This is a genomic window from Bacillus sp. ISL-35 (assembly GCF_018613355.1).
GTDB lineage: Bacteria > Bacillota > Bacilli > Bacillales > Cytobacillaceae > Mesobacillus.
In genome coordinates this window covers 1-230,686 of record NZ_JAGGQK010000004.1, presented here as the reverse complement: position 1 = coordinate 230,686, position 230,686 = coordinate 1, and the positions used below count along the sequence as shown (strand labels likewise).

The window sequence follows — 230,686 nt, the reverse complement described above, 5'->3', positions numbered from 1 at the left end:
CTGGCGAAAATCCAGCTGGTAGAATACGCGAGCATAATCGGCCTGATAAAAAGGACACAGAGGGTGCTCGGGAAAGTAATGACGGTTTCTGGGGTGTTTGTTGTTTTTCGTAAAAAAGCTCTGCTGGACGCTGGGATGTGGGATACCGACCTGATCACCGACGACATCGGGATCACTTGGAAGCTGCAAAGAAGGTTCTGGGATGTCCGGTACGAACCAAAGGCACTTTGCTGGATGCTCGTTCCGGAAACCTTGAGGGGGATCTGGAAGCAGCGGTTGCGATGGACACAGGGCGGCATCGAAGTCATCCTGCGCCACATGGATATCTTTCTCGACTGGCGCCAGCGCAGATTATACCCTGTCTATATCGAGCAGGTGCTTAGCGTTGTCTGGTCGATCACCTGGTTTATCTCTCTGTTGATAATGCTGTACAACTATATATTCCATCAGGAATTCATCCTGCCAACATTATGGATCGGAAACTACTTATCTATTATTTGTCTGCTGCAATTCCTGGTCGCCCTTTATATTGAGAGGAAGTATGAAAAAGGGATCCTGAAATACATGCTGTGGGGGATCTGGTACCCAATCCTTTACTGGCATATCAATGCCCTGCTTGTCATCAGGGCACTTCCTAGAGGATTAAAGATCCTCAGGAAAAATAAAAACCAATTCGCAACCTGGGAGAGTCCGGACCGTGGGCTCCACCTTTAAGGAGATACCATGATCATCAACAGCAAACAGTCCAAGCCGCGAAAAACTATCGACCTGCTATTCACTTTTTTCGGCTGGCTCTTTCTCATCCTGTTCTTGTATAACTTCAGCTCCCATTTTGACCGAGATCTTGATTTTACCTTTCTCGAATTAAACTTGGATAATGCAAACTCCATCCTGCTCATCACCTTCCTGGTGGTCATCACAAGTGCTGTTGCCTTGAGCTGGTGGAGTTCCTATAATAAGCGGAAGTTCGGCCCTCTAAAAAGAAGGACATTTCCACCACAAACGAACGAAAAAGACCTGGCTGAGTATTTTCAGCTGACAGAAGTCGAACTGGAAATCATTAAAAAAGATAGCTATATTGAACGAACCTAAAAACAACGGGACGGTTATTCCATTCACAATCGTCCCCTTGTTTTACTTCTCAGTCTTCTGCTTGCTTCCTCTGGATTGCTGCTCCCGGTGATCGCGCTCCCGACGATTGCGATATCGATTCCTTCAAGCAGACCAATGGTGTTCTCTGAAATCCCGCCGGCAATGGCGACCTCCACACCTTCCATTCCTTCTACGAGTCGGTTCAGTGAAGAATCAGCTAGCGAGCCTTCCTTTTGCATGTCCTTACCTATATGAAGGCAAAATAGATCCACGCCCAATCCTCGCAGCTCTTCGGTCCTCTCTTTTGAATCCACGCCAAGCAAATCGATCATAACCCTTTTACCAAACTTCTGAGCAACCGCCAGTGTTTCTTCAATCGTCTTGTTATGGGAAAATGCCATCACGGTGATGATATCTGCACCAGCTTCAAACGCTTGCTTTGCCTCGTGCCGGCCTGCATCACAGGTTTTCATGTCGGCTACAATCGTTTTATGCGGATAAGCCTGGCGAATTTCCCGAACGATGGCCATCCCATATTCTTTGATCACACCTGTGCCTAATTCAATCCTATCGATATTTTCTGCTGTTTCTTCCAAAATCGAAAAGCATTGTTCTCTTGTTAATCGGTCTAGTGCAAGCTGAATCTTCATAGCTGCCTCCTAAAATAGCAAACATCCACAGGAACGTGTCCGGTGGATGCCACTAAATAATTATACTCCTGAATACGCCATAAATCCGCCATCCACCGGTACAGTCACACCAGTAACAAAACCGGAGTACTCTTCATCAGTCAGCCAGAGCAGAGCACCAAGCAGGTCCTTCGGCTGGCCGAATCGCTTCATTGGCGTATGAGCAATAATTTTCTTGGAGCGGTCTGTATGCGTTCCGTCTTCCTTCAGCAACAGATTGCGATTTTGCGAGGTCAGGAAGAATCCTGGAGCAATCGCGTTCACTCGCAAGCCGGTTTCTGCAAAATGGACCGCCATCCACATCGTGAAGTTATTGATCGCAGATTTGGCTGCGCTGTAGGCAGGAACCTTCGTCATCGGTGAATAGGCACTCATCGATGACACATTGATAATCACAGGAGCATCCTGCTTCAACAGCTCTTTACCAAACACCTGGCATGTTAAAAAGGTTCCGATGAAGTTCGTGTCAAATACCTTGGAGAATCCGGAAGCATCCATATCGAAAAAGGATTTTTCGGTTGAGTCCTCTTCATATGTCTCCACTGCCGTAATCGCATCAGGATGATTTCCGCCTGCTCCATTGATCAAGATATCGACGCGTCCATAGGCCTCGACAACAGTAGCTTTGGCTGTTTCAAGAGAATTTTGGTCCAGTACATCTGCGGCTACAGCAATGGCTGAGCCTCCGGACGAATTGATCTCCCCTGCGATCGCTTCGCCCTTTTCCGCAGTGCGGTTCAAAATTGCGACATTGACGCCATGCCTTGACAGCTCACGGGCCATCTCCGAGCAAAGCACTCCGCTTCCTCCGGTGATAACCGCTGTTTTGCCCTTTAAATTTTCATGGATCGGAAACATCGTATCCCTCCTATTTTGAAGCCTGGTATGCATCCCACAACCCGAGAAGATACATGATGCCAAGCGCTCTGTCGTATAATCCGTATCCAGGCCTGCAAACCTCTCCCCAAAGGTGTCGCCCATGGTCCGGACGGACATATCCCTCGTACTGGATATCAGATAGCTCTTTTACAACGCCTTTGATATTGATCGAACCATCTGTTGTTAAATGCGATGTCTCGATAAAATCGCCATTTTCAAAGATTTTCACATTACGGATGTGCGCAAATGGTGACTTGTGCGCGAACTCAGCTGCAAGTGCCACCATATCATTTTTCGGGCTTGCCCCAAGGGAACCTGTACAGAAGGTAATCCCGTTTGACGGAGAATCAGAGATTGATAGAAGCCTCTCCAGGCTCTCCCTTCCAGTCATGATGCGTGGCAATCCAAATATTGTCCATGGCGGATCATCCGGGTGGATCGCCATTTTGATTCCAGCCTCTTCTGCAACTGGGAGGATTTCATTTAGGAAGTAACCAAGGTTTTCCCACAGGTCTTCCTCTGTAACACTTTCATACGCCGCAAATAATTCCTTGATTCGAGCCATTTTTTCCGGCTCCCAGCCTGGCAGTGTTAAATCGGATGCTGAAGCAACCGTATCGATTAGCTCCTGCGGATCGCGGTTTTCCACTTTCGCTTTTTCGAAAAATAAAGCAGTTGATCCATCAGGCAGTTCTTTGAACATCTCTGTGCGTGTCCAGTCAAAGATCGGCATAAAATTGTAACAAATAACCTTTACCCCAACTTCGCCCAGGTTCCTGATTGTCTGCTTGTAATTCTCAATGTAGCGGTCACGGTCTTCATTCCCCAACTTGATTGCTTCATGGATATTGACACTTTCTACGACATCGCCGTGAAAGCCAAAGGATTTAATATAATCCATTTCTGCCTTGACTTCTTCTTTTTCCCATACCTCACCGACCGGCTTTTGGTGCAGAGCCCAGACAATGCCCTTCACACCTGGAATCTGCCTTATTTGATCGAGGGTTACTGTATCATTATCACGCCCATACCAGCGAAACGTAATATTCATTATGCTTTCCCTCCTGTTACTGCATTGATGTATTTACTGCACAGCTCCCTGACTCCATCTTTGCCGGAGGCACGATATGCTTTGTTCAAATCGCTGCCAATTCCGGCTGCGACCGCCCCTGCACTGAGCCAGTTCATGACATTGTCCAGGTTGACACCACCGGTTGGCATCACACGAACCTGAGGCAGCGGACCATTGACCGCGCCAATGAAGGATGGGTCAAAACGGTTTGCCGGGAACAGCTTCACGATGTCACAGCCGCTTTCCACCGCTGTTACGATTTCCGTGATGGTCATGCATCCTGGCAGATAGGCAACAGAATATCTGTTACACAACGTGGCAATTTCTTTATTGAAATTCGGGCTAACGACGAATTTGGCACCACTCAAAATTGCATGGCGGGCCGTTTCAGGGTCCAGTACCGTACCTGCCCCTAAAATTGCCTCTGTTCCTGCCAGTGCTTCGAACGCCTTTTCCACTCCTGGAGTCGTATAGGTAAGTTCGATTGCCCTGAAGCCCCCTTCGATTGCGGCCCCGGAAATCTGAATCGCTTCTTCAGCCGAGCTCCCGCGGACAACAGCGACGACTTTGGATTCAGCCAATTGCTTCAAAGTTTCTATTTTCAAGTTCATCCAATCACTCCTTATTCAAAAACAATAACTGCTTTTCGGACTTCACCCGGATTCTTTTCTACGAATGAGAATGCTTCTTTTACCTGCTCTAATGGGAACTGGTGGGTGATAAAACCATTTCCCTTTAATTTTCGCTCGTTAAGGAATGAGACCACTTTTCCAAATTGGTTCGTCTGCAGACGGGAACCAACGATTGTTACTTCTTTTTTCGTAATCGGAAGCTGAGAAATCTGGGATGGACGCTCATCAAAGCCTAGCACCACGACAGTGCCTGCCGGGGAAACAACATTCACGCCCAGTTCAAACGTAGAAGGAAGGCAAACCGCGTCAATCACCACATTGGGTCCTTCTCCATCTGTAAGCTCCATTACCTTTTCTTCTACAGAAACCTCACGGGCATTAATGACTTCATCCGCTCCATTTTCCCTGGCGAATGCCAATCTTTCCTCTTCAAGGTCTGTCATGATGACTTTTGCACCTTGAAGCTTTGCCATTTTCAAGATACAAATCCCGATTGGACCTGAACCCTGAATTAACACGGTATCCGACTCCTGGACATCTCCGCGCCAGACTGCCTGCGCCCCAATCGTCAATGGCTCTGCTAAAACCGCCTCATTCCAATCAAGTTCTGCATCGACGACATGCAGCTGTCTTTCCGGCAATACAAAGAATTCGCGCATACCTCCGTCCTCATGAACACCGAAAACAGAAAGGGATCGACAGACGTTCGGGCGTCCTTTGCGGCACGCATAGCACTCGCCGCAATATCGGATCGGTTCCACCACGACATGGTCTCCGGGTTTCACACCTTTCACACCTGAACCAACTTCAACCACTTCCCCGGCAACCTCATGGCCAGGGATTCGCGGATAAGTGGCAAGCGGATTGGTGCCATGATAGATATGCATATCAGATCCACAAATACCAACACGCTTGACTTTTACAAGAACATCTTCCGGATTTTTAATCACAGGTTGTTCTAAATCTTGAATTACGAGTTCCATAGCTTCTGGAATTTGGACTGCCTTCATTTTTAAAACCACCTATTCAAATAGACTTGGTAGATAAAGAGATACTTGAGGCACAAACGCTACAAGCAGCAATACCGCCAGGCTGACGCCAATAAACGGAATAAGTTCTTTCGCAGCCTTCCCGATTGAAACCTTACCAATTTGCGAAGCAACGAACAGACACACACCTACTGGCGGTGTAACAAGGCCGATGACCAGGTTTAGGACCATCATGACTCCGAACTGGACAGGGTCCATTCCAACCTGTGCAGCGACAGGCATTAGTACAGGGAACAGGATGACAAGCGCAGCGATCGTCTCCATGAATGTTCCAACGAATAATAGTAATAGGTTGATCAATAAGATGACAACAATAGGATTTTCAGAGATTCCCAGAATGGCATCTGCGACTAACTGTGGAATCTGCTCACTGACCATTATCCAGCCAAACAGGTTCGCGAATCCTACTAAAAGCATGATGGATGCTGTAGATGTCATTGAAGAAAGCATGATCTCTGGAATCTTTTTAATTGGCAACTCTTTATAAACAAAAATACCGATCACTAGAGCGTAGATAACCGCAATAATGGAAGCTTCAGTTGGCGTGAAATAACCGCCAAGGATACCCCATAAAATAATGAATGTCATGAATAAAGCCCAGAAAGAGCCCATGAAGCTTTCAAAAATGACTTTCAACGATTTCCTTTCACCCTTTGGGTAGTTCCGCTTAACCGAAATAATGTAAGTAGGTATCATTAAGCCAAGTCCAAGCAATAGTCCAGGAACGGCCCCAGCTAAAAACAAATCACCGATTGAAATAGACGCAAGCGTACCAACAATGATCATTGGCAGTGACGGTGGAATGATAGGTCCAACAGTCGAAGATGATGCAGTTACGGCAGCGGAAAATCCAGCTCCATATCCTTCCTTTTTCATCGCCGGGATCAGGATGGCACCGATACTTGCCGTATCCGCAAGCGCAGTTCCGGAAATCCCGGCAAATCCCATGGAAGAACCAACATTGGCAAGACCGAGGCCACCCCGGATATGTCCAAACAGGTTGTTGGCAAACTTGATGATACGGTCAGTAATCCCTCCTGCGTTCATCAGGTTACCAGCAAGGATAAACCCTGGAATACAGAGCAGGACAAAGGAATTTAGTCCAGCAAACATTTTTTGGGGAATGATGGTCAGAGGAATATCTGCCATGAATAGATAGAACAAGGATGACAAACCGAGGCTAAAAGCAACCGGCACTCCTAAAAAGATAAGGATGATAAAAGATATGAACAGTAAGGCCGCCATTAAATTTCGCCTCCATCAATGTCTGACTTGAAGTCTTCTTCGTTACGAATCAACTTAACGATTTTAACAATAGAATAAAACGCTAATAGCAATGACATAATCAAGATTGCTGCATGGATTGCAGACATTTTGAACGGCATCGTCGCTGACATTTGGGTCCCGACCAGGGTGAAGTCATATCCTGTCTTGACCATGACACCGAATAGAACCATTAATAGTGCATAGATCGCAATTTCGTAAAAACGCCTGAAATTATGTGACATTTTCGCAAAAATCATATCGACATTGATATATTCTCCACGAAGCAATGCCAGCGGTGCGCCGAAGCAAATGGCATAAATGAATAAATATCGTGTCAGTTCCTCTGTCCAGATTGCAGTATAAGGCAGATAACGGGACATGATTTGAACCATCACGACAACAATGACACCGGTAAAGCTGATAACAGTCAAAAATGCCAACAGCATATCTAGCCATTTACGTATTTTCATGGTTTCATCACCTTTCTTAAAGGAAAGGCACAGCCGGCTGGAATAGCCGGACAGTGCCTTCATTAAAATTACTTCGTTTCAAGAATCTTTTCGTATAATTCATATTGCTCTGGCTTCAAGGATGCCTTGATTGCCGGGATCATTGCTTCACGGAATGCATCCTGGTCAACATCGACAAACTTCATGCCTTCGCCTTCAAGATCTTTTTCGATTTGAGCGATTTCTTTGTCGTACAATTCTTCACCATATTTTTGAGCTTCAGCAGCTGCTTCTTTTACAGCTTTCTTCTGGTCTTCATTCAGGGCATCGAACTGCTTGTTGCCAACAAGGATATATATCCAAGAGTAAACGTGCTCAGTACGGTTCACATAGTCCTGAACTTCATATAGTGCACCGCTCTTGATTAAATCAACAGGATTTTCCTGGCCATCGATTACACCTTGCTGAAGTCCTGTAAACACTTCATTGAAGTCCATTACCTGCGGCTTGGCACCAGCAGCTTCCCAAACCTTCAAGAACAATGGAACGTTCGGTACACGCATGCTGAAACCTTTCAGATCTTCAGGTGTTTTGATTTCTTTGTTGGATGTCAGGTTACGCGGTGCGCGTGTATGATAGTACAAAGGTGTTAAACCAGCCTTTTCAGTGATTTCAGCTTCGATTTCCTTACCGATTTCGCCTTCGACAACTGTCTTCACATGGTCCAGATCACGGAATGCATACGGAACAGCCATCAATGCAGCTTTTGGAGCCCAGTTTTGCAATGTCTCACCAGAAATAACCATGTCAGCTGTTCCAGATTGGATTGCGTTGATTGTGTCTGTTTCTCCTCCAAGTGAGTTGTTTGGATAGATGCTGATATCGATGCCGCCATCTGTCTTTTCCTCAACAAGCTCTTCAAATTTCAAAGCTGTTTTGTGCCAAATGTGATTTTCGTCAGCAAGGTGGCCAAACTTCCACTTGATGACTTCCCCTTTGCTTTCTCCCCCAGCTTTCTCAGAATCCCCGGAGCCGCAAGCTGTCAATAATAGTGATGCCGCCAAAATACCTGATAAAAACTTTGCCTTTTTCATGAATTATTTCCTCCCCTTTGTTTACAATGATTTATTTTTTTAAAAATTGATACACAGTAGAAGCAATGGTAATCCCATTTTCAAGGTTTCTTTCTTCATTCATCTGTTCAATCTCACCTGGCACAAAAACTTGAGAGAAACCAGGTGCTGGTGGTGCCTGGCGAATTTCTGCCATCATCTGGTCCATGTTCTCCAGGAATGCATCCGCATCGGTAAAGAATGCCGGATTGATGGCGCAGAAATAATGGCCAAGCTTCCGCTTTTTGTCCAGATCGCCGTACATCTTGGAGATATGAGGTCCGAATGCCGCGCCTGCAAGCAATCCGGAGAAGATGTCTACAATCATGGACAGCCCATAACCCTTAGGGCCGCCAAATGTTTGAAGTGCGACTACCTTGGCTGGATCCGTAACGGTTTCCCCATTCTCGTCGACTCCCCAGCCAGGAGGAATCTCTTTGCCTTCTTCCTTGTATTGAAGGATTTTGCCCAGCGCTACATTTGAAGTAGCCATATCAAGAATGAACGGCTTGCTTGTTTTGGCAGGAACTCCATATGCGATGGGGTTCGTGCCAAGGAACGCTTCCTTGCCGCCGAACGGCACGACGATTTTATCCGTGTGGGTCATCGCAATGCCAATCAGGTTCTGTTCTGCCGCTTCCTGGACAAAATAGCTCAGAGCGCCGCAGTGGCTGCTGTTGATGGCGGTCACCATTCCGATGCCATTTTCCTTCGCCATTGCGATTGCCTGTTTCATCGCAACATCGGCGATCACATGCCCAAAACCATCATCACCGTCGACAACGCCTGTTACCGGGCCGGTCTGGTTGAATTTGATGTCTGCATTTGGATTAATGCCGCCAGCATTCAGGCGGTTCACATAATGCTCGGTACGCAAGACACCATGTGAGTTAACATTTCTAAGGTCGGCGTGGACAAGGATTTCAGCCACTTTTTCTGCATGTTCCTTATTCAGTCCTGCTTCGCAAAGTTTTTTTACAGCTAGGTCTTGCGCTTCTTGATGTGGAATGGTTACTGTAGACATTCCTTATCCCCCCTATTCCAAATTGGAATGTTTCTTTACTAATTCTTCGTTCGTCTTTCCTTCTGCAAGGCTGTCGATAATCGCTGCATCCAAAATGAGATGGGCTGCCTGGTCAAACTGGTTCCCAAGCGGCTGGATCGTTTCCGGTTCACCCGCATGACGATATTTCGTTGCGGCCGGGATTCTTACCCCGCCTGATATAAATGGAAGCTGGAGTGCTTCTTGATTTGTTGTGATCATGAATACTGTTGCACCGGCTCGATGAGCGCTTTCGGATATATTCAGCACCTGTGCGGTTTTTCCTGAGCCTGAAAGTACTACTAAAATATCAGTCTCCTGAATTGCCGGAGTTGTCGTTTCCCCGACAACATATACCGTCTTGCCGCTATGCATAAGCCTCATGGCAATGGCTTTGGCTACAAATCCTGACCTGCCTTCGCCTGTGAAAAAGAACCGGCGGTCTTCTTTTAAAAGCTGTACGAAGAATGCATACTCTTCTGCATCAACGTTCAAGCAAACCTTCTGCATTTCTTCTAATACGGTTGTGATGGTTTTCATGACCAGCTTCCTCCTCGGTTAGCGTTCAATGATCGATTCATTGTTAATAAAAGCGCTTACTTCTTCGAGGTATGGAAGACCTTCATTATCGCCTGATACCGTGGTAACTAGAGCACCGACTCCATTGGCAAAGCGGAGAAGCTGCTCGGGGGTGAAGCCATTGAGCCATCCGTATACATAACCGGAGTCAAATCCATCTCCTGCCCCTACCGTATCGATCGGATTGACCTTAAAACCTGGTGCTTCAATCCAATGACCGTCCCGGTAAAGCCTTGAGCCGTTCGCACCGTCTTTGATGACCAGATCCCTGATTCCATATTGATCTGCGAACTTAGCTAGCTCTTCTTCTGAATCCTTGCCAATGATCAAACGGATTTCATCAAGTCCAGTAAGCAGGATATCAACATCCGGGAAAATTTCTGCATATGCTTTGCGCGCATCTTCAATCGTCCAGAGCTTCAGCCTGATATTCGGATCGAATGAAACTGGAATTCCTTTCTCTTTGGCAAGCTCGATCATTCTCTTGGCAACCTGCAGGTTATTAGAATCAACCGCAAGGTAAACACCTGTGAGATGAAGCAGGTTCACATTTTCAAACCATTCGGCTTTTACTTTTTCAGGAGTCAGGGTTGTAATCGGCGAATTGTATCGATAGTAGAATGTTTTGCCCGACCCATCTCCATTGATCTCCTTGAAATTCAATGATGTCGGATAACCTTCCACCAGTTCTACTTCAGAGACATCCACCCCCTCACCGCGGGTGAAGTTATAGATGACCTTGCCGAACTCATCCTTGCCTAGTCTGCTTACCCACTTGCTTCCGAGTCCCAGCCTGGCACAGCCAATCGCAAAGTTCAGCTCCGCACCTCCGACCTTCCGATTAAAACTTTCTACAAAGCGCAGGGGACCTTGCACGGATGGATTGAAGGTGATCATTGCATCTCCAATCGTCATGACTTTATATCTATCTGGCATTGTTCTTCTCTCCCAACACTTGTACTGATTCCCGCTCGATTAAAACAGGGTCGTACCTTCTAACTTCATATGAATCTTCCAATCTCCCTTCAGCGATCAGATGGAACAGCTCTTCAGCTGCTTCCCTGCCAATCTGGAAAGTTGGCTGTTTGATAGCTGAAATCGGTGTGGCGGCGATTTCAAGGAAATCTGAATCATCCACTGCGATAACGCTTACATCTTCGCCAACTTTAAGATTCTTTTTCCTTAAGAACTTCAGCAATTCAATCAAGGAAAGATCATTGGTAGCAAAAAATGCTTCTGGCCTGTCTTCCTGCTTCCAAAGTTTTTCAAGCGCAGGGCCGATTTCTTTACGGTCAGCTGCTGTAATCCAATCCTCATTTGGGGTAATCCCGTTTTCTTCAAGGGTTTTCTTGAATCCGGTAATACGTTCGACCCTCGGAGAAACCTTCTGGGTAATGGACATTGATACAGCACCAATTTTATTGTGGCCTTTTTTAAGGAGCTCCCTTACCGCGATCTCTGCCGCTCTTTCATTGTTCAGCATCAATGTTGGATAAATCGGCTGCTCTATTTTTCTATCAACGAATACAACAGGGAAATTCGATTGTTTGAGCTCTTCGTATAAACACTTATTGTCAGCAGTCGGGAAGATGATCAGGCCGTCAACCTGCTTTGCAAGAAGCATGTTGATATAGTCCCGTTCCTTTTCCGGATTGTCATCAGCATTGCAGACAAACATATGAAAATGACTCAGCTCGCACGCATCTTCGATTGCACGGATGATTTCCGTCGAAAACGTATGGAGGATATTGGCCACGATGACCCCAATGGTCGACGACTTTTTCTGCTTCAAGCTCTTAGCAACGAAATTCGGTATATAGCCAAGCTCCCGGATCGCCTCTTGTATGCGCTTTCTCGTAGGCTCTGCCATAAACTCGTATCGATTATTTATGTACTGAGAAACCGTGCTCTTCGAAACGCCCGCCTTTTCAGCAACATCCTGCATGGTTACTTTTTTCATAGAAATCCCTTCTTCTACAACTCTAAACCGATTTAGTAAAACGGTTTAGTAAACCGGTTTAGTGACAGTATAAATGAAACCCCTTTCAAAAATCAATCTATTTTTTCAAAAAATTTAAAATTAACATTTTACATAGATTCTTTGTGTCTTGGTAAGCTGACCTCGTTGACACGTCTTATAAAAAGTGAAGTTTTCCCTGGATGAAGAGGGATTAGGCTCCGCTGTTTATTTTATACGGACTTGCTTTGTAAAAGAATGGATCCTCTACTTGGTTAGCAGTTATTATATCCGGATTGAAAGGAAGTTTAGACTTATTTCCTATTAGAACTAGGGATAAAGAAATAAACTTCCACTCTCTTCTCCCATACCAAAATCCCAAAACTAGAAAACCCATTAGTTCCTTCCTCTCATTTATTTCGTAAATCGAAATATTCGACAAATTACAGCAACATCTCCCTATTAAAGTTATTAAGATAGCAATGAGACAGTTTACTAGTTTAAAGGAGTGATAGATTAATGAAAAACAACAAAGTAATGACAGGACTAAGTGTATTGGCATTGTGTACGGCTCTCGCCTCACCGGCACTGGCAACTAATTCACCGAACGGAAATCTTTACAATGAAAACCAGGTTTATTCAGTGAATGGCTATACTGATTATGCTGAGATGGTCAAACGCCTCCAGCAAATCGAAGCGAACAGCCAGGGGAAAGTTGCATTGGAGGTTGTCGGCCAATCAAACCAGGGGCGTGATATTTACCAGGCCAGAGTCGGAACTGGTGATAAAGTCGTCCTGATGGAAAGTGAAATCCATGGAAATGAGAACACTGGAACCGAGGCGCTGCTCAGCATGCTTCAATTCCTTGGATCCAGCAATTCGCCAGAAGCACAAAAAATTCGTGAGGAAATCACTCTGGTCACTTTGCCAAAGATGAACCCTGATGCCTCCGAACTTGATCGCCGGGGCAATGATATGTCATGGGAAGATGTCGTCGAGGATTTCCCACAACTTGCTGATGCAGCAGGTCCTTCATGGAATTATTATAATAACCGGATACTTCAGGACAGGGATTACAACGGCAGACCTGGATTTGACGTAAACCGGGACTTCAATCCTGACCTTAATTATGTTCCAAAAGCAGAGGATTTCCCAGGAACCTCAAGTGATCCAGGCTGGTACATCACGCCAGAATCACAAACTGTCCGCGATGTTTATAAAAACCTTCTATCCGAGTTCGGTAAAGTGGATGTCTTCATCGACCTCCACCACCAGGGACAATATTATGTTGAAGGAACAGATAATATTGTCACCATGTCCCTATCAGCAGATTTCGTTCCAAATCCGAACACAGTAGAAGGCGCCAAGTACGCAGAGTATAAGGATAATTACAATTTAGAGTATTCCAAACAGCTTAATCTAGCTGCCTATAATGCTCTCCAGGCACTGGGCGAAAATTCACCGTTCAATAATATCTCACTATATCAACAAAACCTGGACTTGCCTGGTACCGCACTTGGAAGCTTTGCATTGAACGGAAGCGGCACAGTACTTTTTGAAGTAAGAGGCCAGTCGCACTCATTGGGCCAAAAGAAAAAAGGCCAGCTGGTGAAGGCTGTAGAGACAGGATTGTACGGAATCATTAATGGAGTCGTAGATGGTTCGGTAGAGGATCTTGACGCGGCTGAATATGATAACATCCCAGCAACTGCTTATTCACCAGGTTTATAAGAGGTTACGAGAAAAGCGGAGAAGTGAATTCTCCGCTTTTTTATGATCCCTACAGGTTCTTTTCGTACTAATGACATTTTTAAGTACAATGGACCAGCGCTTTATTTTCATTCCTATTCACTCCGTTACTTTCTTTGTCCGCCACAATTATTAGGATTTATAGGATGATCGAAAATAAAAACTAAATGAATATCCCCTACCATTGGATAAATTGAAAAGATCTTATTAAAAAAACCAAATAATCATTTTGTCATTACAAATGAACCATAGGTAAAAACTACAAATTTCTTAAAAACTCGACTTAATGCACATATTTTTTACAAAAAAAGAGAAAATTTTACACATTCAAACAATATATAATGGTAATATATAAAAAGATAGAAATAAAATACCAATTTTATAGGGGGAAAATACGTGTCTCTTATTCACAAACAAGACCTAACAACTGAAGAACTACAGCTTCTTAGTTCGGAGATGAGCAAAAAACAAAAATCCACAGGAACAACATGGCTGCTTTGGTTTTTTACTGGCGGTATTGGGGGTCACCGTTTTTATTTAGGGAAAACGGGTACTGCTGTTGCTATGCTGTTAACACTAGGCGGCCTAGGTTTTTGGACCTTTATTGACTTATTCTTACTGAACGGAATGATTAAGGATACAAATGAAAAGGTTGAAAATGAAATTCTTTCAGAAATCCGTTTATTGAAAAATGCTAAAAAGAATTCTATTGCTTAATCGTTAGGGTGACAACATTGAACAAGATGGATTTAACCTTGGAAGAATTAGCAGTTCTTCAATCAGAAATGATGAAGAAGAAGAAAAATAAAGAAGCAGCCTGGGGCCTTTGGGCTGGTTTGAGCTTTTTTGGCGCCCATCGATTTTATACCGAAAATTATGGCTATGCCTCTGCTATGCTGTTAACAAGTATGATTCCATTAATTGCAATTATAACTATGCTCTCTACTATAGATTACTTTAATGGCTTAGCAGATTTTATGATGATGATTTTTATATTTCTTCTTGCCGGCTCTGTAATTTGGTCATGGATCGATGCCTTTTTCCTGAATAAGCGAATTGATGAGTTGAATGAACAAGCAGAACTGAAAATACTCGAAACAATTCGTGAACAAAGGATTATGAGAAAAGCCTAATAAAACTGAAGAAACTTTACGAAGTATAGTGTAATTACTATGCTTCTTTTTTTATGGGCACAGAAAGCAAAGGCTTGAATAATAGGGAGCAAAGAGCACTTATTGTATAACTTATCCCCGGTGACAGACAACTGTCGGATGAAAAAAAGAAGCAAAGGGATATTCCCTTGCTTCCTCAAAAACTGAATTCAACCAACTCTTTGCTCTTCTCATCCAATACACGCACAGTTTCTGTGTACTCTTCCAAGTCTCTACTTAATTTCTCTTTTCTTTCTCCAATCATCCGCTTAACTTCTTTCGGGCTTGGTCCTCCCTGGAGATCACGAATTTCTATGAAGTATTCTGGCGAAATAATTTTTTGCCATTCTTCTTCTGTCAGTGACACGTCGACGAATTGCTTAATCACCGCGTTAATAGCTTCAACGTCCCATTCGTAAAGTTCTTTACTTTCCTTAATTGTCTCTTTGGAAATGAAGCTTGCAATCGAGTGGGCTTTCCTGAATGGCACTTCGTATTCACGGGCAAGTGTGTCCGCGAGCTCGGTAATCGTAATACTCGATTTCTTCGCCATTTCCTTCGTATGCTCACCATTCACCTTCAGCGTCGCAATGACCGCGTACATCAGCTTCCAGACGCGGTTGGCGTTATTGAAAGCACGGTACAGATGCGGCTGCAGGTCGTCTTCTGTATCGACGATATCTCCAAATGGTGTATTGTGGACCATATTGAAAGCGGCGAGCGCGTCGCCATATGCACTGCTGGCAATCGAGCGGGAATGCTCAATCGATACCGGGTTGCGCTTTTGCGGCATGATGCTGCTGCATTGCACGTAAGGATCGGCGACGTAAAAAGAACCGAATTCCCGTGTGACATGCTGAAGGAAGTCCTGGATCCAGCGGCCGGTATTCACCATGCTCGTCATCAACGCTGACGCCGTTTCAAGCAGGTAATCTCCTCCGCCAATCGAGTCATAGGAGTTCTCGACAATCCGGTCAAACCCGAGCAATTCCCGAGTACGTTCACGGCTGATCGGGAATCCCGTAGTCGTCAGAGCGGCCGCTCCAAGCGAGGACTGGTTAACCGTCCGGTAAGCAGCCCACAGCCTCTGAATATCGCGTCCCAATACATCATAGATTGCAAGGAAGTAATGCCCCAGTGTCGTCGGCTGGGCCGGCTGCGTATGCGTATAACCGGTAATAATCGTATCCGTATGGCTCTCAGCCTGCTCAAGCAACGCCTCGCTCAACTGATAGGCAGTTCCAAGCAGATTGACGAGATGCTCCCTGAGCACCAACCGGTACATCGCGACCCCCATATCATTGCGACTGCGCCCGATATGGATTTTGCCGGCAAGCTCGGCGCCGATTTCCTCGCCGATCTTCGCTTCCATCATGAAAAATAAATCCTCGAACTGCGGCTCATAACTCAGCTGCCCGACATCTGTCACGGCAACCTTATTAATCCCCTCAAGCATCACTTTCGCTTCATCTTTTTCGATAATCCCCTGTTCAGCAAGCATAATCACATGCGCCCGGTGGATATCAAACATGACATGGAACAAGTAATCCCGCTGGTCATTGAAGACCGGTTTCAACAGTGCCTCAACATACGTCTTCCCGGGAAAAGCCGCCCCTTCATTCTTGATAAACTCTTCTAGCTTGTTCATATTTTCATCTCCGATTCTATGATTATGCTATAATTCCAGCCTTAAGATAACGACTGTTCGGCCTTGACCCCAAAGAACTTGTTTGAGATAAGCAGGACCACGGCGATCAAGACAATCTGGATCATCCCATATGCAGCAGCCTGGCCCATATTGAACATCCGCAGCTGGTTCATGATCTCAATTGAAATCGGTCTGTTCGAAATCGTATACAGCAATACCGATGTCGGGAACTCACCGACAGATTCAACAAATGCCAGCAAAGTCCCTGACAGCACGCCCGGCATGATGATTGGCAAAATAACCTTCCGGAACGTATAGAACCACTTGGCCCCAAGGCTCCTTGAAGCTTCCTCAATCGAATCATCCAGCTGCTCCAAAACCGCATTCGTCGAGCGGACGACGAGCGGAATATGCCTGATAAAATAGGCAAGTGGCAGGATCCAGAACGTCCCGACAAGGATATTTCCGAATGAGAAAATATTTGGTTCGTTAAAAGCGATGATCAAGTTCATCCCGATAACCGTCGCCGGCAATGCCCATGGAATCATCACGAGGATATCCACAAAGCTTTTGCCGACAAATTTTCGCTTAACCAGCACATACGACGCGAGCACACCGAACACAAGGTTCCCCGCCGTCGCGATCACTGATAACAGCAAGCTGTTTTTCAGAGGCTTGAAGATATTCGGGTCCTCCAGCAGCAATCTATAGTTCTCAAAGTTAAACACCGAAGGATACGTCTGCCATGTCCAGGTCCCGTCCGGAACGAGTGAAAGCAGCAGAATCGTGAAGTGCGGCAGCAGCAGGATGATGACTCCGATCACCCCGATGAACACCATCGTCCATTTCAGCACCGGATTGTTCACTTCACTGCGATGCGCCCCAATCCCCTTTGACGCCATCCGGTAGTCCTTGCGATTCTGGTACCAGCGCATAAATAATAAGAAGGAAATCGATACAATCGACAGGATGACAGATTGAGTCGCGGCAACCTCCATGTCTCCATTAATCTTGGAAAAATAAATCTGCAGACTCAGCACCCGGAATCCCCCCGCCAGCAAAAACGGTGCACTGAAGGAGGCCATCGAGATCATGAACACCAGCAGCGAAGCGGCAACGATGGCCGGAGTCAACAATGGGAACGTCACCTTCCAGAACACTTGGTACCGGCTCGCTCCCAGGTTGTATGCTGACTCCTCAAGCGACGGGTCGATTTTATGAATCGCCGATGACACCGTCATGTAAAAATAAACATACATCGTATAAGCATGGACAATCAGGATACCCGAGATCCCGCCGATTTTAAAAGGAACCTCTTCCAGCCCGAACAAATCCTTGATCGCATTCGGTACAAGCCCCGTCTCTCCATAAAGGAACATGAATGCCATAACCCCGACCAATGACGGCAAGACAATCGGCATGATCGCAGCCGTTGCGAAAAAGCCCCTGCCCGGGAAGTCATATCGGTTAAAAATAAACGCCAGCGGAATCCCGATTGCCGCACTCACCAAAACACTGAGGACGGATATGTAGACTGAATTCCATAACGCTTGCAGATTTGTCTTCGATTCCTGCGAGAAAAAATCTTCATAATTACCAAACGTAAAACTGCCCTCTTTTTGCAGACTTTCAAGAATCGTCCTTAATGACGGATACAGGACATAGGCAATCAAGACCAGCAGCACCGGAATCAGCAAATATAATGTCAGCCGGTTATCTCGATTTTTCATCATGACACATCACCGCTCAACATTGGAATCAACCTGATTTGATCGGCGGGAAGCTCAACCCATACATCTGCTCCCGGCTTCAAATTCGCCGAAACATGATTCAGTACATTTACCTCAAGCAGCAAGTCATTGACCTTTACCGCTAGATTGATGATTGTCCCGAAGAACTGGACTGTTTCAACCTTCCCTTTAAAAACATTGTGCCTATCAACCTTTTCATCAAGAATCTTTACGGACTCAGGACGAACCGAAAGGGATAATTCACGATCGCTGTTTTCCCTATTAAAATGAAAAGGCGAATTATGTACAACAAATTGATTTTCACCAGCCGAAACAGTGACATGAGCGTCGTCAACCTGGTCCACTTTTACAGGAAGAAGATTGATCTCGCCTATGAAACTGGCAACGAAGTCATTGGCCGGTTCATTATAAATCTCCGAAGGCGTTCCCACCTGGTGGCACACCCCGAAATTGAAGACAGCGATCCTGTCACTCATCGACAGCGCCTCTGCCTGGTCATGGGTAACATAAATCGTCGTAATCTTGTATTCTTTCTTCAGCCTGAGGATCTCCGCCCGCATTTCATCGCGCAGCTTCGCATCCAGGTTGCTTAACGGCTCATCCAGCAACAGGATTTCAGGTTCGATCACCAATGCCCTCGCAAGCGCCACACGCTGCTGCTGACCTCCACTCAACTGACTCACCTGACGATCGGCGTATTGCTCGAGCCTGACCTTGCGAAGGACCTCGTGAACCCTTGTTTTCACTTCACTGGAGGCCATCTTCCGTACCTTCAATCCAAACGCGACATTTTCAAAGACCGTCATATGAGGAAAAAGGGCATAGTTTTGGAAAACCATGCCCGTATTTCTTTTTTCAGGAGGTACACGCGTCATATCTTTATCGCCAAATCGCACGACACCCTTGGTAGGATAATAGAATCCGGCAATCATCCGCAGCGTTGTCGTCTTGCCGCAGCCACTTGGCCCGAGGAAGGTGAAGAATTCCCCATCATTGATTTCCAGATTCAAGTGATCGACTGCCACTACCTTTCCGAAGGCTTTTTGGACATTTTCTATTTTTATCGACGCCATACCGTACACATCCTATTCTTTGATTTCTTTTTCTCCGCTCTTAATGTTCTCATCCCAATACTTCATCCACGCATCACTATTGTCCTGGAAGACCTTCCAGTCGATATCCATTGCCTTGATTTCAGTATCTGTGATCCACTTCGGAAGATCCTTCACATCATCACGGGTAGGGATGCGGTAGTATTTTTCTGCTAAAAGCTTTGCCGCTTCAGGCGTGTTGACGAACTCATAGAATGCTTCAGCTGCTTTCTGGTGCGGCGCATCCTTCACGATCGCGATTCCTTCAGTCAGGACTGGTGTTCCGCTTTCAGGAACGATGAATTCAAACGGATAGTTCTTGTTTTCCTTCAGCATGACGACATCCGGCATTGCCCAGACGGAAACGGAGCCTTCACCCTTGGCAACCTTGTTGTACATCATTTCAGGGTTAGCAGAGTATTCCTTCGTATTCGCATCAAGCTTTTCAAGCCACTCGTAGCCTTTTGCTGTATCCTTGGAATCCTTGAAATCACGGTAGATCATTGCTGAGAAGATCGTTCTCATCGTACCGGAAGCAAGCGGATAACGGATGATGATTTCATCCTTCCATTTCGGGTCAAGAAGGTCATCCCAGTCCTTCGGCGCTTCTTCCTTTGTCAGCTCTTTGCTGTTGTACATAATCACCTCTGGTGTCTGGCTTGTTCCTGACCAGTTCCAGTCTGCTTCGTGGAAATTATCAGCCAATGCCCCGGAGTAGGAAGGTTCATACGGCTGTAGAAGTCCTTCGTCCTTAGCCTGGTCGAACATGACGGATGGAGCTCCCCACCAGACGTCTGCCTGAGGGTTGTTCTTTTCAGAACGGACGCGGTCAAGGACTTCCTGCGATCCCATATCAAGCCATTCGACATCAACGTCATACTCAGCTTCGAACTGCTTCTCGAATTCTGATAAAATATCCTTTCCGTGCGGAGAATAAATGACTACTTTATCCTCTAGCTTGTCACCAGACTTGCTGTCTCCTGATGGTTTGCTAGATCCCTCTTCAGAGCTGCATGCCGCTAAAAATAGTGATGCAGATAAAGTCAAAGCCGTGATAATCGAAACCTTTTTCTTGTGTTTCACAAAAAATTCCCCCTCATTAATTGTATTTAATCATACTTTCATGTTCCCTCATGAACAGTGACACGGCACCAAGAACCCCGGCGTTGTCACCCAATTGGGACGTCTTCAGCTGGACTGAACTAGGAAGGTATTGATTCACAATCTCCTGCAGCTTCGGCAGAATGAATTCGGATGATTTAAGAACACCACCTCCTAAAATAACAATCTCTGGATTTAGCAAACTGGCAGCATTCACAATCCCATAAGCCAGATGCTCAATGGCTTCATCAATGACTTTAAGGGCTATTTGGTCACCACTTTTCGCCAGCTTGAACGCCATCTCCCCCGACAGCTCGGATGCAAGTGCCTGTTGATGCAAAGGATGCTCCGGCTCCTTCTGGATGCAACTCGTCAGCCTGTCTCCAATCGATTTTCCTCCAGCCACACTTTCAAGATAGCCATAGCGGTGAAAAATCGGCTTGAATTCATTTTTCATATCATTCTTGTCCGTCACCATGTAGCCAATTTCACCAGCCGCGCTGGATGAGCCGCGGTAAAGCTGATTGTTGATGATAATTCCGCTGCCGATTCCCGTGCCGACGGCGATGAAAAGGACACTCTGCTTATCGCGCGCATTTCCAAGCCACTGCTCGCCAAGCGCTGCCACATTCACATCATTATCGACGTGCACCGGGTACGGAATATGGCGCTTCGCCTCTGTGATAAAAGGATACCGGACCCAGTTCAGGCTCGGGGCCTCAACGACAATCCCGGATGTCGTCTCAGTGATTCCCGGGACACCTGCGCCCATTCCGAGGATCTTCTCGTCTTCGATTCCTTCCTTGTTCACCATAAACTCTATTTCTCTGGCAATCTGCTTTAGCAGCCCTGAGTCAAGATACTGGCAAGTGTTAAAACTGCTGCTCGCGACGATGTTCCCATTCAAATCGCAAATTACCGTCTTCACTTTCGTCCCGCCAATATCCGTTCCGATTATGTATGCTGCCTTTTCATTGAAGTACAGCTGGATTGGCCTTCTGCCTCCCTGTGACGTCGACTCACCAATCCCCTTCTCAAAAATCCACTTTTCCTGCATCAATTCATCGACCAATAATGATACGGTTGGCTTGCTGATATTGATTTTCGCGGCAATTTCCGCCCTGGAGATCGGTGAATTTTCCTGAATGCACTGAAGCACCCTTTTCTTGTTGAGTGATTTCAACTGTACCGGTGTTCCACTTAGATTCATAACATCACGGCCTTAAAATTCTTTTTGGTTAGTAAGATTTACTAATTAACTAAAAATATAACTCAATTTGTAATCGTTTACAACCACAAAGTTCTGAAAATTTAAAATCGTGTCTTGTAATAGATATATTTTCTCTTTTTAAAAGATATTCTTGATCTGTCGCTTCCTTTTTTAATAAAAAATTCAATTGGTTCATTTTACCCAGTACATAAATGAACATAATTTACCATTTTTAATATTCTGACAATTAATCATTTTACAATATTATCTAACTATGATTATCTTGAATTAGGTATTATATCTGTTGTTAGTTAGGCAGATTAACTAACCTACAATTACATACAGAGGAAGGAGTGTTCAATATTTCTCAGCAAAACTCAAAAATGAAAGGGGTTACAAGAATGAGGAAGTACTTTATTGGTTTGCTCTCTTTATTGTTAGTCGTTTCCATGCTGCCATTAAGCAGTTCAGCTGCCAAGACCCAGGAGCCTGACGTTGATCTCTGGAATGCAGTGAAGCCTCTCGATACGACCGTGACCTTCTTGAATACCGGCGCACATCCCGATGATGAGCGAAGCGACTTTTTAGCGTATCTGTCACGAGGACTCGGCGTTAAAACAGCCAGCATGATCGCAAACCGCGGTGAAGGCGGCCAAAATGAAATTGGCAATGAGCTTGGAAACGGCCTTGGAATCATCCGTTCCCGCGAAATGATCGAAGCCGCTAAAATCACTGGTGTTACCGCATATCACTTAAGCGAAACCACAAACGATGCAATCTACGACTTCGGTTTTTCAAAGAGCCCTGATGAAACACTTGAAAAATGGGATGAAGATATTGCTTATGAACGCCTGATCCGTTTCATCCGGACATATCAGCCGGATATCGTCATGCCTTCATTCAGGAACTCCCCGACACAGCACGGACACCACCGCGCGATGGAAATCCTGAGCGAGAAAGCGTTTGAAGACGCAGCAGATCCTTCAGTCTATCCTGAACAGTTAAAAGAAGGATTATCAGTATGGCAGATTAAAAAGCTTTTCCTCCCTGCCGAATCAAAAGACACGGCCACCACTTCCATTGAAATTGGAATGTACGATCCAATTTATCAAATGTCCTACCCACAGCTGGGAGAAGCATCCCGCTACATGCATAAAAGCCAGGGAATGGGCAATGACATCCCTGTCGCACCACGCGAGACTCACCTAGAATTGCTTTACAGCGCTGTTGACACAAACAACAGCAATGAACTTTTTGCAGGTGTTCCATATGACTTGGCCGAATGGGCCAAAACTCTTCCAAAGAACGCGAACTCTCTATCAGTGCAGTACACAAAACTTCAGGATCAGCTTGAATTCATCATTGATTCCTATCCTGACAGAGATGCAGTATTCACACAAACACAGAAAGCTTTGAAAGATGTCACCCGCCTGCAAAAGAAGACAGAAAACGCAAAGCTTGATGATGAACTGAAAACTGATTTGCTTCACAAGCTTAGCCTGAAAGAAGAGCAGCTCCAAACTGCAAGCTTCGTATCATCCAGCCTGGATGTGAAGGCGGAAGCAGCTTCCACTGTCCTGACAAAAGGCCAGGATACTACCGTTACTGTTACACTACAGAACAATGGCTCGCAGAAGCTCGAGCATTTGAATGTTGAATTATTGGCACCTGAAGGCTGGACCATTACCTCAAAAGCAAAAGATGCTGATTTGGCACCAGGCAAAACCGCAATCCTAACTTTCGATGTGTCCGTCCCTGAAGATGCTGAGTTCTATCATGCGTATAAAGAACCAGTTTTACAGGCAAAAGTGTCATACAAAAATAAAGGTGCTTCCGTTGAACAAGTAAAACAGCTCGAAGGCACCATCGCAGTCCTGCCAGACGCTGCCGTTACCTTAAACCCAGAGGATATCATCGTCAACACAGCCAATGTCCAGGATGAAATCCCGGTTACGGCAAAAGTGAAGAACTATTTTAACGGAGCATCACAAGCCGTTGTGTCTCTTAAAGCACCTGAAGGCTGGGAAGTAGAACCGAAAACCGCCACCGTTGATTTCAGTGCCCAGTTCGAGGAAAAAGAAGTAGCGTTCACCCTTTCACCGCCTGAAGGCATTCAATCAGGAGACTTCAATATTGACGCTGAAGTGGCAGTGAACGGCAAAACTTTCAATTCAACGATCCAGGAAATCAGCTACGACCATATCGGCACATTCTATTATCAGTACCCTGCCCAGGTGAATGGCGTAGCATTCGAACTGCTGACAAATGATAACCTGAAAGTCGGCTATATCGACAGCGGCTTCGATTTGGTTGCTGACTATTTATCAAATGCCGGCATGAATATCACCAAACTGACCGAAGCCGATCTGGCGTCAGCAGATCTAAGCCAGTATGACACGATTGTAGTCGGCATCCGCGCATACCTGTCAAGAGCCGATCTGATCGCAAACAATGCCCGCCTGCTGAAATACGTTGAAGACGGCGGACACCTGGTCGTCCAGTATCACAAGCCAAACGATGGCTGGAATAAAGACACCACTGCACCATATCCATTAACAATCGGAAACGTGTCGATTAAATGGCGCGTAACCGATGAAAACGCAAAAGTAAACGTCCTCCAGCCAGAATCACCGCTGTTCAATTATCCAAACAAAATTACAGACAGCGACTGGGATAACTGGATCCAGGAAAGAGGACTCTACTACCCTATGGCATGGGGACCAGAATACCAGACATTCGTCAGCATGGCTGACCCAGGCGAAGACGCATTCGACGGCGGCATCCTGATGGCGAACTACGGCAAAGGAACCTACCTTTATACAAACCTTGTATTCTACCGCCAGATCCAGGGGCAAGTGCCTGGAGGGTATAGGATTTTTACGAACTTAATTAGTTATGGTTCACAGGAATAAACTAAGTAAAACAACCATCCGCCTTTTTGGTGGATGGTTGTTTTTGGTGTTTCATATTTCTATCATTTAGGTACCACACAGGATCATCCCCACGTCTCCCTAATACCCTGTCTCCACCATTCGAACAAAATCATCCAATGTATGTTCTTGCAGGATCATAATCCGCGGCAATTCATATCGGTTACTCTGGTCTGTACTGATTCCGCCGCCTACTTTGAATGCGCCTTTGAATCCCAATTCTTCTAGTACGGAGATTGTATCGGCATTATAGCTTCCATAAGGATAGGCAAAGGTATTTGTTGTTTTGCCTGTCAGGTCTTTAAGGAATTTTGTTGCTTCATTGATTTCTGTGTATTGCTGCTCCCTGCTAAGGTCGGCGAGGGCTGGATGGGTAACTGAATGGTTCTGGATGTCTATTCCGTTTTCCATCACGGTCAGAAGCTCGTTTGAAGTCATATTCCAGCTTCCGTCCACCCAGGTCGAAACTGTGAATTGAGTCGCCTTCATTCCGTATTTCTGTAAAACTGGATAGACGTACGGATAGAAATCATTCGAATTGTCATCAAAGGTAAGCAGAATCGGCTTCTTTGGCATGGCAGCTTTCTTGTCGAGGATGTTGAAATATTGCTTCATTGTCAGCGTACGGTAGCCATTTTCATGAAGGTAGGCCATATGTTTTTCGAATTCTTCCAGGCTGAATTGGTATGGGTTATTTGGGTCTGGATCAGGCTTTACCACATGATAGAGCAGGACCGGAATTTCTACCTTTTTAGTTTGTTTAGCACTGGCTGGCAGCTGGTATTGGGTACTTGCAATTAGTAATAGAATCAAAGCCATAAACAGTCCTTTGAGTTTTTTCATCAGCATTCCCTCCTATTTTCGGCTGCCTGCACTTTGTTGTTTTGAACAACAAAGTGCAGGCAGAAAATCCTAAGGAAACAGAAACTACAAACTATTATTTTTGCTTTCTAGTCAATAATAGCCCAATAAGCCGGCTTGACATTGTATTCATTATCAAACACAAATGGCGCGTCCACTCCAACACCGTCATTGTATTCTTCTGCACGGTCATTCAACCATGTATGATTATCTGCCACACCCCAGAATGTCACGCTGCTGATCTTGTCTCCCAGCTTTTCGTATAGCTGGAATAGCTGATCATAGCGGAGTGCCTGGCGTTCGAATTCACTTGCAGGGATTTCATCATAAGCAGGATATGCAGGTCTTGGCGGCCAGCCATAAAGGCTAACATCAAGCTCCGTAATTTGGTTATCAAGGCCTAAACCGGCAAACATATTAATGGAATCCTCGATTTCCTGAAGAGATGGCCAGCCGATTTGGATATGTGCCTGATGCCCGACTCCATCGATTGGAACACCCTCTTCAACCAATTCCTTCACCAGATTGTACAAGTGAGTTCTCTTCGGTTCCACCTCAGTGTTATAATCATTGATGTAAAGCTTGGCGTCCTTTGCGGCAAAGCGATTCGCTGTTTCAAAGGCTACTTTAATATAATCTGTTCCAGTGATTTGATACCATGGTGATTCACGCAAGCCCTTTTCATTAAGAGCGTACTCATCAATTACTTCATTGACTACATCCCACGAACTGACATCATTTTTATAACGCTTTACGATGGTTTTGATATGAGTCTCCAATCGTTTAAGCAATAGCTTTTTATTCTTTTCACGCTGTTTAGGATTTGTTTCATCGACCATCTTGTTTCCTTCTTTATCAAGGAAGAACCATTCAGGGACTTGACTATGCCACACAAGATTGTGGAACCGCAGCTCCATGCCGTTCTCTTTCGCAAACTTGACGATTTTATCTGCTTCCTCGAAGGTGAACTTCCCTTCTTCCGGCTGGATATTGATTGGCTTCATGACATTCTCGGCAACAATGCTGTTAAAATGGCGTTTTAGAACGGCAGCGTCCTTCCCTTCAAGCATGGACGGCTCAACAGCTGCCCCAATATCGAATGAATCTGCATACCTTTCATCGAGTTCAACATCGACATCCAGTGCACTGACCGGTTCAGCTGCTGATGCACTGGATAGTCCAGCAGGTAAAAATAGGGCTAAAGCCAATCCAGTAAGAAATGGTTTACGCAATACTTTTAACATGTTAGGAATTCCCCTCTTTCTAAAATTGTTTTTGCATTTTTTACAGGCCTGACGAATTCTCCCCCCTCATTAGTTTGCTTGGCCAGGAACAAAAGAAAGGGCTTTCACAGAGGTGTAAAAAAATTTTTAGCAGCCGTTACCTGACGTATGTAAGATTATAACAGCACAAAACTTAGTTTATCCACTTAATAAACTAATAATTTAAAGTTTTCTATAAAAATGATAAAATAGAACTAGATGGATTCTGATTTTTATATTAACTTACCTGAAATAGACATCTCACCAGTTACCAGGAAAGGAGATATAATAGTTAAAACAACCACTAATAGCTAAGAAAGGCGAACCGCCGTGCTGAATCAACTAAAAAAATGGAACACCTTACGCAACCAGATTCTATTTATCTTTTTGATTGTCATGATCATCGTATTACTGATTGTCAGTCTTCTAACATTAGGACAAGTATCAGCATTGCTGCAGAACAATGCGGAAAAGCAAATACAACAGGTAGCGATTGAAGCCAACGGGCGAATTGAATCTCTATATGAGCAGATCAATATGAACTCAAAGCTTGTGATAACAGACGAAGAGGTTCAAAGAATCCTAACGGATGTCCATGACGGCAGACATGTATCTTTCGAAGACAGGCAGCGTTTAATGGGACATATCAACAGGATCATCGGGAACACGGATGGTATTTTTTCCTTTCAGCTGTTTTCTGATAAAAAACAGCGGGTCCTCCCCCTTGATGAGGACGAGCTGAGGAATCGAATCGGCAAAAAGTGGATTGAGGAAGCCAACAAGGCAAAAGGCCGGATCGTTTGGATAGGTGAAGATCCAAATGACAAGAACTACTTCCTCGCCATCCGGAGAGTTAATCTAATGGAAAGACAATATAGAAGCGGCGGTTATCTTTTAATCAGCATTAACCGGGACCATTTCCATTTTGCCAATGAAAAATATGACAACGACCAATACTCGATTCTTTTGGATCAATATCAAAATCCGATCATCCAAAATTATTCTGGAGATATCAAAAGCATCATTGAAAGCAATGAAAACAATGTGCAGCTAAATGAGCGGGAGTATATCGTAACAAAACAATTATCCAAAATTACGGGCTGGACTGTCTATATTTTAACCCCTGTCAGTGAACTGACTGAAGGAATGTCCTGGATTCGGAATGGCATCATTTTATCTGGAGTTGTTGGCTTGTTTATTTTCACCATCAGTTCCTTCTTCCTATCAACCCTTATTACAAGTCCGATACAAAGATTGACCAAAACGATGCGGCGTGCCGGAGATGGGTCATTAACACTGAATCCGGAAGTTTATTCCGTCAATGAAATCAATGAATTAAACAGCACCTATAACCAGCTGGTGAAAGAAACCAACCATTTGATGCAAATGGTTTACCAGAAAGAGATTTTAAGAAGCCAAAGTGAATTAAAAGCGCTCCAGGCGCAAATCAACCCGCATTTCCTTTTCAACACCCTTGATGCGCTTCATTGGTCTCTTGATGAGAAAGATGAGGAAGAGCTTGCTGAACTGGTTGTCGCGATGTCGGATTTATTCCGTTACACCATTACAAAAGAAACCGATGATGACTGGGTGTACCTGAAGGACGAAATCAAACACATCAGCGACTATATGGAAATCATGAAAATGCGCTTTGGCAACCGGTTGAAATGGCATGTCTCGGTTCCGGAAAAATATGAGCTTGTCAGAATTCCTAAGCTAATTATCCAGCCACTGGTGGAAAACGCAGCCCTCCATGGAGCTGGAAATAAAACAGGAAACTGCCAGATTTCTGTCATTGTGGAACCCGTCAAAAATAAAGAACGGATTCGTATCATCGTAAAGGATGATGGATCCGGGATGGACAAGGAGCGGCTATCACAGATTGTCCAGTCAATCGAATCTGGCGGGACATCCTCTGCGAGCGGAAAGGGAATGGCCATTTCAAATGTCTACAAGCGCTTAAAATTATATTACCAGGGCATTTCACATACAGACCTTTTGATAGAGAGTGAGTTAGACAAGGGAACTCAGATTTCATTCGAACTACCGATTGAGGGGGAAGAAAAGAATGTTGTCTAAAAATATCTTGATTGTGGATGACGAGCCAAGAACGAGACAGGGCTTGCAAAGAACACTGGACAGCTGGAACAACGGTGAATACACCATCCTCATTGCAGATAGCGGTGAGGATGTCCTGCGGATTGCCGCGGAAAGAAAGATTCATATTTTACTATCTGATATCCGGATGCCGGAAATGACTGGGCTTCAGTTATTGAAAAAACTGAAAGAAAACGGGATGGCTCCGGTCGTGATCGTCATATCCGCTTACTCCGAATTTGAGTATGCACAGCAAGCTTTAAAGCTCGGTGTCGTCAATTACCTTTTAAAGCCCATCGGGAAAAAGAAACTAATTGAAGCAGTCGAGGATGCTGTAAAAATCATGGAGAAACAAGAAAGGGCCGGATTGATTGAAAAAGTGGTCGATAAAAAAATAGTCGATGCCAGCACCAAGATGGATTCAACCAAAGATACCATCCGCAAGGCCATGATCTATATTGAACGGAACCTAAAGGAAGAATTCACGTTGAAGGATGTTGCTGCACATGTCCATCTGAATCCTAGCTATTTCAGTGTACTTTTCAAGGAGCAAGTCGACCTGAATTTCAGCGAATATGTGACAAGACGAAGGATTCAGCGCGCAAAAGAATTAGTCCTTTCGACTACCCTTCCGATTAATGAAATAGCAGAGGAAGTCGGCTATAAAACGGCAAAGTACTTTATTAAAATCTTCAAGGAAATTGAGGGTATGACACCAAGTGCGTATCGAAAAACAGAAAATGAAAGGGCTTTCTAAAAATAGTAGTATTTTTCCTAATCATAGTTGCCTATTTTGATTTTCTCCCTGGTGTTAGACTTTAACTGTAGCGAATAGACACACATACATTGAGGGGGTTTTGGATTGATGAAAAAGAAAGCGTTTTCCTCTGTGATGACCTTGGCACTGGCAGGCGGGCTGATTTTGGGAGGCTGTTCTTCCTCTACTGGTTCCACTGGCGATACAAAGGGATCCAGCGGAGATAAAACTGTCGTGAAAATGATGCATCTATGGCCTGAAGGAAGTTCAAATGCACAATACACAATTGTCGATGACATTATCAATGCTTATGAAAAAGAACATCCAGATGTAGACATTCAGACCGAAATTCTAGGCAATGAGCAGTACAAAGAGAAAATCAAAGTACTATCTGCTTCAAATGAACTGCCGGACGTTGGCATCACCTGGGCGGCAGGATATATGAAGCCTTTCGTTGATGGTAAAATGTTCGCTCCATTAGATGACATTGCTAAAGAAGACAATTTCGTTGCCGGTACGCTTGATGCTTTCTCAGTTGATGAAAAGCCATACGCTGTACCTCTTGAATTAAACATCACCCCTGTTTATTACAACAAAGAAATTTTCAAAAAATATAACCTGGAAGTTCCAAAGACATATGATGAGTTCCTGAATGTTGTCAAAACACTTGCTGATAACAAAGTTACTCCGATCACTTTAGGAAACAAAGACCGCTGGACTGGCTCCATGTGGTATATGTACCTTGCTGACCGCATTGGCGGACCAGAAGCTCTGAACAATGCAATCAACCGTTCCGGAAGCTTTGAAGATCCAGCTCTAGTCAAGGCAGCTGAAGAAATCGAAAAGCTTGTCAAGATGGGCGCATTCGTTAAAGGCTACAACGGCCTGTCCAATGATGAAGCAAAAGGTTACTTCATGAATGAACAAGCTGCTATGTACTTGATGGCAACATGGGAGCTTCCAAACTATACAACAACTCCTGATGTCTCTCAGGAATTCAAGGACAAAATCGGTTACTTCAAGTTCCCAACCTATGAAGGCGGAAAAGGCGATATCGACAGCTATGTAGGCGGACCTGGTGTTGGACTGTTCGTATCTGAACAATCAAAGGTGAAAGACGAAGCGAAAGAATTTGTCTCCTACCTGGTGGAAGAATGGGGCAAGCGTTCTGTAGTTGACGCTGGTGTCATCCCTGCTACAGTCGTTGATACATCAAATGGCGAGCTTCATCCAATGTACATTGACATCCTGAATGACCTAGGAAATGCGACGAACCTTACTCTATATGCAGATGTTCAGATGTCTGCCGGCGTAGCAGATGTTCACTTGAACCAGATTCAGGCATTATTCGGCGGACAGACAACTCCTGAAAAGTTCGCAAAAACGCAAGAAGAAGCACTTGCTGCTGAGAAATAATACTTGCTTAGAAAGAGGGCATATTGCTGATGAATATGCTCTCTTCTTTATAGAAAGGAAGGCGGCTGCAACATGAAAAATGTTATGTCGAATAAATACGTGATCGCCCTTTATACGCTCCCAGCATTACTGCTGATCCTCGCCCTTATCTATATTCCGATTGTATTATCAGGCTACTATGGCTTCATGGACTGGGACGGAATCGGCGAGATGACATTTGTTGGGCTGGATAACTATATCACCCTTATCCAGGATAAAATGTTCTGGACAAGTACCTATCACTCTTTTCTTTTAGCTATATTCTCTACAGCAAGCTTGCTGCTGTACCTGGCCATTTCGCTGGTTTTAGCCAGTAAAATCAAAGGATCAGATTTATTGAGGAAAATATACCTGATCCCGATGCTATTATCCTCAGTCGCCATCGCCCAGCTTTGGATGAAGATTTTCGATCCAACAAACGGGATGGCCAATAAATTACTTGAAATGTTCGGTGTCAAAAACACGCCAATTTGGCTGGCAGACCCTGAGATCGCGCTATATGCGATTTTCATTCCGATTATCTGGCAGTTTGCAGGGTTTTACATTCTTATCTATTATGCTGCATTAAAGAACGTACCAGATGAAATCATTGAAGCAGCGAAAATTGATGGCGCCAACTCATGGCAGATTGCTTATAAAATCAAACTGCCCCTGATCTCCGGAGTCTTTAAAGTGACCATCATGCTGGCAGTAGTGGGATCATTGAAATATTTTGATTTGATTTATGTCATGACCGGCGGAGGCCCTAACGGAGCCAGTGAAGTAATGGCGTCCTACATGTACAAAGAAGCATTTAAATTGAATAATTTCGGTTATGGCAGTGCCATCGGCTTTGGACTATTGGTGATCGCACTCTTCATGACGTGGTTAATTTCGAAATTAACGAAATCTAAAGACGATGTTCAATTTTAAGGGAGTGAAATAGAATGAGTCAGGTTAGTACACAACCAGCAACCACAACAACCCTACCCGCCCCTCAAAAAATAAAGAAGTCTTACTTGAACAAAATCGGATTTGGATTTCTTTATCTAATATTAGGGTTATTTGCTGTCATTCAAATTTACCCGTTGGTATGGCTGTTGTTCTTTTCATTGAAAACCAATCAGGAAGTATTCGGGATGTCACCTTTCTCGCTGCCTCAAGACCCGCAATGGGGCAACTATACAAAGGCCTGGACTTCCGGCAACATCGGGGTTTATTTCTTCAATAGCGTGTGGATCACCGTTTTATCCGTTGCCCTTACGATCATCCTGGCCAGTTTCGTGACATTTGCCGTTACACGCATGAGCTGGAAGCTTAGCGGCCTTGTTCTGGGATTGTTCCTGGTAGCCTATATGATTCCACTGCATTCGACCTTGATTCCTTTGTTCAATATGTATAACAATGCTGGTCTAATTAATAGCCCTGTATCGATTGTCTTATCTTATACGGCATTCAACCTGCCATTAACGATCATGATTTTGCTCGGCTTTTACAGGACCTTCCCGCGTGAAATCGAAGAAGCAGCGGTCATGGACGGATGCTCAGTCCACCGGATTTTCTTCCAGATCACCCTGCCAATGACCGTACCTGTCCTGTCAACAACTGCAATCATCAATATGATCTACAACTGGAATGAATTCGTGTTTGTAAACACCTTCATCAGTTCTGACAACTGGAAGACGCTGACGGTTGGAATCAATAACTTCGTAGGTCAATACTTAACAGATTGGGGCGCGATTGGCGCAACTCTAGTCATCAGTATTGTGCCAATTCTTTTAGCTTTCTTGTTCTTGAGTGACAAGATTGTTGAGGGGATGGCAGCTGGATCTGTGAAGGGTTGATATGGAGAAGACAGATGCAAAAGGATCTTTTGTATCTGTCTTTTTTTTTTATGCAAAAAAAAATGAACCCAATGGCATCATCGGGTCCTTTTCACGACTTATATTTTTTACTCAGACAGACTTCTTTTCCTCTCCATCTTTCCGAAAACGAGATAGGTGGCGGACATAATAATGGCTGCTATGAGGCTGCCGCCGAAGAAGATGCCTAATGCTGGGATGAATTTCACCACGAATAACACGGCAACAATCCCTGCAATCATCACGATATTTTCAATTGGGCTGATCAGCATCATCAGGAATGAATTTTTGACCATCTGGAACCACTTCAATTCAAAATGGACATATACCGGGAATAGATACAGAATGGTCATGCCGGCGGCAAACATGAACAAATAGATGGGTATTTGAATCACACTTGTAAATCCGGTTACTGACTTTTCTACGAAGACCAGGTTAAAAACAATCAGCCCAACTACCGCAGCTACGAGCAATCCTAAACCATTGCTGCGGAAAAACTCCATTTTCCAGGTTGTCCAAAAGGTCCGAAATATCGGAAGCTCTGTCTCCCCTTTCAGCCATTTGCGAATGATCGTAAACATCGCAACCGTTGCCGGGAAAAATCCCAGGACAATGAGACCCGCCAGCGAGAAGCCAATCCATAAAAGATTTATATAGGCAAATTTCGTAATCCATTCCGCAGCTGCAAATGCCCGGTTTGCCAACGTATTCATCCAATCCCTCCAACCACAGTCCAATCATATTTCCTTATAGCACACTCATTAGCTTTTAAGAGGCTTGTCTTGTCCGGAATACCCCTTGCAAATATTATAAAACAGTTGGACTAAGCATCTACCGATTAAAATCAAAAAAGAAAGCACAAAAAATAAATTTGTGCCCCGGTTACTTGTCGATTTATTTAGGAAGGTACCATTTCTAGCTTTGATACCCTTATGTGACTCTTTCCCTCTTCATAAAGGTATCTATCCTAGATAATGGTACCCTTATGGGGCTCTTTTCTCTCACATAAGGGTATCTTTCCGGGCTAATGGGACCCTTATGTAGCTCTTTTCATCTTCATAAGGGTATCTTTCCTGGATAATGGTACCCTTATATGGTCCATTCCTTCCTCATAAGGGTATCTTTCCGGGCTAATGGTATCCTTATGTAGCTCTTTTCATCTTCATAAGGGTATCTTTCCGGGCTAATGGTATCCTTATGTAGCTCTTTTCATCTTCATAAGGGTATCTTTCGGGCTAATAGATGCCCTTATGTGGCTCTTTACCTCTTCATAAGGGTATCTTTCGGGCTATTAGATACCCTTATGTGACCCTTTCCTTTTTCATAAGGGTATCTTTCGGGCTAATAGATGCCCTTATGTGACCCTTTCCTTCTTCATAAGGGTATCTTTCGGGCTATTAGATACCCTTATGTGGCTCTTTCCTCCCTCATAAGGGTATCTTTCGGCCTATCAGATACCCTTATGTGGCTCTTTCCTTCTCATAAGGGTACCTTTCTCGCTATTAGATACCCTTATGCGACCCGTTCCTTCTTCATAAGGGTACCTTTCGAGCTATTAAAAGTATCAGTAAGGCCCCCTAATAAAATCCTTAACATTCTCCTGATAAAAACGCTGGATTGTCTGCAGTTCTTCTTCTGTGAATGGTTTGGTTTCCAGTGCGCCAAGATTATCCTTTACTTGATCAATGTTTTTAAATCCAGGAATGATACAGGTAATTTCTTTTTGGTCGAGAATCCAGCGTAATGCTGCACTCGCCATTGATTGGCGGTCTTCGGCAATCCACTTCAGCTGGTCGGCCAGTTCGACACCCTTCTTAAACCCAAGACCGGCAAAGGTTTCTCCCACATTAAAGGCCTCTCCATTTTCATTGAAGCGGCGGTGGTCATCTTCTTCGAACACATGCCCAGCCGTAAATTTACCTGTCAGCAGTCCGCTTGCAAGCGGCAACCTCACCAGCAGTCCGACGCCTTTTTGATAGGCCTGAGGAATCAATGTTTCCAGCGGTTTCTGGCGGAACATATTAAAAATGATTTGCAGGCTTTTGACGTTTGGATTTTCAAGGCTGATCAGTCCTTCTTCCACCGTTTCGACACTGACTCCATAGTGACGGATTTTCCCTTCTTCCTGGAGACGGTCAAGCACGTCAAAAACACTGCCATCCCGTAATATCTCTGTTGCCGGGCAATGGATTTGATACAAATCAATCGCTTCCCTGTTCAAACGGCGAAGGCTATCTTCGAGATAAGCCCTGACTGTTTCATAGCTGTAATTTTTCGGATCGAATATATCACCCTGTCGGCAGAATTTTGTCGCGATATGAATCTGGTCTTCCTTGCCTTTCGTGGCCTTCGCTAACAATTCCTCACTATGGCCGTCGCCATAAACATCGGCAGTATCGAAGAAATTGACACCCTGGTCAATCGCGTACTCCAGGGACCCTAACGCTTCTGCATCATTCGTCTTTCCCCAAGATCCGCCGATTGCCCATGTTCCAAAGCTCACTTCACTGATCTTGATCCCGGTATTTCCTAATTCACGGTATTTCATTTCATCATCTCCTTATTCCAATCCAAATTTATATCTTGTGATCGATGAATACATTTCTCCTTTATCCAGAACCATCGACGGAAAACCCGGGTGATGGATGCTATCCGGATAGGCTTGAGTTTCCAGACAGATTCCCAAGTGCTTTCTGGAAGGTACTCCCCTGAATTCCCCCTCCGCATTTAGAGAGTTCCCCGAGTACACGACAACAGCGGGTTCGTCCGTTTCAACTGTCAGGGTACGCCCGCTATCAGGGTCCTTCAGTACAATCTCATGATCATGATTTGTATCCAATAGTAACGGATGATCGTATCCATTTCCAACGAGAACATTTTGGGGATGATCCGATTCAGCTCCCGTTTTTATCGTACCACCTTTTCTAAAATCAAATGGCGTACCTTCCACATCCAACATACTGCCGGTCGGAAGGAATTTCTCATCCAGTTCAAGAAAACGTGAACTTTTCAGATACAAGGAATGATCTAAAACATCCCGTTTCAAATTGCCGCTCAGGTTAAAATAAGAGTGGTTCGTAACAGTAAGCAGCGTTTTTTGATCGGTTTGCGCCCGATACTGGATCGATAATTCATTATCGTTATTCAGTCTGTAAGTTACTTCTATGTATAAATTCCCCGGATAGCCTTCCTCGCCATCCCTGCTTAAATAGGAAAACAGAACACCGTCGTCAATGACTTTTGCATCCCAAACCACCTTGTCGAAACCCTTTAATCCACCATGAAGATGGTTACTGTTATCATTTTGGGCCAGTGTATAATTCTTACCATCCAGTTCAAAGCTGCCACCCTTAAGGCGACCTGCCACCCGTCCTACCACCGCACCAAGAAAATAAGGATCTTTGAGATACTCATCAAGCGTGTCATGGCCGAGGACAACATTTTCAAATTTCCCATCTCGATCAGGAACTTTCATTTTCGTGATGATACAGCCATAATTAATGGCGGTCACTTCCATCCCATGATCATTTTTAAAAGTGAATGAATGCACAGGCTGGCTGCCAATCTGGCCGAACTTCTCTTTCAAAACTTCCATGCAGATCCTCCTCTCTTTTTTAAAGGCTGTTTTCGTAAAGATTGGTGTTAAAATCTTAAAGCCGATTTTAACGTGATATAAAGCCATTTTGCAGTTCGTTTTTAAGTGTGTAAGCTCTTTTCTCATAATAAGTTTCAATTTTGTTAAGAAACCTGGGTCATTCAATCTCATTTTGTAGTCAATAGCAACAAAGTTTGAGAAAAGAGCCTTTTTAAAAGAAAGCCCCACAATAAGTGGGGGATGTTATCTCCTGAATTCTCTTAACTGGTCATTAAGAGTCTTTGTCTGTGTGTATACATTTTGATAGATTGAAAAGAGCTTCTTATATTGTTCAACATTTTCCGGGATTGGCTCATAGGTTTTAGAGACTTGAATGAATGCTTTCGCGCAATCCTTCAATGATGGAAACCATCCGCAGCCATATGCAGCGAGCATTGCCGCTCCCATTCCAGGCCCTTGTTCACTTGCCAGCTTTTCAATTTTCGCATTGAAGATATCTGCCTGCATTTGCAGCCATGTTTCATTTTTCGCTCCGCCGCCGATGGAAATGATGGAATCAATCGTCTTTCCGCTGCTTCTGAAAATCTCAATCGATTCATTCAAGGAGAATGTAATTCCCTCTAGGACAGCCCGTGCAAAGTGCTTCCGTTCATGTGAAGCATCGATTCCGATAAAGCTGCCGCGGATCGCTGAGTCGGCATGCGGCGTTCTCTCCCCCACAATATAAGGAGTAAATAACAGTCCGTTGCTGCCGGCTGGCACCTCATCCACTCCCGCTAAAAACTGATCAAACTCTTCCTGTTTAGCAAAGGTATCCTTGAACCAGCTTAGGCTGTAACCAGCTGCCAGCGTGACGCCCATCGTGTAATATGCATTCTCTTCTCCATGATTAAAATAATGAACCTTTCCTGCAAAATCGAGGTCATTTCTCTCTTCATAAGACAGAACAACACCAGAGGTTCCAATGCTGCACAGGCTTTTCCCTTCCGATAAAATCCCGGAGCCAATCGCACCGCAAGCATTATCAGCACCGCCTGCAAACACTTTTGTTTCTTCCGCTAACCCGGTTGCCTTCGCAAATTCAGGTGAAATGTTGCCAACGAATTCATGGGATTCCACCAATGGAGGACAAAACTCAGCAGAAAGTCCAAATGCCTCAAGTATTTCCTGGCTCCATTGACGCTCAGCCATGTTCAACAATAAAGTTCCGGCAGCATCAGAGTATTCCATCTGGATTTCCCCGGTAATGCGATAACGCAAATAATCCTTAGGAAGCAAAAAAGTGCTGGCAGTTTCGAATACCTGCGGTTCATTTTCTTTTACCCAGAGGATCTTTGGCAAGGTGAAGCCTTCCAATGCCGGATTCTTCGTTACCTCCAGCAGCCTCTCTTTGCCAACAACACTGTAAATCTCCTCACATTGCTTCGTAGTTCTCGTATCATTCCATAAAATCGCATTCCTTAAGACCTGATGGTTTTCGTCTAATAAGACAAGTCCGTGCATTTGCCCCGAGAAGCTGATGCCTTCGATTTCACTGGCTTCCCCATCAAATTGGCCTAAAAGTTCCGCAAGACCTTCAGTCGTTTTTTCAACCCATTCTTCAGGGTTTTGTTCACTGTAACCAGATTTCTCAATGATCAGCGGATAAGATTTAGAAACTTCCTTGCACACTTCCCCATTTTGATTGACCAGCAGTATTTTAACGGCACTTGTGCCAAGGTCCACACCGATGACGTATTTCATCGCGATCCTCCTATTTTATAGAAATGGGGCTGTCTAACAGGGCTGGCCCTCACAGTAAGGACTTAGCACTTCTCTTTTTAGACAACCCCAATGCTTATTTAAAAATTATACTGTTACGCTTGAAAGAGTTTCCAGCAGGTATTGATTGATTACCGCTTTTAAGCGTTCTGTTCTGCCAGACAGGTTTTTGATTTCCTTCAATTGATAAGCGTATTCTTCAAGTTCGCGGAAGTTAGTCTTGCCCTCTGCAATCTTTAAGCCGATTCCAGTAGTATAGCTGCTGTAGCGTTCTTCAATGAAGCTATCAAGCACTTTATCTTCTATTAATTTGTTTGCCACTTTCAGGCCGACTGCAAATGCATCCATGCCGGCAATATGTGCGTGGAACAGATCTTCTGCCTCGAAAGAACCTCTTCTTACTTTTGCGTCGAAGTTCAAGCCGCCGCTTCCCAGTCCGCCATTTTTCAGGATTTCATACATTGCTAGTGTGTTAGTATACAAATCTGTCGGGAATTCATCTGTATCCCAGCCAAGCAGTGTATCACCCTGGTTCGCATCCACTGAACCTAGCATTCCGTTAATGCGTGCCGTTCTTAGTTCGTGCTCAAAAGTATGGCCGGCAAGTGTAGCGTGGTTTGCTTCAATATTGAACTTAAAGTAATCTGTCAGATCGTATTTTTGCAAGAAAGCCAGACCAGTAGCAACATCAAAGTCGTATTGGTGCTTAGTAGGCTCTTTTGGTTTTGGCTCAATCAGGAATGGCACATTCAGGCCAATCTCTTTTGCATAATCGACTGCCATATGGAAGAAGCGGGCCAGGTTGTCCTGTTCAAGCTTCATATCTGTATTAAGCAGGGTTTCATAGCCTTCACGGCCGCCCCAGAAAACATAGTTTTCGGCACCAAGTTCTTTTGCCACTTCAAGACCTTTTTTTACCTTCGCTGCAGAATATGCAAATACATCTGCATTTGGAGAAGTCGCAGCTCCGTGAGTATACCGTGGATTCGTGAACATATTCGCCGTGTTCCAGAGCAACTTTGTCTTGCTGGTTTTCATGTATCCTTTAATCATGGAAACAATCTCGTCCTGGTTTTCATTGGTTTCCTTTAAAGTGCTGCCTTCTGGAGCGATGTCCACATCATGAAAAGCAAAGAAAGGAACATTCAATTTTTCAAAAAGTTCAAATGCAGCCTCAACACGTGCCTTTGCCAGATCCATGCCCTGGTAACGGTCCCATGAACGGATTGCCGTACCCACACCAAATGGGTCAGTTCCATCAGCGGTGAATGTATGCCAGTACGCTACAGAGAAACGAAGAATTTCCTCCATTGTTTTTCCATTGATTTTTTCTTCCGGATTATAATATTTAAATGCAAAAGGATTGTTGGAGCGTGGACCTTCAAATTGGATTTTGTTTACTGATTCAAAATAAGCCATGCCGTAATTCCTCCCTGGTTTTTAATAAATGTAAATGCTTACAAAAGTTTTTTCTACAACGTTGCTACAAACAAATTATAGCATCCGATACTTAGTTTGTCTATCTGATAAACTAAGATAGCTTAAAGAAATTTTGAAGTTTTATCAATAGGTTCATAGTAACCCCCATAATCAACACTACACAATAACCGTTACCCCCATTCTAGATTTGAAAAGTTATTTAGTGGATGATTACAAGTTTGTATGTTTGAACAACTAAGTTTGTGTTAAAATAAAGATATTATCGTATAAGGGGTTAAAAAAGTGGGAACTTTGACGTGGAATCAGCATGTTGTAAAGAAAAATAATAAAGCACTTGTCCTGAGTTTGATCATTGAAAAAGAGACGATTTCCCGGGCGGATATCGCCGGTGTAACAGGATTGAATAAGACGACTGTTTCTTCTTTAGTCAATGAATTATTAGAAGAAGATCTTATTTATGAATCTGGCCCAGGGGTATCAAGCGGCGGCAGGAGGCCGGTCATCCTCCATTTCAATAAAAAGGCTGGATATGCGATTGGCATTGACATTGGCGTCAATTATATCCTGGCGGTATTAACTGATTTAAAAGGACAGATCATCGTTGAAAAAAGCCAGAATTTAACTCGAACCTCCTATTCTGCGATTATGAATAACGTTCAAACGATGATTCAATCGCTTATAAATGACATGCCTGAGAGCAGATATGGCATTGTCGGAATTGGTGTGGGTGTCCCGGGGATTGTTAATAAAGAAGGCTCCGTCCTGCTTGCTCCAAATTTAGGGTGGACGAACATCCAACTAAAAGATGACCTGGAAAAGATGTTCAATGTCCCAATCATCATCGAAAATGAGGCAAATGCCGGGGCTGTTGGCGAGCAGCAGTTTGGCGCAGGCCAGGATTATGAAAACATCCTTTATGTCAGTGCAGGAATTGGAATCGGTGTCGGAATTATTTTAAACAATGAACTCTACCAGGGGAAAAGTGGATTTTCAGGTGAAATGGGCCACATGATTATTGAATTGAACGGGAAACATTGTAACTGTGGCAGCAGAGGATGCTGGGAAGCCTATGCCTCTGAAAACGCCCTGCTGGAAATGGCCGGAGAAAGTATTGATTCACTGGAATCGCTGATTGAGCTTGCCCAAAACGGCGAAAAATCAGCAATCGACCTTTTTGAAAAGATTGGCCAGTACTTAGGCTTCGGAATCAATAACATCATTAATACCTTCAATCCTGACCAAGTGATCATTGGGAACCGTTTAGCCATGGTAAGGGAATGGATTGAGCAGCCTATTCTTACAACGATCGAGAACCATACACTTGCCTTCCACCAAAAAGAGACGCACCTGGAGTTTTCAAAGCTTGGAAAATATTCAACTGCTCTGGGAGTATCTGCTTTTGTCGTAGACAATTTTATTAAAACAGAAGAAGCATAGATAACAAACAAAACCCGATTCAGCCAATGAATCGGGTTTTTCTTTGTTAAATTTACCGCTCAGCATAAGGATCAATTGTTTGGATCGTTCCATCTTCATTATATTTTAATTCCGTGAACTTCACCGAACGTTTATGGTTCACGCCGCCGGACATCGAGCAGTCATGATAGAATAAATACCATTTATCCTTGAACTCAACAATCGAATGGTGGGTTGTCCAGCCGCTGACAGGTGTAAGAATCGTGCCTTTGAACACAAATGGCCCCTGTGGATTCTCGCTGACAGCATAAACAATTTTATGAGTCGTGCCCGTTGAATAAGAAAGGTAGTAGAGACCATTATACTTATGGACCCACGGACCCTCAAAATATCTCCGGTCCTCGTCACCCGCTAAAATCGGATTGCCATCTTCATCGACAATGGAGATCTCTTTTGGTTCCCCTTTAAAATTCAGCATATCATCCGTTAATTCAGCAACGATCGGTCCTAAAGCAGGTGCCGTCGGTGCTGGGCCTTCAGCATCAGGGATGAACGTACCTGTCTGCCATTTCTCAAGCTGACCTCCCCAAAGGCCGCCAAAATAAACATATGCTTTTTCATCCTCATCGACTAACACCGCTGGATCAATGCTGAAGCTTCCAGGAATATAGTTCGGCTCAGGCTTGAAAGGCCCTGCAGGATTCTGGCTTGTCGCGACGCCAATCCTGAAGATTCCCTCTTGGTCTCGCGCCGGGAAAAATAAATAATAGGTATTATTTTTGTATGCAACATCAGGAGCCCAAAGCTGCTTGCTTGCCCAGGGGATATCTTTTAGATGAAGCACTTCCCCGTGGTCAATACATGGAGCATCGGCATCTTCCATGGAAAGGACATGATAATCCTCCATTTTATACTGATCACCATTATCATTAGAAGGCTCATCATGATCAAGGTCATGCGAAGGATAAATATAAAGCTTGCCTTCAAAAACATGCGCGGAAGGATCTGCTGTAAATATATGGGTAACCAAAGGTTCATTCTGCTTGGAATTTTTCACACTGATAACCTCCATGTTCATATTGATAGGACATGGGGAAAGTTCCCATGTCCCAAGTTATTACACAATCTTTATACTGTGACCTTTTCATCCTTTTTCAAAGAGGAATAGCAGGCATCAATGACACGCATATTTGCAATTGTCTTTTCTGCTGGATAAATCAGCGGTTTCTTTTCAAGGATGGCTTCTGAAAAGTGATCTACTTCAGCTAAATAAATATCTCCTTCAACCTGCTCCGTTCTTTGCTGGCCTTCAGATTCAACTATTATCGACCCTACCCCGTCACTGACATCCGGACGGAAAGCATTAGGTACCAGGACTCTTCCCTTTGTTCCGACTATCTCATATTCATTTCTGAATGATGCCTCAAAGCTACAATCAAAGACACCTTGAATGCCTTGGTCAAATTCCATGTAGGCAACAGCTGAAACATCTACGCCTGTATCCGGGTCAAGCTTACCATGCACATGGATATTCGCAGGCTCCGCTTCTAAAATCGTCCGCATCGCATGGATGCAATAGCAGCCAATATCATAAATACTGCCGCCACCCAGACTTCGATCCATGCGGATGTTCGTGTCACGGTCCTCCATGTAAAAGGAGAAACTGCTTCGCATCAGCTTAACCTCCCCAATTTCTCCAGAGGCGATGATTTCCTTAACACGCTCGTGCTGAGGGTGGAATTGGTACATAAAGGCTTCCATGAATAATACATTCTGTTCCTTGCAGTACCTGTCCATCTCGATCATTTCCTCAGCAGTTAGAGCTGCCGGCTTTTCACAAAGAACATGCTTCCCGTTCCTGGCCGCTTCGAGAACCCATTTCCGGTGAAGGCTGTTAGGCAGCGGAATATAGACAGCATCGATAGTCGGGTCTTGCAGCAGTTCTTCATATGTTTCATATGCTCTGGGAATATTCAGTTCCGCAGCTGCTGCAGCCGCCTTGCCATTCGAGCTGGCAATTGCTTCAACCTCTGCACTCGCAGATCTTTGAATGGCAGGAATGACTTGCGTCTGCGCTATGTTAGCGGTACTAAGGATTCCCCATTTAATTTTTCGCATCGAACATTCCTCCCTTATTATACGTCCTGGTGAATGGACTGCCTATTTCTTGCTTGAAATATCAATCCAAACCGCGACAATCAAAATCAAGCCTTTCACAATATACTGCCAGAAGGTTTCGATGTTCATCATGCTCATTCCATTATCAATACTTGCCATGATCAATGCACCGATCAGCGCTCCAACAATTTTTCCTTTGCCGCCAATCAAGCTTGTTCCGCCGATGACACAGGCTGCAATCGCATCGAGCTCATACATGTTACCTGCGCTTACTGTTGCGGCGTTTAATCTGCTTGTCAATAAAACACCTGATACCCCTGCAAGGGCACCCATGGTGATGAAAACCCAGAGTGTGTTCTTTTTAATATTAATACCGGAAAGCGCAGCAGCTTCCTGATTGCCGCCAATTGCATATACATATCTTCCAAATGCCGTTTTGTTGGAGATGAAAATAAAGATACCGGCAAGGACGACTACAATCAAAATAGGAAGCGGAATGCCCAGATAGCGGTTCAACATATAAGTAATCAATAGAATGAAGAACGAATAGGCGGAAATCTTTCCATAATCCACTTTAGCAGACGGCAGAATCAGCCCCATGCTTTCTCTCTTCTTACGATTGCTCGCAGTCCAAAAGAAGAGCAGGACAATGCTGATGACTGCAAGAATGTATCCTGGAATGTAAGGGAAATAGCTATTTCCGATCTCTTTGAAGCTGGCATTCATCGGAGCAACCGTCTGCCCTTTGCTGAGGCCAATCAAAATTCCACGGAAGATTAACATTCCTCCAAGGGTAACGATGAAGGCTGGTACGGCACGGTAAGCGACCCACCATCCCTGCCATAAGCCAAAGACGGCCCCGATTACGACTGCAGCAAGCACGGCCATCAATGTGTTCCAGTCATACCATACCTGTAAAATCGCAGCGATGCCGCCTGTCAAACCGACTAATGAACCGACAGATAAGTCAATATGGCCGGCGACAATAATTAAAGTCATCCCAATTGCAAGAACCGCAATCACGGACATTTGCGTAAATAAGTTTGATATATTGCGCGAAGATAAGAACTCGCCGCCTGTAAAAAAGCCAAAAATAATCGCGATTAAAACCAATGCAATGATAAGAGTGTACGCCTGCATGTCAAACTTGAAGCTGAGTCCTCTATTCACCTTTGCTGTATTCTCAACTGTTGGCAATTGATTCACGTTTCTTCCCTCCTGTTGCGAATGTCATGATTCTTTCCTGTGTCGCTTCGTCTCTTGAGAGTTCTCCTGTAATGGTCCCTTCAGACATGACGAGAATCCTGTCTGACATCCCCAGGACTTCCGGCAGCTCAGAAGAAATCATGACAATTCCTACTCCCTGCTGGACAAGCTCATTAATGATCTTGTAAATTTCATATTTTGCACCAACGTCAATCCCTCTCGTTGGCTCATCGAGGATCAATACCTTGGGGTCATTCAGAATCCATTTACTTAAAACGACTTTCTGCTGGTTCCCTCCACTTAATTGCCCCACCTTTGTTTCAAGGTTCGGAGCTTTCAGCTTCATCCTGCTGTTGATTTCAGAGGCGCTTTTAACTTCAAGAGCCTGGTCAATCACCTTCAGTTTCATGACCTTATTTAAAGCCGTCAATGTCGTATTCTTGGCAATATCCATGCCAAGCACAAGGCCATATCGCTTACGATCCTCAGAGACATAGGCGAGTCCTGCTTTTATGGCATCGGCCGGCTTTTTAATATCCATTACCTTATTATCGATGGAAACTGTGCCCTGCTTCTTTCCTTTCAGGCCGCCAAAAAGACTGATGAATAATTCAGATCTGCCTGCGCCCATCAATCCGGCAATTCCTAATATCTCACCTTTTCTCAAGGTAAAAGACACATTATCAATAACCGTTTTTCCGCTTTCGTCGAACGCTGAGTAATTTTGAACATCAAGGATCTTTTCACTGCTGATGGGATGCTTTTCATATGGAAACAGCTCTTTTAACTCACGGCCTACCATCTTCGTTACGATCTTATCCTCTGATAGCTCATTAATTGGATCCGTGCTGATTGTCTGGCCATCCCTTAAAATCGTGACTGTATCTGCCAGTGCCATTACTTCGCCAAGCTTGTGTGATATGTAGATGCAAGTAACACCTTTAGCCCGAAGATCATTGAGCAGCTTCATCAAAATCTCGACATCACTTTCAGTCAATGCTGCTGTCGGCTCATCCAGGATCAATATATCGGTCCTTTTCGTCAAAGCCTTCGCTATTTCAATCAGCTGCTGCTTTCCGACGGTCAAATCTCCCACTCTCGTCTGCGGATCAATATCCAGGCCAATTTGGTCCAGCCACTTTTGTGCTTCTGAATAAATCCTGTTCCAATTGATGACTTTTGCTCTCATATAGTCGTGACTCAAAAATAGATTCTCAGCCACAGACATTTCCTCCACCAGTGCCAGCTCTTGATAGATGATCGCTACACCGGCATCTTGTGATTCTTTGATCGATTTAAACTGAACTTCCTGGCCATTTATTAAAATTTGCCCTTCATATGTACCATGCGGATAAACCCCGCTTAACACTTTCATCAAGGTTGACTTGCCAGCACCATTTTCACCACAAAGTGCATGGATTTCACCTTTACGTACTGAAAAGGTAACATTGTCCAAAGCTTTAACTCCGGGAAACTCCTTCGTAATACCCTTCATTTCGAGAGCATAGGGTGTCATTTCCGCTTCACCACCTTAAGCTTAAATTTCGTAGTTTTACAGATAGAAAAACTCCTGGCGAACAAATTTAAAGCCAGACTGACTGCCTATCATTTGATTTGCCAGGAGCGCTAATGAATCTTGATTCCTTTTATTAAGGGCGTGCTGGACGCTCACCTTCAGGTACATTTTTATAAACATCATCATAAGAGTGGAATCCATCCTTGATGACTGTATCAACAATGTTTTCTTTTCCTACCTTGATTGGATCAAGCTTGATGAAAGGCACATCCAGTTTTCCATTATTCACTGTTGAATCAGCTTCAGGTTTTTCCCCCTTAGCCAGTTGTACGGCAACCTCAGCACTTTTCTCGGCAATCGCTTTAATAGGTTTATAGACTGTCATTGTTTGAAGCCCTTCAGCGATACGCTGAACACCTGCCAAGTCAGCATCCTGGCCCGAAATCGCAACCTTACCTGCAAGACCCTGAGCCTCTAGTGCCTGGATTGCTCCGCCAGCCGTACTATCATTTGAGGCCACCACCACATCAATATCATTTTTATTAGCAGTTAAAGCATTCTCCATGATCTTAAGCGCCTCGTTTGCGTCCCAGCCTTTTGCCCACTGATCACCAACAACTTCAATGTCGCCTTTATCAACAAGCGGCTGGATGATGTTCATTTGGCCCTCTCTGAACATTTTTGCGTTATTGTCAGTTGGGGAGCCGCCCATCAAGAAGTACTTTCCTGTTGGCACTTTTTCCACTAAATATTCAGCCTGCATTTCTCCCACTCTTACATTATCAAAGGAAACATAAGCATCAATATCCGTACCATTTACCAAACGGTCATAAGCGAGTACAGGAATCCCTTCAGCCTTCGCCTGGTCCACTACTGTTGTAAGAGCATCAGAGTTGATCGCGATAATGACAAGTGCATCAATATCTTGAGAAATCATGTTCTGAATCTGGGAAACTTGTTTCGCCTCATCACCATTTGCCGATTGAACCAATACATCTGCACCTAATTCCTCTGCTTTATCAACAAAGAAATCTCTGTCATGCTGCCAGCGCTCCAATGTTAAGTCGGAGACCGACAGGCCGATTCTTAACTTGCCATTCCCCTCATCCTTGGCGTCACTGCTGGCCCCTTTACCGCCAGCATCCTGTCCGCATCCAGAAACAACAAGCACTAAAACAAAGACAAGCAGAGCCGATAGAAAACCCTTACATTTTTTCATGAACCATTTCCCCCTCTTATTTTTTAATTGTTTAATTAATTTCATTTTAACAACGGAATCTTAGTTTGTCTACAAGATAAACTAAGTTTATTTTAGTTCAGAAGGGGCTAGTAACTTTCCAAATCAAATTTAGTAAAAAGGATGTTAAGGAAAGGGGATGATGTACAGGAGTTCAAGATAGTTAAAAAGGAGAGTGCTTCAGGCACTCTCCTTTTTAACTGATAACCTTGCAATTGCTTGTATTGCATCCCCTAATCGCCAATCTGATAAACCCTCGCCTCATGCGGATCAAGCAGGTTTTCTCTGCTTTCAATCTTCGGCTTATAATTGCAGATAATCAGCTGTCTTCCCTTTTCCTGCAGTTCCCCAGGTAAAGCAAAGGTTTGCTGCTCATCTGAATGGTTCAGGACAATCAACCACGTTACCCCGTTGTATGAACGTGTGTAAACGTACAAATTTTCATCATCAGGCAATAAATCCTGATAATCTCCGTAGACCATAACCTCATTTTCTTTTCGCAGACTGATCAGCTTTTTGTAATAATAATAGACGGATTCCTGGTCTTTCAATGCGGCCTCCACATTGATGTCTTTGTAGTTCGGATTGACTTTGATCCATGGTTCGCCGTTTGTAAAGCCTGCCTGTGGAGCATCATTCCATTGCATCGGTGTTCTGGAATTATCCCGGCTCAACAGCAGCAGGCTTTCAAAAACCTCCTGTGGATCGCGTCCTTTTGCTACTTCCTCATAGTATTTGTTTCTCATGGCAATATCGTTATAATCCTCAATGGAGTCAAACCTGACTCCGGTCATCCCGATTTCTTCACCCTGATATATATAAGGAGTTCCTGGCAGTGTATGGACCATTGTCGCCAGCAGCTTGGCCGACTGTTCGCGATATTTCCCGTCATTTCCATAACGAGTCACTTGTCTCGTATGGTCATGATTGTTCAGGAATTGAGAGTTCCAGCCTTTTCCCTTTAAACCATCGTACCAGCTTGATTGGATTCTCTTAAAACGGATCATATCCCATGTCGGCATTTCGTCTGCCACCTGGAAATGGAATAATGTATTAAGTTCATTTCGGTCTTCATCGACATAGAGAAGCCCCTCTGTTGGTGTAACAAAAGGAATTTCCCCTACTGTCATGGCATCATAATGTTGAAGTACCTCGCGATTCATTTCCTGTAGGTAATCATGAATTCCTGGATTGTTGGCAAGGTAACTAATATCATATGGATTTTCGGCGTCTGAAAAATCCTCTCTTTTGGCAAGAAGATTGATCACATCCATACGGAAACCATCAATCCCTTTTTCAAGCCAGAATCGCATCATTTTATATATTTCATTTCGCAGCTCAGGATTTTTCCAGTTAAGGTCCGGCTGCTCCACCGCGAAAGAATGGTAATAATATTGCCCTGTTGCAGGATCAAGCTCCCAGCATGATGGGGCAAAATAGGAACGCCAGTTATTCGGCTCCTTCCCTTCTTTTGGATCTTCCCAAATATACCAGTCCCTCTTCGGGTTATCCTTAGAGGAGCGGGATTCAAGAAACCATGGATGCTGAACAGATGTATGGTTGACGACTAAATCCATGATCACCTTCATACCCCGGTTATGGATTTCCTGGACCAACTCCTGAAAAATAGCCATGTCTCCAGCCTTCTCCATTACACGATAATAATTCGAGATATCGTACCCATTATCACGGTCTGGAGATTCATAGAAAGGATTCAGCCAGATCACGTCGATTCCAAGACCTTTAATGTAATCGAGCTTTTCAATTACTCCCTTCAAATCACCATATCCATCACCATCGGAATCATAAAAGCTTCGCCAGTACACCTGGTAAACAACAGCCTCTTTCCACCACTTTTTCTTCATTCCAGCACCTCAGTTCCATGAAAAAGGGCCCAATATAGGCCCTTTTCATTATTTTGTTAATCGATATACCCTTGCTTCATAAGGCTGAAGCGTCAATTCATCGATTGATTCATTTTCGTCTACTTCAAGATTTGAAATCAGCAATTCCTTCGATGAATAACGAACACTATCAGGAAGAGTAAAAACAGGATTTTGGTCGCTGAAGTTACAGATCACCAATAATTGATCATCCCCAAGTGTCCGGGTATAAGCAAAAATCTGCTCATCTTCTTCCATTACTACATCATATGTGCCGTACACGACTACTTCGTTTTGCTTTCTTAGTTCGATGAGCTTCTTATAGTAATAGAAAATAGAGTCTTCATCTTTTAAAACTGCTTCGGCATTGATCGTCTCATAATTAGGATTTACATTGATCCATGGCGTCCCAGTTGTAAACCCGGCATTGGCGCTGCTGTCCCACTGAACAGGAGTCCTTGCATTGTCACGGCCGCGCTCATGAATTCCCTTGAAAATTTCTTCATGTGTCAAGGAATCAGGAGTTAAATCGCGATAAGCATTCAATGTTTCGATATCCCGGTAATCATTGATATCATCGAATTTCACATTCGTCATGCCGATTTCTTCACCCTGGTAAATATATGGCGTACCCTGCATCATATGGAGGCAGGTAGCAATCATCTTGCCAGATACAACCCTGTGCTCATCAGAATCATTGCCCCAGCGTGAAATAGCCCGCGGCTGGTCATGGTTGCTCCAATAAAGACTGTTCCAGCCGTCTTTTTCCAGACCCTTTTGCCATTTAGTGAAGATTTCCTTCAGCTCGGTCAGCTTCCATTCGCGCGGATCCCACTTGCCGAATTGTCCGTCACCGAGGCCAACATGTTCAAAATGGAACACCATATTCAATTCTTTCCGATCTGTACCTGTATAGAGCTTGCCTTCGTCAACCGTAACACCTGGCATCTCTCCGACAGTGATTGTGTCATAATTGCTTAGGGCTTCTTTGTTCATTTCCTGGAGAAATTCATGGATTTTCGGGCCATTCATATAATACTTGCCGCCATCCCCGTATTTATGTCCTTCACGGACTTCCGCTTGAGGATAGCTTGTATCTTTTGAAATGAAATTGATGACATCCATCCGGAATCCGTCAATGCCTTTATCCAGCCAATAACGCATCATTTCATATACTTCGTTTCTTAAGACAGGGTTCTCCCAGTTAAGGTCTGGCTGTTTTTTGCTGAAAAGGTGGAGATAGTACTCGCCTGTCTCTTCATCGTATTCCCAGACACTCCCGCCAAAAGCAGCTCCCCAATTTGTCGGCGGCTCGCCATTCTCCGGCTTTTTCCAGATATAATAGTCTCTGTATGGATTGTCTTTTGACTTCCGGGATTCCTGGAACCATGCGTGCTCATCGCTTGAGTGGTTGACAACAAGGTCCATCATGATTTTGATTCCATGACGGTGAGCTTCTGCCAGCATATTATCAAAGTCCTGCATGGTGCCAAACTCGTCCATGATATTCCGGTAATCAGAAATATCATAGCCATTATCGTCATTAGGTGATTGATAAACCGGAGATAGCCAGATCACATCAATGCCTAGCTCGCTTAAATAAGGAATTTTTTCCGTTATTCCATTGATGTCTCCGATTCCGTCTCCATTTGAATCATTGAAGCTCCTCGGATAAATTTGATAAATAACACTTTCTTTCCACCAGGTCTTGTTCACATCAATACACTCCGATCAAATTAAAAATCTATTATAATAATAAAGTTATTTTATCGAACCTTTCATGACACCGCTAATGATCCATTTCTGGGCAAAAATGTACACGATGATCATCGGTGCTAGTGCCATCAAATAAGAAGCAAATGCCAGATTATAATCCGTGCTGAATTGCGATTGGAAAATATACTGAACAAGTGGAAGAGTCGCCATATCCCTGTCACTCAGCAAGACGAGCGGCAGCATGAAGTCATTCCATGCTCCAAGACTGGTAATGATCGCGACTGTAGCGTTCATTGGTGCAAGCAGCGGGAAGATAACCTTCCAGAAAACACCCCAGGTACTTGCTCCATCCATGATCGCCGCCTCTTCCAGTTCCACAGGAATGGACTTGATATATCCAATATAAATGAATACGTTGAAAGATAGATTGAACACGATGTACAGGATGATCAGTCCAACCAGGTTATCCATTCCCCATGCGCTTGTCTGTTTTACAAGCGGAAGCATGATAATCGGAAAAGGAATGAACATCGCACTTAAAAAATAGAAGTATAAAAACTTATAAAACTTCTTATGCATGTTCCTAGCAATCGCATAGGAGACAAGTGAATTTGTCATTACAGTAAATATGACCACAAAAACCGTCACAAACGCACTGTTTTTGAATGCATTAAAGAAATTTGTCATTTCAATCGCATTGGCAAAGTTATCAAAAGACCATGTATTCGGCAGCGCCAATAAATTGCCAGCCATTTCAGGCGGAGTTTTAAAAGCGATGGTAACCGTTAAATATAGTGGAAATAGTATCAACAATGACCCTAAAATCAAGAGAGTGGTAATGACCCAGCTATTTTTTTTGCGATTCATCAGTTTTCCACCTCTCTTTTATTTAAGAATTTTAATTGAATGACAGAGAAGATAATAATCACGATAAAGTAAATGACGGCATTGGCAGATTGATAGGCAAATTGCCCGCCTTCAAAACCGCCGCGGTAAATCAGCAAGGAAATTGATTCTGTTGATTTTCCTGGTCCGCCGCCTGTCAATGCGACGATCTGGTCGAATACCATCAAGAAGTTTTTGAGGGATAAAACCATATTAATCGTAAAGAAAGGCGCGATTAACGGGAATGTGATTCTCCAGAACTTCGTCCAGATACCGGCTCCGTCAATGCTCGCAGCTTCATATAAATCCTCGGAAATCGTCACCAGTCCAGCAAGGTATAGAATCGTATTGAAAGATACAGCCTGCCATACCGCGACAATGACAATCCCAATCCAGGCAAGATCCGGATTACCAAGGATATTCATGCTAAGGAATTCCCAGCCCATTGCCTCGCCGACTCTAGGCAGCACATGGGCAAAAATGAAGTTAAAAATAAAACCGACAATCAATATGCTAAGAATATAAGGCAAGAAGTAGATTGCCCGAAGAGTCTTATGGAATTTAATTTTCGAATTAAGCCCAATCGCAACGGCAAGGCTTATGATATTTACCAGAATGGTAGAAACAATAGCGAATTTAAATGTGAACAGGTACGCATCACCAGCACGGCCGTCCTTGAATACATTCAAGTAATTTTTTAATCCTACAAAGTTCCAGTCCCCATAGCCTTTCCAGTCTGTGAAGCTGTAAAAAATCCCCTGCAATGCAGGATAGCTATGAAAAATGAAAAAAAGGATGAAGGCAGGTATGGCAATGAACAGGAAAACATTATTTTTCTTTTTCATGATGATGACAACTCCTTTTTAGGAAAGCCAGGGATCATAGGACACCCTGGCTTGTTTGCGGATTAGCGATTTTGTACTTTTTCCCACTCGCTGTCCATTTTTTTCAAGAATTTTTCCTTATCTTTCTTGATCAAGAATTCCTGTACCAGGTTTTCAGCTCCCATTCCTGCTGGATAATAGTGATCCGGGAAGCTGGTGATGGCACCTGTTTCAAAGTTGCTCTTGATTCCTTCAAATACAGGGTTTTCCTGGTAAACACCTTCAATAGCAGAGAATGCCTTTTGCTCGTCAATATATTTTTTAGCCGTTTCCTGATTCATCATGAATTCAACAAATTTCATTGCTTCTTCTTTATGCTCTGTATCTTTGCTAACAGTAAGGAGTACGTCAACACCTGATACCAATTTATTTTTTGCAGGGTCATTTGTAACTGGCATTGGGAACACGCCCAATTCCATGTCAGGGTTTGCTTTCAGGATTTCTGGAATCGCCCAGTTGCCCTGTAGATAGAATACGGACTTTCCGTTGGCAAAAGCATTATTTCCATCGCCATACGCCACTCCCATATTATCCTTGTGTCCGTATTTCACCAATGTTGCCATCTTATCAGCTACTTCATCATAGCTTTCTACAAATGATGTTTCACCAGCATTCTTTTTTTCGGCGAAATCTTCACCTGCGACATTAGCACCAAGTGAGTTCCAGGCAATCATGCCAGTCCATGCATCCTTCAATGTAAAGTAAATCGGAGTGTCTCCCGCCGCCTTCACTTTATCAAGGCTTGCGATGAACTCATCCCAGGTAGTTGGAACTGTAAGTCCGTGCTCTTCAAACTTTGCCTTGTTATAAATAACCGCATTTGCATTCGTTGCATATGGCAGACCAAATGTGCCCTTCTCTTCAGGTCCAACTAGACGGTTAACCATGTCAACATATGAAGGCTGAACTTTCTTTTCTAGTTCTGAACCAGAGAAATCTTCCAATACTCCTGCACGCCCTAATTCACCGTAAGTTGCATTTCCGGCGATGGACATAATATCCGGGAGATCATTTTTAGTAAGACGTGTCTTCAGGACTGTTTCAGCTTCAGGCGGAGCATCCAGTTTGATCTTGATATCCGGGTTTTGCTTTTCGAATTCTTTAATTAATCCCTTATAAGTCTGAATGCTTTCGGATTTATTGGAAAACAGCTCTAATGTTACTTTTCCATCATCCGCTTTGTCTGAAGAGCAGCCTGCTAATAAGGAAGCTCCCATTGCTACTGCCATTACACCTGCTGTCATTTTCTTGAACATGTCTATTCCTCCTAAGTTTTCACGCTTTTAACGTAAACGTTTACTTAAATGTGTTTAGAAAAAGAGAGTCATTAAGCTCTCTCTTTTACACTTAATCTTTCAACTACTTTATGAGGCATAATCCGGCTTTCCGGAATTTCACCTGTTTCCAGTATCTTAAATAACATTTGTGCTGATGCTTCCCCCATTTTTACCAGCGGCTGGCCGATTGTCGTAAGCGGAGGAATCGTCATTTCAGCAAGGTTCAAATTATCGAAACCAATCACGGACAGCTCTTCAGGTACTTTTATTCCCTGCTGGTAAGCCGCTGATAAAACACCCATGGCAATTTCATCACTTGCCGCAAAAATCGCTTTTACCTCAGGAAATTGTTCCATCATTTTCCTCAAACCATCCAGCCCATCATGAAAGCCAAAGCCCTTGCTGTTAACGATATTTCTCTCATCGCAGGCAATCCCATGGTCTCCCAAAGCCTTTTGAAAACCATCAATCCTCGGTTTCCCGGCAACGATATCTTCTTTATTCCCGCTGATCATGCCGATTTCAGTATGTCCTTTATCAATTAAATACTTCGCAGCTGCATAGGCAGCATGGAAGTCATTGACCTTTACATAAGGAACCGGGAATGCATAGGATTCTGTTGATAGGAGAACGATGGGCATTTTTGATTTCTTGACATACTGATAATATTCATCCTTCAGTATTTCACTCGCAAAAATGATTCCATCAACCCTTTTTTCGATCAACAGCTGAAGATAATTCATTGTTTTTTCGCCATTTGATTCAGTATGGCAAACAATGACACTGGAGCCGTTTTCATTTGCTGCCTTCTCAATCCCATCCAGCAGGTCTGTCACCAGCGAGCTGGAGAGCTTTGGAAAAAGGACGCCGATCGTATGGGTTCTTTTATTTATTAATCCTCTGGCTACAGCATTGGGTGAGTATCCAAGCTCTTCAATGACCTTCAATACTTTTAGTTTAGTCTTTTCCGAGTAGCCTGCCTGGCCATTCAGAATCCTTGAAACTGTTGCTATCGAGACATTGGCCTTCTTGGCAACGTCTTTAATCGTATAGGACATATCCCACCTGCCTTGCACCAAAGATTAATAAAAAACGAAAACGTTTACGTAAAAATAATAGCACGTTATGCAAACCCTTTCAATAGTTTTTAACTAAAAATATACTCCCATTTTTTATCGCTTTCAACATCCACCTACAGTGAAGACTATTCTTTGACTTGTTACCAAGGTAGCATAAGAACTATCAAAACCGTCCGCGGGAATAAAATTCCTGAACCGAACATTTGGATATTTCACAATGCAAAAAAGAAGCACAGTTCCCTATGCTTCTTTTCATCTATACTATAGGGACAATATCTTAACACGTTCTAATTAATGTGAATATCATCAATTTTTCCTAATTCTTCTTCACTGAGTTTCAAATTCGATAAGGCAGCAACATTCTCTTCGAATTTACTAACACAAACCATGTTCTCTGCTTTAAGAACTCGATGTTCGCATTGCCAATGATACTCTCCGCCTAAAGCAGAGAGTATCATCAATCCATTAATTCAACTCTTTCACTTTGTATAAATAAAAATCATCCAAACTTCCCCATGCACCTTGGCCCGCTTTAATGCTCGCTCCAATTGTTATGCTTCCATCAAGTACCGGGATTTCCTTTATTTCAGGGTTATTCCAGTTCACCCAGCCATTGACCGATGTATCGAATTTATATTCCTGGTCACTGGTTTTAGCATATAAGAACATTTCCGATTCGTCTGCGTCCCCGCCTTGCAGGAACATAGAAAGATTATAATAGCCTGGTTCCAGGCCAGTAATTGTCTGTTCAACCTTGAAGTCAACCGCTTCGCTTGAATAAAAATGCAACGAGTAATTTCCTGTTTTTGCATCAGCAGCTTTTTCTTGATAATCAGTATGCGGTGTAACTCCTTCTGGATAGATGATGTTCCACATGCTTCTGTCACTTTCTTCGAAACCTGGGTTCTGCACAAAATTCTCCGGCTTGATTTCCAGATTTGCTTCTACTGTGTAACCGCCATCTACAGCCCCTGTAATTACATAGGTTCCAACACCAGTGTCAATTGCTTGTTGCAGAGCCTCCTGATCCCATTGAACTGCAACGGAACCTTTGCTTCCATCATTATAAGTAACCGTAACGGTTTCTGGCAGCTGCACGGATTCACCTGCATTGGCTTTAATCGACAGATCTTTAATTTCATCGATTCTCAAAGGAGCGACTGCACCTGTATCGACATACTTGAATACATTCAAGGATGGCAGCGGATGGCCATAAAAATCAAATAATGCCTGATTGTCTACCGCACTTCCTCCATACCATTGTCCTGCATCTTCAGGATCGTATTCAGCCGCAAAGCTCGTAGCCCAGCCTGATCCATACTTTTCCCAAAGCTTTTGGTTTTTTTTCAGTTTTTTATCTGGTGCAGCAGGAATCCATGCTGGTTCCCAATAGAAAACACCCATCCCTGCTTCTCCTACGTTCGCAACAGCCTCCATTACATCTCTTACGGCAGTTGCCTGTCCTTGGACAGTTACAGGGTAATTCAGAGTTTGGCCAGAGCTTTTCGGTGCGGTATTTCCATGTCCATCTCCGTCTTCGCTTGTGTACGTATATGATGTTTCAGCCACCATCACTTGTTTGCCATATGTGTCGGCCACATTCTTTAGAACAGAGGTCAGATTAGCCAGTGTACCATGCCAAAATGGATAATATGAGCTTGCAAATACATCATAGTCAACAGCATTCTCATCCAGTGTCTTAGCAATGGAAGCATATCTTCCGGCAGTTTCCGGGTTAGTAAAATGCAATGCAACTAATATACTTGAATCCACCTCTCTTACTGCCCTGCTTCCTTCATTGAATAACTGACTCATTTTATCCCATTCATATTCTCCAGCCAGCCCTCCATTTGTTTCATTGCCTACCTGCACCATCCCAATATCGATGCCTGCATCCATCATAGCCTGCAGGCTATCTTTGGTAAATTGATAAAGTGCTGCTTTCTTATCTTCAAAACTTAAATTCTTCCAAGCTTTCGGAGCCTGCTGTTTACCAGGATCTGCCCAGAAGTCGGAGTAATGGAAGTCCACCAGCAGCTTCATTCCATTTTCAGTCGCCCTTTTGCCAATTTCGATCGCTTTATCCACATCATTATTGCCGCCGCCATAACCATTTCCTCTTGCATTATACGGTTCATTCCAGACACGGACACGGACGTAATTCACACCAGCTTCATTCAAGGTTTTGAAAATATCCTGTTTCTTTCCAGCTTCATTGTAAAATTTCACACCGCTTTGTTCCAGCGCGATAATGCTGGATACATCAACACCTTTGATAAATCCATCATCAATGCCGTCCACTCTTTTCACGAAAATGTCAGCTGCTGCTGGTTCAGGTATTTCCACATTACCACCTCCCAATGAACTTAAGCTGAAGCTGTCCAGATAACCCCATGCATTCGGTGCGCCGGAAACGATGGCTCCCACCTTGAAATCAGCCGCCGCTTCAGCAAGATCGAATTTCAAAACAGCTGTTCCCCATGAATTATACCCTGTCGTCACTTCTGCACTTCCTGCTGACTCCCCGGCAAAAAGATTCACACTCCCGGCCTCTGCTCCTGCTCCACCCATCGTCTTCACAGAAATCTCGTAGCTTCCCGCAGGAAGAGAAGGGATTGTTTGACTAATCGTAAATGTCTGGTTTTCACCTGCAGAATCTTTCATCCAATATTTAAGTGCATAGCTGCTCTCGGCAGGTGCCATCCAGGAATCGCTTGCGTATGAAAAATGTTGTATATCAACACCATCCCAATTCGCTGTTTCCACGTTCCATGACCCGTCATCCCAGAAACTTGTCTCAAACCCGCCGTTGTTAATCAATTGTACCTGTGCAAACCCTTGATTCTGATTTGAAAAAACCGAACCAAATACCATGATGAACGATAACATCAAAATAATACTCTTTACTCTTTTACCCATATTCCTGTCCCCTTTCAAGTAAGCGTTTTCAAAAACTTCAATAGAAAACATCCATCCTTTAATAGAATGGACCTTTAGGATAGTTATAGGAAGAAGCAAGGAATTTCTTCCTCGCTTCTCAACGTTTTTTCTCGACAATTCTTACTTCATATTTTTCCAGGGTCAGCTCCCCAGAAATCTCTTCTCCGGTCAGCAAATCTCTCACTTGTGATTCAAAGGTTACCGGCTGCTGCTCTTCCGTAAAGTTCATGACAAAAATATAGTCACTTTCCGGAGATTTTCTTGCCTGGACGGATACACCCTTACCATGTTTAACATCTGCTGCTGATTCAATTTGCAAGCGTTCTATCAATCCGTTGTAGAAATCGCGTTGGAACTCATCCTCCATTCGTCCTCCAATATAATAGGTATGGCCGTTTCCATATTTGTGACTGGTCACGGCAGGTGTTCCAGAATAAAAGTCTTCCTCGTAAACACCTTCTACTGCAGCCGTATTCAGTTCAATGATGGTTGCATAGTCTTTCAACTCATAGGATTGATTGCGATAGCTGACAGCATTTTTATCGTTCGGGTAATACGTATCGCTCTCTAAAGGTCTCATACCGAAAATCTCCTGGAGGTCTTGGTGCCAACCTCCTAAATATGTTAAATCATGTTCATTTACTAAACCGCTGATATAAGTCATCACTAAGGTACCGCCTTCACCTACGAAGGACTTCAAGCGGGATATCGTCTCTTCACTTACCAGGTAGAGCATCGGAACAATCAATAATTTATACTGGGAGAAATCCTGTTCTTTTGTTATGACATCCACTGGGATATCTCGTTCCCAGAAGGCCCTATAATGCTCTTGCAATGTCTGCGGATAACACTTTGAATCCATGCCGAATCCTTGCGCATCATTTAAAGCCCAGTTACTTTCCCAATCGTAAAGAATCGCCACATCAGACGGGCGATTTGTGCCGACGACTTCAGATAGCTTTTCCAGTGTTTCCCCTACCTTTGTCACTTCTTTAAATACACGATTCTCTGCACTATTGTCATGGTCAACGACAGCACCATGGAACTTTTCCGAAGAACCACGGGACTTCCGCCACTGAAAATACATGACACTGTCTGATCCGTGAGCGACCATTTGCATAGACGACAAGAGATGCATGCCCGGCCGTTTCGCTTTGTTCACCTGGTGCCAGTTTACTCCGCTTGGTGTAGATTCCAGCAATAGGAATGGCTGCTGTTTAAGGCTCCGGTACAAATCATCTATAAAGCCTACTTTCATTGCCAAATCTGCTGTCTTTTCCCAATCGTTATGCCAGGCTGGATAGGCATCCCAGCTAATCACATCGAGTTTCTCTGCAAATTTACTGTAATCCAGTCCCTGGAAAGGAATTAAATCATGAGTGTCTGCCATGAAATTCGTCGTTACCGGAATATCTGGTGTCAATTCCTTGATTGGAACAATTTCGTTTTCAAAAAATGATATCGTCTGGTCTGTTACAAATCTTTTCCAGTCCAAATTCAGCCCGTGAACCATGCTTTCTCCAATGGGCGATGGCGATTCAATCTGGGACCAGTCATTAAAAGTGTGACTCCAGAAAGGACCCCACCATGCGTCATTCAAGGCTTTAAGATCATGATTGTATTTTTCTTTCAGCCAGTTCCTGAAGGCAGTCTGACATGAATCACAATGACATTCGCCGCCATATTCATTCGAGATATGCCACATTAAAAGCGCAGGGTGCTTTCCATATCTTTCTGCCAGCAGGCGATTGAGCTGCTGCGTTTTATCTCGGTATACCTTTGAAGTAAAGCAATGATTATGTCTTCCTCCTTGAAGCTGCTTCACCCTGGAGCTATTGACGCGCAACACTTCAGGATATTTCTGAGACATCCATGCCGGACGGGCACCACTTGGGGTTGCCAGAATTACTCTGCCCCCGATGCCATGGATATCATCAAAAACTTTGTCCAGCCATTCAAAATTGTAGACTCCCTCTTCCGGCTCAAGAGTGCTCCAGGCAAATATCCCAACCGAAAAAGCATTGCTGTGTGACAGCTGCATCAGCTTTATATCATCAGCCAATATATCAGGCCGGTCCAGCCATTGATCAGGATTGTAGTCTCCTCCATGAAGCATGAAGTCCGCTTTCGTTGTATAAGTTCTTTCATGTTTTGACATAAGACTCTCCTTCTAACCATTTTTAACAGTTTGTTCTACCTGTTAACCCTTTGTTCCGCCAGCGGTTAATCCTGAAACAAAGTGCTTTTGCAGCATTAGGAAGATAACCGCTATGGGGATACTGATAAGAAGCGCCCCTGCAGCAAAGGTTGTATAGCTCGCACCCATTACTTCATTTACCAGATTGTATAATCCAATCGGCAAAGTATAGGCTTCAGGTGCCCTTAAAATTGTGGATGACAGAACGAAGTCACCAAGCGGTCCTGTAAAACCGTTCATTGCCACTACCGCAAGCATTGGCCTGGACAGTGGCATGATAATCTGCAAGAAAATCCTTGTGTTGCTTGCCCCATCAATCTTTGCACTCTCATCCAAATCCAGCGGAATCGAGTCCATGTATCCCTTCATCAAATAAGTATTCATCGGGATTTGTCCGCCAATATACAGTAGGATCAACAGCCAATGGCTGTTCATCATTCCAAGCATCTGTGCCAATACAAAGAGCGCGACGAGTGCTGAAAATTGCGGGATCATTTGCAGCAGTAAAAATAACGTCAAAGCATTTTTTCTCCCTTTAAAGCGGAAGCGTGAGAAAGCATACGCAGTGAAGGAAACACTGATCATTGAACCAATCATCGTAAAAATACTGATTTTCAAAGAGTTTAAATACCACTTTCCATACTGAAGACTTTCTTTTCCGGCAAATAATTCGCGATAATGATCAAATGTCGGGTTTTTAGGAATGATACTTGTACTGATCAGACTGTTACCCGGATTAAAGCTTGCCCCCACTGTCCAGAGCAGTGGGTAGATTATGATTACCGTCATGAAAGTCAGGATCGTATAGGATAGAATGAGTCGAAGGGTTTTATTTTTCTTCATATTTCCATTCATTCATTAAACCCCCTCTTTAAATGAATTTGTCCGCCTGAATTGCCACAGGGCAATCGCGATAACAAACACCGAAAGCAAAATAGTTAGGGCTGCTGCCAGAGAGTATTGACTTGACTGCATTGTCAATTTATAAATCCAGGACACCAGTATGTCGGTTCCTCCGGCGGTTGAACCAGGTACTGCAGGGCCGCCGCCGTTAAATAGATAAATAATATTAAAGTTATTAAAGTTAAACGTAAATTGGGTAATGATGAGCGGAGCCATTGCAAGCAGGATCATCGGCATCGTGATAAATCTGAACTTCGCGAACATAGACGCTCCATCGATTGTCGCAGCTTCGTAAAGATCATCCGGAATCGACTGGAGAACCCCAGTGGTAACAAGGAAAATATAAGGGAACCCAAGCCAACCCTGCATCAGGATCAACGCCGCCCTTGTCCAGTTCTCATCTGTCAGCCAAGCGATTGAGTCAATGCCAAAGGCTGCTAAAATATCATTATTAATTGCACCAAAACTATCATTAAAAAGACCAGCAAATATCAGGATTGTTACAAAGCCTGGCACTGCCCACGGCAACACTAAAATAGTTCGGTAAAACCTTTTAAACTTCAAATCATTTTGATTCACTAAAACAGCCATGAATATTCCAATGCTAACCTGAAGCGTAGATGCGACGAGCGTCCAGATCACCGTCCAGGCCAATACATCAAAAAAGGTAGAGCGCCAGATATCGACTGTGAAAATTTCTAAAAATGTCTGGAAACCAACCCAATCAGCCAGATTAGCTGGCGGGGAATGATATAAATCATAATTGGTAAACGCCAGAGCAAAGCTGAACAGGATCGGAAAGATGACTGCAAAAATTAATATAAACAGAGAGGGGCCACTAATTACATAAGGATAGCCCTGGGAAATTAAGTTTTGGTAATCATCCTTTAGCGAACTCGGTTTCTGGTTATCATCACGCAATGATCCATTTTTATAAGCATCCCGGAAATTCAAGTAGTAGAAAGCGAGACCAAAAAATGTGACGATAAGTGCAATGATCCCTTGAGCGAGCAGGAATATGGAGTTGTCCCGGGGCACCATTTCCCCTAATGTAAAAAGCCCCCAAAACCCCATATCCATTAGGTCTCCAAACACTAAGAAGAAGGACACCGCAAGGAAAAGGAACAAACCACCCTTGATCCATTGCTTATTGTAAATTTGGCCAAGTCCTGGAATAAGGGATAACAATAGGGCTAATTTGCGATGTTGCATTTTTTTCACCTCAATCATTTTAGACAGTTGAAAATGAAAAGCTTAAGTGCCTTAGTTTCGTTAAAAATCAAACTGCCCTTGTCATTACAATAAATGGTGTCAAACAATATGTGCGTTTGACACCATTTTTAACTGCTGACTATTCAATCATTATTTATGTTTAGCTTTAATTTGTCCTTTTATCGTTTCAACAGCCTGGTTCAATGCGTCTTTAGGCTCCGCCTTGCCTGTAGCGATCGTTTGCAGGGCTGCATCTGCCGGTGTCCAAACTTCGTTCATTTGCGGAATACTCGGCATTAATTCAGAGAACTGGGACTGTTCTGCCACAGCTTGTGCTGCTTCGCTTTCTGTAACGGCAGGGTCATCAGCTAAAGCTGCTACAGCAGGAACCTCTTGTGTTAATTCATAACGCTTCTTGGAATTCTCTTCATTCGCCAGGAAAACAACTAACTTCTCTGCTAGCTCGGCATTCTTAGAATATCCGCTGACATTGTAACTTTTCACTCCAATAAACGCACTCATGTTCTTACCATTTGAAAGCTCTGGCAATTTACTAACTCCATAGTTGACGCCGGCTTTTGTAAATGGCTCGATGTTCCATGGACCAGAAATAATCGCCGCGGCTTTTCCTTCAGTAAATAATGACTCTAAAACGTTGATTCCCTGCTCGCCAACGATTCCAGAAGGGAATAATTTTTCTTTATAAAACTTTTGGATATATTGAGCACCTTCAATTGCTCCCTCATTGTTTAGACCGATATCTTCCGGGTTATAATTGCCATCTGCATCTTGGCCGAAAATATATCCGCCGTAACCGCTCATGACACTGTTTGCATAGTAAATTTGATCAAATAAAGCCAGGAATCCAAAATTCTTACCATCTGTAACTTTCTTGGAGTAGTCATACCACTCATCCAAAGTTTTAGGCAATTCTTCTGCAGAAACAAGGTCTTTATTGTAATAAAGCATGGTTGTTTCTACAGCCTTTGGCAATCCGTAAACTTTATTGTCAACCATTTGTGACTGCATCGCAGCTTCAGTATAGATGGATGTTACATCATCACTAACATTCAATTGTTTGATCAATCCTTCTGTTACTGCTGTTCCAATCTGGTCCCCAGGCATAGTAAGGACGTCAGGGCCTGTACCAGCCGGACCATCTAAACGCAAGTCCTCGATTTGCTGGGCATATGCCTTTTCAACCACTTTAACTGTTACATTGTTATCTTTTTCAAATTGGGAAATGGCATCCTTAATGCCTTCACCTTTTTGAATATCTTCCCAAACTAGTAACTCAACATTTTTATCTTTTGGTGCTTCCTTTGAGGCATCTTCTGCATTGTCATCAGGCCCGCATGCAGCCAGCGATAAAGTTAATGCAATACCACTCATAAGACCGAAATACTTTTTGAATTTCTTCATGGATTTACATCCTTTCAAGGTTGGTTTTGGATTCCAGGAAACTGAAAGCGCTTTAGTAATTAGAATATAGCACCAGCAAGAAAAGATGTAAACAATTTTTTTACTTAATTTAGTAAAATATTTTACGAAAATACATTTTTGCTTCAGTTTGTACTTTTGCGTATAACCAATTCTGAGCCTATATATAAAGTTTTCACGAGTTTTCTTTTCTCTAACACTCGTTCCAGTAATAGCTCGATTGCGTTTTTGCAAATTAACTTAATATCAATATTAAAAGTAGTCAGCGGGGGAGAAACATATTTTGCAACACTGATATTATTGATGCTGACAACACTGACTCGGTTGGGTATTGAAATTCCATTTTCATTCAAGGCTTGCAGGCAGCCTACAGCAATCGGGTCTGCCGCTACCAAGAAAGCTGTTGGCAAATCATCTCCAAGCTCACGAATCGCTTTTGTCATGAGATAGTATCCATTATCAACGGAGAAACCTCTATGAGTGAAGATGTATTGTTCCTTCAACAAACCTTTCGCTTCCATATACCGGCGAAATACACGCTCACGCAGATCTCTCTCATCCTCATCTGTATTCGGGTTATGATACGTTCCACCAATCAGGCCAATTTCGGTATGCCCCTTTTCCATCAGAAAATTAACTGTTCTCCGGGTTATCTGTGGTAAGTCAGGTCTTACAGTATCGTAATGATCAGGGTCAGGTGTTGAATCAATGAATACACCATTCAACGTCAGGCTTCTAAGGTGAGCAAGTTCTTTATCTGAAAAAGTTCCCACCGCTATAAATCCCTCGATACTATCAGGGATTTGATGGATACCGTCATTGATTTTATAAGTGATGAGTTCTACATTATAGAACCTGGCTAATTTTTCGATTTCCTCCCTCATCGTTTTATAATAAACATCTTCAAGTTCCTCTTTATCAGTTAACCAGTATAAGAAGGCAATGTTCTTAACAAGTGTCCTAACGGCTTTCTTACGGTAATTTAATTGCTCTGCAACTTCATAAATTTTTTCCCTTGTATCATCTGAAACAGACAGACTCTGATCGTTGTTCAGCACCCTCGAAACCGTAGATATCGAATATCCTGCTTTTTCAGCAATATCTTTAATCGTTGCCATTTCATTTCCTCCATGTTTTTCCTTGATAAAATATTTTTAGTAAAACTTTTTACTAAATTTTACTACTCGAAATATAGAATAGTCAAGTCGCTTTCTTCAATGGTGCTTGAATAATTGTTTCAAAGTCCATATTAGGCTCTGCCTAACAGGAAAGACCCTTTTTATATTGCGTTCCGTGAGAATCTATAGTAAACTTTAATTAACTTAATTAAATTAATTAACAAAGTGTATGCTAACCTTTTACTTCATAGTAAAAATTTTAGGGGGCCATTATGAGTATAACAGCTGATTTAACAAGAAAATTTCAATCTATGTATGACACATCTGAAACTCCTAGAGTATTTTTTGCACCGGGAAGAATCAACCTGATTGGTGAGCACACTGACTATAATGGCGGTCATGTCTTCCCTGCTTCCATTTCATATGGTACTTATGCTTTAGGAAGAAAACGGGATGACCAGAAACTACGTTTTTATAGCATGAACTTCCCCGAAACTGGAATAATTGAGGCTGACTTGTCAGACTTAGCCTTTGATGATTCAGATAACTGGGCTAATTACCCTAAGGGTGTCATTCTTTATTTAAAAGAAGCAGGTTATGAGGTTCTCAATGGAGCTGACATCTTATACTTCGGTAACATTCCAAATGGAGCAGGACTATCTTCTTCCGCTTCCATCGAGCTCGCAACAGGAGTACTAATAACCGAACTATTCAATTTAACTTTGGAACGGATTCCGATGATCCAGCTTGGCCAAAAGGTCGAAAATAATTATATAGGTGTCAATAGCGGCATCATGGACCAGTTTGCCATTGGTATGGGGAAGAAAGACCATGCCATCCTGCTGGATTGCCAGACACTGGAGTATAAATATGCTCCAATTGCATTGGAAAACCACTCGATCATGATTATTAACACGAATAAACAACGGACGCTGGCCGGTTCAAAATACAATGAACGCCGCGCACAATGTGAGCAGGCATTAAAGGACCTGCAGCAGGGGCTTTCTATTGGCAGTTTAGGAGAGCTTACTATTGAGGAATTCGAGAAACACAAACATCTGATCAAGGATGAAATTAATCAAAGACGTGCAAAACACGCTGTCCATGAAAACGCGCGCACTTTGGAAGCTCTCGAAAAACTGCAGCAAGGCGATCTCGAGCGCTTCGGAAAATTGATGAATGAATCCCATGTCTCCTTAAGGGATGACTATGAGGTTACTGGCCTTGAACTGGATACGATTGTCCAGGCTGCCTGGGATCAGGATGGTGCCCTGGGCGCACGTATGACCGGGGCCGGTTTCGGCGGATGTGCCATTGCGATTGTGGAAAAGAACAAAGTAGATGACTTCCAAGAAGCTGTTAATTCCCGTTACCGTGATACAGTCGGCTTTGACGCCACATTTTATACTGCAGCAATCGGTGATGGAGCGAAGGAACTTATTGAGGAGGAAATATAATGAGTGTATTGGTTTTAGGCGGAGCTGGTTATATTGGGTCACACGCAGTCTATCAATTAATCGACCAAAATGAACAGGTTGTCATCATTGACAACTTAGAAACCGGCAATAGAGCAGCGATTCATCCTGAGGCAAAGTTTTATGAAGGGGATATCAGAAACATCGATTTTCTTCGCTCAGTCTTTAAAAAAGAATCCATTGATGCTGTGATTCATTTTGCTGCCAATTCACTTGTAGGTGAGTCAATGGAGAATCCGATTAAGTACTTTGATAACAATGTTTATGGAACTCAAGTGCTCCTAAAGGTTATGGTCGAACACAATGTGGATAAGATCGTCTTCTCTTCCACTGCGGCAACCTACGGTGAGCCTGAAACCGTCCCGATTACCGAAGCGGTACCGACAAACCCAACCAACGCTTACGGTGAGACAAAGTTGACAATGGAAAAACTGATGAAGTGGACGGAGCATGCCCATGGCATAAAATATGTCTCACTCCGTTACTTCAATGTGGCTGGCGCAAGAGAAACAGCAGAAATCGGGGAGGACCATCGTCCTGAAACGCACCTTATCCCTATTATCCTGCAGACCGCTTTAGGCCAAAGATCGCATATTACTATTTTTGGCGAGGATTACGACACTCCAGACGGATCTTGTATCCGGGATTATATCCATGTCGAAGATTTAATCGATGCCCACCTGCTGGCATTAAACTATTTAAGGAATGGTGGTCTAAGCAATATTTTCAACCTGGGCAGCAGCCAGGGATTTTCGGTGAAAGAAATGATTGAAACAGCACGAAGCGTAACCGGCAAGGATATTCCTGCCGAAATTGGTCCTCGCAGGGCTGGCGATCCAAGCGTTTTAATAGCCAGTTCGGAGAAAGCAAGGCAAGTACTAGGCTGGGAGCCAACCCGTACCTCCATCATGAAAATAATCGAGGATGCATGGAATTGGCACTCCTCTCATCCCGATGGATATCAGAAGGAAGTGTTATCATGATCCATCAGTATATAGCAGGCCTAATTCAAAAAGCGCAAGAGGCTGAACTCATTGAACCTGCTGACAGGATTTATGTACGAAACCAAGTGATGAGCTTAATCGGACTTGAAACTATTCCACAAGATAAGGTCCATCCTGACAATGACACGATTCCCAACCTTGTGGATAAAATTATTGCTTTTGCCGTAGGTGAAGCCATCATAGAAGATGTTTTTGATGAAAAAGAGATTCTAGCCGCTAATATTATGAACTGCTTTGTACCGATTCCCTCTGTCGTCAATAAAACCTTCAACGAGAGATATCAGGTATCACCAAAAGCAGCGACTGATTACTTTTACAATCTAAGTAAAAATAATAATTATATCCAGTTGAACAGAATCGCTAAAAATATTTCCTATAAGGTTGATACAGCATACGGTGTAATGGATATTACAATTAATTTATCAAAGCCTGAAAAGGATCCAGAACAAATTAAACGCGAACGAGCTATGAAACAGACCAGTAATTATCCGAAATGCCTATTGTGTATGGAAAACGAAGGCTACGAAGGACGAACTGGCTATCCTGCCCGTGCGAATCACAGGATTATACATGTCCCTCTTGAAAGCGAAAACTGGTATCTTCAGTATTCACCATATGTTTATTACAATGAACACTCGATCCTGCTATCTGAAGAGCATCGCGAAATGAAGATAGATAAGGCGGCATTCCAGCGGCTTCTCAGCTTTACAGACCAATTCCCTCACTACTTCATTGGTTCAAATGCTGATCTTCCGATTGTTGGCGGATCTATCTTAAGTCACGACCATTATCAGGGCGGTAACTATGAATTTGCGATGACCCGGGCTGAGGATGCATTCTCTTTTGAACTAAAGGATTATCCGGAGATATCCGCATCTGTAGTAAAGTGGCCAATGTCAGTAATCCGCTTAAAAGGATATGACAGAGACACAATTTCCAACGCAGGTGACCATATTCTGCAAACCTGGAAAAGTTACTCTGATGAAGCAGCAGATGTATTCGCTTTTACTGGTGATACCCCGCATAATACGATTACACCAATTGCCAGAAGACGGGATAGCATGTTTGAACTTGATCTTGTCCTCCGGAATAACCGGACATCAGAGGAACATCCAATGGGCATTTTCCACCCACACGCTGATGTCCATCATATTAAAAAGGAAAACATCGGATTGATCGAAGTAATGGGTCTGGCTGTATTGCCTCCAAGACTCAAGGATGAGTTAGCTGAGATCGAGGAATATTTGCTAGGCAATCCCAGCTCTGTTGAAGCATACCATCACCAGTGGGCGGAAGAGATAAAAGCAGCGTATGGAGAAATCGCTGACCGGAAACAGGCAGAGGCCATTTTACAAGAGGAACTTGGAAAGAAATTTGTCAGATGCCTTGAAGATGCCGGGGTATTAAAAGAGCAACCGGTATTTGAAAGATTCATAGACACATTAAATAAATAGGTGGAAATTACATGATAAGAGTCACGAATGAACTTCTTGGGAACTGGACAGAGTATACACTTACAAATGATAATGGAATCAGCGTTAGTGTACTGGATTTCGGTGGAATTATTACGAAAATCATGATCCCTGATAAAACTGGCAGGCTTGAGAATATCGTCCTGGGCTATAAAAATTATCAGGAGTATCGGACAAATCCAAATTATTTTGGCGCCATAATTGGCCGAGTCGCCGGCAGGATCAAAGAAGCTTCCTTTGAACTTGATGGCAGCACATATAATCTTGAAGCAAACAATGGGGAGAACCATTTACATGGAGGACCTGGAGGATTTCACCAGCTGATTTGGAAGGTCTCCCCTTTTGAAAAGGAGACTGAAGCAGGATTAAAGCTTACTATAAAAAGCCATGATGGTGATAGCGGGTATCCAGGCAACCTCGACGTTACAGTTACCTATACTCTAAATGACCAGGATCAGCTTATAATTGATTACCTGGCAACCAGTGATCAAACCACACCGCTTACGTTAACCAACCATTCTTACTTTAATTTAAGCGGAAATTTAAAGAACACCATTCATGATCATCGAGTTACAATGAACAGCAGCAAATATGTTGAACTTGACGAAAGCTTGATACCAACCGGAAAGTTGGCTGATGTTGAGGGAACTCCATTCGATTTTCGCAGCGGCCGCAGCCTAAGTACCGGATTGGAAAACAACTTTGAGCAGAACAAGATTGTCGGTAATGGTTATGATCATTATTTCGTTCTCGAAGATTCTTCAGAATTTCAGGCAATCATCGAAGATGCTAACAGTGGCCGTAAAATGTCAGTAATTACAAATCAGCCAGGTATGGTTATGTATACAGCCAATGCTCTGGAAGATGGCTTAGAGCTGGCTGAAGGCATTTCGCGAAAACATCATGGTGTCTGCTTTGAAACCCAAGGGTCTCCCGCTTCATTGCACAATGATCACTTACCGGGGATTCTTTTAAAACCCGGGGAACCTTATCAAAAACAGACTACTTTCACCTTCACCGTTATTAAAAGATAAAAATAGGCTGAACCTTTAAATAAAAGGTTCAGCCTATTTTTGTGACTGGATCAAAGAGTTCAATCAGCAGCAGCGATACAGCACCTAATAATGTTGCATCATCCCCCAGTCTTGTTACCAATATCTCAGTCTCTCTTGCTTCTTCCGTCAAAGCTCTTTGATGAATTGTTTCGAGCAGAACCGGCATAATGAATCTTTCACTCTTCATGACCCCGCCGCCTAAAACGATTTTCCCGGGATTAACCAAATGAATTAAATTTGTCATACCAATTCCAAGAATCTTCCCCGTTTCCTGGAGTAAACCAATACATTTTTCATCGCCTTGTTCAGCTAACTTGAATATGTCCTTTCCTGTACTTTTCTTCGGAATCCCTTCTATCTGTTTACTAGCTCTGTCTGCAATCGCCTCGCCACTAACTAATGTCTGCAGACACCCACGGTTCCCACACTCACATACTTCCCCGTTCATATCGATGGTCATGTGCCCCAGTTCACCGGCAATCCCCTGGGCACCATGATATAATCTCCCGTTCATGACTACACCTGCGCCGACACCACGCCCAACATTGACGGTGACCATACTGTCGACATCGCTATGACCGCCGAACCAGGATTCACCAAGAGCCATGGCCCGCGCATCATTTTCAACCTTTACCGTTAAATTAAACTCTTTCTCTAAAATTTCTTTAATCGGGATATTTCTCAATTTCAATATTGGCGCTACGAGTGAAGTTCCTGTTTCGACATCCACGACCCCGTGCATGGCAATTCCAATCCCAATGATCTTCTCTTCATTAATATTAGAAATCCCCAATATTTTATTGATGATATCCTTCAACCTGTATAGAAACTGCTCACTGGTTAACGGCTTCTCAAGCAGATTCGAAGTCCGGTGTATAACTTTACCTGTCAGATCACTTAGTATGCCTTCCACTCTTTCCGGCCCAGCATCAATACCAATGACATAAAAAGCTCCAGCATTAATATGCAGCATCGTTGGTTTACGCCCTCCGCTTGAATGGCCAAGGGTGCTTTCCCTTACCAAATCCTGATCAATCAATTCTTTCACTATGCTGCTTACTGTCGGAGGAGTCAAACTTGTTTCTTTCGCTATTTGGGCTCGGGATATTGGCTCAGATTTACGGATTTTATTTAGAATAATTGACTTATTAACAGACTTCATTAATTGAAATGTACCGCGCTGCATTTATAGCCTCCAAAAAATCGTTTATTTAATTAGATTATATCACAACATACTTAATTAACTTAATTAATAATTAAGAGTAATAAATAGCCTTAGGAATTGTAACTGCAATTCGAACGCACAGCTATTGAAAAAGAAACAGGAACAAAGATCATAGATGCTGCTGATAATCAGAAATGTCTATTCACAAGTTTCAATAAACAGTGAAAATACTAAAATGGCACGTTTCAATATCGCACTTACCAACACAGCGAAAAGGTGACTCCCCAAAAGAGGGTCACCTCGCTTTTGATCCGATAAAAAATTGGAGCTACTACCTGTAGTCTATCACTTAATCTCATCCGTACTCTTTAAGTAGAACACCTGGGACTGGAAATCTCCGCCCCTCTCGGCTTTTTTTCCATTGACCCCGTTAAACTCTGTTGGCAATGGCAATCCAATAGCCATTAATTCATCCCCATAAAATGTATTATTCAAACCTTCCGCTTCATAGACTTTGCCTTCGTCTAATCCGGCAAGGCGCAGGGTTTGCTGTTTTGGCGGATTTGCTGTTGCCAATACCTTATACCAGCCAATCAATGCCTCGGATTGATCTGGACTAACAACCATCCACGCAGTTTCGTTTTCGGAAAATGGGCTCACCAGTCGATAAAACTGGCCATCCCGAATTAATTTGCGGTGCTTTTTGTAAAAAGCGACCTGCTCTTTAATATCATTTTTATCCTCTTCCGACAGCTTCAGAGGATCAAGCTCATAACCGAAGGTGCCAAAGTAAGCAACATTTGCACGGGTTGAAATCGGAGTCGTCCTTAATGTTTGATGATTAGGTACAGCCGAAACATGTGACCCCATGCTGTATAAAGGATAGGCAAAAGATGTCCCATGTTGGATCTTTAGCCGTTCAATCGCATCTGTATCATCACTGGTCCATGCCTGTGGCGCATAATGCATCATTCCAGGGTCAAAGCGCCCTCCACCGCCGGCACATGATTCAAACAGTACATTCGGGAATTCTTGAGTCAAACGATTGTAAAGGTCGTAGACTCCCAGTATATAACGATGGAAAAACTCACCTTGATCTTTTGCCGCAAGTTTCGTTGAAAAAGCTTCCGTAATATTGCGGTTCATATCCCACTTGATATAGGATAAGCCTGTCTGCCTGATAATCGCAGACATTTTCCCATAAATATACTCAACGATTTCCGGTCTTGAAAAATCAAGTACAAGCTGGTTCCGTCCAAGGGTATGGGGCTGTCCTGGAACACCGACAGCCCAATCTGGATGCTCCCTGAATAATTCACTGTTTGGGCTGATCATTTCTGGTTCGAACCAGAGGCCAAATTTCACTCCTGTTTCAGTGATTTTCCTAGCTAAGCTTTCCAGGCCATTAGGCAGTTTATTCATATCAACATGCCAATCTCCAAGCGAGGAGGTGTCATCATTGCGTTTGCCAAACCAGCCGTCATCGAGGACAAACAATTCAATTCCTAAGTCACTTGCCGCTTTTGCGATATTAACTAGTTTTTCCTCGTCAAAATCAAAATAAGTTGCTTCCCAGTTATTAATCAATATTGGACGGATTTCCTTCTTCCATTGTGATGGAATCAGGTTATCCCCATAGAGGGAGTGAAAGGCCTGGCTCATTCCGTTCAAGCCCAGGCTAGAATATACCATGACTACTTCAGGTGTCTGGAATGTTTCCTGGGGATTTAATCTCCACTTAAAACCATATGGATGGATACCGACCGTCAATCTCGCCACATCATAGTGGTCGACTTCAACCTGCATGATAAAATTGCTGCTGTAAACAAAATTAAATCCGAAAACCTCGCCATGATGCTCCGTTGTGTCTGGTCGTTTCAAGGCCAAAAATGGATTATGATGGTGCGAGCTAGCCCCTCGGGTACTTGAGATCGACTGGATCCCCATCTCAAGCTTTCTCTCTTTCACATGCCTTTCACGTGACCATGTGCCGCCCAAGTGTATCATTGAAAATTCCTTATCAGGAAAATCAATGGATGCTCCCATTAGACGCTCAAGTGAAAGTCTTGCTTCCCCTTCATTTTTCAAGGAAGCACTTCTAGTAATGACTGGCTTGTCAGCGAAAATAGTATAGTTGAGCACAAGCTCTGCCTGAAGATATTCATCCTTTAATACGATTTGCAGTGTGCTTGCTTCCTCATTATGTTCCGTATAGGTCGCAGGCAGTCCTTCTAGACCCGGCTTGCCCCCCTGTATTTTGAATGAATCATATTTAAAATCAGGTATATGATTTTCGCCGAGCTTATTGACACTAATCGCCGGTTCGCGGAAATCCGAGTTTCCATAAGCAGGATATTCCTGGCGCAGTGTTTCCAGACTAAACGCTGGGTCATCCTTATATATATGGCAGCTTGCTGCTGTAGGTACATCATAGGTTTGCAGGTGTGCAAAATCAGCACGGTGCCTGATCGCCTTTCCGTAATACAGATGTCCCAGCTGTCCATTTTTCATGACATGAAAAATATAGCTAACCTTTCCATTTGTTAGATGGAATTGTTTTTTCTCCTCGTTCACTTTAATTAGCATAACGGCTCTCCTTTATATAAAGCAAAGAGCCTGGAAACCTCTAGGCTCTTTACTTGTATTAAATTCTCTCAATCTTAAATTCAAATTCCATATCCTGTTCAGCAGATATTAGATACTCATCGTGAACTGGGGCACCCCAACTGTCATCTCCACCAACACCCATTTGCTTTCCGGCCACTGTAATTACACTGTAATGGATTGGCGGAAGCTCATATACGTGCTGGGCACTTTCTAGCTCGAAGGCAGTGTACGGGGAAACATTGCAGTCGAGAGACTCATCGATAGACGAAATCCTGATTCCCTGTCCCTTTTTATTCGTAACACTAAGCCTGCGAACCCCTGTCCGATTCCCCGATTCCTGCGGCATGACATAGCCTGAAAGATTATCGGCTACCTGTTTTTTGAAAATTCCTAGTCTTGCTCCCATAGAACGGTCTGAATAGTTCTCTTCAGGACCCATTGCATACCATTCAAGCTGGTCGTAGTCAGCAGAAGTCTTGAATGACAGCGCAAAAATCGGCAGCTGCGGAAGGTTTTGTGCGCCGTGGAAAGTGGATTTAACATGAACACTTCCGTCACTTAAAACAGTATACATCACCTTTACCTCAACCTCTGAACTGACTGAAAAGTTATAAGTAAAGCCGATGCTGATTTGATTGCGCTCTTCCTCAACCGTTATTCCCACACATTTACGAGCCAGGCTTGCCGCAAACCATAGACCTGAGTGATAACCCTGAGCATAGCCCCGGTCGTTATCAGTAGTTGCCCTCCAGAATAATGGCGCAGGCGGCAGTGCAATCATTTCTCTGCCAGCATAGTTCAATGATACAAGGCTTCCAACCTGTTTTGAGAAAATCACCGAGAAATCACGGCCGTGAACGCCTATATTGACATCTCCATGAACGACACGAAGCTCACCTTCAACAGCAGGCTGTTCCTCAGCTTTTACCTCAAAAACATATTGTCCGAAAGCAACCTCATGGCCTGCGTACGCCCAAACCGTCTTCTCTTTCAATTTGAAAGCTGTTTGAATGGAATACTCTCCAGGAGCAGCCGCAATATCAGCAGGGAATTTGAATTCTGCTCTTCCCTCGCTTTGAGGTTTAACATTCACCTCAAGCTGATCACGGTAAACCTCTTTCCCTTCAAGCAGCAAGCTATATTCAAGTACATAATCCGCTGTATCAGTAAAAAGGTTCTCATTGATAATTCTTACACCGTCAGAGTCCGGTACAAGTTTGATGCTCTGATATAGGAATTTAACTTCCTGCATCTTAGGAGAAAGCTCACGGTTTGCGTAGACAATCCCGTTTGTGCAGAACCCATAATCTGTTGGCCTGTCACCAAAGTCACCGCCATAAGCTAAAAATTCTTTTCCATAGCGATCCTTTTTAATCAGCGATTGGTCAATATAGTCCCAAATGAATCCGCCTTGATACATTGGGTATTTCTGCTCGAGCTCTGTGTATTTATGCATGCCTCCAAGCGAGTTGCCCATCGCATGCATGTACTCGCAGCTGATATAAGGCTTTTCAGGATCTTCACTTAAATACTTTTCAATGTCTGCCGGTTTTGCATACATCCGGCTTTCCATATCGCTCGTTTCACGGTAATCAGGAGTGTAGAATACTCCTTCATAATGAACGAGGCGTCCTGGATCTGCCTTTTTAAAATAACGGGAAACATTCAGAATCACTTCGCCGCCATAAGACTCGTTGCCACACGACCAAATTAGAATGGATGGGTGGTTCTTATCCCGTTCATACATCGATATTGCTCGGTCCATGACAATATCTTCCCATTCCGGTTTGTTGCCTGGAATGTTCCACGAAGACTCTACCTGGCCCATTTTTTGCCATGAACCATGTGTTTCAAGATTCATTTCATCAATAACATAGACGCCATACTTATCGCATAGCTGATACCAATAGCTCTGATTCGGGTAATGAGAAGTCCTTACGGCATTAATATTGTTCTGCTTAAGCGTCTTGATATCCCAGAGCATATCCTCCCTCGAAATCGTCCTTCCTGTATAGCAATTGAATTCATGGCGGTTGACTCCCTTGAACACAATCCGCTCTCCGTTCAAATGCATGATTTTATTGATCATTTCAAAACGCCTGAAACCAACTTTTTGCGGGATGACCTCTACTAAGCTTCCACCTTCGTTATAAACGTGAATCAATAATTGATAAAGATATGGGTTTTCAGCACTCCAGAGCTTCGGCTGGTCGACAGCAATTGAAATTGATGTCATGGCCTCACCTATTTCACCATTTTGCGAAGCAACCAGATCACCTTTTGAATCATACAGCTCGGCTGTCACCTTTGATGGCTGTCCTGCCAAAAACTTAAGGTCTGCCAACATCGTCCCTTTTGTATAAGATTCATCCAGCTCACCACGGATATTGGCATCAAAAACATGGATTTCAGGAATTGTGTAAAGATACACATCACGGAAGATGCCTGAGAATCGCCAGAAATCCTGATCCTCGAGCCAACTGCCCGTACTGCGCTGGTAAACCTCAACAGCCAGCTTATTCTCCCCTTCTGCAATATATGGGGTCAGGTCAAAGTCTGCTGGAGTGAATGAATCCTCACTATAGCCGACAAACTCACCATTTAACCAAACGTAAAACGCGGATTCCACACCCTGGAAAGAAATATAAACCGGTTTGTTTTGCATGTTAGCTGGAAGAGTAAACATTTTCACATAACTTCCGACTGGATTATGGTCCGCTGGAATTTCGGGCGGAAGAATATCGGCGATGCCATCCCAAGGATACATCGTGTTCACATATTGCGGCTGGCCGTGGCCTTGAAGCTGAATATGCCCAGGCACCGTGATGTCTCCCCACACAGAACTATCGAAGTCCCTTTTATAAAAATGCTCAGGACGGTGAGCCGGATTAATTGAATAATGGAATTTCCAAGCACCATTCAATACATGTCTCATTGACATAGGTTGACCACTCTTCGCTTCTTCCACCGTTTCAAAGTATTCGTGATCTGAATGGGCACGGACTCGATTTACAGCAAAAACTTGAACATCTGAAAGCCACTCTATTTTAGGAATTGTCATTCTAACAAGCTCCCTTTCTATTCTTATCGTAAGTTACTATTTCACTGAACCCATCATCCCTGCAACGAAGTGTTTTTGCATGATGAAGAAGATGATCGCTACTGGAAGGGTTGCAATCACGATTGCTGTCATGATAACGCCGAAGTCCGGTGAATAACTGGATCCAAGATTCGAGATCAGCAATGGAATTGTCATGTTTTCTGGGGACTGCAGGACGACAAGCGGCCAAAGATAGCTATTCCAGCTCGCCATGAATGTAATAATCGCTGCCGCTGCATAGGTAGTTTTCATTGTCGGGATATAAATTCTGAAAAAGAGTCCAATCTCTGACAGTCCATCAATTCTTCCGGCTTCAAGAATCTCCTTCGGGAACATCTTGGTGCTTTGGCGGAAAAAGAAGATCAGGAACGCTGTTGTCACCGTAGGCAGTACGACAGCTGTCAATGTATCAATTCCCACCATTGGGAATGTTTGTGAAACCGAACCAAACATCCTGAACAACGGCACCATCAACGCTGCAAAAGGAATCATCATTGAAAGCAGCAGGATGTTAAAGACCAAATCCTTCGCTTTGCTGCGGAAGATTTCAAAACCGTAACCAGCCAATGACGCGATTAGCATAGCCAAGATTGTCGTCGAAATTGAAATCTTTGCCGAGTTGATCAAGGCAGGGACTAGATCGACTGTGTTTAATAGATTTGTAAGGTTTTCTCCAAAATGTGCACCCGGAAGCAGGCGGCCCTTCGTGACATCAACCGACTTATTCGTTGCACTGACTATCATCCAAATGAACGGAAAAACAGAAACGATTGAAGCGATTGTTAGAATGATATAGGCAAAAACTCTTTTAGTCATTTTTATCACCTGCCACTTTGAACTGAATGATTGCTAGAATGACAATCATGATTACTATTGCATATGAGACAGTCGCTGCATAGCCGAAATCAGGAGTATATTTGAACGAAAGATTATAAATGTACTGGGAAATCGTCATCGTGGAGTTCCCTGGTCCGCCTTTGGTAATATTCATGACCTCGTCAAATAATTGCAACGTACCAATAGTAGACGTTATGGAAGTAAAAAGAATAATGGGCTTTAGCATCGGTACTGTGATTTTGAAAAATGTCTGAAAAGCATTGGCGCCATCAATTTTTGCAGCTTCATAAATTGATTGATCAATATTTTGCAGTGCTGAAAGAAAGAAAATCATATTATAGCCAGTCCAGCGCCAGGTAATTGCGATAATAATTGTGACCTTGGCCCAGAAAGGATCCGTTAAAAATTGAATAGGTGCCTCAATCAAAGAGGTTTTTACTAGCATAATGTTAATGATGCCATCCTGGCCGAATAAATATTTGAAAATAACCGCATAGGCTACAAGGGAAGTGACCGCCGGCAGAAAGATCGCGGTCCGGAAAGCGCCCTTAAACTTCAGCATTTTGTCATTTAATAGAACCGAAAGGAACATCGCAAGCAAAAGCATGACAGGTACTTGAATGGCCAGATAAATCATCGTATTTTTCACTGTTGCAATAAATGTAGGGTCCTTGAATAAACGCGCGTAATTATCGAGACCGACAAAGGAAAGATTGGCACCGGTTCCAGATTGGAAGGACAAAATCAGTGCCTGGATCATTGGATAAAAGTAGAACAGACAAATCATGACGGCAGCAACGATAACAAAGGACCAGCCGATCACCGTACTTTTCAGCCGAGGGTTCCGGCTCGTTTTTTGAATTTGAACACCAGGGTTAGCTTTTGCCGGTATCATGTCATAACACTCCTTACCTTGTTAATAAAGTAACAATTCCACATGCGGAGACTTGCTTCATCCCCTGCTGCCTGTTTTAAGTTGCACAAGCAATTTCAACCATCGTTCTTATAAAAAGACAGCCTCGGGAAATCTCGCCTGACAAATCAGTAGCTCCGCTGAACCTAGTGGAGAAGCCGGCGAATTCCCAAGGCTTTTTACGTATCATTTTCAAAATGTGAAGCTTGCAATTGTATTATTTAAGCTGTGTTTCAGCTTGAGCCTGAGCGTCTTCCAGTGCTTTATCCAGGTCTTTTCCTTTGATGTAGTTCTGAGTTTCGACTACAAGAAGGTCTTCAATGGCATAAGTATGAAGGCCATAGTTGACTTGAGGGATTTCCTCTGTCCACTTAGAGAAATCAGAGATGATTTTTTGTCCTCCGAAGAACTCATCTGCGCTCTGGTAAGCTTCTCCTTCCGCAGCTGGTTTGTAAGTACCGATTGCCCCAATTTCCGTATTCAGTGTCTGATAAAAATCAGAATTAGAACCGAACGTTTTAGCTAAGAAATCAGCTGCTTTTTCTTTCCCAGGCACATTAAGAACATACCATGAGCTTCCACCCAGGTTTGAAGCGTTAACTGAGTTTTCAACACCAGGTAACTTAGGGAATGGGATCACGGCCCATTTGCCTGATTGTGAAGCTTCCGCTTTTACAGAAGGTGTAATCCAGTTTCCAGTTGGTACAGTTGCCACATCGCCACTGTTAAATCCGGCAAGGAATTGGCTCCAGTCAGACACTGGCTTTACAAGGTCAGCTTCTAAAAGTTCTTTATAAACTTCCATAGCAACTTTTAATTCTTCGCTATCTTTGAGGTTAGGAGTTTTTCCATCTTCCTTTGTGTACCATGCTCCAGCTGATTGAATCATCATGCGGATTAGTCCAAGGTCGTTAGGGTCTTGAGTCAGCATTTGCTTGCCAGTTGCTTCTTTCACTTTCTTGCCGATCTCGATATATTGATTCCAATCGATACCCTGCAAATCTTCGACTTTGTAACCTGCTTCTTCTAAGTAATCTGTTCTTACATATAAACCAGCAACACCTGTATCAAATGGCAAACCATAGTTCTTGCCATCAAGGCTTGTTGGTGCAATTTTGTAATCAGCGAAATCTTCTGCTTTGAATGTACCAGTCAACTCATGGAACATATCAGGATACGCCTGAAGGAAGCTTTGTGCACGATAATCCTCGATCAGGACGATGTTAGGCAGCCCCTTTGTCGTACCAGAGCTCAAGCTGGTGTTCAACTTCTGGATGATGTCAGCTTGTGCATTTTCAACGATGTTGATCTGTACGTCTTTGTTTTCTGAAGCGTAAGTATCTTTTGCTATATTCATAGCTTTAATATTGAAGTTTGGATCCCATGCCCATACCGTAATTTTATTCGAATCTTTTGAATCCCCGGATGCTTGGTCCGATTTAGAACCGGAAGAACAAGCTGTCAACAACAGCATACTCACTAAAAATAGTGCAAATACTTTTTTCATCGACCTATCCCCCTATGGATATGATATTTTGAAAGCGTAATCGCTTTGTAAAACAATGATAACACCTGTAAAAGCGTTTTCATTAGGAAGATATTTCTCTGTTCTTGTAGAATTTTTAGCGATTGAATGCGTTTACATTCTGTGATTTGTATTATTTTTGGATTATAGGATTATTTTTGGTTATAAATTTGCCGCTGAGTTAATTGTTTTGATATTAGTAAAAAAACCCCCATTTCTGGAGGCTTTGTTTCTAATCCTGTTTAATGGGCAAAGTAATATGCACCTTCGTTCCTTCCCCTACTTCACTTGAAATGCTGACGCCATATTGACTCCCATAAATAAGCTGAATTCTTTCATGGACATTCTTGACACCAATTCCGGAAAACAACTGCTGTTTGCGTCTTTTTGGAGGAAGCTTAGTATCAGCGGCCACTTCCATTCCGTCACCATTATCTGCCACTTCACAAACGAGGCTTTCTCCATCCTGCCAGATCAGGACATTGATGGTACCCTCAGGCTTATGATTAAAGCCGTGAAAGAAGGAGTTTTCCATGAATGGCTGTAGAATCAGCTTGGGAATTTCATAGTTCAGGCAATCCGGCGATACAAAATAGTTTACCTTGATACGGTCTCCATATCTCTTTTGATTAATCAGCACGTAATTCTTCAAATTATTGATTTCCTGCTCGACGGTAATCGTTTCGCTCACATTGCCAATTGTATTCTGAAGCAGGGAAATCAACGCATTGATGGTCGCTTCTATTTCGGCCTTTTCACCCTGCTGGACCATGAACTTGATGGATGTCAGGGTATTGTACAAGAAATGCGGATTAATTTGCTGCTGTAAAGCGGCAAGCTCAGCATTCCGCTGTTGTTTTTGGGACTTCACAAGCTGGTCGACATACTCCTGAAGTTCATCGAGCATTGAATTAAAGGCATTTCCAATTTGTCTTGTCTCATATGTACCGGTAACAGAGACATACTGGTGGAAATCGGTTTTCGATGCATTTTCAATTTGCTTCACAAGCCTTGAGAGCGAATTCGTAACTCTTCTGGTAGCAAGGAATACGACGAGCATTGCCGCCATGACAATAATGAGGGAGATGATCGCAATTTTCCTTTTATCAATTAAATCGCCAATTGCTGTCTCCTTGTCAATGACATTGAACATATACATATCGAAATACGGCAGATACTCGGCAAGAATGATATGCTCCTTGCCCAAAAAATTTCCGACAACATAGTCATTTGGGGTACTCTTTATATCTTTTGCAAAATTGAGGAGCCCCTTTTCCTCTTTGCCAATGAGGTCTGTCCGGCTGCTGGAAACAATAATGCCATCTTTATCAACGATATACACATCATTACCCGGACTTGTGTAGTTGTTATATGCTTTGTAGCGAAAATCACTTTCCTTGACTGCGAAGTACATAGCACCATAAACATTTCCTGAACCTCGCTCCATTAACCCCCTTGATGCAACGATAAATCGTTCATCCCCGGTATTAGCATTTTCCCTTTCCTGATGGTCGTAATGGTACATCAATTTCTTAGGCTGGTTTAGAGTCTGCTTTGTAAGATTACTGACTTTCAATTCTTCATCCGAAATTGGCCAATAGCTGCGGTCCGTTGCAAACACAAGACCGTTTTTACCGCTGGCAATGACACTTACATTATGGGATACAAGATATGGCTGGATTCTTTTCATTTGCTGGCTTAGCATATAGTACGCATCCATTTTTTCCATATTCGATCCATCCTCCGACAGTACCTCCCTGACTGTACCGTTTTGGAGGAGATTATTTGAAGCAAGAACAATCGAATAATTAAAGGACTCAAGATTGTCTTTTACCTGGTTCATGATCTTGGCATTGGAAATACTGAATTTCTCAAAGAAGAATTCTTCTGCCATACGCACTGTTGTCCAGATAATCGTGATGGATACGATACTTATAATTAAGAAGGTAATAAGAAACATGATGATAAAAAGATTGTTATGTTTAAAACGCTTTAGGATATATTCCATGGTCTCTGTCTCTTATCTCAAATTTTGTTTTCTTCTGTATTGGCTTGGAGATGAGCCGGTAGCTTTTTTAAAAACCTTGCAAAAATAGCTATGGTCAGAATAGCCTACCATACTGCTGATTTCCGATATAGGAGCATTGGCGCTGGTCAATAGCTTCTCTGCTTCCTCAATCCTGACCTTGTTCAAGTACTCAATGAAGCCCTCATCATTATGAGAGGAAAAGTAGCTTGAAAGGTAGGAAGGATTGAAATGAAAATGCTTAGCAACATCCTTAAGTGTAATCGGTTCTGCATAATGATCCCTCATATATTGCATGATTTCTTTAATATTGAGATCCTCTTGCTGAACAGGCATCGAAAAAATGCATTTTTTCGCCTCATCAATAAATTGCTCCATTACAACCACTGTCTCTTCAGCATTTGGTGTTTCCTCAATTGATTGGAAATAAATATATCTGTCTTTTTCCAGCTGTTTTACCTCATAACCCATATTGGCAAGAAGAACCGTGATATTAAAAATGATGTTGCCGAAAAAGGATTTAAATTCAAACACATCCGTTTTGTAGCAACGGGAAAATTCTTCTACATGGCTTTGTAAATAACCAAATGCTGATTCAAAATGCTTCCGTTTGAGTTCACTAGTGAACCAATCAAGATCAAAGCTGGCACATTCCGTCACTTCAGTCCCAAGATTCTTTTCTGTTAAAAGCGGTACATTCGGAAAATAGAATCGATATTGGAGCAGCTTTAATAGTCTTTCCTTCACAATCTTCCCCAAATGAGAAAAATCTTTAAATTCCTTTGTTAAGACTAAACCAATTGGGGGATGGGATGAGGCAAACTGTTCCGCAACAGCAGTAAGTTCTGGCAATGATGATCTGTTGTAATTTAAAAGGACTCCAATCGTATTTTGATCATAATTAAAAGAATGTGGAACAACGCCTTTTGATATGAATACTTGCTCGAGATTTTCTACTAGCTGTGTGATAAAGTCTGTCTTCCCTTTATCAGGATGTTTTCTAAGGTCGAGACCAAGGATACAGTAATAATTATTTGGAAAAACGTTCAGCAATTGGCTTTTCTCATATTCTGCTTCATAACCGGAAATCATTTTACTGATGATTTTCCCTATCGACTGATGCTCGTCCAGGTTTTTTTCAACCGGTTCGAAATCTGGAATTCGACTAGCTGCTTTTTTCAAAACACTTAACAGTCCCTCAGCATCAAGCTTTGGCTTTAGTATATAATCCACGACACCGCTTTGAAAGGTGGACCTTACATATTCAAAGTCGCCAAAGCTGCTTAAGATAATGACCTCTATTTGGGGAAATCTCTCCTTGACCGTTTTTGTTAATTCTTCACCGTCCATAATTGGCATAACCATATCTGTCAGGATGATGTGCGGGTGTGTGCTCTCGATCAATTGGAGGGCTTCCTGTCCATTCGAAGCCTCCCCGACAACAGTAAAACCTTCCTGTTCCCAATTGAGATAATGCTTGATGCCTTGCCTGATCAATAACTCATCATCTACAATTAGAACCTTGCATTGCTCCCCCATCGTTACACTCCCTCCTGACGACGACATGCTCTCTTAATGCTCATTTTACTATAATGGATCAATCGATTCATACTGATATTATTACCAAAGTTGTAATCCCATCAAAAAATGAAAGCGATAGTTGGCTATAAAAATCCATCCCATGTCCCCTTTATTTAAAATTGTCCGAATTTCGTAACATTTATTGTCATAAAGTATATCAAAGCTTGTAAACAAGTTTATAAAGGGGGAAACAGTGAATGGCTGAAACGAAGAAAAATCGCTGGTTGATTGCTGCTGCCGCTGTGGGGATTCATATCTCGATTGGTTCTGTTTATGCCTGGAGTAATTTTACGAACCCGTTGAAAGAGTTGTTTGGCTGGTCAGATTCAGAAGTTGCGCTTACCTTCAGTATCGCAATTTTGTTCCTGGGTCTTGCTGCTGCGTTTTTGGGTCATTTTGTGGAAAAGCATGGTCCGAGGAAGTCCGGACTTCTTGCGGCAACCTTTTTTGGAATCGGAATTGCTGGTTCCGGAATTGCTGTCTTACTAGGTTCAAAGATTCTCCTATATCTGTTTTACGGAGTTTTAGGGGGAATTGGACTTGGTGTTGGCTATATTGCACCGGTCTCCACGCTTGTAAAATGGTTCCCTGACCGGCGCGGGCTTGCCACAGGGCTTGCAATTATGGGATTCGGCTTTGCTGCAGCTGTTTCCAGTCCGATCATGAACAGTTTGATTGAAAGTGTTGGCGTCGCAAACACGTTTTTCATTTTAGGAAGCGCCTACTTCATCTTAATGACCGCATCGTCTTTGTATTTGGAGAAGCCGCCTGAAGGCTGGATGCCGGAGGGCTTTAAGGAGAAGGTTGAGTCTGGTGCCGCAAAGCCAGTCATGGACCTTTCCCAGCTGACGGCGAACGAAGCCGTAAAAACAACCCGGTTCTGGTATTTATGGCTGATGCTGTTCATCAATGTCACCTGCGGCATCGCGATTTTGGCGGTGGCGAAACCGCTCGCGATGGAGTCGATTGGAATTGGGACAGCCGCCGCTGCTGCTATGGTTGGCGCAATCGGGATCTTCAATGGCCTGGGCCGGATTGGCTGGGCATCGATTTCAGATTTCATCGGCCGGCCGAATACGTATACAACTTTCTTCATCCTGCAAATCGGCTTGTTTTTCATGCTTCCGCACACGACCAATGCCCTGCTTTTCCAGGTGATGCTTGCAGTCATTTATACGTGCTACGGCGGAGGATTCGCCTCGATTCCTGCCTATATCGGCGATTTATTTGGCACAAAACAGCTCGGTGCCATCCATGGCTACATTTTGACAGCATGGGCAGCGGCCGGCCTGGTAGGCCCAATGTTTGCCGCCTATATAAAAGATACAACCGGTTCGTATGCCGGCAGTTTATCGGTATTTGCAGGACTATTTGTCGCAGCCTTCATCATTTCCCTGCTGATTAGAGTGGATATGGCTAAGCTTCGAAAACAAAATGAATCAGAAATAACAGCTTAGATTTACGTTCTTCCTATTTTGTTTGCGGACGGGGAGGAAACAAGAATCGTGAAAATGACGAGAACGAAACGAACCATTACCCGTTATGAAAATGGGAACGTTGAAAAAATAGACGACGATATTGCGACCGAAAAACCGTTTACGATCAAATTGAATGAAAAAGAGTTTGCTACCCTGGTCTGTACACCGGAAAAAATTGAGGATATGGTCATCGGCTTTTTAGCTTCAGAAGGTGTGATCAGGAAATTCGCCGATATCGAGGATTTATGGGTTCAGGATAAAGAAGGTTTTGTCCATGCGAAAACAAACTATACCAATCCTTTTTATGAAAAGTTTCACTCGAAGCGATATATCACCTCCTGCTGCGGCAAAAGCAGACAGGGATTTGTCTTCTTTAACGATGCGAGATTATCGCATCATTTTAAACAGGTGAATGTTCTATTAACATATCAAGATTGTTTTCGATTAATGGAAGAGATGCAAAATCGTTCAGCTGTTTTCCAGGAAACTGGCGGGGTCCACAATGCGGCACTTTGTACAAAAGACGGTGTCTTGCTGTCCCGCCTGGATATTGGGCGCCATAACGCCCTGGATAAAATATATGGCTATTGTCTCCGTCATCAAATTTCATTGGAAGATAAAATCATCGTGTTCAGCGGACGGATCTCATCTGAAATCGTCACAAAGGTGGCGAAAATCGGCTGTGAGGTGGTGTTATCGAAATCAGCACCAACAGAAATGGCGCTTGAGCTTGCGGATGAACTGGGAATGACGACGGTTGGTTTTATCCGGAACAATGCTCTGAATGTGTATACAAGGCCAGACCGGATTGTAGAAAAAATCGATTAAGGGGGTATGAAACCGGCATGCATGCGCAACCAAATCAAGTGGAAACGATATGCGGTTTTTGTGGGACAGGATGCGGTCTTGTCGTCGAAACCGAAGATAACAAGATCAGCAAAGTAAAAGGTTATAAGGAAAACCCTTCAAGCCATGGGGAAACCTGTGTGAAAGGCGCACTGGGATGGGGATATCTCCATAGCGACCGCAGGCTGACCCAGCCATTGATCCGTAAAAATGGAGAGCTGACACCTGCGAGCTGGGAAGAAGCATTGACTCTGATTGCCGATAAATTTACTGATATCAAAGAAAAACATGGTCCAGATGCCTTTGGCTGCTTCAGTTCTTCGAGATCAACCAATGAATTGAATTATCTTGCCGGAAAATTCATGCGGACGGTCATCGGAACCAACAATATCGATAGCTGCAACCGAACCTGACACGCTCCAAGCGTCACCGGTCTGGTGACTGTGTTCGGTATGGGTGCTGCCACGGGGTCTTATGACGAACTGGAGAACACCGATGTGATTCTTGTCTGGGGAAGCAATACACAGGAATGTCACCCGATTATTTTTAACCATATGCGCCGCGGCATCAAAAATGGGACAAAAATGGTCGTCATCGACCCCCGTCAAATTGACCAGACGAAACTGGCCTACAAATGGCTGCCAGTCCGGGTCGGAACCGATATTGCTCTGGCGAATGCCATGGGCCATGTCATCATTGAAGAGGATTTAGTGAATAAAGAATTCCTTCAAAAGGCAACAGCGCAGTTTGAGAAGTATAAGGAAGAAGTCAAGAACTATACGCCGGAATACGCTGAGCAAGTCACCGGCATTCCTGCGGATGATATCCGGGACATCGCCAGGCTTTACGCAAATGCGGATAAAGCAACGATTTGCTGGACACTGGGGATTACCGAACACCATAACGGAACCGAAAATGTCTTTGCCTTGATTAATCTTGCTTTATTGACCGGGCATATCGGGAAGTATGGCTCCGGGCTCAATCCATTGCGCGGACAAAATAATGTCCAGGGAGGCGGAGATATGGGCGCCCTGCCGAACAGGCTCGTCGGCGGCTGGAATTACGACGACCCTGAAGGAAGAAAATTGCATGAACAGGTATGGGGGACTCCAGTTCCTGAAAAGATCGGCAAGCATCAAACATTGATGCTCGAGGCAATGGAGAAAAATGAAATAAAGGCTGCCTATGTGATTGGCGAGAATCCCGTCCAATCAGATGCCAATGGCAACCAGGTGGAGAAGATTTTTAAAGACCTAGATTTCCTCGTTGTCCAGGACATCTTAATGACAAAAACGGCGATGCTTGCCGATGTTGTACTCCCGGCAACAGGCTGGGCTGAAAATGATGGGACACTGGTCAACTCCGAACGACGGATACAGCGCGTCCGGCCGGCATTAAAAGGACCAGGCGTATCCCGGCATGATCATGACATCATCCAGGACATCGCCAATAAGATGGGAGCCAAATGGAACTATCAGTCGGCGGAAGCAATCTGGGAAGAAATCCGCAAGCTTGCCCCTAATTTTGCCGGAATCACGTACGAACGGATCGACAAAGAAGGCGGCCTGCAATGGCCATGTCCTGATGAAAACCATCCAGGGACCCCTTTCCTTCACAGCAGACTCTGGTCAGAAGACATAGGCATGAAGGCAAAATTTATGCCAACCCACTACCAGCCACCTGCCGAGGAGCCGGATGATGAATTCCCTTTGATGCTGACGACCGGCCGCAGACTGCAATTTTATAATACAGGTGTCCAAACACAAGACTATAAAAAAGTGAAAAACGCAGAAGAAGCATTAGAGATACACGCAGACGATGCTGCGAAATACGGATTCAACGATGGAGACCAAGTAAGGGTAAGCTCAAGAAGAGGAAGTGTCGTAACCAAAATCAACATCAGCAAAAAGCAGCCAAAGGGCTTAGTCTTTATGTCCTTCCATTTTCCTGATCAGGCTAGCACTAATTTGTTAACGAATTCTGCTACTGATCCACTTGCAGGGACTGCGGAGTTTAAGGCTTGTGCGGTGAGGATTGAGCGGGTGTAGAAGCCTCTTTGATATCGCAAGGAAGATTCCGAATGGACAGCAAAAAAGCACGGGAACCGTTTCCCGTGCTTTTAGAAATTATTCTTAATGAATTCTTCTTCCTCCGCAGCGCTCATTACTCCGTATGCCCTGCCAACAGTACCGCCTTGCCATTCCCAGAAATAATTGTGGTCATGGTCGACCGTTTGGAAATTCCCGCTTTTCCACTTTTCTGCAATGTCGATAAGATCTTCTTTCGAAGCAAATTGGGACTTCGTCAAGAACTCTAAAACCTGTGCAACCGTGTCCTCTGACATGGGAATTGCTCCCCATTTATCTTCAGCTTTCACTTTTTGATGAGTCATCTTGTGCATGATTTCGATCATCTCACCTTCTGTCGTGCTATCCGTCAAGTTCAGTTCGAAGATTTGTCCACCGATGTTTTTGGTTTGCTCTTCATATTCTTCTTTCTCTGTTTCATAAGGAGAATCTCCATTTTCTTCAGGTGCTGCCACTGAACGAGATTCATTTGCAGAGCTTTTCTCCTCGTAATGGTCAACGTTTCCTAAAATTTTGTATGTCCCGTACCCGAATGCCATAACCAAGCCAATGACAACCAACACAAATGTCAGTACTTTTTTCAATATAATCTCCCCCCATTACACGATGATGGTCTTCAGCAAGGATATTAATAGAAGGCTATTAAAGCTAATGCCAACTACATTTATTTAATAGTTTAACATATTTGGGAATATTTTCAGGAATCAAGTAACGGGTCTCCTATCACAGGAACCAGCATTTTTGTCTCTTTACCGTTTTGTCCGATCGCTGACAATCCCTTTTAATGTTTTGTGGACAACCGGAAAATCCTTCTTTGAAATCACATAGTATGTAGGTATATAAATAGATTCGCCGCCTCGTATAGTCAGGATGAATGCAGGCGTTTTTATTCCTAAGTATTCCGTTCTTATACCATTTTCAATTTCAATATTTTTAATGGTATCCAGTATAATTGTTTTGTCCCTGACTGTGATATTTTCCTGATCATATTGAAACATTTGTTTATTCTTAATTAGAAGGATTATGAGCATTATCCCCATTCTTCCAAAAAAGCCAATTCCAAGAATGCCTGCAGTCACAGAGACAACCTTCCTTAGAGCAGGAGCTTCCAGATAAATACTCGCTAAGATCAGAGCCACACCAGTAAGGATGAATAGTGCACAAATCAACAAACGTCCAATAATTGTGCTGGTCCTATAGTTTACTATCTTCATATATTCACCTATCATTAAATATTTTCATATTAACACTTTCCAATAATTGTAACATAATGTTTTACGTTGCATTAGTAACATATTTCCGAAAAGCGCCTTTTATGAGAACAGGAATGATGTTGCTTATTTTCGTCTCATGAATAGGACAGGAGAACCGTCCCAGTATGCTATAATGAAGATAGAATATTCAGACGTTTAGGGGTTGAGTAGATGAAACCGAATATTAATGATATTGTCCAATCGCAGGTGATTGCTTCAATCAAGGAAGAAGCTGATCTGGAAAAGGCGGCTCGGTCAAACGCCAACATTGTTTTCATCCTTACTGGCAATTTGATCACGATGGATGGATATTTGAAAAAGTTGAAGGCCGCGGGAAAAACTACATTTATACATATTGATTTTATCGACGGTTTGTCCAACACGAAGAGTGCAATCAAATACATTGCGGAAATCTGGAAACCGGCAGGTATCATCACGACAAAAAGCAACCTGATTAAATATGCAAAGGAAGAAGGCTTAATGACGATTCAGCGCCTTTTTCTGATCGATCGCAATGCTCTCGTCAAAGGGATTGAAATCGCACATAACTGCAAGCCGGATGCGATTGAAATCCTTCCAGGCCTGATGCCATCTGTGATTGACAAACTTACGAACATGACTGCGCTGCCAATCATCGCTGGCGGGCTAATCAGCAATAAGGAAGACATTCTCAATGGATTAAGCGCCGGTGCCCTAGCTATTTCCTCTGGTGATCCTAAGCTCTGGAATCTTGATTTGTAATCCGAAAAAGAGCTCAACCCAAAGGAGTTGAGCTCGACCCAATTCATGCTCCAAACTCTTCTTGTTTTTTGTCTGTCTTTCTTTTTTTCCTGAACCATGGAAAACGCACCCTGATCTCCCGTTCTTCAAAGAAGTTTCCTATCTTCGTAATGATGAATGTTACCAATGTCGCGAAGATGACAATGCCATAAAAACCTGCCCCTATTCCAATACCGATTCCACCAACATAAAAAATCATTGCTGCTGAAGTCAGGCCTTTTACCCGCAGACCATCTTTCAAGATAACACCTGCTCCGAGGAAACCCAGTCCTGAAACAATTTGCGCTGCCAGACGCATCGGATCCATTACTTTGCCGCTATCATGCTGACTGAAAATCTCTGCGCTCTCTATTGAGACGATGGTTATCAATGTACATGCCACAGACACATACGTATACGTTTTTAATCCCGCCGGCTTATTTTTCGATGTCCGATCCCATCCGATTAAAAACCCCAAAACAGCACTAACCAAAATCCGGAAATAGGTTTCATGCTGCCAGAAGAACCCAGACACGTATTCAATGTAAACACCCATCTAACCAACTCCCTTCACGATAAAAAGAGACCACTCCATGAACGAATGCTTAATCTCCTCGCTAAAAGTGAGGGATAAGTGTTCGCTTCATAGGTGATCTCTTCTACTCTTCCTATAAGCCGGAGTATTTTAATTACTCTTATCATAAACCATATTATAGTTCTTTTCAATATTATTTTCTAATAATTCTGAATTCACTTGCCACCCATGCGCCCTCATTGTATGATTGAACTAGGTATTTTAATAACGGGTAGAGATGAGGAGAACCCTGTGCAAATGGTTTGTACGATAATCGTACAATCTTTTGGCATGGGGTTCTTTTTATTTTTTACATAAAAAACATTTTTAAAAGGAGGAAGAAGGTTTGAAAAGCAAATTAATTAGCTGGGTAACTGTTTTGACTTTCGTTTTTGGGTTAGGTCTAGTGTTCCTTCCAGACCAGAACGTTAATGCGGAAGATTCTAGTCCGCCTCTGGTCATCACGGAAATAGTCACGAAATCCGCCGGCTCCGGGCAGCCCTATGAGTATGTAGAAATCTATAATACCACCTCAGAAGCAATCAACCTGCAAGATTATCAGCTCCAATACTTCACAAGCAACTTCTCAAGCCCTGCCAACTCATGGCCCATCCAGGAAAAAGTCATCCAGCCAAAAGCTTCACTGGTCCTATGGCTGAAGAAGTTCGCCTATCCTGATTTGCCGCTATGGGACTTCAACTCCAACTATGACACTTATCTAACTGCTGACGAGATATACGAAGTCACGCTGACTACTTCTGGTCAAGGCTTGCATGACACCAGCCTTCGTCAAGTAGGAATTGCTGATACAAATGGCAACATTCTCAGTACGGCATTGATCAATGACGGAGAAGTCGATGGCATCACCAACAAAAGCGTTATTTACCAGGCAAACAGTTCTGCAGCGATGACGAGGATCCGTAACGGAGAAACACCAACGCCATCTCTACTCCTGACTGAACAAGTGGCAGGTCCAGCAACACCAGCCAACCTTACTGCAACGCCAACCAACCAATCCATAACACTTTCGTGGGAAGCATCAGCTGGTGCATTTTCGTATAAAATCTACCATTCTGATGGAACGACTACTTCATCCGATACAACCACAGCTACGATCGTGGGATTGGAAAATGGTCAGGTTTACGCGTTCCGCGTGACAGCTGTCGACTCGGAAGGAAACGAGTCCCCGGCAACAAAAGAAGTCCGGGCTGTGCCACAGGAAGTAGTAGACAATGAAGCTCCTGCAGCTCCGACAGGACTTAAAGCAAAACCTGGGAAGGATCATGTAAAACTTCAGTGGGCCGCTAATACAGAAAGTGACCTTTCCGAGTACCGCGTCTACATTAATGGAACCCTTTTCGGTTCTGCAGCTGCCGACAAAACAAGTATAGTCATTTCCCCTCTGGAGTTGAACCGGGAGTATACATTTAAAGTAACTGCTGTCGATCAAGTCGGGAATGAATCGGAAGCGACAGCACCACTTGTCTCAGCACCGACAGAAAACGTTCCGGTACCCGAGCTCCTTATCACAGAATTGATTCCGAATACCGATAACTACGCAGGATATGACGCATTTGAATACTTTGAGATTTATAATAATAGTCCAGATCCAATCAATCTGAAGGGATATCGATTCGCCTCCCACACTTGGAATGAAGAAATCAAAGAAACTTTCATTTTAAAGCCTTGGGAAACAGCAGTGATTTGGACCAGAGCATCATCAATCAGCCCCATTTCACTTGAAGCATTCAACTATAACTACTTCTATTCGTACAAAAGTAAATATCTAAGTGAGGAGAACACAATCATCCTTGGTGATATCAGCGGGCTGGTCAACGGCGGCAATACAGTGACCGTCTATGACCCCGAGGGCAGTGAAGTCGTCAGAGCGGATTACGCAAGTCAGGACGTAACATTGAAGCAAACTGTCACGTTCGCCTATCCAAAAGACAATACACGGACAATGGAAAAATTGGCAGCAAATCAACAGCCAACACCGGGATGGCTGGCAGAAGATCAAGTTCCAAATCGTCCTGTGGTAGATGAGGATGCACCGGCAGCACCAACTAATCTGGAAGCCATCGCAGGTAACGGAGAGGCTACTTTGAACTGGGAGACCTCCAATGAAACCGACCTTTACCGTTATCACATTTACAAAAATGGTAAGCTTGAATACTCTGTTGACTCACAGCAAACTTCCTTTACGCTCTATACGTTAATTGGCAACCAAACATATACCTTACAAGTAAGCGCGGAGGATACATCAGGAAATGTATCGGAAAAATCAGAGCCTGTACAGGTAACACCAAAACACCAGATCATCACCCAGCTGGAACGGTGGGAACACGAAAAAGACCCTGCCTACCAGGGCCTATGGGATATCAGTTCAGACGGCCCGGTGATCGCCGGCCTTGCACAGGGGCTCGTCCCTCAAGGATTGACCTATTATAAGAAAAAAGACTGGCTGCTTACGATCAGCTACGTCGATGATGGGATTAGACCGGGAACCATTACGATAACAAATCGCACGACAGGCAAACTGGTGAAGTCTGTTGTCCTTTACAATACGGATGGCACACCTTATACCGGTCATGCGGGCGGCGTTACTGTCAGTCGTGACCATGGCTGGGTTGCTTCCGAGAATTACTTGTTCAGCTTCAAGTTAAGCGATCTGGTGGAAGCAGAAAATAACGAAGAAATCCAGTTCACAAAACAGATTCCAATACCGGTCGAAGCTGCTTACACCGTATATGATGAAGGCATTCTCTGGGTCGGGGAATTCTATGAAGCAAGCTCCTATCCGACTGATCCATCGCACCATATCGAGAACAGGGATGGGGAGATGCAATACGCCTGGATGGTTGGTTTTAATTTGGAACGAAACAACGACATGCTAGCTGAGGATCATTGGAATGGCTCACCAGAGCACAATGCCGTACCAGATTACGTCCTTTCGACGACCGGAAAGGTTCAGGGCGCGATTGTACAAAAAGAAGCACAAAACGGCATCACGCTAAGTACATCTTACGGAAGAGCTAACGATAGCGTGCTGTATCGTTACGAATACCCGTTAAAAGAAGACCCTCATTCCTATGTAAATGTCGATGGAAAAGAAGTACCACTGTGGTTCCTGGATGGGCACACTGTAAAACCTCGTCAAAGTATCGAAGCCATTCCGATGCCTGAAGGAATTGTGGAAGTACAAAAAGAACTGTATGTCGTATTTGAATCCGGAGCGGATAAATACCGCTATACAACGACCTACCCGATGGATCGGATGCTTAAAATCGATATGAAGAAATTGATGAAGGACGATAAAGGAATTCAATAGCAGAACAAAAAGCGCAAGTGCCTCGTTCAGCCCCGACAAGCGCTGGAGGGCTGACCGGTGAAGTCGTTCTTTGACTTCATTGGGCGGACCGAAGCCACTCGAGTTGCTCAAAGCTAACGCTTTTCGCAAGATACTCGAGGAAGCACTTGCAGAGACGAAAACTGGCTAGGCGCTGGAGCTGGATTCAGACATCCACAGTAGTTATCCACCCCTAATAGGTTTTATAATTTCCTATAAAACGAAAAAGGAAGCGGGTCCTATCACCGCTTCCTTTTTTGCCTATTGGACCATGAGGTCAGCCCCCTGCCCTTTTTGCCGCTAACAATCCACTCACCGATGGTAAAACATAGTCCGGCTTCCAGGCTGAACTCCTCAAATCATCCTCTGTCGTTATACCGCTAAGCACAAGTGCTGTCTTCATTCCTGCTTCGATGCCCATCCGGATATCCGTTTCGAGGCGGTCGCCGATCATCACACATTCATCCGGTTTAAGCTGCAGTATTTTTAATGCTGCTTCAATCGTCAGAACGGACGGCTTTCCAATCTGTACATCAATCTTTTTCCCGGCAACTGCTTCTACAGCGCCGATCATCCCGGCACAGTCAGGAACATCGCCAACTTCCACTGGGCAGGTTCTGTCAGGATTAGTGGCAATCATTTTTGCGCCAAGCTTCACCGCCTGGTAAGCAAAATTCAAATGATCATAGTGAAAATCGCGATCCCATGACAGCACAACCACATCGACCTCTGATGGTGCCATTCCTTCTCGAAACCCCGCAAGTGTCAGTTCATCCTTAATTGGCTGCTCGCCAATCACATATAATGTGGCATCAGGATGGTGTTCCCGTAAGTAATCAATTAAAGTAACCGTTGGGTTCAAAATGTTCTCGAGGCTTGCATTGATATTAAAACTCCGCAGCTTTTCGACATAACGCTGACGGGACTCGATTGTCTTATTTGTCAGGAATAACACTTTCTTTCCATGATCGAGAAGGGAGTTGATCACGATATCCGCTCCTTCAATCAATTGCTTGCCAAGATATACGGTACCATCCAAGTCAAAAATATATCCTTTCAGATCTCTCATCGGTCTCCCCCATCCAATAAAAAATTCCCTGAGCATGACGATTTATCCAATTTCACAATTGGGTGACGTCATGCCCAAGGAATCTCCTCATCTCTATCCTTGTTTGTATTCACTTATACTCGTTTGGTCATCAGGTCTTCGCCGATGACAACCTTCGATAATCCTAGCTTAGCTACCTCTTCATCGTATGGTTCTTTGTCAGATAAATGGACTAATACGATCTCGTCGATTTTTTCCATATCATACTTCTCGACAACTTCAACGAGGCTGCTATGGTTTCCGGCTACTTTACTGGCTGATGTTGCTTCATGGATTAACAAATCGATATGGTCGTATTGTCCGATTCGTTCGTTGATTTCCGTATCGCTCGAATAAACGACTACTCGATCAGCACATTGCACTTCCAGCCCAACAGTAGGTACAGAGTGAAGCGCCTTGAAGCAGGAAAAACTCATGCCACCGACTGATAACAGCTGCTCTTCTTGATCTCCATCAAATGTTTCAACCTCAATGGGAAATGCAATCGGCCACTTGTCAGCTTCCATTGTCGACAACCATTCCTGAAGTTTTTTCTCATTGCGGTAATCGCAAAGAATCCGCAATGGCTTTTTCCTGTCTTCAAGCCACATTCCCCACAGCAAGGATGGCAATCCATAGATATGATCGATATGGAAATGGGTGAACACTACTGCATCAAGCTCACCTAAATCCACTTGCAGCTGCTTCAGTTTCCTGCAGGGATTGCCGCTTACATCGACCAGGACATGATATCCGTCATTCGAAAAGCAAATTGAAGTATTATCACGTTGCGAACCGGGATAGGCACTTCCCGTTCCTAAAAAATGAATATCCACCATATCACCACCTATTTGATTCCTGAATGCATGAAGCTTGATACGAATTGTTTTTGGAAAATGAAGAAGGCGACCACTAAAGGCATGATGACCATTACCGTACCGGCTGCGACCATTCCCCACTGCGCTCCCGTTTCATAGGATTGGGCAAACAACGCAAGTCCGACGGTCAAAGGCCGGGACTCGACAGAATCCGTGATGATCAAAGGCCACATGAAGTTGCTCCAATGGTGACTGACGGAAACGAGTGCAAATGCAATATATGTCGGTTTGGCTGACGGAATGTAGACATGCCAGAGAGTCTGATACCATTTACAGCCATCTATTCTCGATGCTTCATCGAGGTCAAATGGGACTTGCTTGAAAGTTTGTCGCATCAGGAATACCCCGAATGCTGATGCCCAATACGGCATCATGACAGCCAGCTTCGTATTGACGAGTCCCATCTGGCTAATAACCTGGTAGTTTGGAAACAGGAGGATTTCAGGCTGAATCATCAACTGAAGCAAAAACAGGATGAACAGAACATTCTTCCCCTTGAAGTTCAGCCGTGCAAAGGCATAAGCCGCAAGTGTAATCGTGATTAACTGGACAATCAGGACTCCGAAGACAATCACGAATGTATTAAAGTAATATTGTAGAAATGGCGCAGTCTCCCATGCTTGCACATAGTTTTCAACAGTCGGATTGGATACCCAGAAGGGAAAACCACCATTGATTACTTGATTCCCAGGAGAGAAAGAAGTAATGAAAACCCAAAGCAGCGGGATAAACGAAATGATCCCTAAAATGATAATGATGCCATAGTTCAACTTTTTCACGTATTCTTCCCCTCCTTAATAATGGATTTTCCGGTCAAGGTACAGATAGTTGAAGGCTGTGATCCCAAGCATGATGACAATCAGAATGACGGTCAGAACGGCTGCTTTTCCAAGATCCCAGTTCGTAAAGGCCGCTTCATAAATATGATAGAGCAATAGATTGCTGGCATTATCTGGTCCGCCCTTGGTCATGATGTATAAATGGTCAACGTTCTTGAATGAATTAGTAATTGCCACAATCATGACGAACAGCGTCGTCGGCATCAACAGCGGGAACGTAATATGCCGGAACATCTGGAGCGGTTTCGCTCCCTCAATTTCGGCGGCTTCATAGACATCTCTCGGCAAATTTTGCAAACCAGCTAAATAAAATATCATATAGAAACCGGCATCCTTCCATATGATCATGATAATCATCGCAATCATTACTGTATTGGGATTACCCAACCAGCTTGTATCGCCAGCACCAAACAAATGCAGGAAGTTATCGAGCAGCCCGTACTGAGGGGTGTAAATGAAGAGCCAAATATTCGCTACGGCAATCAACGGAACAATCGTTGGGTAAAAAAATGCTGTTCTTAACAAGGAACTTCCAGCCATTTTTTTATTCAACCAAATGGCAAGATACATCGCCAGGAACAAACTCGTCGGAACAGTTCCAATCATGAAAATGACATTATTCAGGATTACCTTCCTGAAAATCTCATCACTGAAAACTTCTTTATACTGATCCAGTCCCGAAAACTGCAACCGCGTCATCGGCCCGCTATAGAAGCTTAACTGGAACGACTTGAGTGTTGGGTAAAACGTAAACAAGGTTAAAAATATGAAAGAAGGAAATAGTAATCCGTAGGCAAACAGATTGTGCCTCATTCCGGAACTAAATTTTTTCCGCTTCGAATCCATTAAATCAGCCCACCTTTCTGGTGAATAAAGAGAGCCCAAGTCAGCAAAATGTCCACTTGAGCTCTGCTCCATTCAGTCCACTGCTGCATCTGTATTACTGAAAAGGTTTCAGCACTTCGTCTGCTTTCTCCTGCGCTTTTTCCAATCCTTCGTCAACTGAACTTTGACCAGTCAAGATTGATTGAATATGGTCATTGAAGATTTTCTGTACTTCACCATTTTGGTAGGTAGCCAACTCACTATCTGCATATTCCAATTGCTCACGAGCAACAAGTGCAGGCGGGAATTCCTCAACATATTTCTTCAGCAAATCAGTTTCATAAGCAGATTCTCTAGTGGCTACATATCCTGTATCGATTGACCACTGTGCGACACGCTCAGGTTCTGTAAGGAACTTCATGAACTTGATTGCAGCTTCCTTGTTGGCTTTTGGAAGATCCTTGAATAAGTAGATGTTTCCTCCGCCAGTCGGAGAACCATATTGATTGTTCGCCGGCAGGAAAGATACTCCGAAATCAAAGTTCGCATTGTTCTTAACATTGGTCAGGTTCCCTGTCGTATGGTACATCATAGCTGTTTTTCCACTCAGGAAGTCAGAAGGAACGGTCGCCCATTCAATCACACCCTCAGGCATGATCTTATGCTCTTTCCCAAGGGACAGCCAGTACTCCATTGCTTCTTTCGCGTAAGGCTTGTTGAAATAAACTTCCTTTCCATCTTCAGACATGATGTTGTCTTCCGTCTGAAGCGCTAAAGCCTGGAACATCCAGTACTGATAGCCAGTACTCGGAATTTCAAGTCCCCACTGGTCCTTGCCGCCATTTTTCGTCAGCTTCTTACCGTATTCAACCAGCTGATCCCAGTTTTCCGGTGGAGCTTCCGGATCCAATCCGGCCTCTTTGAATGCATCCTTGTTGTAATAAAGGACAATCGTACTGCGCTGGAATGGCAAGCTGTACACCTTATCACCAATTGAAGAGTTGGCCATAAATCCATCGTAAAAATCATCTAAATACTCTTTATCAAACAATGGGGTCACTTCTTCGATCAAGTCATTTTCAAGCAAGGTGAAAAGATCGATTGAGAACAAGACAGCCAGTTCAGGAGGATTTCCTCCCTGCGACGAAGCCATCACCTGTGTCATTGTTTCAGCATAACTGCCACCATATTTTGCATTAACCTTGATGTCGGGGTTCTCTTTTTCAAAGTCTGCTACAATTTTATCCACGATTTTTGCTACATCCCCACCAACGGCAACCGGGAACCAGAAATCAATTTCAGTCTTTTCTTTCGTTCCAGCATCATTGCTGCTGCATCCAGCAATGCCAACCAACAAAACAAAGATCAATGATAATAGCTTGACTTTCATGCCATTTCCTCCCCTTACTATCTTTTTTTTCATAAAAAAACCCATGAACAATAAACTGCATCACAAATAAGTGTCATGCAATTTATTGGTCACAGGGATTCTCCTCATCTCTTCCCTTAGACAATAACCTGTCTAATTTAAATATCTGATTATTCATAATAATACAACACTGACTAATTATTGGCAATATAAAAAATCCTAAATTATTTGGATAGATTGATGATCAAAAGGAATCTAAGTTATTATTATTAATAATTGTGACAAAGGGAAAAGTCTAGAGTTCAGTATTCCTTATTTCAGCTTCCGAATAGAACAAAGAACTTTCTTCATTATCTCCGGTAGGTTAAAAAAAATAAATAAATTTATAAAACACCCAAAAATGCGAAGGTTATCGATGACGAAGAAGACAGGCAAAGCGATAAATAGAGTAAAAAGACATTTCTAGTACTCTCCAAAGGGATATATCGTTTGGAATACAAGCGTTATAATATAATCCAGACAAGAAAAAGGATAGATTCACTCATAAAGGCTGGATTTAATTCTGGTCCAAAGTGGTAGGAGGATGGAGGTTATGTTAAGAAAAGGTCTGTTATTATTTTTGGCAGTATTAATTTTGCAGGGGTGTAAGGCTATGTCTAAGGAAGAAAAAGAGAAGGTCGTAAAGGAAGCTACTGAATCGGCAGTCCAATATTTCAAAGAGCAAAAAGGATGGGACGTCGTAATTAATGAGCATGAATTCACAACACGTACTAATGGTACGGAGATTTTTCTTATTGGATATCAGAAGGGAAATGAGGATAACAGGATTCATGCGATGGTGAATTTTGCTGAAGACAAATATGAAGTATCCTTAATAGGATATGATGAAAAGTAACCTGGGTTTCTCAGGTTTTTATTTTGATTGCGACATGTGGGTTGGGTCTCATGCGCCGATAGATTAACAAGTTTTTTAAAAAAGGCAAACCTTCCTATTAAATGATAGAAAGGCAGCTTTTTTTCGACCCTCAGAACCTTCTCTTTGTCTCTCCAAATGGCTAACGACAACTGTCCCGTTATCCAGTAAACAATTAGTAGTTTTCAGCTCGCATTAGGATTCCTAAAAGAAAGAGCTGCAATCACCTAACTTTCCCTTAAATCTTTTAAATTTCTCATTCAAATAAACTGCTCACCGGAAGCTCTTTATGAATCCGATGAATGGCTTCAGCAAGGAGTGGGGCTACCGATAGGGTTGTAATTTTTTCAAGTTGTTTTTCCTCAGGTAATTCAATTGTGTTTGTTATAACTAGCTCAGTAATGGCGGATTCCTGGATTCGGGTTATCGCTGGACCCGAAAGGACGGGATGCGTACAGCATGCATAGACTGCTTTTGCCCCTTTTTCTACTAAGGCGTTTGCTGCTAGAGTGATCGTGCCTGCTGTATCAATCAAATCATCGATTATGATGGCATTCTTGCCTTTTATATCTCCAACGATGTTCATAACCTCGGCTACATTAGGCTGCGGACGGCGCTTATCAATAAAAGCGATCGGAGCATTTAAAAAGCTTGCCATTTTTCTGGCTCTGACGACTCCGCCGTTATCAGGAGCTACTACTACTACATCCTCTAATCCCTTTTGCTGAAAATAATTTGATAGAATCGGCACACCTAACAATTGATCAACTGGTATATCAAAGAAACCTTGAATTTGCGGAGCGTGCAAATCCATGGTGATAATTCTGTTTGCTCCGGCTTTTTCCAAGAGATTTGCAATCAATTTCGCGGTGATCGGTTCACGCGACCGGGCTTTTCGATCCTGGCGAGCATACCCATAGTAAGGAACCACAACATTGATGGTTTTAGCGGAAGCTCTCTTTAAAGCGTCGATCATGATCAATAACTCCATGACATGCTCGTTCCCTGGTTGTGAAGTGGACTGGACTAGATATACTTCACAGCCCCGGACACTTTCTTCAATGTTAATTTGAGTTTCTCCATCGCTAAATTGCGCGACAGAGCTTTTTCCCATCACGCCTCCTAACTGATTAACAATCTCATAAGCAAGCTTTGGATTTGAATTCAAAGTAAAAACTTTACATTTTTCATTTAGACTATATACCACTTGTCAATCCTCCATGCTGTTTTGTTTATATTGAACTTTTCTCTTTTTTATTCACTGGGGTGATAGGCTCTTTACCGTGTAAAACATTCGTGACATTTTCAGCAGCCAGGCTGGCCATTTTTAATCTAGTATTGACGGAAGCGCTACCAATGTGCGGCAAGGTGACAACATTCGGCAGAGTAAGAAGAGGGTGATCAAGAGGTACCGGTTCTTCCTCAAAAACATCCAAGCCAGCTGCCAAGATCTGATTTTGCTTCAATGCATCAAATAAAGCTGCTTCATCAACCAGGCCGCCTCTTGCGGTGTTAACCAAAATTGCCTCTTTTTTCATTAAGGCAAATTCATTTTTCCCGATCATGTGATGAAGTTCAGGATGATATGGAACTAAGATACAAACAAAGTCAGATTCCTTTAACAGCGATTGTAAGTCTGCATACTCTATGTCGAGCTCCTTTTCCTTATCAAGTTTACGAGTTCGGTTATGGTACAACACTCTCATGTCAAATCCTTTTGCCCGTCTGACTAAAGCTTCAGCAATTCTCCCCAAACCAATTATACCAATTGTAGCTCCATATATGTCTTGGCCAGTTAACTGCATCGGTGACCACGCACCCCATTGCCCGCTTCTTAAGAAATCCGAAGCCTCTGTAACCCTTCTTGCCGCCGTCATTAAGAGTGCAAATGTTAAGTCTGCTGTCGTCTCTGTTAATACACCTGGTGTATTAGTGACAACAATCCCTTTTTGCGAAGCTGCATCGATATCGATATTGTTGTATCCTACTGCTAGATTGCTGATGACTTTTAAGTTTTTAGCCTTGCTGATCACTTCCCGATCAATCTGATCGGTCAAAAGGCATAAAAGTCCGTCAGCCTCTTCTATTTCTTTTGACAAAACCTCGCGGGGAACTACAGCATCTTCTTCCTCCCACATTTTCACATGAAAATGCGCTGATAGTTTTTGAATGATTGGATCTGGCAGTTTTCTAGTTACATAAATACTGGCTGTCAACACTTTACCTCCTCACGGCTTTGATTTAGTCTACTGCTCATCGAAAAAAATGATTTTAAAGCAGGGTAAAGTTCGCAATATACTTCATAATATTTCTGATAAACAGCTAATTGTCCGTGCTGAGGTTCAATCCGTACAAAGGTCTCGTTCCGAATGATACCCCTAGCTTCTTCATATGTTGTAAAGTAGCCTGCTGCCTTGCCTGCAATCAAACATGCCCCCAGTGCAGCAGTTTCAGATATATCCTTTATCTCAAATGGATTATCCAAAATATTTGCCTTCATCTGCGCCCAGGCTCTATTTTTGGAACCGCCTCCAATTGATTGGATAGCTGCTTTTGGCATCTTATATTTCTCATTAATAATTTCATATATTTGCTTTAAACCAAAAGAACAACCCTCCAGGATGGAGCGGTACATATCCGCTTTTGTTGAATTCAGATTCAGGCCAACAAAGCTCCCCCTTGCATCCGGATTCCAGATGGGAGAACGCTCACCTTGCATATAAGGTAAAAAAAAGAGCCCGTTGGAACCAATGGGAGATTCATCTGCCAGCTCCTCTAAAGCAAATTTTGAATAACCCTCCTGTTTTAAAAACTGTTCATAAAACCACTGAATGGATGCTCCAGGGAAAGACATCGCTCCATGTGAAAGCCATTTCCCTTTGATGATATGGCATCTATTAAGAAATCGGTTATCTAAAACAGAGGGATTATCTGTACAAACAGTCAAAACATTCGATGTTCCAACTGATTCGAACATTTCATTTGCTTGAATTCCGAGCGCCAGGGCAGAGCATGCCGTATCCGCTCCACCTGCTGCGACAGGAACTACTTGCACCTGAAGTTCCGGACACGTAAACTCACCTATCACCTGACTCGGATCACAAACAGCAGGCAGTGTATCCATATCTATACCAATTTTTCCACAAATCTCTTTTGACCATCTATATGATTGAATATCAAACAGCCCCGAAAAAGATGCATGTGTCCAATCCATAAAAAACTCGCCTGTCAATTTATGAAGAATAAATGTGGATAATGATCCCCACTTGTAGGTCCGGTCGTACAGCTCAGGTTCATGTTTTTTAAACCATAGATGAGTGGTCGCCGTATACATGCCTGGTTCCAAACGGTTACCGGTAATATTGAAGAGGAAGTCTTCCCCTGCCGTTTCTTTAATCCATGCAGCTTCATTTTTACTTCTCTGGTCCAAATACATGATCCCAGGGTATAATGCTTCACCCTCCTGATCCATAAAAACGGAAGAGTTACAAAAAGAAGAGAGTGATATAGCATCAACACTCCCTGCTTTCATAACTTCATTCCAAACCTTCAACAATAATTTCTTTGTGATGGCCCAAAGCTTATTGACATCTACCTCTACCCACCCATTCCGGGGGAAAAGAAGGGAGTACGGCTCAAACTCTAAGTGGCCCCATTCCCCTTCTTTATTCATGGCAGCAACTTTAATTCCGCTAGTACCAATATCGATTCCAATAACGTGAGACATCTTTATCACCTTATCTGTTATTTACTGGCTCGTTCATTAATTCATTATATAACTCAACTGCTTCTCTGACAGTTCCTTTTTCGTGAATAATATGTTTAAAAGATTTAACAACAGCCGTTGGGTTAGGATTATTCCATACAATTCTTCCAAAAGTGATACCAGTTCCTCCAGCGTCAATCACGTCGTATACCATCTGGAAGTAACCTTCGATATTATTGCCGTTATCTCCTCCTGCCACGACAACTTTTGCCGGAGTAGATGACACAACTTTATGGAAAGTATCCGGATCTCCGGTATATTTTGTCTTAACAATATCAATCCCTAATTCAGCACCGGCACGGACAGCATAGGCAACATGCTTCCAATGATTCTTTTCATCATCTGGGATTTGGTTCCCTCTTGGATAGATATGAGCGACCGTCGGAATTCCATATGAAGCGGCTTTTCCTGCGAACAACCCGAGATTGCGAAGTTGTTCAGGCTGATCATCTCCACCTATGATGCATCCCATCGAAACCGCATCAGCACCTAACAGGATAGCCTCCTCTACTTCAGTTACCCATGCATCATAATTAGGCTGCCAAGGCGAGAAAGTGGAGCACTTCAAGATGAAACCCGCTTTCCCTGCATGCTGTCGGAAGCATGTATCCGCAATACCTTTATGCATGGTGATTGAATCTGGACCTCCTGCTACTATTTCACTGACCTTTCGTTCAATCGGCATTAGTTCTTCAAAAATCCCTCTAGCCATAGCCTGGTCCACAGCAACAGCAAGTAGTTTACCAGACTTCTGGTTTAATAAACGGCTTAATCGAATTTCTTTTCCTAATAATGACATAATGAACACTCCTCTTAATTAGTTTTTAGATTGTAATGACAGACTTCATACCTGTTCCATTCCGGACATCATTGATTGCCTGTTCAATGTTATCGAGCGTATAGCCAGTAGTAGTTAGTACTTCTGTATTTATTTGGCCAGAAGCGATAAGTGCTAATGATTGATGATAATTCGCACGAGTTAGGGCTGAAGTTCCATTGACATTAATCTCGTTATAATGAATGATGTTCGGATCAATTTCGGATAGTACTCCCTTTGTAAAACCAGCGAATAAGTTTAAAGTGCCACCTTTTTTCAGCAGGCTTGCGCTGGAGTTAACCAGAGAAGGTACGCCGATTGCCATAATCACTACATCTGCTCCCAATCCATCTGTTTCACTTAGGATAATGTCGTGAAGAGACTCTTCCATCGGGTTTACTGCCAGGTCGGCACCCGCTTCCAGTGCTTTCTCCCTTCTATGGTCAATAGGCTCACTTAAAATAACTTTCTTTGCTCCAGCTATTTTTGCAAGCTGTACATGCATTAATCCAATCGGACCACCGCCAGTTACGACAACGACATCACCCATTTTGACATTCGTTTTTTTCTGCCCATTCAGACAGCAGGCGAGTGGTTCCGCAACTACGGCCTGTTCAAAAGAAACGTTGTCTGGTAATTTAACAAGGTTGCCAGCCTGAATGGCTGTGCCAGGAATTTTTACATATTCAGCAAATCCTCCATCAAATTCATAGCCGATTGCTGTCCTGTTTTCGCAGACATTCTCCTGTCCATTCATACAGTAATGGCATTTACGGCAAGGAATTACCGGCATGATTCCAACTCTATCGCCCTCGAAGAACCCTGTAACTTTTTCCCCAACCTCATCAATCGTTCCTACAAGTTCATGGCCAATAATGGAAGGCGTCCTGACTCCCTTGGTCTTTTTGCCCTCAAAGATCCTCACATCCGTGCCACAAACAGCACTCACATTTACTTTAACCAGCACCTCCTCTTCCCCGATTACTGGTTTTTTCACTTCCTCTAATCTCAACTCATTTGGTCCATGAAATACTGCAGCTTTCATGTGTTTCACTCCATTTCCTTTATCACTAATAATAATTCTAGATTACGGTGGTAATTTCCTTCACGAATATTTCTAGAAACAAGGAAGAATATTTCTTCCTTATTTTTATAGATCAAACCAAGATATTGGCATGGTAATAAACTCTGGAATGAATATAAAGATCAACAATGCTGCAATAGTAACTCCAAACCATGGCAGGGATGCTCTGCTTAGCTTTTCTAGGCTTAGTCCTGTGATATTGCATGTAGCATATAGACATACACCAACCGGTGGTGTTACTAAACCGAAAGATAAAGCAACTACCAGGAAGATGACGAAAAATACTGGATCTATTCCAACCGTTATTACTGCGGGCATCAATATTGGCACAAGGATGAAAATGGCCGCTGTCGCATCCATGAACATTCCTACAATCAGCAGGAATACGAACAGTACCAGCATGATCACGAGCGGGCTGCTGCTTACGCCACTTATGAATGTGGCTATCCTTGTCGGAAGTCCGTCATATTCGAACACCCAGCTGGCTGCCTTGGCCGTTACTGCTATAAACAAGATTGTTCCAGTTGTATTGGCTGTTCTATAAAGAATGCTCGGCAATTGTTTGAACGATAACTTACGGTAGATAAAAACAGCTACAATCAAAGTGTAAAGGACACAGATCGCAGCGGCCTCCGTAGGAGTAAAGTAACCGCTTAGGATTCCGCCAAGCAGAATGACCGGAGCCATCAATGCTGGAAAAGCACGTATAAAATCGCGTCCAAGTTTATCCCAATTAAATTTCTCCTGATGTCCGTAATTGTATTTCTTACTGTAGTAATAATTAAAGATCATAAAGATAATAGAGATCAATATACCGGGTATCAGCCCCCCGAGTAACGCTGCACTTATGGAAACTCCTGCAGTGGAAGCTGCGACAATCATTAAAATACTTGGTGGAATGATCGTTGCGAGCATAGATGTAATCAAGGTGAGAGCTGCTGCATATGGAAGTGGATAGCCATTTTTTGTCATCGCATTAATTTGCATGCGGCCAGTACTTGCGATATCCGCCACTGATGACCCTGCCATCCCAGCAAAAATCAAGCTGGCGATAACATTTACATGTCCCAAGCCACCCTTCATCCATCCAACCATACTTTGTGCAAAATCAAAGATCTTATCGGCGACTCCGCCCTCCTCCATTATGATTCCTGCTAAAATGAACAACGGGACGGCGACCATAATGAAGCTATTCATCGAACTGAACATGGATTGAATCACAACGCTAAGTGGAACATCCGTAAAAAAAAGTACTGCGGCTACGACAGAAATTCCTAGAGATGAAGCAATCGGAATGCCTAATAAAATTAGCAAGAAAAACAGAACTAACAAGAATATAGACAATTACTTCACCCCTTCCCTATAATTTCACGATTATAAAGCAACGACTGGATAATATTCACTATTCCTATAACCGCTGATGCCGGAATGCTTAACCCAATGAGCCACATAGGCAGCAAGAGTGCCGCACTTTTTTCGTGTGTATTGATTTGTTGCGACATCAGTTCGACACCATAAACAATCATGAACAAGAAGAAACCAATAGAAGCAAGGCTATATAGCCAAATGGCTCCTTTTCGGAGAAACTTGGGTCCATACTCCAACAGGATCGTCACGCGGGCAGATTCCGCTTTGCGAAAGCCTAGACCCACTCCCAGGAAAACCATCCATATAAAGATAAAGCGAGTCACTTCTTCTGTCCAAGGGGCAGGAACCCCCAGCAGCCTGCCGAAAACCTGCCATACGACTACGATAAATATCGCTACTGAGGTAATTCCTGCTAATACATCCGTAAATCTATTAAAACCTGCAAATATAATCGAGGTTTTATTCCTTTCTTGTTTGACCATCATGGATCCCCTTTGCATGAATTATTGGTCACGGCTATCAACAGGTTTATTCGCTTTTACCTACAAACTCAAGAATATCGGAGAAGAACTGATCGTCTTTTACTAATTCTTTGAATGTTGGGTATGCCTGTTTTGAAAGCTCTATGAATTGCTGTTGCTGTTCGCTTGTAAGTTCATTAACTTCTACACCTTCGTCTTCCATAAGCTTGATCGCAGTTTCTGCTTCCTTATTGTCATAGTCTAAAGACCAGCCTTGGATTTCTTTAACAGAGTCTGAAATAATCTTTTTCTGTTCATCTGTTAATTTATCAAATTTAGCTTGATTCATTCCGACAAGCCAGCCATCGGCCATATGATTTGAAATTGTCAGGTATTTCTGTACCTCGTACATTTTTGATGCTGTGATAACTCCCAGCGGATTTTCCTGGCCATCAATCGTTTTTAACTGAAGAGCATTATATACTTCGCTAAAGTCCATAGGTGTTGTAACGGTTCCGGCACCTTTGAAAAATTCTACCCATAAAGGATTATTTGGAACACGCAATTTAATTCCCTTTAAGTCTTCCGGCTTGGTAATAGGACGCTTTGAGTTTGTTATCTGTCTAAAGTCCCTCGTCCAATATCCAAGTCCTTTAATGTCGAGCTCTGACACAGAATCAAGCAGTTCTGTACCGAGATCCCCGTTCAGGAATGACAGGAATTGTTCTTTATCATCAAACAGGTAAGGAATACTGATAGCACTGAATCTTGAATCGAAATTTGCATAAAGTGAAGTTGAAAGCACCAGCATGTCTAACCCGCCTGCACCGAGCTGTTTAACGGCTGCAGATGGATCTCCTCCATACAAGGTACCATTAGGATGTACCGTTACTTCAATCTCCCCATTGCTTTTTTCACCAATCACTTTCGCCAGTTCTTTTGCCGCCACCGATACTGACGCATTATCTGGATCGGGTGTTGAAATTTTTAGTGTGATTTTTTCCCCTGCCGCAGTTTCCCCTCCCGAACTGCTGCTGCCGCAAGCTGCCAAACCTACCGCTAAAACAAGAACCAATAATAAAGATACAAGCTTTTTCATATTTACCCCCCTGGTTTTAGGATTGATAACGCTTTCTTTTTATAAAAAAAGAAAGAAATTACCACATCCTGATTTTTCAGAAAATTCTTTGTTCTGAATAAATCATAGCACACGGTGGTAATTTCCTTCAAGAAAAAATTAAAAAAAATGAATTAAATTTTCAAAATATTATACTGGAAAAATTACATTTTTTTATCTATCGTAGATTTCCTCGTTTTTTGCAGGTTCTGATAATAGTATTCATACTTTTCGTTTGCTACAGATGCAACTAAAATATCAATGATGGTCAACTGAGCAATCCTTGAAGCAATCGCATCCGTACGGAACATGGTCTCATTAGATGCCGTTTGTAAAACTATATCCGATATTGTCGTGATTGGGGATTTTGATGAATTTGTGATACAGATTAGTGTTGCCCCAGCCTCTTTTGCGATTTTCATCGCATTAAGTACATCTGTGCTTGACCCGGTATGTGAAATGCCGATTACTACATCATTTTTTGATAAAACGCTGGCAGACATAGCCTGAAGAATTGAATCATTATACGCATAAGACTTGATTCCCAGTTTAAGCAATTTGTGCTGGGCATCCAACGCAACTGTCCCTGATCCGCCCGAACCGTAAAACTCAATTGTACCGGCTTCTTTAATGGCCTCCACTGCTTTTTCAAGCTGCTCATCGCTGCAAACCTCAACTGAATCATATAATGCCTGAATATTTGATTGGAATACCTTTCTTTTAATCATCCTGACCGTATCATCTTTTTCTATCACTTCATGTATTTGCTTAACAGGTTCGATTACTTCCTTTGCCAGGTGGATTTTCATATCTTGGAATCCCTTATAACCTAAGCGCTTACATAACCGAACAACAGAAGATTCGCTTGTTTCACTACGCTCTGATACTTCCGTAATCGAGAGATGGATGATTTCTTCCTGGTTATTCTGGATAAACTCAACAATCTTTTTTTCTGAATCCCTTAACTTAGGCATCGCCGCATTCAGCCTTGTAAAGAACCCAGGATTCGGATTAACATTTAATTCACTCATTATTGCCTCCTAAAATATATGTACAAAGAATAATTTTATTTTACTATACCTGTTTTATATTTAACTAGTACAATTCTTGAGAAAACATGATTGACCGTTAGCTCTGGCATTACTTTGCAAAAAATCAATCTACCCACTATTGTTTACATTAATTCCGGTTTCCAATGGCAAAACAATAACCGTCTCAATTCTATCTATGCATATTGTGACCATGTACCTCCCAGAACCTCTTTCTTGGGGCGCAAGATTATCTGTATTAGAAGAATAATTATAAGGGGGCTGCATCTGCCTGACAAATATCCCGATGACGGAGTTTGTCTGATGAAAGTTTACTTACCCATGCATAGGTTTGAAGAATTCCCGATTTTCACTCTGTTAAGGAGAGTAAATGGATCAACTTTTTGGGTTTCAGGTTTATCACGGGATTTTCATGCTTGTTGGATATGCTTGGTGTCTTTTTAATATTGCTTTTTCCATTAGCTCCTGTCTTTCGTGTCTGGTTATCTGATATTCTTATAATTCTAGAAGACTATCCCTGAGAATTATCTGGCGGACAAAAGCAGCGTGTTGCCATTGCCAGGACACTTGCCATAGAACCAAAGGTCATGCTGTTCGATGAACCTACCTCCGCCATCGAACCCGAGATGCCAGAGAAGTCCTCAAGGTTATGAAAGATCTCGCCTAAGAAGTCATGACGATGGTGGTCGTAACTCATGAAATGAGATTTACCCGTAAATTCGGCGATCACATCATCTTTATGGATGGCGGGTATACTGTTGAGTAGGATGTACCTAGCGAATTATTTGGCAATCCAAAACATGAACTTACTAAGGCATTCCTAGGACAGGTATTATAAGTGAAAAGAAGGATGAAGCAACATCGATATGCTTCATCCTTCACATTTCATTTTTCATCTTTAACCTATTCATGCTATTAAATTCCCCTACTCCAAGCATAACACATAAACCGAGCATCAGAAGTAAGCCACCTTTGTGCATAGGAGAGCTCATACAACTCTTTGTGCTCAAAAAAAAGCTTCTTAGCATATGGGAGTTTGACTTCCCTGACCGCTTCATTTAGCAAATTCAGTAAACGCTTTTCCTTTTCACTCAATTGAATAAAATCAGCATCTTCCTTTTCTTTAGCAATAACTTTTACCAACTCTTTGGCTTCAGCACCTAGCAACTTAAAGTTTAAAGGCTCCGTTATACGATTCCATTCCTTAAGAATCATACTCCTCGCAGAACTATATTGCTGTTTTTCCATAAAATTATTCAAGCTATATACAACACTCTCAATTTTCACAGTTCATCCCGTCCACCTGATTATTATATATCTACCTATTATATTAATTTAGGACTTAAGGACTAGTCAATATTATTCTAAATATTCACAAACTATTTCTGTTAATATATATTTCTACATTTTCTTCTCTGGTTTCACTAGGTCCCTACGACTGTCGATTCATTTGCCTGCCTTTCCCCAATGATCAGTTATCCCCCTCAAATTCATACTGAATAAGAAAGCCGTGGCACATGGGGCAAAAGTGCAAAAAAATACTGGCGCCAAACTCATAGGCAGCCAGTTTTCATCCGGTGATTGTTTTTAGATCAATAATCAAATCGTCCATCAGCTTTTGAATTGTCATTTCCTCACTATTCGTTCCTTTTTCGAAAGTCCTTTTCATTACATCGAAAAAGAGCTCCTGATTCCATTCTGTCGGTTTCTCCTGAGTGTCCATTTTAAAGCCTCCCGATTGATCTACAATGACATCATTCTATTAAACTTAATATAAATTGTAAATAGATTTCCAAAAATAAAATGTTAATTATGGAACATCCTGCTATTAATTGTCAGAAATTCGTACCATTTGTACCTTTTTCTATGATAAAATACTAGTAAATATTACAAGAATTGGAGTGCTGTCGAAAAAATGAAGAAACAAGCCGCTACTCTTATGACTGCTGCCCTTCTGTCTACGACGTTTGCCGGAATTGCCTCTGCCGATACATATACTGTTAAAAAAGGGGATACCTTATCCCGAATTGCTTCTACATATAAAACTAGTGTTTCAGAATTAAAAAAGACAAATAAACTGTCTTCAGATTTAATTTATGCAAATCAGAAGCTGGCGGTTCCTCCATTCGCCCAGAAAACAACAATCTCTGCTCCGACAGTGGTTAAACCAACTGCCGCTCAAAAAGCTGCAGTTAATAAGGCTGAAGTGTATACCGTAAAGAGCGGCGACACTCTTAGCAAGATTGCTGCCAGCCACAAAATCAAGCTGGCTGACCTGATGAGCTTGAATGACATCAAGGGACACCTCATCTATCCTGGACAAAAACTGAAAGTTTCCAACGGAACAGCTGTGAAAGGAGCAGTACAGACCGTTACAGCAAAGAAGGAACCGGTGAAACCGGCTTCACCTGTACATACTCCGGCAAAGACCGAACAATCAGATTACATTATTAAGTCCGGTGATACATTAAGCAAAATTGCCTTCCGGTATGATATGACTGTCAAGCAGTTGAAGGAGCTTAACAATCTTTCTTCCGATCTTATCTTTGTTGGCCAGAAACTGAAAGTCAACAAACAGACTGAATCTAAAGCCAAAGTATCAACCGAGCAAACTGTTCAACAGCCAACCTCAGCTGCTGAGTCAAATGTGATATCCATTGCCAAAGAATACATGGGCGTCCCTTATCTCTGGGCAGGAAGCACACCTGATGGATTTGACTGCAGTGGATTCATCTATTACGCCTACAACAAAGCTGGAAAGCAGATGGGACGTTATTCATCAGAAGGATATTACAACCGCTCTTTCTATGTGAACGAGCCGCAGCCCGGAGATCTTGTATTCTTTGAAAACACCTATAAGAAGGGCATCTCCCATATGGGAATCTATCTTGGGAACAACGAATTCATCCATGCTGGCACTTCAGGCGGCGTCATGATTTCCAGCTTGAGTGAGACCTACTATGCTAAACATTTTGAAGGGTTTAAGAGATTCTACTAAATCAATGTCTTTGTATTTACCACAGTCATAAAGCAATAAAACATGGAGCAGGAAATTTCCTGCTCCATGTTTTTCGCCTATTTATTTTACTGCTTCATTTCTTTCAGCTCTTAACTCCATTTTTTCCTGAGACGTTAACAGTACGGTACCTGCATATACAAAGGCCGCGACCGCAAAAATAGCCATGCCAATGAAAAACCTCTTTGAAACACCTGTCATCTTGATTCCCCCACACTAACTCAAAAGTATTCACACTCTTAGTCGTTATGGAAGCTTGTCTCGTTTCAGTTTTTTGTTCGACAAAAAACACAATCCATCATTATTTAGACAGACTTTCTCCATTAAGAAGGTTGCTTTTCATCACGGGATAAACTCTGGTTCTTATCCAGAGGACAAATAAGGTAAATGGAATAGAAAAGAGCAGTCCTAATAAGACAATCGGACCGTAGAAGAAGACGCCGGCTATAATGACGAAGGAGAACAAAATAGGGATGACATAGACAATCAGGAATAAAACATTCAAGTACACCAGGGACATGTATTTCCCTTTACTTGCGGCATTCTTGGTCTGTTTTGCTTGATGATGTAGTTCTTTGATTTCACTTAGGGCTTCTTTGATCACCTTGAACAGAATTTCTCCTCCTAACAAAAGCTATATTAAAAACGGGCTGCCTTCCTCTTTTTGTTGCGTTGGCGGTTTCTAGGGGGAACAATAAAGGGTTTAAATTTAAACTTGCCGTATATCAGCAAAATGAATTCTGGCAAAGCAATGGCCACGGAATATTGTATTGTGATGCAAAGGAACAGAATGAAGAACATTCCGATGCTTCCCTCCATGTTGGATATGGAGCGGGCTAGAGAGCCTGCAATCATGACAATCCCGAACACACCTGCACCTGTCAGGTAATTTTTCGTTTCTTTAAAATTATAAAGGCCTTCGCCTTCTTTTCTTAGTTCCCCTTGCTTAGCCCTTTTGAAGGCCCTGACTGTCATCAAGATTAATAAGAGAATCCCGCCTGCCATTAAGAGAAAACCAGTATTAAATATATACTGTGGTGCATCCTCCAAATCAGCGACCGTAAAAAAGAACAAGTAATAATCAATCGAAAATTTGAACGCTACGAGTGTAGCAAAAATCAGCTGCAATTTTTGAAGCGCATAGGAAATAGGAGTGATTGAAAATAAAATCGATAATAGTAACTGGGCTCCAAAAATCACTGTCGCGACTTTCACTGAGGTTTGAAGTAAAGAGCTCGCCAAATAGGTACCGTTGATTACTCCAAATAATGAGACAATCCAAGCCACTCCTCCAAATACAATCGCACCCCAAAAGAAGCCAGGAACACTGTCCGGTCTCAAGCGGCCATAACCAGCCATTTTGATTTTGAAAAGATCCTCTTCTTTGACTGACATTTTACTCTCCTTAAATCAGGGATGGGAGCCTTAGCTTTTAAAAAATTAAGTACTCCCTCTATCTTATTTAAAAAATCCAACCATCACTTGTTTGAACAGATTACGTTTTCCTTCTTCCTTGAACGTCTTTTTAGCCAGTGAGCCTGGTTTCAGTTTACTGAAGAAAGGGCTGTCGGCTTTTTGGACGTTTTCCGGTTCGCGGACAAAGAGTTCGCCTGGTTTGGCTCCCTTTTTCACCTCGGTCTTTCCGCCGACTTCTAGACCCTTTTTGATTTTGCGTTTTTCTACTTTTCCTACTTCATTCAGGATATAGACATAACTGTTTTTCTTGCCTTTATCTAATGAACGTTGTGGAACGACTGCCGCATTGACCACCTGGTTGGTGACGACTGAAACATCGACATGTGTGCCGTGTACAATCTCTTCCTCTTCTAGTTCAAGTTGAATCTCAAACGGAAATTGGCTTTCTTTTTTTACCGAAGGATCAGAATCTGGATGTTTCGCAATTTTAGTGAGCGTACCGCCGATTGCACCTTTGAGCATATCCGATTTTACGTACACTTCCATGCCTTCCTGGACATTTTTCAGGTCTCTTTCTGAAAAGGTCCCTTCAACCTTTGGCGTGTCTGAAATGATCGTCACGATTGGATTATTCAGTTCGTAATCGATTTTCTTCACCGATCCAGCGACTTCGCTGCTGATTTCAAGCTGGTCGCTGCCGTCGTATGAATCGATCAGGTCATCGTACTTGTCGATTTCTGCTTCCACACGGCTTTTTTCCAGTTCCTTGTCATAGATTTCTTTCTCGATTGATACTGCCATCAGATCGTTTGACGAATCGGCTGCTGTTCCGTTGCCGGCAACAGGCAGACTATTGTCAGTTGTGGAGGCGGAAACAGTCTGCAGGTAGGAAAGCTGCTTTATTTGTTCATCAAGCAATGTCGCCTCTGTTTCCAGCTGGTCTTTCTCTGCCTCGAGCCTTGCCAGCTCCTTGTCGATGTTATCAGAGGAATATTCAAAAAGCGGAGTTCCGGTATCCACCTCGTCGCCTTCTTTTACAAGAAAGCTTTTAAACTCGCTGGAATTGGGATCATAGTAAACATGATGCTCCTCCTCAGGAGTGACGACACCTTCTGCATGAAGGGTTTCTGTCAGCGTCTCCTTCCCGATTTTCGCCCAGTTATTGATATAGGAGGAGCGAACCGCCTTGCCGTCATCCTTGAGTGCCAGATAGAGATTGCCTGATACGAATAGAATTCCTGCGGACAACAGGATGACCGTCTTCTTTTTCATGGTTATTCCCCTCCCTTAAAGGATATTTTCCATTCGAACAAATGAAATGAGAGCCGCAAAAAGCCATATGACAAGATGAATGACGATCACGAGCAGCAGGATGATCTTCGGATTTTTGTCTGTCATTGCTTTTAAATACTTGTATTCTATGAAAATAGCCCAGATTTTAAAGATTGATATGTAGGCAAGGAACTGGATGATGAAATCATTTCCTGTTATGTATTGAGCGATTACACCTAATGAAAACGGTGAAGATATTTTTGTCAGCCCAAGATATATTGCCATCGGCACAATCAATAATTTTTCCAGAAGCAAGATCGGCATAACGAACAGTTGGATGGTGAGCAATCTCTTGAACTCCAGGTCTGTCAACGTCCAGAAAAACAATGCCGGCAGGAAGAGCATGATAGCGCCGAAAAATAGTCCCTGGATGATCTGCCCTGCAAGAAACAGGGCTTTATTCATTTCATATTCTGCCCTTGGGATCGAGGTCAGTTTTTTTGATAAGTATTCGGAATCCACTCCAAAATAGGCGCTGAACCCGAAAATCAATCCGCTCAGCAGGATGAACAGGATCGTTTTTTTCCAGATCCCCGGAAACCGTTCTGTATCTCTTAGCTTATATGTATAGTAGTTATAGTTAAAAAGTCCGCGGATTACTTCTATTCTGTTCTCCATTTCTAGGCCCCCAGATTGTAGTTGCTTGTCTACCTTCTATTTTATATGAATGATTTCCATTATTGAAATATTAACCAATACCTCTATGAAAGTTGGACGATTAGTCCCATGATTTTGTTTCATCTTACTTCCCCACTCCTCGAATGGCTCTTTTTTGGGTATAATAGAAGAATATGTTTTTTTCTTATTTTGATTTTAACAAAGCTTGTCCGATGTACTTGTCGAATTATGCCATATATTTTGAAAAAGAACGAACGATGCTGCGTGAACGGGGGAATCGCTGTGGCTGTCATACCTGATAACCAGGCACCGATTTTTAAAGAAGCTGCCGCAAAACTGAATACGATCCTTAAATCCGAGGTCGAGGAGGACGCCCGCCTTGTACAGAAAGGGCTGATGCTCTATCGCCAGGGGACAGTCCACCACCTGAAATACATGGTGAAATCGATCTGGGCAACAGTCCAGGACGTGACACCGGTCCGTGTGTACATAAATGTTTCCGATCCTGAGGAGAGCAGCTGCACCTGCCCTGCCGACTCATTTTGCCGGCATCGGCTGGCTGCGTTTTTCCAGGCATACAGCGATGTCGCGAGTGTATCCTACTGGGTCGAAGCCTGGCGCAAGCCTGCAAAGGAACAGCTGAACGCCGAAAAATGGGGACTGCAGCGCGCGAAGGATCTGGTGAAAAAGAACAACCGGACGGATCATGATTATGACAGCTGGGCCGCCTCTTTCCGGGAAAACTTCGAGGAAATCGTCCTTGGCCAGGGCGAACCGCGTGCTTATGTTGTGCCCGGGTTATTTCGCTCGTATATTCGCCGCGTGGAGGTCTCCGCACCGCTTGAATCTGTATGGAAAAACCTCTATCTGATTGCGGCGTCGGTCCATTCATTCAATTTGCTCACCGATCTGGCTATTGATTCCGGCCACGACGAGGAGGCGACGATGGACCGGTATTACCGGCCGCTGTTTGAGGATTTGTTCCATGACGCCGAGGAATACATCGAGCGGCTCGCTTACGGAACGATGCCATTTTCGTTTGATACATTCCTGGAGCGCTTGAAGGATGATGCCGTCAGATTGACAGAGCCTGACGCTACTGGGGGCTATGACCGGATTGATTTATACCGCTTGCTGTGGGAAAAGCTTTTTAAAAACACTGGGTGGCGCGAGGCTGAGTTAGCAAGGCTTGAAGCGTTTGGCGATGGCAAACGGGATCGGGTTGAGGAAGTCGCCTTGATTCACCAGCTTGTTTTAGCAAAGCAGGACGGGGAGGCACTGAAACGATTCACTGCTCTACCTGTTAGCTCCCTTCCTTTTATGTTTTACTGGCTGGACGGTTTCCGTGTACAGCGCGAGTGGAACCGGATGGCACCGTTCATCGATTACCTCGTCCAGCAGCTGCGGAATTATCTGAAGCACCTGGGTGAGTATTACACTTGCAAGAAATTCACACGCTATGCGTTGAAGCTTGTCGGTGCTTACACCCGAGAGATTGGCCGCGGCGAACTGTATGACCGAGCGCTGGCACAGGCGATGCCGTACAGCTTTTACGAATATGAAGATTCTTTGTTTGAAAAAGGCCAGTACGAACAATGGGGCGAGCTCCAATCGTACTTTGGCTTTGAATATAATTCGATTTCGAACGACCGCCTTAAAGAATTACAAAAGGCGGCGCCTGAGGTTTTAATCCCCTTGTACCACCAAATGGTCGGGGACCTGATCGACATGAAAAACCGCAGCAGCTACAAGCAGGCCGCACGATTGCTGAAAAAACTGCGGACAGTTTATAAAAAACTGAAGCGTGTGCCCGAGTGGGAAGAGTTTTTCGCGAAGCTGCTCGTGAAAACGAAGAGACTGAGGGCGTTTCATGAAGAGCTGACACGGAGCAAGCTGATTGAGGTAGAGTGATGGAAATCGGGGACTGTTCTTAAGCGCAAGGTCAACTGAACCGTCCCCATGTCCCAAGGAGGTGTTTTTTGATGCTTGAGATCAAGCAGATTCATATAGATGTGGTACCGGTTGTGGGCGGTCGTTATTTTTTGAGAGCCGAGGATTTTGATGGCTTCGAGCTTAAGACCGCTGAATGGAAGAAGCTGCTGTTTTTCCGTCATAAGGAGAGTTATTACGGAACGATGGTGGAGTCTGACAAGTGGGGCGTTTCTGAGGGAGTGACCCTTAGCGCGTGGCAGCTCGTGACGCTGTTCGGCGAGGAAAGCTTCAACCGGCTTGTTGAGTGGGAATGGGACGATGTTGGCGATATCTGTCTATCCACGGCCCATGCGATTTTTGATGCGATCCTTGCGAAGGAGTGGCATCCTGATTTTACCCAGCTTGATGGCGAGGATTTCCGATGGAAGCTTCCAGAGAGCGTGCTTGATGAATTCCATGAGCCGTTCTGGGAGGAAGAACTTGTGATTGGTGACAAAAAGCTGCTGGTGCGGGAGTTCGTAGCGGAGTTGTTCCATCACAGTTTGGAGTCATACTTCCATGAAAATGAGACGATGAAATACCTGCTTGGCGATAAGCTGGATGTGCTGCGGAATAAGCAGCTTTCGGCCACGCAGTTGGCAGCTTATTTTGATGAGGATCGCTGGCTGGAGTGGATTGGCCTCAAGGAAAATCCGGCGCCATTTTCGATCGGGATGCGCCTCGAGGAGCCGATGGATGATTTCGGTGATTGGAAACTGGGCTTATTTTTACGCGGAAAAGAAGAGCCAATGATGATTGAAGCCCGTGATTATGGGAGCTACCCTGCCGGCTGGGATGACTTCAGTGATAAGGTTGAAGACGAAGAAAAGCGGCTGGCGTCAATTTTTCCATGGATTGAGGAAGATGGCCGTTTGAAGTCGACCCTCACCGAGGATGAAGCCTGGATGTTTTTAACCGAGGCGAGCGAGACGCTGATTGCGCTCGGCATTGAAATCCTCCTCCCTTCCTGGTGGGAAGCGATCAAGAACGCAAACTTGAAGGTGAAGGCAAGATTGAAGGGCCAGACTGGCTACCGCCGTTCGTTCGTCGGCCTGAACGCGATGCTCGACTATGACTGGCGTTTCTCGATGAACGGAGTGGACTTGAGCGAGGATGACTTTCAGCGCCTTGTGAATGAAAAGCGCCGGCTCGTTTATCTGAAGGGCCGATGGATCAAGCTTGACCATGGCTTTATCCGCCAGATCCAGGAAATGATGAAAAAAGCAGATAAAGAAGGCTTGCACATCCGTGACCTTCTGCAGCAGGAGCTTTCCGATGAGGAAGAAGATGGCGAAGCACTTGATGATCCGCGCGCGTTCGCGAAAATCCAGATCGAGCTGAATCGCCACTGGAAGCAGATGATGAAGCAGCTGTCGGAAACGAAGGAAATCCCGGATTCACCGGTGCCTGCGGGCTTGCACGGTGAGCTGCGCCCGTACCAGAAGCTCGGCATGAATTGGCTGCTGTTCCTGCGGAAGTATGGGTTCGGCGCCTTGCTTGCCGATGATATGGGCCTCGGGAAGACGATCCAGCTGATTTCTTATATCCTGTCGGTAAAAGAGCAGGAAGGTGACGGGCATCCGTCGTTGATCATCTGCCCTACGTCCGTGCTTGGCAACTGGCAAAAAGAAGTCGAGCGCTTCGCCCCGGACCTGCGCGTCCATCTGCATTACGGACCGAACCGCCTGAAGGGTACTCTTTTTAACGAAGAAGCGATGGCATCGGATATAGTGCTGACTTCCTACGGATTGACGCACCTTGATTTTGATGATCTTGAGAGCGTTGAATGGAGCAGCATTGCGATTGATGAGGCGCAAAATATTAAGAACGCCGATACAAAGCAGTCGCGCGCAGTAAGGAAGCTGAAGGGCAAGCACCATATCGCCCTGACCGGGACGCCGATGGAAAACCGGTTGTCTGAGTTGTGGTCGATCTTCGACTTCACGAATCGAGGCTACCTTGGCAGTGCAGGACAATTCCAGAAAGAATTTATTTTGCCGATTGAGAAGGAAGATAAAAAAGAAAAAATCACCAAGCTGCAGTCATTGATCAAGCCGTTCCTGCTGAGACGGACGAAGAAGGATGAAGAAGTCGCACTGAACCTGCCGGACAAGGTCGAACAGAAGGAATACTGCCCGCTGTCTGCCGAGCAGGCTTCCTTATACGAGCAGCTCGTCAAGGACACGTTCGCACAAATCGAAACATTGTCCAGCTTCGAGCGCAAAGGCCTGATTCTGCAGCTGTTGAGCAGGCTGAAGCAGCTGTGCAATCATCCAGCACTTTATTTAAAGGAAGAAAATCCGAAGCATTTGATTGACCGGTCTGCGAAGATGGAGAAGATGATCGATCTCGTGAGCGCAGTCCTCGAACAGGAAGAAAGCTGCATCATTTTTACCCAGTATATTGGAATGGGCGAGATGATACAGGCTGCACTGAAAAAGAAATTCGGCATCGATGTACCGTTTCTGAACGGCAGCCTGCCAAAGACGAAGCGTGATGAGCTGATTACGAAATTCCAGAATCGTGAGTTCCCTGTGTTCCTGCTGTCACTCAAGGCCGGAGGAACCGGGCTCAACCTTACCGCGGCGAACCATGTTGTCCATTACGACCGTTGGTGGAATCCAGCCGTCGAAAACCAGGCAACCGACCGCGCCTACCGCATCGGACAGAGCCGGTTCGTGCACGTGCACAAGCTGATCAGCACCGGCACGCTTGAAGAGAAAATTGATGCTATGCTCGAGAAAAAACAGTCATTGAACGACCAGATTATTCAGAGTGACAGCTGGATCACTGAGCTTTCTACGGATGAATTGCATGATTTGGTGTTTTTATCATAAGTAAAACGGAGCACAGGGATGTTACCCTGTGCTCCGTTCGTTTAGCGAAAGAATGGAATTTTTTGATACTCCTCTTTGTTTATAGCATTAAAGGTCAGCTGTTTATTGGCTTTCCAGAACGACAGGTCGAAACTTTGAGCATCGTCATGAAAATCCCCTGTCATTTTGATCTTTTTATTGTCCACGGTGGTGTATAATTCCACCATCTGTCCGTCTGTTACTCCATTCAGAACATACTTGCTCTCTTCATACGGCTGATTTTTATCATCGGTGGCCTCCACCATAAAAAGAGAGCCTGTCAGTTCACCTTCAAGCAAGGCTTCATCGATTTTGATGAACAACTGGTATGAGCCGTCCTCTGAGGTGTGAAGGTATCCGAATACCTGACGCAGGTCCGAGAAGAACTTTCTTAATCGTTCATTTTCTTTTTCTTCTGCGTGATAGTTTAGCAAAGCATCAACATATTCAGCAAGTTCTTCTTCACTAACAGGATTGTATAAATGACTGTCTTTTTCCTGAAGCTTTTGTACGGAAAGGTGTGGCCCGGAAAAGAAAGCATGATATGCTATTCTTTTTCCATCTGCATTTACAATGAATTCATACCCCTTCTCAGTCGATTCTCCAGTCAGCGGAAAGGTTTTTTCTTCGATATAAGGCGATTCACTATACCCATCCATCAGCTTCTGCTGGTGAAGACTTCCTTCCACTTTCCCTTTTCGACTTGTCAGTTCAAACCAATAAAGCATGCCGTTATCCGTGTACACAAATGCGTCAGCTTGATTCAGCGGGTCTCTTCGGTCTTTCATCTCTGTTATTGTCCACCAAAGTCCAATACCAATCAGTAATGCAGTTAATAGCATAGCTCCCCAAAGCTTATTTCTCTTCATTTGGAGTCTCATCTCCTTTACGCCTTATCCAAATACAAAAGCTCCCCATCATAGGTAGTCATGGCTTGATTTTATCGTACATCGCCTTTTAAAAATATTATACTAACTTTTCATAAATCTAATATTGATAAAATACAAATATGAATTTAATCATAAAAAAGCCGGCTAATCAGCCGGCATCAAAATTGAGGGTATATTGGAGATACGGTTATTGAATTTCTCTCTTGAAGGTCCTTAGTGAGGTGTACCGAGGAAATTCTTATGTGTATTTATTTTTCTTCGTTATGTTCTGGCATATTCTTTCCGGCTGGAATTTGGTCGTGGAGGCTCGGCTATGAAGGAGTAGACGCGATTGACCTGCTGTTCTTTGGAGGCAATTTCTAGCTGGCGGACTCGCTTTGTGAGTTCATCGATCTTCTCATTGTTTTTTCCAACCATTTTAATCAGGCTGACTAGCAGCTTTTCGATTGAGTCGGATTCGCTATACAAATGGAAGCTCCTCTCTTTGAGGCACAGATGGGACGGGTTGTGGCGGCGCCTGGGACGGTTGCTGGGATTGCTGCGGCGCTGCCGGTTTTGAACTTAGAAACCTGACTCCATCGGCAACGACCTCGGTCACATAGACACGCTTCCCTTCCTGATTGTCATAGTGCCGTGTCTGGATGCGGCCAGTCACTCCAAGAACAGCACCTTTTTTACAGTAGTTGGTCGTATTCTCGGCCGTCTTGCCCCAGAGGATGCAATGAACGAAGTCAGCCTCGATTTCGCCGCTGGCATTTTTATAATGGCGGTTAACCGCGAGCGTGATATTCGACACCGCCTTGCCTTCAGGCGTATACCTGAGGTCCGGATCTCGCGTCAGCCTGCCTACTAGCGTTACTTGATTAATCACCTTTTCATCTCCTTTCTCCGTTATAGCCTGATGATATTCCTTTTTAAGGTGGGTGTAAAATGTCGAAAATGGCTTTTTTTCTGGAAAAATAATGCTGACTGCATAAAACTTGCCCCCATAAATCAGTTTTCAGCTATACTGAACCAGTCAAAAGTGAATTTTGCCTATTCAGAAATTTTTCTTTCGACAAACGGTGTTTTTTTCGTTTTCGAGTTCCTCTGTGTTATAATTTGGACAAGTATACGGGAGGTGGTTGACATGAAGACGTTCAAGTTGATTTCAATGCAGCTGGCTGATGAGGATTCTTTAGTAGATATCGAAATGGAAGACGGCCTGATTATCAACAAAGAGGATGACAAAGGCACCTGGCTTGTCGAGGCTTTTACTGACCATAAGTATATACCGTATTTTCAGGACGCATGCGACAATGACAAAGAAATCATCGTCCAAGTCGTCATCACCAAACGCGAGAACGACCCGGCAGCATTCATTACGAAGGTTTGCTGCGTAAAGAAGCTGAAGAACCATGCCAGCATCCTTTTAACAGGAAAGCTGACTAAGCCGAAGAGCGATTATCCGGAAAAGCTGCTCGAGTACCTGCTTGATAAAGGATACAAAGGCGAGGAACTGCTAACCGAATTTAAGGACAAAATTATTACACGGCCGAAGATTTTGCAGCCGAAAAAAGTGTAATCGAACTCCCGCTGACTTGCTGGAGTTTTTTTAATTAACGGAATGCTGGAGTCTTCAATGCAATATAAATGGGCAGGAATTCAATCCCTGCCCTTTTTGTTATTGGTCCTCTTTATCCTTATCATTCATATCGATGTTGTCCTCAACAGCATCCTCACCAGGCTCGTTGTTGTCCTGCATCATATCGCCATCGTCATCAGTGTTGACATCCGGAGTGTCAGGAACATTCTCATCGTTATTATCGATTACGCCATCGTCATCGACATTTCCGTTATTATCGTTCATGTCACCGTTGTTGTCTGCTGGATTCTCGATGTTATCATCCGGCGGAGGATTTTGATCGTCATCATTCGCGCAGCCAGCAAGGAACATAGCTGACAGCAAAGATCCACCGATTAACATTAACAGCTTTTTCTTCATAGGTAAAAGCCCCTTTCATAAATAGGTATTTTTGAGACCTGTTGCACGGGTCTGCTGTTAGATTGCCCACCTATGAAAAAAACTTGCATTAATTTGTAAAAAAACAATGATACATTTTTGATTTTGTTAAAAGGCGATACTTTATATACAAAATAAATGCTGAAACAGTTAAAAAAGAATCCATAAAGTTTGTCATACTCTTACCTTATGGTCTACCTCATCCAAAAAGGCGATAATCTCCCGTCTTCCTCATTAATCACTCCAAAATCGGTGTCAATCACTACATTTTCTTTATTAATTACTACGAAATCGAAGTTAATCACTACACTTTCTTCTTTAATCACTCCAAAACAAACTATAATCACTACTTTTTACTAATTATGTAAAAAAAGAACCCGATAATACATAATCCGGTCCTCTGACAAAACGCTAATATGTAAAAAAAGAACCCAATCTCAATTGGGCCCTCTAAATGATTATTTTATCGCAAATGTAATCTCAGCTTCACAAGCCAGTTCGCCATCAACCGTCGCAACTGCTTTCCCTTTGCCGATCGGTCCGCGCAGCTTCACCATTTCAACTTCAAGTCTCAATTGATCGCCTGGTTTTACCTGTCTTTTAAAACGGCAATTATCGATTCCTGCAAAAAAGCCAATCTTGCCGCGGTTTTCTTCAAGCTTCAATACTGCAACTGCTCCAACCTGCGCCAGTGCTTCAACGATCAGCACGCCTGGCATGACTGGGTAATCCGGAAAATGCCCGTTGAAGAATTCTTCATTCGCCGTCACGTTTTTGATGCCGACCGCCCTTTTGCCTTCTTCAATTTCAAGGATTTTATCGACTAGTAAAAATGGATAGCGGTGCGGGATGATTTCTTTGATTTGGGTAATATCAAGCATATTTTTAGTACCTCCTACTAATACTTACTAACCATTGTACTAAAAAACTCAATTAAAAAGGAAGGGAAATCTCCCTTCCTTCCGAAAATTTATTCTTTATTAACCAAATCCACTATATGAGTCCAGGTAGACTTCTCAAAAACATCCTTCACTTTGCCGTTGCCCATGATTGCATAACCGAACATGGCGCCAAGCAAAATGCTGGCAGCAAAAAGAATGATTACAATAATAATCCGAAGCCAGATCGGAATAAGGCGAACCCGGATTCTTTTCTTTTTTTCACGTGATTTCTTTTCTTGTTTCACTTCTTCACGCGTTAATGCTTCTTGATTATTCTTGTTTAAAGCCATTGATTAGTTCTTCCCCTCTTAACGGATTCCATTCACAAGCCCGAGCATTTGATCGGCCAGCGTTATCGACTTCGAGTGGAACTGGTAGCTCCTCTGTACATTGATTAAATCCGTCATTTCTTTACTCATGTCAACATTTGATTGTTCGAGCGTACCTTGTTGGATTGAGACCATGTTCCGTTGCTGACCATTGAGAGCGGTCAGGACATCTGTCTCATCCACTCCAAGTTCAGCTAAATTGTCAGGCAAGCCAAGCAGATTGTCGCCTTTTTGCTCCAAAAACTGCGGCTTCTCTACCAATACTACACCAAGATTGAAATTCTGGCTCGTCCCATCGTACATTTCTGCTGAAAAAGCGCCTGTTTCATTGATTCGGAAATTTTTCACATTGCCGGAAATCGTGATGGGCTGGCTGTTTTCATCCAGAATAGCATGACCGTCGCTATTGACCAGCATGGATTCATTATCAGATAGCGGTGTAAGATAAAGTGCACCGTTGCGAGTCAAGCGCATAGCCGAGCTGCCATCCTCATTCCGGACCATTACCCGGTAAAATTGGCCTTCCGATGTGAAGGCTGTATCAAGTGAACGGTCAGTTGATTCCAGGCTCCCCTGGGACAATGTCAATTGAACCTGGCCAAGCCTCGCACCCGTTCCCTGGCGGATGTTAAAAGGTGTCATTCGGTTCTGCGGCTCCAGCGCATTATTTGGCTGGTTGCGGTATTCCTGGACAAGCAAATCAGTAAAAGACGCATCCCGGCGCTTATAACCAGCAGTATCAACATTCGCCAAATTATGGCTGATCAAATCCATCTGCTTCTGAAGCTGGGATAATGTATTTGTCGCGGTGATCATGGTTCTGTTCATATTTTATACCTCAATGCGTGCCATGTCAGGCACGGAATAGTTTGCACCTTAATTCTTATCAGGTCCTAAATACAAGTTACAGCCTTCCAATTTCAGTCGCAGCCTTCTCCATGCTTTTATCATAGGCCTGAAGAATCTTCTGGTTTGCTTCAAATGCGCGATAGGCAGTCATCATGTCGGTCATTGTCTTGCTGATGTCGACATTGGACTGTTCGAGGAAGCCCTGCTGCGTCCTGAATTGGACGACCTCAGCACCAAAAGCATTCGGCAGCTGACCGCCATCTTCTGTACGGAATAGGCCGTCGCCTTCTTTGATCAGCCTCTGAGGATTGTTTGCGTAGGCCACTCCAAGTGTAGCAGTCTCGCCATTTTCACCTGACAGTACGCCTCCCTCACTAATCGTAAATCGGTCGCTGGATAACTGGATTTGCTGTCCGGCAGAATCGAGGACATAATGGCCGCTCCCCGTCGTCAAATTTCCCTGCGCATCGACCGTGAAATTTCCGTTCCTTGTATAGCGGACAGATCCATCAGGATTGCGCACCGTAAAAAATACCGAGCCATTGTCGGGCATATTTGTATCCAGCAGCGCGACATCCGTCTTCCTTCCAGTTTCACGCAGGTCACCCTGGATGAACTTCGGGATTGCTTCCTGCATGTACACACCTGTATTGATTGTGCCAATCTCCTTGTTAAACGGCAGATTCAGGCCGTTTTCTGTAGGGATTTGCTGCTTATCGAAACGCTGGAGCAGCATTTCCGGGAAAGCCCTCATCCCCGCCTGGTCCGCCTTATAGCCTGGCGTATTGGCATTCGACATATTATTCGTCAGCATTTCCGTCCGGCGCTGTTGCGCAAGCATCCCGGAAGCGACTGTGTAAAAGCCTTTAAACATATTTCCACCTCATACGAAAAGCGCAAGCGACTTGGTCAGCCCCGACAAGCGCTGGAGGGCCGACCAGTGAAGTCGTTCTTTGACTTCATTGGGCGGACCGAAGCGACTCGAGGGGCTAGGCGCTGGAGCTAGACAGTTATCTAATTTACAATCAAATAAGGAAATTTTTTCACTACTCTCTATTATAAGAAATATATCGGCAAGAAACATTAAAAATTTGCAGGAAAATGTAGGATTTTGGGTTTTATTCCAGAAAAATTGGGTAAAACATAAAAAAATCTGGAATCAAGCGGTCTTTAACCGGGGGATTCCAGATTTTTTGTTTTATACAATTCTGCGGCGACCCGCAATTTTATCAATATTATCAAGCATGATGCCAGTGCCTATCGCAACACAGTCCATTGGATTATCAGCTACGAGTACAGGCACTTTCAACTCTTCCTGCATCAACTGGTCGATACCGTGAAGCAATGCACCGCCGCCAGTCAGGATCACGCCACGGTCAATAATGTCAGCGGACAATTCAGGAGGAGTTTTTTCCAGAACGGTTTTTGCCGCTTGGACGATAACCGCAACGGATTCCCTCAATGCCTTTTCGATTTCTTCTGAACGGACCGTAATCGTGCGTGGAAGTCCGGATACCATATCACGTCCGCGGATTTCCATTTCCTCACTGCGGCCGCCCGGGAAGACAGTCCCAATTTGAATCTTGATATTTTCAGCTGTACGCTCACCGATTAACAGCTTATATTCACGTTTGATGTAATTTAAAATTTCGGCGTCGAATTTGTCTCCGGCCATTTTTATTGACTGGGATGTAACGATGTCTCCCATTGAAAGAACGGCAACATCCGTTGTCCCGCCACCGATGTCAACAACCATATTCCCGCTTGGCTGGAAGATATCCATGCCTGCGCCGATGGCCGCAACCTTTGGCTCTTCTTCAAGATAAATCTTCTTGCCGCCGCTCTTTTCAGCCGCTTCCTTGATCGCCTTTTGCTCGACGCTTGTGATGTTCGTCGGACAGCAAATCAGGATGCGCGGTTTTGACAAAAATCCTTTTACATTCAATTTATTGATGAAATGTTTAAGCATGGATTCCGTAACATCGAAATCCGCGATCACCCCATCCTTCAATGGACGGATCGCTACGATATTGCCAGGTGTACGCCCAACCATTTTGCGCGCCTCTTCCCCGACAGCCAAAACCTTATTCGTATTCTTATCAATCGCCACAACAGACGGTTCATTCAAGACAATTCCACGGCCTTTAACATGAATCAACACATTGGCAGTACCAAGGTCAATCCCAATATCCCTAGCAAACATTCTTCTTTTTCCTCCTTGACAAATGCGCTGGCTGCGGCGGACTTTAGCCTCGTATATCTCAGCTGTCGAAACCCTCATCTATGTAAAAATAGACCACGATGTCCAAGATTATTCAGACGTTGCCGCAATCTGCGAACCATATTCTACCCTAATTGTTTATTTTATCACAATTGTAATAAAGAAGTAACTAACTGTTAATAAATTTGGTGTGTTTTGTGGAAATTTGTCATATTAGCAAAAATACACGGTCTTTTTGTAAAATGGTAAAATAGAGTAAATGCAGAACGGAGGTATAACATGGGCTTAATAACTGCAGCAGTCGTCGTTATCTTATTTCTTTCCTATACAGTCATTAAAAATTTGCGTCAATCCGCGCAGCGAGGCGAGGCCCCCGATATCAGCAATCCATCTTCAGCACCCGACAGCATCGGTGGAGAAGGGCATGATTCGGATGATGATGGGGATGGGGATGGGGATGGTGATGGAGGAGATAGCGGTGATTGAGTCCCAGATCAATCACATCCTTAAAATTTTAAAAAGAGAATCCAAAGAGCATTTTAATATGCTCTTTGGATTCTCTACCTGCTTTATTCTTCTTCCACTTTCAACTTGCGTCTTCTAACCATCATAGTTGCTGCAGCTCCGATTAATCCTACCAAGCCCGCAACCGTCCCGCCCAGCAAAGGTTTATTTTCATAAAACTTCACTAAAGCTCCTTTTTCAACGATTTCGAATGAGATGACAGTTGTTTTTTCATTGCCTGCCTCATCAGACGCAGTTACTTTGATTTCATATGACTTAATTTCAGCCAATTTGGTCTTGATGACCTTGAAGCCATTTTCTTCAATTACATCGCCATCGAACATTTCACCGTTGATCATGACCGATTTTATTTTGTCATTTGGGTTATCAAGGCGAATCGCGATGTCAATTGGATCATGGTATTTCCCTTTATTTTTTACACCTTCATACACTACCTTTGGAGCGGTTTTGTCGATGATGAATTCGACGCTCAGCTGCTGGATGTTGCCTGCCTTATCCTTCACCTCGAAGAACATGACGTGCTTTCCTTCTTCCTTGATTGGATCGCCTTTTTCATATGGTTTTCCGTCAAGCATCATGGCGATGATATCGTAAGAACTCATGTCATCAATCAGCAACTGCGGGAGGAGATCGGTGTTGAAATACTTATTTGAAATTGGCTCTTTGAACTTGATGACTGGCTTTGTTTTATCAATTGTGAAGACGATTGTTCTTGATGAAACATTTTTCGCCAGGTCTGTGATAACTACTTTTAAAATATAATCCTGTTCGTATTCAAGCTTTGTTCCGTTTTCGAATGGCTTACCGTTCAAAGTAACGGATGTCTTGCTGCTATCCAGGTGGATGTCTGAATACGTCACTTTCGGCGTGATGTCTTTATTGAAAAAGCCATCAAGTACGCCGGAAATATTCAGCGCTGGTTTCGTTGTATCCAGCGTGAAGCTGATTTCCAGTGTTGATTCATTGCCTGCTTTGTCGCGAGCGAGAACTTTGTAAATATACTTCATTTCCCTTGCGGCAACCGGAATGTTTTTACCAAGATTCGCACCATTGTTCAATGTCGCAGAAACGATCATATCCTCCGCTTCATCCAGGGCAAACTCAGGTGTGAACACTTCATTGATATACTCGCCATCTTTAATGACACGATTCTGTCCTTTGAACTTCGGCATGATGACAGGCTTCGTTTTGTCAATGGTGAACGTCATCGTTTTACTGAAGCTGTTGCCCGCTTTGTCAGTTGCTTCAACCAGGATGTTGTACTCCCCTTCTCCGCTGAAGTTGTGGCGGAAGGAAGCAAGATCTCCATTTACAGAGAAGCCGCCGGCGTTATATCTTGCACCGTTTCTTGTAACAGTGATTCTGTTGATATCCAGGTTTACATCTTTGATTGTAGCGTTAACAGGTTTATCAACATTGTAATAGGCGTTATTTTCGACACCTGTAATCTCGATTTCTGGTTTGGTCTTGTCGATGGTAAAGGTCCTTTTTTCAGTGATTGGACCATTACCGGCCTTGTCCTCTGCAGTCGCGAGGATGGTGTATAGGCCGTCCCTGGTAAAATTGTAGCCCAGCTTCGAAAGTTTTTCTCTGTTTTTCCAAGTTCCGATCGAGAATGCAGCTCCATCTTTCGTCGCGCTGACGCTGACATTGTTCGTTTCAAAATTCAGTTCATCAATCGAGATGGTGACATTTTTGTTTTCAGGATTGAATGAGTTGTTATCGACTCCATCAATTTTGACTACTGGGTTTGTTTTGTCGATGATGAAAGCAAGTTGCTCATGTTTCTTTGTGTTGCCAGCTTTATCTGTAGACTTAAGATTGATTTCATATTCGCCTTCTTCAAAGAATGTGTAGCTGTTATAAGCCTTTGTTTTTGAATCTCCGAGTAATTTCAATTTACCTACATTATAAGTTTTACCATCTTTCTTAACCTCTAAATCTGTGTTTGATAGATTAATATTCCGGTCTTCAACTTTCATTTTGACCAGCATGTTTCTCTTGTAGTTGAGACCATTTTCTATTTCTGTCTCTAGCTCCACTTGAGGTTTTGTCATGTCAATTGTGAACTGATGTTTCTCTGTTTTCGCTGGGTTGCCTGCTTTGTCTTCTGCTGTAACTTTGATTTCATAATCGCCATCAGCATCAAATTCATCTACAATAAAACTTCTAATTCCCTCTCTGTTCCAATCACCTTTGAATAAAACTGGTTTCCCATTCACTTTTAAATCGATGTCCACTTTATTTTTCACAAAGTTAAGTTCATCAACTTTGATTTTGATCTCTCGGCCTTTGTTACTGTAGTACTCCCGAGAAGTATCTGTAATTTCAATTTTCGGTGGAGTATCATCTATAGTGAAAGTTCTTGATAAAGTTGAACGGTTTTCTGCTTTGTCTGTAGCTACCACAGTAAATACATACTGACCATCGCCATTGAATGAGTAAGGATTTTCGGAACTTTCACCGTTGTCCATCCATTCAAGTTTCTTTTCTTTTCCTCCATTCACTGTGTAATAGACTTCCACATTCATGGATTCGTGATTATGCTCTTTGATCAGAACATCAATTATTTCATCACTTGTTACAAAATCACCTTCATTAATGCCACTAAATTTAATTTCAGGACTTGTTGTATCAATCGTGAAATGAATTGTCTTGATTGAATAGTCATTTTCTTTTTTGTCAAAGCCTTTGAACTCTACCTTATAGTCTCCTTCTTCTTCAAAATCAATAGTTTGATAAGCAGTCTTCAATCTGCCTTTGTTTCCCTTTTTCCAATCCTTATATTCCGTAATAGTTCCATCCTCTTTGGTCACTGTTACAACTGACTCTTCCCAATCCAGGGTTAAATCCTCGATAGTAAAAGCGACATCCTTTAAACCAGGATAATGACTGTTATCTTCAAGCCTTTTATCCAAAATCAAATTAGGACTTTCTTTGTCAATAGTAAATTTGATTGCTGAATCGTTTACAGGCCTGTTCGTTGCTTTGTCCTGGATGTCAAAATTAATTTCATAGTTCCCGTCTATATCATAACTAAATTTAAATAAGGCACCATCAAGACCTTCTTCTTTGATTTTTAAGATTTCTGGCTTTTCCTTTTCTCCCGGTTCCATCCCATCACGCAAAACTGTTATCTTTGTATTTTCGAAATCAAAGTTCTCATCTTTCACCTTGATTGTAAATTCCTGTTTTCCACCGTACTCTCCACTTTCCTCAAAATTAAAAATTTCTAGTTTAGGAGGATTTTTATCAATTGTAAAAGTATACGGTCCTTTTGAGCTGGGATTATTGAATAAATCTTTTGCATTCATTTCAACAGTATACTGGCCATTTTCAGTAAAAGTCTGATTGGTATTAGCCCAGAATAACCCTTTGTTTAACGGTATATTTTCGGGCTCTGAATCTCCCTTCGTTAAACTTAATATCGCTTCCGTCAGAGTAATATCTATAGCTTTGAAATCAATTTCAGTATCATTATTGAAATATTGTCCATTAATCTCTTCATTTGCGTATGTTTCTCCGCTCAGAGTTTTTGCCTTAATTGTAATATCAGGTGCTGATTCATTTTCAACTTTGAACTTAATAGGGTCAGTATCTATTAAAATATTTCCTGCTTTATCGCTTGCTTCTAATTTAATTGTGTATTCGCCTTCTTCAGATGCCGTGAAAGTTGCATCTCCATTCTTGCTTTCAACAATTGGCACTACTGTCCCATCGACCTTCTGCATTGTAACAGCTATAGTGGATGATTGTATGTTTTTTTCCTCTAACTCGATTGCAACATCCTTTTTTTGTTTAACAACTTCATCATTGTCCACATTATAAGTAAACTCAGGAGGTGTATTATCAATAACAAAGGAATATGTCGCAGGTTCTAGAATGTTACCACGTTTATCCTTAACTGTGACTTTAATTTGGTAATTCCCATCTGGATTTTCCAAACCATTTTGACTTAGATCATATTCTAAACTTGTTGTTCTTCCTTTTACCTCGATCACCCTATTTAAGACTTCAATGTTATCTTTTATAAGGACAAAATTTGCTTCACTCATGGAAACCTGGCTGTTTACATTTATTTTAATATTATTAGAATGGGCAAAATTCTTGATAATACTTCCACCGTCTGTCAAATTGAGGATAGTTACATCCGGTTGATTTCCTTCTTTTGAAATCGTAAATTCGTAGGTATTATCTACTTTATTCCCTGCTTTATCTGTCGCTTTGATATTAACTATATAATCGCCATTTTCTTTGAAGGAAAGGTCCTTTGTATACTCTCCACCTTCAGCGGCATCTACCGTCAAATATTCTTCCGCTTCATCATTCTTTTTCCTGTAAATCTTTATTGAATTTGGTGAAAGGTTTGTTTCATTTACCACTGCTGTTAAAGTGACATCTTCTGTGTAATAATCACCATTTACTGTTCCACTTTTTCCAATTAAATCTGCCGTTGGATCAGTCTTGTCACGAAGAATGTTAAAAGACCCTTCTGAAGCAGGATTATTCCACTTTTCATGCTGTGCAATCTCAACATTTATCATTACGGCTCCATCAGCTGTTACAGGTACAGTGACGTTATATAATCCAGTAAATACCTCACCTATCACTTGAGGAGTAATAGCTACATTATCAATTGTATTTTCTCCTTGTTTAGCTGAAACCGAAATAGGCTTATCAACTTCTGGATTTATTTCAGCTTTATTCTCAATTCTTCCATAATCGTCTTCCAAATTAACAACAAAGGAAATGTTATCTTTGTTAGTCCATATTTCCTCAGATGGTTGTGATTCCATCTCCCATTGCTGGTCATTATAAGAAATATACCTTTTAGGTTCTGTCTGCTCAGATAGAACTTTTCCATTTAAAACTAAAACCGAGGATATTAGCACTAGCACAATTGGAAGAGCGATTGCCCACTTTTTACGAAGCTTCTTTTTCTTTTTCCTAGGTTCGAGCATTTTTAATTCTCCTTTTTAAATGATAGTTTCTGAGTGGACAATCATGATATCCACTTGTTTCTGAAAGCGTGGTTCCTCTTCTGTCAGTAGGGTGGTTTCATCGTTGTCGTCCAATAAGGTTGTTTCACCCAATAATGTTGTTTCATCCGGATCTGCTGTCAGGACGGTTGTTTCATTCCAGTCTGACAGGATAGTCGTTTCGGTTGGTGATTCAGATGGATGGTTTCTGCTGGCTGAGACTGCGGCTACTACTGGTTCCCGTTTTGGGGTTGCGGCCAGAAGACCTGTTGCTTCATGTCCATCTGGCGTGAGCAATGCTGTCGGCTCGAGCCCATCCGGTGTGAGCAACGCGGTCGGGTCAAGTCCCTCCTTTTTAAGCAAGGCTGTCTTTTTGAAGCTCTCCTGGCTCAAAAGCGCGGTCGGATCCATCTGCCCGCTTGCCATCTTCTCCGTCGGCTCCACATATTCACCTGCCGCCACTTCCTTCTCGACATTTTTGCGGACATGGATTTCCTTTGTTGTCGGCTTCGTGCTTGTGTCGATGTTCTTGCTGGCCGTTTTTCTGGCTTTTCTCCCCGCACCAGGCCAATTCCATCCTGTAAGGTCCGTAATCACCTGGGCAATATTGAGTTTTATATAGACAGTGATGGCAATCACCAGCGTAATCGCTGCCCCTGCCATACCGCCGTAGAACATAATCTGGTATGCCATTCTCTTCAACTGCCTTTCTTGGGAAGAGCCCCTTTACTATTGGGGATCATCCCTTTGCCCCCTAGAGAATATTCAAGTTTTCCATGCGTCTGCTGAGTTTTTTGTATCCTTCATCGTCTTTGGCACCAGGCAGGCTGCCTGCTTTTTCATAGACTTTTTTCGCCTCGGTGTAGTTTCGCTTGCCTTCTTCTTTGTTTTGTTCGATGTCGAGGAGCAGGTTCCCGAATTTTACATGAGCGTCGATGCTTTCAGGGAATTTTTTCAACGCACTGTTCCTGAAATGTTCGACTGCCCGTGAGAATTCACCCATCTCCTGATAAATGACGCCAATTTTGACGTAAACCTCTTCCTGGTCAGCTACATTCAAATCGAGCAGATTGTTATAATGCTCGATTGCCTGTTCAAAATCGCCGCGGGCACTCGCTTTGTCTTCGGAATTGACGCCGCGGCTGTAGTACGCCTGGGCCAGCTTTTGTTCAAATTCCATTTCGTACTTGAATTGGAGCTGTTCGTTTTCAAGCTTTGCCAGCACTTCTTTCGCTTTCTGGACAATCTCGATTGCCTGGGTGTTCGCATCTGGAATTTGGCTTTTATAAGAAATGTAGATATTTGCAAGAGAGTTGTAGTTATCGATTTTCTTGCTGTCGTTAGCCAGGCCATCATTGTACTCATGGAACTCCTGAAGGTCCGCGGCGAACTTCGTATAGTCGACATTTAGACTGCTCATAGTCGTTGCCAGCGACTTGTAATACTTCGCATCCGGCAGTTCTTTTTCATCGATCTGCTGGAAGTATTTCAGCGCATTGTTATAGTCCCTGTTTACATCAAAATAGGTCATCCCCATTTTGAAAAGGACCTCGTTATTTTTGTGGACTCCTCCGTATTCATCCTGTATGTATGATTCCAGCTTGGCGAGTCCTTCGTCTGTCTGGTTTCTATTAATATATAAATCAAGCAGATTAATATAAGCCTCGGGGCGCTCCTTGTCGACACGGGTCGCGCTTTCGAGCAGCTTGATTGCTTCCGTTTGCTCCCCATCCATCAACGCGATGCTCGCCTGGTTGACAAGATTCATATAATCCTGGAATTGTTCATTTTTCATACCTTTATAGCCTAAGGCAGAAGTTGTTGAGAACCCGAGGAACAGTACAGCCGGAACGAGGAACATCGCCAGCTTCTTGATCAGCATGTTCTTATAGCCCTTCGTCAGCCTGTTGATGTGTTCAAGGTCATAGCTAAGCTCCTCGCAGTTTTGGTAGCGTTTCTCCGGCTCGGCCTGGGTACATTTTTTGATGATATGCTCGAGACCTTCCGGAAGTGACGGGTCCCATTCGCGGATCGGCCTGATCTCAAACGGCGGCTCGCTCAGGCTTTTCCCGGTGACGAGATGGTAGAGCGTGATTCCCAAACTGTAAATATCCGTTTTCGCGTCGGTCTGCCTCCCGGAAATCTGCTCTGGTGCCGCATACCCCTTCGTTCCGAGATTCGTAGTGTCAGAGAGATTCTCGGTTTTGAATTCCCGCGCAATCCCGAAGTCAATCAGCTTGATTTTCCCCTCGGGCGTCAGCATGACATTGTCCGGCTTCATATCGCGGTAAATGATCGGGTACGGCTTGCGGGTGTGCAGATAGCCGAGGACATCGCTCAGCTGCCTCGCCCACTCGATCACTTCTTTTGCGGGGATCTTGCCGTCGCGCTTCAGCCTTTCCTTCAGCGACTCACCCTCGATATAGTCCATCACCACATAAATGTCGCCTTCGGACTCGATGATGTCATAGATTTTCGGCAGCGAACCGTGGTCCAGCTTTTTCAGCATGTTCGCCTCGACGACCAGGCTGTTGATCAGCAGCTCGTTATTGCTATTGCTGCGTTTACGGATATCCTTGACGACGAGCGACTTGTTGAGCCGGTTGTCCATCGCCAGGTAGACGACACTCATCCCGCCGCGCCCGATTTCCTTCAATATTTCATATCTGTCATCGATAATCGTGCCAATTTGTATCAAAGTCATTCCTCCCAGAAACGCGGGGATTGTTCTAGCAATCCTCATTATCGAGGCGCGAGAACCGTACCCATGTCTCGTTTTGCCAGCAGAATCTAGATTCCCTATGCTTCCTTTTTTGCCAAAAGAATCGAGATATTGTCCGTTTCCTGGCGTTCTTTTGCGAGCTCGACGAGTTGAACGAGCTTTTCTTTCATGGTTTTTTCACTGGTAAAATGTTGCGGGTTCAGGTTAGTGAGCATTTCATCATCTGTGATTTCATGGTAAAATCCGTCGGTGCAGAGCATAAACATGCTTCCGCTTTCGAGTTGGCCTGAAGTGGTGACGACGTTGATTTCCTTTGTTGCGCCAACGCACTGGAGCAGCACATTCCTTCGCGGGTCAATCCTTGCCTGTTCCGCGGTGATGTTGCCGCGCTGCAGCTCGCGTTCGACGAGCGTCTGGTCCTCGGTCAGTTTTACCAGATGATCATTAATGCTGTATGCCCTGCTATCACCAATCTGTAAAATGTAATACTGCTTTTGGAGGATGAGCAAGGCCGTGATCGTTGTCCCGAGCTTGATGTTCGAAGCCTCGCCATATTCAAGAATTTTAGTATTCAGCTCGCGGACACGTTCCTCAAGCTTGCCGGGAATATCGTTTTCAGCGATGCCGGCCTCCAGTAGCTCCGGCAGATCGTTGTCAAACCAGTCGGACACGCCCCTGATTACCGTCGCGCTTGCAAGCTCCCCGTGGGAAAGGCCGCCCATGCCATCGCAGATGATGAACAGGCCAATCTCCCCGTCAGGTGTCTTCGCCGTTTTTAGCAACAACCCATCCTGGTTCGTTTTCTTCTTGATTCCTATGTCGGTATGATAGGCCACTTGAAATGCCATCCTGGTTCCTCCTATCCATCAATAAAGCCTGAAGATGAACTCCTCGTTCGCGAGCTTGATTTTGTCTTCATGCTTGATTTTGACTTTTTCCTTAGGCGAGACCTTCACGCCATTCACAAAACTGCCGTTGGTCGAGTGATTGTCTTCGAGGAAATATTCGCCGTTCGATACAATCACATGGGCATGCACCCGGCCGATCACTTTGTTTTCCGATGCAAAGTCCGCCCTCATCGGATCACGGCCGATTTTGAAAAGGTCCTTGGCAATCGTGATTTTTTCATTCTTTGATACTGCCAGTAAAAATGGCCTGCGAACCGAATGGCCGAGGGTTGTTGTCCCCTCATCCTCATCGGCCATGACACCAAGTACTGTCGTGCCTTCATCCTCGTGTTCACTGCTGGCAATGGCCGGCTGGATGTTGATTGACGTCCCTCCGCCGAGTGCCGAAGCCTCTTTTAGCAAGGCATTGTTGTCACCAAGCTCTGCCCTGGTGATGCGCTTGTAATTGACCTCTTCCTCGATTTCGAGCTTGCGCCCTGTTTTTACATCCTTCTTCTGGCTTGTATACTCGGAAGTCAGCACGCCATTGTCGACGCTCGTTTTCATGGTGTGAACTTCACTGCCCGGGCTGTAGAAATTCGGGTTGATGGCCGGCGTTTCAAGCTCTGATGATTCCAGCAGTGGTTCTTCGACCGGTATTGCTTGTGGTGCCGCTTCCTGTTTCGGTTTTTCCGGCATTTTGTAAGGCTGGCGGACGAGCGTTTCATCCCCGCCCAGCTCATTCATTTTTTCCAAAAGATGTTCTGGCGTGATGTCATCTGTCTCGACCAGATAGTTATGGAGTTTGATGAAAAATACGGCATCATCATTTTCGTCGTAAGGAGCCGACAGCAGCAATTCCTGCAGGAACTCTTTAAGTGATACCTTTTCAAAAATATTATTTTTTACTGGGAGGTAGATAAAAACTAATCTGTTTGAAAAATTATCAATAAAGATGTCACGCTGGCTGAGCACGAAGTTCGCGATATCCAGGCCGCTGGCTTGAGCATCCACCAATGTTTCCGCAATGTTGAGGAAGCTGTTGTACAGCCGCTCCTTCGTCGCTGGTGCGGAATTCAGCATTTCAAGCGTGTTATCGGAAATCATGTCATAGCGAAGAAAGCAGTTCTCTCCCTCTAAAATCGCATGGCACGGCAGAATGCCCGGAACCCGGCTCGCTCTAAGCAGCTCCACCTGGCCGCCATCGATATCCGCCTTGCTTTTTGCATGAAAATAAAGGAATTTTGATATCCCGTAGCTTTCCAATTTGAATTCCACATGTTTGATCATCGCACTTCGACTCCAATTTTGAATTTATGTATGATTTTAGCCGGCCTACCTCGTTATTTAAGGTTGAGACCATCCTTTGAAGGACGTTTATCTCCAGTTGGGACGATTTTATCTCCAGTTAGGCCCATTTTATCTCCAGTTGAAGAGCTTTTATCTCCGGTTTAGATCATTTTATCTCCAGTTGGGGCAGTTTTTTTACAGTAAACCCCAGTCCGTCGCATTGCAGAGGCAAAACAAAAGCTTTCCAACCCGCTAAATCATGGATATTCCCGGTTGGAGTGCATTTATTCCCGGTTGGTCGACAGATATTACCGGTTGGAGCACTTTTGTTCCCGGTTGACCCTCATATATTCCCTTTTTGGGTAATTGCCCTTAACCAGGAGTAAATTTTACAGAAGGGCAAACTGCCAATGCCGCTTGCCCCCTACCCTCTGTAAAAAGTGATTACTTAAAAGAGCTGGCGTTGTTGTTGATTGCTGTTTCTGCGGTGTTGTAGTTTGTGACAGTGTTATCCAAGAATTTGGCGTAGCTGTCGACGACCTGGCGATATTCTTCAAATCGTGGTGCCAATGAGTTGAAGTTGCCGCGGATTGTGTTGGATGCATCAGAGTTCCATGATGACGCTAGAGCGTTCATGTCCTTCTTGATTTCTTCCAATCTAGTGGATAGTTGCTGGTTCAGCGTGCGGATCTGGCCCGCCGTTTTGCTAACCTCGCCGAGCGAAATTTTGATTCCATCTCCTGCCAATGTATTTCACCTCCTGCGTTATGTTATGGATTAGTTGCTCAATCTCTTAGCCTGGTTAATGACTTCAGATTGAGTGTCGCGGTATGTCTTCGCGCTCATCTTCAGGAACTCAGAGTATTGTCTCATCAACTGAGTCATCTTCTGGAAGTCGTCCATGAAGCCTTTGATCTGTGCAGTGTATGCCTGGTTGTCGGCACCCTGCCATGCTGCAGCCATACCTTCGACTTCGTTGAAAAGAGCTTTGTAGTTTCTTTCGTAGTCAGCTGCCTGTTGTTCAATCTTGTTAGCAGTCGTTTCAAGCTTTGCTGGTTCAACAGTGATTGATCTTGCCATCATTTTTCACCTCCTTTCAAGTCTGATAGAGTCATATTCTTCTTAACTTGTAGCTTACGTAGCGATATTTTTCTGCTGAACGCCGCAATCCCGAGGCCGCTTTTACCGAACCAATTCCTTTGAATTCGTGACTGATACCATTCGAAATATCCTCCAGCTCCCTGGCGATTGCATTCGCTTCGTTGGCAATCCTGTTAATCTTGCTTCTCACTTTCGCATCCATTGTTTACCCCCTGATCGAACCGGCTTTTCCGGCGAGATACCTTTCATTCCTCTGTAAAAGTTCTGCCGTGGTGTTCAGGTAATTGATGCTTTCCGGAATCCGGAAGTCAAACGACGTGCTGATATCGGCAGCCAGGACATTATCCAGACCAAACACTCCCGCTTCCCAGTACAGATCATCAATCATGTCATTAAGCTGGGCAATCCGCCTTTGAACCGAGCGGAGCCGGTTGGCGTAATAGAACAGCCTTGGGATGTCGACTTTTATATAGGGTTCGATAGGGAAGTTGTTGCCATTCAGGCCGTCTAAAAAATTGCCGATTTTAACTGCAGCCTTAGATATAAGCTCGGCAAAGAATGAATTCACCTTTTCCTCGAACTCTTTTTTGGCTTTTGCCAGTCCCACGACAAGCTTCACCGTTTGTTCTCGTATTAAATGGGCAGCTGCTGTCATCGCCTTGGCTGTATAATGCATGACATTCACCGCGGCATTAGCGACTACGTAAGCTGCCTTATAAGCCCTGATCGGAGTGGAGTTAGAAAGTTCACGGAAGATGTCTTCAAAGATCATATTGTTTAGAACCGACCTGCCAAAAGATTGACCATTCTCATAGACTTTGAAGTTACCATTTTCATCAAATCCAGCACTGCTCGTCAATGAATGAGGATAGAATGGTTTTCTAATATCATAATCTTCCTTAATACCAATCGTTTTATCAACATACGGTACCTTGCCAAGCTGCGAGACAGGATCATATGCATAGACGATGAAATCATGCCGGTCTCCCATCAGCGCCTCTTGTTCCTTCTTGGATAGAGACCACCAATATAATGGGGCAGCATTTATTACATATGCCTTGGTGTTATCATCAAGGTTGTTGATAAAGACGTAATCCGCCAGGTTGCCACCCTTGGAATGGCCAAGCAGCAGCCTTTCCCCCGATGCATCTCCAAGATATTTTTGATAAAACTCATCAGCTTCTTTCTGTTGCTTGATTTCCACACCCATTGAAGCTTCAAAGTTGGAGGTCCAATCAGTCCTTAAGTGGCCCATATCCCCCATCGGCTCACTTCCCCTGAAGACTGCTGTGGCATTGCCTTCATTATCTTCAAAAGCATATCCTACAAAACCGGAATTTGATTCCCCTTTTACATTATTCCCTTCATTAGGATTAAAGTTTTGATAACCCTTCAAGGTAATATTATTTAGGTTTGACGTGTCTAATTTGTTTCCATTTATAAAAGCATCGATTTCTATAAAACTTGCTTCATCTGGATCCGCATTTCTTTTAGCAAAGTCCCATACTTGCTTAATAGTCAAATTATCGGGAAGTTTTTTTGGCGGCAAATCATAATAAGATAGCATCAACAATATGTTTTTTTCTTCTTCGGTTAATTTGTCGATAGACAATCCTGATCACTCCTCAAACTTTTCGTAATAATCAGCTATGTCTTGAGGCGAATTTATTTCACGCAGATTATCTACCAGAATTGCTCCATATACTTTAGCATCAAGATTTGACCATGGAAGGTTGTTTACATTGGCCGTCCTGATATAATCAGAAATGTCTTCAGACTCATCTACAAATCCCACCGCAATACCGTAGTACTCTGTGTTTTCTTCTTTTAACATGTTTAATAGGTTGTATACGGGTTCATAATATTCTTCAACATTTGGTTCACCTGCTGTTTTGACAGCAATATCAATTGTGACATCAACATTTTCAATTCCCTTTTGCATAAACTCATCGAATGAAATATTTCCCTTGATTGAATCGTACGTATCTCTTTCAGCCGAGACAATTGTCTTGTACTCGATTTCTTTTCCAAACTGCTCCAAAATTTTGTCTTTATACTTTTTATCAAGCTCAGCCGACCACTTGGAGAGAGGATAAGTATCGTAGTACACATCGTCTTTACTCCTGCTTTCGCCGGCAAGAAAAACTAATTCTGATTTCCCATCTGGAAATGCAATAACCTTGTCTTTCCCGTACATTTCCGGAAAAATGACACTGCCTTCTTTTATACTTTCAATTTCAAACTTCTCACCATATTTCTCTTCCAAATGCTCCATAACCTTACTCTCCGAACTCATACACCCCGCACCTCCCATTACTACGAATAAAATCACTGCAGTCAGCTTGATCCACTTCTTCAAGTTCTCCACACCTTCCGTATTTAAAAACAGGAGCGGTCCGGTTTATGATAACCGCCCCCAAGGTCATATGTTCATATTCTGTGAGACGTGCATCGTACCTGCGTCGCACATTACGAGACACAAGAACCGTCACTATGTCGTGTCGCTGTCGCGGGACAAGAGAACCGTCCCCATGTCCCCCATCTTCTAAATCAGCATCAACTTAGCCCCGTTCATCAACCCATGTTCTTCGACGGTCTGGTTGATGTTCAGGATGGTGCCGGTTTTGCGGTCACAGAGGATGGTGTCGGCTGTTGCTGAGAAGTATCCTTGTGACAGTTCGGTCATGGTTCCTGCGAGCAGGTAGACGACTTCGTGCAGTTTGCTTTCGGGCGGCAGGAAGACGTCGTATGATTTTTCCGAGGCGGGGATGAAGACCTCTACGAGCACCTTATCCATGGTACGCTACCTCCTCTTGCATGCTCTCGACTGAGGTTAACAGCTTTACGAGTGTTGCTTTTCCTTTTGTCACGACGTAACCGAAGCCTGGCGGGATTTCCTGGTACATATCGTTTGTCACCTTGCCGATCTTCATGATGTACTGATCGGTGATGCCGTTGCCTGCCCAGAGGAAATCGCTTAGCGATACGTGCTGCTTGAACCAGGCTTCGAATGAAACGGAGCTCAGTTTATCGGCGCTGTCGGAGATGATCAGGTTCACATTCAGGCCGTTGCCTTTTTCAAGGAAGACTTTGAGTTTATCCTGGCCGTCCGGCGACAGATACATCATCAGGTCGGTAAAGGAATCGATGATGCAGGTGATGTTGCTGAATACTGGCGGCTGTTCGCCCGCTTCGATCGCGTCCTTCGTCGTATTGTTGCGGTGGACGAGCGTATTGAACAGGTAGATGATCGTGTCTTCGAGTTCAGCAGAATCAGCAATGTACTTGTAATCCTGTGTGCGGCCCGCCGCGAAGTGCTCAGTAGGGTCGATGACGATCAGCTCCCTGCCTTCAGAAGCGTTGAAAATTTCAGCGACGCCCTGCATGAAGCTTGAGCACTGGTCGTTTTGCGAAGCGGTCACGACATTTATATAATTGCCAAGGAAATCGAAATAAGCTGTCTTCAGCGAGTTTTTCTCGATGCCGACTGGTACTTTGTTACTGGTCATATTTTTTGCTTCATCACGCAGATAGTTCAGATCCACTTTTTCCGGAAGGATCGGGACGCGCATTGCGGCCGGCTGCGTCCAGGTTTCGCGCAGGTCCTTGCAATAGTCGGTGATGAAGGTATACATATTGTCTATATCGCTTGTGATATGGGCCGTCTGGAATTCATATGTGGTATCACTCTTGAATATGCCGCGGCCCTTCGATTTGGATGGATAAACTCCATCTGTATTGCCCAGTACGCCGGAGTATTCGGATTGATCATTCAGCTGGAGCACATACATCTGCTTGAAGTTCTGCAGCAGCCTGTAGCGTATCGCTCCCGTATTGATCGCGGTGACGATGAAGTAAATGCCATACTTCAGGCCCTCGCGCGTCAGGAATGATATCCCTTCCTCAAGCTCCTCGAACATCTCTGAGAACGCGGCATAGTTGTGGATCGCCACAATGATCGATGGCAGGCTCTCGCCCGACATCTCGTTGTAGGTAATAAAATCGCCGCCGTAATTCGAAAGCAGCTTCTTCCTCCGTTCAATCTCGCCTGACAGCATTTTGAACAGGTTGTGGATCTTCTCGCTTTCATGCGACAGCATGACATCGCCGACGTGCGGTGCTTCGCGGAACCAGACCATTGTCTCGGAACCGAAGTCAAGCAGGTAAAAGTTCACTTCGTTCGGCGTGTGCTCTTCCATCAATGAGTAGAGCATCGTCGTCAGGAAGGTCGTCTTGCCGCTGCCGGCGATTCCGTAAATGACGGCATTTCCGTCCTGTGTGATCGGCATCCTCATGACCATCTGCCTCTGGTTCGCTGGATCATCGTATTCGCCGATGATCGGATTCAGATGGAAACCTTGCTGGTCAACGCCGTACTTCTTCTTCAGCTTATCTACGTAAATCAGTTCAGGAATCGGCTCAAGCCACAGCTGGCGGACCTTGATGTTCTCCTGCAGCGCCATTTTCGCCAGGTATTCGGTAATCTCATCGATTTGCTTCGGCGGATTCTTCACTGCCGACTTGCGCTTATCAATACGGGCATTCTTAATGACGCGGCCAAGGTCATCGATGACGACGACGCTGTCATCCTTATGCTTTTCAACTCTGTCGGACGGGTAGTAAGGTGCACCCGCCCATGCGGACTGCCCCAGCTCGAACAATTCGTTGAAGCCGACCTGAAGGTAGAAACGTCCGGTCTGCTTCAGCTCCGCGGCGTCAGGACGCTTGATGACTTCCATACTGTCCGCTTTTTCCTGCACCTTCAAGCTGATGCGGAATTTACTGTTACTCCAGATCTGGTCATCAACAACACCTGATGGCTTTTGTGTCGCCAGGATCAGGTGGACGCCAAGGCTTCGGCCGATACGCGCCGCACTGACAAGCTGCTCCATGAATTCAGGCTGCTGGGCCTTCAGTTCGGCAAACTCATCGGAAATGATGAACAAATGCTGCAGAGGCTCTGTTACCATGCCTTCACGGTAAAGTTTCTGATATTTATAGATATCGATATTGCTCTGGTCAACAACCCGGCTCGTTTCGCTAAAAATGGCCTGTCGGCGCTTCAGTTCACTCTGGATAGAAATGAGTGACCGGTTGACGGCAGCTCCGTCAAGGTTCGTGATTGTCCCTGCCAGGTGAGGCAGATCCTCGAACGCATTCGCCATGCCGCCACCCTTATAGTCGATCAGGATGAACGCAACTTCATCTGGATGGTAATTGACCGCAAGCGATAAAATGAACGTCATGATGAATTCACTTTTACCGGAACCGGTCATCCCGGCAATCAGGCCGTGCGGTCCGTGATACTTTTCATGCAGGTCGATCATGAACGGGTCGCCCTGCGTATCGACACCGATTTGCGTTTGAATCGTATGGACCGGATTATTCTCCTTCCATTTTGTCAGCGCATTGAGATGCTCGATTTTACCGACGCCAAACATTTCCAGGAATGTCAGCATATCAGGCAGGGTATATGCCTTCTGTGAGGTATTCAGCTGGATATTGGCCAATTTCACTGCCAGTTCTTCAGCATTCTCCTCCAGATAGCTGTCAGCGTTGAAGCCTACATATTTCCCGGAAATATCGTCCTTGTCATAGATTTTCGAAAAACTCTTGTCGAGCTCGATGACATTGCTGCATTCCTTCGGCAGGTTTTTCAGCTCGTCATAAAGTGTGACCAGGCTGAATCTGATATTCTTCTTTTCTTTTAAAATAAGATTAATCATCTCAGCCTTTGAAGCGAGGCTCTTGCTCATTGAGAACACGATATAATGCTGTTCGATTTCCGCAAGGTCTTCTTCATCAAGCGCCTGGCGTGCGGTGATTTCTTTTTCAAAGTAAGCCGAAAGCTCCTTGATTTCATTGGCGTCTGTGGCGACGAAGCGGATTGTCTTGCCGTCATCCCAGACATGCGGCAGCCACTTCACAAAATTCCATGTATCATGTTCATGTTCATCGTAAATGAACACCAATTTCAGCTCGTCATAACTATGCAATGCTGTCAGCTGGAAAATCAGCCCCTGAACGAAGCTCTTCACTTCTTCCCTTCTGCCGATGATCCCGCTGATCCTTTCATCCGTCAGGTCTACCGTGACCGGAACATTCTTTAAAATCTGCGGCTGTTCTACGATTTGATACAGTTCATCCTGAAGATTATCATCCTCAAGCATAAAGCGCTTTTCTGGATATTTGATCTCCGCATTCAGAGGCAAATCGCCGATCCCAAGACGCACTTTTAAAAAGTCATTCTGCCCGATCCCGCGCTCCCATAGATTCCGCTGGCGGCGCTTGATCCTTGTCAGGCAGTTTTCCAGCGTGACATGGTTTTCTAAAAGAATTTCACTCTGGTGCTTGCACTCATCCGCGATTACCTGCTTCATTTCCCCAAGATATTTCAGATACTTCTCCTGGCGAATGCCTTCAAGCTTGATGCGGCGCTTTTTCTCGTATCTTTTTGTTAAAATCGGCCAGAGTACGGTACCGATCAACATGCTGAACGACATAACAAGCATTGGCATCGCCGACATGATATTGTCGCCCCTGTTCATTACGTTTTGTAACATCAGGAGTCCTGTGAACAAGGATGCCATCCCCATCGTGATTGACGGTCCCAGCAGCAGCATCAGCGGAGTTTCATCCACATTCGGCTGCGGTGGCGGCGGATCGATTTTTATCGTTGTATTTTCAATATCCCGCTTGAAGCGTGGCGAACGGTAAAACAACTGATCATTTTCTTCTTCAATATGTATTTCATCGAGGTTGATTTCTTTCTCTACTACAGGCTTTTCAGCAATGAAGGAATTGAACGCGTTCCGGTCAAGGAACACTGATTTATGTGGATTATTCAGCGACAACAGGCGGCCGTTGAAGATGATTTTTAGGCCCATGATGAAAATGACATCACCAACAGTCAGTGGCTTTTCCTTTATTCTTTCGCCATTGACATATGTACCATTTGAACTGTTGAAGTCCTTGATCACAGCATCGCCCTTACTGCTGTATTCGATGACACAGTGTGAACCCGATACGAGTTTGTTCGAAAAGCAAATCTGGCTGTCCTGGGAACGCCCTATTTTTATGACATTGCTTGTTGCGATATGTTTTGTGAATTCATTGCGGTCCGCTGTTTGCGGCTCGACATAGACTAGCGCGGATTGATCATCGTTGCGATGAATACTATATGTTTTGAATGGTTCGATGAGGACCTTTGATTGTATTTCGTTGGCGGTATTCTTTATGAATGCATGTTTATTGGACTTCAGGTACCACTGGCCATCTTCCGCTTCCACTGCCAGCATATCGACCGGATTCTGTTCCTGATCTTCTGTGTTAAGTATGTATCTCCCGGTGACTCGTTCAGGCAAAACGAGATCGAATACCCGATTCCGGTCAAAAAGTGTTAAAATCACCTCAAAACCTCCCCAGCCTAAATATTTATATTCCTACAGTATGTATAGTGGTAATTTCATATTTTTTACCATTTTAGCTCAAAAAGTGTAATTTTACATCAAACCTAAGGTGCATCTCTAAATATATAAATATCTTACAATATTAGGAATTATATTCAACTAATTGCCCCCTCAATTGGAAAAATAGGGATATTGGTCCTAATTTTGCTTACTATATGTAAGTATCTAGGTGTGTTAAAGGTGCCAACCTGCTCTATACAATCATAAAACTAGTCCTTTTTACCCCAATTAGATGTAACTTAAACCCTAATTCAACTAAATTAATCCATTTTTATTTTTATAAATCATTGGGATTTTTTTCAAAAACATACTATAATCAAAGAATCTAAAAATATGAGCAGGTGATCCAGATGAAAATCAATGTCGGTCAGGCGTATGCACAGGCAAATAGAATCAGTGATTACGCACAGGAATTGAATGAGATCAAAAGCAGGCTGCAGGACTTCAAGGGGAATATTAACAGCGGCTGGCAGGCCCAGGAAATGGTGTATATCAATAACGCGATCAACAGCATAAGCAGGGAAATTTCCGAATTGCAGACATTGCTGTTCTCCATCGGCCCGGATATCGTCGCAGCAGCGAATGAAATCAGAAGGGAAGAAGAGGCTCGGGAAGCAGCGGAAAAGGCAACAGCTGAACGCGCAGCTGCCGAACGGGAAGCAAAGCTGAAGAATACCGGCTTGCGGTAAGACGAACAAAGGGCAGGGATGGATGGATTCCGCTGCCTGTCCCTTTTTCCCCATAATAAAAAGGCGGCAGCCTCCGCTATGTATCAAAGCAGAATCATACACGCCTTTTGTGGCGATGCCCGGCTTTTCTGGATCTAAGCTGGGCATTTTTCTTTGATATGTCGGCAGTGATTATAAAGCTGAATTACGGTCCCTCCCATCTGCTTCATTCTGATTTTTTTCACTTCACAGGTTCTTCTTCCCTTTCCTCTTTGCGGTATTTCATTTTGGTGGCTTCCCCGCCTCTAAGATGACGGATGGATTTATGATAATCAAGGATCTCTTTTACTTCGTTGGCAAGGTCAGGGTTGATCTCAGGCAATCTTTCTGTCAGGTCTTTATGGACTGTACTTTTGGATACGCCAAACTCCTTCGCTATGACGCGAACTGTTTTTCTCGTCTCCACGATATACTTTCCAATCTTGATTGTTCTCTCTTTGATGTAATCGTGCACACCACTCGCCCTCCCTAAATTGGATGTGAAAAGTGTGAAATGAGACTCGCTTTTATCGGCCAATATTGTATTCCGCAAATGATTTCCCATCGCGGCAGAAGGATGCTCCTTCTGGATATTACTATGATTAATCATGTCCCCGGCTGAATCCTCATATTGTTCAAACGACTCCTCACCTCAAACACTCTCTTTGTCAGGTTTGTAACATTTTATTAGCTTGGTTGAGGATATATGCACGAAAAAAGCAATAGGGACAAGGTTTAGTGAAGTTTTTTGAAAAATTCAACTATTTGATGCAGAAAAACTTTCCTACTTACCCATTTTTATGTACACAAAAACCTGTTCCTTCCCGAATTTTTGTAAAGGAGTTATTTTTCATTGGGGGAGAAGTAGACTTGATTACCTACAGACAGACTAGAAAACAGAGAATCAGAGAAGAAAAACGCAGAACAACCTTAAAAAGGAACAGGAAATTGATTGGTGCAGCAGTAGCCGCTTCGGTTGCGGCAGGATTGCTGCTTGGCTTTGCACAAAAGAAAACAGATGCAATCGGGGCCTTTTATACCGTAAAAAAAGGTGATACCCTCTACAGCCTGGCGAAGCAATATGATACTTCAGTTCATATGCTGAAGGAAGTTAACTCATTATCTTCCGATTTCATTAGAGCCGGCCAGAAGCTTGAGGTACCTGTAGCAGAGGCTGGAGCAGGAGTTTATATTGTCAAAAAAGGAGACACATTGTTCTCGCTTGCGAAAAATTATGGAGTCACCGTGAAAGTTTTCAAAAAGGAAAACAAATTGGCCACAGACTCCATCTATGTTGGACAGGCTTTATCCGTACCCACCCATGTTTATGATTCAAATGAAGGAATGTATGTGGTCAGCGCTGGTGACACATTATTCAATATCTCTCAGCGTTTTGGTGTGTCGATAAAAGAATTGAAGGCAGCAAACGGGATGAAGCAGGACATGGTGTTGATTGGACAGCAGCTGACCATTCCGGGCGAAATCGAATTCATGGAAGCCACCGTTTCCGGTGCAGCGGATAATTTTACAGTTGAGTTTGAGACCGATGGGAAAGCGATTCCATTAAAGGTATCTTATGGGGCAGCGAGAGAATATGAAGAAATCGCAGGCCGGCGGGTTTTCGTTGCTTATAGAAATGGTGCTTTGGTCAATATTCATTAATGTTAAGGAGCATATTTTGCTCCTTTTTTTATTTAAAAAATCCGTTTAACGCTCTTATTTTGAAAATTTCGCAAATATTCATTTTTCGACAAAATACACTCTTGTTTTACCCCATATAGTACTGTACCATTAGTTTATGGATAATATTGGAGGTATTTTGAGTAAATATGACTAATTTCTCAAGAGAAATGAACACCTATTTGTTTATTTTCCGGTGGATTTTGTTGATAATTGGCTTTTTAACATATTCCACATTTGAATCCAATGAATATGGGTGGATCATTGTACTCATTGCAGCAAATTTTATCTACACATTAAGTATTTTCTTTAACAATAGCAAAAAAATAATCGTATTCTTAATCACTTTCGATCTTATATATAGCCTGATTTTTTTGTTTGTTACAGAACAAGGTATGAATCCAGTGATTCTATATTCACTCACTACACTTATTTGGTTAAAAACCATCACAGACAATAAGTATTCAATACTTACCATGATTGGATACTTTCTGGCTGTTAGTTTTACTTTTTTCCTTACCCAGCAGGACGGGTATAGTTTTTGGAGCAATCAAGTTGAATTCACCATTTATTTCTTTTTCTTCATGTGGTTTATCCTCTTTATGAATTATTCTTCTTGGTTAATCAAAGAAAACCATCGGATATTATATTCAATTTTTCAATTTATACGGAGCTTAACTTATGAGCAAAGTTTCTCTACTGTACAAGTGAAAGCAGAGAAATTAATGGTCAATGTATTTAAAGCAGATGATGCATTCATTTGCTGGACAAATCAAAAAGGTACTCATAAAGACTGGGAAAGACATTACATAAATAGACTATATATGGAAAAACAACTTTTTTTATTAAAGAAACCCGAATACATAGAACTACAATCATTCACCGGAAAAACCACTGATTTCTTTTACTTTCCAATACATAATGAAAAGCAAATTAATGGTGGAATCCTTTTAGCACTTCCAAATAAGGGACGGATAAAAAGATATCAATATACATATCTCTATATTCTTACTGTCTTTCTATCACTCTATTTATCTAAAGCGGATCTTAGAAATGAGGTATCTGCTTCTTTAAGAGAAACCGTAAGAAAGAAAATGGCTCAAGATATGCATGATGGATTGGCTCAGCAGCTATTCTTTTTATCCGCGCAAATCTTTCACTTAAAGAACAACATGCCCGAAAATATCAATCCAGAGTTAAAAAGTGTAATTACTAATATGGAAGACCAATTGAAATCATCCCACCTTGAGGTCCGTAACTTCATCAGGGATTTACGAGATGAGCATAACCAGTCAAGCAATCTGGCAGAAGCCATTCAACAGTTGATCAATCGTACCATAAATGAAACATCTATCCAGGTTTATTATGAAAATACTGGTAATTTAACAGCAGAATCGATAGACTTTGAAAAATCTATCTACCGAGTTATGGAAGAAGCAATAAACAATGTCAAGAAACACGCCAATGCTTCTAAACTATACATTTCCCTTAACGTTACTTCTGTGCAATGGACTATAAAAATAGAAGATAATGGAGTTGGCTTTAATCAGGATAGCAATAAGAAAGGTTCTTATGGATTAAGGGGAATCCGAGAACGCGTGGAACAATTTGGCGGAAATCTTTACTTGAAAACTGAACCATTCAAAGGTACAGAAATCATTGCAGTCATACCTAGTGAAAGGGGCCAAGCATATGCATAACGTGATCCTTGCAGATGATCACCAAATTGTAAAAGATGGACTGAAACTAATCTTAAAAAGCACTTCTCAATTTAACATTATTGGGGATGTCGCAAATGGTGATGACTTACTGGAGGCTGCCTGCCTTAACAAGCCAGATTTAATCATATCTGATTTAAAAATGCCAGGTGTCTCAATTATTGATAGTTGTATGAAAATTAAAAGTGTAACACCTGATACAAAAATCATCGTCCTTACAGCTTTTGATGATAGCGAAGACATCTACCTTGCACTTGACCGGGGAATAGATGGTTATATTATGAAAGATACATTACCCGAACAAATTATTAATACCATTAATATGGTCTTAATGGGATACTCCTGCTTTCAACCGAAAGTCGAACGAATTAGAACTGCAAAAGAAGAAAAGAAAGAAATTGAATCAGTTCTTTCCTTTACTGAGCGAGAAAAGGAGATTTTCCAGCTTATTGTCGAGAATTTAAGTAATCAAGAAATTGCGAATGCATTATTTATATCCGAAGCTACAGTAAAAACACATGTAAGCAGTATATTAAGGAAAACCGGACAGTCTAATCGGTCACAAGCTGTTCTGTATGCGTTAAAAGAAGGACTAGTAACCATATAGAAATGGAGGGACCTAAATGAAGTATTTAGCTGACCAAAAAAGTGTAGGAGGCCAAATCTTGTTCATAACCTCCCTGCTGATGACCAGCGGATCACTAATCGGTGGGATATGTTGGGGATTTTTAAAAAACGAATTCACACTCTCACTTTTTCTAGGATTTTCCGCAAGTATGGTTTTTCATTGGAGCTTTTACTTTCTATATAAAAAATCACTGTTACCCAAAAGACAATCTGATCACTTAATTGCTTTTTTCTCATGTTTATTGTTTTTTTTTATAGCATTTTATAACCCGCTCCTTTTTTCCGACATATGGATTGTTTTACTATACTACCCTCTCATATTAGGGATTCTGGCTAGTGAAGAGGTGTTTAAAGTTTGGGTAAGCATTTACCTGGTTCTCTTCCATCTTTATTATTTTATCGATCCCAGTATTATGAATGAGGAGACACAAGCATCCTTTTTAATGATTCTAGGCAGAAGTTTCTTTTCATTTTTCAGCTGCGCTGCAGGTTTAATCATTTTAACCTATCTGCATAACATGAATAACAATAACGAAGCGATGGTCAATGAAAAGAACAAACGATATATATTTCAGGTTTTACATACGTTGACACCAATAGTGGAAAGAAAATCGCATACAACACGAAATGAGATTGAGGAATTTCGTTGTCTTATGAAGAGCCTGGCCAAGTACTTTCCACAAGAAAAAATAACAGATTGGGAAATTGATTTAGTTTCTCTCCTTCATTATGTCAGCAGAATCAATTGGCCGGATTATATGTTTGAAAAGAAAGACACACTTACTCGGTTTGAATATGAAATTATTCAAGAGCACTGCTTTATGGGTGCAGAATTGATTAATGGCTTTTCAGATTTGGAACATATTAAAACCGCTTTCATGCATCATCACGAAAGACTAGATGGGACAGGATATCCTGAACAGCTTTCCGGCAGCCAAATTTCCTTCTTCTCGCAATTAATAGCCGTTACTGAAAGTTACGTGGCAATGACAACATCGAGATCCTATCGACAGGCACTATCAAAGCAAGAAGCTTATCAAGAGATTTACAAACTTAAAGGGCAAGCTTATCGTGAAGATATTGTAAATGTATTAGCGGATGCACTCGAAATCGAGACTTCTGATTTACACGCAGATAAATTGGTAGGTTAGCTCTTCACTCCATCCTACTTCGGTATGAGCTGAATTCATACTCCAGATGATAGAAAATCCTATCACCCGTTGATATGATGAAGAAAAAAAGTGGAGGAGTAGACTTGTATCAGAAGAAATGTCCTAAATGCAATGGGTATTCATACAGCAGTATCCAGCGAGGGAAATGGCAATGCCCCTATTGCAAAGCGGATTTAAGCACCAGGCGAAAACGAATCCATCATATTAACCAAAAACTTCCGGTTCACCACTTAAGACTGGTTTCTAAGTAAAAAGAACACATAATCCTGTGTTCTTTTTTCTTTTCTCCAAAAGTCGTACCCCCTCTCATCCTTCAGTATGACTTTTCAAATCATACCGACAGCAACGAGATTCAACCCCATGCAGGATACAAACAATTTCTGAAAGAGACTACTATTAGATTAACAGCAACGAGGACAATGAAAGGAGGTTGAAGATGAAAAAATCCTTTAAAACTTTCGCTGTTACAATGACTGCAATTTCAACGATCTCAATTGGTACAGCATTCGCCAATACGAATACAGGAGAAAAATTAAGCAGCTGGTATGATGAATTCTATCAAAAAACTACCAAGCAGGTTCAAACTTCCATAAAAGACTACGCTGTTTCCATTCTTCCTTCTCTTGAAGCAGAACAGGAAAGGTTGACTCAGGAGACAAATGAGGATATAGAGAAGTTTGCAAACAGAACCTTCCTCAAGAAATTCTCACAAATTACTGTTCATAGCAGTAATTACTTAGAGCAGTTATGGAACAAGACGGATTTTCTCACCGGCGAAGGAGAGTATGCATCGAACGGATCGCAAATTAGTAAAGACTTCGATACATTTGTCAGCAGCAAAAACACAGAAGTTAACAACTACATAAATGATCAAGCAGAAATATTCATCGAAGAGGTCACAAATGAACTAGATGGTGTCGTTAGCGATTCATCATCTTCTATGGAAAGCACCAAATCAGATGCTATCCAGGAACTGGATACCAAAATCATAAGTTCTAAAGAAGACCTTGAATTGTTGATAGCAGCTGAAAAAGAAGCAGCAAGTGATGCTATGAAGGCTAACCTGGACCAACAGATTTCTACAAAAAAAGCTGAAATCTCGAAGGAAACTGAAGAATTGGAATTGTTGTTAAAAACTCAGATCACTGATGCTGGAACAACAATTGAACAGGATGCCAAAAATGAATTGAATTCGGTAATAAGCTCATTAAACTAATATAACTTTTTAAAATTGAAAGGGGAAAAACAAAATGGTATTAAAAACAGTTAAAGGTAAAGTCGTTGCAGGAGTAGTAACAGTTGGATTATTAAGTGGAATGGGAACAGCATTTGCTAACACGGATGCTGGAACACAGTTGCAGAATTGGTACAGTAAGCAATTCAATACTGCAAAACAACAATCAGCAATCGAAGTTTACAACTATGCAAGGGGCCAGAAGAATAGTTTAATGCAAGAAAAAGACAATCTAAAGAATGCAGCTGTAACAAACGTTGCTACAGCAGGAAAAAATGAAGTTGATCGTGCAAACGGAGAAATTAATTCAGCATTAGCAGGTCATGTAGAGGCAATCAATACTAAAGAAGCAGCAATCACAGCTGCTATGCCAGGACAATTTGACCAAGCCGTCTCCAGCCTTAACAGAACGGTTAATTATTATGTGGGACAGGAAGCTAATAGTGCTAAAAATGAAATCACTACTGCTGTAAATGCTCAAGGTGCAGAGTCAGTCGGCTACGTTAATACAGAAGTAACAGAAACTAAAACTGATGCTGTTGCTGCACTCGAAGCTGAAATCACAGCCGCGAAAGCAGAATTAGAACGATTAGTTGGTGAAGAAAAAGCCGCTGCTACTTCGGAACTTAAAGCTAACTTCGATGCACAAATCGTAAAAGTTCGCGGTGAAATCACAACATTAATTGAAGCTTTGGAAGAAGCTAATACAAAGTTGATTATTGAAAAAGGTGCAGAAATCGAAGCAGCTGCAAAAGCTGACCTTGATGCTCTAGTAAACGGAATTAATAATTAATTAAATGCTGTCTGGGGCCATCCTTGGCCTCAGACACAACCTTTTTTAATGAGGAGAGATTGAGATGATGCCAAGAAAGAAGACACATAGAAAAAAGAATAAGAAATTTCTAGTTGGACTTGTCTCCTTAAGTACGATGGCGATTTTAACCATGAATGTTTCGTTCGCAGATGAAGATATTCAAGCTAAGCTTCAAAACTGGTATGAAACAAAGACCCAGGCTGCATTAAAGAATATTGACCTGTCTGTAAGAACCGAAGTCGAAGTTCAAAAAGAACGCTTGAGGGAAGAAGTCCAATTAAAAATGAAAGAATCCTCTAAGGATATGGATGAGTTTGCTGAAAAGCAGAAGCAAACCCATATTGAAGCAGTTAGAAATTATAGCGAACAATTAATGAACAAAATACAGTTTTCAAATGAAGAAGAAAAAAACAATTTACTAAAACAGCTTTCTGAGATTCAAAAAAACGCTGAGCAGGAAATGCTTAATGTTGTTAATAGTCCTGGAACCTATAAAGAGAAAACAGCAACTGAAAATAATCAGCAAGAGACAGATGAGCTTCCAAATAATGAAACTAAGACAGAAGAAAAACAAGCAACTGTAACAAACGAAGAGCCAACGGAAGAAACAAGCACAATGATCCAACCTAGCAATCAAACCGTTTCTGAAACCGACGTCAAGAAGGAAGGCAAACCAGAATGAGAATAATTATGGGGGAAGGTGATACGATGCCTTCTATAGCGGAGAATTCTACAAATAAAACTAAAATTAAAAAGAAATTTTTGGGATTAGTTCAATATGTTATTTTTCTCATTGTCTTTTATATTATCTTTTCTTTTGGCATCGGAATCGTTCAGGTCAGTGGATATTCAATGGAACCTTCGTTAAAGGATGGAAGTTATTTATTAACTAATAAATTGGCTTCTCACATAACAAAAGCATCATACGGTGATGTAGTTGTAGTGAAAGAAAATCATCAACAATTTTACATTGTTAAAAGGGTTATAGGCGTACCTGGTGATACCATCTCTATAAGCGGCGGTAAGGTTTACGTAAATAACTTAGCAATCCCAGAATTATACGCCATGGGCATACCCAATGACATGGATCCCATCATTGTACCAGAAGATCATATATTTGTTATGGGGGACAATAGGACACCTGGTGAGAGTCTTGATAGCCGGGACCCCACAGTAGGACCAATTCCTAATACAAGTGTAAAAGGATATCCAATTCTATCATTATTCCCTTTTTACAAAATAGCAGGTCCTTTGGATCTTTAAAAAGTGCAGTATTCCACTGCACTTTTTTCTATACTCAAAACTGCATCGACCGCATCTGGCTGTCAGTGGCTTTGATCAGCTCACCCCAGGTGGAGTGTCCCCTGTCCTTGAACTGCTGCAGCAGCTCGGTGAACAGGTATGCTGTCGTCAATGCGTCGCCGATGGCGCTGTGACGGTCATAAATCCTTGTCCCGAATGCCATAGCGTATCGTTCCAGATCGCGCATATCATAGGACGGGGCAATGAAACCGATCAGGTCGAGTGTATCGATGGTGAACAGCTTTTTCAGCGCCAGCTTTTCCCGTTTCAGTTCACTTTTCAGCACGAGATGGTCAAAACCGACATAGTGGCCGACAAGGCAAACTGTTTCATGGGATTCGACGTAATCAAAAAAGTCAGAGATCGCTTCAGACGCCTTTGGAGCGCAGGCCACCTTTTCATTGGTAATCGACGTCAACTCAATTATTTCCCGAGAAATTTGTCGCTCAGGGTTCACATATGTCTGAAAACGGTCATTTTCCATCACCTTCAGGCCCTTTACTGGAACCGCGCCAATTTCAATGAGCCGATCAGTAGTCGCCACCTGAAAACCAGTTGTCTCCGTGTCGAAAACAATAAAAGCAAGATCATCGATTTCAGTCGATAAAGGAATTTTCTCGTACAAAAGCGGGCAGGAAATACTCCTTTTTTGAAAAAACATGCCAGCCTCCTTTCCACTTCGGTGCCTGTCATCACCCGAAATTTATCGTTCTCAACCTGAGAATCTAGCATATACCATTCCCTGCAGTTCGCGGAGTGTGCGCAGGCTCAGGATGAGTTCATCTTTTTGTCTGGTGGACATGGTTGCGAATGATAGAATGGTGCTGCCTTCGTTATTTGTCCATCTTTGCCTGATATAGAGGTCGAGTACATGGCTGATGGCTTCTTTTAGGTCTTGTGTGAATCCTTCGGTAAAAATGCCTTTCTGCTTTAATGCTTCAATTTTCTCGATGGGCATTCCTGGGATTCCGCCGTGATAGAGAGAGAGGATCTGCAGGCTATGATGGAATGGGAACAGAACCTCTTTTTTCATGTCGATGCTTTTACGGCCAAGCCTGAACAGTGCACGGATCGGTTCATCGAGCGTCGGTATTTCCTGCTCTTTTTCTGCCTGGACCATGCGATACAGGAAGATTTTAGAGCGGTCGAGCAGCTCGGTGATTTTTGCTTCGAATTCTTTGTTCAGTTGTTCGCTTCCCGCCGCAAAACGGTAGGAGAAAAAATTCTGGGCCAGCAGGATGTTTTCATTCGTCGATTGCAGCATCCACTTCCGGACACGGTCCTGCCATTGCAGCACACTTCCCCTCCACTGCTCTTCACTCGACATCATCAGGCCTTTGCAGCGGGCATAACCGGCGGCTTCGAGCTTTGCGGTAATTTCCGCGCCTAATTTTTCAAAGTACACATGCTCCTTCGTTTCGCCATACACAAGAAAATGATCCTGATCTGTCAGCATGAACTGCTCACCGCGGCCGGCCGACCCCATCAAGTAGAACACAAAAGGCACAGGCGGCTCCCCCAGTGCTGCAACGGATAGCTCGACTGCCCTGCCTATCAATCTGTCATAAAGCTTCGTTACGATATCAAGCAGCACCAATGCAGGGACAGAGTCCCTAAGCAGTGTATCGGTAATTTCATAGATTGCCGCTTTGACTTCAGGCATGCTCGCTTCATTTGCTTCCTCGATTTTCTTAATTGTCCTCATCACACTGTCATTCTTTTTCCGGAGCAGGTCCGTCAATGTCACGATACCAGTTACCTGGCCATGGTCAACGACTGGCAAATGCTTGATACCGTTCAAAAGCATTTCTGAGAAAGCATCATAATAATAAGCGAACCTGGAAATCGTCACCAGGTCCTCAGTCATCACGAGCCTTGATGGTTCATTAAATGACAATCCCTTCGCCACCACCCGGCCGACGATGTCCCGCTCGGTGATGATTCCCTTCAGCTCTTGCTGTTCCAGGACAAGCACAGAGCTCGTTTTAAGCTCGGACATTTTCCGGGCTGTGTCCTTTATGCTTGTTTCCGGGGAAACCGAGACGATGCTTTCCGACATCATTTCCTGTACCCTCGCTAAAATCGCCTTGCCCTCGCCGATTCCCCTGGCCCTTTTTACCTGTTCGGCAAGCGACCCATACACATCTTTTAGCCGGATGGACACCTGTGTCAGCAGATAGTCATGGACATCCTGGTCATCCCATCTTTTTGCCAGAACGGAAAAAGGAATGAGCAGGGCCCAGACATCATCAACTGCCCTGACTTCAACATTGGATTGTGTTTTATCGGACTTTACGAAACCAAGGAATTCTGCGAGGCTTGAAAAACCGACGATCTCCCCTTTTTGGATGACCTCCAATACTTCCTCCTGCCCGGCGGCATTTGTCACGAATACCTCGGCAATTCCTTGTAAAATCAACAAAAGCCCCTGGCGTGGTGTATCCGCCTGGAGCATCATTTCCTTCTTCCCATAGGAAAATGCTTCGCACTCCTCGACAAGGGAAAGGGCCGTGCGTTCATCCAACCCCTGAAACAGGGGGTGGAACTGCACGGCCTTCCAGATTTCTTTATAGCGCTTTGTTTCCATCATCATTCATCCAGACTTCGCCGTTCTTGTAAGTCATCTGTTCAGGATAACGAAGGTCGAGGACTTCTTCCTGAATTTTTTGCGATGGAGCCGGAGTCGCAAGCGATACGATGACGTTTGCTAAAATCGCTGCTGAAGCGCCGAATACACCAGCACCGGTGTCGATGATGCCAAGAATCGTGTAGCCGCCGTACTTGGCCGCGAAAATATATCCCAATGTCACAGCCAGACCGATAACCATTCCGGCGATGACACCCTGTGCATTTGAACGCTTCCACCAGACACCCAGGATCAGTGCCGGGAAGAATGTACCACTGGCAAGCGCAAAGGCCCAGGCAACGATTTGCGTAATTGCTCCAGGAGGATTAAGGGCAATCAAGCCAGCAAATAAAGTCGCTACAACGATCGAGATACGCGCTACGTTCAGACGAGTTTTCTCTGTAGCGCTTGGTTTCATGACACGGTAGTAGATATCGTGCGCAAATGCTGATGAAATCGCGATCATCAAGCCGCCAGCTGTAGAAAGGGCCGCGGCCATAGCGCCTGCCGCTACGAGGCCGATGACGAACACGCCAAGATTGGCGATTTCAGGTGTTGCCATAACGACGATATCGTTGGAGATGATCAATTCACCCCACTCAAGGATTCCATCACCGTTTCCGTCGGCCACTTGAAGCTTGCCAGTATCGACCCACGTTTTTGTCCAGGCAGGAAGCTCGCTGATTTTGCTGCCAGCTACCTTTGTCATCAGGATGAAACGTGAGAATGCTGCATACGCAGGTGCAGACAGGTAAAGCAAGCCGATGAAAAGAAGTGCCCATGCGCCTGACCAGCGAGCCGCTTTCATCGTTGATACAGTATAGAAACGTACGATTACGTGCGGAAGGCCCGCCGTACCAGCCATCAAGGTAAACATAAGGGCAAGGAACTGCCATTTCGTGCCGTTCGTGAATGGCGCAAAGTATTCGGAAATTCCAAGCTCACGGTCGAGCTCACCCATTTTCCCGACCAGCTCGCCATAAGAAAGCCATGGAAGCGGGCTGCTTGTGATTTGCAGGGACATGAAGATAACCGGAATCAGGTAGGCAATGATCAAAATGATATACTGGGCAACCTGTGTCCAGGTAATTCCTTTCATACCTCCGAAAGCAGCGTAGAATGCAATCAGGACAACCCCGATCATCGTGCCGAGCTTCGCATCGATTTCGAACAGCCGCCCGATAACCACTCCGGAACCGGAAAGCTGGCCGATCGAATAGGTAAAACTGATGATGATTGTGGAGATTGCGGCGATAACGCGTGCTGTATGGCTATTGTAGCGGTCACCGATGAATTCAGGAACCGTGTAGCGCCCATACTTCCTGAGCTGTGGCGCCAGCAGGAAGGTCAGAAGCAAATATCCGCCCGTCCAGCCCATGATATACGCCAGGCCGTCATAGCCGAGCAGCATGATCGTACCGGCCATCCCGATGAAGGAAGCAGCACTCATCCAGTCAGCTCCGATTGCCATGCCGTTGAAGATTGGCGGGACGCCGCGGCTGGCAACATAGAAGTCAGACGTTTGTTTAGCAGTATTGTAAATCGCAATCCCGATATACAAACCGAATGTAGCTAAAATAATAGATAATGAGACCAAGAATTGTGTATCCAAAGTTCTCCCCCTTATTCAAACGGTCTTTTTGTCTTTTCCTAAGGCTTAATGATCCAGGCTCTTTCCTTCGCTCAGCTTGACGTTCTTCTCTTCGTCGATTCCATACTTCTTGTCGATGCTGTCGCTAAGCTTCGCGTTGACAAACAGCAGAATGATGAACGTCACAACCGCACCCTGCGCTCCCATGAAGTAGTGGAACGGGAAGCCGCCAATTGAAATCTCGCTCAGAGGCTCGGCAATCAATACTGCGCCGAACGAAACGAGAAACCAGATAGCGAAATAAACGATCATGTTACGGGTTTTTTCACGGAAATACGCGTCAGCAACTGACTTATCAATTTTCTTCACATTTACACCCCTTTGGTTTTGCTAATCCCCTTTGTATAATCCTTTATGATTGACGGACACAGCCTAACATTCTAAAAGCTTCCCCACTCCTTTTTTAAAATTTTAATTATATGAACCCTGCGCCAGGCAAGGTTGATACCAATTTAATTCCGGGAAAAAATTTAGCTTAGACTGAAGATGAATTTTAATGTTTCGAAAAATGGGGCCGGGACCATGATGATCTGGATGAGGAAGTAGAGAAAGATGCTCAGGAACGGGACTGCCAGAAAAATTACCTTGTTTTTCCTTAAGCCCAGGAACAAGCTGATGCCAGTAATCACCAGCAGTCCGATTAAAATAATCAAGTTGATTCCTCCAATACTAAAATTTTGTCATTTAACAAAATCTTTGGAAAATTTAATTTAATTATCCATATAATGTCCAGGCTGGTCAATACATTATGTTTAAAAAATGTAATCGCTTACTATGTCGATATTTTACATACCGTGGTAAATTCGTCAGTAACAGTAAGGGTTTATAGGGATTGCAGGTTAAGGAGATTGTCGAAAAAAATTTTTTCTCATTGCTTCCAGAGAAATGGGCTGTTTGTAATGATTTTACAGAATAGCAAAAAGGAACACTCGCGATGGAGTATTCCTTCAATAGAATATAATGTTACCAGCAGGCAATGGCGCCGTCGGTTCTCATTTCGGTTCCGCCAGTCAGGACTCCGGTCTTCGGATCACGGATAATGACCTGTCCGCGGCCGAAACCACCGCCATCGTACGCCACCTTCATTTGATGCCCGCGTGCGGCGAGTTCCTTAACGATATGGTTCGGAAAATGATGTTCAACTTCAATCTGCTTTCCGCTGATCCACTGCCAGCGAGGCGCATCAAGCGCAGCCTGTGGATTCATACCGAAATCGATCATGTTCATCGCAACCTGGACATGTCCCTGCGGCTGCATATAGCCGCCCATTACGCCGAAAGGACCAACTGCCTCGCCGTCCTTCGTGATGAAACCAGGAATGATCGTATGGTATGTCTTCTTGCCAGGAGCAAGCGCGTTCGCATGATTTGGGTCAAGCGAGAAATCATGTCCGCGGTTTTGCAGGCCGATGCCTGTTCCCGGAACGACCACACCAGAGCCGAAGCCCATATAGTTGCTCTGGATGAACGATACCATGTTGCCTTCATCATCCGCAGCAGATAGATAAACAGTTCCGCCTTTAGGAAGAGTACCTGGTTCAGGCATTCTTGCTTCATCGGAGATTTTAGCTCTCGCTTCCTCACCATACTGCTCTGATAACAGGTTCGCTACCTTTGCCTGCATCGTCCTAGGGTCGGTGACATATTCCTTGCCATCCGTGAACGCCTGCTTCATCGCTTCGAGCTGACGGTGGACACCCTGGACATCATCACGATGTGTAAACTCGTACCCTTTTAAAATATTCAATGCCATCAACGCTACGATCCCTTGGCCGTTCGGCGGAATCTCCCAGACCTCGTGCCCTCGGTAGGATACTGAGATGGGCTCAACCCATTCCGGATGATAGTTTTCAAGATCAGACTTACTTAAGAATGCGCCCGCTTTTGCGGAGGCTTCTGCGATTCTATCAGCAAGTGCACCCCTGTAAAAGCTTTCTCCATTCGTTTCAGCGATTTCCTGGAGGGTATTCGCATGGTCCTCCGATTTCCACATTTCGCCCGCTTCAGGAGCCCTGTCTTCAGGAGCGAAAACACGGAACCATTCATCGTATTCCTCGCCCTGGAAACGACTCTTGTAAGCATTGTAAGCACCCTTCCAATATTTTGCGAGAATCGGAGTCAGCGGATAGCCATTACGGGCATAATCAATTGCCGGCTGCAAAACTTCCGTAAGCTGCAGACGGCCGAACTTTTTCGATAGTTCTGCCCAGGCAGATGGCGCCCCCGGAACCGTGACCGGAATCCAGCCATGTGAAGGCATTTTTTCATGGCCAAGCTCTTTCAGCTTTTCAATCGAAATCGATTGCGGCGCAGGACCGCTCGCATTCAGGCCATATAGCTTGTCTTTCACCCAAACAAGTGCGAATGCGTCGCCGCCAATCCCGTTCGAAGTCGGTTCAACGACCGTCAGGCATGCCGCTGTCGCAATCGCCGCATCAATCGCGTTGCCGCCCTTTTTTAAAATATCAAGCCCAGCCTGCGCAGCAAGCGGCTGTGATGTAGCGACCATCCCATTGCGCGCCACCGCCGCCATTCGCTGGGACGGATATGGATATGTATGCAAAGACATTCTGATTCCCCCAATATTTTTTTCGTCTTGCGAAATATTATACCAAAATAATTGAAAATTCGAAATCAAAAAGTTAATTATCAATGAGTAGAGTAAATGCTGCTAATGTCATTACCAATCCACCAAGATAAAAGAAAATCAGAAATAAAAGAGGAGGGGCATCAGTATTAAAAATTTGCAATACAATATTTCCATTTTCATTTACCAAAAAGAATGAACCTATGAATAAAACGAAGGTTATCCAAATCATCTTATGCCTATTCCTTGATAATCCAGGCACCGATACACCATGAAAAACATCTAAATATCTTAAAATAAAGTTCACTATGTAAAGTAGGTACGCTGCTAGCAAAATCCAAAAGATTGAAGTCTCTACAGCAATCCTTAAAAAAGGAGTAACCATAAAGAATCCCATTAGCATGAATAATACAAAACCAACCCGGTTCCACATGGTTCTTGCATCGGAGACTTTATGATAGATAACAATAGAGACGATTGTTCCTAATAAAATGAGTGCCATGTTCACTTTAAATATGAAAGGCGACCACTGCGGCATTACGCTGCCAATTAAGTTGAATAGGAAGGCTAAAAATAATCTGGAGAAAATTTGACCTATTAAATCATCATTTTTTTGCTTCAATTAATTCAGTCCTTATTCTTTTAAGATGATTTTACTAGGTATTTATCACCTATTTGGTTTCATAAAAAAGCCCGGCCAATTTCGGCCGGACTTCCTATTGTCCCATTTTTAGCTCATAAAACGCCTTCACTCTCGAAACAACATCTTTGGATCCAGAGTCCTCGATCATCATTGCGACGATCATATCGGCTGCATTCGGATTGTAGGCGACGAACCATCCAAGTTCTTTGCCCTTTTCACCCTGCTTCTCTTTGATTTCTGCGGTGCCCGTTTTACCCGCGAGCGGATAATTGGCAATCAGTCCGTTGTGTGCGGTTCCTTTTGGATCGGTGATGACCTTTGTCAGCATGCTGTTTATCGTGGCAGCATTTTCCGCGCTGACTATGCCTTCCTGCCACACCTGTCCCTGCTCATCCTCCATATTCAAAATCGGCTTGATCAGATTGCCCTTGTTCACGAATGGCGAATATGTGGTTGCTAGATGGAGGATATTCATTTCAATCTGTCCCTGGCCATAGGCAGAGTCAGCTAACCTCATCTCGCTGTCGATTTTGCCGATTTGTGACGGCTCCATAGGGTATAAATATTCCGGCTGATCTTCAAAGCCGAACTTCTTCAGTCCTTCTGTAAAAGTATCCTGTCCCATTCCAAGCGCAGCACGCGCGAAGTAAATATTATCTGAATAGACCAGCGCTTTTTCAAGGTTGATATTCCCTACCACATTTGAATACCTGGTCACTTTGTACCCGCCCCAAGAAGCGTCTTTTTGCCATTGTTTCTCCGTGATTTCAAACGCAGTATCCGTCTTGAGCTTGCCGCTCTCAAGGCCGATTGCCGCGGTGATCGGCTTCATCACTGACCCTGGTACATAGGTCAACTTGAAACGGTTGAGGAATGGCTTGAGCGGGTCTTCCTCTAGTATTTTCCGTTTGCTTTGCGAGATTCCGAGCGTCATTTCATTCGGGTCGAAGCCTGGTGCGCTGACAAGGGCCAGGGTTTCGCCAGTAGCCGGATTGATGGCTGATGCCGTACCGGCTTTTCCTTTTAGCTGATCATACAATTGCTGCTGTGCGACTACATCGATGGTCAGCTTGACGTCCTTCCCGTTTTCCACTTGTTTTTCGGCAAGTGTCTTGGCCGTGCCGTCTTCCTTCACGATTGAAATCCTGACACCGTTTGTTCCTTTTAATTGCTCCTCCAGAACCTGTTCAAGTCCGCGGCGGCCAATGAGATCGGTTGCGGTGTACCCCTTGCCCTCCAGCTTTTCAAGGTCATCGGCTGTGATTGGGCCGACGTAGCCGATCAAGTGGGACAATGCTGCTCCGTATGGATATTCACGAGCCCCCACCTCCTGGCTTCTCACGCCATCCATCGAAAACAGTTTTTCATGCAGACTTTTGTCTTCCTTGGAAATTTTCTTCAATGGAACAAACAGGTCATCTTTTACCCAGCCGGCGCTCATCGCCTTGTTGATTTGCTCTTCGGACATATCGAGCAGTTCCGCCACTTTTGTGATTGTCTGTTCTTTCTGCTCTCCAAGCTCCCCCGGGACTACTCCGACCTGGACAGCCGTGCCGTTGATCGCGAGTCCGTTTCCATCACGGTCAAGAATACTGCCGCGTTCAGCCTGGACATTCTTGAAGCTGATCTTATCTCCTGCTCCAAGCTCAGGAAAAATATAGGTCGTGTTCCAGTCCACATACCAATTTGTATCATCATCACGTTTTTCTTTTACAAGAGTGGCATTGTGGTCGAATTCAATCGGGCCAGCCGCACTTTCCATTTTTGCCGAAAAAGGAAGCTCCGCGTTCTCTTCGTGTTCCTTTTCTTCCTCAGGTTGTTTGTAGCTGACCTTGAGCTTGTCTATCTCCAAATCCTGATAAATTTTATTATAGCGAGAGACGAATTCCTCTTTTGTGATGGAATCCTTCGCTTCCGCTGATAAAAATCCATACATCTCATCAAACTTCTGGTCATTCCATAGCTTCACATACTGTGAAAACCGTTCTTCGGGAGTCGGTTCCTTGCTGCAGCCTGAAATGATAGCGGCGATCAGGACCGACATGATAATCAATAAAGTCCGTTTCATATGTATCCCCTCCTCCTGTCTGATTTTACCACAGAATTACCATTTGGATAAGCTTGGAGTATTTCTTATTATTCCAATAAAAAAACCCGCCTTTAAAACCAGGCGGGTTCCAAAATTTTTGATTTTATTAAGAGTTGCTTGAAGTGTCAGAGTCAGTTGAAGAGTCTTTGTCTTCGCCTGCATCCTTGTCTTCATCTTGTCCAGCGTCTTTTTTATCAGAGCCATCTTCAGCAGGCTTTTCTTCTGCTGGAGTTGTATCCTCTACACCTTCTTCAGATGGAGTGGTTCCTTCAGCATCTCCCTCGACAGCATCTTCAGACTTTCCTGCATCTGCATCAGATGAAGCCTTCTCTTCTGTCACATTGGCATCCTGCAACGCGCTCATCGGCTTGTTGAAGTACTCATGCGGATTGACAGGTACATTGTCCTTGCGGATTTCAAAGTGTACGTGGTTGCCAGCCTTTTCATTGATCAGGCTTGTACCGGACTTCGCAATGACTTGTCCTTGCTCAACCTCGTCGCCAACCTTAACTTCATAGTCTTTTACTGACTGATATTGTGTTACAATACCCTTGTCATGCTCGATTTCAATGACATTTCCAAGTACAGCATCTTCCATGACATTCTTGACAGTACCGCTAAGTGACGCGATTACATCAAATTCCTTGCCGTCTTTTGCTGCAATGTCCAGTCCAGTGTTCGGATGGTAAGTATTATCATAGAACACTAGAGCTGCTTCTTGCTCTGCCGAGTCGCTGTCATTATCGTAGAATCCCATTTGGATGACAGCATCGTCTTCACTCACCACTGGCATTACGAAGTTCTCCATCGCGCGGTTTACTTCAACTGCAGGCTGGTCATTCATCTTTTTGCCAGGCATGTCAGTCGCTTTGTATTCCGACTGATCCAGTCGATCGCTCGCGCTGTTTTGATACCAAAGGACACCAGTTAGAATGATTGCGGCACTAGCAATATAAACTGTTGGATACACCCACCGCTTCTTGAAAAAGCTGTTCTTGCTTTTGTCTTGAGAAGATCTTTTTTCTTCCTCTCTCATTTTCATCACCTCAGCAATCAGTTTGAACAGAAGCGAAAAAATATATACATAGAGTTGAAAAATTTTTTACTGCTTATTTTTCGACAAAGGTGATGATTTTATGCAAAAAAGTTTTTTGGCGGGTTTTTAGCGGCTAAATATCGGGTGGGTTCCGCTTTCCGCTATGTTGGGGTTACCCTATAAAGTGAGGTTTTATCATGAAAAAGTTATTTGTATGGATTTTACGCATTCTTCCTTTTGCCTATATGGCAGCGATCTGGATTATGTCCAGCCTGCCTGATACCGCGGTCATCGAGCTGCCAGACCGGGGCGTCGACCGCTTTTTAAAAGAATCACTCCATCTCGTTGAGTTTGGCATCCTGTACGTGCTGCTCGTCCTGGCCGTGCTGACGACCGGGCGCTTCACCCCGGCATTAAGCTTTGCCTTCATGGGAGTTGCGATCCTGTACGGCCTGCTAGACGAAATCCATCAAAGCTTCGTCCCATACCGATCCGCCACCGTCATTGATTTTATAAAAGACGTAATTGGGGTTTTAGCGGCATCACACTTCATTCATCATGCCTACTTCAGCGGCAAGTTTGTGAAGCTGGGAAGGGTTTTGCGCGGGATTGAGGCGAGAGTTCGGGGAATTTAGGTGGGGTTATTATTAAGATGGTTATTAATTACGGTTTTTAAGGGGCTGGCCTTTGGATTGGGGCTGGCTTCATGTTTTTAAGTAGTGACTTCGCACAGGCATTTAATCCAACCGTTAAATTTTTTTCCTCAACCGTTAAATTATTTGCTATAACCGTTAGATTATTGGCTGCAACCGTTAAATTATCGCTCCCAACCGTAGAATTATAATGTGGTTAGTTACTTCGGACATAAAACTTTCATAATAAAACCATTATATCCGCAGGTATTCGGAGTGAAAATAAAGAATGCATATAAAAACTAATAGGGAAGTGACCAATTTGATTGAAAAAGAAAGACCATATCCCATCCGTCTTCTCATGTATGAGGCTTTAATGGAAAGAATCATACCAAATCATCCTAAAATCCCAATCATTGAACAAGATTACAAAGCCTGGCGTGCTGGATACAGAGGTGAACTGCAAACGGATTACCGCTTAAGTTTTCTGCCTGAAAAAGGTTTCCATATATTCAGGGATTTACGCCTTCAAGATGAAAAGTGGCACTTCCAGATTGATACCCTCATTTTAACTCTTCGTTATATCCTCCTAATTGAAACCAAAGCCTATTCCGGCACCCTTTTCTTCGACAAACATTCTGAACAAATGATTCAAACAAAGAATGACCAAGAGAAATCATACGATAACCCCATTAACCAGGTTCTAATGCAATCCTGGCATTTGAAGAGATGGCTGAAGAGCCGTAAATTCAGTGTTCCACCCCTATACCATCTCGTTGCAATCAGCAATTCCTCAACCATTATCAAGGTAAGTGACCGATCCCTGAATAACTTAATAGTAAAAGGGGATGTATTATTAAATCGCGTTCTTCAGATCGACGATACCACCACAAATCCAAATTTTACTGACAAAGAAATAAAAAAGTTATCCAAGTCACTTGTAAAGAATCATTCTCCACACCACCCTGACCTTCTGAAACAATATTCCCTCACTCCAGACGACCTTCAAAAGGGGGTTCAATGCCCGTCTTGTTTAACATATGGGATGAAGCGCGAAAAGTGGGTCTGGCGTTGTCCTGTGTGTGAACATAAATCCAAAACAGCTCACCATAAAACTGTAAAAGAGTTTTTCCTCCTCATTAGTCCAACAATTAAAAATCAGATGTGTAGAGAATTTTGCATTGGTATATCTTCAAAAACAGCCAGTGATCTTTTGATTTCATTAAATCTCCCCTTCACTGGCACTACTCATGGCCGCACCTACCACATGCCTCCAAATATCGAGACCTTTTTCGATTCCGCGAAAAAATAACATTCTGGAACTCGGCATAGAAAATTGTCATCCTAAACTCGCGAAGAAATAATAAGTCAAACCACCACCCCAACCCGCGCTAAAAAGCCAGGGTTGCTCTTCGCCCTGGCCTGGTCATTATTGTGTTTATCGCTGCGGCAGCGGTAACCTGCTCTTATTTCTTCGCCGTCACCTTAGCCAGCATACTATCCGCTTCACTAATCTCGACGCCTTTGTAGTAGTGCTTAACAATATCCTGATAGTTCTTGCCCTCTGTGGCCATGCCGTTGGCTCCGTATTGGCTCATGCCGACGCCGTGGCCGAAGCCTTCGGTGGTGATGATGACGTTGTTGCCTTTGAGTTCCCAGCTGAAGTCGCTTGAACGCAGGCCAAGTTTATCACGAACCTCTTTTCCGGTCAGGACCTTGCCTCCGATATCAATTTTTGCAACGCGATTCCCGGTGGTCCTGGAGATGACTTTGCCAATTTCCGCAGAGTTCGGCAGCTTGACTCCTAATTTAGACTCAACCTCGGCCACTGTCTTCACTTCCTGGCTGCGGAACTTCGGAGACTTCAAATCCCAAGGACTTTCTACGCTGCGCAAGTATGGCAGTGAATTTGACCAGTATTCCTCTGAGTTCTCTGTGAAACCGTTCGATGTTGAAAAAAAGGTGGCGTCGATCGGTGATCCATCGTAGGTAAGCACCTGGCCGTCAGTGGCTTTTACTGCCTCGGCAATTTTCTTCATCTTCCATTTATAGTCGGTACCCCACTGCTTTTTCAGCTCTTCTTTATTTTTAAAAACCTGATGGATTTCGGTATCATTCAGCTGTGCACCCTCAGGAACGCCAACTTTATTCGGGCTCAGCATTTGTTTTACATAATAGGTCCTCGCTGACAGTGCCTGTGCCTTCAATGCCTCAAGCTCGAACTCGGCTGGCATTTCAGCGGCTACGACGCCAATTAAGTAGTCATCAAGTGGAAGCTTTTCGGTTTTGGATAGCGCTGTCCGGTAGACAGCCACCTCGATTGCTGAATCTGCTGTTGGCATAGCGGCAGCCTCCTTTGCTTCATTTTGCAGCTCTTCTCCAAGCTTCCCGCCTGCCTTATCTTCCATAAAAGGGAGGACGAGCAAGGATGGAATCAAGAGTGTGACCGCGAAAAGGATTGCAGCTAGTACGATGATTGGTTTGAATTTTAACATAGAAAAGCCTCCATTATGAAATTTTACGGCCGTTAACCGTCTCATTCCATTCATATGGAGGCGGACAAGCTTTTATGACAGAAAATGAAAAAGCTCGCAATTTGCATATTTTCTTTTAAAAAGTTCATAATAAGTCGGTCGAAATTGGACAAATATTTTTTGAAAGGCTGTTTTCGTAAAGATGATTGTTAAAATCCTAAAGCCGATTTTAACGTGATAAAGCCATTTTGTAGGTCGGTACTAAGTTGGCAAGCTCTTTTCTCTTAATAAGCATTTCTTTTGTGGAGAAACTTAGGTAACTCCATCCTATTTGTAGTCAATAGCAACAAGGTTAGAGAAAAGAGCCCTTAAAAAACCCAATCAAAAATCAAAAAACCGCAGAACTATACGTTAAAGCATAATTCTCCGGTTTTATGAGCAGTATTATTTATGCGTTCATGTCTGAGACTAATTTTTCAGTTACTGGCTGTTCTTCTACTTCGCTGACGCGTTCGATGTCTGCGCCCAGTGCTGCAAGCTTATGATGGAAGTCCACATAGCCGCGGTCCAGGTGATACAGTTCCGTTACGCGTGTAACTCCATCTGCTACAAGGCCAGTCAGGATGAGTGATGCCGCGGCACGCAGGTCAGTTGCTGCCACTTCGGCTCCCTGAAGGTCAGATGGTCCGTTCATGATGACAGAGCGGCCATCGATTTTGATGTTTGCGTTCATGCGGCGGAATTCTTCCACATGCATGAATCGGTTTTCGAAAACAGTTTCGGTGATCATGCTTGTTCCCTGTGCACGCAATAGCAAGGCCATCATTTGTGACTGCATATCCGTCGGGAATCCAGGATGCGGCATCGTCTTGATGTCGACTGCTTTCAATTTTTCAGGCCCGATGACACGAAGACCATCTTCTTCCTCGATGATGGTAACGCCCATTTCTTCCATCTTCGCTACTAATGAAGAAAGATGCTCTGGGACTGCGCCTTTTACAAGCACGTTTCCACCAGTGATGGCAGACGCAACCATGAAAGTTCCTGCTTCGATTCGGTCAGGAATAATGTTGTGGTCAGCACCAAACAGTACTTCAACACCTTCAATCTTGATCGTGCCAGTGCCTGCGCCTTTTACCTTCGCTCCCATTTTGTTAAGGAAGTTGGCAAGATCGACGATTTCTGGTTCTTTTGCGACGTTTTCAATGGTTGTTGTACCCTTTGCAAGGACAGCAGCCATCATGATGTTTTCCGTAGCGCCAACGCTAGGGAAATCGAGGTATATTTTAGCTCCGTGCAGACCATCGACTGCTTCGGCTTCGATAAAACCGTTGCCTACCTTGACTGTCGCACCCATTGCTTCAAAGCCTTTAAGGTGCTGGTCGATAGGACGGGAACCGATTGCACAGCCGCCTGGCAGCGCTACGCGAGCACGGCCGTTCCTGGCAAGCAGGGATCCCATAACCAATACAGAAGCACGCATTTTACGAACATACTCAAAAGGTGCTTCAATTTTTAACTCTCTGGATGCATCTACTGTAATCGTGTTATTTTCAAACTCCACTACGGCGTTTAAAGAACGTAATACTTCGTTGATGGTATATACATCGGAGAGAGTTGGCACATCACGAATTACGCTTTTTCCGTCACTTGCTAATAATGTTGCAGCGATAACAGGCAAGACGGCATTCTTAGCTCCTTCAACCTTTACAGAACCGCTTAGCCTTTGTCCGCCGCGGACGATGATTTTTTCCAAGTGTATTCCCCTCCGCGTCCAATTTCTCTATATTAATATTCAATCGTAATGATGGGTGTGCCAACTACGACGGTAGTCTTTGCGCCCAATCGTTCAGTTTTCCGTAATCCAAGCTGCATATTCATCTCATGTTCATTGCTCAGTGTTTTGTCGAACAAAGGCGAAACGGCGGAAGAGGAAATGAATGATCCTTCTGCCAACCCTTCAACTTCACGAGCATTGAAAGCCTTAAGCAATTTACTTTTGTAAACAGGTAAAGCCGATTTTATCTTACCATTGATTTCGCCTTCAACACAAGAGAAAGTTGTGGCGTTTCCTCGAAAAATGTCAAATATTCTGCCTGGTAAATTTTTGTTTAAAAAGGTTTCTGTATTTTTATTCCAGTGCTGACCTCTGACCTCATACATCACATACGTATGTATAGGGCCTTTTGTGTCGGTAGAAACAATTTTAATTTTTTCCTGAATCTCAGAAGAATTCATAACAGCTGTTAGTTCTCCATTGTGTCCTGACCATGTCCACTCTGGAAGCTGGACTTTCAGGTCCTTCACCAACGATTCGACATTTTCTTGTTCCAATGTTTCCCTTGCATATAAAGACCAACCAGTGATTAAAATATCTTCGTCCTGTAAAACCGAGGCCAGAGTTTTTATTTCATGATCAGCGTCAGCTACAGTCGTCTTATTCCCAGCTTGGAACACAATAAAACCAATAATGCCAAAAATTGATAAAATATATGGAATCTTCTTCATATCTGTTTCACTCTCCCCTTATTACCATTCTTACCAGGAGAGCGAATCACATACTTGGGAATTCTCGTCACTTTTTGACATCATTCTATGTACCAACTTGCCCGGGTGTTCATAGTTTGTGAAAAAATAAACATGCTTGTGCAAAAAAACAAACACAAAGAGTATAATACTTGATATTCTTCGTTTTGAAAACATGTATGAAGACCTAATTTTTTACCAATTCGGGTATGACTTAACAGCTACTGAAAAATCATCGGAAGCTGCTGCGACCATTGGAGGTAATCAAGGAAGAAATTACTGACTGTGGATCCAAGTGCGATGGATAGCAGGATATATAACACGCGGGCTTGAAGAACATGATTCGCCCTCAGCAGTTTATCAAACTGGAGTGCCTGAAGAGCCCACCATGAAAGAGCAATAAAAACCAGATGTGTCAGAATACTGGTCAGCGCAAAGCCGCCAAAACCTGTTAGCATATACTCTCCTCCCTTCACATGCTATTTTACCATAAACGTGTTGAATACCCTTCTTTATAGACGTTTTACTTTTGAAAAAGTTTCAAATAAAAAAACCGGCCCGCAAAATTGCAGGCCAGCTGAATTTACCCCTTTGTTTCCATGAATGGATTTTCCCCAAAACCGATTCATTTTATCTCATAAAGTCTCCAAACTGGTTGAAGTTATTTTGCATGAAGTCGATGGCCAGGTTTGGCATGACTCCGAACAGGATTGTTCCGATTACTGCTACCAGGATGACGACAATTGTTCCTGCTGGCAGCTTGATTTTTTCATCACTTGCTGCCGGGCGGAAGAACATTTGTGTCATGACTCCGAAGTAGTAGAAATAGGAGATGACGGTTGTTGCGATCATGATTGAAACGAGAACGTAATGTGCCTGGTCAACCATCAAGGCTCCCATGAAGATGTTCAGTTTACCAATGAAGCCTGCTGTACCAGGAATTCCTGCGAGTGACAGGATGAAGATTCCCATTCCGACTGCCAGTAATGGCGAGCGGCGGTAAAGTCCGGCAAAATGGCTGATATCTTCTGAGCCGGTTTTTGCTGTGATCACCTGGATCACCGCGAACGCACCCAGGTTCATTAACACGTATGCCAGCAGATAGAACCAGATGGCATCGAAGGTCACGAATGACATGGCTGTCAGCGCGACAAGGATGTAACCGGCATGTGCGATACTTGAATACGCGAACATGCGCTTGATGTTACGCTGCCTTAAGGCAATGACGTTACCAATAATCATCGTGGCTCCCGCAAGGAATGCAATGTAATCCTGTACTGCGAACAGCAGCGGAATTGGCTGGCCGTCTTCCTGTGCGACCGGTACGTATCCGAAGATCGATAGCAGGATGCGCAGGATGATGACAAAGCCAGCTGTTTTGGAGACGACGCTCAGGAACGCCGTCACTGGAGTTGGTGCTCCTTCGTACACGTCAGGTGCCCACATATGGAATGGAGCAGATGCCAGCTTGAAGGACAGGCCGACAAAAATCATGAAGAATGCCAGTCCAAGAATGTAAATATGCTGAGGGTCACTCAAGCCATTGAAAACCTGGGCGATTCCTTTTAAATTCGTTGTGCCTGCAATCCCGAACACATAGCTCATACCGAACAAAGTGATGGCAGATGAAATGCCGCCGTTCAGGACGTATTTCATCGCGGATTCATTCGATCTCAGGTTGCGTTTGCGCATACCTGCAAGGATGTAGGACGGAATGGACAGCAATTCAAGGCCGACGAACAATGTGATCAAGTCGCCGCTTGATGCCATGAACATCGTTCCAAGCAAGGCAGTGAGGAACAGGTAGTAGAACTCACCTTTGTAATCCTCAAGCCCATCATTTGCTCTGAAGTCAATCGCCAACAGCATGACAAGCGCCGCTCCAAGAAGGAGGAGCAGCTTGAATGCGATAGCGAATGAATCAAGCCTGAATGTATCGTATAAAATTGATGTTGTCTCGGTACCTATCAAAGTTACCAGTGAAACCAGCGCCATTACTACCCCAGCAAAACCAACCCAGCCAAGGATCTTCCGGTCGACATGCTTTGGCATGAATAAATCAGCGACTGATAAAAGTGCAATAAAACCGAGGAGGATGAATTCCGGAGCCATCGTTCCCCAATCAAATGATAGAAGTGTATCTAGATCCATCCTTCATCACCCCCCTATTCCCATCAAGATAGTCTCTAATGTTGCCTGAAGCGGTTCACTAAGAACGGCCGGATATACACCAATCAGGACGATCAAGCCGACAAGCACCAGCACCGGTGCCCATTCGAATGAACGGATGTCGGTTACGCCGACAAATTCACGTTCTGCTTTGCCATACGTGATGGCCAGCACTGCTCGCAGCAGGTAAACCGCCGTCATGATGATGCCTAGTGTACCGACTGCAGCCAGGACTGGCATCTCTTCGAACAAACCGAGGAATGCCATGAATTCGCTGACGAAGCCTGACATGCCAGGCAGTCCAAGTGAAGCCATCGCACCTGCAAGCAGGAATCCTGCAGCAAGCGGCATTCCTTTTGCCATACCGCCAAGATTGGCAAGTGTGGTTGTGTGTGTGCGTTCATAAAGTACACCGACAAGGAAGAACAGTAGTGCTGAAATCAGACCGTGAGATACGACCTGGAAAATAGCACCTTGTATTCCTGCCTCATTTAATGCTCCAAGTCCGATTAAAACGATCCCCATATGGGAAATAGAAGAGTAAGCAAGGACCATTTTGAAATCTGTCTGGATAAAAGCAAGGAACGCTCCGTAAAGCAGGTTAATCACACCGAGTACTGCAAGCAGTCCGGCTAATTCTACGAACTGTTCAGGGAAAATGCCCATCCCGAAGCGGATTAAACCGAATGCCCCGATCTTCAGCAGGATCCCTGAGTGGATCATGACGATCGATGGCGGTGCTTCAACGTGGACGCGCAGCATCCAGCTGTGCAGCGGGAAGATTGGCAGCTTGACACCGAAAGCGACAAGCAGGGCAATCAATAATCCCATCTTCAAGGACTCAGACACAGGCGCGAACAGCGGCGCATTGTCTGTGTTCATCATGACTTTCAGCATTTCGATATTTGACGTGCCTGTTCTTGAGAACAATACCATGATGACAATCAGCAGGATCGCTGAGCCAAGGCCGTTATAAATCAAGAAGCTGTAGGCAGCCTTTTCTTTTTCGTAATAGCCCCATTTCCCAATCAGGAAGAACATCGGGATCAAGGTGATTTCAAAGAACAGGAAGAACAGGATCAAGTTTTGCGATGTGAAGACTCCAAGCATCCCGATTTCGAGAAGCAGGAACAGCATGTAATAGCCTTTCCATTCTTTTTTGATATGGAAGGATGCGATTGCCGCAAGCGTCGCGATCACCGCTGTCAGTACCACCATGATCAAACCGAACCCATCAATGCCGAGTTCGTAGTTGACTGAAAACATGCCCTGCTGCTCGGCACCCTGCCCGCCGAATTGAATCCAGCGGAACTTTTCTGAAAAGCCAGCGAGATCGCTGCCGCCGCGATACGAAAAGTATGCGATCAGCGCAAGGATCAAAGATGGCAGTGTTGCCAATACGCCAAGCATTTTAATGCCTGATTCGTTCGCTTTTGGCATGAAGACCAAAAGCAGGATTCCTAGTAAAGGGGAGAATACCAGCAAGGTAAGAAAATAGTTGAAATCCATTATAAATACCCCCCTGTTAACGCATAGATGACAATCAGGACTGCAAGGCCGACGAAGGCGATTGTGCCGTAAGTCTGTACCTGGCCGTTCTGGATTTTCGCACCGGCTTTACCAAGGCCCTGGACAGTCGCCGTTGTCAGCTTCACGAGTCCCTCAACAAGGAAGAGCTCGATGAAACGCAAGAACAAGCTGATTGCCTTTACGCCAAACACGATGCTTTGATTGTAAATTTCATCGATATAGTACTTATTTTTCACAATGCCATAGGCAATTGGCGCCCTGCTGGACAGCCAGTCACGGGAAATCGACTTCTTGCTGTACATCATCCATGCAAGCAGGATGCCGAGCAAGGAGACAAGCGTGGCAACAATCATGATCCAGCCAGGTCCTTCGATATGGCCATGTCCGAGTGCTTCGTTGCCTTCGACAAGCCAGTCACCAAGGAAAGTGCCGAACCAAGGTGTATTCACATAACCGGCAATGACTGCCAGTACTGCGAGGATAACCATCGGCATCGTCATGACGGATGGTGATTCATGGACATTCTTCATGTCGCTGCGCGCTTCACCAGTGAAGACCATGAAGAACAGGCGGAACATGTAGAATGCTGTAAAAAATGCCGCAATCACCGCCAGCCAGAACAGAATGTAATTGCCATGTGCCCATGCAGCGATCAAAATTTCATCTTTACTGAAAAAGCCTGAGAACAATGGAACACCGCTGATGGCCAGCGTTCCGATCAGGAACAAAGGTCCAGTGAAGGACAGCTTTTTCCATAGCCCGCCCATTTTTTCAATATCCTGAGTATGTACAGCATGGATGACGCTACCTGCTGCAAGGAATAACAACGCTTTAAAGAAAGCGTGGGTCATCAAGTGGAATACTCCGGCCACATAACCGGCAGATCCCAATGCGAGCATCATGTAGCCAAGCTGGCTGACAGTCGAGAACGCAAGCACTCGTTTGATGTCAGTCTGGACAAGGCCGATCGTTGCCGCAAAAATCGCTGTGAACGCTCCGATGATCGCTACCGTCAGCATCGCTGTTTCACTCGCGTTGAACAGCGGGAACAGTGAAGCGACCAAATACACACCAGCCGCAACCATTGTCGCTGCGTGGATCAACGCAGAAACTGGCGTCGGACCTTCCATCGCGTCTGGAAGCCATGTGTGCAGCGGGAACTGACCTGATTTACCAACTGCCCCGATGAAAATCAGGATCGCAGTCAAGGTAATCATCGTTCCGGAAATCGCGCCTTCTTCTACTGCCGCAAAAATTTCATCATATTCGAAGCTTCCAGTTTGCCAGAATAAAAGAATCATTCCGATCAAAAGTCCGACATCCCCGATACGGGTCATGATGAAGGCTTTCTTTGCAGCCGCTTTGGCGCTTTCCTTGTAAAAGTAAAATCCAATCAACAGGAATGAACCGACACCGACCAATTCCCAGAAAATATAAGTCTGCAAAAGGTTCGGCGAGATGACGAGACCAAGCATTGCAAAAGTAAAGAGTCCAAGATAAGCATAGAAAACCGGGAATCGCTCATCACCATGCATATATCCTTTTGAGTAGGTATGTACAAGGAAGCTGACAAGAGATACGATTACCAGCATCAATGCGTTTAATTGATTTACTTCAAAACCCGCAGTAAGTTCCAGATTCCCAATTGTGAGCCAAACGGCTTCAGCTTTATGTGTCGGGCTCTCCAGGCGCTCAAGGAGCACGAGGATGGAGTAGACAAGTGAAGCTAGCGTCGCAAGAATACCGACGAATGCGCTCGCTTCTTTAAGCTTTTTTCCGAACAGCAGAAGGAATAGAAAGGATACAAGCGGGAACAGCGGAATGAGCCAAGCATTCTCCATTAATATCACAATCCCCTTTTTTGAACGCGCGCGTGATCTATCATGTGTACGCCCGTCAGATTGAGGCCCGCATCATGCGGGGCAGTCCAGCTACTAAAAATCTTCTGATTAACACGGCCGTTGCCGCTTATGAAAGGTTCCATTAATTTTTCAACTCATTCATTTCATCGATATTAACACTTCTGCGGTTGCGGTAAAGCGAAATCAGGATCGCCAGTCCAACCGCTACTTCAGCAGCTGCCACCGCGATGGAGAACAGCGCGAACACCTGGCCGGTGATCGATGGAGCCGCTCCATATTTGCTGAAGGTTACGAGATTGATATTGACCGCATTCAGCATCAGTTCGATTGAAATCAATACAATGACTGTGTTCTTTTTTGTCAGGGCACCGTAAAGTCCGATGCAGAAAATAATAAGCGCAAGCGCCAGATAGGCTGAAACCGGAACAGAACTCATTCCTGATCACCCTCCTTATCGTCATCCTTGCGCGCGAGTACAATTGCGCCGACAAGCGCAGCGAGCAGGATCACGGATGTCAGTTCAAATGGGATGATGTAATGCGAGTAAAGTGCAACCCCGATTTGTTCTGTGTTGTTTTCGTGCAGAGTATTCGGCAATGCTTCAAAATCCAGATCGTAGATTCCGAAATAGACTGCTGCGCCAAATCCAAGGACACCAAGCAGCAACACAAGCTTGCGCAATCTTCCGCCCTTTGGCTCCTCTTCATCGCCATGGTGGCGGGTGAGCATGATTCCGAACAGCATCATGATTGTGATGGCGCCGGAGTAGATCATGACTTGGATGACCGCCAGGAATTCAGCGGACAAGAGCACATAAATACCTGCAATACTGACGAATGTAAAGACCAGCGCTACGACCATGTGGATGACCTTGGTGAGGTTCAATAAAAGCACGCCGCCGATTACCGCCACTAAAGCAAGTGACATAAACGCAAAGAATTCGCCTGTTAACGTCATGCTTTATTCACCTTCCGTATATTCTCATCATTTTCGTCCAGCCATTCCAGGTTCTTGAATAAGTCATCCCGGCTGTATTCTGCAAGTTCAAAGTTATTCGTCATGATGATCGCTTCTGTCGGGCACACTTCTGTGCATAGGTCACAGAGGATGCAAAGTTCGAAGTTGATATCATACGTATCAATGATTTTGCCTTTTTTCGTTGGATCAGGATGCTTTTTACCAGTCAAGTTAATGCAATCTGTCGGGCAAATATTGGCACACTGGTTGCAGACGATGCATTTTTCAGGATAAAACTTCTGGATCCCGCGGAACCTGTCAGGAAGCGGAATCGGTTCGTTCGGATAATCGTAAGTCACCTTTTCGCGAGTCAATTGTTTAAGGGTATAAGCTAATCCTTTAGTCCATCCTAGCACGTAATTCACCCCTTTAATGCAGGAAGCCATGCTGCTTCCATTCCTATTTTAGAAAAAATTAGTGAAAAGTTCTTTGATCAATGCCGACAGGAAGATGTTTGCCAGTGCAACCGGCAAAAGCACTTTCCAGGCGAACTCCATCAATTGGTCTGCGCGGATACGCGGGAACGTCGCACGGAACCAGATGAGGATATAAACCACTAAGCTGAACTTGAGCGCGAACCATACAGCTCCAGGGATGAAGCCAAGGAACGGCAGCGGCAGCCAGCCTCCAAGGAATAATACAGTGATCAAAGCAGACATTGCGAACATATACACATATTCAGCCAGCATGAACATCGCCCAGCGGAATCCGGAATACTCTGTGTGGAAACCGGCAACAAGCTCGTTCTCCGCCTCGGCAAGGTCGAATGGCACCCTGTTCAGTTCTGCGGTAGCGGCAATGAAGAACACGATGAACGCGATCGGCTGCCACAGGATGAACCAGCCGTTGTGCTGCTGTGTTTCAACGATCTCATTCAGGTTAAGGCTTCCTGATAGCAGGACAATCCCCAAAACGCTCATGACCAGCGGGATTTCGTAGGAAATCATCTGGGCCGCGGCACGCATACCGCCAAGCAGTGAGTATTTATTGTTGGATGCCCAGCCTGCCATCAGCATCCCGACGATCGTCAGGCCTGAAATCGCGATATAATACAGAAATCCGACATTCAGGTCGGCAAATTGCAATTTATCTGTCAGCGGGATTGTCGCCATGACCATGAAGGACGGCGCGAACGCGATGACCGGTGCGATGATGAACAGCGGCTTATCCGCTGCTTTTGGAATTAAGTCTTCTTTTACAAGAAGCTTTACGACGTCGGCTACGGATTGCAACAGCCCCCACTTACCGCCGACATGAGCTGGACCATAACGGCCCTGCATAAATCCGAGCACTTTCCTCTCTGCCAGAATCGCCATTGTTACGAATCCAAGGATTACGAACAAGAGGACGACAGCCAGGATGAAGAAGATGCTGAAATTCATAAGGCCAGCACTGGATTCTAGTAGCTCCTGAACCATTATCCGTCTACCTCCCCAAGAACGATATCAACCGCTCCTAAAATTGCAATCAGATTTGAGATGCTTTCACCTTCGAGCAGTTTAGGGAGGATTTGCAGATTATAGAAGCTAGGCCTTCTGAACTTGAGGCGGTACGGCTCTTTTTTGCCATCGCTGGAAATATAGCAGCCGATTTCGCCTCGGGAGCCTTCGATCCGGACAAACGCTTCCCCTTTTGGAGCCTTGATGATCTTTGGAACCTTGGCCATGATTTCTCCCTCTTTCGGGAATTGCTGCACAGCCTGTTCAATGATTTTCAGTGATTCTTCGATTTCGCCCATTCTTACATAGTAACGGGCAAGCGCATCGCCTTCGTCACGAGTGACAACGTCGAAATCGAAACGGTCATAGATTGAATACGGCTCATCCTTGCGCAAATCCCACTTGACGCCGGTTGAACGAAGGTTCGGGCCGCTCAATGAATAATTGATTGCGTCTTCCTTTGTATATGTACCAATATTCTTCGTACGGTTCAGGAAGATTTCATTCCCTGATACAAGCTGGTGATAACCCTTCAGCTGTTCCCTCAGGTATGGCACGAATTCCGCTACCTTTTCAATCCAGCCTTCCGGAGCATCCCATTTGACGCCGCCTACACGCATGTAGTTGAACGTCAGACGAGCACCAGACAGTTCATTCAGCAAATTCAGGATCATCTCCCGGTCACGGAATGCGTAAAGCAATGGGCTTGTCGCACCGAAGTCGAGGATGAATGTTCCCCACCACAGCAGGTGGCTGGCAACCCTGTTCAACTCCATTGCAAGTACCCTTAAATACTCGGCGCGTTCCGGAATCTGGACGCCCATCATCGTTTCGACAGCATGGACGATGACATAGTTATTCGTCATCGCTGATACATAGTCCATTCTGTCTGTGTACGGGATGATCTGGGTATATTGCAGATTTTCCGCCAGCTTTTCAGTGCCGCGGTGCAGGTAGCCGATTACCGGCTTCGCTTCTACAATGATTTCCCCGTCGATTTTAAGAACGAGGCGGAACACACCGTGTGTACTAGGGTGCTGCGGGCCCACGTTCAAGAGCATTTCTTCTGTGCGTATCACGGGCTACACCTCCACATCATACGGTTCATAGTCTTTTCTTAACGGGTGGCCTACCCAGTCTTCACCAAGCATGATGCGATGGAGGTCAGGATGGCCTTCGAATTTGATGCCAAGCAGGTCGTAGGCTTCACACTCTGGCCAGTTCGCACCTGCCCACAGGTTCGCCAATGACTCGATGGCCGGCTGATCACGATCAAGTTTTACTTTTAGCGCAACTGACTGTCTGTTCTTGTATGAGTACAAGTGAACATACACTTCCATATGTGTCTGGAAATCCGTTCCGTGCAGCTCTGACAGATAATCGAATCCAAGCAGTTCATTGTACTTCAGGAATTCAGCCAGGCGATAATAGGATTCTTTCTTTGCGACAAGCGTTGGCACATCCTTTGAAAGAGGGTTAATATACGAATCTTCCAAAATTTCATCGCCAAGATTGTCAGTGATTGCTTTTACATATTTATCAAGGTAAGGCTGGTTTGGAGATGGCTTCTTCTCTTCGACAGGCTCTTCTGCTCCTGCTTTCGCGCCAGCTGCTGACTTCGCCTTCGCTGCTGCTGCGGCTTTTGCCTTGGCTGCGGCAATCGCTTTCGCTTTCTCGTCGTCCGCTGATCCTCCGCCTGCTGCTTTTGCCTTTGCTGCTGCGGCCGCCTTTGCTTTCGCTACAGCTGCGGCTTTTTTCTTCGCCAGATCATCGTCACCTGCTGAAGCGTCTGCTCCTCCAGCTGCCTCCTGTGCTTTCCTTTTTGCTGCCGCTGCTGCCTTTGCCTTCGCTACGGCTGCGGCTTTCTTTTTCGCCAGGTCATCGTCATCGCCTGCTGGAGCATCTGCTTCTCCGGCTGCTTCTGCCTGCGCTTTCCTTTTTGCTGCCGCTGCTGCCTTTGCTTTCGCTACGGCTGCGGCTTTCTTTTTCGCAAGGTCATCGTCGTCTCCAGCTGAAGCGTCCGCTGCTGCTGGAGTTTCAGTTGCTGCTGGAGTTTCAGTTGCTGCTGGAGCTTCGGCGTTTTCCTCTGTCTGGCCAGTCGCTTTCATCTTTGCGAGAGCGGCTGCCTTTGCTTTCGCGGCTGCTGCAGCTTTCTTCTTCGCCAGATCAGCATCCTGTCCTTCGACCGGAGCCGAAACCTCTTCTTTCGCGTCTGGAGCTTCCCCAGATTGCTCTTTCGCTTTCATTTTCGCGAGTGCAGCTGCCTTTGCTTTTGCTGCGGCTGCGGCTTTCTTTTTCGCAAGCTCGGCATCGTCACCTGCAGGTGCTTCCGCTTTTGCTTCGGTTTCCTTCACTTCAGGTTCTGCGACTTTGTCGGCAACCTCTTTCGGGTCATTTCCTTCCCCTGCTTGTTTGGCAGCCTGACGCTGCTTTGCAAGCTCCTTCGCCTTTTCGGCTGCTTCTCTTTTTATCTGCTCTAAATCCTTTTCCCCGCTCATCGGTTAGATCACCTTCTTCCCGGTTTTCGCCTCATAACGGATTTTCTCTTTCAATTTATTAATCCCGTAAATCAATGCTGCTGGGTTCGGCGGGCATCCCGGTATGTAAACATCAACCGGTACAATCTGGTCGACTCCCTTTACAACTGAGTATGATTTTACATATGGACCGCCTGCTGTCGCGCAAGAACCCATCGCGATTACCCACTTCGGTTCTGCCAGCTGGTCATACAGCCTGCGGACAGTCGGAGCCATTTTCTTCGTAACGGTACCAGAGACAATCATGACATCAGACTGACGCGGTGAATTCCGGTAAAATGTCCCGAAACGGTCAAGGTCATAGTGAGCCGAGCTGGATGCCATCATTTCGATCGCACAGCAGGCAAGTCCGAATGTCATCGGCCACATCGAGTTGCTTCGGGCCCATCCTTTAACCTGCTCAAGAGTTGTTACGAATACGTTCCTTTGGAGTTCTGCCACTTCTTCAGGTGAGAAATCATCCAATTTTAAATCCATTTTAGCACCTTCTTTTTCCATGCGTAGATGAGTCCGATCAGAAGCATGATTACAAAGATCAGCATTTCAATCAGTGCGAAAATCCCCAGCTTCTCGTAGGCAACAGCCCATGGATACAAAAACGCTGTTTCTACATCAAAAATAACGAACATAAGGGCAAACACATAATAACGGACATTAAACTGGACCCGAGCATCGCTGAACGGTTCCATCCCGCTCTCGTAGGTGGTATATTTCCGCTCGTCGTTCTTGTATTTCGGCCGCAAAAGCTTTGCCGCAAACAAAGCGACGACTGGAAGCAATACCCCGAGACATAGGAACACAAAGACTATCAAATAGTTATTTTGATATAGATTCAACTGTTCCATGCCCATCCCTCCAATGTTGTAAAATTTTCATACTTTTTAAACTTGTAACCGATAACAATTATACCATTGTTGCAATAGTGTGTCGACAAGGCTTTGAACAATCTGGCAACCTTCTTCCATACACTTTTTGATAGAAAAATAGTATCTTTCTTGGACTTGTTGAGACAGCGGAAAAGAGTCGTCCCCTTCCATACTTAGTTGTCCGGAAGGCAAATTATTCTCATTGTTTTTACCAGTCTGTCTTGTGTTTTGGCTCGGCCGCGTTCTGGAGGGTGCAGCCTCACATGCACGCGCTTAAATCAAGACAATCGGTTACATTTTATATTTAAAACAATCCAGCGGTGATTGTCAGTGACGTTTGTCAACATTTATGAGTTCTGATACTGCATTGAATTTATGGCAGAAATGTGGATTTTTCGCTTGGCGGGAGTTACTGGAGATTATTATTGGGGAATTGAGCGAAGAATTAATCTCTAAACGAGAATTATATCGATAATATAGCAGTTTTTTGATTTCTATCATGATTTATCAGCATAATTACTTGGATTAATACAAACCTATTTTGATTACATAAAGTTTTATAGCGAAAATTTTAATTTTATAGCGAACTTCTTAATTTTATAGCGAATTTTTGATTTTTATAGCGACTTTAATGATTTTATAGCGAGTTTTTCGTTTTTATAGCGAAACGGAATCTGCTCCCAGATTTGCTAATCAACTGGATGGCACGCAGCACGTTCACCACATTCAATCGACACCAAAAACAGATTCATCAAGTATAAATCGTTGTCCACAAATACCGCCATAAAAAAAAACACCCCCCAGCATCGCCGGAGGGTGTTCATTGATAATTAAATTCTGCGTTCAGCAACTGAAATACGGTTGATCGCACGCTGAAGGGCAAGTTCTGCACGCTTGAAGTCGATGTTCTCCTGCTTTCTTTCATGCAGGCGCTGTTCGGCGCGTTCTTTTGCTCTTAATGCACGTTCAAGATCGATTTCAGATGATTGTTCTGCAGATTGAGCAAGGATGGTTACCTGCTCTGGACGGACCTCAAGGAAGCCGCCGCTCACTGCAATGAACTCGTTGTTGCTGCCATTTTTCAAACGGACAGCGCCAATTTGTAGCGGTGCAACCATTGGAATGTGGCCTGGCAAGATTCCAAGCTCGCCTGTGCTTGCTTTTGTGCTCACCATTTCAACATCTGATTCATACACCGGCCCATCGGGAGTAACAACACTGACTTTAATCGTCTTCATTTTTTACCCTCCTGGTCCGTTATTAGACCTCTACACCCATACGTTTTGCATTCTCGATAACTTCTTCGATTCGGCCGACTAGGCGGAATGCATCTTCTGGAAGGTGGTCATATTTGCCGTCAAGGATTTCAGCGAATCCTTTAACTGTTTCTTTAACTGGCACGTAAGAACCTTTCTGACCAGTAAACTGCTCAGCTACGTGGAAGTTTTGTGACAGGTAGAACTGGACGCGGCGAGCGCGGTGTACAGTCAGCTTATCTTCGTCAGAAAGCTCATCCATACCCAGGATCGCGATGATGTCCTGAAGTTCTCTGTAACGCTGTAATGTTTGCTGTACGCGGCGAGCTACTGAGTAGTGCTCTTCGCCAACGATTTCAGGTGTCAATGCACGTGAAGTCGAAGCAAGTGGATCCACCGCAGGGTAGATACCCATTTCAGAAAGCTTACGCTCAAGGTTCGTTGTTGCATCCAAGTGAGCGAAAGTTGTAGCCGGAGCCGGGTCAGTGTAGTCATCGGCTGGTACATAGATCGCCTGGATGGAAGTAACAGAACCTACGTTAGTAGATGTGATACGTTCCTGCAATTTACCCATTTCTGTAGCAAGAGTCGGCTGGTAACCTACCGCTGATGGCATACGGCCAAGTAGGGCGGAAACCTCAGAACCTGCTTGCGTGAAACGGAAGATGTTATCCATGAAGAAAAGAACGTCCTGTCCTTGCTCATCACGGAAATATTCAGCCATTGTCAAACCAGTCAGGGCAACACGCATACGTGCTCCTGGCGGCTCGTTCATCTGTCCGAATACCATCGCAGTTTGCTTGATAACGCCAGAGTCAGTCATTTCGTGGTATAGGTCATTACCTTCACGAGTACGCTCACCAACACCTGCGAATACGGAGATACCGCTGTGTTCTTGAGCGATGTTGTTGATCAATTCCTGGATAAGAACGGTTTTACCTACACCGGCACCACCGAACAATCCGATCTTACCACCCTTGATATATGGAGCAAGAAGGTCAACTACCTTGATGCCCGTTTCAAGGATTTCTACCTCAGTTGAAAGCTGTTCGAATGTTGGAGCTTCCCTGTGGATTGAATCGCGGCGTGCTTCAGCTGGCAGTGGAGCGTCAAGGTCGATTGACTCACCCAATACGTTGAATACACGTCCTAGTGTTACGTCCCCAACCGGAACGGAGATTGGAGCACCTGTATCTAATACTTCCACGCCACGCTTAAGGCCGTCTGTGGAAGACATCGCGATTGTACGTACTGTGTCATCGCCTAAGTGAAGGGCTACTTCAAGAGTTAGTTCGATGTTCACATCCGCATCGCTGGTAACAATTTTCAAAGCGTTATAGATCTCTGGAAGATTGCCGCTTTCAAACTTAACGTCAACAACCGGACCCATAACCTGGAGAACGCGTCCTTTGTTCATCTTGTTCCCTCCTATCGTACTAGTTGAAATATATACATCATGATGGGATGCGGCTTCACGCCACATCCCCGATTGTCATCTTGAAAAGCGCAAGCGCCTTGTCCAGCTCCGACAAGCGCTGGAGGGCCGGCCGGTGAAGTCGCTCTTTGACTTCATTGGACGGACCGAAGCGACTCGAGGAGCTAGGCGCTGGAGCTAGACAATAAATCTATTCGAGCGCTGCAGCTCCACCGACGATTTCGGTGATTTCCTGGGTAATCGCAGCCTGACGCGCGCGGTTGTAGCTCAAACTGAGTGAATTGATCAGCTCTTTCGCGTTGTCCGTCGCGTTTCTCATGGCTGTCATACGAGCAGCGTGTTCACTTGCTTTGCTGTCAAGCAGTGCTCCGTAAATCAAGCTTTCTGCGTATTGCGGCAAGAGAACTTCCAGGATCTCCTCAGCGTTCGGCTCAAATTCATATGAAGTAAGCTTTGTTGAAGCTGCACCAATGTCCGTTAACGGAAGCAGTTTCTTATCGGTTACTTCTTGAGCGATCGCGCTGACGTAATGACTGTAGTAAATATATAATTCATCAAATGTTCCGTCCGAGAACATGCCAACTGTATTGCTGGCAATATCCTGGATTTCAGAGAAGGACGGCTGGTCAGCGATGCCAACGATGTCAAGGACAACGTTCATGCCACGGCTCTGGAAAAAGTCACGGCCGACACGCCCGATCGCGATGATCGCAAACTCGTCATTTGATTTATGGCGTTGCTGGATTGTCTGGTACAGCTGGCGAAGGACGTTACTGTTGTAAGCCCCTGCTAGTCCGCGGTCAGATGTAATCACTAGATATCCCGTCTTCTTGACTGGACGGCTGTTCAGCATTGGGTGGTTGGAATCCTTGCTGCCCATTGCGATTGAGGCAGTCACTTCCTGGATTTTTTCCATGTAAGGAACGAATGCTTTCGCGTTCATGACCCCACGGTTCCATTTAGCTGCGGATACCATCTCCATTGCCTTGGTAATCTGGCTCGTCTTTTTAGTCGAAGTAATACGGTTTTTTATATCGCGTAAAGATGCCATTTCGGTTCTCACCACCCTTTTACAAAAGAATTGTTAGTCCAAGGTCAGGCAGGACCAGCCATGGACTGGCGCTGCATCACTTATTATTCAGATACTGCAAACGTCTTTTTGAAAGCGTTTAGTGCAGCAGCCATATCGTCATCGGAAGGAAGTTCCTTCGTTGTGCGGATATGGTCTAACACTTCTGTATGGTTGTGGTCTAACCATGAAAGGAATTCACCTTCGAAGCGGCGGATATCCTGCAATGGAATATCATCAAGGAAGCCGCGAGTCAGTGCATATAGGATCGCAACTTGCTTTTCAACAGCAAGCGGCTTGTTAAGATCTTGTTTAAGTACTTCTACCGTACGTGCACCGCGGTTAAGTTTCGCCTGAGTTGCTTTGTCAAGGTCAGAACCGAACTGTGCGAATGCTTCCAATTCACGGTATGAAGCAAGGTCAAGACGAAGTGTACCAGATACCTTCTTCATCGCTTTGATCTGAGCGGATCCACCTACACGGGATACAGAAAGACCTGCATTGATCGCTGGACGTACGCCAGAGAAGAATAGGTCAGACTGCAAGAAGATCTGTCCGTCTGTGATCGAGATAACGTTCGTTGGAATGTAAGCAGAAACGTCGCCTGCCTGCGTTTCAATGAACGGAAGTGCTGTGATTGAACCAGCGCCTTTAGCGTCGCTCAACTTCGCAGCTCGCTCAAGTAAGCGTGAGTGCAAGTAGAATACATCCCCTGGGTAAGCTTCACGGCCTGGAGGACGGCGAAGCAGCAAGGAAAGTTCACGGTATGCTGCCGCTTGTTTTGAAAGATCATCATATACTACAAGCACATGCTTGCCATCGTACATGAAGTCTTCAGCCATTGTAACACCAGCGTAAGGAGCAAGGTATAGCAATGGAGCTGGCTGGGAAGCAGAAGCTGTAACGACGATAGAGTAATCTAACGCGCCGTGCTTACGGAGAGTTTCAACTGCATTACGTACAGTTGATTCCTTCTGGCCGATTGCAACGTAGATACAGATCATGTCCTGGCCTTTTTGGTTAAGGATTGTATCGATCGCTACAGATGTTTTACCAGTCTGGCGGTCACCGATGATCAATTCACGCTGTCCGCGGCCGATTGGCACAAGAGCGTCGATCGCCTTGATACCAGTCTGCAATGGCTCATGAACAGATTTACGGTCCATAACGCCTGGTGCAGCGTACTCGATTGGACGAGTTTTCGTTGTGTTGATTGGACCCATGCCATCTACTGGCTGTCCAAGAGGGTTTACGACGCGGCCGATAAGCTGTTCCCCAACAGGAACCTCCATGATGCGGCCCGTACGGCGTACCTCGTCGCCTTCGCGGATGTCCGTGAAAGGTCCAAGGATGATGATACCGACGTTATTTTCTTCCAGGTTTTGTGCCATACCCATAACGCCGTTTGAAAATTCAACAAGTTCTCCAGCCATGACATTGTCGAGGCCATGAGCACGGGCGATACCGTCACCAACACTGATAACTGTACCCACATCACTCACTTGAATTTCCGACTGATAATTTTCGATTTGCGATTTTATCAGCGCACTGATTTCTTCAGCTTTGATGCTCATGAGTTTCACCCCTATCTACGAATCTTAGCCTAGCAATTTACGTTCTAAACGATCGAGCTTGCCACGCAAGCTGCCGTCAAAAATGCGGTTTCCAATACGAAGCTTTACGCCTCCAAGCAAATTGGAATCTACAATGTTTTCAATTTGAAGTGACTGTTTGCCAACCTGTGGCGCGAACGAAGCTGAAAGAGCTTCAGCCTGCTCAGCCGAAAGTGGCTGGACACTATAGACTTTTGCTTCCGCCACGCCTTTTGCATCATTTGCAAGGGCGATGAACTGGTCAGCAACGTCTGCGATCTGGTCTTCGCGGTGGCGGTCAACCAAAATCATCAGAGTGTTAAGGACATACGTGCTTACAGATCCGAATGCTGTTTTCAAAACCTCTTTCTTCTTCTCATTAGGAAGTTTTGGAGACTTTAAAAATGCAGTCAATTCCGGATTGTTCACAACAACTTCTTTTACTGTGCGAAGCTCTTCCTCAACCTGTGGGAGAGCCTGCTTTTCAGAAGCGAGTTGAAAAAGTGCCAGGGCATAGCGCTTTGCTACTGTCGAGTTGCTCATCGGGCATTACCCGCCTCTTGAATGTATTCATTGATGAGCTTTTCCTGGTCAGCTGCAGAGATTTCCTTCTCGATTACTTTAGAAGCGATCAAGACAGAAAGTGAAGCAACTTGCTCGCGGATTGCCGCAACAGCCTGCTCCTTCTGCTGTTCGATTTCAAGCTTCGCAGATTCTTTGATTCTGTCAGATTCAGTGCGTGCCAGTGCAATGATTTCATCACGCTGAAGGTCGCCCTGTTTCTTTGCGTTTTCAATTAGGCCCTGTGCTTCTGTGCGTGCCTGCTTAAGCATGTCACGCTGTTCTTCCAAAAGTTTTTGTGCTTCAGCACGGCTCTTTTCAGCCGCTCCGATTTCGCCAGCAATATGCTCTTCACGTTCCTTCATGATGCCCATCAATGGACCCCAAGCGAACTTTTTAAGCAATGCTAACAAAATAAGGAACATTACAAGCTGGAACAAGATGTCTCCAGTGTTAAGGCCGCCGTGTGATGCATCAGCAGTTGCTCCCAATACTAAAAAATTTGTCAACACCCTCGATTCACTCCCTTCAAGAGTTGTACCATAATTAAAAAGGTCCAACATGCGTCATCTGGCCGGAAGCCAACGCTAGGGGGCTGCCCGCACCAATTTCCGGGCTTACCCGATTTTATCTCAAACAATTGCTTACATTCGAATTCAAGTATGCTCCTGCCGGATCGAACCGGCACAAAGCCTACATAATAGAATGGCGAAGGTTCGCGCGGAATGATCTTCGCCATTTGAATTTAGTTAATTATTCTGCACCAATAACCATGAACGCGATAACTACAGCGATGATAGGAATCGCTTCAACCAACGCAACCCCGATGAACATTGTAGTTTGAAGCATACCGCGAGCTTCTGGCTGACGAGCGATACCTTCTACTGTACGTGACACGATCAAACCGTTACCAATACCTGCACCAAGTGCTGCTAAACCAATTGCGATTGCTGCTGCTAAAAGACCCATTATAAAGTTCCTCCTTTAATGTATGAAAAAATGTTTTTTAAAGTTTTGTCCATTAAATGAACAGGGTATATATTAATGGTCATGGCTCACTTTATGAGAGAGATAAACCATCGTTAACATAGTGAAGATAAACGCCTGGATTGCTCCGACGAAAACGGAGAATCCTTGCCATACAAGCATTGGAACAGCTGCGGCCAAATGTCCGCCTACTCCGGTTGCGAGGCTGGCTGCAAGCAGACCCAAAAGAATCTCACCTGCGTAAATGTTACCGTAAAGACGAAGACCAAGAGTGAGCGTGTTCGCGAACTCTTCAATGATCTTGATCGGGAACATGAACCAAAATGGCTTAAAGAATTCCTTGCCATATTCAGCAGTGCCCTTTAGCTTAACGCCATAATAATGGGAAAGTCCAACTACCATGACTGCAAGAGTCAGTGTGATGACCGGGTCAGCTGTCGGTGATTTCCACCATAGTTCATTATCGACAACGACGGAGAACGGCAGTCCCAGCATATTGGAAACAAACACATACATCAGCAATGTGATTCCAAGGACGTGAAATCTTCCCCCATCCTTCCAGTCCATCGTGCTGTTGATGATTCCCTTGACGAAATCCATAATCCATTCCATGAAGTTCTGCATTCCTGTCGGTTTCATCGCAAGCCTACGAGTCGAAAGAACTGCAATGATGAATACGATCGCGGTTGCTACTGTAATCATCAGCAAATTTGCTAAGTTAAAAGTAAGCCCAAATATTTCTTTTAATGGAGCTTCATGATGCATCAATTATTCACCTCTCTTCCCCGCTATTTACGTGATTGAAAAGTCTGGACAAAAAAATCTATCATAATGACAATATAAGCTGTCATTAATCCCAAAACCGTAAATACAAGGTTTATGCGATCTGGATATTCCATCGCAATGATTACGGCAAGCGCACCGGTCGCAAGTCTCGACATCGAGCCAAGTGAGCGAACCTTCTTCCCCTGTACCACCGAATCCCCGAAGCTGTTCATTTTCCTCGCAAGCAGCCATAAATTAAAAAGGCTCAGGCTTGTACCAAAGATCAATCCGGCAAAAACAGATTGATAGGTTGTAAACCCATATCCAAGTACATATAAGGACAATAATGTAAATATGTATTTTCGCTGGCGAGTAAACATATCCTTGATTTCCATTGGTGGCTAGTCTCCCGAAAAGAAGTGTTGGATGAGGCGAAGCATGGCATACACACCTGCCGCCAGTCCGATCAGCAATCCGAATATTAAGAAAAGTGGCTCTGTACCAAGGGTACGGTCCAGCCATCTTCCGGAAAATATGCCAATTAAAATGGAGCCTACCAATTGAGATAGTATAGCGGACATGAGTGCCATCGCTTGTAAAGGGTGGCGGTTGTTTCGGCGCATAAAAACGCATCCTCACTTTAGAGAATGGACATTCTGGGGAGTGAGAAATATTTTTGAAAAAACAATATTTTCACATAAAAAAAAGCTTGCATATCAACATTGAAAACCTTATCATTTTATGCCCTTTGTAAGCATACAATAGGCAAATGTCAATGTCAATCGATTGGGGTGAAAAAATTCACAAAGTTTCCACTGAGAAAATATACCATCAACCCTATATCAGTATTATATTATTATAACAGAAAAAACAGGACCGGAGGGAGAATTCACCTTTTTCCGGTCCTGTTTTCGTTAGATGCTTTTTCAATATAAATCATCGTTTCAATCATGCTCTCGCGGCCGGCTTTCTTCGCGAATACTTTTGCCAGATACACCCCATCCTCCGGCAGTTTTTCAAGCGGTATTTCCTTTTCGGCCATCCCTTTTTTCAGCTTCCTTCCCCAATCGAGAAAACCGAGGAACCGGAATTGATCCGGATCAAAAAGGGCAATCCCAAACTCGTCTGCTCCTCCGGGGAGGTATACTTCATACCGGTAGGCATTCCCTGAGTCGGCTGGCGCGAAACCGAAGCCCATCACCCGCGGATAATCCGGTTCTTCAAGGACATACAGATATGGTATGCGGATCTTATTTTTTCCGTCGTCCATCACAAGGCTGCCGTCATTGATTTTGTCATCCAGCATCTCCGGTGTTACCTTCATCGCCACTTCTACATCCTTACTGTCACCCGGCTTGAGTGTAAAGCTCAGCGGCAGCTCCCATTCAATCCCTTTTTGCTTTTTCGGAATCGAGAAGGAATAGGACTTCTCGGCGGAGCCCGTATTTTTCACTTTCAATCGAGCGCTATGCCGATGCATATTATCTGCCAGCTGGAATTTCCCAAATTGCAGCGATCCTGGAACTACCAGACTCTCGGTCTCGATTGCCGCTTCTGTCTGGATCCGGCCCGCCCCCTGCTCGAATGTCCTGTATGTTTTTCCGGACTGATCCTGGATTTCTCTGGCGGTGTTCATGAGTGCCGCCTTGATTTCAGCAGGAGTCCAATCCGGGTGCGCTTGCTTAATGAGCGCCGCAGCACCAGCGATATGCGGCGCTGCCATGCTCGTGCCCTGAAGAGGCAGGTAGCCTCCAGGAATCGTGCTGTTAATCGCAACCCCCGGCGCCACGATATCCGGCTTGATTTCCCATGTGACCGTCACCGGGCCGCGTGAACTGAAGTCTGCCAGGATATCTTTTTCTTCTATTAAATGGACGCGAATCAGCATTGAATTGTTTTTCAGTTGTTTTTTCAATGCCAGGCCTGCTTTCTTGCTGATGGCAGCTACAGGGATTGGCAGGGTCTCTTCAAGGTTGCCGAAGAATGTACCATCCGTATTGTTGTAGATGATGACACCAATCGCACCCGCTTCGAAGGCATTCTTCGCTTTTTCGGTAAAAGTCAACGTGCCCCGTTCGACAAGGACAAGCTTATCACTGACGTCCTTCATGTCTTCTTTTCTGCCAAGTCCTGCAAACACCAGGTTCTCACTCTGGGTAATCTTCCAATTGTCCGAGCCCTGTAAAAGCTCGAGCCTGATTTCTTCCGTGTTGCCTGTGGCGGTGATGTACGGTACCTGGATCGGGGGAGTGGAAGCACCGACCGATATCGCCTTTGAAGCGGTCCCCGGCGACCCGACTGTCCAGCGGTTGGGACCTGAATTCCCTGAAGACGTGACTGCGACGATTCCCGAATCCACCGCTTTGTTAAGCGCTAGACTGATCGGCAGGTCGGGACCATTCACATCATTGCCAAGCGATAGGTTCAGGATGTCCACCTTGTCCTTGATCGCTTCATCGATCGCCGCAATCACCTGCTCGGTCGTCCCGCTTCCGCCCGGACCAAGCGCCCTGTAGGCAACGATTTTCGCTTCGGGAGCCATGCCTCTCATCCTCCCATTTGCTGCAATAACGCCAGCCACATGCGTGCCATGAAGCGTGCTTTTGAATCCATGGCCCTTTGTTTCCATCGGATCATCATCGCCATCAACGAGGTCATGGCCGCCGGCAAAACTTCTCCTTAAGTCCGGATGCTCGTAATCGATTCCCGTATCGATCACCCCGATGGTAATCCCCTTCCCCGTCAAATGGTTTCCCTTTTCATCAAGCAGCCCATGGACCGCTTCCGTTCCTATCAGTTCAAAGTTATCAATGAAGCTTGAGCTGGATTGATAGCGCTTCGGCTGATGAAGTTCTGAATTCTCCACTTTGTACGTATTGACTTCGGAAACACCCTTTACTTCTTCTGTCCCTTCAAGCTGCTTCAGTTCAGAAGCTGGCCCTTGCACAGAATATCCATTGATCGCATGCTTGAACACGCGGCGAAGCTTCGTATTTTCGAGGTTTTCCAGTGCCTTTTTGATTTGCTGTTCTTCCACAGGCTGCTCCGTCATCACAATGGCGATTTTTTCAGCATGGGGATCTTCACGCGGAATCGGTGGATGCTGCAGTTTTTGGTGTTGGAAGGCGGTGAGGATGACTAATGAAAGGAAAAAGAATAAAATATTACGGATTTTCATGAAATACAGCCCTCCCTTTTTAGCTTAGAGTGTCATTTTAGGGAGAATAGTATTCAGATTACATTTATTCCGCGAAAACTGCCGGGAATCCCGCGAAATTAGCACTGGTTTCCGCGAAAAATTACAATAATCCCGCGAAATCATGATGGAATTCCGCGAACTAGAATGATTATAAAATACAAACTTTAAAGAAAAGAAAAACACCCCTTTTTTAAAAAGAGGTGTTGTAAATAATATTATTTATATTGCTCCGGGCGGTTCTCTGTTCTGTTAAAGTAAAAACGGATCGCTTCGCAAATTCGTTCAGAAGCCCGGCCGTCTCCGTACGGATTTGAAGCTTTGGCCATTTTTTCATAGGCTTCGCGATTTGTCAGCAATTCAGTCGCCATATCATAGATTGGCTGCTCTTCGTTCCCTGCTAGCTTCAATGTACCTGCTTCAATCCCTTCCGGACGCTCCGTTGTATCGCGAAGAACAAGAACGGGCACACCGAGAGAAGGTGCTTCTTCCTGCACTCCGCCTGAGTCGGTCAGGATCAGATGGGCGCGTGACGCGAAGTTATGGAAATCAATGACGTCAAGCGGCTCGATCAGATGGATGCGCGGGTCGTTGCCAAGCACTTCATCCGCAAGTTCACGGACCGCCGGGTTAAGGTGGACTGGATACACCACTTGTACGTCTTTCTGCTCATCAACAATCCTTTTAATAGCACGGAACATATTGCGCATTGGCTCGCCAAGGTTCTCGCGGCGGTGCGCGGTCATGAGGATCAGGCGGTCATCGCCAAGCTTGTCGAGCACTTCATGCTGATAAGCTTCTTTTACCGTCGTTTTCAATGCATCGATGGCTGTGTTGCCAGTAACGAAAATATTCTCTTCCGGCTTGTTTTCCTGCAGCAGGTTTGCCGCGGACTTTGAAGTCGGGGCAAAATGAAGGTCTGCCATGACGCCTGTCAGCTGGCGGTTCATTTCTTCAGGGAATGGGGAATATTTATTCCACGTTCTCAATCCTGCCTCGACATGGCCGACGACAATTTGATTATAGTAAGCCGCAAGACTTGCCACAAAAGTAGTGGTTGTATCACCGTGCACCAGCACGATATCCGGCTTCACTTCTTTCATGACTTTATCCAGGCCCTCAAGACCCCGGGTAGTTACATCAATCAAGGTCTGACGATCCTTCATGATGTTGAGGTCATGGTCTGGCGTGATATTGAAAATGTTCAGTACTTGGTCAAGCATTTGACGATGCTGAGCAGTTACCGTAACAATCGATTCAAAGTGTTCAGGGTGCTTCTGGAGTTCAAGAACAAGCGGAGCCATTTTGATCGCTTCCGGGCGTGTCCCAAAAATAGTCATTACTTTAATAGGCTGACTCAAATCAAACACTCCTTACTTCGTTCCAAATAAACGATCTCCTGCATCTCCTAGGCCAGGTACGATGTATCCGTGGTCGTTCAGCTTTTCATCAAGCGCAGCGATGTAGATATCTACGTCAGGATGTGCTTCTTTAATCTTTTCTACGCCTTCTGGTGCCGCGATCAGGCACATAAATTTGATGTGCTTTCCGCCGCGTTTTTTTAATGAGTTGATCGCTTCGACCGCTGATCCGCCTGTTGCGAGCATTGGGTCAACAACGATGAAATCGCGCTCTTCGACATCGCTTGGAAGCTTCACATAATATTCAACCGGCATCAATGTTTCCGGATCGCGGTAAAGACCGATATGTCCGACCTTCGCTGCCGGAATCAATTTCAGTATACCGTCAACCATGCCAATCCCCGCACGCAGAATCGGGATGATGCCGAGCTTCTTGCCTGAAAGTACTTTCGATTTTGTCTTTTCGACTGGTGTTTCAATTTCAATTTCCTCAAGTGGCATGTCACGCGTGATTTCGAACGCCATCAGCGTTGCGACTTCATCTACAAGCTCGCGGAACTCCTTTGTGCCTGTGCTTTTTTCGCGGATATAAGTAAGTTTATGCTGGATCAATGGATGGTCAAATACGTATACTTTTGCCATGATTATCGCTCCTTTTAAAGGTAAATGAGTTGTGAACACCGTCTGTTATATGTAAGATCTGCTGAATCACACTTCGTTTAATTTTACAGAAAAACCTCTTTACAAGCAACCGCAACAGCGTAATGATTTTTCCCTGAAAAAGCGGCCCTCATTCATGAAGGGCCGCCGGGGTGTCATTTTATCTCTCAGGGTATAATTCGAACTTACTTGTCAGGTCTTCGACGCGTTGGCGCGCTTCTTCCAGTTTCGCTTCATCTTCATGATTTTTCAGGGTGAATGCAATCAATGAAGCAATCTCGTCCATCTCTTCATGTCCGAAGCCGCGGCTTGTGACTGCCGCTGTTCCGATACGGATTCCGCTTGTGACGAATGGGCTTTCCGGATCGAATGGGATCGTATTTTTATTGACAGTGATGCCGATTTCATCCAGCACCTTTTCCGCTACCTTTCCAGTCAGGCCAAGTGAGCGCAGATTAACCAACAGCAAATGATTGTCTGTACCGCCCGATACAAGGTCGATTCCTTCCTTGTTCAAGCCTTCTGCAAGGCGGTTGGCATTGGAAATGATATTTTGTGCGTATTCTTTGAAAGAATCCTCCAGCGCTTCGCCAAATGCAACCGCTTTGGCAGCGATGACATGCATAAGTGGGCCGCCCTGGATACCAGGGAAGATCGACTTGTCGATTTTCTTCGCAAATTCTTCTTTGCAAAGGATCATCCCGCCGCGCGGACCGCGAAGTGTTTTATGGGTAGTCGTCGTGACAAAATCAGCATAAGGAACCGGATTCTGGTGCAGACCTGCTGCAACTAAACCGGCGATATGCGCCATATCGACCATTAAATATGCGCCTACTTCATCTGCAATTTCACGGAAACGCTTGAAATCGATCGCTCTTGGGTAGGCACTCGCACCGGCAACGATCATCTTAGGCTTATGTACGCGTGCTTTTTCAAGAACCACATCATAATCGATGACTTGAGTTTCCTCATCGACACCGTACTCGACGAAATTATACTGGACGCCGCTGAAGTTGACCGGGCTGCCATGGGTCAAGTGACCGCCGTGTGACAGATTCATCCCGAGGACGGTATCACCCTGCTCAAGAACGGTAAAATAAACCGCCATATTCGCCTGTGCACCTGAGTGCGGCTGGACGTTTACGTGCTCTGCGCCGAAGATTTCCTTCGCGCGGTCGCGGGCGATATTTTCGACAACATCGACATGCTCGCATCCGCCATAATAGCGGCGGCCTGGATAACCTTCAGCATATTTATTCGTCAGCACAGACCCCTGAGCTTCCATGACTGCCTCACTGACAAAGTTCTCAGATGCAATCAATTCAATTTTCGTGCGCTGGCGCTTCAATTCATCCTGCATTGCTGCGTAAACTTGGCTGTCCTGCTGTGACAAGTGCTTCACGTAAGTTCCCCCTCTGGATATGTATTGTCTGGTTTCGTTATTAGAAAATTCATTCTTATTTTAGCTGATATTATGGTGAAAGAAAAGGATGACGCCAGAAAAAACAGAACCATTGTACAGGTTCTGCTTCTTCATCAATTAACATGATTCATTTTCATTTGTTCGTTCGTAAACCGCGCGGGCGCCGCCAATCAGCTTCGGCCTTGTTTTCGCCAGAGTCACATGGGCATGGCCGACGCTTTTCTGCTGTACTCTGACAGGCACGGCGACATGCTTCATTTGCATGCCAATCAAGGTGTCGCCAATATCGATGCCAGCGTCTGCCTTGATGAATTCAACCACAACAGGGTTGCCGAGGTTTTGGTAGGCATGTGCAGCCATTGCCCCGCCTGCATTCCTAACAGGGATCACCGTCACCTCTTCCAACTGCTTCTGCTCTGCCGTATCACGCTCGATGACGATGGCGCGGTTCAAATGCTCACAGCACTGGAACGCCAGCTGGACACCTGTTTGATTCTGGAGTATGCGGAGCTGCCTGAAGACCATTGCCGCGACCGCTTCCGTACCCGCTGTGCCAATCCGCTGGCCGATGATTTCACTCGTGCTGCAGCCGACAACCAGAATCTGCCCTTTTTTTAGCTGCACTTGTTCGTTAAAATCGGTAAGGATGGAGTTCAATTCTGCTTCCCATTGTTGAATAGACAGTGTCAGCGCCTCCTTTTAAAAATCTTACTGCTTATTATTTTCATACTCCTTGATTTTGCCTACACGGTTTTCGTGGCGGCCGCCTTCGTATTCCTCCGTCAGCCATACAGCCGCAATCTCGCGCGCAAGGCCTGGTCCGATGACACGCTCGCCCATCGCCAGCATATTGCTGTCATTGTGCTGTCTTGTCGCCTTCGCACTGAAAACATCATGCACCAAAGCGCAGCGGATCCCCTTCACCTTGTTCGCAGCGATGCTCATGCCGATGCCTGTACCACAAATCAAGATTCCCTTATCAAACTCTCCGTTCGCCACTTTTTCCGCAACCGGAAGCGCATAGTCTGGATAGTCAACAGAAGTTCCGCACTCACAGCCAAAATCTTCGTACTGAATATTCATTTCATCCATCAAACTTTTAATTTCCTCGCGGATATTGACTCCGCCATGGTCTGAAGCAATTGCAACCTTCATTTGTAAAATCCTCCTATGTATTCCCGCTTGCGGGGCGATTAAATCTACCGTTATTTTCTCATATTCGCTCTGGATTATAAAGAAAACGGTTTATTTGCATTGAGATTCATCACGAAAATTTACTCAGGAAAAGATATTATAGCGAGTTTTTATTTTATATAGCGACTTTTCGTTTTTTATAGCGAGTTTCCATCTTTTATAGCGACTTGGAAATTCTGCGTCATTTTTTCCAATTCTAAAAAGAAAACCACAGCCTCCCTCAGCTGTGGTCCAACAATTACTTATAACGAAAACTTCGTGATCGTGTTTTTTAATTTTCCGGCCTGGATTTGCAGTTCGACGGCCAGATCTTCTACATCTGAGATGACTTCTGCCTGCTGCTCTGCTGCTGAGGCGACGCTCAACGCTCCGGCTGAGGTTTCTTCCGCGATCGCAGCCATTTCCTGCGATTGGGTGGATGTGTGCTGGATGGTTTCCATTTGCGTTTCGACAAGTGCGGTAATCGCGTGGATCACATCTGCCATCTCGTGGATGGTTTCCGTCATAGCTTCAATTACCTGATTCGTCTTCTCGCCTTTCTTCGCTTCACCATTTGCCGTATCGACCTGTCTGCTGATCTGGCCGACGACGTTCTGGACCTCAGACTGGATATTTTGGATCAAGCCTGAAATTCCCTGGACGGCATCTGCGCTCTGGTCGGCAAGCTTCCTTACTTCTTCGGCAACAACCGCGAAGCCTTTGCCATGCTCTCCGGCACGTGCTGCTTCAATCGATGCATTCAGCGCCAGCAAATTCGTCTGTGCGGCAATATCGCCAACAAGCTGGATGATCTGCTCCACTTTTGTCGCGTTTTCTTCCAATCGTTTTACTGTGCCAAGAGATTCGCGGTTATCATTCGCAAGCCTTCCAATTCCCGAAATCAGCGAATGGATCGCATCCTTCGATTCCTGGAGATCTTTGACCATTTCCACGGAAATCGATTCAGATGCCCGCGCTTTTTCCTGGACGTCTTCTGCGATCCGGATCACTTCATCAACCGATTCCGCCGTCGTCTGCGTTGATAATGCCGAGGAATCTGCTCCCGCGGCGATTTCCTTGATCGTCGTTGAAATGATCGAAGCCTGCTCCGATGCAGCCGCTGATTGCCCGGAAATGCGGACTACTTTTTCATTCGTTTCGTTGAAATTCTCATCAATCTGGCTGACCATCTCACGCAGATTTGACAGCATATTATTGAAGGCCAGTCCCAATGAACGGATTTCGTCATCCGATTTCGAGACTTCCACATCCTCGCCAATCTCACCCTGTGCCGCATTCAAAGCCGAATGTTCCAGCTTTTGCAATGGCTTGATGATCAAACCGGCAGCCATATACGCGAGCAGCCCGGACCAGAAAATCCCCATTCCAAGGACCGATGCCGTAAAAACGACCGAATTGATTTCAATGAACTTTTGAACGAAAGGATAAAGGAAATAGATAAAGAATGCGCTTGTTGAATACGTAATGATCGCCAACACGGTTGTCAGCATGACCATTTTCTTTCGCAATCCCATTTTGTAGCTTCGTTTTGAACCCACTGACAATCCCCCTGAAAAAAGATGAATTTGCATTGTTCCACTTTTCGAATCAATGCGAAAGGTTTTTCTCAAAGGTATTATCGGATTTTATCGATGATTCTTTCGATACTTTTATGAATTTCTTGAAAAGCTTTCCGATAAATTTGCTCATCCCCGCCAAACGGGTCGGCTACATCCTGGCTTCCGCTTTCCTCCGCAAATTCTTTCAATGTAAAAGTTTTCTCAGCCGCATCTGGATATTGGCTCAGAATCAACCCTTTATGGCTCCCGGTCATTGTCAGGACTACTGTCGCCCAATCGATCATTTCCTTTGTCAATGTCGAGGAGCGATGGTCATGGCTGATCTTGTTTTCCTCAAGCACGATTTTCGCGTTGACCGAAGCATCCGCGCCGTTTGGGGCATACACTCCCGCTGATTTTACTTCGACGCCAGGCAGCTGCTTGCTTTTTAAAATCGCTTCCGCCATTGGGCTTCGGCATGTATTTCCGGTACAAACAAATAAAACGCGCGCCATTCGTTTCCCTCCTGTGTTGAACTTTTCTCCATTATAAGACAATCTTAAAGCATTTTCATTTTTGCCATTTGGAAACGTGCGCAAAAAAAATACACCCGCTTCACAGGTGCAAAAAAAGTTTAAAGCGGCAGAAGCAATTTCAGCCCGAACGTGAGCAAAATGCTTCCTCCCAATGCTTCGCTGTATGTACCAAGCCATCCCTGTACTCTTTTTCCAACCAGAAGGCCTGCCCATGTCAGGACCATCGCTGCAATGCCAAAGCAGGTAAGTACGAGCAGTGTCCTCGCGCCATAGATTCCCAGTGTAAGGCCGACGGAAAAACTATCAAGGCTGACAGACAGGGCAAAAATCAATAAACCCTTGCCAACCGGAGTAATCAGGCTTGTCTCTTCTTCCTTGAAGCTTGCCCAGATCATCTGGACACCGAGCACGATCAGGAGCAGGCCGCCAATATATCCTGCTATGGCCCCGAATTGCTCGGACAAAAATCTCCCTGCCACCATCCCAAGCAGCGGCATCCACACATGGAACAAACCAATCGTGACGCCAATTTTAAAAATATGCCTTTTCGTCAGCCTGAACATGCCCATTCCGAGACCTACGGAAAATGCATCCATTCCCAATGCGAATGCCATCAACATCAGTGTGAATAATTCGCCGGCTATTGCTGCCATGTCTTCGCCCCCTCGGACTTGCTAATTCAGCATATGCACGTCCAAAAAGATTTAGAAGCATGGAATTGGGAGTTTATCACTCATGGGGCCACAACAGCAAAAAAGCGCTCCAGGACTAAAGCGCTTTTCTTCTATTTGTTGATAATCGGCAGGCCAGATGCCTTGGATAAGCGATTCATGATCGCCTGGCCAACGCCCTGCTCAGGGAAGATTTCGCCAAAAATGATATCAAGGTCTTCCTGGTTGAAGGCCCGGAGTGTATCATAGAGCGCTTCCGCGACAGTTTCGAGACGGGCTCTTTCACCGCAGGCGATCACGACATTCGCGTCATAAAATTCCTTGTTTTCTTTTGTGGTCATCACGCCGACCCTCTGGCCTTCGTTCCGCTTTTCATTCACCAGCTGCTGGATTTCTTCTTTTGATCCATCAACCAGATAAAAGGGCGAGTTTGGCGCGTAATGGCGATATTTCATCCCTGGTGCCTTCGGTGCCTGGCCTTCATCCGTCAGCGCCGGGTCTGCCGATATTTCTCCAATTACTTCTTCCAGCTGCTCCTTCGTTACACCACCAGGACGCAGAATCACAGGGATATCACCGGTGCAATCGACCACTGTGGACTCAAGGCCAACCCCTGTCGCGCCTCCATCGACAATACCGGAAATTCTGCTCGTCAGATCGTCGGCAACATGAGCAGCCGTCGTCGGGCTTGGCTTACCTGACAGATTCGCACTCGGTGCCGCAAGTGGAAGGCCAGTCTCCTCGATGAGCGCCAGGGCAACTGGATGGTCAGGCATCCTGACTGCGACTGTGGATAATCCGGCAGTTGCTTTTTCAGAAAGAGCCCCTGCCTTCTTTTCGAGGATAATCGTCAGCGGACCCGGCCAGAACGCATCCATTAATCGTGATGCCTGCTCGGGGATTTCTTTTACAAAAGAGTGAATTTGTTTACGATTGGCAATATGGATGATCAATGGGTTATCCCCAGGTCTTCCTTTTGCTCCGAAAATTTTCGATACGGCTTCATCGCTTTCTGCGTTACCTCCGAGTCCATAAACCGTTTCGGTCGGAAAAGCGACGACTTCATTTTGCTTCAATTTTTGTGCAGCTTCCTTGATTTGTGGATATGTTTTTAAATTATCCACATTCTTATCCACTGTCCACATTTGTGTTTGCATGTACATCCACCTTTTACTTCTCGCTATACTAGTCTATTTCTATGAAAGTATAAAAGAAGAATTAGCAGAACTCAAGTTTTTATCCACAAATTGTGGATACTTTTAAAGAAACAGTGGATAACTTTGTGGATTAATCCACAATTCACAGAATTATTTTCATAATTGCAGAGTTATCCACAGTTAAAACTTGTTTAAGATGATTTTTTTCAAGAAAAGACTCAGGCATTGCGGATTGGTTCACCATTTCAAAACCAAGGCTTCCGAAGAAAGAAACCGCGCTCATCTTGTTGGTGACAAGATAAAGCTCCTCCAGCTCCTGACTTTTCGCCGTCAAAAATGCTCTTTTAAAAAGAAGCATCAAATCAGGCTGAGCAATTTGCGGAGAGACGACGAAGGAACGCAGCAAACCTGCCTTGTCTACTGGTTCTACCCCAAGGCACGCCTTAAGTTCCCCTGCCTGATTCTCCATTAAAGAAAAGTTTTCAATTGAATCTCCCAAACCTTCCGGGCTTACACCTGCCTCTGTCAAAAAAGCCTCCAGCTTAGGCAGATCCTCTTTATTTGCACTTCTGATTTTCCAAGTCATAATCTTTCACCTCAACATTTAGATTCTACTAAATGAATATGAGAGGTTTGAAAAAAGTAGAACCAAAAAAACACGGCAGTCTTCACTAATGTGAGACTGCCGCGCTTCTTTTAAATGTAGGTTTCTAAGCTGGATGTTTAGTCGTTGTTGTTGTTGTTGCGGGCATTGCCGCCTTTTTCACCGATTTCTTCATAGAAGCTTCGGTCATGGTTTTCAGAAGTCGCTTCTCCGCCTTTGCGGCCGATCTCCTGATAGAATTCCTTGTCGTGGCTTTCAGATGTTGCTTCGCCACCTTTTTTCCCGATTTCCTGGTAGAATTCACTGTCATGGCTCTCAGCTGTTGCTTCGCCACCCTTTTTGCCGATTTCTTGGTAGAAGTCCTTATCGTGGCTTTCAGCTGTTGCCTCGCCGCCTTTGCGGCCTATTTCCTGGTAGAATTCGCTGCCATGGTTCTCAGCTGTTGCTTCGCCACCCATGCGACCTCTTTCCTCACGAGACATCTTATCATCGTTATTATTGTTTCGATTGTTGTTAGCCATTTTAAATCATCCTCCTTGAAATCTGTGTTTTGATGTTACACTACACTGAATATCCGGAATCTCCCACCCTGAAACTAGTATCACGGGAATGTAATATGCTTGTCTGAAAAATGTAATATTTTTGGTAAATTGTACAGTCATTTTTCCTCTTTTACCAAGTATTTCTTAGAGAAGCTAGCTAATGTTTCCTAGCTTCTCATAGTGAAAAATTCATAAGTGAGTGATTTAGGTCACTATGTCACTTGTTCTGTATGGTTATAATAAACTCATACAAATGAAAACCTTTCTCAAAAAGGGGGCACGGCATGGAAATTAAAACAATCTATCAACAGATTGGCGGAGACGTATCAATCCGCAGAATTGTTGATACTTTTTATCCGAAAGTGTATGAAAACGAAGAGCTTAGTCCGTTGTTTGAAGGAGATATGGCAGAAATCAAGAGGAAGCAGTGGATGTTCCTCACACAGCTGACCGGCGGCGGTGCGCTTTACAGTGAAGAATTCGGACCGCCCAATATGAGGGCCAGGCATATGCTTTTTGAAATTACGCCACGCCGCGCGCAGGCATGGCTGAAGCTGATGCATGAAACCTTGACCGAAACAGGATTGCTGGAAACCGATGGAGGCAAAGCCTTGTTCGAGCGCTTGAGCCAGATTGCGCCCATTATGATCAACAGCCAATAAGGAGGAATTTCACATGGAAAAACAATCATTGAAACAATACCAGGAATTCAGTGAAGAACGGTTTACGAAACGAATTGTCTTTAAAAAAGGTGACAGCACCGTATTCCTGCTGAACTTCATGCCCGGCCAGGAACTGCCGAAGCACATGCATCCAGGGACCGAAGTGTTTATTTTAACAATGCAAGGCGAAGGAACGTTAACGATTGACGGAGAGGAAGTACCAGCAGCTGCCAACGAAACCGTCCATTTGAGCGGCAGCGAAGAACTATCCTATAAAAACACCGGCTCCGAGCCCGTCACTTTATATGTGATGCTCAACAAGATTCCGGATGAGAGATTTGTACAGGATATTTAAGGTAGGACTGACTCAGCTGGTTTCTGCTAGTTGGTTGATATATTGCCGGATTTGGTCGATATATTCTAAAATGTGGTCGATATAATTGAAAATCCGCTGATATATTTTAAAAAGTGGTCGATATATTTTTAAATTCGCCAAATTAATTTAAAATGTGGTCGAATTATTTAAAACTACCAGCTGGATACAGATTATTTTGCTCGTATCCACTTAAAAACAGCCCCTGCATCCTATGCAGGGGCTTATTTTATCCGAAAATCCTATTCCAAATCTCCACCAGGAAGAATGCAACCTCGACTTCTTCTTCCTCGCTGCCTTCGTAGACTGGTTTGTCATCTTTTTCTGATGATTTTTTATCCTTTTTTGATGATTTCTTATCCTTTTCCGCTTCTTTTACAAGATTGTCGTCTACCTTTTCGTCCTCAGCATCGACTTTTACATCGCCTTTGTCACTGTTTTCATCGAAGCCTTCGCTTGTTGCTTCACCGTTTGAGAAATCCAGGAAGCATAGCGGCGGATATAGGACGCACCACCAGTTTGCACCTTCGCCTTCGCCAAGGGTGATGAGGATCGCTTCGTATTCTCCTGCCGGATAGAGGAACTGGCCGTATAGTTTAGTAGGAAACTGGACTTTATCGAACTCAGTTTTTACCGTCTGTGTCGAGCCTTGTTCTGCAACGACCTTTTCGGCAATCTTCTGGATTTCCGGAAGCTTGGATTTGATTACTTTCCTCGCTGCTTCAATCGATGTCAGATCCTGGACCCATTTGGTGATCTCCTTGTTGACTTCATCGCGTACCAGTCGCTTGATTTCCTGGTCCTTTTCGAGGTCACTTTCTGCAAGGATCCTCAGCCGGATCGCTTCGTTCGGTATGACCGTCGCTTCCTGGGCCGCCACTTCTGTTTTCGGTGTATATAAACTTAACATCGTACCTGCACATAATAGGAGTATGTATAATAAAGCTGCTGATTTTTTCATCGTCACCATTTCTCGCACCATCCCTTCACTAGTCACAGTGTGGACAGTTTGATAGATTCTTAAACTAGTAATTTTGAAAAAAAATGGACTCCTTTTGATCAGGAGTCCATTTCAGCAAACACCATCCGGTCCTTGCCATTGATATCAAAAACAACTTCAACTCTGGCGTGCGGGAAGGTTTTTTCCAGAAGCGCACGGACGGCTTCCCCCTGACCTGCGCCGATTTCAAAGCCGACGAGCGCCTTTTCCTTCAACACAATCGGCAACTCGTCCATGAATCGCCGATACAGGTCCAATCCATCTTCCCCGGCAAACAGCGCCATATGCGGTTCATGCTCAGTAACTATATCTGACATCCATTCCTGGTCCGCAACCGGGATATATGGCGGGTTCGAGATGACAGCATCAACCTTTTTCCCTTGTAAAATAAGCGGCTGCAACAGGTCGCCATGGAAGAATTCGATGTCTGCACCCAGCTGGCTGGCATTTTTCCGCGCAATATCAAGTGCGTCCTCTGAAAGATCGACCGCTGACACCTTCAATTTCGGGTTCTCCAGCTTCAAGCTGACCGAAATCGCTCCGCTCCCGGTCCCGACATCGACAAGATCTATCTGGCCACTATCCGGAAAAAGACTGTCAAGCCTCTGTAGTGTGCCGTGGACAAGTTCTTCAGTCTCGGGCCTTGGAATCAGCACATGCTCATTCACTTCAAAACGGCGGCCGTAAAACTCCTCTGAGCCGATGATATACTGGATTGGTTCGCCTTCTGCATGCCTTTTTACAGCGGCCTGGAACTCTGCCCGCACTTCCCCATCCAGTTCATCACGCATCTTCATCAGCATCGAAGTGCGGGACAGCCCCGAATAGTGCCTCAGCAGCAGCTCACCGGCAAACCCCTCACGATTATGTTCTTTTAAAAAAGAAGAAGCCCAGTTGAGGGCTTCATACAGTTTGAGATTAGTCATTGTTCGCACTCTCAAGTCTTTGAGATTGGTCTTCCATAATTAGCGCTTCGATGATTTCATCCATTTTGCCCTGAAGGATCTGGTCGAGCTTCTGGATTGTCAGGCCGATGCGGTGGTCAGTCACGCGGTTTTGCGGGAAGTTGTACGTACGGATACGCTCAGAACGGTCCCCTGTACCAACAGCTGACTTACGGACCTGGTCATACTCCGCCTGTGCTTCCTGCTGGAACTTGTCATAGACGCGGGCACGAAGGACCTTCATCGCCTTATCTTTGTTCTTGTGCTGTGATTTTTCATCCTGGCAAGAGACAACGATTCCTGTTGGAATATGCGTTAGACGTACAGCTGACATTGTTGTGTTAACGGACTGTCCACCGGCACCACTGGATGCAAATGCATCAAAGCGGATGTCTTTATCATGCAGCTCGATTTCTACTTCCTCAGCTTCAGGAAGACATGCAACAGTAGCTGTTGAAGTATGGATGCGGCCGCCTGATTCCGTTTCCGGGACACGCTGGACACGGTGCGCGCCGTTTTCGAACTTCATTTTAGAATAAGCACCATTTCCGTTGATCATGAAGATGATTTCTTTAAAACCGCCTACACCAGTCGTGCTGGCATCGATGACTTCCGTTTTCCAGCCCTGTGATTCAGCATAACGGCTGTACATGCGGTAAAGGTCGCCTGCAAACAGGGCAGCTTCGTCACCGCCTGCAGCGCCGCGGATTTCCATGATAACGTTCTTGTCATCATTAGGGTCCTTGGGAACGAGAAGAATCTTGATTCGCGCTTCCAGTTCTTCAATGCGCGGCTCAAGCTCGGAGATTTCCTCCTTGACCATTTCCCGCATATCAGCATCAAGCTTATCCTCGAGCATCGCCTTCGCATCGGCCAATTGCTCTTTCACTTCTTTGTATTCACGGTAAGCCATGACCGTTTCCTGGATATCAGACTGCTCTTTGGAATACTCGCGGAGCTTTTTGGAGTCATTGACTACTTCCGGGTCACTCAATAGTTCATTCAATCTTTCATAACGATCCTCAACTGCTTGAAGACGATCAAACACGGACATTCACCTCTATTTTCATAATCCTTAATATGGATTCAAACATCATAGTAAAAGTTCATAGCATAACATTCTAATTATAGTATAGGTGCCACTCTCAGTCAAAATCATTCTAAAATGCTTATCAAACGAAAAAGCATGCCCGATGCTGAGCATGCTGTCCCGATTGTGCTTTTATTCAATATTGACTTTGATGTCATAGCGCGGCAACGCTTTAGTCAGCCTGTCATGCAAGGTTTTCCGGGCATCTTCGCGATTTTTCCGGGTTACCCGCCCTTGAAGCTGAGCTGTCACGTTCATCTCCCCGCCGTTGATCCAGATCGAGCCTGGTTCATAGCCAGCATCAGATATGACGTCTTTCGCTTTTTGGACATCCTGGGAAAAACTGTGGTGGTTCTCGTTATCGGTATTCAGCAAATTCGGGTTCTGATCGGTCATCGTCATGCCATTATCCTGGTCCTTTGTAAAATTCGGGCCATCCCCATGGCGGACTCCGTCATTTTCCCTGTTCAGATCTACACCAGCCTGGTCTTCATCTTTGTCATATACAGATTCAGCATTATCCTGGGCACATCCTGAAACCATAACCACCGCGAACATGAGCAATATGAGTAATTTTTTCAAATTATGGCACCTCCCGCGGTTAGCTTGCCCTTTGGAGGGGTCATCCATGCAAGGACTGCGCCTTTTTCAGGGAAATTCGCGGCTGGAAAAATTACACGGCTATAATTGCGTCTTACTGAACAATAATTGCACAGAAAGAAGCATTAATTGCGCGTTCAACCATGATAATTGCACTAAAAAGTTCCCTATTGCACACTCAACCAATATAAAAAAATCCCCCCGCACTCGGGAGGACCAGACATGATTATGTTAAGCTTTCCGTCGTTTTTTCGATTTTCAGCTCATTTGGTGATTTCGGCACTTCGTGGTGATGTCTGCAGCGTGGCTCATAGGCTTCTGATGCACCAACGAGAATGACGGGATCGTCATAAGAAGCCGGTTTGCCGTTGATCAGCCGCTGTGTACGGCTTGCTGGTGATCCGCAGACGGCACATACAGCCTGGAGCTTGGTCACATTTTCAGCAACAGCCATCAACGCAGGCATCTGGCCGAATGGCTCGCCGCGGAAATCCTGGTCAAGGCCGGCAACGATGACGCGATAGCCGCTGTCTGCCAGGTGCTGGACAACCGCAAGGATTTCATTGTCAAAAAACTGGACTTCATCGATGGCAATGACATCGATATCAGGGTTGATATGCTTGAAAATATCAGTAGAGTTGGCAATAGGCTTGGCAGTAACTGCAGTTCCGTTGTGTGATACAACCGATTCTTCGCTGTAGCGGTTATCAATCGCAGGCTTGAAAACAGCAATTTTTTGCTTTGCAAATTGCGTCCTGCGCACTCGGCGAATCAGTTCTTCGGATTTACCGGAAAACATGCTGCCGCAGATCAATTCGATCCAGCCGCTTTGTTTCATAACGTACATGGTCGGCCTCTCCTTCCTCGCTAAACCAAAAATTTGATAAGCTTTTTTCGTATTTTTACGGCTTTTCCATGCCATAAAGGTACGAAAAAAGCCTGGTCAAAGTTCGACACTTTTTTTCAGCTTTTTCCATTATAACAAAAAAATCCGCTGAATCCAGACACAAAAATAAAGTTCATAAAATTAAATTTTCATGTTATATATGTGCCCATTAGCACAGGTAAAAAGGCAATAAAAAACAGGCAAGTCACAAAGCTTCTTGCCTGTTTCGTCATTTCTTATATTACTGGTTGTTTTTAAGACCGTATTTCTTGTTGAAGCGGTCAACACGTCCGCCAGCTTCTGCAAACTTCTGACGTCCAGTATAGAATGGGTGGCATTCAGAGCAAGTTTCAACGCGAATCTCGTTCTTAACAGAACCAGTTTCGAATTCGTTTCCGCAAGCGCAAGTCACCTTAACTGTTTTGTAGTTTGGATGAATTCCTGATTTCATTCTTTTCATCTCCTTCCGCCCTGAATCATATCCGAAACAGAGTTATAATCAACGGTTTAAACCGTTATTGGAAAAACACACTGACCTCATTATAACAAGTCCACCTCTATATTTCAAGTCAGTTTTTCAAGCCAGAATCTGGAATTATGAACGCTTGTTATTGCCTTTCATTTCTTCACCCAGTACAGCGAAGAAATCTTCATTCGACTTGGATTGTCTTAGCTTGCGCAGGAACTTTTCTGAGAAATCCGGTGAATCGGACATCGATTTGCGGATCGCCCACAGCTTGTCCAGATGGTCCTTTGGAATGAGCAATTCTTCCTTACGCGTTCCAGACCTGCGAATATCGATGGCTGGGAAGATTCTTCTCTCGGCAAGTGAACGGTCAAGATGAAGCTCCATATTACCAGTTCCTTTGAATTCTTCGTAAATGACATCGTCCATGCGTGAGCCTGTATCTACAAGCGCCGTTGCAAGGATTGTCAGACTGCCGCCTTCCTCGATATTTCGGGCCGCACCGAAAAAGCGTTTCGGACGGTGGAATGCCGCAGGGTCGATACCACCGGACAATGTACGTCCGCTTGGCGGAATGACAAGGTTGTAGGCACGAGCAAGACGTGTAATGCTATCCATCAGGATGATGACATCACGCTTATGCTCGACAAGGCGCATCGCACGCTCAAGCACAAGCTCGGCGACCTTGATATGGTTTTCAGGCACTTCGTCAAACGTGGAGCTGACAACGTCGCCGGCAACAGAACGTTCGATATCGGTTACCTCTTCGGGACGCTCATCGATCAACAGCACGATCAGTTCTGCTTCCGGATGGTTCGTTGTGATGCTGTTGGCGATTTCTTTGATCAGCATCGTTTTACCCGCCTTAGGCGGCGCGACAATCAATCCGCGCTGTCCAAAGCCCACAGGAGCGAGGACATCCATGATTCTTGTAGACACTTTGTTATGAGTTGTCTCAAGCTTCATCTGTCGGTCAGGATACAGCGGGGTCAGTCCCGGGAAGTGAACCCTTTCTTTTGCCGATTCTGGATCATCACCGTTGACAGCCTCGACCTGAAGCAAGCCGAAATAACGTTCGTTCTCTTTAGGAGGACGTACTTTACCCGACACCTTGTCCCCGTTCCTTAAATCAAAACGTCGGATTTGCGATGCCGAAATGTAGATATCCTCTGAGCTTGGGGAGTAGTTGATCGGGCGCAGGAATCCAAAGCCTTCAGACTGGATGATTTCCAGGACACCTTCCATGAAAAAATAACCCTGCTGTTCTGCACGCGCTTTTAAAATAGCAAAAATTAGTTCTTTTTTCGTCAACTTGCTGTAGTAAGAGACTTTATACTCTTTTGCGAGTTCATAAAGCTCTTTCAATTTCATATTTTCTAAGCTTGAAATATTTACTTCCATAATGAATGTCACCACGCCTTAAAATATTTCGATTTCCCCCATAAAGAAAAGTATAAGAATATAAGCGTATGGATGGAAAAAGAAGAAATGAGTTCCTTTGAAGGTTGTAAGAAGGAATTAATGAAGGTAAAACATTTTGTGATCTATATGCATTATTTTCAAAACAATTTTCATTTTACCCTTAAATATGAAAAATAATCAATCTTTTTATTTACCCGCTGCCTTTAGGTGGTAAAGGCAGCGGACTTGTAAGGGTTTGCAGTTCTGTTTGGACTTTTGAACAAGTCTGTTGATTTTCGTTCCAGGCGCTTCGCTTTCCGCGGGGCTGGCGCTGAGCCTCCTCGTCGTTTCACTCCTGCGGGGTCTCATCTGACCAGCTGCGCCCGCAGGAGTCTACGCGCCTTCCACTACAATCAACAGGTCCAATAATTACATTCAGCTTTTACAACTTCTTTTTTAAAAAATTTTATTATTTCATGACTAAGTGAGGTTTTTTCTTCAGGCTGTGCTGGCCTTCGATGAATCGGACTGTGCCTGATTTTGCGCGCATGACGACGGAGTGGGTTGAGCCGTAAGAGCCTTTGAACTGGACTCCTTTTAGCAGCTCGCCGTCTGTTACGCCTGTGGCTGCGAAGATTGCATCGTCGCCGCGGACGAAATCTTCCATAAGGAGGACTTTATTGACATCGATGCCCATTTTTTTACAGCGCTCTAGCTCTGCGTCATTTTGCGGAAGCAATCTACCCTGGATTTCGCCTCCGAGGCTTTTCAGCGCTACCGCAGCGATGACGCCCTCAGGTGCTCCGCCTGAACCGAACAGGATATCCACGCCGGTAGTATCAAACGCCGTGTTGATTGCGCCAGCTACATCGCCGTCATTGATCAATTTTATTCTTGCTCCTGCTTCACGAAGCTGGGCAATGATATGCTCATGGCGAGGACGATTCAATACCGTAGCCACTACATCTTCAATATCCTTGTTCTTCGCTTTTGCCACTGCCTTAAGGTTATCAAGAACGGAAGCATTGATATCGACCATTCCAACTGCCTCAGGACCTACCGCCAGCTTGTCCATGTACATGTCAGGAGCATGAAGCAGGTTGCCGTTATCTGCTACCGCAAGGACAGCAAGGGCATTCCAGCCGCCGGACGCTACGATATTCGTTCCTTCCAACGGATCGACCGCTACGTCCAAACGCGGGCCATAGCCTGTTCCAAGCTTTTCACCGATATACAGCATCGGCGCTTCGTCCATCTCTCCTTCACCGATGACGACGGTACCTTTCATCGGGATGGTATCAAACACATCTCTCATTGCCGACGTTGCAGCATCGTCAGCTTCGTCTTTTTTTCCGCGTCCCATCCAGCGTGCTGACGCAAGTGCCGCCGCCTCTGTCACGCGGACAAGCTCCATCGTTAAGCTACGTTCCATATGATCATCCCCTAATCATGAAAGGGGCTAATGCCCACCGAAACTGTATACCTCTCTATCCTTTCTATTCAGCCCTTCCCATAAATCAGCATTCTCCTCGTTGCCAATTATGTTGCGGAACTGAGTAGGAAGCGAAAATTTGATGCAGCCTCAATTGCATGGCTTGATGGTCAAATAGGTTATACTACTTTACGGTTTCGATCAGCATTAGCACCACTATTTGTATTGTACAACTCCATTGTACTATACTTTTTATGATTTTTTTACCTCTTCTTGCTCTTCAGAGGTCATATCTTCGCGCCAAATTGTGGCACCTAGCCCATTTAGCTTTTCAACGATGTGGCTATAGCCGCGATCAATATGGTCTACACCCGTCACCTCAGTGACACCTTCAGCCATAAGGCCGGCAATGACAAGAGCTGCTCCGGCACGGAGATCGCTTGCCTTGACCTTGGCTCCCTGAAGCTTGACCGGTCCGCTGATGATCGCAGATCTGCCCTCAACTTTAATATTGGCATTCATTCTTCTAAGTTCATCGATATGCTTAAAGCGTGCGCCATAGATTGTATCCGTGACGACACTGGAGCCCTCCGCCCTTGTGAGCAGCGCGGTGAACGGCTGCTGCAGGTCCGTTGGGAATCCTGGATAAACGAGCGTTTTAATGTCGACGGCCTTGTACTTCTCAGCAGGAGCAACATAAATTTGCTCATCACTCGCTTCAATCTTGGCGCCCATTTCCTTCAGCTTGGCCACAAGTGACTCAATATGCTGCGGAATGACATTATCAATCGTGACGCCATCACCGATTGCAGCGCCGAGGATTAAATATGTTCCTGCCTCGATCCGGTCCGGGATGATCGTATGGCGGCAGCCGTGAAGCTCATCCACGCCATCGATTCGGATCACATCGGTACCGGCTCCTTTGATTTTCGCTCCCATATTGGTAAGCAATGTTGCTACGTCAATGATTTCCGGCTCTTTTGCGGCATTTTCAATGACGGTCCGCCCTTTTGCTCGTACAGCGGCAAGCATGATGTTGATTGTTGCCCCAACACTTACGACGTCAAGATAGATTCTTGCACCGCGAAGCTCATCTGCACGAAGATAAATGGCACCCTGTTCATTTGTCACGCTGGCACCAAGCGCTTCGAATCCTTTTATATGCTGGTCAATCGGCCTTGGGCCTAAATGGCATCCACCTGGCAATCCGATGACAGCTTTTTTGAAACGGCCAAGCATTGCTCCCATTAGATAGTATGAAGCTCGCAGCTTTTTCACTTTTCCATTCGGCAAAGGCATGGAAATCATGGAAGACGGATCTACCGTCATTTCATTGTTCGAGAATTCAACAGAACCGCCGATTTCCTCCATCAAGTCCTTGAGCATATGAACATCGGAAATATCCGGCAAACCTTCTATGGTTACAGGCGATTCTGCTAATATGGTTGCGGGGATCAAGGCTACCGCGCTGTTTTTCGCACCGCTGACCCGAACAGTCCCTTTTAAAGGATAACCGCCTGCAATCTTAAGCTTTTCCATTTTTGACTCCCTTCTAAGCCGTGATGTAAGGTCAAGCTGGAGATGCAAACAATGTACAGCTAAGACCGATATTGGCTCTACGTAGATTAAAATGACCGAAATCAATTAGGTATATTTTTCCAATAAAAATATTCAGATTCCGGGAGTTTTCTATTCCCTTAGTTTACACGATATTCCCAATTTCATGTAATAAAATGCAAAAAAGATTAAATTGGGTAAAAGTTCCTAACTTTACTTAGCCTCTATCAGGCAGACTATGTTTCTGTTGCCCATATGCTGATTTATGGCTCTGTTATTCAAGGCTGTTGACCTTCGTTCCAGGCGCTTCGCTTTCCGCGGGTGGCCCGGGAAGCCTCCTCGTCGTTTCACTCCTGCGGGGTCTTCCCTGACCCATGCTCCCGCAGGAGTCTACGCGCCTTCCACTACGGTCAACAGGACTTAAAGAATCAATTGGGAGATAACAGAGCCGATAACTACCATAATAACAATTACTTCCCGCGAGATTCCCAGTCTTTTAAAAATGCTTCGATTCCTTTGTCTGTCAGCGGGTGGTTGAACATTTGCTGGATGACTTTGTATGGTACGGTGGCGATGTGTGCGCCTCTTAGTGCTGCGTCTGTTACGTGTTGCGGGTGGCGGATGGATGCGGCGATGATTTCTGTGTCGATTCCGTGGATCGTGAAGATTTCGGCAATCGTTGAAATCAGGTCGAGTCCGTTATGGCCGATGTCATCGAGGCGGCCAAGGAATGGTGATACGTATGTAGCTCCCGCTCTTGCTGCCAGCAATGCCTGGTTCGCACTGAAGACCAGGGTTACGTTTGTCTTGATTCCCTCTTTTGAGAATACAGAAACAGCCTTCAGCCCTTCTGGGGTCATTGGAACTTTGATCGTGATGTTCGGTGCGATTGCAGCTAATTCTTTTCCTTCTTTAATCATGCCCTCTGCATCAAGCGCGATGACTTCGGCACTGACAGAGCCAGGGACCAATTCGGTGATTTCCTTCAGGCGGTCCTCAAACTTTACATTCTTTTCTTTTGCCACGAGTGAAGGGTTAGTTGTAACCCCTGATAAAATTCCCAGTGTGTAGGCCTCGCGGATTTCTTCCATATTCGCAGTATCGATAAAAAACTTCATTTGTAAACGCCTCCAGTCGACAAAATTTTCAAACTTATATAAATGGATAAAAACCGCCCTATATAAGGCGGTTTTATTATAACAAATTTTTGCTGCTATTACGCTTTGTTAGAAGAACCGAATTCGCGTATTTTGCCGATTACAGTTTCCTTGATTGCATCGCGAGCTGGTCCAAGATATTTACGTGGATCATACTCTTCCGGCTTCGCAGCAAGAGTCTCACGAACTGCTTTAGCTGAAGCAATTTGGTTTTCAGTATTAACGTTGACTTTAGCTGTACCGAAAGAAATAGCTTTCTGGATATCTTTTGTAGGGATTCCAGTTCCGCCGTGCAATACCAATGGTACGCCAGCAGTCTTGTTGATTTCTTCCATTTCTTTGAAGCCAAGGTTTGGTTCACCTTTGTAAGGACCGTGTACAGAACCTAGTGCAGGAGCAAGGCAATCAATGCCAGTGCGCTTAACTAGCTCTTCACATTCCTTAGGATCAGCATAGATTACGCCAGAAGCAACAACGTCATCTTCCTGTCCGCCGACAACTCCTAATTCCGCTTCTACAGAAACACCTTTAGAGTGAGCGTATTCTACCACTTTTGAAGTGATTTCAATGTTCTCTTCGAAAGGACCGTGTGAAGCATCGATCATGACAGAGGTGAAACCTGCGTCGATTGCTTCTTTACACTTGTCGAAGCTTGAACCATGGTCAAGGTGGATTGCGACAGGAACTGTAGTGTTATAGTCCTCCATCAAACCTTCTACCATTTTGACAACAGTCTTGAAGCCGCCCATGTAGCGTGCAGCACCTTCAGAAACACCAAGGATTACCGGTGACTTCTCGGCTTCTGCAGCCTGAAGGATCGCTTGAGTGAACTCAAGGTTATTTAAGTTAAATTGCCCAACAGCGTAGCCTTCTGCATTCGCTTTTTTCAGCATTTCAGTCATTGAAACTAAAGGCATATCTTTTCCTCCTTCGTAATGATCAATCGTTTTTTGACTATGCTACCCTTTTAAAGGGTTCCCTCTCTGCTTTTGATTATGTACCCGAGATGGCATTCATCAAAACGAAATGATCCTGTGGAATTCATATGTATCATACCAAAAGAAAATCAGAATTGCCATTGTTCAAGCCTTGTTTTTGCAAGTGTCATAAAAATGCTATAAAGCAAGCGCTACCAATAGTTTCACTTGTCTGTAAACTCACTTTTTCCGGCAAGAAAAAACCCCCCGGAGCATCCTGAGGGCGAATTATGTATCTTAATCTTTTGAAACGGTTTGTGAATACTTCTTTACGGCTGCGCGGATATCATCAATGTCGAATGGCTTGGCGAAATGGGTCAAAGCTCCAAGGTCCATCGCTTCCTGGATCATATCCAGTTCGCCATAGGCGGTCATGATGATGACGCGAATATCCGGGTCGATTACCTTCATTCTTTTTAAAATTTCAATTCCATCCATACCCGGGATTTTCATGTCCAGAAGAACGAGATCAGGTGGATGCTTCTTAACGAGCTCCAGGGCCTGGACGCCATTTGCAGCCTGGTATGTTTGATAACCTTCTTTTTGCAGCACTTCATTAAGTAGAATTCTGATGCCAAACTGGTCGTCAACAATAAGTATTTTTTCTTTCATGCCGCCTCTTCCCCCTAATAAAAGTAATAAATAATAAATGATCTTGTCCTGGAAACTGTTTCGTTCTTCCCCATTACACAATTCGTTAAAAAGCTTGAAATTCCTGCCATATTTTTAAACTTATTTTCGACAGATGCTTTTTCATTTCCATTGTAGTACTTTATAATCAGGATTGGCAAAGACGGAGGTGCTGGAATGTTAAAAATGTTTTCGACACAATTGGCCGGATTATTCAACCGGCTGATGGAAAAAGAAGAGTTTCCAATTGAGGATGGCGCACGACTGCTGGCACAGGCTGCTGCTGGTGAAGGCAAAATTCATATTTTTGGTACAGGAGAAATGAAGGCTGTTGAACTTGAAGCAGTTCATGGCGAAGAACCACTTCAATCGGCAGCCATTTTATCGGAGGAAACAGAAGTAGAAGCTGCAGACCGTGTGCTGATTGTCAGCCGCTATGCTGATGATGAAGAGGCAGTCAAAATGGCAGGCATTTTACAGGAAAAAGGGATTCCGTTCGTGGCTATTTCTACCGTCCGGAATGAAAATGAAGGACTGAATACGCTTGCGGACGTCCATATTGATTTACGAATCAAAAAAGGCCTGCTTCCGGATGATGTTGGCAACAGAATTGGCTATCCCACTTCTGTTGCGGCACTATTCATCTACTTCGGCCTGAAATTCACGATCGAGGAAATTTTGGAAGACTACTAACCAGAATACGCCAAAAAAGCAGTAAAAAAAGCCGGTAAATTCACCGGCTTTTTTGCATGTTATTTATTTGTCTTGATGGATGCTTCAATAAAGTCCCTGAATAATGGCTGCGGACGCGTTGGTCTTGATGTGAATTCAGGATGGAACTGTGATGCCAGGAACCATGGGTGGTCTTTCAGTTCGATGATTTCGACCAAACGGCCATCCGGGCTTGTCCCAGAGAAAATAAACCCTTCTTTTTCCATTGCCTGACGGTATTCGTTGTTGAACTCATAACGATGGCGATGGCGCTCATATATCAGGTCATCACCGTAAGCAGCGAATGCCTTTGTATCTTCACTAAGCTTACATGGATATAAGCCAAGGCGAAGTGTTCCGCCAAGATCTTCAATATCCTTCTGCTCTGGAAGAAGGTCGATAATCGGATTTGTCGTGCTTGGCATGATTTCTGCAGAGTGAGCATCCTTCAAGCCAAGAACGTGGCGTGCAAATTCAACGGATGCCAGCTGCATGCCGAGGCAAATTCCGAAGAAAGGCACTTTGTTCTCGCGCGCGTATTTGGTCGCAAGGATCTTCCCTTCGATTCCACGGTCGCCGAATCCGCCAGGAACAAGGATGCCATCAACGTCATTCAGAAGTTCAACGACATTCTCTTCTGTCACTTCCTCAGAGTTGATCCACTTGATTTCAATATCACTGTCGAATGCATATCCTGCGTGCTTCAATGATTCAACCACTGAAATGTAGGCATCCTGAAGTTCAACATATTTACCGACAAGGCCAATTCTCGTTTTGCCGGTAAGATGCGTCACTTTCTCGACCAATGCATTCCACTCGGTCATGTCTGCTTCAGCGCAGTTCAATTTGAAGTGCTCGCAAACAAGCTGGTCCATCTTCTGCTCCTGAAGAGCCAGAGGGATGGAGTAAAGAGTTTCCGCATCTGTCGCCTCAATTACCGCTTCCTTGTCGATATCACAGAACAAGGCAATTTTGTCCTTCATGTCCTGTGAAATCGGCATTTCAGTACGAAGGACGATAATATTTGGCTGGATTCCCAGGCTGCGCAATTCTTTTACGCTGTGCTGGGTTGGCTTTGTCTTCATTTCGCCTGCTGCCTTGATGTAAGGAACCAGTGTACAGTGGATGTACATCACATTGTCTCGTCCAGCATCATTCTTGATCTGGCGGATTGCTTCAAGGAACGGCAGTGATTCGATGTCCCCTACTGTACCGCCGATTTCAGTGATGACAACATCTGCACCAGTCTCTTTGCCTGCACGGAAAACCTTTTCCTTGATTTCATTCGTGATATGCGGAATAACCTGTACAGTTCCTCCCAGGTAGTCACCGCGGCGCTCTTTTTTCAGGACCGTTGAGTAGATTTTTCCTGTTGTCACGTTTGAGTATTTGTTCAGGTTGATATCGATGAAGCGCTCGTAGTGGCCCAGGTCCAGGTCCGTTTCGGCGCCATCGTCCGTCACGAATACTTCACCGTGCTGGTAAGGACTCATTGTCCCAGGGTCTACGTTGATGTATGGATCGAACTTCTGGATTGTCACGCTCAAGCCCCTGTTTTTCAGCAATCTTCCAAGGGATGCTGCCGTGATTCCCTTACCTAATGACGAAACGACTCCGCCCGTAACAAAAATATACTTTGCCATTGTGTAATCCCCCTCATCAAACAGTTTGTACAATATGCACCTGTTTAATTGATTTATTGATTAAATTTTTAACCTTTTTAAATCGCCTGCTTCGGTTTTCGCAAGCGGATTGTACAGGGGGTTATTTTTAGCCTGTAAAAATAAAAAAAACGCCCCGCATACAGAGTATGGGGAGCGTTTTGTGGCTGTTTTACTTAATCGTCCTTTTTTAAGGAGCCCAAAAAGTATTCTACATTCGGTAAATATAAAAGTCAAGTTGTTAATTATAGTTCTTCGTCTTCCTCTTCGTCATCTTCATCTTCGAGCGGCAGGTCTTCGTCTTCTTCCTCCAGCAGCTCATCCTCATCGTCGTCGAAGTCATCGGAATCTTCCAGGTCCTCATCGAAGTCCTCGTCATCTTCATCATCATCTTCGTCGAGAGCATCATCTTCGTCGAATTCGTCGATATCATCGTAGTCAAGATCTTCCTCATCGATTTCATCGAATTCGTCAAGGTCTAGATCGTCCTCATCAACAGCCTTCTTAGCCTTCTTCTTCTTCGGCTTGACTGTCGTGACATTGTCTTCTTCGATCTGGTCGACTGGATACCAGACGCGAAGACCCCAGCGTCCTTCACCCTGGGACATGAAACGTCCATCTATATTTATATCTGTATAGAATTGAACCATTCTTTCAGCAACATCGGCCTCGTCCAATTTAAGGACACTCTTGATTTCAGCCATCAGCTCCTGAAACGTGATCGCTTGCTTCTTTTCTTTTAAAATTTCAAATCCTACTTCAATCAATGACATTTCTTGAAGCTCTTCTTTTGAGTATTGGCTTAAACTCAATTTGCGCACTTCCTTTCTCTATTCCAGGCCTTTACCCGGCCATTCGTCCGAAAACAAGGAAAATATCCCAGAATGCATATTCTACATTATAAACAAATTTTAGACCTTTATGCCAGTTTTATCTGCCGTTTTCCCGGCTTTTTTCGCTTTCCATTTCCACTTTCCCTCTGCCAGCCTTCCTCCTTTTCTTCAGCTGGCCATATGCCAGTAAAAAAAAGGCGATCGATAGAATGAAAAATGGGATAGCGCCAAGCTGACGCTGATAAAGATAATAAATGGCAGCAGCAGCCACAACAGCCCCTGCCGTGAACAAAACCGATTTCACAAAATTCACATCCTGAAGTAGGTCGTATGTATGAACCGATAACTAGATTATATAAGATTATCTCCCAAAAGATAGGTGAAATTTGATAAAAAGTTGTTTTTCAATATGCAGGAATGTCTCATATTGGTTTCTAGTTTACGAAACGAGCACCATAAAATGCAAGATGGCTCATAGATTTTCTATAAGCCATCCTGCCCATTCAGGTCGATTGCAAAGTCTTTTTATGCCCCGCCCTACATTTTTACACCATAATATTTGTTTTTAAACTACCCTTTACATATTCCTGCGGAACTGGCCGCCTACTTCGTAAAGAGCCCTTGTGATTTGTCCGAGGCTTGCGTATTTGACGGTTTCCATCAGTTCGGCAAAAATATTGCCGCCATTGACTGCTGTTTCTTTAAGCCGCTCAAGCGCTGTTTCGGACTGGTCTTGATTCTTGTCCTTGAATGCGCCTAGATTGCGGATCTGTGTTTCCTTTTCTTCTTTCGTCGCACGGGCAAGCTCCATCTTGTCGATCTCTTCCTCTGATGGAGGATTTGGATTCAGGTACGTATTCACCCCGATGATTGGCAGCTCCCCGGAATGCTTCTTCATTTCATAGTACATGGATTCATCCTGGATTTTACCGCGCTGGTACTGAGTTTCCATTGCCCCAAGCACGCCGCCGCGGTCATTGATCCGTTCGAATTCCTGAAGGACTGCTTCCTCAACCAAATCAGTCAGCTCTTCAATGATGAACGCACCCTGAAGCGGGTTTTCGTTCTTCGTCAATCCATGCTCCTTCGTGATGATCATCTGGATCGCCATTGCGCGGCGGACGGATTCTTCCGTCGGCGTAGTGATCGCTTCGTCATACGCATTGGTATGAAGTGAATTACAGTTGTCATGCAATGCCATCAAAGCCTGCAATGTTGTCCGGATATCGTTGAAGTCGATTTCCTGAGCATGAAGTGAACGTCCTGAAGTCTGGATATGGTATTTCAGCTTCTGGCTGCGTTCATTCGCTCCGTACTTATTTTTCATGACCGTCGCCCAGATCCTGCGGGCAACGCGGCCGATCACGGAATACTCAGGATCAAGGCCATTGGAGAAGAAGAAGCTCAGGTTTGGTGCAAAGTCATCGATCTTCATGCCTCTGCTCAAATAGTACTCAACATATGTGAAACCATTTGATAGTGTGAACGCCAGCTGGGAAATCGGGTTCGCGCCTGCTTCGGCAATATGGTAGCCGGAAATCGATACAGAATAGTAGTTCCGGACTTTTTCATCGATAAAATACTGCTGGATATCGCCCATCATTCGGAGTGCGAATTCAGTCGAGAAGATACAAGTATTCTGTCCTTGATCCTCTTTTAAAATATCTGCCTGCACCGTTCCGCGAACTGTCTGGAGCGTCATTTCCTTCACTTGGGCAAACTCTTCATCATTCAGCTTGCGGCCAAGTTCTTGTTCCTTCTTTTCCACCTGCTGTTCAATTGCTGTGTTCATGAACATTGCCAGTATGATCGGTGCCGGCCCGTTGATTGTCATCGACACGGATGTTGATGGATGGCAAAGGTCAAAACCTGCATACAGCTTTTTCATGTCGTCAAGCGAACAAACGCTGACGCCGCTCTCACCGACTTTGCCGTAAATATCCGGACGGTAATCCGGGTCTTCACCGTAAAGTGTGACCGAATCGAACGCAGTACTTAGGCGTTTTGCTGCGTCATCCTTTGACAGGTAGTGGAAGCGGCGGTTCGTACGCTCTGGTGTCCCTTCGCCAGCAAACTGGCGTTTTGGATCCTCGCCTTCACGCTTGAACGGGAATACGCCCGCTGTGTACGGGAAGCTGCCAGGCACATTCTCAACGTAGACCCAGCGTAGAATTTCTCCGTAATCCTTGTATTTTGGCAGTGCAACCTTAGGGATGCTTAAGCCGGAAAGACTTTTCGTCTTTAATTCCATTACGATTTCCTTGTCACGGATTTTTGTGATGAACTGGTCACCACTGTATTTTCCCTTCAGAGATTCCCAGTTTTCAAGGATGTTCCTTGACTCTGGTGTCAGTTTCTTCTCTGTTTCTTCTTTTAACACTTGCAGAGACGAAAGAACTTCACTGTTTGTTTCTTTTTCTTTTACCGCTTCGATTGCCCCTTCAATCTGGAACAGTCTGCGGGCGAGGTCAGCCTGCTCGGCCGCATGCTTATGGTAACTCCGTACCGTTTCGGAAATTTCCCGCAGGTAATAGCGGCGGTCATTCGGGATGATCACATTCTGTTTTTCTACTACTGCATTGGTAGAGAAAGATGTCGTCCAATCTGTGCCTGCTTTTTCATTGATTTTGTTGACCAGGGCCGCAAACAGCGCGTTCGTGCCAGGATCGTTGAACTGGCTGGCGATTGTGCCGTAGACAGGCATTTCATCAAGCTCTTTGTCAAAAAACATATGACTGCGCTGGTACTGCTTCTGCACCTGGCGCTTTGCATCCTCAGAGCCTTTGCGCTCAAATTTATTGATGACAATCAAGTCGGCATAATCGATCATATCGATTTTCTCAAGCTGTGACGGCGCGCCGAATTCGCTCGTCATCACATACATTGAAACATCACAAACATCGGTGATTCCTGCATCGCCTTGCCCAATACCACTCGTTTCGACGATGACTAGGTCAAAGCCTGCCGCTTTCACCACGTCGATGGCATCTTTAATCGCAAGGGACAATTCAGACTTTGACTTTCTTGTCGCCAGGCTGCGCATATAAACGCGTGGAGAGAAAATCGCGTTCATGCGGATCCGGTCTCCCAGAAGTGCTCCGCCTGTCTTCTGCTTTGTAGGGTCGACTGATAAAATCGCTACCCGCTTTTCAGGGATTTCATTGATGAAGCGCCTGATCAGTTCGTCAGTCAATGAACTTTTCCCTGCACCGCCCGTACCAGTGATTCCGACAACAGGCACCGCCTTTGTCATCGTCTTGACTTTTTCCATCAAGCTTTCCACAGCGGCGGCTGTTTCTTTTTCCGAACCAACATGCTGCTCGGCAAGCGTGATCAGCTTTGCGACAGCGTTCGGATCCCCGTCTTCAAGTTTTCCGATTTCCTCAACGCCTTCAGCAGTCACTGTCGGGAAGTCACACTCCTTGATCATCTGCTCGATCATGCCGTTAAGGCCATATTTCCTGCCGTCTTCCGGCGAGAAAATACGGGCGATCCCGTATTCATGAAGCTCCTTTATTTCCCGAGGAATGATGACACCGCCGCCACCGCCGTAAATGCGGATATGGGAAGCGCCTTTTTCCTTCAAAAGATCGTACATATACTTAAAATATTCCACGTGCCCGCCCTGATAGGAAGAAATCGCAATTCCCTGTGCATCCTCCTGGATCGCGGCGTTGACGACCTCCTCGACGGAGCGGTTGTGGCCAAGGTGGATCACCTCGCCTCCCAATGACTGGATGATCCTGCGCATGATGTTGATTGAAGCATCATGGCCGTCAAACAAGCTTGAAGCTGTCACAAAGCGAATATGGTTCTTTGGCTTATACATTTCCGGCATACTCATTTTGTTCCCCCTGTTCCTAATTTCATTTCCGATCCCTTGAGCCCCTTGAAAAGCAGTTCTGTCTGCAGTTCCGTATACTCCTCGAGAGTGTACAGTTTTTGCAGCGCCCAGCGGCGGAATCCCCACATCTGCCCCTGGACGAAAATATCATGGGCGATGATTTTGACATGTTTTTCATCCAGGTCAAGCTCGCCATTTTCGACGCAGCGCTGGATCACATCCTCAAACATCCCCACCATCTCGATTTCTTTTTTCAGCACATATGGGAGTGCATCCTTTGTCAGCGATTTGACCTCCTGGTACATGACGAGCACTTCGTCCTGGAGGTCATCCATGACCTTGAAGTAATTGGCGATGCCGACCTTCAGGCTCTCGAGCGTCCCCTGGTTCGTGTCGAGGTTTTCCTGTAGGCGGTCGCGAACTTCGTCATAAATGCTGTCGCAGACAAGGTAAAGCACATCTTCTTTTGTACGGATATATTCGTAAAGGGTACCGATGCTAAAGCCTGAAGCCCGGGCAATCTCTCTGGTCGTCGTGCGGTGGAAGCCCTTTTGCTTGAAAAGAGTTACGGCCCCTTTGATCATCTGTTCGCGCCTTTTTTTCACAAGTCGCTCATCTTTTACCGACGCCTGCACTTCTCGCTTTTTCATCTCTTCTGCCCCGCCCTGTTATTTCGTCAGCATTCTTGAGATGACAAGACGCTGGATTTCCTGTGTTCCTTCATAGATCTGCGTGATTTTCGCGTCGCGCATGAAGCGTTCAACCGGATAATCCTTCGTGTAGCCGTAGCCGCCGAATACCTGTACAGCTTCGGTTGTCACTTTCATCGCTGTGTCGCCGGCAAACAGTTTGGACATTGCCGATTCCTTGCCGTATGGAAGGCCTTCAGATTCCAGCCATGCAGCCTGGTAAGTTAATAGTCTTGAAGCTTCTACTGAAGTTGCCATGTCCGCAAGCTTGAAGCCAATTCCCTGGTTCGCCGCGATTGGCTTGCCGAATTGCTGGCGTTCTTTTGCATAATCAACTGCTGCGTCAAGCGCTCCCTGTGCGATACCGACTGCCTGGGCAGCGATTCCGTTACGTCCGCCATCAAGCGTCATCATCGCGATTTTGAAGCCTTCACCAACTTCACCAAGGATGTTTTCCTTTGGAACGCGGCAGTCTTCAAAAATGATTTCTGTTGTCGGAGATGAACGGATGCCCAGCTTCTTTTCCTTCTTGCCGACAGAGAATCCAGGGAAGCTGCTTTCGACGATGAACGCAGTCGTTCCTTTGTGCTTGCTTGACGGATCGGTCAACGCGAATACAACATAGATATCAGCTACCCCGCCATTTGTGATGAAAATTTTGGAGCCATTCAGTACATAGTGGTCGCCATCTTCTTTCGCAGTCGTTCTCATTGCACCTGCATCAGAACCGCTGCCCGGCTCAGTCAGGCCGTACGCACCGATGCTCTTACCTTCAGCCATTGGACGCAAGTACTTTTGCTTCTGCTCTTCATTTCCGAACTTGAAGATTGGCCAGCCGGCAAGTGAAGTGTGCGCTGACAGCATTACCCCTGTTGAGGCACAGACGCGTGATAATTCTTCAACCGCGATGCAGTATGCGAGATAGTCAGATCCGATGCCGCCGTACTCTTCAGGCCACGGGATACCAGTCAGGCCAAGCTCCGCCATCTTGTCAAAAATCTCACGGTCAAAACGTTCCTCCTCATCACGCTCAGCAGCCGTCGGAGCCACTTCATTCCTCGCAAAATCACGGACCATTTTCCGGATCATTTCATGTTCTTCGGATAATCGAAAATTCATTATTGTTTCCTCCGTTACTGTTTATTTAATTTATATAGATAACCATTACATTCGACTTGTTACTCTGCAGGTGGGACGATTGGTGACCTTTTTCCGGTATTTCAACCTGAAACCGATCGTTATCTTGACAGCTTTTCGGATTTCACACCTCAACCTGTTATAATAACGAGGTTTTCTTGACAGCTTTCGGCTTCCTCCGCCTAACCTGTCACAATAACGAGCTTTTCTTGACAGCTTTTCGGCTTCCTCTGCCCAACCTGTCAGAATAACGGGCTTTTCTTGACAGCTTTTCTGCTTTTACTGCCCAACCTGTCAGAATAACGGGCTTTTCTTGACAGCTTTTCGGCTTCAACTGCCTAACCTGTCAGAATAACTAGCTTTTCTTGACAGCTTTTCTGCCTTCACTGCCCAACCTGTCAGAATAACGAGGTTTTCTTGACAGCTTTCCTGCTTTCACTGCCCAACCTGTCAGAATAACTAGCTTTTCTTGACAGCTTTTCTGCCTTCACTGCCCAACCTGTCAGAATAACTAGCTTTTCTTGACAGCTTTTCAGCTTTCATCGCCCAACCTGTCAGAATAACGAGGTTTTCTTGACAGCTTTCCTGCTTTCACTGCCCAACCTGTCAGAATAACCAGCTTTTCTTGACAGCTTTTCGGCCACCACTTTCCAACCTGTCACAATAACGAGGTTTTCTTGACAGCTTTTCAGCTTCAGCTGTCCAACCTGTCACAATAACCGGTGTTATAACTGCTTACTAATAACAATCTTCTGGATCTCGCTCGTTCCCTCGTAAATCTCGGTTACTTTAGCGTCGCGGAAGTAGCGTTCGACTGGATATTCCTTCGTGTAGCCGTAGCCGCCGAATACCTGGATGGCTTCGGTTGTGACTTCGACTGCTGTTCTTGAGGTGAACAGTTTTGCCATGGATGCTTCCATCCCGCATTTTTGTCCTTCTGAACGCAATTGAGCCGCGCGGTAGATTAATAGTTTCGCAGCTTCGACGGATGTAGCCATGTCTGCCAGCTTGAAGCCGACGCCTTGCTGGGCTGCTATTGGCTTGCCAAACTGGACTCTTTCTTTCGCATAGCCAGTCGCCGCGTCCAAAGCTGCTTCAGCAATCCCGAGAGCCTGTGCGGCGATGCCAATCCGGCCGGAGTCAAGGTTGCTCATCGCGATTTTGAATCCTTGGCCTTCCTGGCCAAGCAAGTTTTCTTCTGGCACTTTCATGTCCTCGAATGTCAGCTGGACTGTGCGGGAGCCGTACAGGCCCATTTTGTGCTCATCCTTGCCGACGATGAAGCCCGGTGTATCTTTTTCAACGATAAAGGCTGAGACGCCCTTTGGACCTGCTTCAGGATTGGTCGATGCGAAGACAATATAGACATCTGCTTCTCCGCCATTGGTGATGAACACCTTCGATCCGTTCAATACATAATGTCCATCTTTCTTGACCGCCCGGGTTTTCAAGCTGGCGGCATCGGAACCGGCACTTGGCTCTGTCAGGCAGAATGCACCCAGGTATTCCCCCGAAGCTAGCTTAGGTACATATTTTTTCTTTTGCTCTTCCGTACCAAAATACAAAATTGGGTTCGTACCAACGGAAGTATGAACGGATAGGATGACGCCAACCGTGGCGCTGACCCTGGAAATTTCATGGATGGCAATGATATAGGAAATGAAGTCCATCTCTGAACCGCCATATTCCTCAGGTACGGGAATCCCCATCAGGCCAAGTTCGCCCATCTTTTTTAAAATCTCCCTCGGGAACTCGCCTTCCTCCATTTTTTCAACAAAAGGCGCAATTTCGGTCTGTGCAAAATCACGCACCATTTTGCGCATCATTTCCTGTTCTTCTGTGAATCTCAGATTCATGTTTTCACCCTCCAGACGTCCAGACAGTGACTATGTATGGACGCATTTGTCGCCGAATTCTTTACTCGTATGTGTAGAACCCACGGCCAGATTTTTTGCCGAGCCAGCCGGCTTTTACATATTTCCTTAATAATGGACAAGGACGGTATTTGTCGTCGCCAAAGCCTTCATGCAGTGTTTCCATGATGTAGAGGCATGTGTCCAGGCCGATGAAGTCAGCAAGTGTCAATGGCCCCATTGGGTGGTTCATGCCGAGCTTCATGACTTCGTCGATCGCTTCCTTCGTTGCGACGCCTTCATACAATGTGTAAATGGCTTCGTTAATCATCGGCATAAGGATTCGGTTTGACACGAAACCTGGGAAATCGTTCACTTCAACAGGAACCTTTTCCAAAGTCTTGGTGATATCCTCGATGGTCTGATACACTTCATCAGCTGTCGCCAGGCCGCGGATGATTTCGACCAGCTTCATGACAGGCACCGGGTTCATGAAATGCATGCCGATGACCTTTTCCGGACGCTTTGTTGCTGCAGCGATCTCAGTAATCGGCAATGAAGATGTATTGGAAGCAAGGATGGTGTGTTCAGGAGCGATTTCATCAAGCTGGGCAAAAATCTTCGCCTTGATGTCCATGTTCTCAACAGCCGCTTCGATGACCAGGTCAACCTTACCTGCATCCTGAAGTTCAGTAGAGGCAGTAATCCTGCCAACAACGGCGTCCAACTGTTCTGCTGTCATCCTGCCTTTATCTACCTGGCGGTTAAGATTCTTTTTGATTCCGGAAAGTCCGCGTTCCACAAATTCCGGCTTCAGATCGTTCAAAAACACATCATATCCAGCCTGCGCGCACACCTGGGCAATACCGGAGCCCATCTGACCTGCGCCGATTACCATAATCGTTTTTACACTCATTATTACAACCTCCTAAAAAAGTTTGTATCAGTGGAGGGCAGCTCTCGCAATTGCCCTCCTTCCATTTCCTTATTGTTTAGGAACCTCAATCATCACTGCATCGCCCTGGCCGCCGCCTGAGCAGATCGCCGCAATGCCGACCCCACCGCCGCGGCGCTTGAGTTCATGCATCAATGTCAAAATGATGCGCGCCCCGCTTGCTCCGATAGGGTGTCCGAGGGCAACCGCACCGCCATTGACATTGACCTTTTCCGGATCAAGGTTCGCGATGCGTCCGCTTGTCAATGCAACCGCCGCGAAAGCTTCATTTATTTCAAAAAGGTCAATTTCTTCAAGTGATTTACCGGTCTTTTTCAATAATTCGTTGATGACAATTCCCGGTGTTTTCGGGAAGTCCTTTGCTTCTGTGGCAATTGCTGCATGAGCCAAAACCACTGCCTGCGGTGTCTTGCCTTCACACTGTGCGCGCTCTTCGCTCATCAGGACGAGGGCCGCCGCACCGTCATTGACACCTGGTGCATTGCCTGCAGTAATTGTGCCGTCCGAATTGAAAACCGGCCCCAGTTTTGCCAGCTTTTCAACTGAAGTGTCCTTCCTCGGCGCTTCATCATGCTGGACCAAAATCGGGTCGCCCTTACGCTGCGGCACTTCAACCGGGACGATTTCTTCGGCAAGCTTTCCTGATTCAATCGCTTCGATTGCCCTTTGATGGCTGCGGTATGACCACTGATCCTGCTCCTCACGGCTGATTTCGTATTCCTTCGCTACTTCATTTCCGTATGTTCCCATGTGGACACCATTGAAGCTGCATGTCAGGCCATCATGGATCATCAGGTCCTTCACCTGGCCGTCGCCCATCCTGAAGCCCCATCGTGCTTTCGGCAGGATATAAGGCGCGTTGCTCATTGACTCCATTCCGCCGGCAACGATCACTTCCTCATCTCCAGCGCGGATGATCTGGTCGCCAAGTGTCAGGCTTCGCATGCCGGATGCACAAACTTTGTTGATGGTTTCTGTCTTCACATCCCACGGAATGCCTGCCTCCCTTGCTGCCTGGCGTGAAGGAAGCTGTCCCTGGCCTCCCTGCAGCACAGTCCCAAGAATGACTTCGCCGACTTCCTCAGGTTTAACCCCTGCGCGTGATAGCGCCTCCTTGACAGCAATTCCTCCTAATTGACTGGCTGAAAAACTGCTCAATCCGCCGCCAAGCTTGCCAAACGGTGTTCTTGCCCCTGCTAAAATGACTGTTCTTCCCATTGTCATCTCTCCCTTTCAATCTATTAATTTTTAAAACTGAAAAATTCCTGCGACATTGAGTGACTGAACGCTCGCTCGATACTGGTCCAAAAAAAATCTTGTTGTTGATTCATGAGGCTATAAATAGTGGATTCTTGCTGAAGGTAAATGTAAGCGCTTTATCATATTATTCATTTTACTTTAAAAATAGTAGAAATTGAAACACTTTGCTAAAAATTCTGTTATATATCGAATTTTTAATGTGAGTCAACTTCTACTATTTTGGGTTTTAAGTATTTATTTTAGGCTCTGTTAAACAAGACTGTTGATTTTCGTTCCAGGCGCTTCGCTTTCCGCGGGGCTGGCGCTGAGCCTCCTCGTCGCTTTGCTCCTGCGGGGTCTCACCTGACCAGCTGCGCCCGCAGGACATTGATTTAGCTTCTTCGAACCTGCCCACGCACGATGGAAATGCGGTAGCATTTTCGGAGGAGTCTACGCGCCTTCCACTAC

General features: G+C 44.5%; 203 protein-coding genes and 3 pseudogenes (1 of these 206 cut by a window edge). 42 read left to right on the top strand and 164 right to left on the bottom strand.

Annotated features, from left to right (window positions below):
- Together pgaC and pgaD are read left to right on the top strand one after the other, a co-directional pair.
- On the top strand, nt 1-714 hold the 3' portion of the coding sequence (pgaC, locus tag J7E38_RS07200) for a poly-beta-1,6-N-acetyl-D-glucosamine synthase (protein ID WP_214706150.1). 525 nt of this gene lie to the left of the window's left edge; 714 of the gene's 1,239 nt are visible here — the last part of the coding sequence; its start codon lies beyond the left edge, outside the window; the stop codon is at nt 712-714.
- 9 nt (nt 715-723) lie between these two features.
- Complete coding sequence (pgaD, locus tag J7E38_RS07195; RefSeq protein ID WP_214706148.1) at nt 724-1,092, top strand: poly-beta-1,6-N-acetyl-D-glucosamine biosynthesis protein PgaD; 369 nt, start codon at nt 724-726, stop codon at nt 1,090-1,092.
- 23 nt (nt 1,093-1,115) lie between these two features.
- Here pgaD and hxlA read toward each other — a convergent pair whose 3' ends face one another.
- The 12 genes from hxlA to J7E38_RS07135 all read right to left on the bottom strand — a co-directional run bounded on the left by hxlA (nt 1,116) and on the right by J7E38_RS07135 (nt 11,821).
- The gene (hxlA, locus tag J7E38_RS07190; RefSeq protein ID WP_214706146.1) at nt 1,116-1,742 is read right to left on the bottom strand and encodes a 3-hexulose-6-phosphate synthase; all 627 of its coding nucleotides are present in this window, start codon (nt 1,740-1,742) and stop codon (nt 1,116-1,118) included.
- Between the two features lie 60 nt (nt 1,743-1,802).
- Nucleotides 1,803-2,639 carry an SDR family oxidoreductase gene (locus tag J7E38_RS07185; RefSeq protein WP_214706144.1) on the bottom strand — a complete coding sequence of 279 codons (837 nt, stop codon included), beginning with the start codon at nt 2,637-2,639 and terminating at the stop codon, nt 1,803-1,805.
- 10 nt (nt 2,640-2,649) lie between these two features.
- Complete coding sequence (uxuA, locus tag J7E38_RS07180; protein WP_214706143.1) at nt 2,650-3,711, bottom strand: mannonate dehydratase; 1,062 nt, start codon at nt 3,709-3,711, stop codon at nt 2,650-2,652.
- Nucleotides 3,711-4,343: a bifunctional 2-keto-4-hydroxyglutarate aldolase/2-keto-3-deoxy-6-phosphogluconate aldolase gene (locus J7E38_RS07175; protein WP_214706142.1), complete on the bottom strand. Its 633-nt coding sequence runs from the start codon at nt 4,341-4,343 to the stop codon at nt 3,711-3,713. Before J7E38_RS07175 ends, uxuA begins: the two co-directional genes overlap by 1 nt.
- 11 nt (nt 4,344-4,354) lie before the next feature.
- Nucleotides 4,355-5,374 carry a zinc-binding alcohol dehydrogenase family protein gene (locus J7E38_RS07170; RefSeq protein ID WP_214706141.1) on the bottom strand — a complete coding sequence of 340 codons (1,020 nt, stop codon included), beginning with the start codon at nt 5,372-5,374 and terminating at the stop codon, nt 4,355-4,357.
- Between the two features lie 12 nt (nt 5,375-5,386).
- Nucleotides 5,387-6,658 carry a TRAP transporter large permease gene (locus J7E38_RS07165; protein WP_214706140.1) on the bottom strand — a complete coding sequence of 424 codons (1,272 nt, stop codon included), beginning with the start codon at nt 6,656-6,658 and terminating at the stop codon, nt 5,387-5,389.
- Entirely contained in the window at nt 6,658-7,149 is a 492-nt protein-coding gene (locus J7E38_RS07160; RefSeq protein ID WP_214706138.1) for a TRAP transporter small permease, read from the bottom strand. Before J7E38_RS07160 ends, J7E38_RS07165 begins: the two co-directional genes overlap by 1 nt.
- Before the next feature lie 68 nt (nt 7,150-7,217).
- Nucleotides 7,218-8,222, bottom strand: a complete 1,005-nt coding sequence (locus J7E38_RS07155) for a TRAP transporter substrate-binding protein (RefSeq protein ID WP_214706136.1) — start codon at nt 8,220-8,222, stop codon at nt 7,218-7,220.
- Nucleotides 8,223-8,253: 31 nt separating this feature from the next.
- On the bottom strand, nt 8,254-9,264 hold the full coding sequence (gene allD, locus J7E38_RS07150; RefSeq protein ID WP_214706134.1) for an ureidoglycolate dehydrogenase: 1,011 nt from the start codon (nt 9,262-9,264) through the stop codon (nt 8,254-8,256).
- A gap of 12 nt (nt 9,265-9,276) precedes the next feature.
- Nucleotides 9,277-9,822: a 6-phospho-3-hexuloisomerase gene (gene hxlB, locus J7E38_RS07145; protein ID WP_214706132.1), complete on the bottom strand. Its 546-nt coding sequence runs from the start codon at nt 9,820-9,822 to the stop codon at nt 9,277-9,279.
- Nucleotides 9,823-9,840: 18 nt separating this feature from the next.
- On the bottom strand, nt 9,841-10,797 hold the full coding sequence (locus tag J7E38_RS07140; protein WP_214706131.1) for a sugar kinase: 957 nt from the start codon (nt 10,795-10,797) through the stop codon (nt 9,841-9,843).
- Nucleotides 10,787-11,821: a LacI family DNA-binding transcriptional regulator gene (locus J7E38_RS07135; RefSeq protein ID WP_214706130.1), complete on the bottom strand. Its 1,035-nt coding sequence runs from the start codon at nt 11,819-11,821 to the stop codon at nt 10,787-10,789. The genes J7E38_RS07140 and J7E38_RS07135 overlap by 11 nt, the downstream gene beginning before the upstream one ends.
- A gap of 516 nt (nt 11,822-12,337) precedes the next feature.
- On the opposite strand from J7E38_RS07135, the gene J7E38_RS07130 reads away from it, so the two are divergent.
- The 3 genes from J7E38_RS07130 to J7E38_RS07120 all read left to right on the top strand — a co-directional run bounded on the left by J7E38_RS07130 (nt 12,338) and on the right by J7E38_RS07120 (nt 14,700).
- Entirely contained in the window at nt 12,338-13,549 is a 1,212-nt protein-coding gene (locus tag J7E38_RS07130) for a M14 family zinc carboxypeptidase (RefSeq protein WP_214706129.1), read from the top strand.
- 414 nt (nt 13,550-13,963) lie between these two features.
- Nucleotides 13,964-14,284, top strand: coding sequence for a TM2 domain-containing protein (locus tag J7E38_RS07125; RefSeq protein ID WP_214706128.1), 321 nt, complete (start codon nt 13,964-13,966; stop codon nt 14,282-14,284).
- Between the two features lie 26 nt (nt 14,285-14,310).
- Nucleotides 14,311-14,700, top strand: coding sequence for an NINE protein (locus J7E38_RS07120; protein ID WP_251030258.1), 390 nt, complete (start codon nt 14,311-14,313; stop codon nt 14,698-14,700).
- 175 nt (nt 14,701-14,875) lie between these two features.
- Here J7E38_RS07120 and argH read toward each other — a convergent pair whose 3' ends face one another.
- The 5 genes from argH to J7E38_RS07095 are packed head-to-tail and all read right to left on the bottom strand — an operon-like array spanning nt 14,876 to nt 21,519.
- Nucleotides 14,876-16,366, bottom strand: a complete 1,491-nt coding sequence (gene argH, locus J7E38_RS07115; protein ID WP_214706125.1) for an argininosuccinate lyase — start codon at nt 16,364-16,366, stop codon at nt 14,876-14,878.
- Nucleotides 16,367-16,407: 41 nt separating this feature from the next.
- Entirely contained in the window at nt 16,408-18,099 is a 1,692-nt protein-coding gene (locus tag J7E38_RS07110; RefSeq protein ID WP_214706124.1) for an ABC transporter permease, read from the bottom strand.
- Nucleotides 18,096-19,190 carry an ABC transporter ATP-binding protein gene (locus tag J7E38_RS07105; protein WP_214706123.1) on the bottom strand — a complete coding sequence of 365 codons (1,095 nt, stop codon included), beginning with the start codon at nt 19,188-19,190 and terminating at the stop codon, nt 18,096-18,098. Before J7E38_RS07105 ends, J7E38_RS07110 begins: the two co-directional genes overlap by 4 nt.
- 12 nt (nt 19,191-19,202) lie before the next feature.
- Nucleotides 19,203-20,291, bottom strand: a complete 1,089-nt coding sequence (locus J7E38_RS07100; protein WP_214706122.1) for an extracellular solute-binding protein — start codon at nt 20,289-20,291, stop codon at nt 19,203-19,205.
- Between the two features lie 16 nt (nt 20,292-20,307).
- A complete protein-coding gene (locus J7E38_RS07095; protein ID WP_214706121.1) occupies nt 20,308-21,519 on the bottom strand; it encodes an ROK family transcriptional regulator in 1,212 nt (403 codons plus the stop codon).
- A gap of 401 nt (nt 21,520-21,920) precedes the next feature.
- On the opposite strand from J7E38_RS07095, the gene J7E38_RS07090 reads away from it, so the two are divergent.
- Nucleotides 21,921-24,431, top strand: a complete 2,511-nt coding sequence (locus J7E38_RS07090) for an NEW3 domain-containing protein (RefSeq protein ID WP_214706120.1) — start codon at nt 21,921-21,923, stop codon at nt 24,429-24,431.
- Between the two features lie 99 nt (nt 24,432-24,530).
- On the opposite strand, the gene J7E38_RS07085 is transcribed toward J7E38_RS07090, so the two are convergent.
- A complete protein-coding gene (locus tag J7E38_RS07085; protein WP_214706113.1) occupies nt 24,531-25,292 on the bottom strand; it encodes a polysaccharide deacetylase family protein in 762 nt (253 codons plus the stop codon).
- A 107-nt stretch (nt 25,293-25,399) separates the two neighbouring features.
- Nucleotides 25,400-26,554 carry an endo-1,4-beta-xylanase gene (locus J7E38_RS07080; RefSeq protein WP_214706111.1) on the bottom strand — a complete coding sequence of 385 codons (1,155 nt, stop codon included), beginning with the start codon at nt 26,552-26,554 and terminating at the stop codon, nt 25,400-25,402.
- 348 nt (nt 26,555-26,902) lie between these two features.
- Between J7E38_RS07080 and J7E38_RS07075 the strand changes: the two genes are divergently transcribed.
- The 5 genes from J7E38_RS07075 to J7E38_RS07055 all read left to right on the top strand — a co-directional run bounded on the left by J7E38_RS07075 (nt 26,903) and on the right by J7E38_RS07055 (nt 32,704).
- Nucleotides 26,903-28,651 carry a sensor histidine kinase gene (locus J7E38_RS07075; RefSeq protein WP_214706108.1) on the top strand — a complete coding sequence of 583 codons (1,749 nt, stop codon included), beginning with the start codon at nt 26,903-26,905 and terminating at the stop codon, nt 28,649-28,651.
- A complete protein-coding gene (locus tag J7E38_RS07070; RefSeq protein WP_214706106.1) occupies nt 28,641-29,426 on the top strand; it encodes a response regulator transcription factor in 786 nt (261 codons plus the stop codon). The genes J7E38_RS07075 and J7E38_RS07070 overlap by 11 nt, the downstream gene beginning before the upstream one ends.
- Before the next feature lie 108 nt (nt 29,427-29,534).
- Complete coding sequence (locus J7E38_RS07065; RefSeq protein WP_215038349.1) at nt 29,535-30,842, top strand: extracellular solute-binding protein; 1,308 nt, start codon at nt 29,535-29,537, stop codon at nt 30,840-30,842.
- Nucleotides 30,843-30,914: 72 nt separating this feature from the next.
- Nucleotides 30,915-31,793, top strand: coding sequence for a carbohydrate ABC transporter permease (locus J7E38_RS07060; protein ID WP_214706102.1), 879 nt, complete (start codon nt 30,915-30,917; stop codon nt 31,791-31,793).
- A 14-nt stretch (nt 31,794-31,807) separates the two neighbouring features.
- The gene (locus tag J7E38_RS07055; protein ID WP_214706100.1) at nt 31,808-32,704 is read left to right on the top strand and encodes a carbohydrate ABC transporter permease; all 897 of its coding nucleotides are present in this window, start codon (nt 31,808-31,810) and stop codon (nt 32,702-32,704) included.
- A 107-nt stretch (nt 32,705-32,811) separates the two neighbouring features.
- Here J7E38_RS07055 and J7E38_RS07050 read toward each other — a convergent pair whose 3' ends face one another.
- The 5 genes from J7E38_RS07050 to xylA all read right to left on the bottom strand — a co-directional run bounded on the left by J7E38_RS07050 (nt 32,812) and on the right by xylA (nt 39,497).
- Nucleotides 32,812-33,435, bottom strand: coding sequence for a YesL family protein (locus J7E38_RS07050; protein WP_214706099.1), 624 nt, complete (start codon nt 33,433-33,435; stop codon nt 32,812-32,814).
- Nucleotides 33,436-34,286: 851 nt separating this feature from the next.
- Nucleotides 34,287-35,270: an aldo/keto reductase gene (locus J7E38_RS07045; protein WP_214706098.1), complete on the bottom strand. Its 984-nt coding sequence runs from the start codon at nt 35,268-35,270 to the stop codon at nt 34,287-34,289.
- A 12-nt stretch (nt 35,271-35,282) separates the two neighbouring features.
- Nucleotides 35,283-36,317, bottom strand: coding sequence for an aldose epimerase family protein (locus tag J7E38_RS07040; protein ID WP_214706097.1), 1,035 nt, complete (start codon nt 36,315-36,317; stop codon nt 35,283-35,285).
- A gap of 243 nt (nt 36,318-36,560) precedes the next feature.
- On the bottom strand, nt 36,561-38,060 hold the full coding sequence (gene xylB, locus J7E38_RS07035) for a xylulokinase (RefSeq protein ID WP_214706095.1): 1,500 nt from the start codon (nt 38,058-38,060) through the stop codon (nt 36,561-36,563).
- A gap of 105 nt (nt 38,061-38,165) precedes the next feature.
- Nucleotides 38,166-39,497 carry a xylose isomerase gene (gene xylA, locus J7E38_RS07030; RefSeq protein ID WP_214706094.1) on the bottom strand — a complete coding sequence of 444 codons (1,332 nt, stop codon included), beginning with the start codon at nt 39,495-39,497 and terminating at the stop codon, nt 38,166-38,168.
- 303 nt (nt 39,498-39,800) lie between these two features.
- Here xylA and J7E38_RS07025 point away from each other — a divergent pair, with 303 nt between their 5' ends.
- Nucleotides 39,801-40,955 (top strand): ROK family protein, encoded by a 1,155-nt coding sequence (locus J7E38_RS07025; RefSeq protein ID WP_214706092.1) that lies wholly within the window; start codon nt 39,801-39,803, stop codon nt 40,953-40,955.
- Between the two features lie 52 nt (nt 40,956-41,007).
- Here J7E38_RS07025 and J7E38_RS07020 read toward each other — a convergent pair whose 3' ends face one another.
- The 18 genes and pseudogenes from J7E38_RS07020 to J7E38_RS06940 form a co-directional block, all read right to left on the bottom strand.
- Nucleotides 41,008-41,991: a glycoside hydrolase family 43 protein gene (locus tag J7E38_RS07020; protein ID WP_353049943.1), complete on the bottom strand. Its 984-nt coding sequence runs from the start codon at nt 41,989-41,991 to the stop codon at nt 41,008-41,010.
- A gap of 71 nt (nt 41,992-42,062) precedes the next feature.
- A complete protein-coding gene (locus J7E38_RS07015; protein ID WP_214706086.1) occupies nt 42,063-43,052 on the bottom strand; it encodes a Gfo/Idh/MocA family protein in 990 nt (329 codons plus the stop codon).
- Nucleotides 43,053-43,094: 42 nt separating this feature from the next.
- Nucleotides 43,095-44,249 carry a sugar ABC transporter permease gene (locus J7E38_RS07010; RefSeq protein WP_483297162.1) on the bottom strand — a complete coding sequence of 385 codons (1,155 nt, stop codon included), beginning with the start codon at nt 44,247-44,249 and terminating at the stop codon, nt 43,095-43,097.
- Nucleotides 44,236-45,774 carry a xylose ABC transporter ATP-binding protein gene (locus tag J7E38_RS07005; RefSeq protein WP_214706083.1) on the bottom strand — a complete coding sequence of 513 codons (1,539 nt, stop codon included), beginning with the start codon at nt 45,772-45,774 and terminating at the stop codon, nt 44,236-44,238. The genes J7E38_RS07010 and J7E38_RS07005 overlap by 14 nt, the downstream gene beginning before the upstream one ends.
- 133 nt (nt 45,775-45,907) lie before the next feature.
- Nucleotides 45,908-46,993: a D-xylose ABC transporter substrate-binding protein gene (gene xylF, locus J7E38_RS07000; RefSeq protein ID WP_214706081.1), complete on the bottom strand. Its 1,086-nt coding sequence runs from the start codon at nt 46,991-46,993 to the stop codon at nt 45,908-45,910.
- A 251-nt stretch (nt 46,994-47,244) separates the two neighbouring features.
- A complete protein-coding gene (locus J7E38_RS06995) occupies nt 47,245-48,876 on the bottom strand; it encodes a glycoside hydrolase family 13 protein (protein WP_214706079.1) in 1,632 nt (543 codons plus the stop codon).
- 48 nt (nt 48,877-48,924) lie between these two features.
- The gene (locus J7E38_RS06990) at nt 48,925-50,610 is read right to left on the bottom strand and encodes a glycoside hydrolase family 13 protein (protein WP_214706077.1); all 1,686 of its coding nucleotides are present in this window, start codon (nt 50,608-50,610) and stop codon (nt 48,925-48,927) included.
- A gap of 45 nt (nt 50,611-50,655) precedes the next feature.
- Entirely contained in the window at nt 50,656-51,477 is an 822-nt protein-coding gene (locus tag J7E38_RS06985; protein WP_214706076.1) for a carbohydrate ABC transporter permease, read from the bottom strand.
- Complete coding sequence (locus tag J7E38_RS06980; RefSeq protein ID WP_214706075.1) at nt 51,477-52,340, bottom strand: carbohydrate ABC transporter permease; 864 nt, start codon at nt 52,338-52,340, stop codon at nt 51,477-51,479. Before J7E38_RS06980 ends, J7E38_RS06985 begins: the two co-directional genes overlap by 1 nt.
- Nucleotides 52,341-52,402: 62 nt before the next feature.
- Nucleotides 52,403-53,635 (bottom strand): ABC transporter substrate-binding protein, encoded by a 1,233-nt coding sequence (locus tag J7E38_RS06975; protein WP_214706074.1) that lies wholly within the window; start codon nt 53,633-53,635, stop codon nt 52,403-52,405.
- Between the two features lie 71 nt (nt 53,636-53,706).
- On the bottom strand, nt 53,707-54,714 hold the full coding sequence (locus tag J7E38_RS06970; protein ID WP_214706073.1) for a LacI family DNA-binding transcriptional regulator: 1,008 nt from the start codon (nt 54,712-54,714) through the stop codon (nt 53,707-53,709).
- A 486-nt stretch (nt 54,715-55,200) separates the two neighbouring features.
- Complete coding sequence (locus J7E38_RS24450; RefSeq protein ID WP_483297161.1) at nt 55,201-55,887, bottom strand: Ig-like domain-containing protein; 687 nt, start codon at nt 55,885-55,887, stop codon at nt 55,201-55,203.
- Nucleotides 55,882-57,063 (bottom strand): annotated as a pseudogene (ganB, locus tag J7E38_RS24445) (arabinogalactan endo-beta-1,4-galactanase); the annotation flags it as partial. The pseudogene ganB and the gene J7E38_RS24450, both read right to left, overlap by 6 nt.
- A 709-nt stretch (nt 57,064-57,772) precedes the next feature.
- A complete protein-coding gene (locus J7E38_RS06960) occupies nt 57,773-59,833 on the bottom strand; it encodes a beta-galactosidase GanA (RefSeq protein WP_285291712.1) in 2,061 nt (686 codons plus the stop codon).
- A gap of 42 nt (nt 59,834-59,875) precedes the next feature.
- Nucleotides 59,876-60,727 carry a galactooligosaccharide ABC transporter permease GanQ gene (ganQ, locus tag J7E38_RS06955; RefSeq protein WP_214706071.1) on the bottom strand — a complete coding sequence of 284 codons (852 nt, stop codon included), beginning with the start codon at nt 60,725-60,727 and terminating at the stop codon, nt 59,876-59,878.
- A 3-nt stretch (nt 60,728-60,730) separates the two neighbouring features.
- Entirely contained in the window at nt 60,731-61,987 is a 1,257-nt protein-coding gene (ganP, locus tag J7E38_RS06950; RefSeq protein ID WP_214706070.1) for a galactooligosaccharide ABC transporter permease GanP, read from the bottom strand.
- Nucleotides 61,988-62,137: 150 nt separating this feature from the next.
- Nucleotides 62,138-63,409 (bottom strand): arabinogalactan oligomer ABC transporter substrate-binding protein GanS, encoded by a 1,272-nt coding sequence (gene ganS / locus J7E38_RS06945; protein WP_214706069.1) that lies wholly within the window; start codon nt 63,407-63,409, stop codon nt 62,138-62,140.
- A 143-nt stretch (nt 63,410-63,552) separates the two neighbouring features.
- Complete coding sequence (locus J7E38_RS06940; RefSeq protein WP_214706068.1) at nt 63,553-64,545, bottom strand: galactan degradation operon transcriptional regulator GanR; 993 nt, start codon at nt 64,543-64,545, stop codon at nt 63,553-63,555.
- A gap of 272 nt (nt 64,546-64,817) precedes the next feature.
- Between J7E38_RS06940 and J7E38_RS06935 the strand changes: the two genes are divergently transcribed.
- The 4 genes from J7E38_RS06935 to J7E38_RS06920 are packed head-to-tail and all read left to right on the top strand — an operon-like array spanning nt 64,818 to nt 69,530.
- On the top strand, nt 64,818-66,002 hold the full coding sequence (locus J7E38_RS06935; RefSeq protein WP_214706067.1) for a galactokinase: 1,185 nt from the start codon (nt 64,818-64,820) through the stop codon (nt 66,000-66,002).
- Complete coding sequence (gene galE, locus J7E38_RS06930; RefSeq protein WP_214706066.1) at nt 66,002-67,003, top strand: UDP-glucose 4-epimerase GalE; 1,002 nt, start codon at nt 66,002-66,004, stop codon at nt 67,001-67,003. Before J7E38_RS06935 ends, galE begins: the two co-directional genes overlap by 1 nt.
- Nucleotides 67,000-68,478, top strand: coding sequence for a UDP-glucose--hexose-1-phosphate uridylyltransferase (gene galT, locus J7E38_RS06925; protein ID WP_214706065.1), 1,479 nt, complete (start codon nt 67,000-67,002; stop codon nt 68,476-68,478). The genes galE and galT overlap by 4 nt, the downstream gene beginning before the upstream one ends.
- An 11-nt stretch (nt 68,479-68,489) precedes the next feature.
- On the top strand, nt 68,490-69,530 hold the full coding sequence (locus tag J7E38_RS06920; protein WP_214706064.1) for an aldose epimerase family protein: 1,041 nt from the start codon (nt 68,490-68,492) through the stop codon (nt 69,528-69,530).
- Between the two features lie 28 nt (nt 69,531-69,558).
- Here the strand turns inward: J7E38_RS06920 and J7E38_RS06915 are convergent, their stop codons facing one another.
- The 8 genes from J7E38_RS06915 to J7E38_RS06880 all read right to left on the bottom strand — a co-directional run bounded on the left by J7E38_RS06915 (nt 69,559) and on the right by J7E38_RS06880 (nt 83,263).
- Entirely contained in the window at nt 69,559-70,737 is a 1,179-nt protein-coding gene (locus J7E38_RS06915) for an ROK family transcriptional regulator (RefSeq protein ID WP_214706063.1), read from the bottom strand.
- Between the two features lie 324 nt (nt 70,738-71,061).
- Nucleotides 71,062-73,302, bottom strand: a complete 2,241-nt coding sequence (locus J7E38_RS06910) for an alpha-galactosidase (RefSeq protein ID WP_214706062.1) — start codon at nt 73,300-73,302, stop codon at nt 71,062-71,064.
- Between the two features lie 58 nt (nt 73,303-73,360).
- Nucleotides 73,361-76,384: a beta-galactosidase, LacZ type gene (gene lacZ, locus J7E38_RS06905; RefSeq protein WP_214706061.1), complete on the bottom strand. Its 3,024-nt coding sequence runs from the start codon at nt 76,382-76,384 to the stop codon at nt 73,361-73,363.
- A 36-nt stretch (nt 76,385-76,420) separates the two neighbouring features.
- A complete protein-coding gene (locus J7E38_RS06900) occupies nt 76,421-77,239 on the bottom strand; it encodes a carbohydrate ABC transporter permease (RefSeq protein WP_214706060.1) in 819 nt (272 codons plus the stop codon).
- On the bottom strand, nt 77,232-78,155 hold the full coding sequence (locus J7E38_RS06895; RefSeq protein ID WP_214706059.1) for a carbohydrate ABC transporter permease: 924 nt from the start codon (nt 78,153-78,155) through the stop codon (nt 77,232-77,234). Before J7E38_RS06895 ends, J7E38_RS06900 begins: the two co-directional genes overlap by 8 nt.
- A gap of 235 nt (nt 78,156-78,390) precedes the next feature.
- Complete coding sequence (locus J7E38_RS06890) at nt 78,391-79,680, bottom strand: ABC transporter substrate-binding protein (protein WP_214706058.1); 1,290 nt, start codon at nt 79,678-79,680, stop codon at nt 78,391-78,393.
- Nucleotides 79,681-79,930: 250 nt separating this feature from the next.
- On the bottom strand, nt 79,931-81,706 hold the full coding sequence (locus J7E38_RS06885) for a cache domain-containing sensor histidine kinase (RefSeq protein WP_214706057.1): 1,776 nt from the start codon (nt 81,704-81,706) through the stop codon (nt 79,931-79,933).
- Nucleotides 81,707-81,718: 12 nt separating this feature from the next.
- Nucleotides 81,719-83,263, bottom strand: coding sequence for a response regulator transcription factor (locus tag J7E38_RS06880; protein WP_214706056.1), 1,545 nt, complete (start codon nt 83,261-83,263; stop codon nt 81,719-81,721).
- A gap of 239 nt (nt 83,264-83,502) precedes the next feature.
- On the opposite strand from J7E38_RS06880, the gene J7E38_RS06875 reads away from it, so the two are divergent.
- Genes J7E38_RS06875 through fdhF form a run of 3 tightly spaced genes read left to right on the top strand, consistent with a single transcriptional unit; the run spans nt 83,503 to nt 87,677 of the window.
- Nucleotides 83,503-84,762 carry an L-lactate MFS transporter gene (locus J7E38_RS06875; protein ID WP_214706055.1) on the top strand — a complete coding sequence of 420 codons (1,260 nt, stop codon included), beginning with the start codon at nt 83,503-83,505 and terminating at the stop codon, nt 84,760-84,762.
- Between the two features lie 48 nt (nt 84,763-84,810).
- Nucleotides 84,811-85,611 carry a formate dehydrogenase accessory sulfurtransferase FdhD gene (gene fdhD / locus J7E38_RS06870; RefSeq protein ID WP_214706054.1) on the top strand — a complete coding sequence of 267 codons (801 nt, stop codon included), beginning with the start codon at nt 84,811-84,813 and terminating at the stop codon, nt 85,609-85,611.
- A 17-nt stretch (nt 85,612-85,628) separates the two neighbouring features.
- Nucleotides 85,629-87,677 (top strand): formate dehydrogenase subunit alpha, encoded by a 2,049-nt coding sequence (gene fdhF, locus J7E38_RS06860; protein ID WP_251030241.1) that lies wholly within the window; start codon nt 85,629-85,631, stop codon nt 87,675-87,677.
- Nucleotides 87,678-87,748: 71 nt separating this feature from the next.
- Here the strand turns inward: fdhF and J7E38_RS06855 are convergent, their stop codons facing one another.
- Nucleotides 87,749-88,300: a DUF6241 domain-containing protein gene (locus tag J7E38_RS06855; RefSeq protein ID WP_214706051.1), complete on the bottom strand. Its 552-nt coding sequence runs from the start codon at nt 88,298-88,300 to the stop codon at nt 87,749-87,751.
- 165 nt (nt 88,301-88,465) lie between these two features.
- Complete coding sequence (locus J7E38_RS06850) at nt 88,466-88,930, bottom strand: DUF5381 family protein (protein ID WP_214706050.1); 465 nt, start codon at nt 88,928-88,930, stop codon at nt 88,466-88,468.
- A 210-nt stretch (nt 88,931-89,140) separates the two neighbouring features.
- Here J7E38_RS06850 and J7E38_RS06845 point away from each other — a divergent pair, with 210 nt between their 5' ends.
- Nucleotides 89,141-89,710 carry a glycerol-3-phosphate responsive antiterminator gene (locus J7E38_RS06845; RefSeq protein WP_214706049.1) on the top strand — a complete coding sequence of 190 codons (570 nt, stop codon included), beginning with the start codon at nt 89,141-89,143 and terminating at the stop codon, nt 89,708-89,710.
- A 43-nt stretch (nt 89,711-89,753) separates the two neighbouring features.
- Here the strand turns inward: J7E38_RS06845 and J7E38_RS06840 are convergent, their stop codons facing one another.
- On the bottom strand, nt 89,754-90,284 hold the full coding sequence (locus J7E38_RS06840) for an MgtC/SapB family protein (RefSeq protein ID WP_214706048.1): 531 nt from the start codon (nt 90,282-90,284) through the stop codon (nt 89,754-89,756).
- 364 nt (nt 90,285-90,648) lie between these two features.
- Here J7E38_RS06840 and J7E38_RS06835 point away from each other — a divergent pair, with 364 nt between their 5' ends.
- The gene (locus tag J7E38_RS06835) at nt 90,649-93,633 is read left to right on the top strand and encodes a fibronectin type III domain-containing protein (RefSeq protein WP_214706047.1); all 2,985 of its coding nucleotides are present in this window, start codon (nt 90,649-90,651) and stop codon (nt 93,631-93,633) included.
- A 295-nt stretch (nt 93,634-93,928) separates the two neighbouring features.
- Here J7E38_RS06835 and J7E38_RS06830 read toward each other — a convergent pair whose 3' ends face one another.
- The 5 genes from J7E38_RS06830 to J7E38_RS06810 all read right to left on the bottom strand — a co-directional run bounded on the left by J7E38_RS06830 (nt 93,929) and on the right by J7E38_RS06810 (nt 98,670).
- Nucleotides 93,929-94,720 carry an HAD-IIA family hydrolase gene (locus tag J7E38_RS06830; RefSeq protein WP_214706046.1) on the bottom strand — a complete coding sequence of 264 codons (792 nt, stop codon included), beginning with the start codon at nt 94,718-94,720 and terminating at the stop codon, nt 93,929-93,931.
- A 113-nt stretch (nt 94,721-94,833) separates the two neighbouring features.
- On the bottom strand, nt 94,834-95,574 hold the full coding sequence (locus J7E38_RS06825) for an MBL fold metallo-hydrolase (RefSeq protein ID WP_214706045.1): 741 nt from the start codon (nt 95,572-95,574) through the stop codon (nt 94,834-94,836).
- 11 nt (nt 95,575-95,585) lie between these two features.
- On the bottom strand, nt 95,586-96,395 hold the full coding sequence (locus J7E38_RS06820; protein WP_214706044.1) for a carbohydrate ABC transporter permease: 810 nt from the start codon (nt 96,393-96,395) through the stop codon (nt 95,586-95,588).
- Between the two features lie 15 nt (nt 96,396-96,410).
- Nucleotides 96,411-97,301 (bottom strand): carbohydrate ABC transporter permease, encoded by an 891-nt coding sequence (locus J7E38_RS06815; RefSeq protein ID WP_214706043.1) that lies wholly within the window; start codon nt 97,299-97,301, stop codon nt 96,411-96,413.
- Between the two features lie 94 nt (nt 97,302-97,395).
- The gene (locus tag J7E38_RS06810) at nt 97,396-98,670 is read right to left on the bottom strand and encodes an ABC transporter substrate-binding protein (protein ID WP_214706042.1); all 1,275 of its coding nucleotides are present in this window, start codon (nt 98,668-98,670) and stop codon (nt 97,396-97,398) included.
- A 631-nt stretch (nt 98,671-99,301) separates the two neighbouring features.
- On the opposite strand from J7E38_RS06810, the gene J7E38_RS06805 reads away from it, so the two are divergent.
- Nucleotides 99,302-99,544 (top strand): hypothetical protein, encoded by a 243-nt coding sequence (locus J7E38_RS06805; RefSeq protein WP_214706041.1) that lies wholly within the window; start codon nt 99,302-99,304, stop codon nt 99,542-99,544.
- Nucleotides 99,545-99,818: 274 nt separating this feature from the next.
- Here J7E38_RS06805 and J7E38_RS06800 read toward each other — a convergent pair whose 3' ends face one another.
- From J7E38_RS06800 to J7E38_RS06760, 9 genes are all read right to left on the bottom strand, one after another.
- Complete coding sequence (locus J7E38_RS06800; protein ID WP_214706040.1) at nt 99,819-100,769, bottom strand: ribose-phosphate diphosphokinase; 951 nt, start codon at nt 100,767-100,769, stop codon at nt 99,819-99,821.
- Between the two features lie 25 nt (nt 100,770-100,794).
- Nucleotides 100,795-101,778: a 2-hydroxyacid dehydrogenase gene (locus J7E38_RS06795; RefSeq protein WP_214706039.1), complete on the bottom strand. Its 984-nt coding sequence runs from the start codon at nt 101,776-101,778 to the stop codon at nt 100,795-100,797.
- On the bottom strand, nt 101,775-103,289 hold the full coding sequence (locus J7E38_RS06790; RefSeq protein WP_215038337.1) for a xylulokinase: 1,515 nt from the start codon (nt 103,287-103,289) through the stop codon (nt 101,775-101,777). The genes J7E38_RS06795 and J7E38_RS06790 overlap by 4 nt, the downstream gene beginning before the upstream one ends.
- 10 nt (nt 103,290-103,299) lie before the next feature.
- Nucleotides 103,300-104,127, bottom strand: a complete 828-nt coding sequence (locus J7E38_RS06785) for a class I fructose-bisphosphate aldolase (protein ID WP_214706037.1) — start codon at nt 104,125-104,127, stop codon at nt 103,300-103,302.
- Between the two features lie 25 nt (nt 104,128-104,152).
- Entirely contained in the window at nt 104,153-105,190 is a 1,038-nt protein-coding gene (locus J7E38_RS06780) for a zinc-dependent dehydrogenase (RefSeq protein ID WP_214706036.1), read from the bottom strand.
- Nucleotides 105,191-105,295: 105 nt separating this feature from the next.
- Nucleotides 105,296-106,573 carry a TRAP transporter large permease gene (locus J7E38_RS06775; protein WP_214706035.1) on the bottom strand — a complete coding sequence of 426 codons (1,278 nt, stop codon included), beginning with the start codon at nt 106,571-106,573 and terminating at the stop codon, nt 105,296-105,298.
- A gap of 5 nt (nt 106,574-106,578) precedes the next feature.
- Nucleotides 106,579-107,079, bottom strand: a complete 501-nt coding sequence (locus J7E38_RS06770; RefSeq protein ID WP_214706034.1) for a TRAP transporter small permease — start codon at nt 107,077-107,079, stop codon at nt 106,579-106,581.
- Nucleotides 107,080-107,125: 46 nt separating this feature from the next.
- Complete coding sequence (locus J7E38_RS06765) at nt 107,126-108,157, bottom strand: DctP family TRAP transporter solute-binding subunit (RefSeq protein WP_214706033.1); 1,032 nt, start codon at nt 108,155-108,157, stop codon at nt 107,126-107,128.
- A 182-nt stretch (nt 108,158-108,339) separates the two neighbouring features.
- Nucleotides 108,340-109,206 carry a MurR/RpiR family transcriptional regulator gene (locus tag J7E38_RS06760; RefSeq protein WP_214706032.1) on the bottom strand — a complete coding sequence of 289 codons (867 nt, stop codon included), beginning with the start codon at nt 109,204-109,206 and terminating at the stop codon, nt 108,340-108,342.
- A 539-nt stretch (nt 109,207-109,745) separates the two neighbouring features.
- Here J7E38_RS06760 and J7E38_RS23850 point away from each other — a divergent pair.
- Nucleotides 109,746-110,062, top strand: a pseudogene (locus tag J7E38_RS23850) (ATP-binding cassette domain-containing protein); the annotation flags it as partial.
- Nucleotides 110,063-110,139: 77 nt separating this feature from the next.
- Here J7E38_RS23850 and J7E38_RS06750 read toward each other — a convergent pair.
- On the bottom strand, nt 110,140-110,511 hold the full coding sequence (locus tag J7E38_RS06750) for a hypothetical protein (protein ID WP_214706031.1): 372 nt from the start codon (nt 110,509-110,511) through the stop codon (nt 110,140-110,142).
- 283 nt (nt 110,512-110,794) lie between these two features.
- Nucleotides 110,795-110,947, bottom strand: coding sequence for a YwzD family small protein (locus tag J7E38_RS06745; protein WP_214706030.1), 153 nt, complete (start codon nt 110,945-110,947; stop codon nt 110,795-110,797).
- 192 nt (nt 110,948-111,139) lie between these two features.
- Here J7E38_RS06745 and J7E38_RS06740 point away from each other — a divergent pair, with 192 nt between their 5' ends.
- A complete protein-coding gene (locus tag J7E38_RS06740) occupies nt 111,140-112,222 on the top strand; it encodes a C40 family peptidase (RefSeq protein WP_214706029.1) in 1,083 nt (360 codons plus the stop codon).
- 81 nt (nt 112,223-112,303) lie between these two features.
- Here J7E38_RS06740 and J7E38_RS06735 read toward each other — a convergent pair whose 3' ends face one another.
- The 5 genes from J7E38_RS06735 to J7E38_RS06715 all read right to left on the bottom strand — a co-directional run bounded on the left by J7E38_RS06735 (nt 112,304) and on the right by J7E38_RS06715 (nt 115,606).
- Complete coding sequence (locus J7E38_RS06735) at nt 112,304-112,441, bottom strand: hypothetical protein (RefSeq protein WP_214706028.1); 138 nt, start codon at nt 112,439-112,441, stop codon at nt 112,304-112,306.
- 100 nt (nt 112,442-112,541) lie between these two features.
- The gene (locus tag J7E38_RS06730) at nt 112,542-112,844 is read right to left on the bottom strand and encodes a hypothetical protein (protein ID WP_214706027.1); all 303 of its coding nucleotides are present in this window, start codon (nt 112,842-112,844) and stop codon (nt 112,542-112,544) included.
- A gap of 35 nt (nt 112,845-112,879) precedes the next feature.
- The gene (locus J7E38_RS06725; RefSeq protein WP_214706026.1) at nt 112,880-113,635 is read right to left on the bottom strand and encodes a hypothetical protein; all 756 of its coding nucleotides are present in this window, start codon (nt 113,633-113,635) and stop codon (nt 112,880-112,882) included.
- Nucleotides 113,636-113,698: 63 nt separating this feature from the next.
- On the bottom strand, nt 113,699-114,928 hold the full coding sequence (locus J7E38_RS06720) for an efflux RND transporter periplasmic adaptor subunit (RefSeq protein WP_214706025.1): 1,230 nt from the start codon (nt 114,926-114,928) through the stop codon (nt 113,699-113,701).
- A gap of 15 nt (nt 114,929-114,943) precedes the next feature.
- Nucleotides 114,944-115,606, bottom strand: coding sequence for a hypothetical protein (locus J7E38_RS06715; protein WP_214706024.1), 663 nt, complete (start codon nt 115,604-115,606; stop codon nt 114,944-114,946).
- A gap of 282 nt (nt 115,607-115,888) precedes the next feature.
- On the opposite strand from J7E38_RS06715, the gene J7E38_RS06710 reads away from it, so the two are divergent.
- Entirely contained in the window at nt 115,889-117,517 is a 1,629-nt protein-coding gene (locus tag J7E38_RS06710) for an SWIM zinc finger family protein (RefSeq protein WP_214706023.1), read from the top strand.
- Between the two features lie 71 nt (nt 117,518-117,588).
- A complete protein-coding gene (locus tag J7E38_RS06705; RefSeq protein WP_214706022.1) occupies nt 117,589-120,414 on the top strand; it encodes a DEAD/DEAH box helicase in 2,826 nt (941 codons plus the stop codon).
- A 41-nt stretch (nt 120,415-120,455) separates the two neighbouring features.
- Here J7E38_RS06705 and J7E38_RS06700 read toward each other — a convergent pair whose 3' ends face one another.
- The 3 genes from J7E38_RS06700 to ssb form a co-directional block, all read right to left on the bottom strand.
- Nucleotides 120,456-121,301 carry a hypothetical protein gene (locus tag J7E38_RS06700; protein WP_214706021.1) on the bottom strand — a complete coding sequence of 282 codons (846 nt, stop codon included), beginning with the start codon at nt 121,299-121,301 and terminating at the stop codon, nt 120,456-120,458.
- 282 nt (nt 121,302-121,583) lie between these two features.
- The gene (locus tag J7E38_RS06695; RefSeq protein ID WP_214706020.1) at nt 121,584-121,790 is read right to left on the bottom strand and encodes a hypothetical protein; all 207 of its coding nucleotides are present in this window, start codon (nt 121,788-121,790) and stop codon (nt 121,584-121,586) included.
- Nucleotides 121,783-122,193: a single-stranded DNA-binding protein gene (gene ssb, locus J7E38_RS06690; protein WP_214706019.1), complete on the bottom strand. Its 411-nt coding sequence runs from the start codon at nt 122,191-122,193 to the stop codon at nt 121,783-121,785. The genes J7E38_RS06695 and ssb overlap by 8 nt, the downstream gene beginning before the upstream one ends.
- A 258-nt stretch (nt 122,194-122,451) precedes the next feature.
- On the opposite strand from ssb, the gene J7E38_RS06685 reads away from it, so the two are divergent.
- Complete coding sequence (locus J7E38_RS06685; RefSeq protein ID WP_214706018.1) at nt 122,452-122,886, top strand: YwpF-like family protein; 435 nt, start codon at nt 122,452-122,454, stop codon at nt 122,884-122,886.
- 99 nt (nt 122,887-122,985) lie between these two features.
- Here J7E38_RS06685 and J7E38_RS06680 read toward each other — a convergent pair whose 3' ends face one another.
- From J7E38_RS06680 to mreB, 6 genes are all read right to left on the bottom strand, one after another.
- A complete protein-coding gene (locus tag J7E38_RS06680) occupies nt 122,986-123,306 on the bottom strand; it encodes a hypothetical protein (RefSeq protein WP_214706017.1) in 321 nt (106 codons plus the stop codon).
- Nucleotides 123,307-123,782: 476 nt separating this feature from the next.
- Complete coding sequence (fabZ, locus tag J7E38_RS06675) at nt 123,783-124,205, bottom strand: 3-hydroxyacyl-ACP dehydratase FabZ (protein WP_144478351.1); 423 nt, start codon at nt 124,203-124,205, stop codon at nt 123,783-123,785.
- 89 nt (nt 124,206-124,294) lie between these two features.
- A complete protein-coding gene (locus J7E38_RS06670) occupies nt 124,295-124,555 on the bottom strand; it encodes a DNA-directed RNA polymerase subunit beta (protein ID WP_214706016.1) in 261 nt (86 codons plus the stop codon).
- 18 nt (nt 124,556-124,573) lie between these two features.
- Nucleotides 124,574-125,422 carry a flagellar hook-basal body protein gene (locus J7E38_RS06665; protein WP_214706015.1) on the bottom strand — a complete coding sequence of 283 codons (849 nt, stop codon included), beginning with the start codon at nt 125,420-125,422 and terminating at the stop codon, nt 124,574-124,576.
- A 76-nt stretch (nt 125,423-125,498) separates the two neighbouring features.
- Complete coding sequence (locus J7E38_RS06660) at nt 125,499-126,317, bottom strand: flagellar hook-basal body protein (protein WP_214706014.1); 819 nt, start codon at nt 126,315-126,317, stop codon at nt 125,499-125,501.
- Nucleotides 126,318-126,641: 324 nt separating this feature from the next.
- A complete protein-coding gene (gene mreB, locus J7E38_RS06655) occupies nt 126,642-127,646 on the bottom strand; it encodes a rod shape-determining protein (RefSeq protein WP_214706013.1) in 1,005 nt (334 codons plus the stop codon).
- A 297-nt stretch (nt 127,647-127,943) separates the two neighbouring features.
- Here mreB and J7E38_RS06650 point away from each other — a divergent pair, with 297 nt between their 5' ends.
- Nucleotides 127,944-128,150, top strand: coding sequence for a hypothetical protein (locus J7E38_RS06650; RefSeq protein ID WP_214706012.1), 207 nt, complete (start codon nt 127,944-127,946; stop codon nt 128,148-128,150).
- An 83-nt stretch (nt 128,151-128,233) separates the two neighbouring features.
- On the opposite strand, the gene J7E38_RS06645 is transcribed toward J7E38_RS06650, so the two are convergent.
- The 12 genes from J7E38_RS06645 to essC all read right to left on the bottom strand — a co-directional run bounded on the left by J7E38_RS06645 (nt 128,234) and on the right by essC (nt 146,577).
- Entirely contained in the window at nt 128,234-133,150 is a 4,917-nt protein-coding gene (locus J7E38_RS06645) for an Ig-like domain-containing protein (protein WP_214706011.1), read from the bottom strand.
- A gap of 15 nt (nt 133,151-133,165) precedes the next feature.
- The gene (locus tag J7E38_RS06640) at nt 133,166-133,861 is read right to left on the bottom strand and encodes a hypothetical protein (RefSeq protein ID WP_214706010.1); all 696 of its coding nucleotides are present in this window, start codon (nt 133,859-133,861) and stop codon (nt 133,166-133,168) included.
- A gap of 61 nt (nt 133,862-133,922) precedes the next feature.
- A complete protein-coding gene (locus J7E38_RS06635; protein WP_353049942.1) occupies nt 133,923-135,872 on the bottom strand; it encodes a protein kinase domain-containing protein in 1,950 nt (649 codons plus the stop codon).
- Between the two features lie 95 nt (nt 135,873-135,967).
- Entirely contained in the window at nt 135,968-136,738 is a 771-nt protein-coding gene (locus J7E38_RS06630) for a PP2C family protein-serine/threonine phosphatase (RefSeq protein WP_214706008.1), read from the bottom strand.
- 18 nt (nt 136,739-136,756) lie between these two features.
- Nucleotides 136,757-138,067: an FHA domain-containing protein gene (locus tag J7E38_RS06625; protein ID WP_214706007.1), complete on the bottom strand. Its 1,311-nt coding sequence runs from the start codon at nt 138,065-138,067 to the stop codon at nt 136,757-136,759.
- Nucleotides 138,068-138,511: 444 nt separating this feature from the next.
- Nucleotides 138,512-138,814 carry a pore-forming ESAT-6 family protein gene (locus J7E38_RS06620; protein WP_041964573.1) on the bottom strand — a complete coding sequence of 101 codons (303 nt, stop codon included), beginning with the start codon at nt 138,812-138,814 and terminating at the stop codon, nt 138,512-138,514.
- A 30-nt stretch (nt 138,815-138,844) separates the two neighbouring features.
- A complete protein-coding gene (locus tag J7E38_RS06615; RefSeq protein ID WP_215038278.1) occupies nt 138,845-139,147 on the bottom strand; it encodes a WXG100 family type VII secretion target in 303 nt (100 codons plus the stop codon).
- A 31-nt stretch (nt 139,148-139,178) separates the two neighbouring features.
- Complete coding sequence (locus tag J7E38_RS06610) at nt 139,179-139,370, bottom strand: hypothetical protein (protein ID WP_214706005.1); 192 nt, start codon at nt 139,368-139,370, stop codon at nt 139,179-139,181.
- A 3-nt stretch (nt 139,371-139,373) separates the two neighbouring features.
- On the bottom strand, nt 139,374-140,780 hold the full coding sequence (locus J7E38_RS06605) for an Mbeg1-like protein (RefSeq protein ID WP_214706004.1): 1,407 nt from the start codon (nt 140,778-140,780) through the stop codon (nt 139,374-139,376).
- A gap of 6 nt (nt 140,781-140,786) precedes the next feature.
- Nucleotides 140,787-141,527, bottom strand: coding sequence for a hypothetical protein (locus J7E38_RS06600; RefSeq protein WP_214706003.1), 741 nt, complete (start codon nt 141,525-141,527; stop codon nt 140,787-140,789).
- A gap of 186 nt (nt 141,528-141,713) precedes the next feature.
- A complete protein-coding gene (locus J7E38_RS06595) occupies nt 141,714-141,965 on the bottom strand; it encodes a hypothetical protein (protein ID WP_214706002.1) in 252 nt (83 codons plus the stop codon).
- The gene (essC, locus tag J7E38_RS06590) at nt 141,958-146,577 is read right to left on the bottom strand and encodes a type VII secretion protein EssC (protein WP_214706001.1); all 4,620 of its coding nucleotides are present in this window, start codon (nt 146,575-146,577) and stop codon (nt 141,958-141,960) included. The genes J7E38_RS06595 and essC overlap by 8 nt, the downstream gene beginning before the upstream one ends.
- Nucleotides 146,578-146,987: 410 nt before the next feature.
- On the opposite strand from essC, the gene J7E38_RS06585 reads away from it, so the two are divergent.
- Nucleotides 146,988-147,326 carry a hypothetical protein gene (locus J7E38_RS06585; protein ID WP_214706000.1) on the top strand — a complete coding sequence of 113 codons (339 nt, stop codon included), beginning with the start codon at nt 146,988-146,990 and terminating at the stop codon, nt 147,324-147,326.
- Nucleotides 147,327-147,546: 220 nt separating this feature from the next.
- On the opposite strand, the gene spoIIID is transcribed toward J7E38_RS06585, so the two are convergent.
- Nucleotides 147,547-147,819, bottom strand: coding sequence for a sporulation transcriptional regulator SpoIIID (gene spoIIID / locus J7E38_RS06580; RefSeq protein WP_031307660.1), 273 nt, complete (start codon nt 147,817-147,819; stop codon nt 147,547-147,549).
- Nucleotides 147,820-148,214: 395 nt separating this feature from the next.
- Here spoIIID and J7E38_RS06575 point away from each other — a divergent pair, with 395 nt between their 5' ends.
- From J7E38_RS06575 to lepB, 8 genes are all read left to right on the top strand, one after another.
- Entirely contained in the window at nt 148,215-149,006 is a 792-nt protein-coding gene (locus tag J7E38_RS06575) for a LysM peptidoglycan-binding domain-containing protein (protein WP_214705999.1), read from the top strand.
- 167 nt (nt 149,007-149,173) lie between these two features.
- Nucleotides 149,174-150,724: a sensor histidine kinase gene (locus J7E38_RS06570; RefSeq protein ID WP_214705998.1), complete on the top strand. Its 1,551-nt coding sequence runs from the start codon at nt 149,174-149,176 to the stop codon at nt 150,722-150,724.
- On the top strand, nt 150,717-151,349 hold the full coding sequence (locus J7E38_RS06565) for a response regulator (RefSeq protein WP_214705997.1): 633 nt from the start codon (nt 150,717-150,719) through the stop codon (nt 151,347-151,349). Before J7E38_RS06570 ends, J7E38_RS06565 begins: the two co-directional genes overlap by 8 nt.
- Nucleotides 151,350-151,365: 16 nt before the next feature.
- Nucleotides 151,366-152,520, top strand: coding sequence for an HD-GYP domain-containing protein (locus J7E38_RS06560; protein ID WP_214705996.1), 1,155 nt, complete (start codon nt 151,366-151,368; stop codon nt 152,518-152,520).
- Between the two features lie 457 nt (nt 152,521-152,977).
- A complete protein-coding gene (locus J7E38_RS06555) occupies nt 152,978-153,757 on the top strand; it encodes a hypothetical protein (RefSeq protein ID WP_214705995.1) in 780 nt (259 codons plus the stop codon).
- Between the two features lie 34 nt (nt 153,758-153,791).
- Nucleotides 153,792-154,568: a hypothetical protein gene (locus tag J7E38_RS06550; RefSeq protein WP_214705994.1), complete on the top strand. Its 777-nt coding sequence runs from the start codon at nt 153,792-153,794 to the stop codon at nt 154,566-154,568.
- A 64-nt stretch (nt 154,569-154,632) separates the two neighbouring features.
- Entirely contained in the window at nt 154,633-155,271 is a 639-nt protein-coding gene (locus J7E38_RS06545; protein ID WP_214705993.1) for a hypothetical protein, read from the top strand.
- Nucleotides 155,268-155,852 carry a signal peptidase I gene (gene lepB, locus J7E38_RS06540; protein ID WP_214705992.1) on the top strand — a complete coding sequence of 195 codons (585 nt, stop codon included), beginning with the start codon at nt 155,268-155,270 and terminating at the stop codon, nt 155,850-155,852. The genes J7E38_RS06545 and lepB overlap by 4 nt, the downstream gene beginning before the upstream one ends.
- A gap of 34 nt (nt 155,853-155,886) precedes the next feature.
- Here lepB and J7E38_RS06535 read toward each other — a convergent pair whose 3' ends face one another.
- The 9 genes from J7E38_RS06535 to spoIIQ form a co-directional block, all read right to left on the bottom strand.
- Nucleotides 155,887-156,552 carry a 3'-5' exonuclease gene (locus J7E38_RS06535; RefSeq protein ID WP_214705991.1) on the bottom strand — a complete coding sequence of 222 codons (666 nt, stop codon included), beginning with the start codon at nt 156,550-156,552 and terminating at the stop codon, nt 155,887-155,889.
- A gap of 51 nt (nt 156,553-156,603) precedes the next feature.
- Nucleotides 156,604-158,478 carry a DUF294 nucleotidyltransferase-like domain-containing protein gene (locus J7E38_RS06530; RefSeq protein ID WP_353049941.1) on the bottom strand — a complete coding sequence of 625 codons (1,875 nt, stop codon included), beginning with the start codon at nt 158,476-158,478 and terminating at the stop codon, nt 156,604-156,606.
- Nucleotides 158,459-160,129 (bottom strand): sodium:solute symporter family protein, encoded by a 1,671-nt coding sequence (locus J7E38_RS06525; RefSeq protein ID WP_215038276.1) that lies wholly within the window; start codon nt 160,127-160,129, stop codon nt 158,459-158,461. The genes J7E38_RS06530 and J7E38_RS06525 overlap by 20 nt, the downstream gene beginning before the upstream one ends.
- 45 nt (nt 160,130-160,174) lie before the next feature.
- The gene (locus tag J7E38_RS06520) at nt 160,175-160,477 is read right to left on the bottom strand and encodes a DUF4212 domain-containing protein (RefSeq protein ID WP_214705989.1); all 303 of its coding nucleotides are present in this window, start codon (nt 160,475-160,477) and stop codon (nt 160,175-160,177) included.
- Nucleotides 160,478-160,638: 161 nt separating this feature from the next.
- Complete coding sequence (locus J7E38_RS06515) at nt 160,639-160,821, bottom strand: hypothetical protein (protein WP_214705988.1); 183 nt, start codon at nt 160,819-160,821, stop codon at nt 160,639-160,641.
- A 310-nt stretch (nt 160,822-161,131) separates the two neighbouring features.
- Complete coding sequence (locus J7E38_RS06510) at nt 161,132-162,736, bottom strand: gamma-glutamyltransferase family protein (protein ID WP_214705987.1); 1,605 nt, start codon at nt 162,734-162,736, stop codon at nt 161,132-161,134.
- 73 nt (nt 162,737-162,809) lie between these two features.
- A complete protein-coding gene (locus J7E38_RS06505) occupies nt 162,810-163,376 on the bottom strand; it encodes a hypothetical protein (RefSeq protein ID WP_214705986.1) in 567 nt (188 codons plus the stop codon).
- A 94-nt stretch (nt 163,377-163,470) separates the two neighbouring features.
- Nucleotides 163,471-165,465 carry a penicillin-binding transpeptidase domain-containing protein gene (locus tag J7E38_RS06500; RefSeq protein ID WP_214705985.1) on the bottom strand — a complete coding sequence of 665 codons (1,995 nt, stop codon included), beginning with the start codon at nt 165,463-165,465 and terminating at the stop codon, nt 163,471-163,473.
- Nucleotides 165,466-165,592: 127 nt separating this feature from the next.
- Nucleotides 165,593-166,522 carry a stage II sporulation protein SpoIIQ gene (gene spoIIQ, locus J7E38_RS06495; RefSeq protein ID WP_214705984.1) on the bottom strand — a complete coding sequence of 310 codons (930 nt, stop codon included), beginning with the start codon at nt 166,520-166,522 and terminating at the stop codon, nt 165,593-165,595.
- 197 nt (nt 166,523-166,719) lie between these two features.
- Between spoIIQ and J7E38_RS06490 the strand changes: the two genes are divergently transcribed.
- Nucleotides 166,720-167,157: a VanZ family protein gene (locus tag J7E38_RS06490; protein WP_214705983.1), complete on the top strand. Its 438-nt coding sequence runs from the start codon at nt 166,720-166,722 to the stop codon at nt 167,155-167,157.
- A gap of 319 nt (nt 167,158-167,476) precedes the next feature.
- On the top strand, nt 167,477-168,466 hold the full coding sequence (locus J7E38_RS06485) for a nuclease-related domain-containing protein (RefSeq protein WP_214705982.1): 990 nt from the start codon (nt 167,477-167,479) through the stop codon (nt 168,464-168,466).
- 154 nt (nt 168,467-168,620) lie between these two features.
- Here J7E38_RS06485 and spoIID read toward each other — a convergent pair whose 3' ends face one another.
- From spoIID to J7E38_RS06300, 38 genes and pseudogenes are all read right to left on the bottom strand, one after another.
- Nucleotides 168,621-169,649 (bottom strand): stage II sporulation protein D, encoded by a 1,029-nt coding sequence (gene spoIID / locus J7E38_RS06480; protein ID WP_214705981.1) that lies wholly within the window; start codon nt 169,647-169,649, stop codon nt 168,621-168,623.
- 427 nt (nt 169,650-170,076) lie between these two features.
- Nucleotides 170,077-171,384 (bottom strand): UDP-N-acetylglucosamine 1-carboxyvinyltransferase, encoded by a 1,308-nt coding sequence (gene murA / locus J7E38_RS06475; protein WP_214705980.1) that lies wholly within the window; start codon nt 171,382-171,384, stop codon nt 170,077-170,079.
- Nucleotides 171,385-171,416: 32 nt separating this feature from the next.
- A complete protein-coding gene (locus J7E38_RS06470) occupies nt 171,417-172,136 on the bottom strand; it encodes a YwmB family TATA-box binding protein (protein ID WP_214705979.1) in 720 nt (239 codons plus the stop codon).
- A 239-nt stretch (nt 172,137-172,375) separates the two neighbouring features.
- Nucleotides 172,376-172,612, bottom strand: a complete 237-nt coding sequence (locus tag J7E38_RS06465) for a DUF1146 family protein (protein ID WP_144479099.1) — start codon at nt 172,610-172,612, stop codon at nt 172,376-172,378.
- 172 nt (nt 172,613-172,784) lie between these two features.
- Entirely contained in the window at nt 172,785-174,305 is a 1,521-nt protein-coding gene (gene nuoN, locus J7E38_RS06460) for an NADH-quinone oxidoreductase subunit NuoN (protein ID WP_214705978.1), read from the bottom strand.
- A gap of 6 nt (nt 174,306-174,311) precedes the next feature.
- Nucleotides 174,312-175,832 (bottom strand): NADH-quinone oxidoreductase subunit M, encoded by a 1,521-nt coding sequence (locus tag J7E38_RS06455; RefSeq protein ID WP_214705977.1) that lies wholly within the window; start codon nt 175,830-175,832, stop codon nt 174,312-174,314.
- Nucleotides 175,832-177,694: an NADH-quinone oxidoreductase subunit L gene (gene nuoL / locus J7E38_RS06450; protein ID WP_214705976.1), complete on the bottom strand. Its 1,863-nt coding sequence runs from the start codon at nt 177,692-177,694 to the stop codon at nt 175,832-175,834. Before nuoL ends, J7E38_RS06455 begins: the two co-directional genes overlap by 1 nt.
- Nucleotides 177,695-177,836: 142 nt before the next feature.
- Complete coding sequence (gene nuoK / locus J7E38_RS06445) at nt 177,837-178,151, bottom strand: NADH-quinone oxidoreductase subunit NuoK (RefSeq protein ID WP_214705975.1); 315 nt, start codon at nt 178,149-178,151, stop codon at nt 177,837-177,839.
- Complete coding sequence (locus J7E38_RS06440; protein WP_144479109.1) at nt 178,148-178,672, bottom strand: NADH-quinone oxidoreductase subunit J; 525 nt, start codon at nt 178,670-178,672, stop codon at nt 178,148-178,150. Before J7E38_RS06440 ends, nuoK begins: the two co-directional genes overlap by 4 nt.
- The gene (nuoI, locus tag J7E38_RS06435) at nt 178,669-179,088 is read right to left on the bottom strand and encodes an NADH-quinone oxidoreductase subunit NuoI (RefSeq protein WP_214705974.1); all 420 of its coding nucleotides are present in this window, start codon (nt 179,086-179,088) and stop codon (nt 178,669-178,671) included. The genes J7E38_RS06440 and nuoI overlap by 4 nt, the downstream gene beginning before the upstream one ends.
- Nucleotides 179,089-179,136: 48 nt before the next feature.
- A complete protein-coding gene (nuoH, locus tag J7E38_RS06430) occupies nt 179,137-180,150 on the bottom strand; it encodes an NADH-quinone oxidoreductase subunit NuoH (protein WP_214705973.1) in 1,014 nt (337 codons plus the stop codon).
- Nucleotides 180,150-181,250, bottom strand: coding sequence for an NADH-quinone oxidoreductase subunit D (locus J7E38_RS06425; RefSeq protein WP_214705972.1), 1,101 nt, complete (start codon nt 181,248-181,250; stop codon nt 180,150-180,152). Before J7E38_RS06425 ends, nuoH begins: the two co-directional genes overlap by 1 nt.
- Before the next feature lie 3 nt (nt 181,251-181,253).
- Nucleotides 181,254-182,669 carry an NADH-quinone oxidoreductase subunit C gene (locus J7E38_RS06420; RefSeq protein WP_214705971.1) on the bottom strand — a complete coding sequence of 472 codons (1,416 nt, stop codon included), beginning with the start codon at nt 182,667-182,669 and terminating at the stop codon, nt 181,254-181,256.
- 3 nt (nt 182,670-182,672) lie between these two features.
- Complete coding sequence (locus tag J7E38_RS06415) at nt 182,673-183,185, bottom strand: NuoB/complex I 20 kDa subunit family protein (protein WP_023613587.1); 513 nt, start codon at nt 183,183-183,185, stop codon at nt 182,673-182,675.
- Nucleotides 183,176-183,553, bottom strand: a complete 378-nt coding sequence (locus J7E38_RS06410) for an NADH-quinone oxidoreductase subunit A (RefSeq protein ID WP_214705970.1) — start codon at nt 183,551-183,553, stop codon at nt 183,176-183,178. The genes J7E38_RS06415 and J7E38_RS06410 overlap by 10 nt, the downstream gene beginning before the upstream one ends.
- A gap of 851 nt (nt 183,554-184,404) precedes the next feature.
- Nucleotides 184,405-184,812: a F0F1 ATP synthase subunit epsilon gene (locus J7E38_RS06405; protein WP_214705969.1), complete on the bottom strand. Its 408-nt coding sequence runs from the start codon at nt 184,810-184,812 to the stop codon at nt 184,405-184,407.
- Nucleotides 184,813-184,834: 22 nt separating this feature from the next.
- The gene (atpD, locus tag J7E38_RS06400; RefSeq protein WP_144479125.1) at nt 184,835-186,247 is read right to left on the bottom strand and encodes a F0F1 ATP synthase subunit beta; all 1,413 of its coding nucleotides are present in this window, start codon (nt 186,245-186,247) and stop codon (nt 184,835-184,837) included.
- A gap of 208 nt (nt 186,248-186,455) precedes the next feature.
- Complete coding sequence (locus J7E38_RS06395) at nt 186,456-187,316, bottom strand: F0F1 ATP synthase subunit gamma (protein WP_214705968.1); 861 nt, start codon at nt 187,314-187,316, stop codon at nt 186,456-186,458.
- Nucleotides 187,317-187,399: 83 nt separating this feature from the next.
- Entirely contained in the window at nt 187,400-188,908 is a 1,509-nt protein-coding gene (gene atpA, locus J7E38_RS06390; RefSeq protein ID WP_214705967.1) for a F0F1 ATP synthase subunit alpha, read from the bottom strand.
- Nucleotides 188,909-188,932: 24 nt separating this feature from the next.
- On the bottom strand, nt 188,933-189,469 hold the full coding sequence (locus J7E38_RS06385; RefSeq protein ID WP_214705966.1) for a F0F1 ATP synthase subunit delta: 537 nt from the start codon (nt 189,467-189,469) through the stop codon (nt 188,933-188,935).
- Nucleotides 189,466-189,999 carry a F0F1 ATP synthase subunit B gene (locus J7E38_RS06380; protein WP_214705965.1) on the bottom strand — a complete coding sequence of 178 codons (534 nt, stop codon included), beginning with the start codon at nt 189,997-189,999 and terminating at the stop codon, nt 189,466-189,468. The genes J7E38_RS06385 and J7E38_RS06380 overlap by 4 nt, the downstream gene beginning before the upstream one ends.
- 241 nt (nt 190,000-190,240) lie before the next feature.
- A complete protein-coding gene (atpE, locus tag J7E38_RS06375; protein ID WP_079506318.1) occupies nt 190,241-190,456 on the bottom strand; it encodes a F0F1 ATP synthase subunit C in 216 nt (71 codons plus the stop codon).
- A gap of 72 nt (nt 190,457-190,528) precedes the next feature.
- Complete coding sequence (gene atpB, locus J7E38_RS06370) at nt 190,529-191,239, bottom strand: F0F1 ATP synthase subunit A (protein ID WP_214705964.1); 711 nt, start codon at nt 191,237-191,239, stop codon at nt 190,529-190,531.
- Nucleotides 191,240-191,262: 23 nt separating this feature from the next.
- On the bottom strand, nt 191,263-191,634 hold the full coding sequence (locus tag J7E38_RS06365) for an ATP synthase subunit I (protein ID WP_079506314.1): 372 nt from the start codon (nt 191,632-191,634) through the stop codon (nt 191,263-191,265).
- A gap of 6 nt (nt 191,635-191,640) precedes the next feature.
- Complete coding sequence (locus J7E38_RS06360) at nt 191,641-191,862, bottom strand: AtpZ/AtpI family protein (RefSeq protein WP_079506312.1); 222 nt, start codon at nt 191,860-191,862, stop codon at nt 191,641-191,643.
- A 266-nt stretch (nt 191,863-192,128) separates the two neighbouring features.
- Nucleotides 192,129-194,417 carry a S8 family serine peptidase gene (locus tag J7E38_RS06355; RefSeq protein WP_214705963.1) on the bottom strand — a complete coding sequence of 763 codons (2,289 nt, stop codon included), beginning with the start codon at nt 194,415-194,417 and terminating at the stop codon, nt 192,129-192,131.
- A 236-nt stretch (nt 194,418-194,653) separates the two neighbouring features.
- Nucleotides 194,654-195,775 carry a non-hydrolyzing UDP-N-acetylglucosamine 2-epimerase gene (gene wecB, locus J7E38_RS06350; RefSeq protein ID WP_214706577.1) on the bottom strand — a complete coding sequence of 374 codons (1,122 nt, stop codon included), beginning with the start codon at nt 195,773-195,775 and terminating at the stop codon, nt 194,654-194,656.
- A gap of 33 nt (nt 195,776-195,808) precedes the next feature.
- Nucleotides 195,809-196,438 carry a uracil phosphoribosyltransferase gene (gene upp / locus J7E38_RS06345; protein WP_214705962.1) on the bottom strand — a complete coding sequence of 210 codons (630 nt, stop codon included), beginning with the start codon at nt 196,436-196,438 and terminating at the stop codon, nt 195,809-195,811.
- 178 nt (nt 196,439-196,616) lie between these two features.
- The gene (locus J7E38_RS06340; RefSeq protein WP_214705961.1) at nt 196,617-197,858 is read right to left on the bottom strand and encodes a serine hydroxymethyltransferase; all 1,242 of its coding nucleotides are present in this window, start codon (nt 197,856-197,858) and stop codon (nt 196,617-196,619) included.
- A gap of 138 nt (nt 197,859-197,996) precedes the next feature.
- Nucleotides 197,997-198,569 (bottom strand): TIGR01440 family protein, encoded by a 573-nt coding sequence (locus J7E38_RS06335; RefSeq protein ID WP_215038333.1) that lies wholly within the window; start codon nt 198,567-198,569, stop codon nt 197,997-197,999.
- An 18-nt stretch (nt 198,570-198,587) separates the two neighbouring features.
- Nucleotides 198,588-199,034, bottom strand: a complete 447-nt coding sequence (gene rpiB, locus J7E38_RS06330; RefSeq protein ID WP_214705959.1) for a ribose 5-phosphate isomerase B — start codon at nt 199,032-199,034, stop codon at nt 198,588-198,590.
- Nucleotides 199,035-199,315: 281 nt separating this feature from the next.
- Nucleotides 199,316-200,242 (bottom strand): methyl-accepting chemotaxis protein, encoded by a 927-nt coding sequence (locus tag J7E38_RS06325; protein WP_483297160.1) that lies wholly within the window; start codon nt 200,240-200,242, stop codon nt 199,316-199,318.
- A 12-nt stretch (nt 200,243-200,254) separates the two neighbouring features.
- Nucleotides 200,255-200,404 (bottom strand): annotated as a pseudogene (locus J7E38_RS24440) (HAMP domain-containing protein); the annotation flags it as partial.
- 284 nt (nt 200,405-200,688) lie between these two features.
- On the bottom strand, nt 200,689-201,126 hold the full coding sequence (locus tag J7E38_RS06320; protein ID WP_214705957.1) for a low molecular weight protein arginine phosphatase: 438 nt from the start codon (nt 201,124-201,126) through the stop codon (nt 200,689-200,691).
- A 119-nt stretch (nt 201,127-201,245) separates the two neighbouring features.
- Nucleotides 201,246-201,800 (bottom strand): manganese efflux pump MntP, encoded by a 555-nt coding sequence (locus J7E38_RS06315; protein ID WP_214705956.1) that lies wholly within the window; start codon nt 201,798-201,800, stop codon nt 201,246-201,248.
- Nucleotides 201,801-201,931: 131 nt separating this feature from the next.
- A complete protein-coding gene (locus tag J7E38_RS06310) occupies nt 201,932-202,975 on the bottom strand; it encodes an L-threonylcarbamoyladenylate synthase (RefSeq protein ID WP_214705955.1) in 1,044 nt (347 codons plus the stop codon).
- 142 nt (nt 202,976-203,117) lie between these two features.
- Nucleotides 203,118-203,561 (bottom strand): GNAT family N-acetyltransferase, encoded by a 444-nt coding sequence (locus tag J7E38_RS06305; RefSeq protein ID WP_214705954.1) that lies wholly within the window; start codon nt 203,559-203,561, stop codon nt 203,118-203,120.
- Nucleotides 203,562-203,698: 137 nt separating this feature from the next.
- A complete protein-coding gene (locus J7E38_RS06300) occupies nt 203,699-204,100 on the bottom strand; it encodes a KGG domain-containing protein (RefSeq protein ID WP_214705953.1) in 402 nt (133 codons plus the stop codon).
- A 305-nt stretch (nt 204,101-204,405) separates the two neighbouring features.
- Here J7E38_RS06300 and J7E38_RS06295 point away from each other — a divergent pair, with 305 nt between their 5' ends.
- Both J7E38_RS06295 and J7E38_RS06290 read left to right on the top strand, forming a co-directional pair.
- Nucleotides 204,406-204,783: a globin domain-containing protein gene (locus tag J7E38_RS06295; protein WP_214705952.1), complete on the top strand. Its 378-nt coding sequence runs from the start codon at nt 204,406-204,408 to the stop codon at nt 204,781-204,783.
- A gap of 13 nt (nt 204,784-204,796) precedes the next feature.
- Complete coding sequence (locus J7E38_RS06290; protein ID WP_214705951.1) at nt 204,797-205,138, top strand: cupin domain-containing protein; 342 nt, start codon at nt 204,797-204,799, stop codon at nt 205,136-205,138.
- 247 nt (nt 205,139-205,385) lie between these two features.
- On the opposite strand, the gene spoIIR is transcribed toward J7E38_RS06290, so the two are convergent.
- From spoIIR to J7E38_RS06230, 12 genes are all read right to left on the bottom strand, one after another.
- Nucleotides 205,386-206,117 (bottom strand): stage II sporulation protein R, encoded by a 732-nt coding sequence (gene spoIIR / locus J7E38_RS06285; RefSeq protein ID WP_215038331.1) that lies wholly within the window; start codon nt 206,115-206,117, stop codon nt 205,386-205,388.
- Between the two features lie 98 nt (nt 206,118-206,215).
- Nucleotides 206,216-207,082, bottom strand: coding sequence for a peptide chain release factor N(5)-glutamine methyltransferase (prmC, locus tag J7E38_RS06280; protein WP_214705949.1), 867 nt, complete (start codon nt 207,080-207,082; stop codon nt 206,216-206,218).
- Nucleotides 207,075-208,148 (bottom strand): peptide chain release factor 1, encoded by a 1,074-nt coding sequence (gene prfA / locus J7E38_RS06275; RefSeq protein ID WP_215038269.1) that lies wholly within the window; start codon nt 208,146-208,148, stop codon nt 207,075-207,077. Before prfA ends, prmC begins: the two co-directional genes overlap by 8 nt.
- A gap of 174 nt (nt 208,149-208,322) precedes the next feature.
- Entirely contained in the window at nt 208,323-208,772 is a 450-nt protein-coding gene (locus J7E38_RS06270) for a hypothetical protein (protein WP_214705947.1), read from the bottom strand.
- Nucleotides 208,773-209,016: 244 nt separating this feature from the next.
- The gene (locus tag J7E38_RS06265; protein WP_214705946.1) at nt 209,017-209,637 is read right to left on the bottom strand and encodes a thymidine kinase; all 621 of its coding nucleotides are present in this window, start codon (nt 209,635-209,637) and stop codon (nt 209,017-209,019) included.
- A 280-nt stretch (nt 209,638-209,917) separates the two neighbouring features.
- Nucleotides 209,918-210,127 (bottom strand): 50S ribosomal protein L31, encoded by a 210-nt coding sequence (rpmE, locus tag J7E38_RS06260; RefSeq protein WP_041964628.1) that lies wholly within the window; start codon nt 210,125-210,127, stop codon nt 209,918-209,920.
- Nucleotides 210,128-210,271: 144 nt separating this feature from the next.
- Nucleotides 210,272-211,546 (bottom strand): transcription termination factor Rho, encoded by a 1,275-nt coding sequence (gene rho, locus J7E38_RS06255; protein ID WP_215038329.1) that lies wholly within the window; start codon nt 211,544-211,546, stop codon nt 210,272-210,274.
- A 466-nt stretch (nt 211,547-212,012) separates the two neighbouring features.
- A complete protein-coding gene (gene glpX, locus J7E38_RS06250; protein ID WP_041964630.1) occupies nt 212,013-212,975 on the bottom strand; it encodes a class II fructose-bisphosphatase in 963 nt (320 codons plus the stop codon).
- 252 nt (nt 212,976-213,227) lie between these two features.
- Nucleotides 213,228-214,514: a UDP-N-acetylglucosamine 1-carboxyvinyltransferase gene (locus tag J7E38_RS06245; protein ID WP_214705944.1), complete on the bottom strand. Its 1,287-nt coding sequence runs from the start codon at nt 214,512-214,514 to the stop codon at nt 213,228-213,230.
- A gap of 488 nt (nt 214,515-215,002) precedes the next feature.
- Entirely contained in the window at nt 215,003-215,650 is a 648-nt protein-coding gene (gene fsa / locus J7E38_RS06240) for a fructose-6-phosphate aldolase (RefSeq protein WP_214705943.1), read from the bottom strand.
- A gap of 98 nt (nt 215,651-215,748) precedes the next feature.
- Nucleotides 215,749-216,606: a class II fructose-bisphosphate aldolase gene (locus J7E38_RS06235; protein ID WP_214705942.1), complete on the bottom strand. Its 858-nt coding sequence runs from the start codon at nt 216,604-216,606 to the stop codon at nt 215,749-215,751.
- A 297-nt stretch (nt 216,607-216,903) separates the two neighbouring features.
- Complete coding sequence (locus tag J7E38_RS06230) at nt 216,904-217,278, bottom strand: response regulator (RefSeq protein WP_144479181.1); 375 nt, start codon at nt 217,276-217,278, stop codon at nt 216,904-216,906.
- A 195-nt stretch (nt 217,279-217,473) separates the two neighbouring features.
- Between J7E38_RS06230 and J7E38_RS06225 the strand changes: the two genes are divergently transcribed.
- The gene (locus tag J7E38_RS06225) at nt 217,474-217,989 is read left to right on the top strand and encodes a DUF2529 domain-containing protein (RefSeq protein ID WP_214705941.1); all 516 of its coding nucleotides are present in this window, start codon (nt 217,474-217,476) and stop codon (nt 217,987-217,989) included.
- Between the two features lie 59 nt (nt 217,990-218,048).
- On the opposite strand, the gene J7E38_RS06220 is transcribed toward J7E38_RS06225, so the two are convergent.
- From J7E38_RS06220 to J7E38_RS06180, 9 genes are all read right to left on the bottom strand, one after another.
- A complete protein-coding gene (locus J7E38_RS06220) occupies nt 218,049-219,650 on the bottom strand; it encodes a CTP synthase (RefSeq protein WP_214705940.1) in 1,602 nt (533 codons plus the stop codon).
- A 263-nt stretch (nt 219,651-219,913) separates the two neighbouring features.
- Nucleotides 219,914-220,489, bottom strand: coding sequence for a DNA-directed RNA polymerase subunit delta (gene rpoE / locus J7E38_RS06215; protein ID WP_353049940.1), 576 nt, complete (start codon nt 220,487-220,489; stop codon nt 219,914-219,916).
- Between the two features lie 109 nt (nt 220,490-220,598).
- On the bottom strand, nt 220,599-220,805 hold the full coding sequence (locus J7E38_RS06210; protein WP_214705938.1) for a hypothetical protein: 207 nt from the start codon (nt 220,803-220,805) through the stop codon (nt 220,599-220,601).
- Between the two features lie 273 nt (nt 220,806-221,078).
- Nucleotides 221,079-224,339 carry a fused isobutyryl-CoA mutase/GTPase IcmF gene (gene icmF / locus J7E38_RS06205; RefSeq protein ID WP_215038327.1) on the bottom strand — a complete coding sequence of 1,087 codons (3,261 nt, stop codon included), beginning with the start codon at nt 224,337-224,339 and terminating at the stop codon, nt 221,079-221,081.
- A 2-nt stretch (nt 224,340-224,341) separates the two neighbouring features.
- Nucleotides 224,342-224,995: a TetR/AcrR family transcriptional regulator gene (locus J7E38_RS06200; protein ID WP_214705936.1), complete on the bottom strand. Its 654-nt coding sequence runs from the start codon at nt 224,993-224,995 to the stop codon at nt 224,342-224,344.
- Between the two features lie 18 nt (nt 224,996-225,013).
- Nucleotides 225,014-226,153: an acyl-CoA dehydrogenase gene (locus tag J7E38_RS06195; RefSeq protein WP_144479193.1), complete on the bottom strand. Its 1,140-nt coding sequence runs from the start codon at nt 226,151-226,153 to the stop codon at nt 225,014-225,016.
- A 743-nt stretch (nt 226,154-226,896) separates the two neighbouring features.
- The gene (locus J7E38_RS06190; protein WP_214705935.1) at nt 226,897-228,027 is read right to left on the bottom strand and encodes an acyl-CoA dehydrogenase; all 1,131 of its coding nucleotides are present in this window, start codon (nt 228,025-228,027) and stop codon (nt 226,897-226,899) included.
- A gap of 61 nt (nt 228,028-228,088) precedes the next feature.
- The gene (locus tag J7E38_RS06185) at nt 228,089-228,940 is read right to left on the bottom strand and encodes a 3-hydroxybutyryl-CoA dehydrogenase (RefSeq protein WP_214705934.1); all 852 of its coding nucleotides are present in this window, start codon (nt 228,938-228,940) and stop codon (nt 228,089-228,091) included.
- A 69-nt stretch (nt 228,941-229,009) separates the two neighbouring features.
- Entirely contained in the window at nt 229,010-230,197 is a 1,188-nt protein-coding gene (locus tag J7E38_RS06180; protein ID WP_214705933.1) for an acetyl-CoA C-acetyltransferase, read from the bottom strand.
- Nucleotides 230,198-230,686 lie beyond the last annotated feature (489 nt).

What these genes read in the sequence shown, in the direction of transcription:
- fabZ (WP_144478351.1), bottom strand. Translation starts at nt 124,205, where the DNA reads ATGCTTGATATTACCCAAATCAAAGAAATCATCCCGCACCGCTATCCA.
- atpB (WP_214705964.1), bottom strand. Translation starts at nt 191,239, where the DNA reads ATGCATCATGAAGCTCCATTAAAAGAAATATTTGGGCTTACTTTTAAC.
- J7E38_RS06470 (WP_214705979.1), bottom strand. Translation starts at nt 172,136, where the DNA reads ATGAAGAAGATTCCATATATTTTATCAATTTTTGGCATTATTGGTTTT.
- J7E38_RS06790 (WP_215038337.1), bottom strand. Translation starts at nt 103,289, where the DNA reads ATGTCTCACGTTATTGGAATCGATATTGGTACTAGCGGAATTAAAGTT.
- J7E38_RS07110 (WP_214706124.1), bottom strand. Translation starts at nt 18,099, where the DNA reads ATGATGAAAAATCGAGATAACCGGCTGACATTATATTTGCTGATTCCG.
- J7E38_RS06395 (WP_214705968.1), bottom strand. Translation starts at nt 187,316, where the DNA reads ATGGCATCTTTACGCGATATAAAAAACCGTATTACTTCGACTAAAAAG.
- J7E38_RS07140 (WP_214706131.1), bottom strand. Translation starts at nt 10,797, where the DNA reads ATGCCAGATAGATATAAAGTCATGACGATTGGAGATGCAATGATCACC.
- J7E38_RS06715 (WP_214706024.1), bottom strand. Translation starts at nt 115,606, where the DNA reads ATGGAGAACAGAATAGAAGTAATCCGCGGACTTTTTAACTATAACTAC.
- J7E38_RS06320 (WP_214705957.1), bottom strand. Translation starts at nt 201,126, where the DNA reads ATGGCGCGCGTTTTATTTGTTTGTACCGGAAATACATGCCGAAGCCCA.
- nuoN (WP_214705978.1), bottom strand. Translation starts at nt 174,305, where the DNA reads ATGGATCTAGATACACTTCTATCATTTGATTGGGGAACGATGGCTCCG.
- J7E38_RS06660 (WP_214706014.1), bottom strand. Translation starts at nt 126,317, where the DNA reads ATGTTTAAAGGCTTTTACACAGTCGCTTCCGGGATGCTTGCGCAACAG.
- J7E38_RS06410 (WP_214705970.1), bottom strand. Translation starts at nt 183,553, where the DNA reads ATGGAACAGTTGAATCTATATCAAAATAACTATTTGATAGTCTTTGTG.
- J7E38_RS06805 (WP_214706041.1), top strand. Translation starts at nt 99,302, where the DNA reads ATGTCTAAGGAAGAAAAAGAGAAGGTCGTAAAGGAAGCTACTGAATCG.
- J7E38_RS06245 (WP_214705944.1), bottom strand. Translation starts at nt 214,514, where the DNA reads ATGGAAAAGCTTAAGATTGCAGGCGGTTATCCTTTAAAAGGGACTGTT.
- J7E38_RS06225 (WP_214705941.1), top strand. Translation starts at nt 217,474, where the DNA reads ATGTTAAAAATGTTTTCGACACAATTGGCCGGATTATTCAACCGGCTG.
- J7E38_RS06610 (WP_214706005.1), bottom strand. Translation starts at nt 139,370, where the DNA reads ATGGATGCGAAAGTGAGAAGCAAGATTAACAGGATTGCCAACGAAGCG.
- J7E38_RS06295 (WP_214705952.1), top strand. Translation starts at nt 204,406, where the DNA reads ATGGAAATTAAAACAATCTATCAACAGATTGGCGGAGACGTATCAATC.
- rpiB (WP_214705959.1), bottom strand. Translation starts at nt 199,034, where the DNA reads ATGAAGGTTGCAATTGCTTCAGACCATGGCGGAGTCAATATCCGCGAG.
- upp (WP_214705962.1), bottom strand. Translation starts at nt 196,438, where the DNA reads ATGGCAAAAGTATACGTATTTGACCATCCATTGATCCAGCATAAACTT.
- J7E38_RS06770 (WP_214706034.1), bottom strand. Translation starts at nt 107,079, where the DNA reads ATGGTCAAACAAGAAAGGAATAAAACCTCGATTATATTTGCAGGTTTT.
- J7E38_RS07170 (WP_214706141.1), bottom strand. Translation starts at nt 5,374, where the DNA reads ATGAAGGCAGTCCAAATTCCAGAAGCTATGGAACTCGTAATTCAAGAT.
- rpmE (WP_041964628.1), bottom strand. Translation starts at nt 210,127, where the DNA reads ATGAAATCAGGAATTCATCCAAACTACAAAACAGTTAAGGTGACTTGC.
- J7E38_RS06365 (WP_079506314.1), bottom strand. Translation starts at nt 191,634, where the DNA reads ATGGAAATCAAGGATATGTTTACTCGCCAGCGAAAATACATATTTACA.
- J7E38_RS07160 (WP_214706138.1), bottom strand. Translation starts at nt 7,149, where the DNA reads ATGAAAATACGTAAATGGCTAGATATGCTGTTGGCATTTTTGACTGTT.
- J7E38_RS06680 (WP_214706017.1), bottom strand. Translation starts at nt 123,306, where the DNA reads ATGAAGAAAAAGCTGTTAATGTTAATCGGTGGATCTTTGCTGTCAGCT.
- fsa (WP_214705943.1), bottom strand. Translation starts at nt 215,650, where the DNA reads ATGAAGTTTTTTATCGATACTGCGAATATGGAAGAAATCCGCGAGGCC.
- J7E38_RS06880 (WP_214706056.1), bottom strand. Translation starts at nt 83,263, where the DNA reads ATGGGGGAGCAATGCAAGGTTCTAATTGTAGATGATGAGTTATTGATC.
- J7E38_RS06915 (WP_214706063.1), bottom strand. Translation starts at nt 70,737, where the DNA reads ATGCAGCGCGGTACATTTCAATTAATGAAGTCTGTTAATAAGTCAATT.
- J7E38_RS06780 (WP_214706036.1), bottom strand. Translation starts at nt 105,190, where the DNA reads ATGAAAGCTGCAGTATTTCATGGACCAAATGAGTTGAGATTAGAGGAA.
- galE (WP_214706066.1), top strand. Translation starts at nt 66,002, where the DNA reads ATGAGTGTATTGGTTTTAGGCGGAGCTGGTTATATTGGGTCACACGCA.
- J7E38_RS06935 (WP_214706067.1), top strand. Translation starts at nt 64,818, where the DNA reads ATGAGTATAACAGCTGATTTAACAAGAAAATTTCAATCTATGTATGAC.
- J7E38_RS07085 (WP_214706113.1), bottom strand. Translation starts at nt 25,292, where the DNA reads ATGAAAAAACTCAAAGGACTGTTTATGGCTTTGATTCTATTACTAATT.
- J7E38_RS06850 (WP_214706050.1), bottom strand. Translation starts at nt 88,930, where the DNA reads ATGAAGATAGTAAACTATAGGACCAGCACAATTATTGGACGTTTGTTG.
- J7E38_RS06940 (WP_214706068.1), bottom strand. Translation starts at nt 64,545, where the DNA reads ATGGCAACGATTAAAGATATTGCTGAAAAAGCAGGATATTCGATATCT.
- J7E38_RS06545 (WP_214705993.1), top strand. Translation starts at nt 154,633, where the DNA reads ATGATGCCAAGAAAGAAGACACATAGAAAAAAGAATAAGAAATTTCTA.
- J7E38_RS06890 (WP_214706058.1), bottom strand. Translation starts at nt 79,680, where the DNA reads ATGAAAAAAGTATTTGCACTATTTTTAGTGAGTATGCTGTTGTTGACA.
- J7E38_RS06895 (WP_214706059.1), bottom strand. Translation starts at nt 78,155, where the DNA reads ATGATACCGGCAAAAGCTAACCCTGGTGTTCAAATTCAAAAAACGAGC.
- J7E38_RS06305 (WP_214705954.1), bottom strand. Translation starts at nt 203,561, where the DNA reads ATGACTTGGAAAATCAGAAGTGCAAATAAAGAGGATCTGCCTAAGCTG.
- J7E38_RS06200 (WP_214705936.1), bottom strand. Translation starts at nt 224,995, where the DNA reads ATGAAAAAGCGAGAAGTGCAGGCGTCGGTAAAAGATGAGCGACTTGTG.
- J7E38_RS07120 (WP_251030258.1), top strand. Translation starts at nt 14,311, where the DNA reads ATGGATTTAACCTTGGAAGAATTAGCAGTTCTTCAATCAGAAATGATG.
- J7E38_RS06440 (WP_144479109.1), bottom strand. Translation starts at nt 178,672, where the DNA reads ATGACGTTAACAGGCGAATTCTTTGCGTTTATGTCACTTGCTTTAGTG.
- J7E38_RS06685 (WP_214706018.1), top strand. Translation starts at nt 122,452, where the DNA reads ATGAAGACGTTCAAGTTGATTTCAATGCAGCTGGCTGATGAGGATTCT.
- icmF (WP_215038327.1), bottom strand. Translation starts at nt 224,339, where the DNA reads ATGCCGGAAATGTATAAGCCAAAGAACCATATTCGCTTTGTGACAGCT.
- J7E38_RS07175 (WP_214706142.1), bottom strand. Translation starts at nt 4,343, where the DNA reads ATGAACTTGAAAATAGAAACTTTGAAGCAATTGGCTGAATCCAAAGTC.
- J7E38_RS07045 (WP_214706098.1), bottom strand. Translation starts at nt 35,270, where the DNA reads ATGAAATACCGTGAATTAGGAAATACCGGGATCAAGATCAGTGAAGTG.
- J7E38_RS06980 (WP_214706075.1), bottom strand. Translation starts at nt 52,340, where the DNA reads ATGAAAAAGAAAAATAATGTTTTCCTGTTCATTGCCATACCTGCCTTC.
- J7E38_RS06265 (WP_214705946.1), bottom strand. Translation starts at nt 209,637, where the DNA reads ATGTACGTTATGAAACAAAGCGGCTGGATCGAATTGATCTGCGGCAGC.
- J7E38_RS06740 (WP_214706029.1), top strand. Translation starts at nt 111,140, where the DNA reads ATGAAGAAACAAGCCGCTACTCTTATGACTGCTGCCCTTCTGTCTACG.
- J7E38_RS06385 (WP_214705966.1), bottom strand. Translation starts at nt 189,469, where the DNA reads ATGAGCAACTCGACAGTAGCAAAGCGCTATGCCCTGGCACTTTTTCAA.
- atpE (WP_079506318.1), bottom strand. Translation starts at nt 190,456, where the DNA reads ATGGGTCTTTTAGCAGCAGCAATCGCAATTGGTTTAGCAGCACTTGGT.
- J7E38_RS06765 (WP_214706033.1), bottom strand. Translation starts at nt 108,157, where the DNA reads ATGAAAAAGCTTGTATCTTTATTATTGGTTCTTGTTTTAGCGGTAGGT.
- atpA (WP_214705967.1), bottom strand. Translation starts at nt 188,908, where the DNA reads ATGAGCATCAAAGCTGAAGAAATCAGTGCGCTGATAAAATCGCAAATC.
- J7E38_RS07050 (WP_214706099.1), bottom strand. Translation starts at nt 33,435, where the DNA reads ATGAATACGTTGGCAAACCGGGCATTTGCAGCTGCGGAATGGATTACG.
- mreB (WP_214706013.1), bottom strand. Translation starts at nt 127,646, where the DNA reads ATGTTTGCTAGGGATATTGGGATTGACCTTGGTACTGCCAATGTGTTG.
- J7E38_RS06885 (WP_214706057.1), bottom strand. Translation starts at nt 81,706, where the DNA reads ATGGAATATATCCTAAAGCGTTTTAAACATAACAATCTTTTTATCATC.
- J7E38_RS06650 (WP_214706012.1), top strand. Translation starts at nt 127,944, where the DNA reads ATGGGCTTAATAACTGCAGCAGTCGTCGTTATCTTATTTCTTTCCTAT.
- J7E38_RS06630 (WP_214706008.1), bottom strand. Translation starts at nt 136,738, where the DNA reads ATGGCATTTCAAGTGGCCTATCATACCGACATAGGAATCAAGAAGAAA.
- J7E38_RS06665 (WP_214706015.1), bottom strand. Translation starts at nt 125,422, where the DNA reads ATGAACAGAACCATGATCACCGCGACAAATACATTATCCCAGCTTCAG.
- J7E38_RS06625 (WP_214706007.1), bottom strand. Translation starts at nt 138,067, where the DNA reads ATGATCAAACATGTGGAATTCAAATTGGAAAGCTACGGGATATCAAAA.
- J7E38_RS07015 (WP_214706086.1), bottom strand. Translation starts at nt 43,052, where the DNA reads ATGCGAAAAATTAAATGGGGAATCCTTAGTACCGCTAACATAGCGCAG.
- J7E38_RS06535 (WP_214705991.1), bottom strand. Translation starts at nt 156,552, where the DNA reads ATGTTTTTTCAAAAAAGGAGTATTTCCTGCCCGCTTTTGTACGAGAAA.
- J7E38_RS06830 (WP_214706046.1), bottom strand. Translation starts at nt 94,720, where the DNA reads ATGAGAGATCTGAAAGGATATATTTTTGACTTGGATGGTACCGTATAT.
- J7E38_RS06810 (WP_214706042.1), bottom strand. Translation starts at nt 98,670, where the DNA reads ATGAAAGTCAAGCTATTATCATTGATCTTTGTTTTGTTGGTTGGCATT.
- J7E38_RS06310 (WP_214705955.1), bottom strand. Translation starts at nt 202,975, where the DNA reads ATGCAAACACAAATGTGGACAGTGGATAAGAATGTGGATAATTTAAAA.
- J7E38_RS06785 (WP_214706037.1), bottom strand. Translation starts at nt 104,127, where the DNA reads ATGTCATTATTAGGAAAAGAAATTCGATTAAGCCGTTTATTAAACCAG.
- prmC (WP_214705949.1), bottom strand. Translation starts at nt 207,082, where the DNA reads ATGACTAATCTCAAACTGTATGAAGCCCTCAACTGGGCTTCTTCTTTT.
- J7E38_RS06220 (WP_214705940.1), bottom strand. Translation starts at nt 219,650, where the DNA reads ATGGCAAAGTATATTTTTGTTACGGGCGGAGTCGTTTCGTCATTAGGT.
- J7E38_RS06500 (WP_214705985.1), bottom strand. Translation starts at nt 165,465, where the DNA reads ATGAAACGGACTTTATTGATTATCATGTCGGTCCTGATCGCCGCTATC.
- uxuA (WP_214706143.1), bottom strand. Translation starts at nt 3,711, where the DNA reads ATGAATATTACGTTTCGCTGGTATGGGCGTGATAATGATACAGTAACC.
- J7E38_RS06570 (WP_214705998.1), top strand. Translation starts at nt 149,174, where the DNA reads ATGACTAATTTCTCAAGAGAAATGAACACCTATTTGTTTATTTTCCGG.
- J7E38_RS06700 (WP_214706021.1), bottom strand. Translation starts at nt 121,301, where the DNA reads ATGAAGAGAAATAAGCTTTGGGGAGCTATGCTATTAACTGCATTACTG.
- J7E38_RS06875 (WP_214706055.1), top strand. Translation starts at nt 83,503, where the DNA reads ATGGCTGAAACGAAGAAAAATCGCTGGTTGATTGCTGCTGCCGCTGTG.
- J7E38_RS06985 (WP_214706076.1), bottom strand. Translation starts at nt 51,477, where the DNA reads ATGAATCGCAAAAAAAATAGCTGGGTCATTACCACTCTCTTGATTTTA.
- nuoK (WP_214705975.1), bottom strand. Translation starts at nt 178,151, where the DNA reads ATGAGTTCTGTTCCGGTTTCAGCCTATCTGGCGCTTGCGCTTATTATT.
- J7E38_RS06615 (WP_215038278.1), bottom strand. Translation starts at nt 139,147, where the DNA reads ATGGCAAGATCAATCACTGTTGAACCAGCAAAGCTTGAAACGACTGCT.
- nuoL (WP_214705976.1), bottom strand. Translation starts at nt 177,694, where the DNA reads ATGGAGAATGCTTGGCTCATTCCGCTGTTCCCGCTTGTATCCTTTCTA.
- nuoH (WP_214705973.1), bottom strand. Translation starts at nt 180,150, where the DNA reads ATGGTTCAGGAGCTACTAGAATCCAGTGCTGGCCTTATGAATTTCAGC.
- J7E38_RS06465 (WP_144479099.1), bottom strand. Translation starts at nt 172,612, where the DNA reads ATGCTAACAGGTTTTGGCGGCTTTGCGCTGACCAGTATTCTGACACAT.
- allD (WP_214706134.1), bottom strand. Translation starts at nt 9,264, where the DNA reads ATGTCTACAGTAACCATTCCACATCAAGAAGCGCAAGACCTAGCTGTA.
- J7E38_RS06705 (WP_214706022.1), top strand. Translation starts at nt 117,589, where the DNA reads ATGCTTGAGATCAAGCAGATTCATATAGATGTGGTACCGGTTGTGGGC.
- ganQ (WP_214706071.1), bottom strand. Translation starts at nt 60,727, where the DNA reads ATGAATGGAAATATGAAGAAAAATAAAACCCTTCGACTCATTCTATCC.
- ganS (WP_214706069.1), bottom strand. Translation starts at nt 63,409, where the DNA reads ATGAAGAAATTCAAAAAGTATTTCGGTCTTATGAGTGGTATTGCATTA.
- J7E38_RS07165 (WP_214706140.1), bottom strand. Translation starts at nt 6,658, where the DNA reads ATGGCGGCCTTACTGTTCATATCTTTTATCATCCTTATCTTTTTAGGA.
- J7E38_RS06725 (WP_214706026.1), bottom strand. Translation starts at nt 113,635, where the DNA reads ATGTCAGTCAAAGAAGAGGATCTTTTCAAAATCAAAATGGCTGGTTAT.
- J7E38_RS07065 (WP_215038349.1), top strand. Translation starts at nt 29,535, where the DNA reads ATGAAAAAGAAAGCGTTTTCCTCTGTGATGACCTTGGCACTGGCAGGC.
- J7E38_RS07105 (WP_214706123.1), bottom strand. Translation starts at nt 19,190, where the DNA reads ATGGCGTCGATAAAAATAGAAAATGTCCAAAAAGCCTTCGGAAAGGTA.
- argH (WP_214706125.1), bottom strand. Translation starts at nt 16,366, where the DNA reads ATGAACAAGCTAGAAGAGTTTATCAAGAATGAAGGGGCGGCTTTTCCC.
- wecB (WP_214706577.1), bottom strand. Translation starts at nt 195,775, where the DNA reads ATGACTATTTTTGGGACACGCCCGGAAGCGATCAAAATGGCTCCGCTT.
- galT (WP_214706065.1), top strand. Translation starts at nt 67,000, where the DNA reads ATGATCCATCAGTATATAGCAGGCCTAATTCAAAAAGCGCAAGAGGCT.
- J7E38_RS06230 (WP_144479181.1), bottom strand. Translation starts at nt 217,278, where the DNA reads ATGAAAGAAAAAATACTTATTGTTGACGACCAGTTTGGCATCAGAATT.
- J7E38_RS07185 (WP_214706144.1), bottom strand. Translation starts at nt 2,639, where the DNA reads ATGTTTCCGATCCATGAAAATTTAAAGGGCAAAACAGCGGTTATCACC.
- J7E38_RS06815 (WP_214706043.1), bottom strand. Translation starts at nt 97,301, where the DNA reads ATGGATTCGAAGCGGAAAAAATTTAGTTCCGGAATGAGGCACAATCTG.
- J7E38_RS07005 (WP_214706083.1), bottom strand. Translation starts at nt 45,774, where the DNA reads ATGACACCCTATGCTCTCGAAATGAAGGGTATTACGAAGGAGTTTCCC.
- J7E38_RS07060 (WP_214706102.1), top strand. Translation starts at nt 30,915, where the DNA reads ATGAAAAATGTTATGTCGAATAAATACGTGATCGCCCTTTATACGCTC.
- J7E38_RS06325 (WP_483297160.1), bottom strand. Translation starts at nt 200,242, where the DNA reads ATGGTCAGCCAGATTGATGAGAATTTCAACGAAACGAATGAAAAAGTA.
- J7E38_RS06180 (WP_214705933.1), bottom strand. Translation starts at nt 230,197, where the DNA reads ATGGGAAGAACAGTCATTTTAGCAGGGGCAAGAACACCGTTTGGCAAG.
- lepB (WP_214705992.1), top strand. Translation starts at nt 155,268, where the DNA reads ATGAGAATAATTATGGGGGAAGGTGATACGATGCCTTCTATAGCGGAG.
- J7E38_RS06745 (WP_214706030.1), bottom strand. Translation starts at nt 110,947, where the DNA reads ATGGACACTCAGGAGAAACCGACAGAATGGAATCAGGAGCTCTTTTTC.
- J7E38_RS06315 (WP_214705956.1), bottom strand. Translation starts at nt 201,800, where the DNA reads ATGGCAGCAATAGCCGGCGAATTATTCACACTGATGTTGATGGCATTC.
- J7E38_RS06560 (WP_214705996.1), top strand. Translation starts at nt 151,366, where the DNA reads ATGAAGTATTTAGCTGACCAAAAAAGTGTAGGAGGCCAAATCTTGTTC.
- xylB (WP_214706095.1), bottom strand. Translation starts at nt 38,060, where the DNA reads ATGAAATACGTCATCGGTGTGGACCTTGGCACAAGTGCCGTTAAAATA.
- J7E38_RS06550 (WP_214705994.1), top strand. Translation starts at nt 153,792, where the DNA reads ATGGTATTAAAAACAGTTAAAGGTAAAGTCGTTGCAGGAGTAGTAACA.
- J7E38_RS06845 (WP_214706049.1), top strand. Translation starts at nt 89,141, where the DNA reads ATGAAACCGAATATTAATGATATTGTCCAATCGCAGGTGATTGCTTCA.
- lacZ (WP_214706061.1), bottom strand. Translation starts at nt 76,384, where the DNA reads ATGACAATTCCTAAAATAGAGTGGCTTTCAGATGTTCAAGTTTTTGCT.
- atpD (WP_144479125.1), bottom strand. Translation starts at nt 186,247, where the DNA reads ATGAACAAAGGACGCGTTCTCCAGGTTATGGGTCCGGTTGTTGACGTT.
- J7E38_RS06415 (WP_023613587.1), bottom strand. Translation starts at nt 183,185, where the DNA reads ATGGATTTAAAATTGGATGATTTCTCACCTGAAGAAGTGGCAGAACTC.
- J7E38_RS07090 (WP_214706120.1), top strand. Translation starts at nt 21,921, where the DNA reads ATGAGGAAGTACTTTATTGGTTTGCTCTCTTTATTGTTAGTCGTTTCC.
- J7E38_RS07080 (WP_214706111.1), bottom strand. Translation starts at nt 26,554, where the DNA reads ATGTTAAAAGTATTGCGTAAACCATTTCTTACTGGATTGGCTTTAGCC.
- J7E38_RS06900 (WP_214706060.1), bottom strand. Translation starts at nt 77,239, where the DNA reads ATGACTAAAAGAGTTTTTGCCTATATCATTCTAACAATCGCTTCAATC.
- J7E38_RS06735 (WP_214706028.1), bottom strand. Translation starts at nt 112,441, where the DNA reads ATGACAGGTGTTTCAAAGAGGTTTTTCATTGGCATGGCTATTTTTGCG.
- ganP (WP_214706070.1), bottom strand. Translation starts at nt 61,987, where the DNA reads ATGCAACATCGCAAATTAGCCCTATTGTTATCCCTTATTCCAGGACTT.
- J7E38_RS07155 (WP_214706136.1), bottom strand. Translation starts at nt 8,222, where the DNA reads ATGAAAAAGGCAAAGTTTTTATCAGGTATTTTGGCGGCATCACTATTA.
- J7E38_RS07095 (WP_214706121.1), bottom strand. Translation starts at nt 21,519, where the DNA reads ATGAATCTAAGTGGAACACCGGTACAGTTGAAATCACTCAACAAGAAA.
- J7E38_RS06405 (WP_214705969.1), bottom strand. Translation starts at nt 184,812, where the DNA reads ATGAAGACGATTAAAGTCAGTGTTGTTACTCCCGATGGGCCGGTGTAT.
- J7E38_RS06645 (WP_214706011.1), bottom strand. Translation starts at nt 133,150, where the DNA reads ATGCTCGAACCTAGGAAAAAGAAAAAGAAGCTTCGTAAAAAGTGGGCA.
- J7E38_RS07055 (WP_214706100.1), top strand. Translation starts at nt 31,808, where the DNA reads ATGAGTCAGGTTAGTACACAACCAGCAACCACAACAACCCTACCCGCC.
- J7E38_RS06555 (WP_214705995.1), top strand. Translation starts at nt 152,978, where the DNA reads ATGAAAAAATCCTTTAAAACTTTCGCTGTTACAATGACTGCAATTTCA.
- xylA (WP_214706094.1), bottom strand. Translation starts at nt 39,497, where the DNA reads ATGGCTTATTTTGAATCAGTAAACAAAATCCAATTTGAAGGTCCACGC.
- J7E38_RS06960 (WP_285291712.1), bottom strand. Translation starts at nt 59,833, where the DNA reads ATGTCAAAACATGAAAGAACTTATACAACGAAAGCGGACTTCATGCTT.
- J7E38_RS06840 (WP_214706048.1), bottom strand. Translation starts at nt 90,284, where the DNA reads ATGGGTGTTTACATTGAATACGTGTCTGGGTTCTTCTGGCAGCATGAA.
- J7E38_RS06920 (WP_214706064.1), top strand. Translation starts at nt 68,490, where the DNA reads ATGATAAGAGTCACGAATGAACTTCTTGGGAACTGGACAGAGTATACA.
- J7E38_RS06190 (WP_214705935.1), bottom strand. Translation starts at nt 228,027, where the DNA reads ATGAATCTGAGATTCACAGAAGAACAGGAAATGATGCGCAAAATGGTG.
- J7E38_RS06300 (WP_214705953.1), bottom strand. Translation starts at nt 204,100, where the DNA reads ATGGCTAACAACAATCGAAACAATAATAACGATGATAAGATGTCTCGT.
- J7E38_RS06995 (WP_214706079.1), bottom strand. Translation starts at nt 48,876, where the DNA reads ATGAAGAAAAAGTGGTGGAAAGAGGCTGTTGTTTACCAGGTGTACTGG.
- J7E38_RS06640 (WP_214706010.1), bottom strand. Translation starts at nt 133,861, where the DNA reads ATGGCATACCAGATTATGTTCTACGGCGGTATGGCAGGGGCAGCGATT.
- J7E38_RS06585 (WP_214706000.1), top strand. Translation starts at nt 146,988, where the DNA reads ATGAAAATCAATGTCGGTCAGGCGTATGCACAGGCAAATAGAATCAGT.
- J7E38_RS06670 (WP_214706016.1), bottom strand. Translation starts at nt 124,555, where the DNA reads ATGGCTTTAAACAAGAATAATCAAGAAGCATTAACGCGTGAAGAAGTG.
- J7E38_RS06420 (WP_214705971.1), bottom strand. Translation starts at nt 182,669, where the DNA reads ATGAGCGGGGAAAAGGATTTAGAGCAGATAAAAAGAGAAGCAGCCGAA.
- spoIIQ (WP_214705984.1), bottom strand. Translation starts at nt 166,522, where the DNA reads ATGAGAGAGGAAGAAAAAAGATCTTCTCAAGACAAAAGCAAGAACAGC.
- hxlB (WP_214706132.1), bottom strand. Translation starts at nt 9,822, where the DNA reads ATGAAAACCATCACAACCGTATTAGAAGAAATGCAGAAGGTTTGCTTG.
- J7E38_RS06595 (WP_214706002.1), bottom strand. Translation starts at nt 141,965, where the DNA reads ATGGATAAGGTGCTCGTAGAGGTCTTCATCCCCGCCTCGGAAAAATCA.
- J7E38_RS06195 (WP_144479193.1), bottom strand. Translation starts at nt 226,153, where the DNA reads ATGAATTTTCGATTATCCGAAGAACATGAAATGATCCGGAAAATGGTC.
- J7E38_RS06910 (WP_214706062.1), bottom strand. Translation starts at nt 73,302, where the DNA reads ATGCTAATTAAAGTGAACGAGGAGAAAAAACAATTCCATCTAACAAAT.
- J7E38_RS06510 (WP_214705987.1), bottom strand. Translation starts at nt 162,736, where the DNA reads ATGTCTTTGCATACATATCCATATCCGTCCCAGCGAATGGCGGCGGTG.
- J7E38_RS06235 (WP_214705942.1), bottom strand. Translation starts at nt 216,606, where the DNA reads ATGCCTTTAGTTTCAATGACTGAAATGCTGAAAAAAGCGAATGCAGAA.
- J7E38_RS06760 (WP_214706032.1), bottom strand. Translation starts at nt 109,206, where the DNA reads ATGAGTGAATTAAATGTTAATCCGAATCCTGGGTTCTTTACAAGGCTG.
- J7E38_RS06565 (WP_214705997.1), top strand. Translation starts at nt 150,717, where the DNA reads ATGCATAACGTGATCCTTGCAGATGATCACCAAATTGTAAAAGATGGA.
- hxlA (WP_214706146.1), bottom strand. Translation starts at nt 1,742, where the DNA reads ATGAAGATTCAGCTTGCACTAGACCGATTAACAAGAGAACAATGCTTT.
- J7E38_RS06635 (WP_353049942.1), bottom strand. Translation starts at nt 135,872, where the DNA reads ATGACTTTGATACAAATTGGCACGATTATCGATGACAGATATGAAATA.
- J7E38_RS06360 (WP_079506312.1), bottom strand. Translation starts at nt 191,862, where the DNA reads ATGCGCCGAAACAACCGCCACCCTTTACAAGCGATGGCACTCATGTCC.
- pgaD (WP_214706148.1), top strand. Translation starts at nt 724, where the DNA reads ATGATCATCAACAGCAAACAGTCCAAGCCGCGAAAAACTATCGACCTG.
- J7E38_RS06530 (WP_353049941.1), bottom strand. Translation starts at nt 158,478, where the DNA reads ATGGAAACAAAGCGCTATAAAGAAATCTGGAAGGCCGTGCAGTTCCAC.
- spoIID (WP_214705981.1), bottom strand. Translation starts at nt 169,649, where the DNA reads ATGTTAAAATTCAAACCAATCATCGTACTAGCTGCAATCCTTTTCGCG.
- J7E38_RS07040 (WP_214706097.1), bottom strand. Translation starts at nt 36,317, where the DNA reads ATGGAAGTTTTGAAAGAGAAGTTCGGCCAGATTGGCAGCCAGCCTGTG.
- J7E38_RS06185 (WP_214705934.1), bottom strand. Translation starts at nt 228,940, where the DNA reads ATGAGTGTAAAAACGATTATGGTAATCGGCGCAGGTCAGATGGGCTCC.
- xylF (WP_214706081.1), bottom strand. Translation starts at nt 46,993, where the DNA reads ATGAAAAAATGTAAGGGTTTTCTATCGGCTCTGCTTGTCTTTGTTTTA.
- spoIIR (WP_215038331.1), bottom strand. Translation starts at nt 206,117, where the DNA reads ATGAAAAAATCAGCAGCTTTATTATACATACTCCTATTATGTGCAGGT.
- J7E38_RS06290 (WP_214705951.1), top strand. Translation starts at nt 204,797, where the DNA reads ATGGAAAAACAATCATTGAAACAATACCAGGAATTCAGTGAAGAACGG.
- J7E38_RS06455 (WP_214705977.1), bottom strand. Translation starts at nt 175,832, where the DNA reads ATGGATTTCAACTATTTTCTTACCTTGCTGGTATTCTCCCCTTTACTA.
- J7E38_RS07135 (WP_214706130.1), bottom strand. Translation starts at nt 11,821, where the DNA reads ATGAAAAAAGTAACCATGCAGGATGTTGCTGAAAAGGCGGGCGTTTCG.
- J7E38_RS06975 (WP_214706074.1), bottom strand. Translation starts at nt 53,635, where the DNA reads ATGTTCAAGAAAATGACAGCAGGTGTAATGGCAGTAGCAATGGGAGCT.
- J7E38_RS06490 (WP_214705983.1), top strand. Translation starts at nt 166,720, where the DNA reads ATGAAAAAGTTATTTGTATGGATTTTACGCATTCTTCCTTTTGCCTAT.
- J7E38_RS06355 (WP_214705963.1), bottom strand. Translation starts at nt 194,417, where the DNA reads ATGAAAATCCGTAATATTTTATTCTTTTTCCTTTCATTAGTCATCCTC.
- glpX (WP_041964630.1), bottom strand. Translation starts at nt 212,975, where the DNA reads ATGGAACGTAGCTTAACGATGGAGCTTGTCCGCGTGACAGAGGCGGCG.
- J7E38_RS06720 (WP_214706025.1), bottom strand. Translation starts at nt 114,928, where the DNA reads ATGAAAAAGAAGACGGTCATCCTGTTGTCCGCAGGAATTCTATTCGTA.
- J7E38_RS06970 (WP_214706073.1), bottom strand. Translation starts at nt 54,714, where the DNA reads ATGTCCTATACGATTAAAGACGTTGCCAAGAAGGCCAATGTCTCGATA.
- J7E38_RS07130 (WP_214706129.1), top strand. Translation starts at nt 12,338, where the DNA reads ATGAAAAACAACAAAGTAATGACAGGACTAAGTGTATTGGCATTGTGT.
- J7E38_RS07070 (WP_214706106.1), top strand. Translation starts at nt 28,641, where the DNA reads ATGTTGTCTAAAAATATCTTGATTGTGGATGACGAGCCAAGAACGAGA.